A 230,686-nucleotide genomic window follows, 5' to 3' on the forward strand; every position below is an offset into this window, starting at 1 on the left:
CGGAAACTGCTGGTCGGCGAGCGTACGCGGAGAGATGTTCACCGAGACGGCGAGGGTGTCGCCGCCGCTGGTCCAGTCGCGGCTGCGCCGCAGCGCCTCGCCGAGCACCAGCTTGGTCAGCTCGGGAAGCTGGCCGGTGTGCTCCGCCACCGCCACGAAGTCCTCCGGGGCCACCGTCCCGTGGGCCGGGTGCACCCACCGGGCCAGGCACTCCACCCCGACCAGCCGCCGGTCGGTCAGGGCGACCTTCGGCTGGTAGTAGACCTCCACCTCGGCGTGGTCGAGCGCGCGGCGCAGGTCGCCGGCCAGGCCGAGCCGGCGCGACGAGCGGGATTCCAGCCCGGGGCTGAACAGCTGGATGCCGTCCGGCGCCGACTTGGCCCTGGTCACCGCGAGGTCGGCGCGCTGGAGCAGGGTCGCCGGGTCGTCGCCGTGGTCCGGATGCACCGCCACCCCGACCACGGTGTCGATGTCGAGGACCAGCACGTCGAAGACCATCCGGTCGCGGATCTGCTCGCGCAGCTCGGCGGCGAGGTCGAGTGCCGCGTCGATGCTCTCCATCCGCAGCGTCACCACGAACTCGTCGCTACCGACCCGACCCACCAGTGCGGCGGAGGGAGCCGAGGCGCGCAGCCGGGTCGCCACCTCGACGAGTACCCGGTCACCGGCCGCGTGCCCGACGGACTCGTTGACCTGGCGAAGCCCGGCCACGTCGAAGAGGAGCAGCGCGACGACCTCGTTCGGCGCGCGTACCCGGACCGCCTCTTCCAGCGCCCCGGTCACCCGCCGCCGGTTGGGCAGGTTGGTCAGTCCGTCGTGGTACGCGTCGTGCCGCAGCCGGTCGACCAGGCGGGAGTTCTCCAGGGCGACCGCGACGTGCGCGGCGATGGTCTCGAAGATCGGCACGTCGGCGGGGGTGAAGTGGCCGATGTCGGCGAGCCGGTTCACCACCTCGATCGAGCCGATCACCGCCTGGCCGGAGCGCAGCGGAGTGACGATCACGTCCTTGAGGCCCGCTTCCCGCAACGCCTCCCGTACGTCCGGATGACCATCCATCCGGCTGCCGGCGGCGACGGTCCGGCTCTCCTGGGTGGCGCGCTCCCGGGCGACCAGCGGGGTCCGGGAGAGGTCGAGCAGCCCCGAGTCGTCGACCCGGGCGGTGAGCAGAACCTCCGGGTGCCGGCCCTGGGCGGGGAGCCAGAGGGTGGCGTACTCGGCCTGCATCAGCGCCCGTACCCGACCCAGCAGCGAGTCGGCCAGGGTGCCGTCCTGGCCGCGCTCGCTCATCGCCTTGGTCAGTTCGTAGACGTCCGCCAGGGTCCGGTGCTGCCGGAAGAACTGTGCGTACGAGCGGTAGAGCAGGACCAGCGCGGCGGCGAGCGCGAGCAGGAGCAGGGCGGACCACGGGGTGACCCGGAGGCAGATCACGATGACCAGGCCCAGGGCCACGTTGAGCATCACCGTGAGCAGGCCGGGACCGGAGGTGCGGAACACCTCCCAACCCGCCTGCGCTCCGTGCATGATCGCGAAGACTCCGGCGACCGCGCCCAGCGTCACCAGCGCGTGGGTCGCCACGGCGGCGGCGAGCACCCCCCAGGTGCTCGGCCCGAAGCCGTGCATCTCCGGCAGCGCCAGCACGACCAGACTCGCCAGCGACACGGCCGCGGCGGACTTGGCGACGTTGAACCACAGCTTCGCCGGCGGGAACCGGCGGTAGATCTGGGTGATCAGCGAACCGAGCGTGAAGACGAGTACGACGGTGAGCGGTGGCAGCAGGTAGAGCCCGAAGAGCAGGGGAATCTCGCTGAACGTGGTGGCCGTGGTCTGTCGCCGGACGACGTAGAACAGCAACGGCGTGTCACCCAGCAGCGCAAGGCCGAGCACCAGGGCCGCCAACGCCCACTCGTCGGGCGGACCGTCGAGGACACCGAGCACCACCGCCAGGACGACCGCGAAGATGGCCAGCGGGCCGGTGATCAGCCAGGCGTGCTCAGAGGATCGACGTGGTGACGGTGGGCGCCCAGCCATACCACTCCCGATGGAAGAGAGTCCGTCCCTCGACGCGGGTGGTCGCTAGACCCAGTCCCAGCCGAGGGCCTGGAGCCCGGCCTCCGGCTCGGTCGCGTCACCCTCGGTTGCGTCACCCTCGGTTGGAGGGTCGGTCGAGTCAGCGATCCAGGTGTGGCCGCTTCGGTCCCGCACAGCCAGATCGGTCACCGCGGTCGCCGCGGCGAAGCCACTGACGGCGAGCGCCGCGAGCAGAAGTAGGGAGCCTATGAGGCGGCCCAACCTCCATGCAGGCATCGGTTGCTCCCGTCGAGGTAGCGTCGTGGAAGGTAGATGTTCCATGATGGTGCCACAGTCCGAGGAACCCGCAAAGCCATCGGAAGAGCGACCATCCGGGGATCGGCAAAGTCTAACCGTTCGGTAGGGACAAGTCCGCCGGCCGGCCGCAACCCCACCTGCCGGCAAATGCCCGACATGATTCACTCCCCGCTTAATAAGACTCACCACCCGTACGCGATCAGCCGTACCAAATACCGTTGTCGACGGATTTCGGCTAAACCACTGCAACCGCGTAACTCCACCCATCACGGACGCAGTGGCGCCGCAGAATGGGTCGACATCGGGACACTAGGGATACCTCGGACCGGTGTCCACAGCAGACTCATCGAGCGCCGGCCGGAGGGCGTGCGGCCGGCACCCCGACGTCGGCAGGATCACAGTCCGTGACAGCACCCTCCGTGAAGGATCCGGTCCGGGCGGCCGCCACGGCATCCCGGGCCGCCCGAACCGCGAACTCCCGGTCGGGCGAGGACCGCAGCAGCACCAGCTCGTGGTAGAGCGGCGCGGTCGCCGCGACAAGCAGCCGGCGCGGATCGCAGCCCGCCGGGATCTCGCCGCGCCGTACGGCCCGGTGCACGATGACGGCGCAGCGGTCGTACCGGTCGGCCCAGAAGGAGCGGAGGGCATCCGCGGCCTGCGCCGACCGGAACGACGCGGCGATCAGCGCCATCGTGAGCGGGGGTTCGGCGGTCAGCGCCGCGTACACCTCGGAGTTGACGGCGTGCAGGTCGCCCGCCAGCGAGCCGGTGTCGGGTGCCCGCCAGTCGTCGTCGGTCGCCTCGGCGAGTACGTCCGCGAGCAGCCCACCGACGTCGCGCCAGCGCCGGTAGACCGTGGTGCGGTGCACCCCCGACCGGTCCGCCACGGCGTCGACGCACAGCGCGTCGTAGCCGTACTCGACGAGGTGGGCCCGGACCGCGTCGAGGACCCGGCGGCGGACCGCGGCGCTGCGGCCCCCCGGCCGGCGGACCGGCCCGGCGGCGGAATCGGTTGGCGGTCGGGGCGGCGACATGGCACGATCTTAGTGCTACATCCGTAGACTTAAGGTAGGTACCCGTCCGATGGTCAGGTGAGCGTCACCCCGCGTCCCGAGCCGCCGCACGACCGGTGGCTGATCCGCCGACGACCGGAGTCGCTCCGATGCCTACCCAACTCAGCCTGCACAACGTCACGAAGCGTTACGCCGACCGGACCGTGCTCGACGGGGTCAGCTGCGCCATCGCCGCCGACGAACGCACCGCGATCATCGGCGAGAACGGCTCCGGCAAATCCACCCTGCTCCGGCTGCTCGCCGGGCGGGAGCAGCCCGACGAGGGGCGGGTGACGGTCGTCACCACCGGCGGCCTCGGCTACCTGGGCCAGGACGCGCCGCTGCCGGGGTACCTGACGGTGCGGCAGGCGATCGACGACGCGCTGGCCGAGCTGCGCCGGATCGAGGCGCGGCTGCGGGAGTTGGAGCCGCTGCTCGGCGACGGCGACCAGCGGCTGCTGGCCGAGTACGGCGAACTGGCCACCATCTTCGAGCTGCGCGGCGGGTACGACGCCGACGCCCGGGTGGAACGGACGCTGCACGCGCTCGGCCTGGCCGGGGTCGACCGGAGCCGGCGGCTCGGCGCGCTCTCCGGCGGCGAGCAGGCCCGGCTGCACCTGGCCGCGGTGCTGTCGACCGGCTCCGAGGTGCTGCTGCTCGACGAGCCGACCAACCATCTCGACGACCACTCGCTGAGCTGGCTGGAGGAACACCTGCGCAGCCGGCGGGGCAGCACGGTGGTGGTCTCACACGACCGGGTCTTCCTCGACCGGGTCGCCGGCACACTGATCGAAGTGGACGGTGACCGGCACACCCTGGAGCGGTATGGCGACGGATATGCCGGATTTCTCGCTACGAAGGCGGCGGCCCGGCGGCGCTGGGCCCAGGCTCACCTCGACTGGCAGACCGAGGTAGGCCGGCTGCGGGAGGCGGTGGCAACCACGGCCCGGCAGGTCGCACCGGGCCGGGAGATGAAGGACCGCAACAAGATGGCGTACGACCGGAACGCCGGCCGGGTGCAGCAGTCCGTCGCCAGCCGGGTACGCAACGCCGAACAACGGCTCCGTCGGCTGACCGGGCGGCCCGTGCCGCCGCCACCGCAGCCACTCCGGTTCACCCCGACGCTGGCCGGTGGCGGTGGCCGCCTCGGCGTGCTGCTCGACGCCGATGGTGTGGCGGTCGACGGGCGGCTGGCGGCGACCCGGTTGACGCTGGGTAGCGGAGAGCGGCTGCTGATCAGCGGGGCGAACGGGGCCGGGAAGAGCACCCTGCTGCGGGTACTCGCCGGTGAGCTGGTTCCGGACGCCGGCCGGGTGGTCCGGCGCGGACGGATCGGCTACCTGCCGCAGGAGGTCGGGCGGGAACGGCCGCAGGAGCCGCTGCTCAGCGCCTTCGGGCGGGGCCGGCCCGGAGCGCCGACCGAGCACCTCGACGAATTGCTCTCACTGGGGCTGTTCGACCGGGAGCGGCTCGGCGTACCCGTCGGGGAGCTCTCCACCGGCCAGCGGCGGCGGCTCGCGCTGGCCCGCCTGGTCAGCGACCCGGCTGACCTACTGCTGCTCGACGAACCGACCAATCACCTCTCGCCGGGCCTGGTCGAGGAGTTGGAGGCCGCCCTCGCGGAATATCCGGGCGCGGTGGTGGTGGTCAGCCACGACCGGCGGCTACGCGAGCGGTGGCGCGGCGAGCACCGGGTGATGACCGCCGGGGTACTCGACCCCGAACCGGTCTCCGTCACGAACTGATTACGAAGCGCCAGGCGCCGGTTTGCGATTCGGACAGGTCGCCAACCGCTCGAAATACTAAAGAAAGGAAACTGAATGACAACCCCGCGTCCTCCGTCGGTCCGGGAGTTCCGGATAGCCGATTCCACCGCCGGCCCGTACGGCGTCACTATCGGACCGGACGGCGCAATATGGGTCACCCTGGTGCATGCCGGGGAAATCATCCGAATGACCGCCGACGGCGAGGTTCAGCGTTACCAACTCGACGAATCGGCGAGCGGACCCTCCGTCATCGCGGCGGGACCGGACGGCGCACTCTGGTTCACCCGGTTCCGGGACCACCGGATCGGCCGGCTGTCGCTCTCCGGCCAGGTCAGCTCCTTTCCGGTCCCGTCGCCGACCGGCGGCCCATACGGGATCACCGCCGGGCCGGACGGCGCGCTCTGGTTCACCGAGATGAACAGTGACCGGATCGGCCGGATCGACCCGGATGGCGAGGTCGAGGAGTTCGCGCTGCCGCAGGCTGGGGGCTTCCCCTCGATGATCACCGCCGGTGTCGATGGGGCGCTCTGGTTCACGCTCAACCAGGCGAACGCGGTCGGCCGGATCGATCTCGACGGCGAGATCACGCTGCACCCGCTGCCGACGGCCGGCGCCGGACCGGTCGGCATCGCGTCCGGCGCGGACGGCGCGGTCTGGTTCGTCGAGATCGCCGCCGGCCAGCTCGGCCGGATCACCCCGGACGGGCGGATCACCGAGATCCCGCTGCCGGACCGGACCGCCCGGCCACACGCGATCGCCGCCGGGCCGGACGGAAGCTACTGGTTCACCGAGTGGGACGCCAACCGGGTCGGGCGGCTCGGCCCGGACGGCACGATCCGGGAGTACGAGCTGCCGACCCCGGGGTCGGAGCCGCACGGGATTACTGTCGGTCCAGACGGGGTGGTGTGGGTCGCTCTGGAGATCGGTGCGGTGGCCCGGATGGCGTGCTGAACAGAGCTGTGTGGGTCTTGCCTACTCCTCCGGCTGCTCGGACGGCCCCCACCGGCCGGGAACCGGGCCGGCTGCCCGTCGGGCGATTACGAGGTCGCTGTACTCGTCGCCCGCGAACCCGCAGTTGACCCAGCGCCGCTGGCTCACCTGGCGGCGGCGGTCGGCGTCCTCGATCGCGTGGCGTACCGCCAGGCGGACGACCCAGTAGAGCAGTGCGCGCATGACAGCCGACAGGGCGACGTACACCGTCAGGACGAACACCAGCTCGGGGTACCGGTTTCCTTCCCGGGTCCCGGCTCGTCCGCGTCGGCGGCGGCCGACCGGCGTACCGGCGAGGATGCTCGGACAGCGAGGCGGGTGCTCAACCGGCGAGCCGACCGAGTACGCCGGACTCGGCCACGATCACCACGCCGATCGACATGAAGACGACGGGCACGATCCAGTGCCCGAAGCGCTGAACGACCTCGACGACCTTCTGGTGCGAGCCGAGCCATGACCCGGCCAGACACCAGACCGCGACCCCGACGGCGAAGACCGCCACCGTGACCAGGCTGTCCGTGACCCCGATGGTGCGGAACAACGGCGTGTAGACGGAGATGTTGTCCGCCCCGTTCGCCACCGTCACCCCGGCCACCGAGAACAGCCCGGTGGCGACGGCGGGCGCCGGTGGCTCGGCGTCGCCACGGGCGCGGATCGCCGCCACGAGTCCTCTCACCCCGAGGCCGAACGGGACCAGGCCCAGCAGCCCGACCCACTGGTCGGGGACGATCGTCAGGCCGAGCGCGGTCGCGGCGGAGATGGCGACGAGGGCCGCGATGCCGGCGTACTGACCGGCCCAGATCTGCCACGGCCGGGGCGTGCCGGCCGCCCGGGCGGAGAGGAAGAGCACGGTCAGCACGATGATGTCGTCGACGTTCGTACCGGCGAACACCCCGACCGCGGCGACCAGCGTTCCGACAAGATCTCCCACCTGAGGAATGTACGTGCCGCCGGGGACGGGGCAGGGCAAGGCCGGTCGCCGCCGGAGGCTCGACGCTCGGCGGTCCGGGTGCACAATGCGCGGCGTGGGCGACTTCATCGTGTACCTCATCCCGACCGACCTGACCTGGCAGCCGAGCCGGGACGCGGCCGAGCGCACCGCCGCCGAGGCACGGCGGCGCGCCGGCATTCCGGAGCACGTGTACCCCAGCATCGAGGTGGAGTTCTTCGCGCGGATCACCGTGGCCCACCCGTTCGAGAACCTGGAGCGGATCGGGTGCCCGCGGTGCGGTGGCGTGATCGATGTGGGCTGGTTCGACCGGTTGACGGATCTCAACTCGCCCAACCCCGACGGGTTCGACGACCTGACCACGACGGTGCCGTGCTGCGGTGGGCTGGTCTCCCTCGCCGACCTCGACTACGACTGGCCGGCCGGGTTCTCCCGGTTCCGGATCACGTTGTGGAATCCGGCGCGCGAGCTGACCGGCGACGATCTGGTGACCCTGTCGGCGGGGTTGGGCCACGAACTCCGCCTCATCCACGCGCATCCCTGAGCTGGCGTCGGAGCAGGTCTCCGGTTGGGTGCGCGGCGCGAGGTGCTGGCTAGGCCGGGTCGACGGCGCGGGAGGCGAGCAGGGCGCCGACCGCGAGCAGCGCCGGCCCGGCGAGCGTCACTGCGGCCAGCAGCGCCGCTGGCACGTCCACCACGTTGGCCAGCGACACGGCGACGCCGGCCGAGAGGAAGACGCCGTCATCCGGGTTCGAGAACGTCCACCAGGCCGACCACCTGCGGGTGAGATCGTGGAAGGCAACGGCCGTCGAGAGGGCGACCAGCAGCGCCCCGAGCGGCACGAGGGCGGCCCGCTCGGCACGCGACGCCGACAGCGCCAGCACACCCGCCGCCGCGAGCGTAGCCAGCAGCGCCGGCCAGGCGGTACCGAGCAGGCCGAGCAGCGGGTCGCCGTCGACCCGGGACCAGGCGTCCGCACCGACGATCACGAGCAGGAGTACGGCGACGACTCTCGCCAGTACGGTGGCCTTCGGTCGATGCCGAGCCGGCAGGGCGAGTACTGCCACGGCAAGGCAGAGCACTCCGAGCAACAGTGCTACGCCGGCAAGCCGATCCGCGTCGAGCGCCTGCCGCCACTGGTCGAGAATCGGCTGTGGGAGCGCCGTCCGTCCCGTCGATGCGGCACTACCGTCCAGCGGGGTGTAGTCCGGGATGAGCCACTGGCGGGTGGCCGGTCGTGCGGAGCCCCGCCACAGTTCCACCGCCGTGGGGAGCGCCAGCAGGGCGATTCCGGTGGCGAGGGCCGGTCGTACGCGCGGGGCTGCCGGGCCGGCGACCAGGACGTACCCGATCAGGGCGGCCGATGCGACGAGACCGCACTGTGCGGCGGCGCGGTCGATGGAGATCAGTGCCGACAGGACCGACATGGTGCCGGCGGCAGCGAAGAGCGTCAGCAGGACACGGGTGGGGCGCACGGCCAGCGATCATTCCATAGACGGGTCACGACGGGTGAGGTTCTGCGGTCCGGGCCGGTCACCGGTCGGCGCGTTTGCGACGCTTCCCGCAGATCGCCGCAGACCGGGGGGTCGGATTATGATCTTGACCGGCCTCGCGTGCAGCGCCGTGGCCGGTCAGCCGATGCGTACGGCCCTGAACAGGATGATCACCACCCCCGACGGCGATGCCTACCTCGCTGAGCACGCCGACCTGCTCCTCGCGGTGTTCAAGCGGCTCACTCCACCGGGCAAGCAGTTCTTCCTCGAGCGCGCCGCGCGAAACCTGGACACGCACGGCCAGCTCGTGGCGGCACTCACGAACAGTCCGGACCACGCCGTGCGGATGGCCGCCCGCGCGCTGGTCGCCCAATCCGAGGACACGCTGCCTGAAGACCTGCGCGACAAGCTCGACCGCTTTCGCGCGGCGGCGGCCGCGCGCGGTCTACCGGCTGAGGACGTGGCGCGGTGGCTGCGCACCGCCCGCCGCACCGCGATGTTGTCCCCGGACGCGGACGGCCCGGTCGCCGGCCGGTTCGGCGGCCCCCTGCTGCTCCCGCTCGACATGCCCGTACCCGAGTCCTCGTTCGAGTCGATGGGGCGGCAGTATCGCTTCGACCATCAGCTCATCGCGACTATCGACCTGGCCGCCAACCCGGAAGGCACGACCGACCTGCCCCTCCCGTCGGACGGTCACCCGCTGCTGTTCGCCGTCGCCGAACTGGACGCCGTGCTCCTCGGCAGCGCGGTCTACCTCCCGGTCGGCACCCCGTCGAGGAACGCCAGCAGAACCTCGACTACCAGCCGTACGAGTACGACACGCCCGAGGATCTGGACGCCACCCTGCGGAGTCGCGGTGAGCTGCGGCTGGCGCTTCGCGGGTATGGCTGACGCGTTCGCGTCAGCTGGGTACGGGATCGGGGATACCGGACAGGAGAGCCAGTCGTAGTTTGGTCTCGTCCTCGGTATCGCTGGCGGCGCTAAGGATCACGATTTTGAGTTCTGCGTCGCCGTCGGTCAGGACATCGCAATCGACCGCGATCGGCCCGACCGTGGGGTGCTCGACGATCTTGTGGTCTTCGCGGTGTGCACCGACGGCGCCAGAGGCCCACAGCTCGGCGAAGCGTTGGTTGCCCGTGGTGAGTACCCGGATCAGGTTGGTCAGGCGGCTGTTGTTCGGGAAGCGTCCGGTGGCGCGGCGCAAATCAGCCACGATGGCGGCTTCAACCGTTTCGCTCGCAAGCGAGGTGACCGGCCACTGTGACAGTCGTGGGCCATCCCCGTCGATCGGGAAGCTGTCACGAGCGAAGTTGCGAAGCCCGGCCGGCGTTGCTGACGGGTCGCCAAGAAGCGCCGCCCAGCCGCGATTCCACCAGATAAGCTGCCAATCCCCGGCAAAGACCGCGACGGCGACGTCGCCGAGTCGCTTGAGTACACGGTGGATGCCGGGCGGGATGTGGTCTGAGATCTCCGCTTCGGTGGGAGTGACAAGCCGGGCCAGCCGAAACAGATGATCGCGTTCCGCGTCGCGGAGTTGCAGGGCACGAGCGAGTGCGGCGACCACCTGTGCTGAGGGGGTGGTGAACCGTCCCTGCTCCAGGCGTACGACGTAGTCGACCGAGATCCCGGCGAGCTCGGCAAGCTCCTCCCGGCGCAGCCCCTTCACTCGGCGCGCGCGCCCACTGAGCAGCCCTACGGCTGCTGGGGAGACGCGGTCGCGCCAAGCGCGCAGAGTCGCACCAAGCTCTGTGGCGTGAGCAGCCATACGACGATTGTCTCGCGCGGCCGGTTGCCGAGGGTGGTAGCACTGTTCCCACTGTCGCGCCTTCCCTGGCAGACTCCGCGGCGCGGCCGAACGATGGGCGCATGACGATCACGTTTATCACCGGGGCCAACAAGGGCCTTGGCTACGAGACCGCCCGTCGCCTCATCGAACAGGGCCACACCGTGCTATTGGGCGCCCGCAATGCGCAAGCCGGCGCTGCGGCAGCCGACGAACTTGGCGCCCGCTTCGTCCGGATCGACGTCACCGACGACGAGTCGGTCGCGGCGGCGGCCGCTGACGTCGAGCAACACGAAGGGTTGATCGACGTGTTGGTCAACAACGCTGGCGTTCACGGCCCGCACGGCGACCCAAGCGGCTTGACCGGCGCCGACGTCCTGAACGTTCTGGACATCAATCTCGTCGGCGTGGTGCGAACCACTACCGCGTTCCTCCCGCTCCTACGACGCTCGGCCGACCCGGTCATCATCAACGTCAGCAGCTCTATGGGATCTCTCGCCGCCACGCACGATCCGTCGCGACCCGAGTCCCGGGTGATCGCCCCCGCCTACACGTCCTCCAAAGCGGCGCTCACCATGCTGACGACCCAGTACGCCAAGGCGCTGACGGACCTCCGGATCAACGCGGTGGACCCCGGTTACACAGCGACCGATCTCAACGGGCACACCGGCCCGCAGACTGTCACCGAAGGCACCAACGCCATCGTCGCCCTCGCCACCGAAGGGCCGGGACACGGATCCGGGCGTTTCGTCGACCGCAACGGTGACATCACATGGTCCTGAAGTGGTCCCCAGCGGGCAGGACCGGGCACCGCTACCCCCTCCCCGCCGACCAGGCACAACGGACAGACCCGGGCAGCCGGAAACGACCTTCAAACTGACGGCACGAGTCAGCTCAGCCGATCCCCTTCAGTGAACCCTTTTCAACCTGAACCGCGCGGCGCTCACACACCGCGTCGGACCTCGCCCTCCGACGGACCGCAAGGGGAGGTTGAAAAAGGTTCAGCGCCTGGTCGATCAATAGCCTCGACCACTCACTCATTCGCGCGGCATCCTCGGCGTTCGGAGTCTCGCGCACCGTGACGGCCACCACGACGCGCCCGTCTTCGCGCTTGGCAGGGTCCGTCTGCATCGTGGCGATCTTCAGCCAAGCTAACGTCCTGCCTTGCGACCCGCAGACCGGACCACCGCGATCCGCTCGGTATCCCTCGGCTCCGCATGCGCGATGTACCGCCAGTCGATCTCCAGGTGACACATGATCTTCAACGTCAGCTCGTCCGACGCGCTTGCGCGGGCAGCTCCCAGACGCCTCGGAAACCTGCTCTCGACTCCCCCATGACCCGCCGCCGACCCCCGTTGATCTTCCCCCGACATGCCCCCGAACGCCGAGTGCCAGCGAAATCCGGCGAGACACCGAGGGACAGGACGAAGGAGGCCCTGACAGCGTTTGTGCTGCTCAGGGACCTTATAGCACCTGGTGGCGGGTAGAGGATTCGAACCTCCGTAGCTTTCGCGACGGATTTAGGGAGAGCCAACGATCTTGTGCCGATCACACCGGCTGATCTGCTGTTTCATCTATCCTGCTGCTCACCTGACATCGTGCCGCCCACGATCCGCCGACAGATGTTAGCGGCCAGTTGGGACCCCCACTGACGGCCACGTGGTGGGGGAGTTGCCTGGCCACCAACGGTCACGCTGCGTTGATGGGTAGGTAGAAGGCCGTGCGGTTCGGAAGGTTAGCCGACTGCGGAGTGCCCTGATCGGGACCTGTCAGGCGAGTTCAGGAGACGATCTCGGCATCCCGGAGTTCGCAGGGTCCCTGTAGCCTGCCGCGGACGGTCCGGTCGATGGGCCGTGCTGGCGACCGGGAGGTTCTGTGGACGAGCTGTCATTCTTGGTGGTCCTCGGGGTCTGCCTCATCTTGGCCGGGATCGTTCTGCTGGTCAGATCCTGGCTGTTCCGTGCCCGCGCGGTGCGCGTCTCCGGGCGGATCACCAAGCTCAACGTCATCTTTGCAGAGAACGGGAACCACATCCGGGACGCGACCGTCGAGTTCATCACCCAAAGCGGGCGCGAGATCACGACCAAGGGCGGCGACATCGGGCGGCGGCGCCTGCGTGAGGGAAGCCCGGTCACAGTTCTGTACGACCCCAAAAAGCCCACTCTTGCCTATATCGAAGGAACGTCGATGCGCGGCGGCTGGGTCGGCGGAATGTTGATCTGTTTCGGGCTATGCAACATCCTCGTCCTCGTCCTGATCCTCCTCTTCGGCCCTGAAGGAACGACGTGACGCGGCAGGCCCCTGTCTGCCAGTCGCGGACGGCCCTGGGCGGCGAGCGGCTTCTTTGTCGTTGACGGTGTTCACTCCCCCGTCGACGCAGTTCGCGAGACGCGTAGCAGGACGGCGACGCCGTGCCCGGCGCCCACCTGCCCCGATGATCTTCCCCCCGATGCGCCCCCAAAGGCCGAGATCCAGCGAGACACCGTGGGACAGGACGAAGAAGGCCCCTGACAGCGTTTGTGCTGATCAGGGGCCTTATAGCACCTGGTGGCGGGTAGAGGATTCGAACCTCTGTAGCTTTCGCGACGGATTTACAGTCCGCTCCCATTGGCCGCTCGGGCAACCCGCCAGGGCGTGCCGCCACGCGTAACGCGGCAGCGGAAGCAAGGATAGCGGTTGCATCGGGCAACCGTGCAAGCGGGTACCGTCGGCATGTCGTACCGCCGCCCGGCGGGCCCGTACATCTTCATGTCGTCCACAGCAGGAGCGGAATCATGGCAGCCAACCCGTCGTTCGACATCGTCAGCAAGGTCGACCGGCAGGAGATCGACAACGCCCTCCGGCAGACCGAGAAGGAGCTCTCCACCCGCTTCGACTTCCGGGGTACCGGCGCCGACATCTCGTGGTCTGGCGAGGAGGGGGTCAGCCTCCAGGCCGAGACAGAGGAGCGGGTCAAGGCGGCCCTGGAGGTCTTCAAGGAGAAGCTGGTCAAGCGGAACATCTCGCTGAAGTCCCTGGACGCCGGTGAGGCGCGCCCGTCGGGCAAGGTCCACAAGATCGACTGCAAGATCATTCAGGGCATCGACTCGGACAAGGCCAAGGCGATCAGCAAGAAGATCCGCGACGAGGGGCCGAAGGGCGTACAGGCGCAGATCCAGGGTGACCAACTCCGGGTGACCGGCAAGAAGAAGGACGACCTCCAGACGGTGATCTCCCTGCTCAAGAGCGAGGACTTCGGCGTCGCCCTCCAGTTCACCAACTACCGGTGACACCTGCCCGATCTGTGCCAGTGACCAGGGCGAAGCACCTCGCCAAGATCGCGGGCACGGGTCGGGACCAACTCGTGTCGGCAAGCCACCCACCGTCTCCGCCCGCATCGGCCGCCCGGCGCCGTCCTTGGCAGGCCAGCCCGTGATCATGGCCGGGAGCGCTGGCCCGGCTCCATTCCGGTGATCCGGCGTAGGGCGGCATCTTTCGGGACGGCGGAGGGCCGGAGGAATCCGGACCGAAGCCGGTACCGCATCGTCGCCGACGACCTCCTGCCGGACGTCCGGGGCGGCAGCCGCTGACTGGAGACCGCCCAAGGCCCGGTCGGCGACACGCGCGGCGAACCCGGCTACCTCGCAGCGCGGGGCCTCCTCAGCCTTCGGTGGCGAGCGCCTGCTCCAGGCGTACCTCGGCTTGGGCTTCGGCGCGGGCGATCGAGCCGGTGGGTAGCGCCGCGACCACCGCGGCGGCCGCCACCGCCGCACCGGCGAAGATGAAGGCCCACGGTACGCCGACCTGGTCGGCCAGTACCCCGGCCACCGCGCCGCCGGCCGCGCTGGCGCCCACCGCCACGGTCACCACCCAGGTGTACGACTCGTTCAGCATGCTCGCCGGGGAGATCCGGCCGACCATGGTGTTCTCCAGGGTCAGCGCGGGGGCGATGGTGGCCCCGCCGACCACCAGTGCCACGCCGAGCGCGATCGGGCCGGGCATCACCGCGAAGACCACGAAGGTCGCCGCGAGCAGGCCGAGGAGCTGTCCGAACTGGCGGGCGGCGTTCCGGGCCGGCTTGCGGGTGCCGAACCAGAGGCCGCCGAGCGCGCTTCCCGTCCCCCACGTCGCCAGCAGTACCCCGGCGACGCTCTCCGCGTTGACCGGGTCGTGCGCGGAGGCGTACGCCGGCACGGCCACCCCGGCGGCACCGAACGCGATCCCGAGGCCGGCCACGCAGAACAGCAGCGCCGGGAAGCCACCGACCCGGAGCGGGCCGAGACCCTTGGCGTGACTGCCCCGGGGGTGGGGCTGCCAGCCGCGCATCACCCGGCCGAGCGCCACGATGCTGGTGCCGACCAGGGTCACCACGGCGGCTCCGAGCAGCGCGGCGGCCGCGTCGGCCAGCAGCACGAAGGCCGCGACCAGCAGCGGGCCGACGACGAATACCACCTCGAAGAGCGTGGTCTCGGCGGCGAGCGCGGTGTTGCGCAGGGCGTACCGGCCGGAGGCGGGGTCGGTGAGGTCGTTCCAGGCGCCCCGGATGGCGGCGGTCAACGGTGGGTACGTCGCGCCGGCCACCGCCGAGGCGGTGAAGATCAGGGCCAGCGCGTCCGAGCCGGCGCGGCTGGCGAGCAGCAGCCCGACCAGGGCCACCGGGTGCGCCACAGCGGTGACCAGCAGCACCGGGCTCGGCCCGACCCGGTCGGCGATCCGGCCGGCGACCGGGCTGAGCGCGGCACCGGCGAGCGCGTACACCCCGCCGGCCACGGCGGCCAGGGCGTACCGGTCGGTGACCTGCTCGACGACCATCAGCAGCGCCAGCGGGGTCATGCCGATGCCGAGCCGGCCGACGATGCCGGCGATCAACAGCATCGGCGCACCCGGAATTCGCCACACTCCGAGGTACTGACGCAGCGCGGTCACAGGCGTGAACCCCCCTCGGGTCGCGGGTGTAACGAGTGGATGACCTTCCGACCCTAACGTGAATGCCCCGCCGCGCTGAACCTGATTAGGACCACGTCACCCCCATCGCCGCCGCGCTGGGCTCCGGCCCGGCCGCCAGCGTGGTCTGGACCGGGTTCCGGTGCGATAAGGTCAGCATCGGCTGCATCGACCCGCCGCCGGTCCCCTGCCCCCGTCCGGTTCCTGATCCCCCCACGGAGCGATGACGCACACCCTGCTCGTCTCGGCCACCCAGTCTGACGCGTACCCCACCATCGCGGACGCACTCGACGGGGCGCCGGACGGCGCCACGATCCTGGTGACCCCCGGGGAATATCTGGAGCACCTGCGCATCGAGCGGGCGAACGTGGTCATCGGCGTCACCGGTGAGCCCGGGTCGGTGACCATCCGCGCCCGCCGGGCCGACGAACCCGTCGTGGAGTGCCGGGACGCCACCGTCGAACTGCGCGAACTCGTCCTCGCCTCGGCAGACGCCCCCGCCCTGGCAGTCTTCGGCGGTATGGTCCGGGTGGTCGACACCGAGGTCTCCGCCGGTCGGGCGGTCGCGATCCAGGTGGGTCCGCGCAGCGAGTTCGAGTTCACCCGGGTACGCGTCACCGGCGCGCAACGGGGCATCCTCTGGGACACCTGCGCCGGCACGGCGGTCGGCTGCGAGATCACCAACGTGGTGGAGGACGGCCTGCTCATCCGCTCCGCCGACCCGACCATCCGCAACTGTACGGTCGCCGAGTGCGGCTACCGCGGCATCTACGTCTACGACTACTCCCGCCCGCTGCTGGAGAACTGCGAGGTGGCCAGTTCCGGGCTGGGCATCGCGGTCGCCCAGGAGAGTTCACCGACGCTGCGGCGCTGCCGGGTACACGATGTGCGGGGCCTGGGCATCACGGTCGGTCCCGGCTGCGGTGGACTGATCGAAGACTGCCACACCGAACGGACCGCCGCCCCCGGCATCCAGCTCAGTCCGGGCGCGACCGCCCAGGTGACCACCAGCGAACGCGGCCTGCCCCGCTCGGTCGGCGCGGGCGAGGCCCCGACGACCCGAAGCGATCCCCGGCGGATCGAGGAACTCACCGGCGAACTGGACCGGCTGGTGGGACTGCCCGGGGTCAAGGCCGAGGTGCGGGCGATCATCGACGAGATCCAGGTCAACGAGTGGCGGCGCAGTGGCGGGCTCTCCGTCACGCCGAGCAGCAACCACCTGATCTTCGCCGGTGCGCCCGGCACCGGCAAGACCACCGTCGCCCGCATCTACGGCCAGCTCCTCGCCGCGCTCGGCGTACTGCCGAAGGGCGGGTTCCGCGAGGTCAGCCGCCGGGACCTGGTCGGCCAGTACCTGGGCCACACCGCCGAGAAGACCTCGGCCGCGTTCGAGGCGGCGCTGGGCGGCGTACTCTTCATCGACGAGGCGTACACGCTCTCCCGCTCCTTCGGTTCCGGCGGTGACTTCGGGCAAGAAGCGATCGACACGCTGGTCAAACTGATGGAGGACCACCGCCACGAGATCGTGGTGATCGTCGCCGGCTACACCGACGAGATGCTCGGCTTCCTGGCCGCCAATCCCGGGCTCGCCTCGCGGTTCAGCCGGACGATCGAGTTCGAGAACTACACCGCCGTCGAGCTCGCCGAAATCCTCACCAGGATGGCCGAGAACCACGAGTACGCGCTGGCCCCGGAGGTCGTGGTCGCGGCCCGGTCGCACTTCCAGACGGTCCGCAAGGACAAGGACTTCGGCAACGCCCGGGACGCGCGCAAGCTCTTCGAGGGCATGCGCAAGGCGCAGGCCCAGCGGCTGCGCCAGTTGCGGCGGGTACCGAACGCCGAGGAACTGCAACTCATCACCCTGGAAGACCTCGCCCTGGTCATCCAGGCGGCCTGACCCGGCCGCTGCCGACTCCGCGCGGGTTCAGCCAGACCGGGGCGTGCGGCCGTCGCGCAGCAGCCGGCCGATCCGGTCCAGGATCTCGTCGTCCACCTCGGCTGGCCACTCGTAGCGCCGTTCCTCGATGTGCGCGAGGAGTTCGGGCTCGGGCGGCACGCCGTACCGCTCGGCGAAGTAGGCCAGCGACTCCGGCCACACCCAGCGGCCGTCGGTGTGCAGGTGCGCCGGCACCACCTCGGTGTGCTCCGGATCGAGCGGGTCCGGATCGTAGCCCCAGTTCGCGACCACGACGGGCGACTCCCGGAGGTACGCGACCACCGCCGCCCGTTCGGCGTACTCCAGTCGCCGCGCCGGCGGCACCGGCCGGCCCGCCCGGTCCCGGTCGAACCGGACGGCGGCGAATCGCGGCTCGTCGTCGGCGGGCGCGCTGTGCGCGAGCGGCGGCATGTCAACGACCATAACGGGCCAGGAAGCCGGCCAGCCGCCGCCGGTGCCGGTCGCGTTCGGCGATCAGCCGGTCCCGGACGAACTGATCCGGCCGGCGCTGGTGATGATCCCGCCCGCCCGCCGTCCAGATCGCGCTGGTCGGGACGGCGGCGGCGCCGGGCGGAAGAAACCTCAACGCCTCGTCGATCGCGCTCGCGGCGCCGACGAGCAACCGTACGATCTCCTCCTGGTCCACCGGCCACGATGGATCGGCCTCGTCGCCGGCACCGGAGGCAGGACCGGACCAGTCCGCGCCCGGCTCGTCCCGCCCGCCTCGCTCGTCCTGCTCGCCTCGCTCGTCCCGCCCGTCTCGCTCGCTTGGCTCGTCCGAGCCGGGTGGGATGCCGAGGCTGTCCAGCAGCAGCTGGTAGCCCTCGGCGACGCCCAGCCACTGTCCGGCGTCGATCGCCTCGGACGGCCCGTCTTCCGGGTAGCTGAACTGGTACGGCGACTCCGGCGGCACACCCGGTCGCTGGGGCAACCGCAGAGCGAACTCGCGGTGCCGGCCACATCCGTCACACGGTCCCGCGTAGCGGACCAGCAGTTCCTCGTCGTCGCTCCGGACGACGTCGAGCTGGCCCCGGGGGAAGAGCGCAGACCCGCACACGCACGGGTGCAGGTCGAGATAGAGGTGTGCCTCGGCGAAGGTACGCACCGGAATCACGGCCTCCGCTGCCGGTGCTCCGGCCGGCACCGGACCGGTCGCCTCCACTGTAGGCACCGACCCGGCCGGCAGGCCATCCGCCGGTCCGGGCGGGTCCTGGCGGGTGACCGGTCCGGGCGGGTCCTGGCGGGTGACCGGTCCGGGTGGCTCCGTTAGCGGGTCGGGCAGGTCGTAGCGGGTGACGAAGTCGGCCAGCCGGCGCTGGTAGTCAGCCCGGGCCGCGTCGAGCCGGGCCCGGCGGAACAGCTCCGGCCGGTCGGCCCGGAGCCGCTGCCCCAACGTGGTCCAGCACGCCGTCGCCGGCACCACGTCGTCCTCCGGCGCTCCGTCGACGGACGAGGGTGGTGATCCGTCTGGCGGTGGCGGCAGAAACTTCGCCACCTCGTCCGCCGCCGCCCGCGCTGCGTCCCAGGCGCCGTGGATCGCCCGGTACGTCTCGTCGTCCGGCGGCGCGCCGTCGAGCTGGGCCAGCCCGGCGCGGGCCAACTCGGCGCTGGACAGCTCCAGCAGGCACCACTGGCCGGCGTCGATCAGGGTCGACCGCCCCTCGCCGTACGACAACCGCGACTCGTCCCACGCGCTGGCGTCGGACATCGGTACGACCACGTCGATGGTGTGCTGCCTGCCCTGGTAGGGACCGTCGAAGCGGAGCAGGTAGGTATCACCGGAACGGTGCAGGCTGGTGTACCGGGCGAAATCCACCCATTCTTCGCCGGGCGGCAGGCTCAGTTCGACGAAGGCGTACGCCTCGGCCAGGGTGCGTGCCTCGGGCCGGCCGGCTGTCTCCGCCATCGGGTGTGCCTCGGTCATCTCAGTCACCAAACAGTACCGGCCGGTCCGGCAACGTCACCGGACCGTCCTGGAACGGCGCCGGCCGTTCCGGCTCGGGCAGCGTCTCACTGATTCGCTCCAGCTGCTGCAGTCGGTGGAAGATCGACACCGTCCGCCTCCTCAGGTGGTCGGTGTCGAAGGTGAAGACCGCCAACTGCTCCTCCGGGGCGGTGCCGAAGAAGCGCTTGCGCAGTTCCGTCCGGGTCTGGGACAGCACGGCCTCGTTGCTGTCGAAGGAGATGTTGCTGGCCTCCTTCGCCCCGCTGAAGCTCAACACCTGGCCGATCGTGACCGCCGGGTTGGAGGTCGTCGCGCCGACCACGATGCTCGTGGCGGTGCCGATGCTCTGACCGGCGGCGTCCGCGCCGAACTTCGTCCACCGGCTGCGCGCGCCCGGCAGCCCCACCGGCATCGCACTGAGCCGGTCGACCTCCTGGCGGAGCCAGGCGTGCACACCGGCCACGATCTCGTCCGGTGTGCCGGTCGGGTCGACCCGCAGCATGTGGGCGACGTCCGAGTTCACCCGGTACGCCATCAGCGTCCCGCCGTCGGTCTGGCCGGTGCCCAGTTCGAACGTCAGGCTCTCCGGCCGCCCCTTGGCGCCCCGGAAGAGGAATCGGAAGGTGTGCTCGGCCCCCGCGACCGGCTCGATGCGCCCGCCGCGCGGCAGTTGACGTGCCGCCGCCACCTCCCGGGCGACCTCGGCGAGCAGGTCGGGCTCCGGCACCGCTCCCAACTGGGCGCGCATCGTCACCACCTGGGCAGCCGTACGCGGATCCTGGGCGAGTCGCTCCTCCAGCTTTCGTACCCGCTGTTCCAGCCCCTGCACCGCCGCGCGCTGCTCGTCGAGCGACCGGCGCAGGTCCGCCGGGCACACGTCGTCCTCCTCGGTGTCGAACGCCTTCCGCAGCGCGATGTCGTTCACCCGCATCTGGTGGAAGCGGGCGCTCCACCGCTGCCCGAGGTGCGCGACCGCGCCGACGCCGGTCATCAGCCCCCACAGCGGTCCGCTCAACGCGGCGATCGCCGCCGCGCCGGCCAGCCCGACCCCGGTGGGCAGGTAGTCCTCCAGCAGCCGACGCTTGCGTGGCAGTGGATGCTCCCGGTCGAAGAGAATGTTGTCGCAGACATGCTCGATCGTCCGCTGGATCTCGTCCGGAGCGGCGTCGACATTGACGGTGAACTCGAAACGGCCGCGCTTCAGCCGACGGGCCGTCGGGACGACCGGCCGGTTGCCTTCGACGGTACCGAAGGTCAGGGTGAGCGACACGTCGCGCTTGATCCCGATCCGGTCCGACCGGAACACCCGGGTGCCGGGGTCGCGCTCCGCGTCGTGGTCGCGCTCGAAGCGGTGCCGGTGTCGCCGGTTGACCCGCTGGATGGCCCGCGCGGCGGCATCGATGGCCTGCTCCGTGGCGGCCGGCGTGGGCCCCGCCCCGCCAGTCGTGGACGCGGTCCCGGTGGTCGCGGGGGCAGTCCCGGTGGTCGCGGGGGCGGTCCCGGTGGTCGCGAGGGCGGTCCCGGTGCTCGCGGGGGCGGTCCCGGCGAGTTCGGACTCGATCGCCTGGGCGATCGATTCGCCGCCGCGGGCCAGCGCCACAATCTGGTTGGCCATCGGCCGCCGCTGTCCACCCGGCAGCCGCGTACTGTAGGCGGCGTCGTGCCGTTCCCGCAGGTCACGCAGCACCTCGTCGCGTCGGCCGGCGGCCCGGTCGGCGAAGACCTGGACAATCGACCGGGCGACGGCCGATTCGCCGAGTACCTCCCCGAAGTGGCTCAGCGCCAGGTTCCCGACCGGCACACTGGGCAGTACGCCGGTTCCGGTAGCGGTGGCGCCCTTCTCCAGGTGGCCGACAACCTCGGGCGCGGCCAGGCTCACCTTCTCCTGGCGTCCGGCCACCTCCTTCAGCGCCGCCCGAACGGCCTGCTCGACGTCGTCCGGGCTGGACCGGGCGAGGTCCGGAGGAACCCGGAACGTGATGGCGGGATCGTCGAACTTCACCTCGATCTTGGACCGGTCGGCGGTGTCGGCCACCTCGACCCGTACCCGCGCGTCGTTCCCCTCACCCTTGATCCTCAGCCGGTACCGGTCCTCGCCGAGGTGTCGGACCCGGAGCAGGTGCTCGACCGGCTTCTTCTTGCGGTCCTGGTCGATCTGCTCGATCGCCAGGCGCACCCGCCGACGGAGTGCCCTGGCGTTGTCATCGTCGATCGCGGGCGACGATGACGGCGCGGGCGAGGGCGCCGGGGTGGGCGGGCCGGGGACGACCAGGTCCGGCCTGCCCGCCGTACCTCTCGCCAGCTCGGTGGCCTCGGCGAAACCGCGATCGACCAGGCGTTGTAGCCCGCCGTCCTCGATTCCGGTCCGGTCGGTCCGCAGGGCCAGCCGCCGATCCTGCTCCCGCTCGGCCTTGTCGAGCTTGCTCCACCGGTTGACGCCGCCCTGCGTGATCATCTCCACACCGGCCACCACGGCACCCTTCACCGCGAGCGCGGGCACCCCGAGGGCGGCGGCGACTCCGGCCATGGTGGCCGCGCCGGTGGCGGCGGGTGCGCTGGCGATGACCCGGTCCCGCCAGCGCCGCGACACCTCGGGCGGCCGGGCGGCCTGCTCCGCGATCTTCTTCTGGATGACCGCACGCAGTTGGTTGCGGAATTGTGCCCAGGTCGGCACCAAGGCCGGCGCCGCGCCGGTGGAATGGTCGAGCAGGGCCGGATCGACCACCAGGTCGAAGTGCCGGTCCTCGGCGGTGTTGCGGATCTCGATCCCCCGCCCGTTCGGGACGGCGTCGGAGCGCAGCTCGACCGTGAACGCCACCCGCCCTGGCTTGGCCCAGCCGGCCGGAAGCACCCGGAACACCTTCCCCCGTCCGGCCGGCACCGGCGTGATCAGTGCGATCGTGGGGTCGAACAGCGTCCCTGAGAGGGCCTTCCGGGCGACCGCCACGGCCGGATCCGGGTCGAGCGTCCAGTCCCGTTCCTCGGTGAGCAGACGGTACGCCGACGCGGAGAGGCGCTCCCGCGCCAACTCGACGCGCTCGTCGCCACCGGGGAAGCCGTCCCGCAGCCCGTACCGCTGGATGAAGTCGCGGATCTCGGCCCGGAGCCTGGTCCGTTCGGCTCCGGTCGTCGTCGGCAGCAGTAGGGCCATCGCCTCGAATGTGCCGAGGTTCGCGGCGTCCTGATCGGTCAGCCGCAGCCGGCGGACCGCGATCGGCTGGTCGACCAGGGCGTGCGTCTCGCCTGCCGACGCGGCCCCGATGACCCTGGTGTGGGCGTACAGGAGCGTCCCGGCCAACACCCGGTTCACGCTCGCCTGGTCCAGACCGTCGAGGTGGTCGTGGAAGAACTCGATGTCGTGCTCCCGGTCCGGACCGACGTGCAGCGCGAACGCCTCCGTACCCGGGCCGTGTGGTGCCGTACGCAGGTTCAGCCGGTACGGCGCGCCGTTCCGTGGCCGGATCTCGACCACCTGCGGGTCGGGCACCGCCACGTGCTGGATCCCGGGGGCACCGGTCAGCCGGCCGGCGACCTGCTGGGCCGCCGTCTGCAACCGGTCACCGAGTCCGGGGTCCACCGCTGACGACCTGGCCGGCAACCGGTCGGCCACGCCCGTCAGGTCGAGCCCGGACAGGTCGAGCGGGGTGCTCCGGACCGAAACCTGCTGATGGCCTGGTACGTCCACCTCGACCCGGTACGCCTGCACGGTCAGCTCGCCACGGACCAGTGCCCGGTGTAGCGCGTCGAGCAGCTCCGGATGCTGGCGCAGGTGCTCGTGCAGCTCCCGGCTGGTCTCCAAGACGTCCCGGACGTAGGCCGGGGTACCCCGTTCGGCGAGGCTGCCGTCCTGTAGCAGGTGGCGGCTGCCGCTGGTCCGCCCGGTCTCCAGCACCACCAGACGCTGATTGTCCGGATCGAACCCGGCCACCGCGAACGCCCCCGGCGGGCGTGGGCCGGTACGGCCACCGGTCAGCTCGGCACTCCCATCGATGCCGAAGTCCTCGGCGAGAATCCGCCGGGCCACCGTCTGGGGTGCCTCGGCGCGGGCTTGTCGCACCGCCGACTCCAGCCGGTGGTGTTGCCGGACCACCGCCGCCAGCTCCGTCATCTGGGCTGGGGACGGCGGGCCGGCGGGCCGGGCGAGCAGCTCGGCGAAGGTCGCCGTGACGTTCGGCTCGGCAAGCTGACTCAGGTCCGCGATGCCCAGATCGGTCATCAGCGGGTTGAGCCTGCCCCGCCGGAGGTGTTCGAGCCGCATCCCCTGCAACGCCAGCATCGGTACCACCTCGCGGGCCGGACGGCTACGAGCCGGGCCCGGCGGACCGGCGACGGCCCGGTGCGGGACCGGCCGGCTCCGCGCAAGGAGCGGATCGCGAACCACCTCGTCGCTGCGCGCCGACCTCAGTTCGAAGCTGTCCTCGTCCCGGTACGTGCCGGCGGAGTCCCGCTCGTGGTGCAGCCGGCCGGTCTCGTCGTCGCGGTAGGTGTACGGCCGGTCGCCGTACCGGTGCAGTCGCCGGTCGTCAGTCCGGTAGGTCCCCGACAGATCGCCGCTGAGATGGCGGTGGTCGCGCAGGTCCGGCGGCAGCAGCGGCCGGGCGGGCGGGCCGGCGGCGGCCGCGCTCGGTCCGGTGGCGGCCGGACCAGTCGCGGCCGTCGGACCGCTGGGCGCCGGACCGCTGGGCGCCGGACCGCTGGCCGTCGGACCGGTGGGCGCCGGACCGGTGGGCGCCGCTGTCGGGCGGCTGGCGGAGCGGGAGGAGCCGATCCGCAAGCCGGACGGTGCGAAGGTCCGCCAGGCTCCGTCCGGTGGATGCTTCGGCTGGCTGGAATCGCGGGGATCTGGCTCGGCCACCACCGCGGTACCGTCCAGGAAGGACCACACCTTCGCGTCGGCGCCGGTCACCTCGTGTCGCCGGCCCAGGTCGAGCAGGCGCCTGGCAAGCATGGAGGCGAGCGAGCGCCGACCCCGGGGAGCCAACCCGGTGTAGCTTCCCACCAGCACGACCCGGTCGGTGCCGAGGTCCAGATCGCCGGACTGGACCAGCTCCGTCACCGCGTGGACGAAGTCGCCTCCGAGCATCCGGACATCGCCGACGCCCACCTCCCCGCCACGCTGGCCACGCAGGACAATCTTGACCACGCCCGGCTCGGGGCGCAGCGCGTCGGCGCACCGGCGGTGCCGGCGCTCGCCCGTCAGATCGAAGCCCGCCGGGATCGCACGCAGGTTGGCCCGCACCGCCCGGACCGCCTCGGCACCCCCGACCAGTCGTGGCGGACCACCCGGGCCGGGCTGCCGGCCCGGCACCTCCGGCGGGCGCCGCGGGGCCGGCTCAGCCGGCCCGGCACCGTCGGACCGCTCCCCGTCGGGCCGGACGGCCGGCTGCTCCCCGTCGGGCCGGACGGCCGGCTGCGCGGTGTCCGGCCGGACGGGTGGTCCCTCGCCGTTCGTCCCGATGTCGGGCTGGGGGACAAGCAGCAGGTTCGGGTTCGGGAGCCGGCCGGGCAGGGGTGAGCGGAGAGAGTCGGCGTACCGCCGTACCGCTGCGGTGAACTCGGCGTACCTGGCGGACAGCAGCTCGTCGGGAACCAGATCGACGCCGTACCGGCCGTCCGGGAGCTTCATCCGGGCGCTGATCGCGAAGTGCCGCCAGGAGCCCGGGGCGGTGCTGCTGTCGAGGACGTCGCCGACCCGCAGGACGTACTTCCACGTCTCGTACCTACGCAGCGACTCGATGCCGCCGGGCGACTCGTGGAAGACGTGCGCGATCATCATCAGCTGGTCCAGCACCGCCTGGCGCCGCTCGGTGATCCGTTCGAGTTGCGCGCCGAAGGCGAACCGGCGCTTCCCACCGACGGAGACGTACGCCTCGTCGTCGGCGTAGTCCGCGACGAGCTGTTCCCGGGCGGCCCCCACCAGGTGCCGAGCCCGGGTCAACGGATCGCTCGCGGCGACCGCCGCCTGGTGGTGACGGTCGCCCTCGTACAGGGCCCGGGTGCGCAGCCGCGTGAGCTCGGTTTCCGAGGAGTCGGCGAGCTGCCGTACCTGCTCCTGAAGGTCGGTCGACAGGCCGGTCAACAGAGCCGCGCGTTCCGCCGGGCCGGACGCGAAGCGCAGCCGCCGGGCGAGGACCAGCGTCTCGGCCGTCCGGAACAGCTCCTGTCGCAGCGCCGCCGCGCGTTCCGGCGGAACCCGGTCCAGCGCGTCGACGCTGCCCGCGACCCGCTCGCTGTGCACCAGTACGCCCATCCGGTAGTGGCTACGCCACTGTGGATCCACCCTCGCCAGGTGCTGCTCCGCGGCGAGCAGCCGCCGGCCGGCGTCCGGGCCGCGTACCTCCAGGTCGACGTCGCTCTCCGGGTTGCTGCTGCCCGCCCCGAAGGGCCGTACGCCCAGTTCGGCCGGGAGCGACTCGTACAGCCGACGCCGGTGGTCGACCAGGGCCTCGACCAGCCGCTGCCGTTGGTCGTCGGGAATGGCCGCCGCGAACTCCGTCCCGGCGGTGATCTGCGTGATCCCCTCCGCCCAGCGCCCCATCAGCCGGACCAGTACCCGGGCTGCGGCGTCGTCGCGGTCGATGGTCCGGGCCGCCAGCGCGGTGATGTCGACCGCCGGCTGTTCCGGGCGGGCCGGCGCCGCCAGTTCCCCGTCCGGGTACGGCGACACCGGCTCGCCGTTGGCGTCCAGCGGCAACGCCCACACCTGGTCGGTCTGTCCCTGATAGAGCGGCGCCTCGTCGGAGATCCGGCCGGTTTGCGGCTCGACCCAGACGACGGTGCCGGTGTGGTTGACCGCCACCCACATGTGTGAGCCGCCGTCGGTCCACTGACTGATGATCACCGCCGCCGCGCCGTGGCCCTGGATCAGCAGCTGCGACCCGACGGCGTCGAGTCCGGCGGATCCCGCGCCCTGCTGGACGAAGTCGGCGCCGAGCCATCGTTGGATCCGGGCGGTGCCATCCGCCACGCCGCGCGACAGGTCCCGGTTGAGCGCGCCGGCCACGCTCGGTCGGCCGTACCAGGTGGAGAGGAACGCGCGGACCGTGTCGGTGCAGTTGGTGGCCCGGCCGGGCCGGGTCGGGCCACCGTCGTTCAGGTAGCCGACCCAGCGTGACGGGTGTCGGGGATCCGGGTGGAGCACCGGGCTCCGCTGCTCGTCGACCGGGATCCGGCCGCTCAGCTCCCGTTCGTCCCAGGCGGAGGCCGGATCGAGGTCATCGTCACCGGTACCCGGACTCTGTGTGGCCCCGGGGCGCGGCCGGGTCGGGCCGTCGGTGCTCGGCACGCCCGCACGCCGACGCCCGGACTGGTCGGCTGGACGCAGTGCGGCGGCCACCCCGGCCAGCCCGAACCCGGTCCCCGCAGAACTCTGGTCGGACGCGCCGATCAGCCGGCCGTCAGCGCCGGCCGGCGCCATCGAAGTCCCGCTGTGTCCGCCCACCGGTCCGCCGCCGCCCGGACTACCACTGCTCGACGGGCCGCTGCCGCCCGGACTACCGCTGCTCGACAGGCCGCCGCCCGGACTACCACTGCTCGACGGGCCGCTGCCGCCCGGACTACCGCTGGACGGGCTGCCGCTCGCGGGGCCCGTGGGTGGGGAAACCGCTGCCTGCCCCGTCGTGGCCGGGCCGGGAGCGGATCCGGTGGTACCGGCGCCCGGAGTCCCCACGCCGGAGGACGGGCCCGCCCCGGCCGGGCCGCCCGAGCCCGGCAGGCTGGGGCTTCCGGCGGTGGGTACGTGCCCACCGGGGTTGCCGGAGTGTGCCGCGATCCCGGTGGGGTTCACCGCAGCCGGCGCGACACCGGCCGGGGGGAGGTACCCGGACGTGCCGACCGGCGGCGTGGAGCCGGCCGGGCCGGTGAGCCCGCCGTGCCCCGTACCGGTGGAGCCCGGCGTGGGTGTGCTGGAGCCGGCTCCCGGCCCGGCCGGCGCGGGATCCGCCGACGCCGTGCCGCTGGACGGCGGCGATCCGGCCGACGAAGCCGGCTGGTGCGGACGGCCCTGATCGACTCCCTCGGCGGAACGATGCGGCGGGACCGGATCGGGTGGCGGTGGCGGTGGCGGCCCCGACGGCTCCGGGGCAGCGGGCCGCCCGGCTCCGCCGACGCCGGAGGCATCCGGCTGCCCCGGCCCGGAACCGCCCGGCTGCCCCGGTCCGGCATCGACCGGCTGCCCCGGGACGGGTTGGCCCGAGTCCGGCCCGGACGGTTGACCCGGCCGCTCCGAGCCGGGCAGGCCGGACTGATCCGGCCCGGACGGTCGAGACGGATCCGGCCCGGACGGTCGAGACGGATCGGTGCCCGAGGGGCCCGGCTGTGCTGGGGACGGGGACCTCGGCTGCCCCGTGCCGGGTGGGCTGCCCGACTGGCCCGTACCCGAAGTGCCCGGCGGGCCCGTGCCTCCGACCGGACCGGCTCCCGCTCCGCTGGAATCGCGCTCCGGTGCCGGGCCGGTCGTCGGCGTCGCGGCCGGCGGCAGGCCGGTTGGCGCCGCCGGCACGGTTACCGGAGTGGGCGTGGGCAGCACCGGAATCTGCTGCCCGAGCCGCTCCAGCGCGTTGTCCCGGCCCTCGCTGATCCGCCCCCGGACTCCCTCGGCGAGCGCGGAGTTGGCGAAGTCGTCCGTGTCGATGCTCCAGTCACCGGTACGCAGCCCGTTCACGGTCGCGTTCGTCACGGTCTCCACGCCGGCCTCGTGGATGCCGTCGATCCCGGTACGGATCGCCGAGCCGAGCGGATTGTCCGGAGTACGGCGGCCCAGGATCTTGGCGAGCGGGTTGGTCCCGGCAGCTAGCGCACCCGCCCCGGCACCGGTTCCTGCCGCCCACAGCGTCCTTTCGGCGTCCAAGTCGGGCCGGTTCCCCATGCCGGCCTGGATCCCCTGCGCGGTCAGATCGGTCGCCACCTCCTGGAGCCCTTCGAGCACCGCCTCGCGCAGCGCCAGCCGCCCCAACGAACCGGCGGCCCGGCTCAACAGCATGCGCAACGCCCCGGCGATGGCCATCCGGGCGATGCCGATCGGTCCGGCCGCGGCAGCGAGCGCCGCGCCGAAGGTGAAGAACGACAACACGATGATCGCGAAGATCTCTAGGCAGCAGGTGATGACGGCGATCAGGACCGTCAGCTTCTCGTACTCGATGTCCAACGCGGCCTGGTCGGCCTCCTGCGCGACCTGCTGGGCCAGTTGGGCGAACTTCGGCAACGCCTGGTCGACGACCTTGCTGAACTCGGCCTGGAAGGCCAGGCCGGACGGGCCACCCCAGGACACTGCCAGGGCGTTCCGCTCGGCGCTCGCCTCGACGAGAGCCTGGTTGAGGCTCGCACCGGCGTCCCGCCAGGCCTGGGCCAGCTGTCGGATCCGGTCCTCGTCCGCCTCCGGCCAGGCCGAGCCGCCCGTGGAGACCCAGACCAGCAGATCCCAGACCTGCTGCCAGGGCTCACCCCAGTCAGGCGGACCGAGCGTCATTCCCGCCGAGAAGTCTCTTCGTCCGCAGGTCCGTCTCGATAAGAGTGTCCACGCTGGTCAGCGCGACAGTGCCGAACCCGACCACCGACTCGCCGACCCGGACCAGCGCCGCCTTCAACTCGTCGGCGGCGGCGAAACTCGTCCGGTACGTCTGCCCGACCTCGTCGTTGCCCCACGGGTCACCCACCCCGTTCACCGCGGCGACCGCGCTGGCCATCGTGGCCCTCAGGCGCTCACCCGCCCCGGCGAGCCGCCCAGCGGCGCTGACCGCACCGTCCGGATCTGGTACGTGTGCCACGTATCCCGCGTCGCCGGGCTGCGTCATCGAATCGACCCCTCCTCGGGCAACCGCTCGACCATCCGCTTGATCGCCTCGTCGAAGTCGTGGTTGCGATAGGCCGCCATGGACTCCTCCGACACGTAGGGACGGCAGGCGTCGAAGACCCGACGCTGCGCCTCCTCCGCCGCCACCGCGATCGTCGCCTCGATCTCCTCGGCCAACCGGCGCGGGTCGCCGTAGTCGAGGACCTCCGGGCCGAGATCGAGCCGCTGCAACCGGCCTTCCGGACCGACCGTGGCGGTGATCGAACCGTCCGCGGACGTGGCCGTCACCGACACCGCCCGGACCCGGGCGGAGACCTCGTCGAGCGCCGAACTGACCTGACGGAACTGGGCGGTAAGTCGCTCGGCGCGAGCCCGCAGCTCGGCGACCTGCTCACCGTCCACAGTCATGTCGCAACGGTACTGGACCTCGATCACCAGCCGCTACCCTCAGAGGCATGGTCAGCCATTCCGCGATCGCCGCCGTGGCCGGCGTACTGGCCGTGCTTCCGGCGGTGCCGGCGGCCGCGGCGCCGGGCACCTCGCTCGGCTGTCCCACCGCGGCCAACGCCACCTCGACGGTCGCCCGCGAACCGACCTGGTCGCACCACTGGCTGGCCGCGGACCGGCTCGCGCCGCACACCGGCGCGGGAATCACCGTCGCGGTGGTCGACACCGGGGTGAACGTGACGCACCCGCAGCTCGCCGGCAGGGTGCTGGCCGGATACGACGTGATCCGGGACCGGGCCGGCGCCACCGTCGACCACACCGGGCACGGCACGGCGGTGGCCAGCATCATCGCCGCCAGGCCGATGCCGAACACCGCGCTGCTGGGCCTCGCCCCGGGCGTACGGATCCTGCCGGTCCGGGTCAGTGACTGTGCCCGTACGGTCCTCGACCGCGACGTGGACCCGGCGCACCTGGCGGAGGGCATCAGGTGGGCGGCGGATCACGGGGCCCGGGTCGTCAACGTCTCGCTCGCCGTGCCGAAGAGCCACTCCGGGCTCCGCGCCGCGGTCGCGCACGCGCTGCGGCGGGGCGTCGTGGTGGTCGCGGCGACGGGCGACGCGCGGACCAGCCCGACGTCATATCCGGCGGCGTACCCCGGGGTCATCGCCGTCGGCGCCCTGGACGAGGCGGGCAACGTCGCCGGGATCAGCACCACGATGGACCTGGTGGCGCCCGGCGACGAGGTACTCGCGGCGGCGCCCCGCGCCGGGCACATCGTCTGGTCCGGGACCGACGCCGCCGCACCCGTGGTGAGCGCCACGGCCGCCCTGGTCCGAGCGGCGCTCCCGAAAGCCACTGTGCACGAGATCCGGGCCCGGTTGACGAACACGGCGACCCCGATCGCGAACGGGCCGGGGGCGGTGGACCCGTACCGCGCCCTGCGCGACATGCTCGCCTCACCGACACCGGTACCGCAGGTGGTGATGGACCTGCGCCAGCCCGATCGCCCCGGGTCGCCCTGGCCGGCCCGGGCCGGTCCCTGGGCGGCACTGCTCGGCGCCGGGGCGGTGCTGGTGCTGACCGTGCTGTGGCTGCGATCCCGCTGGCGTACGGCGGGTGGCGGATGATCGACCGGGCCGAGGCGTCGCGGTTGGCCCGGGAATGGGCCCGCCGCGAGCTGGGTAGCGAGGATCCCGGCTTCCGCGAGTTCGAGGCCGGCTACGTGGTGTGGGACCGGCCGCCCAGCACACCGGGACCGCCGCCGACCGACTCCGCTGCCGCGCCCCCGGGTACCGGTACGCCGTCGGGCGAGGCCGGCCAGCCGCCACCACGGGTCGGCGCCGCCCGAGGTGTGCTGGACCGGGACACCGGACACTGGTCCCGCTGGCCGTCCCTGCCGATCGACGAGGTTATCCGGCTCTACCTGGCCTACCGGGCGGGCTCGACGCGGTTTCCCGAGGACGTCCGTACGATGCTGCGACTGGCTGGCTGGGTACCGGGACGCGACGGCGCGGCGCTGCTGCGGACCTGGTGCCGCCGGCATCAGATCGACGATGCCGTCCTCTTCCCGGTGGCCCGTGCGGTGGCCGCGGACTTCGGCGGCCTGACCATCGCCGGGTACCGGTTCACCCCGACCCCGGACGACCACGTCCCGCCGGCACATCCCGACCTCGCGGACCGGCTCGGCATGCGGGTGTGGCAGATCGCGGTCGGCGACAGCCGGATGCTTGTCGTCGACGAGTCGGGCGCGGTGCACCGGCGCGACCACTCGGGCGACGCGCCGTACGCCCCCACGGTCGACGACGCCCTCGTCCGGCTGGTCCGCCGGGAGGACGAGTGAACAGGCGCTGAACACCTGCCTGGTCCGGGGAGAGGACGGCACAGCGCCGCCCCTCCCCGGACCCGACCGGTCATCGGACCTCTTTCCACCTGAGCGTGCGACGCTCACGCACCGCACCCGACCTTGCGATCCGCCAGACCACAGGGGAGGTTAAGAGGCTCGCTACATGTGGTGCGCCCGCATCATCGAGACGAGTTCGCTCTCGGCGTCCGACATGAGCGCGTGCGACCCGCTGATCTTTCCCTGGATCTGGCCGCCCATCTCGACCAGGGCGCGTGCGGCGTCGCGCCACTCGGCGCGGAGCAGTTCGTACTCCTGCACCGAGCTGCCCCGCCAGGTCCCCATCAGCGACTCGATGTGCTTCTCGATCGAGGTGAGCCGCTGGTTCATGTTCTCCATGGCTTGGCCGTACGCGGCCGCGCCGGTGGTCATCGTCGCGCCGACCATACGAATCTGCATGACAGTCCTCCGAATCAGGCCCGCAGGGCGGCGTAGACACCGCTGGACGTGTCGGCACCGGTCCCGCCGGTGCCGGGGATGCCCTCGCCGAGGTCGACCATCGAGGCCCGGATCTGCGAGTCGGTGAACTCGTGCTTTTCGGCGACCCGGTTCAGCAGCTCGGCGAGCCCGTCCAGGGCCACCTTGATCCGGTTGAGCTGCTGCTGGTAGCCGGCGTTCACCTCGCCGAACATGGCACCGCCGGCGCCCATCCAGTCGTCGGGCATCTGGCTGGTGCCGGACTGGATGGCGCCCTTGACCTCGCTTTCGATCAGGGTGGCCTGGGTCCGCACCTGACCAGCGGTCTCCCGCATTTCCTCGATGTAGTTCTGTACCAGTTCCTCAGTGCCACCTGCCACGGCCGCTCCCTCCACTGGAAACTCGTCGGGCCGACGAGTTGAGGTCAGGGTACTGTGGATGATCGCGACGTTCTATCCCGGCGGAATCGCCCGGACCGCCGCCGTCGGCTCCAACACCGGGCCGTGCGGCACCCGGGCCATCAACCCGGTGGGCAGCGGGATGGCCCGTTCCGGCTGGTAGCCGAGCTGGCCCAGCACCTCCGGGCTCGGCACGGGATAGGCGATTCCGTGATCGGTCACGAGAAACCAGGTACCTCCGGTCGCCTGCGGCGCCGGCTTGGCCAGTACCACCACGCCCCGGCCCGGTTCCACCGCGACGTGGTCGGCCAGCGGGACCCCGGCGGCGGTGGCGGGAGGCCGGGCGGCGGCGTCGAGGTCCCCGGTGACCGGTACGCCGACCGTGACGACGCGTCCGTCCCCGGCGTCACTGATCCGCACGCACACCCCGGTGCCCGACACGACCGGTACGACCGTCGGGGTGGGCTCGGCGGGCAGGATGCCACCGGTCGGCAGGTTCCCGTCGACCGTCAGCGGGGTACCGCCGACCGGGGTCGGGGCCGCCGTACCCGGATAGCCGGGGTCGGCCAGCAGGATCCGGGCCTGTAGCTCGGTGACCCGGTCGACGCTGTTCGGCTTGACCACGTAGTGCTGCTGGGTCGCCGGGTCGACCAGCACCTCGCCGACCTTGGTGCCCTTGCGCCAACTGCTCTCCCGGCCCCGGTTGGCGACCTTTATGGCGCCCAGCGGTGCGCCGGCGGGCAGCACATCGAGCCAGGCGAGCGTCACCGGATGCGCCTGGGCCGGGGCGACCCGCAGCGCGTCGGTGACGATGGCGTCGTCCCGGATGGCGTGCCGCCGGCCGTGCCAGATCAGGTGCCGGGCGCCGTTCGGGTCCACCACCAACACCGCGGCCGAACCGAGCCCGTCCCCGCCGCCCGGCCGCCATCCCGCGTACACGTACGTGAGTGGCACCGGATAGCCGACGGCGTCCCGGGCGGTCACCCCGCAGATCGACCACGGATCGGTGCGCAGCTTCTTCGGATCCGGCAGGTTGTCCGGGGCTCCGACGATGCCCACGCGGGGCCCCTTCGGCCAGGTCAGCGAGGCCCGGGCGACCAGGTACGGATCCTTCGGCCGGTCCAGCAGCAGGCGGGCCGAGGCGTAGTTCGCCACCGGGTACAGGGTGCGCAGGTCGGGGCGGCAGTAGTACTTCGTGCCGGTCTCCCGCTCGATGACCACCGCGTCGCAGGCCTGCCAGCGCTTGTTGCCGCTGGGAAAGAACTTGCCGTAGACGCCGACCGCCGCGAGCGCGATCACCGTGACCATCACCGCCGCCAGCGAGGCGCCGGCCAACCGCCGACCGGGCCAGTCCAGCGGATCGGGCTTCTGTGCGAGCAGGGCGGCGGTGAGCCGTCCGCGTAGGAACTGTCGGGAGTGGATCAGGTCGCGGCGGGTCAGCATGAGACCGCCCCCGCTGCCGCGCCCAACCATGCCGGCATCGCTGCCTTGGCCGACGTTGCCGGCGTCGCTCTCCTCCGGTCGATGCGGTTCAACCGAACAGCCCCCGGGCGAGGCCGAACAGACCCAGCACCGCACAGGCGAGCAGGGGGGCGACGACTACGCAGACGATCTCGACGATGTCGCCGATCCGGCCCAGGTTGGGCGGGAGCGGACGGCGGGCCGCGGCGGCGGCCACCCCGTACGCCCCGGCTGCGACCGCGAGCATCCCGGCCAGTACCGGAACGATCAGGTCGACCCGGGTCGTGGTGTCCATCGCCAGCCAGCCGGCACCGCCCAGCAGCAGCGCGCCGAGCAGCGCGGTGAAGCCGGGCGGCACCCGGTGGCGTACCGCCGCGAAGGTGCGCATCCGGAGGGCGCAGATCACTACCACCAGGACGGCCAGCAGCGACGCGCTGACGTCGGCGGCCCGGGCAAGCACCCCCACGCAGAGCAGCAGAATCACGCAACTCCCGGCCAGCACCCCGGTCAGCAACTCGTCCGCCCGCCGGACCAGCGCGGTCAGCCGGGCCAGCGACGGGAGGGACGCGACCTTCGAGACGTCCTCCCCCGGCCGAGGCACCTCCGGGCTGGGCAGGCCACCGTGTGCCGTGGCGAGTCGAGGCAGCAGCGGGGCCAGCAGAACCAGCGCGCCGGCCAGCCCGGCGGCCGCGGCGACCGGGCCCACCTCGGTGGCGACCAGCGCCCAGATCGCGCCGAGCAGCCCGATCGTGAGACCCGTGTGGAAGACCGGCCGGTGCACGTCGAGCCCGGCCAGGGCGAGGGAGGCGGCCAGCATCAGCCCGGCGGATCCGACGAGCAGCGGCCAGGCGTGCAGCACGGCACCGAGGTCGGCAGGGCCGGGCAGCAGGGCACCTCCCACACCCGCGTAGACCATCGCGTACACCCCGAGCAGGGTGGCCAGGCCGGGTTCCCGGCGCCACCGGGCGACCGCCGCGCCCGCACCGACCAGCACCGCGGCGACCGCCAGCGCCACCTGGCCCGCGCGGACCAGGGGCGGCCCGGCCAGCAGGAGCAGCAGGACCGCGCCGCCGAGGATCGCGGCGACGGTGACCAGACCGGCGTGGTACGTCGAGGTGCCGCCCCACACCCGGCCCTGCCGCGCCGCCGTCTCCGCCACACCGCCGGCGAGGTCGTCGTAACCGGGCTCCGGCCAGTGCTGGTCACGCGGGGCGAGCAGCAGTACGTCGCCGTCCCGGATGCCCAGCCCGGACAGCGACTGCACCGGCTCCAGCACACTCCCGTCGAGCCGCCGGACCACCCAGCCGCCACGCGGTACGCCGTCCTCGGCGAGCCCGTCGCCACCGTGCCGGAGCAACGCCGGTTGCAGGTACGTCAGGGGTAGGTGGTCCGGTAGCGCCATGTCCACGCGTCGCTTCGGCGTCATCAGGACGATGCGGGTGAGACCGATCGTGGTCGGCGTCGCCATAAGCAGCCTCTCAACGGCCTGTCGGGCAATCTGGACTGGACACCCTCGCCGTGACCCCGTATCCCCTACGATGCCCGGGTGGGAGCGTCTGCATGGGCACAGTAGTACGCAAGCGACCCGCGCGTCGGTTGGCTCCGCCCTACCCGCAGGGCGAGGTGGCCTTGGAGCCGGTGCCGGAGATACCCACTCCGGGCGGGCGCTCGTGGAGCCGGCTGCTCATCATGCTGCCCATGCTCGCGGGTGCCGCGGCCATCGCGCTGATGTTCGCCGGGGGCAGCGGCAACAACCCGTTCCGGTGGTTGACCGGCGCGCTGTTCGGGGTCTCGATGCTCGGCATCGTCGCGGTGCAGTTCGCCTCCTTCTCCGGCGGGGCGAGCAAGCAGGAGATGCAGGAGCAGCGGCGCGAGTACCTCTTCGAGCTGAACCAGCAACGGCGCGCCGTACGGCAGACGATCCAGCGGCAGCGGGCCGCCGAATACTACGCCCACCCCGACCCGGACGCCCTGTGGTCGCTTGTGGACAGCGCCCGGCTGTGGGAACGGCGATACTCCGACGCCGACTTCGGGCAGGTCCGGATCGGGCTCGGGCCACGCGACCTCGCCGCCACGCTCGTCGTACCGCCACCGGTGCCGGCGGAGAAGGCCGAGCCGGTGAGCGCGCTGGCGGTACACCGCTTCGTCGAGGCGTACCGGCAGGTGCCGGAGCTGCCGACGGTGCTGGCCCTGGGCGGGTTCGCCCGGGTCTATCTGCGCGGTGACCGGCGCCGGGTACGGGCGCTGGTCCGGGCACTCATCGCCCAGGCCGCCGTCTGGCACGCCCCGGAGGACCTCGTCGTCGCGGCCTGCGTCGGTCGTTCGGCGCGGGCCCAGTGGGAGTGGGCGAAATGGCTGCCGCACACCCTGCACCCCACCTCGACCGACGCGCTCGGTCCGGTACGCCTGATCGCACCCTCCGTCGTCGCCCTGGAGGCGATGCTGGAGGACCTGGTCGCGGATCGGCCGAGATTCGACCCGACGGCCGCCGAGGCGCAGTTCGACGGGGCACACCTGCTCGTCGTGATCGACGATGGCGACCCGGCCGGCTCGGACCACCTGCTGATCGACGGCGGCGTCGAAGGTGCCACCGTGCTCGACCTCAGCGGCGAGCCGCCCCGCAATCTCGACCGGGCCACCGTCGTCTTCGACGTCGGCGCCGACGGGGACCTCCGGGCGACCACCTACGCGGGCGGGCAGCGGCTGGGCCGGGCGGACGCGTTCAGCCTGGTCGCCGCGGAATCGCTGGCGCGGCAACTCGCGCCGCTACGGCTGTCCGGCGGCGGCGGGCAGGACCGGGCGATGAACGCCGAGCATGGCCTGGCCGAGCTGCTCGGGCTCGGCGACCCGTACGAGTACGACGCCGCGCTCGGCTGGGCGCCCCGGCCACACCGCGAGCGGCTGCGGGTGCCGATCGGGATCGGGCCGGACGGCGCCAAGGTGGAACTGGACCTGAAGGAGTCCGCCCAGGACGGGATGGGCCCGCACGGCCTGCTGATCGGCGCGACCGGCTCCGGCAAGTCGGAACTGCTCCGCACCCTGGTGCTGGCGCTGGCGGTGCAGAACTCCCCGGAGACGCTCAACTTCGTGCTGATCGACTTCAAGGGCGGCGCCACCTTCGCCACCCTGGACCGGCTGCCGCACACCAGCGCCGTGATCACGAACCTCGCCGACGAGCTGCCGCTGGTCGACCGGATGACCGACGCCATCAACGGCGAGCTGATCCGCCGTCAGGAGCTGCTGCGCCGCTCCGGCAACTACGTGTCGCAGCGCGACTACGAGCGGGCCCGGGCGGCCGGCGTACCGCTGGCGCCGCTGCCGACCCTCGTCGTGGTCTGCGACGAGTTCAGTGAACTGCTCTCCGCCAAGCCGGACTTCATCGACATGTTCGTCCAGATAGGACGACTTGGCCGGTCACTCGGCGTCCACCTGCTACTGGCCAGCCAGCGGCTGGAGGAGGGCCGGCTGCGCGGCCTCGACACGCACCTGTCGTACCGGGTCGGGTTGCGGACCTTCTCGCCGGTGGAGAGCCGCACGGTGCTCGGCGTCAACGACGCCTACGAGCTGCCCCGCGCCCCGGGGCACGGCTTCCTGAAGTTCGGCACCGAGGCGCTGGTCCGGTTCCGCGCCGCGTACGTCTCGGGCGCGTACCGCCGGGCGGGCGCGGCCGAGCCGGCCGGTGGCGACGACCGGGTCCAGGTCTACACCTCCGGATACGTCGCGCCGGACGACCTCGCCGGCACCACCGGCGAGGATTCCGGCGCTGCCGGCGCGGTCTCCGCGGCCGGTGGGGGGACCGGCGCCGGCCGGGCCGGTACGGATCCCACCGTGGCTTCGGCAACCGCCCAGGCCGCGAAGCTGACCGGGCCGAACGAGCCGGTCGAGGTCGAGCCGGACGGGGTCGAGGTCGAGCCGGGCGACGAGACGCTGCTGGAGATCCTCACCGGGCGGCTGACCGGGCGGGGTGTACCGGCACACCAGGTGTGGCTACCACCGCTGTCGACTCCGCCGAGCCTCGGCGAGTTGCTGGACGGCGAGGAGCCGGAACCGTTGCGGGTGCTGGTCGGCGTGGTGGACCGCCCGTTCGAGCAGCGGCGCGACCCACTCCGGCTGGACCTGTCCGGCGCCGGCGGCCACGTCATCGTGGTGGGCGCGCCGCAGTCGGGCAAGAGCAGCCTGCTGCGTACGCTGATCGTCAGCCTCGCTCTCACCCACACCCCGCGCGAGGTGCAGATCTACTGCCTGGACTTCGGCGGCGGCGTGCTCGCCTCCATCCGGGACCTGCCACACGTCGGCGGGGTCGCGGCCCGCCGGGACGCCAACCAGATCCGGCGGACGATCGCGGAGGTGGAGACCATCGTCGCCACCCGCGAGCAACTCTTCACCGAACGCGGCATCGACTCGATCGCCACCTTCCGGCGGATGCGGGCCGCCGGTGAGCTGCCCGAAGAGCGGTTCGGCGACGTCTTCCTCGTGGTGGACGGCTGGGTCACGGTCCGGGACGAATTCGAGGACCTGGCCGAACGGATCATCGCGCTGGCCGGCCGCGGCCTGTCGTACGGCGTGCACATCGCCGCGACGGCCGGACGCTGGCTCGACCTCCGGTCGGCGCTGCGGGACGCCTTCGGCACCCGACTGGAACTGCGGCTGGGCGATCCGTCCGACTCCAGCATCGACCGGCGGGCGGCGGCCAACGTTCCGGTGCACGCGCCCGGCCGGGGCATCACGCCCGGCCGGCACCAGTTCCTGGCCGCACTGCCTCGGCTGGACGGCGGCTCCGACGTGGCAGATCTGCCGCCGGCACTGACCGAGCTGGTCGTCAAGATCCGCGACGGCTGGACCGGTGACCCGGCACCCCGGGTACGGCTGCTGCCGCCGATGGTCCCGTACGAGCTGCTGCCCACCGCGACCGACGGGCCAGGGCCGGCGGTCGGCCTCGCCGAGCTCGACCTCGGCCCGGTCCATCTGGACCTGAACGCCGACCCACACTGCTTCCTGATCGGCGACGTCGAGTGCGGCAAGTCGTCGTTCCTGCGGATGCTGGCCCGGGCGGTCGCCGACCGGCAGACACCCGGGCAGGCCCGGATCATCGCGATCGACTACCGGCGCGGCCTGCTCGGCGCGCTTCCCGAGGAACACCTCCTCGGCTACGGCAGCTCGGTCAACCAGGCCACCGAACTGCTCCGCGACGCGGCCGGCGCGCTCCGGGAACGGCTCCCGGGGCCGGAGATCACTCCGGAGCGGTTGCGCGCGCGGGACTGGTGGAGCGGCCCCGAACTGTACGTCCTGGTGGACGACTACGACCTGGTGGCCGGAGACCGGAACCCGCTCGGCGTGCTCCACGAGTTGCTGCCGCAGTCGAGGGAGGTCGGGCTGCACGTGGTGGTGGCGCGGCGCAGCGGCGGCGCGAGCCGGGCCTTCTACGACCCGCTGCTCGCCCGGATCCGGGACCTGGGCTCACCGGGCATCCTGATGTCCTGCGACCCGGTGGAGGGGCCGCTGCTCAGCGGCGTACGCCGGCCCGGTCCGCTGCCCCCCGGCCGCGGCTGGTTGTCCACCCGGCGGGACGGTGCCCGGCTGGTCCAATTCGGATGGCTCGACGTGGACTGACGATTCTCACCAGGCGATCGGCCAGATGGGTCTGCCGCGGCTAGCGATATCCGATTAGGATCGCTGATCATTGCCACGCTGTGCCCGCGACGAGGAGGACAGAGATGGCTGCCACTGACAACCAGGAGGCTGCCGGCGCTTCCGCCGGCCTCGACCTCGACGTCGAGACGGAGCACCTCAAAACCTTTGGTGAGAAGATGTGGAACGCGGCCAACGCGTTCAGCGCCGAGGTGATCAAGGCCGGAAACTCCAGCTTCGAGGTACCGGCTCCGGAGTTCGTCGAGATGGTGGAATTCGCCAAGAAGATCACCGACGACACGGTGGAAGCAAACCGGTTCACTGCCGACGCGGCGAACGGCCTGATGTCGTACGGCAGCGCCGCGATCGTCAGTTTCAACAAGTACGGTTGGGGCGACGACCAGGCCCGGCTCTCGTTGCAGGACGTCCGCGACGCGATGAAGGCCACCGAGCAGCCGGGGTCCGCTTCGCGAAACGCCACGGCTGCCTGACGGTCGGCGATCATGGCCGCTACGAACTGGGAACAGTACGATCTCGACAAGATCCTGAGCATCTTCATGTCGGTCAACGTCGGGAGCCTCACCGAACACGCCGAGCGCTGGCGTGCGATCGGCGCGGCGATCAGTAACGGCGGAAAGACGCTGGCCGACGAGACCCGGAGCCTTGCCGGGAGTTGGAAGAGCAGGGCGGCCAGCGCGTTCACCGACAGCGCCGACCAGGCGGTCGACCGGATGACCCAGTGGGGGTCCCAGGCCCCCGTCCGCGGCGACCACATCGAACTGGTCGGCATGGCGGTCAGCTGGGCACAGGGCGAGCTTGAGCGCCTCAAGGCGCAGCGCCAGCAGGAGTTGGACCAACTCCAGGCGGACAAGGAACGGATTCCCTTCCACGACATGTCCGGTGCGTTGGAGGGCCAGATCGTCAACAAGTACAACGAGCTGGCCCGGACGGTGGCCACCCAGGCAGCCGCCGAGATCAGCGCGTTGACCCCCTGGAAATCTCCCGGGCCCTACGTCGGGCTACGCGACGTCCAACGCACGGTTCCCACCCCGAACCTGGGTCCGAACGGCACTCCCGTCCCGCCCGGCACCGGCCTTCCGAACGGCACTCCGAACGGCACTCCGAACGACACCACCGGTCAGAGAGAGCAGCAGCCGGTCAATCCTCCGCCGGGACCGCTGCACCAGCTGACTCGCACGGACGAGCCGATTGCCGATCCCCGCCAGACCGGCAACCCGCAGACCGGTCCGCAGGAGAACAACGTCAGCCAGCCGCCTAACCAGCAGCAGGTCTCAGCGCCGCAGACCGACGTACCGCAGGTCGGCGAGCCGCCCGCGCCGGGCCAATCGCCGGGCTCCGGCGTAACGCCGCCACCGACGCTGCCGGGCGGGGTACCCGGGGGCGTACCGGGTGGTGTGCCCATCGTCCCGTTCGTGCCTGGTAGCGTCGGCGGCGGTTCCGGTGGTCGCGGTTCAAGCGGCCTCGGTCCCAGCGGCCTCGGTTCGGACGGCGGCGGAGGCGGCCTGGGTGGCGTCGGCGCGGGGCGGGGCGGGGCGGCTGTACCCACCGCCTCGAATGACCTGCTCGGGCGGCTCGCTGGCGCCGAGGGCGGCGGCGGAGGCGGCCTTCTCGGCGCGGCCCGCCCCCCGGTCGGCACCCCTGCCGGTGGCGGCGCCCCGATGATCCCGCCGATGATCCCGCCGGTCGCCCCCGGAGGCGGGAATGGTGGCGCACTGTCCGGCCGCCAGACCCGGCGTACCGCGCGAAGCGGTGGTGCGCCTCGCGTCGTCGGCCAGGAACCCGTCGCCGCGCCCCAGTCGATCAGCGGTCGTCAGGTGGACAAGAAGAAGACGCCGCCGCCACGACAGCAGGAGACCGAGCGGCAGTCGGCGGTGACCTACGGCGCGTGATTCTGATCCGCTCTGCCGAGAACGCGATGACCTGTCGGGCGCACGGCCCTACTGACCGAACCCGAACGTCTGAAACGGTGAGCATCTGGTGCCTGTGATCATCTGCCCTGCCTGTGGGGAACCGGACGAGGACGACTCGGTCTACTGCCTGAACCCGGGCTGCGGGGCCCTCTTGGTGGTGCTCCGGCCCGAGCAGCCACCGGAGCAGGCGGCGGGCGCCGACCCGGCCGAACCGGCCGTTCCCGCCGAACCCAATGCGGTCGGCAGCTCCGCCGGGCCGACCGGAGCACCGACATCGGTGGCGTCGCCCGAGGTGACCAAACCGGTGAAGGCGGTCAGAGTCACGAAGTCGGCCAGACCGGCGAGGTCGGCCAGACCGACAAAGGCAGCTAGAGCCGCCAGGTCGGCCAGACCCGGGAAATCCGGCGTACCCGCAAACTCGGCCGGACGGGCTGGCTCAACCGAGACGGCCACACCAGCCACCCCGGCCAAGGCGACCGCACCGGTCGAGCAGGCTCCACCGGTTAAGAAGCCCACACCGGTCGAGAAGGCCACAGCGGTCGAGAAGGCCGCGGTCGAGAAGCGCACACCGGTTAAGAAGGCTGCGGTCGTCGAGAAGGCCACACCGGTCGAGAAGCCCGCGGTCGAGAAGGCCACACCGGCGACACCGGGCGACAAGATTCCGGCAGCCACAACCGCCAAGAAGGCGAAGGCCGCAACCGCCGAGGAGGCCCCGCCGGCTGCGGCAACAATTGATGGGCCGGCCGCCCCGACCGGAGCACCGGAGGCGACAGGAGCGCCCGCCCCGGGCGGCGAGGGCCCGACTGAGCCCGTTCCGGCTGGGACCTCCCAACCCGAGACGGTGATACCGACGACCGAGCCCGGTGGTGCCGGCAAGCCTGCCGGCACCGGCTTCCGAGGCACGTTGGGCAGACTGGCCAGGATCGGCAGACGGGGCGCCAAGCCGCTGGCGGCAACGCCTGCCGCCGCACCAGGCGGACCGGCCGATCCGGGCGAGGTCGGGGTTCCTTCCCCAACCGGCGAGGTTCACGGGGTCGATCCGCCCGGATCGGTGAAGGCTCGGCCTGCCGGCGAAGGGGCGCCACCAACGTCGGCACCCGCGTCGCCACCGGCGGAGCCTGCGCCGGCCAAGGCCCGGCCGACTCAGCCGGTCGAGGCCCAACCCACTCAGCCCGGCAAGGCCCAACCCGGCACACCGGTCAAGCCGCAACCCACCCAGCCGGCCAAATCCCAACCCACCCAGCCCATCAAGGCCCAACCCGGCACACCGGTCAAATCCCAACCCACCCAGCCCGTCAAGGCCCAACCCGGCACACCGGTCAAGCCGCAACCCACCCAGCCGGCCAAGACCCAACCCGCCCAGCCCGTCAAGGCCCAACCCGCCCAGCCCATCAAGGCCCAACCCGGCACAGCAGCCAAGCCGGAGCCCGCCGGTCGGGCAGGAGCCGACCGGGGCAGTGCGGCGAAGCAGCCGACCGCCGTACCGGCGAGCACCGTCGCCGTACCTGATCGGTCCGCGGATCCCGACGCGCCACAGGCCGGCAGACGGCTGCTGTTGCCGCTGGCGGCGGCCACCGTCGTGCTGGTCGGGATCGGCGTGGCCCTGGCGGTCAACAACGGCGACTCCTCCGGCGGGCCCCGGCCTGCGGCGGTGCCGACCGGGCCCGCGCTGGCGCTCGGCTCGCCGTTGCCGGTCAATCCGACATCGGCGCCGGTCGTCCCGCCGAGCCCGCTTCCGCAGGCCAGCCCGACACCGAAGGCCAGCAGCAAGCCTCCACCCCGGCCCGCCCGGCCGGCGTCGGCGCGGAAACCGGCCCGGACACCGAGCCGGAAACCACCGGCCAAGACCACCGCTCCGCCACCGAAGCCTCCGGCGCCACAGGCCCGGATATCGGCCAGCGGCCGGATCGAGTGCACTCCCGTCGATCGGGGCTGGGGCATCGCGATCAGTGGCAGCGTGAGCAACACCTCGGCGACCATCCGCAGTGCCCGAGTTTCCTACAGTTCCAACGAAACCGGGCCGGCGAGCAACTCCGACACGCTCACGCTCAACTTCAGCGGCCGGTCGTTCAACGGCAGGATTCCGGACACCAGCGGCTGGGAGTTCATCGGCGGGTCGTCCGTCTCCTGGACGGTCACCGCGACGTTGAGCGACGGCAAGACGCTTTCCGACTCGGGGTCGAACACGTACTCCTGCGGATAGCGTCCGGCCAACAGGGGCAGGCAGACCTGCGCCCGCTCTACGCTGAGCGGGCGCAGGTCGATCGTGGGTGGGTCAGCGCTGGTACTGGACCGGGCCGACGTTGGCGTTGGCCATCTGCTCCAGACGGCGTACCCGCTCCTCCATCTTGGGGTGGGTGGAGAAGAGGTTCGCCACGCCGCCACCCTTGAACGGGTTGTCGATCATCAGGTGGGCGGTACTGGTCAGCCGGTTGTCGGCCGGCAGCGGCAGCGCCTTCGTACCCGCGTGGATCTTGCGAAGCGCGCTGGCCAGTGCCAGCGGGTCGCGGGTCAGCGCGGCACCCGAGGCGTCCGCCTGGAACTCCCGGTTACGGCTGATGGCGAGCTGGATCAGGGTGGCCGCGATCGGGCCGAGGATCAGCGTCAGCAGCAGTACGGCCGGGTTCGGCGAGTCCTCGTCGTCCCCGCCGCCCAGCGGGATGAACCAGGCGATGTTGGCCAGCATGGTGATGATGCCGGCCAGGCCGGCGGCCACGCTGGAGATCAGGATGTCCCGGTTGTAGACGTGGGACAGCTCGTGACCGATCACGCCCCGCAACTCCCGGTAGTCCAGAATCTGCGTAATGCCCTGGGTCACGGCGACCGCCGCATTCTGCGGGTTGCGTCCGGTGGCGAACGCGTTCGGCTGCATGGTCGGGCTGACATAGAGCCGGGGCATCGGCTGCTTCGCCTCGGTCGCCAGCTCCCGGACCATCTGATAGAGCGCCGGGAATTCGGCCTCGGTGACCGGTTGGGCCCGCATCGCGCGCAACGCGAGCTTGTCCGACCAGAAGTAGCTGGCGGCGTTCATGGCCAGCGAGACCAGTACGGCGATAACCAGCCCGCCGCTGCCGCCGAACCAGTAACCGACGCCGAGGATCAGAGCGGTGAGCAGGCCAAGAAGCGCGGCTGTCTTGAGCCGGTTGTGATGGCTATGCACGATAACTCCTTCGGTGCGCGGGCCGGTGGACCCGCTGACCGGTACAACACCGGGATACCCCGTCAACAATCCGGATATGACTGTGAGTTGCCTGGGAAAGGGCCTCACCAGGGCCTGGGGGCGGCCAATGAACCTTTTTCAACCTCCCCGTGCCGTCCGTCGCGGCCAGGCAGAAGTCGGGACGCAAGGCACCGCGCTGTTCAGGTTGAAAAGGGTTCAGTCACAGTGCGGCGATGTCCAGGATGAGTTGCGGGGCGAAGCCGACGACGATCGCGACTCCGGTGGCAACGGCCAGCGCGGCGACAACCGCCCAGGCCGGCCGGACCGGTTCGGCAGCCGGCACCGGGGCACCGGTCGGGACGGCGGGTGCACCCGGATCGGCGGGCACGACCGGCGCGGCGGCGGCCTCGCCGGCCCGGTCGGCAAGCGGCTCCGGGGCGTAGAGGGTGGCGGCGACCCGTACGTAGTAGGCGAGCCCGATCACCGCGTTCAGCGCCACCACCACGGCGAGCCAGCCGGCGTCCCCGGCCAGCAGCGACCGTACGACGGTGACCTTGGCAAACAGCCCGGCCAGGCCCGGCGGCAACCCGGCCAGCCCGACCAACGCCAGCACGAACGCCGCACCGACCCACGGCCGGCGCCGGGCCGCACCCCGGTAGTCCGCGATCTCGCCACCATCCGCGACCGCCGGGCGCAGCGCCACCACCGCCCCGAACGCGGTCAGCTCCAGCACCACGAAGAAGACCGTGTACGCCACCGCGGCGGCGACCGCCGTGTCGAGCGCCTCCGCACTCCGCCCGGACGAGAGTGCCAGCGCGCCGAGCGGGGCGACGATGTAGCCCGCCTGGGCCACCGACGACCAGGCCAGCAGCCGGACCATCCGGCGCTGCCGGAGCGCCACCAGGTTGCCGACCGTCATTGTCAGCACCGCCACCGCCGCCAGCAGCGGGCCGGTCATCCGGGCCGGCAGCGCGGTCGCGGTGACCGCGAGCAGCGCGACCACCCCGCCGAGCTTGGAGGCGGTCGACAGGTACGCCGCCACCGGCACCGGTGCGCCGTCGTAGGTGGCCGGCGCCCAGGCGTGGAACGGGACCGCCGCCACCTTGAAGGCCAGCCCGAGCACGATCAGGGCCACCGCGACCACGGTCAGCGGCAGACTCAGCAGCGGTGGGCCGGTCGGGAAGTCGCCGCCGAGCGGGACCGGCCGGTTCGCCTCCGCGGTGAAGATCGCGCCGAGCCGGCTCAGGTGCACCGCCCCGGTGACCGCGTAGAGCAGCGCGGCGCCGAGCAGGGTGACCGCGGTGGCCACCACGCTGACCACGAAGAAGGTCAGCGCCGCCTCGGCACCGGCGACGCTGCGGTGCCGGAGCCCGACCAGCACATAGAGCGGCAGGGTCAGGGTTTCCAGCGCCACGACCAGGGTGATCAGGTCGCCGGCCGCGCCGAGTACGACGCCGCCGGTCATCGAGCAGGCGAGCAGGAAGCAGTACTCCCCCGGCGGCACCTGACCGGAGCGCAGCAGCGGGGCGGAGAGCGCCAGCACCCCGAGGGTGAGCAGCGCGAAAAGGCAGCCGACCAGCGCCGCCCGGCCGTTCGCCAGGTAGGAGCAGTCGGGGCCGGCGCAGAACGTCCGGCGCGTTCCGGCGGCACCGACCAGTACCGCGCCGAGTGCGGTGGCGGCGGCCCCGGCCGCGAAGACGGCCACCGTCGCGCCGCGCCGGGCGACCAGCAGGTCGGCCAGCAGCACGAGTACGGCGGTGCCGGCCGCCAGGTACGCCGGCAGCAGCGCCACGTTGTCCACGCTCTGGATCACGACGCTTCCCGCCCAACCCCGTGAGGGTTCATCGGATCGCCTCCAGCAGTGCCCCGACCGGCACCTCGGCGTAGCCGAGCACCAGGGTCGGGGCGAGCCCGATCGCGAGGGCGAGCAGCACCAGCGGCCCCCAGGCGGCCAGCTCGGCCCCGTGCAGTCCCGGCGTCAGGGTCAGTACGGCCGGGCTGGCCGGCCCGTGCGTGACCCGGCGCAGCAGCCGCAGCAGGTACGCCGCGGTCAGCGCCCCGCCCAGCGCGGCCAGCACCGCCAGCGTGGTCCAGAGTGGACCGCCCACCCGCCAGGCGGCCACCACCGCGAAGGCCTCGCCCCAGAACCCGGCCAGGCCTGGCAGTCCGAGCGAGGCGATCGCGGCGAAGCCGAGCAGCCCGGCGAGCCGGGGCGTACTCTCGCGCAGCCCGCCCAGCTCGGCCAGCGCCCCGGTGTGCGCCCGGTCCTTGACCGCCCCGGCGAGGAAGAAGAGCAGGCCGGTGATGACGCCGTGCGCGATGTTGCCGATCAGCGCGGCCTGGATGCCGGTGCCGGTCAGCGTGGCGATGCCGAGCAGCACGAACCCCATGTGCCCGACGCTCGAATAGGCGATCAGCCGCTTCAGCTCGCTCTGTGCCAGGCAGACGAGCGAGCCGACGATGATCGCCGTCACCGCCAGCACCCCGAGCACTCCGGCGGCCTCCCTCGCCCCCTCCGGCGCCACCCCGACCGCGACCCGGATCAGCCCGTACGTGCCCATCTTGAGCAGGACGCCGGCCAGGATCACGCTGCCGACCGTCGGCGCCTGGGTGTGCGCGTCCGGCAGCCAGGAGTGCAGCGGCCAGAGCGGGCTCTTCACCGCGAACGCGATCGCCAGCAGGATGAACGCGGCGATCTGGGTGCCCCGGGACAGGCGCGTGCCACCGGTCAGCTCGATCAGGTCGGCGGTGCCGGCCGCGGTGACCACGGTGAAGACGCCGACCAGCAGCAGCACCGAGCCGAAGAGCGTGTAGAGGGCGAACTTCCGGGCCGCGTGCTGCCGGTCCTCGCCGCCCCAGACCGCGATGATCGCGTACATCGGGAGGAGCACGACCTCGAAGAAGAGGAAGAAGAGCACCAGGTCGAGGGCGAGGAAGGTGCCGAGGATGCCGACCTCGACCACCAGCAGCAGCGCGACGAGGGTACGGCCCCGGCCCGGCGCCGGCACCCGCCACCAGGTGTACGCGCAGCAGAGCAGGGTCAGCAGTGCGGTCAGCACCACCAGCGGATAGGAGACCCCGTCGATCCCGAGTTGGAACCGCAGGTCGAGCCCGGGTACCCAGGTCAGGTCGAGTGCGTGCCAGAGGCGGATGCCGGGTGCCTCGGCCGCGTCCAGCTGGTAGCCGATCCAGGTGTCGGAGGCGCCGACCGCCAGCAGCGCGGCGAGCACCAGGGTCACCGCCGCGAAGGCCGTACCGGTGATCCGGGCGGCCCGGTCGAACCGGCCCGGCAGTACGGCGAGCACCGCCGCGCCGACCGCCGGCACCGCCAGCGTGGCGACCAGGCCGATCCCGCCGAGCGTCACGTCGTACCCCCCAGGGCCAGCGCGGCGGCGAGGCCGAGCAGCAGGGCACCGCCGAGTACCGCCACCACCGCCCGGGGCACCCCGGCGCGGTGCAGCAACTCCATCCCGCCGCCGAGTCCGGCGGTCCCCCGGCCGGTCCCCTCGACCGCCCCGTCCACCAGCCCCTCGTCGCCGCGCCGGGCCAGCCGGCCGAGCGCCCGCACCGGGCGTACGACCAGGGCGTGCTGGACCTCGTCGAGCCAGAACGCCCGGGCGAAGGCCGGGCGCAGCGGACCCAGTCCGGTCGCCGGGTCGGCGGCCGGGTCGGCCCGCCAACGCCACCAGGCGAGCCCGGCGCCGGCCACCAGCAGCGCCACCGGGATGATCACGAAGCTGTCCAGGTGCGTCTCGTCCAGCGCCAGCGCGTCCCGGAACGGGGTGACGAAGACCGCCAGCCCGAGCGCCACGCTCGGCACCGCGAGCAGGATCACCGGCCAGCGGAGCAGCCCGGGCGGGTCGTGCGGCGGGCCGGGCGGGGTGTGTGCCGGCGACCCGGCCGGCGCGTCGATCGCCGACGCCGGGCTGGCGTGCGCGGCCGGGGTGTCGACCGGATGGGTCTGGGCCCGGGAGGCGCCGAGGAAGGTACGCAGCAGCAGCCGGGTGGCGTACCAGGCGGTCAGGGCGACCCCGACCAGCCCGGCGAGCCAGACCAGCCAGCCCACCCAGGCGGCGGTCGGTCCGGCGTGGTGCCGGGCCGCCTGCTCGGCGACGACCAGGATGCCGTCCTTGCTCCAGAAGCCGGCCAGCGGCGGCACCCCGGCCAGCGCGGCGAGCCCGATCGCGGTGCACCAGAAGGTGACCGGCATCGGCCGGCGCAGCCCGCCCATCGCGGACATCAGGTTGCTGCCGACGGCGTGGATCACCGCACCGGCGGCAAGGAAGAGCAGGGCCTTGAAGGCGGCGTGGCTGAGCAGGTGGAAGAGCGCCGCCGGAGGAGAGCCGACCGCCAGCGCCCCGGCCATGTAGCCGAGTTGCGAGACCGTCGACCAGGCGAGTACCCGCTTGATGTCGTCCTGGGCGGTGGCGGCGAGCGCGCCGAGCAGCAGGGTGACCGCGGCCATCACCCCGAGCACGGCGAGCGCGGCCGGGGCCCGCTCGAAGAGCGGGAAGAGCCGGGTCACCGCGTAGATCCCGGCCGCCACCATGGTCGCGGCGTGGATCAGCGCGGAGATCGGGGTCGGGCCGGCCATCGCGTCCGGGAGCCAGGTGTGCAGCGGGAACTGGGCGCTCTTGCCGGCGACACCGGCGAGCAGCAGCAGGCAGGCGGCGGTCAGCGTACCGGGGCTGAAGTCGTGGGCCAGCACGTCGGAGATCCGGAAACTGCCGGCCTGCACGCCGAGGACCACGATGCCGAGCAGGAAACCGACGTCGCCGACCCGGGTCACCAGGAACGCCTTCACGGCGGCGCCGGGCGCCTCCGGCAGCCGCCGGTCGTGACCGATGAGCAGATAGGAGCAGATGCCCATCACCTCCCAGCCGACCAGCAGCATGATCAGGTCACCGGCCACCACCACCAGCAGCATCGCGGCGGTGAAGAGGCTGACCTGGGCGGCGTAGGGGGCGTACCGGTCGTCGTCGTGCAGGTAGCCGACCGAGTAGACCTGCACCGCCAGGGCGACCGTCGCGACCGCGACCGCGACCAGGGCGGCGGCCGGGTCCAGCCGGAGGGAGAGGGTGACCGACAGCCCGCCGAAGTCGATCCACTCGGCGCTCGCCTCGGTGCCCCGGCCGTCGAGGGCGATGACCAGCCCGATCGCCGCCGCCAGCGCCACCGCCGCGCCACCGATGCCCAGCACCGCCGCACCGGCCCGGGACCGCTGCGGCAGCAGCAGCCCGACCAGGGCCAGTCCGAAGGGTACGGCCGGCAGCAGCGCGGCGAGCGTGTGGGTCATCGGCCCGCTCCCGGTGCGTGTCCCGTCGTCGGTGCGGTGTTCGCTGCCGGTGTCGTCGTCCCGGACCCGGTGAGCGCCGGAGCCGCCACGATGGCCTGTGGCCCGGTGTCCGGGGTGTGCTCGTCGAGGCGTACGTCGTCGATGGTGACCGTGCCGCGCAGCCGGTAGAGCTGGAGCACGATCGCCAGCCCCACCCCCACCTCGGCGGCGGCGATCACGATGACGAAGAGCGTGAACGCCTGCCCGGTGAGCGGCAGCGGGGCGGCACCCTCGGCGGCCGGGGGCGGGTGGCCCAGGGCCGCGTGCAGCGGGGCGGCGTCGGCGGTGACCAGCAGCAGGTTGACCGCGTTGAGCATCAGCTCGACGGCCATCAGCACCAGTACGGCGTTGCGGCGGCGGAGTACGCCGTACACGCCCAGGCCGAAGAGCAGGGCGGCGACGACGTACGGGATGGCGGGCCTCACTGGCGCCGCCCCGGAATCCGTACGCTGATCGCGATCGCTCCGACCAGTGCGGAGAGGAGCAGCACCGAGAGCACCTCGAACGGGAGTACCCAGGAGCGGAAGATCTCGGTGCCGAGCCGTTCGGCCGTCCCGGGGTCCGGCAGGTCCACCGTGGACCACCGGTACGCGTCGACCAGCAGGGCGGCCAGACCCAGCCCGGTCCCGCCGCCGATCAGCGCGGCCGGCCAGCCGGGCCGGTCCAGGTCGTCGGCGGCGCCGATCGGTGCCCGGGTCAGCATCACCGCGAAGAGCAGCAGCACCACCACCGCGCCGACGTAGATCAGCAACTGCACCCAGGCCACCAGCTCGGCGGTGAGTACCAGATAGAGCCCGGCGACCGCGCCCAGGCAGACCACCAGGTAGAGCCCGGCCCGGACCAGGTGCCGGGTGGAGACCACGAGTACGCCGGACCCGACCGCCACCGCACCGAGGGCCAGCATCAGCACGTCGGCGGCGCTCACGGCGGCTCCTCGTCGGCCGGAGAGCCGGAGGTGGGCTGGTCGGCCGCGGGCGGGGCGGAGGCGGACTGCTCGGCTGCAGGCGGGGCGGAGGCGGGGCGCGCGGTCGCGGGGCGGGCCGGGCGGCGGGTGCGTACCGCCGGACCGGCCGGACTCTCCCCGGCGCCGCCCGGGGCGGCGGCCTTGCGCGCGGCGGCCTCCTCCTTGGCCGGCTCGCCGTTCGGGTCGTGCGCGGGCGGGGGTGGCACGGTCGCCATCCACTCCCCGAGGTGCTCCTTGTCGTGCAGCAGGTCCCGGATGTCGTACTCGGCGTACTCGAACTCCGGCGACCAGTAGAGCGCGTCGAACGGGCAGACCTCGATGCAGATGCCGCAGTACATGCAGAGCGAGAAGTCGATGTCGAAGCGGTCCAGGACGTTGCGCTGGCGCGGCCGGGCCGCGCCGGGAACCGCCACCTCCTCCTTGTGCGAGTCGATGTAGATGCACCAGTCCGGGCACTCCCGGGCGCAGAGCATGCAGACCGTGCAGTTCTCCTCCAGCAGCGCGATGACGCCCCGGGAGCGCGGCGGCAGCTCGGGGGCGACGTCCGGGTACTGCTGGGTGTGCGAGCGGCGGGTCATCGTCTTGAAGGTGACGGCCAGCCCCTTCGCCAGTCCCTCGCCCGGGATGCTCATGCCGGCACTCCGCTGCGCTCGCTCATGCCGGCACTCCGCTGCGCTGCGTGCCGGCACGAGACTCACCGGCGCTGAGCCTGATGATTCGCTCGCTGCGCTCGCTCATGGGCCCATCCTGCCGTGTCGACGGTTCCGGCGCGACCACCCCTGGCCAGTTGAAGCGGTACGGTGGCATCGGGTGACGTAAGTCCGCCATCCGCGAGGGGAAGTCACGACCGCGCCACACCCGCCCTCTACGCCAAGGCCGGTATCCCGTACTACTGGCGGATCGAGACCAAGGGCGGGCTGGTCGTGCACCCCCACCGGCTGGACCGGTCGAGGAGATCTACGTCGAGACGGGCCGGTGGACGACGTGCGTCGACACTGGTGAGCCCTGGCCGGTCAACCTGCCGATCAGTCGGCTGGCCCCCGCCACCTCTAGCTTCCCCAAGTCTTGCCCGCCCCGCCCTTTCCCGGCGGGCTGCTCCGGCCCGGGCCGGTGTTTCCGAACCCGGTCGGCGACCACGCCGGCCCGGCTCCGCTCCGCCATCAGTCGCCATCCATTCCGGCGAGGCCGAGCCCCGATGACGGACATCGAGGGTGGGGTGGGCGCTGCGGACCGCCGCACACTGCTCGGTAGTAGTGCACTGCGGAAGGAATCCGGGTGACGTCTGGCGACGCGGTCGAGGCCGCCGATCCGCCGCGCGTACCCGATCCGGAGTGCGGCGCGGTCGACCCGGCGAACGGGCGGAGCTGTGTGCTTCCGCCCAATCACCGGTGGGCGCATCGCGACGAGCAGATGAGGGGATGGCGGTGGAACTCGACGCGCGAGAGGCACTGATCCTCAGCGGCCACCTGGACGTCGCGGCGAGCGGTCCGCCGCTACCCCACGAGGTCGTCTGGACACGCCTGGTCGAAACAATCCGGCTGCATCGGATGATCGGCGGATTGTGTCAGGCGTGTGGCGAGCGGGCCGGTACGGAGGGCCGGTGCTTCAAAGCCGCGATAGCGGTGGAATGGTGCCGGCAAAACCCGATGGCGCTTCTCGATCAGTCCGCTTCCGGGGGTCCCTGATCGGCGCGTCGGGTGGTCGGCTCCCGGGGTCGTGGAGTCGGACCGTCGCGGCAACGACGGCCCGACTCCACGGCCCCGAAGGCGCCGAACCGGTCCAGCGGCCGACTGTCAGGCGATCGCCAGCTTCACTCCGGCGGTCAGCACGAGCTGGCCCAGCGCCACCGGAACCAGTACCAGCCAGCAGAGCCGCTGCAACTGGTCCTCGCGCAGCCGCGGGTACGTCACCCGGAACCAGATGATCACGAATGAGACGGCGAACACCTTGATCAGGGTCCAAAGCCAGCCGAGGTAGTCGTCGCCGAACGGCCCCTGCCAGCCACCGAGGAAGAGCACCGTGGTCAGCGCGGCGATCACCACGATGCCGACGTACTCGGCGAGCAGGAAGAAGGCGAACCGGAGACCGGTGTACTCCGTCATGTACCCGAAGACCAGCTCCGAGTCGGCGATCGGCATGTCGAACGGCGGGCGCCGGATCTCGGCGAGCCCGGCAACGAAGAAGACCACCATCGCCGGGGCCTGCCAGAGCAGCCACCACGGCTGCCACGCCTCGACGATGCCCGGCAGGCTCAGCGTGCCGGCCGCCATCGCCACGCTCGCCGCCGCGAGCACCAGCGGCAGTTCGTAGCCGAGCAACTGTGCGGCGCCCCGGATCCCGCCGAGCAGGCTGTACTTGTTGGCCGAGGCCCAGGCCGACATGAGTACCGCGACCACTCCGACGCCGACCACCGCGAGCACGAAGAACAGCCCGATGTCCAGCGGCTGCCCGACCAGGTCGTTCGGGCCGAGCGGGATGACCAGCAGGGCCAGCAGGTACGGCACCAGCGCCACCACCGGGGCGAGCCGGAACACCGCCCGGTCCGCCTCGCGCGGGGTGACGTCCTCCTTCTGCACGAACTTCACGCCGTCGGCGATGAGTTGCGCCCAGCCGTGGAAGCCGCCCGCGTACATCGGGCCGAGCCGGCCCTGCATGTGTGCCATCACCTTGTGCTCGGCCTGCCCGACGACCAGCGGCAGGATCAGGAACGCCGCGACCACCCCGACGACCCGGACCAGCAGTTCCAGCCAGAGCGGCATCACGCACCCCCGTCACTGCTGTCGTCCGCCGCCCCGGGCCCGTCGTCCGCCCGGCGCCCCTCGGCCGGCGGCCCTGAAGCGGGCGCAGCCGGCGGACCCGAGGCGGGCGCGGCCGGCGGACCCGAGGTAGGTCGGGTGCGGCCCGGCGGGCCGGAGGCGGGGGCGGCGGAGACGGGTACGGCGGCGGCCACGCCCCACTCGCCCGGCGCCGGTACGCCCGGTGGGCGCACCGCCTGCCGGCGGGCCGTACCGGCCTCGGACTCGCCCGGCTCCTTCGCCCCCGGCCACGCCTTGGCCACCCGGGAGGCGAGCACGAACTCCTTGCGCAGCGGATGCCCCTCGAACTCCGGCGGCAGCAGCAGAGGCGCCAGGTCGGGGTGGCCGGCGAAGTCGACGCCGAACATCTCGTGTGTCTCCCGCTCGTGCCAGGCCGCCCCCGGGAACAGGTCCACCACGGACCCGACGATCGCGGCGTCCCGGGGCAGCCGGGTCCGGAGCAGTACGCCGTGCCGGTGCCGGGTCGACCAGAGGTGCGCCACCACGTCGAACCCCTCGGCCAGCTCGTCAACGGCGGAGAGCCAGTCGAAGAAGTCGCAGGCCAGCTCGGTGTCGTCCCGGGCCGCCCGGACGGCGTCCCGCCATCGGCCGGACGGCACGTCCACGGTCGCCCGGGCGTACCCCTGGCCGCCGGACTGCCCGACGGTCACCTCCGCGTCCGCGAGCAGCGTGCCCATCCGGTCACCGACCTGTTCCGGGGTCATGTCCGCGATCCTAGGGCCATCCCGGACCGCACCGCCGGGTCGCGCACCGCTTATTCGGCGACTCCCGGACTATCGGACGGTTCGGCGGGGAAGAATGACCAGGTGCGTGCGATTACCGTAACCCCGGGTCGGGCCAACTCGATCCGGCTGGCCGAGGACTTCCCGGAGCCGAGCCCCGACGAGGGCGCGGTGCTGGTGGAGGCGGTGGCGGTCGGCATCTGCGGCACCGATCGCGAGATCATCGACGGCGAGTACGGCGAGCCGCCGCCCGGCGCGACTGAACTGGTGCTCGGGCACGAGTCCCTGGGGCGGGTGCTGGAGGACCCGAGCGGCTCACTCGCCCCGGGTGACCTGGTCGCCGGCATCGTCCGCCATCCCGACCCCGTCCCGTGCACCAACTGTGCCGTCGGCGAGTGGGACATGTGCCGCAACGGTCTCTACACCGAGCACGGCATCAAGTGCCTACAGGGCTTCGCCCGGGACCGCTGGCGGATCTCGCCGACGTTCGCCGTGCGCCTCGACCCGGAGCTGGCCGAGCTGGGCATGCTGCTCGAGCCGGCCAGTGTGGTGGCGAAGGCCTGGGAGCACATCGAGCGGATCGGCGCCCGGTCCGCCTGGGAGCCGAAGCGGGTACTCGTCGCCGGGGCGGGACCGATCGGCCTGCTGGCCGCCCTGCTCGCCGCGCAGCGCGGCTACGAGCTGCACGTGTTGAACCGGTCGGCGAACGGCGAGAAGCCCGGACTGGTGGAGGCGCTCGGCGGGGAGTTCCACACCGGTACCGTCCCCGAGCTGGGCGTCGAGTTCGACATCGTGCTGGAGTGCACCGGCGCCCCGGCGGTGGTGCTGGACGTGATGTGCCAGGCGGCGCCGAACGGGATCGTCTGCCTGACCGGGGTCTCCTCCGGCGGCCGGACGATCGACTTCGACGCGGGCGCGCTCAACCGGGCACTGGTGCTGGAGAACAACGTGGTCTTCGGCACGGTCAACGCGAACCGGCGGCACTGGGAACTCGCCGCCGAGGCACTCGCCGCCGCCGACAAGGACTGGCTGGCCAGGATGATCACCCGGCGGGTGCCGGTCGACCGGTACGCCGAGGCGTACGACGCGCAGCCCGACGACATCAAGGTGGTCCTGGAGTTCCCGCACTGACCGTCCGGGTCCGGGCCGGGCCCGGAACGCCGACGCCGAAGTTCAGCTTCCCACCGGGGCGAGCGCGGTGTCGGCGGCGGCCATCAGCCGGAGCAGTTCCTCGTCCTCGCCGACCTGTGCGCTGCTCCAGCCGCTGTCCCGGGCGGTGTGCCGGCGCGGCCGTTCCTGCTCGGCCCGGAGCAGCGGCAACGCGGCGGCGGCTGGCGCACCGATCTCGGCCCAGAGCGTCGCCACCGCCCGGCGGGTGTGCACGTTGCGTTCCCAGACCCGGGACAGCACCGGCAGCACGGCCTCGGCGTCGCCGGCCACCCGCCACACCGCTCCGGCCGCCCGCAGGTGCAGCCAGCCGTGCGGGTCCGGCCGCCCGAGCAGGGCCCGGAGCCGGGGCAGCCATTCGGCGCCGGCTGGTCCGATCTCGGCGATCTCCTGGGCCGCGTCGCTGGCGTCGAAGTGGTCGCCGTCGAGGAACCGGCCGAGCACCGGAAGCAGTGGGGCCGGGTCACCGGTGATCCGGTGCAGCGCGGCCGCGGCGGCGAGCGCCGGACCGCGCTGCGGGGCGTCGAGCAGCGGCCGCAGCACCGGTACGGCGTCCCGGGCGGCCGGGCCGAGCCGGCCGAGTTGGCGGATCACCCACCCGTCGGTGGCCAGCGGCAGCAGCTCGGGCAGGGCCGGCACGCCAGCCGGGCCGAGGCTGCCCACCGCCCGGGCCAGCCCACCCCGCCGCTCCGGGAAGTCCCGGTCCGTCGGGGAGAGCCGCCGCAACTGCCGCCGGACCAGCGGCAGCAGCTCGACGGCGGCCGGGCCGAGCCCGCTCAGCGCGGCGCCGACGTCCTTCGGCGGCTCGTCGCGCTCCAGCGCCCAGCGCAGCGGCGGGAGCGCCCGGGCGTCGCCGAGCCGGGCCAGCGCCGCCAGCGTGCCGCCGACGGTCGGCCCGTGGCTCGGCCAGACCATCACCCAGGCCGGCGGGCCGGCGGCACTGCTGTGCGGCTCCTCCCGGGCCGCGCCGGTTACCGCCTCGGCGAGCGCGTCGGCCGCCGGCCGGTTCAGCTCACCGAGGTGTACGAGGATCCGGGCGGCCGCCCGGGGGAGCAACGGGTGCGGGTCCGCCAACTGCCGGCCGATCAGCCCGACCAGTTCCCGGTAGTCGCCCCGCCAGCCGTCCACGAGCTGACCGGCGGCGGGCAGCGCGTCCAGCCGGCGTTCCCGGTCGGAGCCGTCCAGCAGCGTGCCGACCAGCCGGATCCGGTCGTCGACCCGGTCACCGAGCGCCCGGCTCAGGCTGCCGACGGCGGGCCCGAGCCGTGGACCCCGCCGGCCGGCGTCGGCCTGCTCGCGCAGGGCGCGTACGGCGCCGATCAGGGTGTCGGTGGTGAAGCCGGCCGGCTCGGGTGCGCTCGCGGGCTCCTGGTACGCCCCGTCCAGCAGTGCCAGGGCCCGGGGTACCAGGTCGGGCGGCAGCATGCTCGGCGCTCCCGCGCTGACCGAGGTGAGCGCGGTCAGCCGCAGGGCCGAGGCGACGGAGGTGTCGTCGACCACCTCCAGCAGCCAGGTCGTCGCGGCCCGCAGGCTCGACTGGGGCACGCTGGGCAGGTGGCCGGCGGCGGCCCGGCGGACCAGACTGCCGACCGCCGCCACCAGCGCGGTCCGGGCCTCGGCGTCCGGCTCGGCGGGCAGCCGGCGCCGCAGCGTGTCGAGCACCCGGGGCGCCTCGGCCCGGCACACCAGCAGCGCCTCCGGCACCGCCCGGCGTACCGCCGGATCGGGGTCGGTGAGCAGGTCGAGGAAGACCGGCAGCCCGGCGGCGACCACCGCCTCGGCCCGGCGGTAGTTCTCCGCCCAGCTCTCGACGTCGTCGTCATCCTCATCGTCGTGGCCCGCCTCGGCCGACCGGATCAGCTCGTCGGGGTCGTCGACCTCGGCACCGCCGATGCTGGCCAGCAGGCTCACCACCGGGCCCCGGCCCGCCCCGCCGGCCCGGGTCACCACCTCGAAGAGGTACGGCACGCAGGCGATCGTGCAGGCGTAGACGTCGCCCTGGTGGTGCACGGCGCCGTACATGCCGTCGAGGGCGATCTCCCGGGTGGCGGGGTCGGCGGAGACCAGTCCGCGGAGCAGGTCGGGCACCTCGGTCGCCGGCCCGTACGCGTGGGACATGCCGGCCCAGTCGATCTCGTCCAGTCCCGCGAACACGCCGCCTCCCGGTTGCCGGTCACCGCCCCGCCGGCCGCCGCCGGGGCGCGGGCCGGAGCCTATCGGCCCCGCCCGACGGAACCGGCCCCGCTACAGTCCCGGCAGCTCGCCGTTGCGGAACAGGTCCACGAAGATCTGGTGGTCCTGCCGCGCCCTGGCCCCGTACGCGTGGGCGAAGTCGACCAGGTGCCCGACGAACCCGGCCTCGTCGGCGGCGACCGCGGCAACGATCGCCTCCTCGGTGGAGAAGTCGACCAGGTCGTGGCTGGACTCGTCGTCGGCGACCGAGTGCATCCGGGCCACCGCCCGGCCGAGGTCGCCGAGGACCCCGGCCAGTTCCTCCGGCTCGTTCACGTCCGACCAGTCCAGGTCGGCGGCGTACGGGGAGACCTCGGCGACGAGCTGGCCGTGCCCGTCCAGCTCGGTGAAGCCCAGCCACGGATCGGCGTGCGCCTGCAACGCCCGCTGCGACTCGGCCGTCCGGTGTCCCTGGTGCCGGAAGTAGCTCCGGACCCCGTCGTCGGTGACGTACCGGGCCACCGCCGGCACCTGGGCGCGCTTCATGTAGATCACGACGTCGTTCTCCAGCGCCTGGGTGTGCCCCTCCAGCAGCAGGTTGTACGACGGCAGCCCGGCCGACCCGATCCCCACACCCTTGCGGAGCACTACGTCCTTGATCTGCGCGGTCAGCGGACGATGCTCGGCGGTGGCCGGCGGCAGCGTACCCAGGTAGCGCTCGAACGCCGCCACCACGTCGGCCCGGACGTCCCGGTCGACCTGGTAGACCCCGTCGCCGAGGGAGAACCGCCGCTCGTACTGGTCGATGGTGGTCTGCTGGGCCAGCAGCTCGACCCTGGTCCGCAGCCGTGCCTGCTGGAGCACCCGCCGGAGCACCCCGTCGGCGTTGTCCAGCCGGATCGAGCCGATCGCGTCGTCCCCGCCCCGGGCGATCGCCCGCAGCTCGGTCAGGTACGCGGTGGCGAACCGGGTGACCAGCCCACCGATCGCGGAGTCGGAGAGCGCCTTGCCGTAGCCGAGCAGCGCCACGCTGGCCGCGAAGCGCTTCAGGTCCCAGGAGAACGGCCCGACGTACGCCTCGTCGAAGTCGTTGACGTTGAAGACGAGCTGCCCGGAGCCGTTCATGTAGGTGCCGAAGTTCTCCGCGTGCAGGTCGCCGTGGATCCAGACCCGGCTGGTCCAGCCGTCGAGGAACCGCTCGTCGGCGAAGTCGCCGACCAGGTCGGCGTAGAAGACCGAGGCGCTGCCCCGGTAGAACGCGAACGGCGAGGCGGCCATCTTCCGGAATTTGCGCCGGAACGCGGCGGGGTCGACGGCCATCGACTCGCCGAACTCGGCGATCAGGACGTCGACCAGCCACTCTGCCCGCCGACCGAGGGTGCTATCCATGATCGCAGGCTAGTTCCGCTACGCCACCCGCGGCTGTGGTCCGGCCAACCCGGGCGCGGTGCCGGGGCTCACCTCCGGGCCTCGGCGCCCACCGGTCAGTGCTTCGCGGCCCGGTCAGTGCTTCGCGGCCCGGTCAGTGCTTCGCGGCCCGGTCAGTGCTTCGCGGCCGGCGGTGGCACCGGCGGCGCGGTGAGCGATTCGGCGCTCCGCCCGGCCGGCGGGCCGACCCGGTCGGCCGGCGAGGCCAGTTCGTCGGGGCGGGCCACCCCGCCGAGGCCGGAGCGCTCGGCAGCGATCTTGTCCTGCAACCGCAGGATCCCGTGCAGCAGCGCCTCCGGGCGCGGCGGGCAGCCCGGCACGTAGACGTCGACCGGGATGATCTGGTCCACACCCTTGGTCACCGAGTACGAGTCCCAGTACGGCCCGCCGCAGTTGGAGCAGGCGCCGAACGAGATCACGTACTTCGGCTCGGGCATCTGGTCGTAGAGCCGCTTGATCGCCGGGGCCATCTTGTCGGTGACCGTCCCGGAGACCACCATCAGGTCGGCCTGGCGGGGGCCGTGCGCGAACGGGATCACGCCGAGCCGGATGAAGTCGTGCCGGCCCATGCTGGTCGCGATGAACTCGATCGCGCAACAGGCCAGCCCGAAGTTGAAGACCCAGAGCGAGTAGCGCCGGCCCCAGTTGAGCACGAACCGGATCGGTTCACCGAGCACCGCGGGTAACTGCACGGCCGGCCTCCTTCCCCGTCGCCCACCCGACAGTGAACCACAGGATCGGCGCCGGCCGGCCGGCGCGCGGTGGGCCGATCCCCGTCCGGCGTGGCCGGTCGGGCTGCCCGGCCCCGCTATCCGGCCTTCGACAGCATCTTGAGCATCTGGTCGATCTGGGCCGTCCGGGACAGGTCGATCCGCCGGGCCAGCTCGCGTACCTCCGGGTGGAGGCCGGACTTCGTCTCCATCCGGGCCAGCTCGACGGCGTTGTGCTGGTGCCCGATCAGCAGGTTGAGGAAATCCGTCTCGAACGTCGCCCCGCTGGTCCGGGAGAGTGCCGAGAGCTGTGCCGGCCCGAGCACCGGCAGCCCGCCGTGGTCGGCGTGCGCGTTCGCGTCCGGGTCCGCCGAGGTGCTCCGGCCCCAGCCGCGCAGCCAGTCCCGCATGGTCCGCTGTTCGGCCTCCTGGGTGACGTCGATCGCGGCGGCCAGGATCTTCAGCTCCTCCCGCTGTGCCCGCTCGGGCGCCAGCCGGACCAGCGCCAGTCCCTGGCCGTGCGAGGTCACCATCATCTGCAGGAACATCACGTCGGTGTCGTTGAAGGCACCGCTGGGCGCGGCCGACGCCGGGGCGGAGCCGGTCGGGGCGGGCGCCGGGGCCGCGACCGGGACGCCGGTCCCGGCCGGTGCGGAGGCGCAGCCGCCGAGCAGCAACAGCGTCGCGACGATCAGGGTACGGCGGAAGCGGTTCATGCCCTTGTCTCCAGGTACGGCGCCGGGAGCGGACCTGCGGCGGATACGGACCCGCAGGGGGTACGGGTCCGTATCCGCGCGGGGTGCGTCCCGCCGGGACGGCGTCAGGCGCGCTGCCAGAGTGCCGGTACGTTCGGCGGTTCCCAGCCGGCGATCGCGGTGTGCGCCTGCAGGCAGCGGTACGTCGCGCCGCCGTAGGTCACCTGGCTGCCGACCTGGTACGCGGTGCCGGCCCGCCAGGTTCCACCGGCCGGCGGCGGTGCGGTGGTCGGCGGCGGGGTGGGCGGGTTGGTGGTACGCGTGGGGGTGGGGTTCGGGTTGGGGTTGCCGCCACCGCCGCCGATCTGGAGGTCCACGCAGGCGTAGAAGGCGTTCGCGGTGTCGGCGATGTTCCAGATCGCCAGCAGCTTCTGCCGGCCGCTCCGGCCGCCCATGTTGACGGTGTGCGAGACGGTGGCGCCGGGCTGCCGCCCGCCGTCGTCGAAGACGGCGATCCGGGAGCCGCCGATGTAGTACTCCCAGGTGCTGGTGGCGTGCCGGGCGGTCAGTACCCAGTTGAAGTTCACCGTCTGCCCGACCGAGGTGGCCGGCCAGGGCCGGCTGTCGTCGTTCAGCACCGCGAAGTGCCCGATGTTGGCGTGGCAGTTGCGCAGCCCCTTCGGGCCCTCCACGCTCTGCGGCTCCCACTGGATCTGGCCGCAGTCGAACGACACCGCCCGCTGCGCGCAGAGCGCCTGCCGGCTCGGTGGCGAGGAGATGTAGCCGTGTGCCTGGGCGACCTGCGGGGCCACGAGGAGGGCGGAGACGACGGTCGCCACCGTCGTGACCGCCAGGACCACGGTTCTTCGCATCGTGGGCTCCTTACTTCATCGGGAAGGTCTCCTCAACATAAAGGAAAGATTGTTAACAGTAAATACCCGGCGGCGACATTCGTCGATGGGTTGCCGGCGGCACGGCACCGGTGGCGGGTGTCGGCCAGCCGACACGAAACGGGGTGCAACCGGGATCCGGAGTCCGACGTGTCTTGGCCGCAACAGGGAACGGGCGGACGGACCGCCCTCCGATGTGGACCTGGAGGAACTGGGATGACCACCATCAAGACCCGCCACCTGACCGTCGGCGTCCTCGCTACCGCGATGGCCGTACTCGCCGTGGCGCCGGCCGCGCAGGCCGCTCCGCAGGTCGGCCAGGGCGACCTCGGCCAACCCAAGGACACCTCGGTCACGGTGGGTCGGCTGGTGCTGGAGCCGACCGAGCGCGGCTACCGGGGCAGCGTGCCACTGACGATCTCCTACCGGGGGACGGAGACGGCGGACCTACAGGTGACCATCGCCGAGCCGGTGGCGGGCGCCTTCGAGAACTTCGACTCCGACTTCCCCTGCTTCTACGGGCAGCGGGAGGGAGAGCTGCGCCGGGACATCCACTGCGGGGCCAGCCCGATCCGGGGCGGTGAGCGCCGGGACTACACCATCGACTTCGAGGTGCTGACCGCGACCCAGGCGTACGCCATGTCGGCCGTCGGTGGCGCGGTGACCGTGCAGACCACCGACTCCCAGCCGGTCACGGTCACCAAGAGCATCGACACGCTGTTCCGGTCCACCACCGGCTCACTGCGCAACCCGAGGCCGTACGTGCAGGACACCCAGACCGACGCGTCGGTCACCGCGGGCGCGGCGACGCTGGTACGCCAGGAGGACGGCAGCTACCTCGGCCGGGTCCCGCTCACCGTCCGGTACAACGGTGACGCCCCGCAGGACGTGAACGTGCTCGATTCGGTGCTGCCGGCCGGCGTGCAACTGCGGGGCATCAGCCCGGGGGCCGTCTGTGCGTTCCCGTGGTGCGAGGTGCCGGGCGGCGCGTTCATGCCGGGCGAGGAGCGGTCGATGGAGCTGCTGATCGGCGCGCCGGCCGGGACCGCGCTCGGCGACCTGGGCACCGGCTCGGTGCTGTTGAGCACGGGTTTCTACCTCCACGATCTGTCCGACGTGGACCCGTCCGACAACACGGCGACCTTCACCGTCACCGCCGTTGACGGCGCTGCCTAACATGACGGTCGTTGACGCCCGGCCCCTGGTGTTCCAGGGGCCGGGCGGCTCTCTCGTAGCCCCCCGGTCACCCGGCCGGGGGGCTATAACGGGCGCGCCGAACAGCCACGGGGAGACGGATGTGCAGACTGAGGAGCGGGCACCGCAGTTCGACGACGTGTACCGTGCCCACTTCCAGTCCCTGGTCGTCCAGCTGTACGCGTACGTGGGTGACATGACCGAAGCACAGGACCTGGTGCAGGAGGCATTCAGCCGCGCCTGGCCCCGCTGGGACAAGATCGCCCGGTACGACGACCCCGTCGCCTGGGTCCGCCGGGTCGCCTGGAACACCGCTACCAGCAGGTGGCGCCGGCTGCGTACCGCTCGTAGATATCTGGAACGGCAGCGGCCGGAGAACGTGCCCGGACCCGGCCCGGACCGGGTGGCCCTGGCCGCGGCGCTGGCGACCCTGCCGGCGAACCAGCGCCGGGCCGTGGTGCTGCACCACATGGCGGACCTGTCCATCAACGAGATCGCCCTGGAGTGCGAGGTCGCGCCCGGCACGGTCAAGTCCTGGTTGCACCGGGCGCGGATCGCCCTGGCCGCCCGGCTGGGCGAGACTGGTGCGGGTGGCCCGGGGGTCGGCGGCACCACCAGTCGGAGGCCACCGGAGACGACCAGCCGGATGGAGGTGATCTGACGTGGACGAGCTGGACCCGATGACGGCCCGCCGGCTCGACGCGGCGTTCGCCGACCTCCGCGCCGACGCGCTCGACCGGGTCGTACCCCCCAATCCGGACGCCCCCCGGCGGATCGCCTACCGGCGCACCCGCAACCGCATCGCCACCGTCGGGACGCTCGCCGTCGCCGTCGTGGCCGGCAGCGTGGTCGGCGTACTCGGCAACAACGGCGCCAAGCTGCCCGACCCGCCGGTCGCCAACACCCCCAGCCAGACCGCCGCGCCGGAGACCTTCCCGCCGTCCGCCACCCCGTCCGCCCCGCCCTCCGGCTCGCCGTCCCCGACCACCACCGCGACGCCGAGCGGCACGCCCACCCCACCGCCGACGTCAGCCGGCCCGGCAAACCCGACGGCGACCCGCCCGGCCGACCAGGGCCAGGCTCCGGATCCCGGACCCGCCGAGCCGGATCGGCCGACGGACCTGGTGTTGACCGGCCCCACCGAGGTGACCCTCACCCCGTCCGACGGCAGGTACGCCGGCACCATCCAGATCGTGGTCCGCAACCAGGGCGAGCAGCCGTACGACGCGAACGCGCTGATCATGGTGGAGCCGCTGGAGGTGCGGACCCGAATCGAGGGCAGCGATTTCGGCCCCTGCTTCTTCACCGACCAGAACACCCGGACCCGCACCTCGGAGTGCAGCGGGTTCACCACGGTCCCGTCCGGCGGGGCCCAGACCAGCACCCTCGCGATCGTCGTCGACCTGGCGCCGGCACCCGGCACCCGGACGATCGACGGCTACCGGCTGACCATACGCAGCAACCTGGACGGCAACCTCCTGACCGACGAGACGCCCGGCGACAACACCATCGCGGTGCGGCTGCGCCTCAACGGCGGCTGAGCCCGGGCGGTAGCGGCGATCACCAGTCGGGGCGCTGGAGCAGGCCGAGGAATTCGGCCAGCAGCCGTTCCCGGACCGTGATCGGTGCCGCGTCCAGCAGGGTGTTGACCGGTGCCATCCGCTCCGGCGGCCGGCCGGCGGCGGCCGGGTCCAGGCCCAGCCCGGCCGCCACCCCGGCGACCAGTTCCGGGGTGAGCTGAGCCGGGGTCAGCGCGCCGAGCGTCTCCAGCAGCGCGGCGGGAAGCCGCACCGGGCCGGCCGACCGGGCGTCTGCCGCCGCGGCCCGCAGGTCCGCGCCAAACTCGGCCACCCGGGGCGCCACCGAGGCGGTCACCGAGAGGTGGATGTTGGCCGGCAGACCGGCGTACGAGAGCTGGGGCTGGGTGTGCCAGCCGCGCCGGGTCAGCTCGTCGGCCAGGACGAAGAGGTCCAGCCCGGGATCGGTGCTGACGAAGCAGACCACCGTCGACTCCGGTTCGGCGAGCAGTCGCAAACCGTCCACTCCGGACACCGCGCCGGCCAGTCCGCGTACCGCCGCCAGGGTCCGCTCGGCCAGGGCCAGGTATCCGGCGTCGCCGACGTGCCGCAGGGTGGCGTACGCGGCGGCGATCGGCCCGCCGGAGCGGGTGGACGAGAGCACCGGGTTGACCAGGGTGTAGCCGGGCCAGCCGGCGAACGCGAAGTACTGCGGCCGGCGCAGTTCGGCATCCCGGTGGAGCAGCACCGAGACCCCCTTCGGGGCGTAGGCGTACTTGTGCAGGTCCACCGAGATCGAGGTGACACCCGGCAGGCTGAAGTCGAACGCCGGCACCGGTACGCCGAGCCGACGCAGGTACGGCAGGGTCCAACCGCCGAAACAGGCGTCCACGTGGCAGCGAACTCCCGCCGTCGCGGCGACCTCGGCGATCTCGGCGACCGGATCCACCACCCCGTACGGATACGACGGCGCCGAGCAGGCGACCAGCACGGTGTCCGGGCCGATCGCGGCGGCGACGTCCCCGGGCGCGGGGCGGAGCGTCCGCGCCGAGACCGGCACCTGGTCGAGGGTGACCCCGAGGTAGTGCGCCGCCTTGGCGAACGCGGCGTGCCCGCTGGTCGGTACCACCAGCCGGGGCCGGGCCACCTCGGGCCGGGCGTCCCGGGCCGCCTTGACGGCCAGGATCAGCGACTCGGTGCCGCCGCCGGTGACACTGCCGACAACCTCGGGTGCCGCCGTACCCGGCCCGCCGCCGAGCAGTTGCGCGGCCGCGCCGACGAGTGCGTTCTCCAGCGCCAGCAGGGACGGAAAGGCGGTCGGGTCCAGCCCGTTGACGTGCGCGGCCAGCGCGTACGCCGAGTTCGCCAGCTCGTCCAGCCCCGGTACGGCGGGGTCGTAGACGTAGGCGAAGAGCCGGCCGCCGTGCGTCGGCAGGTCTGCGGCGCGCAGGTCGCGGAGTTCGGCCAGTACCTTGTCCGCGGGTACGCCCACCGGCGGCAACGCCTCGATCATGGCGGCCACCGTAACAGCCGGCACCGCGCCGATTGCCCCTGTTGGGACGCGGTGCGCGGCTCGATTCCGTGCCATCGTCGCCGGCCTGTGGCGGCAGATCACCCGCCAGCCCACCGTGGACCAGCCGACCCTGCGGGGTGACCAGCGTCAGTTTGATCCCCGAGAACCTCTTGATGGACAGCGACGATGCCGCACCGATCGGCAATACAGACCTCCGCCAGCGAGGTCGACGAAACCGACAGCGCGGCGCCGGAGCAGGTCCGGCGCCGCGCAGTGCTGGTTCAGGTGCTCTGGTTCGGTCAGCGGGCGTGGTACGCCGCCAGGTCCGCCTGGTTGGTCGGATCCGGCCGGTCGATCGTGGCGGTGACGGTTCCGTCCAGGTCGACCAGGTAGAGACGGTCCGAGGCCTGCACGACCAGGCTGTTGTCCGGCCGGAAGAAGATCTCCGTGACTCCCCGTACGGAGTTCGGCACGTTGATCCGCTTGCCGGTGACCGTGTCCAGGACGAACCGCGCCCCGGTGACCCGCTTCGGGTCGCTGTTGCCCATCGCGGTGGCCACGTACCGGCCGTCGTCCGAGATGGCCTGCACCGCGAACGGGCACTGCCCGCGCCCGCACTCCGGCTGGCCGGCGAGGCTGGTCCGCCGTACCACCCTGCCGTCCGGTCGGGCGATCACCAGGGTGTCGCCCGTGGCGTGCACCCGGTAGGCACCGTTGGCCGCCCAGCTCAGGTACGTCGGGAAGCGGTCGAGTCCGAGATCGTCGTATCCGCCGGTGACGGTGTCGAGGTAGCCGTAGGACTGCCCGGTGGCGGTGTCGCCGTCCATAGTGGTGACGCCGATCAGCAGCCGGCGCGAGTCCGGCATCCAGACCGGCCCGTTGCCGCCGCCCCAGGAGACGTGCTGTCGCGCCACCTTCCGCTTGCCCCCGGGCTGGACGATGACCAGGTCGCCGGGGTATTCGCTGATGCTCTTGGCCGGATGGACCAGGGCCACCTTGCTGCCGTCCGGCGCGACGGCCGCGACCTGGTCGCCGAACTTACGGGGGCCGAAGTTCGTGGTACGGGCCACGCCGTCGGTCACCGTGACGACCTCGATCTCGGCACCGACCCGCAGATAGACCAGTCGGCCCGGGACATGGCTGGGCTCGCTGCGCGGCGGGACGTTGGTGGTGGCGGTGGTCGATGGGGTCGCCTGGGCCGAGGGGGTGGGGGTGGCCGACGCCGACGGCGCCGGCGGGCTGACCACACTGGACGAACCGGCGGGCGTTGGGGTGAGCCCGGCCTGCGGCGCCAACTGGAGCCCGCCGATCGTGGCCACCCCGGCCAGGGCCAGGGCGGCGACGGAGGTGCCGGCGGCCCGGCGGTGACCGAGACGGCGGGCGGTGCTGTTCACCCGGGCTCGCAGCGCGGTGTAGTCGGTGTCGGTCATCTCGTCCGCCAAGCCGGTGAGCCGGCTGTTCAGGTCGTTCATCGGGTCACCCCAAGGTCGATCTCGGGCAGCAGTTCACGGAGTCGTCGCAGGGCGCGGGCGGTGTGGCTCTTCACCGTGCCGATCCGACAGTTGAGGACGTCGGCGGTCTCCGCCTCGCTGTAGTCCTCGAAGTACCGCAGCACGATGACGGCGCGCTGCCGTACCGGCAGGGCCTGCAACGCCCGGCGCAGCGCTAACCGCTCCACCGTGTTGTGTGCGTAGTCGGCGTGGTCGTGACGTTCCGGCAGATCGCCCGGCATGGTCTCGGCTACCCGGCGCCGACGCCACACGCTCACCTGGAGGTGGTACATGACGCGGCGGGCGTACGCCTCCGGGTTGCCGCCGTCAGCCAGGCGACGCCAGGCCCGGAACGTCCGGGCCAGCGCGTCCTGGACCAGATCCTCGGCCAGGTGCCGGTCACCGGTCAGCAGGTACGCCGTGCGCAGCAACGCTGGCGCCCGGCCCCGAAAGAAGGAATCGAAGTCGTTGGTCATCTGCTCCGCCACAGGCGATCGGGCGGTGGCGCCCACAGGGGCGACCCCGGTCATGGCTCGGGTCATGGACAACTCCGGTCGAAGAAACTGGGGCGATTGCCTGCGCGCGGCGGTGGACACGTGTATAAACGTCCCCCCGCTCGCTCCGGGGTTACCGCCGACGAAGGTCATTCCCAGTCATGAACCTGACTCTGGATCGGGACAACCTGCGACGGGTCGAAACCGTTCAGCTCGCGCCAACCGCTGCGGCGTCAGGTCGTAGCCGCGCATCGTGAGCAGGGCCAGCCCGACCAGCAGGGCCGGCAGCACGGTGAAGCCGACCAGCACTCCCGCCCGGGCGGTGCCGGACTGGGCCGCCGCCTGGCCGGTCGACGAGGAGACGTAGCCGGTCAGTTGCAGTACCAGACCGTAGATGCCCGGCCCGAGGGCCAGCCCGAACGTCTCGCCGGCCGTCCACAGCCCGGTGAAGACGCCGGCCTGGCGGCGGCCGGTGCGCGCGGTGTCGTACGCGATGCAGTCCGGCAGCATCGCCATCCCGAACACCTGCTGACCGGCGTACCCGCAGCCGATCGCCGCGACCACCAGATAGACCGCCGGGGCCGGCAGCACCGGGGCGGCGACCAGGGCCAGCGCGCCGGCCGCGAAGAGCAGCGACGCCACGGTGAACGCCCGGGGCTTGCCCAGCCGGGCACCGGCCCGGCTCCACAGCGGCATCACCAGCAGCGCCGGGCCGACGAAACATCCGAAGAGCAGCGTCGGGCCGGTCTCCGGATCGCGCAGCACGTGCGCGGCGAAGTAGTTGACCCCGGCCAGCACGGTCGCAATGCCGGCCGCCTGGACCACGAAGCAGACCAGCAGCAGCCGGAACGGCCGGTTGGCGGCGGCGACCGCGAGCTGGGCCCGCAGGCTCGGTTCGCTCGCCACCACCGCCCCGGTCGGGGCGGCCCGGGTGCCGAGGAACGCGCCGACCGCGCCGGCCGCGATCAGCACCGCCACGAAGAGCCCCAGCCAGCGGTGCCCGGGTACGCCGTCGCCACCGGCGGTCACCACCACCGGGGCGAGTGCGCCAGAGATCAGGATGGCCAGCGCCAGTACCGCCACCCGCCAGGTCATCAGCCGGGTCCGCTCGGTGTAGTCGTCGGTCAGCTCGGCCGGCATGGCGACGTACGGGACCTGGAAGAAGGCGAACGCGGTCGCGGTGAGCAGGAACGCCAGCGCGACGTACCCGGCGGCGGCCGGGCCGGGCGGGAACGGCGCCGCGAAGATGGCGGCGAAGAGGGCGGCCAGGCCGAGCCCACCACCGAGCAGGTACGGCCGGCGGGCGCCCCAGCGGGACCGGGTCCGGTCGGAGATCCGCCCGGCGACCGGGTTCACCAGCACGTCCCAGGCCTTCGGCAGCAGCACCAGCAGGGCGGCCAGCCCGGCGGCCACGCCCAGGGTGTCGGTCAGGTACGGCAGCAGCACCAGGCCGGGCACCGTGCCGAAGGCGCCGGTGGCCAGTGAACCGAGGGCGTACCCGGCGTGCACCCGGCGCGGCAGGGCGGCCCGGGGCGGGATTCCGGTGGAACCGGCGCGAGTGCCGGGCACGACGTCCATGGCCCGGGAACGTACGCGAAGGTGGCCGGTCGACGTATCCGCCGACCGGCCACCGGCCACCCGGGTCAGGTCAGCGCTGACCGCCCAGGTACATCGCGTTGAACAGCAGCCGGTACGTGCCGTGCGACTGGGCCCGGTGCTGCGGCTTGAAGCCGAGCAGTACCACCTGGCCCTCGCCCACCTTCGCCGTCACCACGGCGGCCTTGCCGCCGATGACGTCCTCGCCGAGCAGGAAACCGCTCTTGAGCAGGTTGCTGGTCGGCCAGGTGGCCGCCACCGAGACGCCCTTGGCGCCCTCGGTGACCTCGAACGCCGGGCCGTCCGCCACGAATGCCGAGGCGGTCGGGGCGAAGCCGGCCCCGACCGGGTCGCTGGCGTCGACGTTCAGGTTCAGCACCGAGCCGGGGATGTTCAGCTCGGTCTCCTCGACCCCGGCGGTGACGTCCTGCACCGGCACCCCGAACGCCTGGATCGGCAACTGGGCGGCCCGGTTCAGCGTGACGAGCGTGCCGCCGGCCTCGACGAACGCCTTGAGGTTGGCGATGCCCGCGTCGGTCATCCCGCCGGTGTACGCCTCCGGCAGCGAGCCGGCCGCCCGGCCGTTGCGGATCGAGTTGTAGGTGGCGTCGGGCAGCACGATGGTGTCGTACTTCGCCCGCAGGTCACCGGCGCGCACCGCCGCGTTGGTCAGCTTCGAGTAGCCGAACCGGAACTGTTCCAGGATCAGCCGGGTCCAGCCCTCGTCGTAGTTGTTGAAGCCGTCGTACAGGCCGATCCGGGGCGCGGACAGCGCCTTCGTACCGGCCGGCTTGGCGTCCACCGCCGCGATGGTCAGGCCCAGCTCGGTGGCGAGCGCGGTGACCCGCTCGGCGGTCTGCGGACCGGTCCGCACCAGGAAGGTGCCGGCCGGCAGCTTGCCGGTGCGGGTGGTCACCTCACCGGTGCTGCGGGAGACCTTCTCCCCCGCCGCCAGCAGCGCGTTCACCGCGGTCGCGCTGTCGTTGACCCGCGGGTCGAGCGCGTACGCGTGCTTCGGTGCCCCGGCCACCACCCCGGTCGGTACCTTCGGCCAGCCGACCTCGGTGGTGCTGACCCGGACGTTCCGGTCGAGCTTGTCGACGCTGACGCCCATCTGGAACGACAGGGTGTAGCCGGTGATGTCGTACGGCGGCTCCAGCGGGCCGCCCGGATAGAGCCGGCGGTCCGGGTAGACCTGCGGGTTCAGCAGGTCCAGCACGGCCGCCCGGTAGGGCTGCGCCTCCCGGACCAGGTAGCTGCCGGCCGGGTAGGTCCGCTTGCCCACCTTGAACGAACTGAGTGCCTGCTCGACCCGGATGTTGTTCCAGCGCAGCTTGTCGACCAGCTTGGTCGCGGTCGGGAAGTCCGCCTGGTCGGCCGGGATCACGTAGGTGACGCCGGCACCGTCCCGGGCGCCGTCCCGGGCCATCTGGTACGCGCCGTAGAGCCAGCCCTCACGGTCGTCGCTGGCCAGCCGGAGCATCGCCCAGGAGGCGGTCTTGATGTAGTCGCAGCTCTGCGACAGGTGCCACTCGCCGCCCTGCCACGGGCTCGGGTAGAACACCGACGGCTTGCTGGTCGAGGTGCCGTCGGCGAACGTCGCCGGGAAATCTTTCGGGTCGTACACCCTCGGGGTCGCCGAGGCGTGCGCGGTCTCGGTCAGGATGCCGACCTGGTTGTGGTAGTACGGCGAGGTCCGGGCGCCGCCGTTCCACCAGATGTCGTACTGCTGCCGGGCCAGCGCGCCGACCTTGTCCTCGCGCTCCAGCCGCTGCCCCATCGCGTCGCCGACGATGTTGACGCCCCGAACCACCTGCGGGTGGATGTTCGGGTTCAGCGGGTCCTCGAACGGCGGGATGCTGATCCGGGCCGGGAAGACCGCCGTCTGGTGCACGTTGTGCATCATCTGCGGCAGCCACTCGTGGAAGAGCTGCCGGCCGACGTTCTGGGTCTCCTGGAGGTTGAACATGTACCAGTCACGGTTGTTGTCGTGCCCGGCGTACTTCTGGTACAGCTCCGGGTAGCCGGCGTCCTGGTAGGGACCGCCCAGGTTCTGCCGGTACCACTCGGCGACCTTGGTGCCGCCGTCCGGGTTGACGTTCGGCACCAGCAGCGTGATGACGTTGTCCCGGATCTCCCGGGCCTCCGGCGTCTCGCTGGTCACCAGGTCGTACGCGAACTGCGGCGCGCTCTGGTGCCCGGCGACCTCGGTGGAGTGGATGCCGAAGTCGACCCAGGCGACCGCCTTGCCGCTCTGCGCCAGCCCCCGGGCCACCGACTCGGAGAGCCCGTCACCCTGGGAGAGCCGCACCGAGGTCTGCCGGTACCGCTCCAGGTTCTCGGCCTTGAGGTTCTCCTCGGCGGAGACGATGGCCATGAGCTGCGGCCGGCCCTCGCTGGTCTTGCCGATCTCGACCAGCTTCATCCGGTCGCTGGCCTGGTCAAGCTTGTGGTAGTAGTCGGCGATCTGCTCGTAGGTGGCCAACTTGTAGTCGGCGCACGGCACCCAGCCGAGCACCGACTGCGGCTTGGGTACCCGGCCGGCGGCGGTGGCCCCGCCCGCGTTCGCCGTGGTTAGCAACGGGGTGCCCAGCAACGCGACCGCGACCGCGGTCGGCATGGCAATTCCGGAGAGCCTTCGGTTCACCAGCAAACCCCCTCATACGACGATGTACGACGGAAAGAGGTCCGGCAGGGGCGGCCGCGCCAACTCGGATGATGTTGATCTAACGCTTCTCCCCGCAGCTCAGGGAACATCGAGGCAGGGAAATTGAGCCAATCTTGAGTGTCCCGGCATTCCGCCGCGCTGTGTTCAGCCGCGTCGATGCGGGATGATCGCAGCGGCTGGTACAACAGATGAGGAGCGGCCGGCATGCGCATCCTGTTGGTCGAGGACGACGCCCGGGTGGCCGGCGCGATGGCCGCCGCCCTGTCCCGGCGCGGGTACGACGTGGAGCGGGCCGGCACCGCCGCCGCCGCGCTCGCCGCCGCCCCCTGCGACCTGGTACTGCTCGACCTCACCCTGCCGGACGGCGACGGCGTGGAGGTGTGCCGGGCGCTGCGGCAGCGCAGCGCGCAGCTCGGCATCATCGCGGTGACCGCACGCGGCGAGGAGCGTGACCGGGTGATCGGGCTGCGGATGGGCGCCGACGACTACGTGGTGAAGCCGTTCTCGATGGCCGAGCTGGAGGCCCGGATCGTCGCGGTGCTCCGGCGGGCCCGGGCCGGCGCGCCCCGACCGGAGGTCGTCGAGGTCGGCCCGATCTGGATCGACGTCGCCGCCCGGCTGGTCACGGTACGCAGCGCCGGGGTCGCGCTGACCCGCAAGGAGTTCGACATCCTGGTCTCGCTGGCCCGGCAGCCGGGCGTGGTGGTCCCGCACGAGCGGATCGTCCTCGACGTCTGGCCGACCACCGGAGCCGCCCGGCACACCGTGGAGGTGCACGTCGGCTCGCTGCGCGGCAAGCTCGGCGACCCCGACCTGGTGCAGACCGTACGCGGTGTCGGCTATCGGCTCCGGGCCGAGTGACCGGAGCCCTCCGTGCGCCGCCGCCTGGTCTTCAGCTACTCGCTGCTCATGATCCTGGTCCTGCTCGCCCTGGAGACCCCGCTGGCGATCACCCTCGCCAACCGGGAGACCGAACGGATCCGGGCGGACCGGCTCGCCGACGCCAACCGGTTCGCCTCGCTCTCCGGCCCCGCGCTGCGTACCGGTGCGGTCAGCGCGATCAACGACGAGTTGCAGCGCTACCAGGAGCTGTACGGGATCAGCGCCGCGGTGATCGACCGGGAACGGCGTCAGGTGGCCGCCCCCGCCGGGCCGCGGCTGGACTCCGAGCTGACCGACACGGCGATCTTCGGCGCCCTCGCCGGCCGGCAGATGACCGTGCCGGAGGTGCTCTGGCCCTGGCAGGTCGGCCCGCTGGTGGTGGCGGTACCGGTGAACGACGGCGGTGAGGTGATCGGCGCCGTCATCACCGTCTCCGCCACCGAACGGGTACGCCGGACCGTCACCGTCTGGTGGGCGGCGCTGGCCGCGGTCGGGCTGCTCGCGGTCTCCGCCGGGGTGATGACGGCGTTCCGGCTGGCCGGCTGGGTGCTGCGCCCGGTGACCGTACTCGACGTGGTGACCCACGACATCGCGGCCGGCGACGGCTTGGCCCGGGTGCCGACCCAGCAGGGTCCGCCCGAACTGCGCCGGCTCGCCACCAGCTTCAACGAGATGGCCGACGCGGTCGCCGACGCCCTGGAACGGCAGCGGGCCTTCGTCGCGCACGCCAGCCACCAGCTCCGCAACCCGCTGACCGCGCTGCGGCTGCGGGTCGAGGAACTCGGGCCGAGCCTGACCGACGAGTACGGCCGCGACGAGCACAAGCTGGCGCTGGAGGAGACCGACCGGCTGGCCCAGGTACTCGACGGGCTGCTCACCCTGGCCCGCGCCGAACGGGCCCAGCACACCATGGTGGTGGTGGACGCCGCGGCGGTGGCCAAGTCCCGGGTCGCCGCCTGGCAACCGCTGGCCAACCACCGGGGCATCGCCCTCACCCTCGCCCCGGTGACCGACCCGGTGCACGCCCGGGCCGTGCGTACCGCCGTCGACCAGGTGCTGGACGCGCTGATCGACAACGCGGTCAAGTTCGGCCGTCCCGGCGGCCGGGTCGAGGTCTCGGTGCACCGCGCCGACGACGGCGTGGTCGTCCGGGTCACCGACGACGGGCCGGGAATGACCGGTGCCCAGCTCGAATCCTCCACGGAACGCTTCTGGCGGGCCCCGGACACCCAGAACATCGACGGGGCGGGGCTCGGCCTGACCATCGTGGCGGTACTTGTCGACGCCTCCGGCGGTCGCCTCACCATGCGTCCCGCCGAACCGACCGGGCTCACCGCCGACGTCTGGTTCCGGCCTGGCGAGGCGTGAGCGGTGCAGGTACCTGTCAGGGCTTGTGCGTCTGGTAGTAGCGGGCGGCACCCGGGTGCAGCGCCAGCGGGGTGGTGGTGATCGCCGACTGCACGTTCAGCCGGGCGGCGGCCGGATGGGCGCTGCTCAGCTCGTCCCGGCGCTGCATCAGCAGCCGGGTCACGTCGTAGACGAGCTGCTCCGGCATGCTGGTGGCCACCACCAGATAGTTGGGCACCGCCACCGTGGTCACCGGCGCCGACCCGTACGCCGAGGCGGGGATGTCCCGCTGGACGTACACCTCACGGTAGGACTGGCGCAGCGGCTCGACCCACTGGCCGAGGTCGACGAAACGGGCCCGGGTCTGGGCGGCGAAGTCCGCCACCGCCTTCACCGGCAGGCCGCCGGAGAAGAAGAACGCGTCGATCCTGCCGGCCCGCAGCGCGGCGACCGAGTCGTCGATGCCGAGCCGGAGCGTCTCGGCCAGCTTGTCGCCGACCCTGGCCACGTCGAGCAGGCGTTCGGCGGTGACCGCGGTGCCGGAGCCCGGCGCGCCGATCGCCACCCGCTTGCCGCTGAGGTCCGTCAACTGCCGAATCGGCTCCTGGCTCAGGGTGACCAGGTGCAGCAGGTCGTCGTAGACCCGGGCGACGGCGCTCAGTCCGGTGCCCTCGCCCGGCTCGGTGGCCAGGATGTCGGCCTGGGTGAAGCCCAGTTCGGCCCGGCCGGTGGAGACCAGCGAGACGTTCTCCGCCGATGCGGCGGTCACCACCACGCTCGCCGTGACGTCCGGCAACTCCCGGTTGAGGATGCCGGCCAGGGACTGACCGACGGCGTAGTAGACCGCGGTGGCACTGCCGGTCGCGATGCGTAGCCTGGTCGGCTCGGCCGGCCGCGAGGTGCAACCGGCGGTGGCCGGCAACGCGACAGTGACCACGGCCAGCGTCACGGCGAGCGTGCCGAGCCGCCGGCCGGGCAATCCCCGGCCGACGCGTCGGTGCCACCGTGCCCCGCCCACCCCACCACCACCCCGGCGATGATCGACACTCAGCGCAAATTTTGCTCAAGCCTTCAACGGATGTCTACCGCCTCGGCGCGGTAACGGCCACCGTTGAAAGTAGTTGGTCGTCGCGACTACGGGGGGCGACAGAGATGGTCTGGAGCACCGGGGCGTACGCCTCAACGCGGCCGCCCCTACGGCCGTCTGGCAGAACCAGCCTGCTGGATCGCGCTTCGTTGGCGGATGCCTTCGAGGCGGCATGCCTGATCAGGTGCATCCGGGTGGAGGGGGTGCGGCAGCCGACCACGATGGTGGCCGAGTTCAGCTCGGAGGCTGCCGCCACTCGTCTCGGCGAACTGCTGGCCCGGCTCGGCACACCGGCCCGGTCGGAGCGGATCACCGCCGGCGTCCGCCGCCGCTACGAACTGCACCGGCTGCACCTCACCGATCCCGGGCAGCCCGCCGTACTGTCGATGGGCTGGCGGCAGGGGCGGACGGCCCTGCTCGACCCGGCCGCCGTCGGCGCGTCCGCGCCCCGGAACGCCCGCCGCCAGGCGCTGGCCGCCGCCGCCTGGCGCGCCGCGCTGCTGGCCGCCGGCCGGCACGTCCGGACCGCCATCCTCGGGGTACGCATCTGCGACACCGAACTCGCCGCGGTGCTGGTACGCAGCGCCCAACTGCTCGGCTCGCCGGCCTCGGTCGCGCCCCGCTCGGGTTGCCTGCTGGTGACGGTGCCGGGCGGCCCGGACAAGGAACGCATCCTGCGCCGCAGCGCCCAGCCGGTCCCCCTGGCAAGCTGACCGCCGGGCCGCCGCCCTCAGTCGGTCGGCTGCCAGTCGGCCGCCGACATGTCGACTCCGGCGCCGCGCAGCGGGGTGCCCTCGGCGCGCAGCCGGGCTCGGGCCTCACGCTCGTGCCCGGGCGGCAGCCGGCCGGCCGAGTTGACCACCCGGTGCCAGGGGACCCCGCCACCGTGCCGCGCCATGATCGAGCCGACCAGTCGGGCCGACGCCCGGCCGGACCGCTCGGCCAGGTGGTCGGCGATCGCGCCGTACGACATCACCCGGCCCGGCGGGATCCGCTCGACCAGGGTGAGCACCTCTTCGACGTACTCCTCGGGCGTCATGAGCTGCCACGATATGGGAGTACGGGACGGGCCGGCGGGGCGGGCCGACCCGGGCACCGCAGAATGGGCGGGTGCGGGAAGCAGTTACCACAGCGCGCCGGATCGTGGTCAAGGTCGGCTCGTCCTCGCTGACCACCGCCGCCGGTGGCCTGGATGCGGCGCGGGTCGACGCGCTGGCCGACGTACTCGCCGGCTGGCTGGCCGACGGTTCGGCCGGCGCCCCGGTCGCGGAGCCCGGTGCCCGGCCGGCGGGGGCGGGCCGCAAGCGGGTCGGCCCGGCGGACCGGCGGGAGCTGGTGCTGGTCTCGTCCGGGGCGATCGCCGCCGGCCTGGCCCCGCTCGGGCTGGCCGCCCGTCCCCGGGACCTGGCCACCCAGCAGGCCGCGGCCAGCGTCGGGCAGGGCCTGCTGATCGGCCGCTACTCGGCCGGTTTCGCCCGGCACTCCCGTACGGTCGGCCAGGTGCTGCTCACCGTCGACGACGTGACCCGGCGGGCGCACTACCGCAACGCCTACCGCACGCTGCGCAAGCTGCTCGACCTCGGCGCGGTGCCGATCGTCAACGAGAACGACACCGTGGCGACCGACGAGATCCGGTTCGGCGACAACGACCGGTTGGCCGCCCTGGTGGCCGCACTGGTCCACGCCGACCTGCTGGTGCTGCTCTCCGACGTGGACGCGCTCTACACCGGCGACCCGGCCCGCCCCGGCACGGTACGCATCGAGGAGGTCCGCGACGAGCAGGATCTCGCCGAGGTGGCGATCGGCCGGGCCGGCCGGGCCGGGGTCGGCACCGGCGGCATGGTGACCAAAGTGGAGGCGGCCCGGATCGCGACCGGCTTCGGCATCCCGGTGGTGCTGACCGCCGCGCCGCTGGCGCCCGCGGCGCTGGCCGGCGAGCCGGTCGGCACCTTCTTCCACCGGGTACGCCAACGCCCGGCGGCCCGGCTCTTCTGGCTGGCCCACGCGACCTCCCCCCGGGGACGGCTGCACCTGGACCCCGGTGCGGTACAGGCGGTGGTGGCCCGGCGCAAGTCCCTGCTGCCGGCCGGGATCACGGCGGTGGACGGCACTTTCACCGCCGGTGATCCGGTCGACCTGGTGGACGACGCGGGGTCGGCGGTCGCCCGTGGACTGGTCAACTACGACGCGGTGGAGTTGCCCGGCCTGCTCGGCCGTTCCACCTCGGAACTCGCCGCCGCCCTCGGCCCCGGCTACGAGCGCGAGGTCGTGCACCGCGACGACCTCGTGCTGCTGGTCTGATCCGCTGACCGGCCGGTGCCCGCGGCACCGCTGTTCCCGACCGGGCCGGCCGGCTCCGGGGTGCCCGCTCACGACGCTGTCGAGCTGGGTGCAGGGACGGGGCACCGGACCGGCCGGCTCCGGGGTGCCCGCTCACGACGCTGTCGAGCTGGGTGCAGGGACGGGGCACCGGACCGGCCGGCTCCGGGGTGCCCGCTCACCACGCTGTCGAGCTGGGTGCAGGGACGGGGCAACCGGCGAGTGGGAGCACAAGCGGGGCAGCTCGACAGTGCACGCACCGCAGTGGTGCCGGCCGGCGATGCCGTCCTGGCAGCCCGGCGGCTCAGGCCGTGGCCCGTTCGGCGGCGCCGATCCGGGGGAAGGGCTCGGTGGAGAAGACCACCTCCACCGAGACCTCGAAGTACTGCGCGATCCGCAGCGCCAGGTGCAGGCTCGGGTTGTATTCACCGCGCTCCAGGTAACCGATCGTCTGGTAGTGCACCCCGAGCGCCTCGGCGAGGTCCCGCCGGGAGATCCCGCGCTCGGCCCGGAGCACCGCGATGCGGTTGTAGATCGCCTCGCTCATCAGTTGATCCTCTGCATCGCCTTCTCCTTCCGAGCGGCGACGCTCGAACCGGATTCCCGCCGGGCCATCCGGCGCAACACGATCGGCGCCACCACCAGGCCCAGCACGGCCCAGCCGGCGAGCATGCCGAACGTCTCCAGGTGTCGCCAGGACCCGCCGATCTCCACCGCCGCCAGCTCGTGCGGCAGCAGTGCCGAACGGGTGCCCAGGCCCAGCCAGTAGACCGGGAACGCCTGGCCGATCCACTGCAACCAGACCGGGAAGGTGGTGATCGGATAGAAGATCCCGGAGGTCGCGACGAGGCCCATGATAGGCAGCATGATGACCCCGACGTTGCGGGGGTTGGCGAAGAGTGAGCCGAGGATCGCACCGAGTGGCAGGCAGGCGACCAGGCCGAGTACGAGTACCCAGAGCAGGGTCAGCCAGGCGCCGGGGCCGCGCAGTTCCACGCCGTCCACCAGCAACACTCCCGGGACCACCAGGATGACCGAGCTGATCAGCGTCATCCCGGAGACCTGCACCACCTTGCCGACCAGATAGCCGAGCATGCCGTTCGGGATCGCCTTGGCCCGCAGCAGGGTGCCGTCCTCGCGTTCGACGGTGAGGGCCATCATCATGGTCACCAGCGCCCCGAACGCCAGCCCGCCGCCGAGCACGCTGGGCAGCGTACGGGCGCCGAGCGAGAAGTTCGTGCCGGGCACCGTGGCGTCCCGCATGAAGAACATGACGACCAGGAACGCCAGGTTGGGGAAGAAGTAGTTCCACAGGTCCTGCACGCTCACCAGGCTCTGCCGCACCTCGATCCCGCCACGCCGTACCCCGGCCCGGAGGGCGATCACCGTGGGGTTCACCGGCCCGCCTCCTCGAACTCGCGCAGCGCGGCGAGGCTCCGGCCGGACTCGAATCCCCGGACCAGCGCCATGTAGGTGTCCTCCAGACTCGCTCGCCGGACCTCCAGGTCGGCGACGCCGTCGCCGTACTGCTGGAACAACTCCCGGACGAACGTGGTGGCATCGGTGGTGGCGTGCACGAACCGCTGCCCGTCCCGGCTCCACTTGACCTCGGCCTCCGAGGACATCCGCCGGGAGAGTTGGTCCGCCGAGCCGTCGGCGATGATCGAGCCGCCGGCCAGGATCAGGATCCGGTCGGCCAGCTTCTCGGCCTCGTCCAGATCGTGCGTGGTGAGCAGGATCGTGGTCTGCTCCAGGTCGGTGAGCCGGTGCACCAGGTCGTGGAACTCGCGCCGGGCCTCCGGGTCGAACCCGGCCGTGGGCTCGTCGAGGAAGAGCAACTCGGGGCGGCCGACGATGCCGATCGCGACGTCCAGCCGCCGCCGCTGCCCGCCGGAGAGCTGGCCGACCCGCTTGGTGGCGTGCGGGTTGAGCCCGACGGCGTCGATCAGGTCGTCGACGTCCCACGGCCGGCGGATCTGGTCGGTCGAGTAGGGCAGGTAGTACGAGCCGAGGTGGCCGAGCAGCTCGCGTACCCGCCACTTGGCGTGGTCGCGCCAGGACTGGAGCACCACGCCCAGCCGGGCCCGCCACCGCTCGTCCCCGTGTGCCGGGTCCACGCCGAGCACGGCGACCTCGCCGGCCGACCGCATCCGGAACCCCTCCAGGATCTCGATGGTGGTCGTCTTGCCGGCACCGTTGGGACCGAGCAACGCCAGCACCTCGCCGGGCCGGGCCGTGAACGTGACGCCGGTCAGCACATCGGTGCTGCCGTAGCGCATCCGCAGATCACGGACGTCCAGCACGGGCTGCTCGACCGGCGACCCGGCGGGCTCGGAGGTCCGGCCCGGAGTCTCGGCGATGGTCATAGATCTACACCCCCTCGCCCAACCTCTACGCGAAGGGATAGTACATCTACTACACAACAGAGCAAGAGTATTGCCAAAAGCGCGATGCGGGGCAGCTCCGGGAGGGAGCTGCCCCGCATCGGGGTACCGGGCCGGGCCCGGTGCGGAGTCGGTTCAGTAGGCGGGCAACGAGGGGTCGATCTGCTTGATCCAGGAGAGCACCCCGCCCTGGACGTGCACCGCGTCGCGGAAACCGGCGGCCTTCACCGCGGCCAGCGCCTCGGCGGAGCGCACCCCGGACTTGCAGTGCAGCACGATCTGCTTGTCCTGCGGCAGCGAGGCCAGCGCCGTACCGGAGAGGATGTCACCCTTCGGGATCAGCGTCGCCCCGGGGATGCGGACGATCTCGTATTCGGCCGGCTCCCGGACGTCGACCAGGAAGATGTCCTTGCCGGCGTCCTGCCACTCCTTCAGCTCCCGGGCCGTGATGGTCGAGTCGGCCACCGCCTCCTCGGCCTCCGGCGAGACCGCGCCGCAGAAGTCCTCGTAGTCGGCCAGCAGCTCGGTGACGGTCGGGTTCTCCCCGCAGAGCGCGCAGTTCGGGTCCTTACGGACCTTGATCTTCCGGTACGACATCTCCAGCGCGTCGTAGACCGTCAGCCGGCCGACCAGCGGCTCGCCGATCCCGGTCAGCAGCTTGATCGCCTCGGTGACCTGGATCGAGCCGATCGACGCGCAGAGCACCCCGAGCACCCCGCCCTCGGCGCAGGACGGCACCATGCCGGGCGGCGGCGGCTCCGGGTAGAGGCAGCGGTAGCAGGGGCCGTGCTCGGCCCAGAACACCGACGCCTGCCCGTCGAACCGGTAGATCGACCCCCAGACGTACGGCTTGCCGAGCAGTACGGCCGCGTCGTTGACCATGTAGCGGGTGGCGAAGTTGTCCGTACCGTCGACGATCAGGTCGTACTGGGCGAAGATCTCCAGCACGTTGTCCCGGTCCAGTGCGGTGTTGTGGATCTCGACCCGCACCAGCGGGTTGATCTCGCGGATGCTCGCCGCCGCGGATTCGGCCTTCGGCCGGCCGACGTCCGACTGGCCGTGGATGATCTGCCGCTGGAGGTTCGACTCGTCGACGGTGTCGAAGTCGATGATGCCGAGCGTCCCGACCCCGGCCGCGGCCAGGTACATCAGGGCGGGCGAGCCGAGGCCGCCGGCACCCACGCAGAGCACCCGGGCGTTCTTCAGCCGCTTCTGCCCCTCGACCCCGACGTCCGGGATGATCAGGTGGCGCGAGTAACGGCGGATCTCGTCAACGGTCAGCTCGGCGGCGGGCTCGACGAGCGGGGGCAGTGACACGGTGGACTCCCCGGTTCGGATCCTCGCTCAGCCGGCGGCTGAGCGCATCGACAGTGGCATGTCCGGCCATTGTTCCTCGCCGGAGCGCGAATAGACCATGAGCTGAAACACCTGCCCGAAATCCGGGAGCGGGGAATAGGACCGCCGGTCAGGGTATCGGCGGACCGGCGTCGACGCCGTCGACCGGCCTGGGCGGCGGCGATCCGCTGCCGGTCGAGCCGACCGCCGGAGCGCGCGTCATGGCGGGCCTCAGCCTTCCATGGCGACGGATCAGCGTCCAGGGTCGCTTCCCCCGCCGCCTACAGCGAGGGACCGGCGTACCGCTCGCCCTCCAGGTACGGCCACGGGTTCGGCACGCAGCCGTTGAGGAAGAGCGTCTGCTGCATCATCACCGGCGCGGCCCGACCCCGGCGGGGACAGCGCTCGTGCCCGTGCCCCAACTCGTGCCCGACCTCGTGGTTGACCACGTACGTCCGGTACCGGTCCAGCGGCACCTTGGCCGACACGTAGTGCGGGACGGAGCGCATCCAGCGGTCCAGGTTGATGATGACCCGTCCGGTGCCCCGGCAGGAGGTGTACGGCTTGCCGCCGACCCGGATGTCCACTCCGGACGCGGCGCACATCTGCCGGGCCGTACCGGCGGTGACCAGGTACACGGTGAAGTCGTGCCCGGCCTTGTCCGGTACCCGCTGCAACCGCAGCCGCCCGCTGCCGATCCAACTGCGCGGGTCGGCCAGCGAGGCGTCCACCTTCGCGGCGAACTCCGCGACGTGCTCGTCGACGTTGCGCTCCACCGCCACCCGGTAGCGCCGCACCGCCCCGGCCCGCCCGAGCACCTCGCCCCGGCCGGTGGCGTAGGTGAAGCTGCCCGGCCCGGTCGACGACACCGGGTCGGTGAGCTGCAGCACCGGTGCGGGCGGCCGGCTCGGTGTGGGCGTCGGGGTGGCGGTCGCGACGGCGGCGGGCGTCGTCGCCGGTACGGCCGGCTGGGCGGCGGCCTCCGGCTCGTCCCCGGTCAACCGGTCGGCCGGTGGCACCAGAACCCCGACCACCCCGACCGCGCCGGCCACACTCAGCATGAGCACCGCCAGCTGCCGGCCGCGCCGGAGGCGCGGGGTCGCGCGCCGCTCTCTCTTCCACACGCTTACTTAGTACGCCTGACCCACCCGGTTGTTTGCACGCACAACTCCAGATCACCCACCGGGGTCGGCCCGCAGCGGCACGGGGGCGGCGGTCAGCGGGGGGCGGTCGGCAGCGGGCTCGTCTCGTCCAGCAGCGCCAGCGCCGCCCGGGCAACCGTCCGGGGCACCTCCAACTGCGGGACGTGCCCGACGCCGGCCAGCAGCAGCAGTCGACTGTCCGGGATCACCCGGGCCACCTGCGCCGGTACCCGGACGTCGACCAGCCGGTCCTGCGTACCGCCGATCACCAGCGTCGGAGGGCTGATCGTGCTGGCGATCCGCCAGAGCGAGCCGGACCCGGGCAGGTACGCCCGGACGAAACTGCCGACCAGCCCGCGCAGCGTACGCAGATAGGCCGCCGCGTAGTGCTCCGTCGTGTACCGGATCCGGATCTCCTCGATCGCCTCCAGCCGGCGCTGGTCGCAGATTCGGGTGGTGTCGGCGACACACGCCTCCATCACCTGCCGGGCCATCACCTCCGGCGGCACCTGGGTCAGCCAGCGCGAGGCGAACCGTTCCGCCATGGGCACCGCCAGCAGTGGCAGTACCCGGCCCTGGAGGGACCGGCGCGGGTCCAGGAACGGCATCGCCGGTGAGACCAGGGTGAGCGTACGGACCAGGTCGGGGCGGAGGCCGGCGACGCGCACCGAGACCGCCCCGCCGAGCGAGTTGCCGAACAGGTGCACCGGTCCCCGACCGGAGTGCTCGATGTACCGGATCACCCGGTCGGCGAAGGCCGGGATGGTGTATTTCCGGGCCGGGTCGCTCCGCCCGAAGCCGGGCAGGTCGATGGCGTGCCCGTCGAGCCGGTCGGCGAGCAGACCGGCGAGGGAGGTCCAGTTCTGGGCCGAGCCGCCCAGCCCGTGCACGTAGAGCGCCGGCTCAGCGTCCGACCGGGTGGCCGGGGTCTCCCGGACGTAGGTGATCGAGCCGTCGATCCGTACGCCCCGGCCGGGCCAGGGCGGCGGCACCTCGTCCCGGGCGATCGACTCGTCCGCCACCAGCAGCGCACGCTTCATCAGTCAAGTGTGCCGGCCGTACGGAGATCACGCGGCGGGCCGGACCAGGCCGGGCCGGGAACGGGTCCGGGGCGGAGGCCCGTCTGGATCCCCCCGCCCCGGTTCGTTCCGTTTGCCCCGCCGGTCGGGTCAGGTGAGCAACGCCTCAAGCCGGCGGTTCACCGCCGCCAGGGTGGCCCGGACCACCGCCTGCCGCGGGTCGCCGGAGACCAGCGCCGAGCCGGCGAGCTGCTCGACCCAGCCGTCGCAGACCAGCAGCACCACGACGGTGGCGACCTCGCAACTGCCGAACGGCACCACCGCTGCGTGCTCGACGAAGCAGCGACCCCGCTCGGTGACCCGGGCGGAGGCGCTGAGCAGCTCGTCGATGGCCGCGGCCGCCGCCACGGCGCAGAGCCGCAGCACGTACCCGTCGACGGCGGGACCGGTGGCCAGCCCGGCCGCCGGCTGCTTCCCGGCGGCCAGCCGTACCTCGACGGTGGCGTCCAGACCGAAGGTGCTCACCTGCACGTGGTCGATGATCACCCGGGGTCCGGGCGGCGAACCCGGGTTCAGCGGCCGGGACGGCGCGGTCTCCGTGGTGGTCACCGGGCTTCCGGAGTAGGAGCTGCCGACGGTGCTGGGGTTGGCGCTGAGCGGGGACCCGCTCCGGCCGGCCTCTGCGGGCGGCGCCGTCGGCGGCTCGCCGACGGTGGCCCGGCCCCGGTGACCCGGTGCCTGGTGCCGGCGACGCGGTTCCTCGGTCACCGGCTCGGCCCGGGGCTCCGGCTCGGCCGGCGGTGCGTGCCGGGGCTGCGCCGCAGCGGGCCGGGTCGGCGCGGCGGTCCCGGTGAAGCCGGGCGGGGCCGGTGGTGGCGCGCCGGGCAGGTTCTGCGGGGCGGCGGCCAGGCCCATCCGCTCCTGGAGCAGCCGTGCCACGTGCCGGCTCACCTCGGCGGGATCGGCACCGTCGGCGAGGTCCAGGCGCAGGCTGTGCGCCCCGGCCGGGGTGGTACGCAGCGAGGCGTCGCGTACCCCGGCGACTCCCCGGACCGCGTCCAGGATCGCGTTGACGTCGAAGCCGTCCGGTCGCTCGCGCAGCTGTGCCGCTCCGTCCTCCCGACGCAGATGGGTGGCGATCCGGGCCAGCTCGGGCGTCTCGGCGGGCGGCTCCACGGCGGGTGGCTCCGGCACGGTGGGCACGTCTGGCTCGGCCGGGACGCGTTGCGGCAACACGTCGCCGGGGTCCGCCGGCCGGGCGGCGGGCGCGGGCTCCGCCGGGGCCGACTCCGGATAGCGGTACGGCGCACCGGGGTAGCTCGGCCCGGTCGGCAACGCCAGGGCCTCCCGCCGGTACGGATATCCGGGCGCCTGCCCGACCGGCGGATAGCCGGTTGGTTCGGCACCCGGCGGCGGGCCGGTCGGCCCGGACGGATAGCCGGAAGACTCGACAGCGGGGGCGGGCCCGGGCGACGGATGGCCCGCCGACTCCGCACCGGGGGCGGGCCCCGAGGGCGCGCCGGGTAGGCTCGACGGCTCCGCGCCCGGCGCCGAGGGGGCCGGCCCGGCCGGGCCGGGCAGGTAGCGGGGCGACTCCGGGCCGGGCGGACCGGACAGCCCGCCGGGACCCGGCAGGTAGCCCGGCGCTTCCGGCCCGAGCGCGGCCGGCCCGGGATAGCCGCCGGGCTCGTTCGGCGCGGCCGGCCCGGGATAGCCGCCGGGCTCGTTCGGCGCGGACCGCCGGCCCGCGGTCTCCGGCGCCGCCGGGACGTGCCGGGCGGCCCCGGGGTTCGCGAAGCCCGTGTTGGCCGACGGCGAGCCGGCGTGTCCCTCTCGGGGGATCGACCCGGTCGGCGATTCGGGTACCCGCTGCGCCGGCTGGTCGGCCCAGCTCGGCGACCAGTGCTGCTCCCGCCCGCCGGGGGTCTCCGGCTCGTGGGCCGGCTCGGGCTGCGCGACGGCCTCGGCGGCGTGCTGACTCTCCGGCTGCCGGGCGCCCTCCTGCTCCGGGGGCACGCCGGCCGGGGCCCATGGCGGGGCCCAGCCGGACGACCAGTTCGCCGGCTCCTGGCCCCGGGCGTCGGCCGGATGGACCGGTGCCGGTCCGCGCTCGTCGATTTCCGCCGGACCCCAGCCCGGTCCCGCCGGGCCGGCCCGCTCCGGAGCGGGCGGCGGGGCCGAGGAACGGTCGGGCTGGCGGGGTACGGCGGGCATCAGCGCGGTCATCTCGGTCACCGGCGGATGGTCGTGCTCGGACGGCGGCCGGAAGCCGCGACCGCGCTCGAAGTCCGCCGCGACCAGGTGCTCGGGCGGCGCCGCGCCGCCCACCTGCCCGGGCGGCGCAAACGGCGGCCCGGAGGTCACGGCCGGCGGTCCGGAGATGGCGGCCGGCGGGCCCGACGTCACCACCGGCGCTGCCGGCGCGGCACTGGGCGGTCCCGAGACCGCGGCCGGTGGCGCGGAGGTCGGCCCGGGGTAGGCCGGTGATGCCGGCTCCCCCCAGCGCGGCGGTTGGCCGGCCGGTCCGATGCCGGCGCGCTCCGGCTCTGCGTAACCGGGCTCGCCGAAGGCGTGCCGGGCGGCACCGGACTGATCCGGCTCGCCTGGCGGGAGTTGCCCCGGCTGCCCCGGATAGTCCGTGACGGCGGCGCCCGGCAACTCCGGCCCGACTCCCTGCCGGCCGGCCGGATCGGCCCCCTCCACCTCGTACGGATAGCCCGGCCCGCCGCTCCAGCCCCGCTCCGGCTCGGGCGCATCGCCCAGGTGCACGCCGTTGACCGGTTGCCGAAGCTCCCGGGTCGGGATGCTGGGCGAGACCGGCAGCGGGCGGGGGCTGTAGGCCGCGTGGTCAGCCCAGCCGCGGCTCACCGCCGGCTCGACCGCCTGGTGCCACTGCCGTCCGTTCGGATCGACGCCGGCCTCGGCGCCGGACCAGCCCGCCTCGGCCGCCCAGCCGTTGCCGGGACGGGCCGGGTCACCCTGCGGACCTGCCCCGTTACCGTGTTCTCCCGGTGTGGGGGCTCCGGGTTGCCCTGTTTCGTCCACCGTGCGCTCCTTGGTCGCCCCCGCTGAGGCTACCGTGTGGTGGCAGTGCCGATAAGTTACAGCGGCGGGCTAATTCGGCAGTCGAGTGATGGATCCCTGCTCCGGTCGGAATGAGTCGACAGCGTGCGAGGTGAAGCGGAGGTGACCATGACCCAGGTGGGAAACGGCGCGCAGACGGCCGGCCGCCCAACGCGGCTGCCGCGCTCGGCACGGCGTAAGCAACTGCTGGCGGCGGCCCAGGATGTGTTCGTCGCCCAGGGATACCACTCGGCCGCGATGGACGACATCGCCGAGCGGGCCGGGGTCTCCAAGCCCGTTCTCTACCAGCACTTTCCCGGAAAGCTGGAGCTCTATCTGGCGCTGCTGGACACGCACTGTGACGCGATCGTGGCCAAGGTCCGGGAGGCGATGGCGGCGACCACCGACAACAAGGAACGGGTCAGCGGGGCCGTCCGGGCGTACTTCGACTTCGTCGACCACGAGAGCGGCGCGTTCCGGCTGGTGTTCGAGTCGGACCTGCGCAACGAGCCGGCCGTGCGCGAGCGGGTCGAACGGGTGGAGCAGGGCTGCATCGCCGCCATCACCGACACCATCATCTCGGACACCGGGGTGAGCCGGTCCCGCGCCGAACTGCTCGCCTCCGGGCTGGTCGGCGCGGCCGAGACCGCGGCCCAGTTCTGGCTCGCCGGCGGGCGGCAGGTGCCGAAGGCCGAGGCCGAGGCGCTGCTCACCGGGCTGTCCTGGCGCGGAATCGCGAGCTTTCCGTTGCAGGGCGAGTCAGCCTGAACGGTTGCAGAGCGAGTCAGCCTGAACGTAACCGGCGCGGATCGGATAGCCTTTCCGACGGCGGATCTTTCGCCCCGAACGAGGAGGCCACGTGGAGGTCAAGATCGGCGTGCAGTACGCGCCGCGCGAGCTGGTCCTGGAGAGCGCGCAGACGCCGGCCGAGATCGAGCAGATCGTGACCGACGCCCTCAGCACCAACGACGGCACGCTGTCGCTGACGGACGAGAAGGGCCGTCGGGTCATCGTGCCGGTCGGCAAGGTGGCCTACGTCGAGATCGCCGAGGCATCGCCCCGGGCGGTCGGCTTCGTCGCCCGCTGACCCGGACCCGCGCCCGCCCCGGCACCGCCCGGGGCGGGACACCGCCTGGTCGCCGCCACCACCGGCAGCACCGGAGCCGGCGACCGGGGCGGAAGTCGTTCGCCCCGACCGGGCTCAGTTGTCCGACCGGGCTCAGTTGTTCAGCCCGACCGCCGACATCCTTGCGGTGTGCGCGGCGGTCAGTCGTTTGAACAGCGTCTGCACCCCCGACTGGTCGTCGAAGCCGGTCGCGATCAGGGCGGTCAGCGCCACCCGCTCGCTGGCGGTCCGTCCCGCCTGGGAGAGCCCCTCGCCGACCAGTCGCCGGGCCCACATCGAGAGCCGGTTCGCGACCTTCGGGTCGGCCTGGATGGCGAGCCGGATCTCCTGACCGGCGAACTCGTCGTACCGGGAGCCGTGCAGCACGTCGAGCACGAGCTGCCGGTCGGGCTCGGCCAGGAACCCCGCCATCTCCCGGAAGAAGTCGTCGGCGATGGCGTCCCCGACATACGCCTTGGTCAGCGCCTCCAGCCAGTCCTTCGGCTCGGTCGAGTCGTGGTACGACTGGAGCGCCGGCACGAACGGGGCCATCGCCTCGCCGGGCGGTACGCCGAGTTCGGTCAGCCGGTCGGCGAGCCGCCGGTAGTTGGTGATCTCGACGGCGGCCATTTCGCTCAACACGGCACGTCGCCCCAGATCAGGAGCCAACCGGGCATCGGCCGCCATCCGGTCGAAAGCCACCAGTTCGCCGTACGCGACCAAGCCCAGCAGGTCAACGACGGCGCCCCGGACGGTCGGGCCGGTCGGCTCGGCGGGGGTGCGGGACGGGATCGGGGCGGGCTCTGCGGGGGCGGACACGCCCGCAGGGTACCGCCCGGCCGCCCGGACCGGGCCCGCCGGAACCGGACGACACGCACCGACGATCACCGCCGGCCCGTCGCCGGGTCGTGGGTCACCCGCTGGAGCGAATCTGTAACGTATGTCACATCGTCGGACCCCGGTCGGCGGTCGCGTCCCCGGACCGGAGACGTCGTTTGCCGGGCTCAGGTAGCATGGATCAGTTGCCGAAGGAGGCAGAGCCCGGAAGACCTGAATCGTTTCCGGAAATTCTGTCCTGCGGCGCGCGCGTGCGGCCCGGTCTTCTACTCGGCGTTCAGCCGTCGACCGTGTGGCCCGCGCCATACCGACATCGCGCCCTACGGACGAACGGGGCGCACCACGAGAGGGCACCCCCACAACCACATGAGCGATCACATCGAAAACATCATGGCCGGTCAGGCACTGGCCGCCGACGCACCGGTCCGACCCGAGGCACCCACCTTCGCCGAACTCGGCGCCCGGGCGGAGACCGTGGCCGCACTCGAAGCGGTGGGCATCACCAGGGCGTTCGCCATCCAGGAGTACGCCGTGCCGATCGCGCTGCGCGGCACCGACCTGATCGGCCAGGCGCCGACCGGCACCGGCAAGACCCTCGGCTTCGGCGTACCGCTGCTGGAACGGCTCTTCGCCCCCGGCGAGGGCAGCGACGGGCTGCCGCAGGCGCTGGTCGTCGTACCCACCCGGGAGCTGGGGCTCCAGGTCGCGAAGGACCTCGCCGCGGCGGGCAAGACCCGGGGCGTACGGGTGCTGCCGATCTACGGCGGTGTGGCGTACGAGCCGCAGGTCGAGGCGCTGCGCAAGGGCGTCGAGATCCTGGTCGGTACGCCCGGCCGGCTACTGGACCTGGCCAAGCAGAAGCAGATCCGGCTGGACCGGGTGCACGCGCTGGTGCTGGACGAGGCGGACCGGATGCTCGACCTGGGCTTCCTGGACGACGTCGAGAAGATCCTGGCGATGCTGCCGGAGGACCGGCAGACGATGCTCTTCTCGGCCACCATGCCGGAGCCGATCGTCGCGCTGTCCCGGCGGTTCCTCCGGCACCCGGTGAACATCCACGCCGGGCACACCGCCGAGACCGGGCCGTCGCCGCAGACCGAGCAACTGGTCTACCGCACCCACTCGATGAACAAGATCGAGATCGTCGCCCGGATCATGCAGGCGCGCGGGCGCGGACTGACGATGATCTTCACCCGTACCAAGCGGGCCGCCGACCGGGTCGCCGAAGATCTCGACTTCCGTGGGTTCGCGGTCGCGGCCGTACACGGTGACCTGGGTCAGGGTGCCCGGGAGCGGGCGCTGCGGGCGTTCCGGGCCGGCAAGATCGACATTCTGGTCGCCACCGACGTGGCCGCCCGGGGGCTGGACGTCACCGGCGTCACCCACGTGGTCAACTACGACTGCCCGGAGGACCAGGACACCTACACGCACCGGATCGGCCGTACCGGTCGGGCCGGCGCCACCGGGGTCGCGGTGACCTTCGTCGACTGGGACGACATGCCCCGCTGGCGGATCATCGACAAGACCCTCGGGCTGGAGATGCCGGAGCCGCCGGAGACGTACCACACCTCCGCGCACCTCTACACGGACCTGGACATCCCGACCGACGTCGCCGGCACCCTGCCGTCCGCCGAGCGGACCCGGGCCGGGCTGTCGGCCGAGGTCGAGGAGGACCTCGGCGGCCGGTCCCGGAGCACCGCTGGCCGGCGCGGGCCGGGTCGCGGCGACGGCGCGGGCCGGTCCCGCAACCGACGCGGCGGCGGTAGCCGCAGCGCCGGCACGGCCGACCCGGCGGTCCCCGAGGCCGAGGTGACCGGCGAGGACGAGCCGCGCCGCCGGCAGCGCCGCCGGCGCCGGGCGGGCGAGGTCGTGGCCGGCACGCAGGGCTCGCCCGAGCCGGTCGAGGCCGGGGCGCCCCGGGCCGAGGCGACCGAGGCCGCCAGCGGTGGTGGCGCGCCGACCGCGGTCGAGGCCGACGGGTCCGCCAAGCCGCGCCGCCGGCGCCGCCGGAGTCGCCGGGGTACCGGTGGCGACGCCGCCACCGGCGAGTAGATGCCACAACAGCTCGACGCGGCGCTCGCGCAGGTGCGGGCACTGCTGCTCGATCCCGGGCTGACCCGCGCCGTCGCCGCCGGGCGGCGGCGTGGGCAGCTCCCCACCGTGGTACGCGCCGAACTGCGCCCGGTCGCCCTCAAGTCGGGTGCCCGGCTCCAGATCGTCACCGACGACGGCGCCCGGCCGTTCACCCGGAACGTCGCTCCCGGCCCCGAGGCGGACGCGGCGGTCGACGCGCTGCTGGCCGAGCCGTTCGGCAACTGGCACGTCGAGACCGCGACCGCCACCCTGCAACTGCGGGTCACCAAGCGGGGCGAGGCGCAGTTGCACCGGGTCGCCGCGCAGCGGCCCGCGACGCCGGCCACCTCGCACGACCGGACCCGGGAGCACCTGCTCGACCCCGGTGACCCGCTGTTCGCCGCGATCGGTGGCAGCGCGGCCAAGCGCCGGCAGGTCGACGCGTTCCTGCGCGCCCTCGCGGCCACCCTGCCGGAGGAGCTGACCGGCCCGCTGCGGGTGGTCGACCTCGGCTGCGGCAACGCGTACCTGAGCTTCGCGGCGTACCGCTATCTGGCCGGGCGGGGCATCGAGGTGGAACTGGTCGGCGTGGACGTACGTGAGGACCAGCGGCGCCGCAACACCGCGCTCGCCGAGCAGCTCGGCTACGCCGACCAGGTACGTTTCGTCGCCGGCACCATCCTGGAGGCGACGGTCGAACCCGCCCCCGACCTGGTGCTGGCGCTGCACGCCTGCGACACCGCGACCGACGAGGCGCTGGCCCGGGCGGTGCGCTGGGGTGCCCGCTGGATCCTCGCCGCCCCGTGCTGCCACCACGACCTCGCCGCACAGTTGCGGGCGCATCCGGCCCCGGGCCCGTACGACCTGCTGGTCCGGCAGGGCATCCTGCGGGAGCGCTTCGCCGACGTACTCACCGACGCGCTGCGGGCGGCACTGCTCCGGCTGCACGGCTACCGGGTCGAGGTGGTGGAGTTCGTCGACTCCCAGCACACCCCGCGCAACCTGCTGCTCCGGGCCCGGCACACCGGCGCGGAGCCGACCGGGCAGCAGCGCGACGACTACCGGGCGCTGGCCGGCGACTGGCAGCTCACCCCACGGTTGCAGACCCTGCTCGGTTCGCCCTGACCCGCACCGCCCGCTCCGGCAGCGGTCCGGCACCCACCTCCGGCAGCGGTCCGGGACCGGCGAGTACCGGTGGCGACAACCGCCCGGGCCGGGCCGGCCACCCGGGCTTGCCCCGCACCGCCGGGCCACTCGGGCTGACCGCACGGCCGCCTCCCGGGCCGAGTCGCAGCGCCGGGGCCGGGCCGCCGACCGGCGGTTCATCGGCCGTACCGGCGGAACTCTCCGGACGATCGGGTGGCCGGGGCCGATGCCGGCCGACCGTTGGTACGGGCGGGGTGGGTGCGATCAGTCGGGTTTGCCGGCCACGCTTCCGGATTACTCTCGAAAGACCACCCGAAGTCCGGGCGAAAGGGTTTTCCGCTGAGCATCGGTGCCGCACAGGACTCGCCGCAGGCGGCCTTCGCCCGCTTCGTCCGGCGGGCCATCGACGACGCCAAGAGCGAGCGCGGCTGGACCGTCAGTGACGTGGCCGCGCACACCGGTGTGGGCCGCTCCACCCTGTTCCGCTGGCTCGCCGGGGACTGGCAGGACTATCCGGAGCTGGCCAAGGTACGCGGTTTCTGCACCGCCCTGGACGTACCGGTCGGGGTGGCCTTCCGGGCGCTCGGCCTGCCCGACGGCGAGCAGCCCGGCGCGCCCCGGCGGGACCGGATCGAGTCGCCGGTGGACGCCGACCTCCGGGTGATCATGAGCCGGCTCGCCGACCCCGGCGTACCGCCGGAGGAGAAGAAGCTGATCCGGGACATGCTGCGCTATCTGGCCCACCGTCCGGTCCGCCGCGCCGGCTGACCGGACCGGCGCGGCGTCGTCGCGCCCCGGGCAGGCTCCCGGGCCGGCAGGGTCAACCGGGGCCTCCGGGCTCAGGGCACCGTCAGGGTGAACTCGGCCGTGTGCACCGCGCCGGCCAGCTGGAAGTCGAAGTACATCCGGTACCGTCCGGAACTCGGCGCGGCGAGCCAGAACTTCACCGCCCCGCCCACCAACTCCGGCTCCGGGTGGACGTGCACGTAGCCCAGGTCGCCCTCCCGCAACACCACCAGGTGCCCGTACGCGCCGAGGTAGGGCTCCAGCGCGGTGACCGGGTTGCCGCCGGAGAAGACCCGGAACAGCACCGGCTGGCTGGCCCCGACCTGCGGAGTCCCCTCGTAGGTGACGGTGAACCCGTCGACCGTCGCCTCCCGGGCCGCCACCGGCAGTGGTCGGGGGGCGTAGTCACCCGCGACCACCAGGTCCACCCCGAGGGTCAGCGGCAGCTGCCCGCCGCCGCCGTCGAGCGCGGTGAAGTCGGCGTACGCCCGCCAGACGCCCGGGGCGGGCAGGGTCAGCGGCACGCTCCAGGTGCCGTCCATCGCCATCGTCGGATGCAGGTGCTGGTAGCCGCTGAGATCCCGACGGGCCACGATCATGTGCAGCGGCTTCTCGTGCACCACCGCGTACCCGGTCACCGGCTGGCGGTCCGGGCCGCGTACCTGGAACCGGAAGTCATGGGCCCGGCCGGCGGTCAGGGTCGTGCCGGCCGGCACCAGGGTGTAGCCGCTCGCGCTCACGCTCAGGCCGCCCGGCTCGGCACCGCCGGCCGGACCGCCGGGCGCCCCGCTGGGATGCTCGTGCGGCCCCGTCCCCGGCGGATGGCTGTGGTCGGTGGCGCTGGCCGCCGGCTGCGCGCCACCGCCGGCCGCCGGAGTGCCGCCGCCGTTCATCCGGCCGAGTCCGAACCCGGCGAGCAGGGCGAGCACCAGGCCACCCACGGTGAGCGCGAGGCGTACGGTGCCCCGGTCCGGCACGGCCGACTCGGCGGATCCGGCGGGATCGCCGGCCGGTCGACGGTCCCGGGAAGGCCCGTCCGCCGCCCGCCGGGCAGCGCCCGACGCCGGCCCGGTCCGGCCGGTCTCCGGCGCCGCCGGCTGCTCACGCGTCACGACCGGCAGGTTACCGTCCCGGTCCGGCGGCTCACCGTCCCGGCCCGGCGGTGCGGCGTGGCCGGCCCGGCGGTGCGGCGTGGCCGGTCACCGATGATCTTCGGGAAGCGACAGCCATCGCGGCACGAAACCGAATGGCTTCGATGCGTGGCCTCCCGTCGGCATCGATCGTTAAATAGATCGTGCCGACCACCGCATTGCCACGTCGCGCCGCAGCACTCGCCGTCGGGATGACCGTGGCGTTGTCACTCGTCCCCGCGCCGGGCCGGGCCGCACCGGTCACCGACCCCGCCGAGCGGATCGCGGACGCGGCGGAGCAGTTGGAGATCGTCGTCGAGCAGTACAACGACCTGCGGGAGACGCTGCGGGAGACCCGGGTGCGCAGCGCGGCCCTGCACGCCGAGATGGGGCCGTTGGAGCGCGCGATCGAGGCGCACCGTACCGAGGTCAGCCTGATCGCCGCCCGGGCGTACCGCACCGGCGACACCCACGCGCTGGGAGTGGTGGGCAGCCTGCTCGGCGCCGCCACGCCGGAGAACCTGATGGACCCGCTGCTCCTGCTCGACCGGTTGAGCCGGGAGCAGCACCGGGTGATCGCGGCGCTGACCGAGGCGCACGACCGGCTGGCCAGGGCGCGGCGCACCGTCGAGGCGCTCGCCGCCCGGCAGCGGAGCCAGGAGCGGCAGCTCGCCGCGCGGAAGCTGGCGATCGAGACCGAGCTGGCCCGGATCACCCGACTGCCCGGCCCCGACGAGCCGCCCGCCGGGGCCGCACCCCGGCTGCCCGAGCCGCCGACCGGGGCCGCCGGCAAGGCCGTCCGGTTCGCGTACGCCCAGCTCGGCAAGCCGTACCGGTGGGCCGGGGACGGCCCGGACGGGTACGACTGCTCGGGGCTCACCTCGGCCGCCTGGGCGGCTGCCGGCGTCCGGCTGCCGCACAACGCGGCTCGGCAGTACCGGGCGGTGACCCGGATCAGCCGCGCTGCCCGGCAAGCCGGTGACCTGGTCTTCTACTACCGCGACCTGCACCACGTCGCCATCTACGTCGGCGACGGGAAGATCATCCACGCGCCGCGTACCGGCACCCGGATCCGGATCGACCGGGTCGACTACCAGCCGATCGTCGGATACGGCCGACCTCGCTGAGCCCCGCCCGCACTCGGATCGGTCAGCCGGCGACAGCGAGCGCGAACGGAAGCACGCCCGGGGCACCGGCCTGGCGCAGCAGGCGGGCGACGACCGTCATGGTCCAGCCCGAGTCGACGAGATCGTCGACCAGCAGGACCGGACCGGTCAGCCCGGCCAACGCCCCGACCAGCGGTTCGGATAGCGGGAAGGCGCCGTGCAGCGCGCGTACCCGCTGGGCGCTGTTGCCGCGCGGGCCGGCACCGGCGGGCCCGGCGTCCCGGGCCGGCACCTCGCCGAGTAGCGGCAGCCGGCCGACCCGGGCGATCCGGTCGGCCAGCCCGTGCACCAGCCGGGGTCGCCGCCGCGAGCCGACGGCGAGTACGGCGACCGGCCGGGCCGGCCACGGATCGTCGCCGTGCGCCCACGCCTTCAGCACCTCGACCACGGCGGTCGCCACGTCCTCCGGCAACTCCGCGTCCGGCGCCTCCGGCCCGGTCAACGCGCGCAGCCGGCCGCCCCAGCCGAGATCGGAGAGCCGCCCGACGGCCCGCCCCGGGTACGCCTGCTCGGCCGGCCCGATCTTGCCGCGCAGCGGTACCCCGACCGCCTCCAACCCGGTCGGCCAGAGCTTCTTCGCCGGGATCTCCACCCCGGGGCGGCCGAGGAACGCCTGCGCGGCGGCGAGCGCCGGTGCCGACACCTCGGCGTCGAACCGGGCCCCGGTGCAGCGGTCGCAGCGCCCGCAGGCGGTCGCCGCCGGATCGTCCAGGCAGCGGCGGAGGAACTCCATCCGGCAGCCGGCGGTCGAGGCGTAGTCCCGCATGGCCTGCTGCTCGGCGGTGCGGGCCTGGGCCACCCGGCGCAGCCGGGCCGCGTCGTAGTGCCACGGCTCACCGGTGGCCAGCCAGCCGCCCCGGACCCGGCGTACCGCGCCGTCGACGTCGAGGACCTTGAGCATCAGCTCCAGCCGGGTCCGGCGCAGGTCGACGATCGGCTCCAGGGCCGGTGTGGAGAGCGGACGGTCCGGGTGCAGGGCGGCGAGGACGGCCCGGACCTGCTCCTCCGGCGGAAAGGCCAGCGAGGCGAAGTACCGCCAGATGGCCTGGTCCTCGGCACCGGGCAGCAGCAGCACGTCGGCCGCTCCGACGGCCCGGCCGGCCCGCCCGACCTGCTGGTAGTAGGCGATCGGCGACGGCGGCGCGCCCAGGTGCACCACGAAACCCAGGTCCGGCTTGTCGAATCCCATGCCCAGCGCCGAGGTGGCGACCAGGGCCTTGATCTTGTTGTCGAGCAGGTCCTGCTCGGCGGCGCGGCGGTCGGCGTCGTCCGCCTGGCCGGTGTACGACGCGACGGCGTAGCCCCGGCCGCGCAGGAACTCGGCGGTCTCGCCGGCCGCCGCCACGGTCAGGGTGTAGATGATCCCCGAGCCGGGCAGCTTGTCGAGCTGGTCGGCCAGCCAGCCGAGCCGGTGTGCCGGGCTCGGCAGGTCGAGTACGGCCAGCCGCAGCGACTCGCGGTCCAGCGGCCCGCGCAGCACCAGTGCGTCGCCGAGTTGCTCGGCCACGTCGTCGGTGACCCGGCTGTTGGCGGTGGCGGTGGTGGCCAGTACCGGCGTGCCGGCCGGCAACCCGGCCAGGAAGGTACGCAGCCGCCGGTAGTCGGGGCGGAAGTCGTGCCCCCAGTCGGAGACGCAGTGCGCCTCGTCCACCACCAGCAGCCCGGTGGTGGCGGCGAGCCGGGGCAGTACGCCGTCCCGGAAGTCCGGGTTGTTCAGCCGTTCCGGGCTGATCAGCAGTACGTCGACCGTGCCGGCCTCGATCTCGGCGACGATCTCGTCCCACTCGTCCAGGTTGGCCGAGTTGATGGTGCGGGCCCGGATCCCGGCCCGGGCGGCCGCCTCCACCTGGTTGCGCATCAGCGCCAGCAGCGGCGAGACGATCACGGTCGGCCCGGTACGTCCCGCCCCCGCCCCGGCGGCCTGCCGGAGCAGTGCGGTCGCGACGAAGTAGACGGCGGACTTGCCCCAGCCGGTCCGCTGCACGCAGAGCACCCGGCGCCGCTGCACCACCAGCGCCTCGATGGCCCGCCACTGGTCGTCCCGGAGCCGGGCGTGCTCGCCGGCCAACCGGCGCAGTACGCCCTCGGCCCGCTCGCGTACCGCCCCGGGCTCCGCGCCGGCCGGCCCCCGATCGTCGGGCGGCCCGCCGCTCGGCTCGTGGTCGTCAGGCGTCCGGTCTGCGTCCATCCGGCCTTTCTACCAGGACGCCACGACGGACCCGGCGCACCGTTACCCGGGTGAGGCCCGTACGGCCTTGCCCCAGCTACGACACTGTGGTGATCTGTGGACCACGGATAGCGACGGCCGGAGGTGAGCATGCGAGGAGCGGCGGCGACCCAGGGCCAGCCGACCTCGGGACGGGAACGCCTGCCGTCCGGCGGTTCGGAGTTCCTCGCCCTGTTGGCCCGGCTGCTGCGCCGGCCGCGGCGGGGAGACCGGCGGCTGCCGCTGATCTGGCTGGTCCGCTCGCCGGCCTCACCGGACCTGATCGCCCTGCTGCGCCGGGTACTCGGCCGGGGCCAGCGACGACGGATCCCGCACGCGGTCCTCGACCTGACCGAGCTGACCGCCACCGACATCGCCGGTGAGTTGCGGGAGGCGCACCGGCAACTCTCCCTGGAGGCGTTCGGTGGCGAGCGGCTCCGTTTCCGGCACTATCCGCTGGCCGACTGGCTGCTGCACCAGCCCGTACCGGAGGCGGCGGAGGCGGGCGAGGACCGCCGACCCGCCCTGGCCCGGCAGCTCCGGGACCGGCGCGGCGCCCGGCCGGGCAGTGACCCGGCCGGTGGCGGCGACGGCGACGGGGACCTCTTCTCCACCGTGTACCAGCTCGTGTTCTGGCTGGTCCGGCGGGCGATTCCGAGCGCCGTGTTCCGGGTCGCGGTCTCCGGTCGGGTGCCGCTGCTGGGGCCGCACTACCGGTGGTTCATGCGGCAGCAGTATCTGGCGCCCCGGCAGTCGGTGACCTTCCTCGGGTTCGCCGAACGGCTCACCGCCGGCTGGCGGGACGGGGAACAGCCGGACCAGGTGAACAAGCTGCTCGTGCACGCGTTCCTGGAGGACCTCCGGCAGGCGTACCGGCGGCGGCTCTGGCGGCCGTCGAGCTGGCGGCGCACGGCGTACCCGGTGCTGCTGCTGAACAACGTGACCGCCGGTGATCCGGGGCACACCCTGGTCCGGCTGGTCAACGACGTCCGCAACGAGACCGGCCGCAACGACCCGCTGCTGGTGGTCGCGGCCGGCGCCGAGCCGCCGCCGGAGCTACCCGAGCCGTACGCCCTGGTCGACGCCGAGGAGGCGTACGACGAATGGGTGGACGTGCTGCCGGAGACCCGGCGGCTGCGCCGGCCGGCCGCCTGGCTGATCGCCCTGCTGCTCGGCGACCCGAGCGCGGGCTCGGAGCCGAGGGGCGGGCTGCTCAACTTCACTCCGCCGGGCCCGCCGTGGTGGAGTCGCCGGTTCCTCCCCACCGCGCTCGCCCTGCTGCTGGTCGCCGTCGCGGCAGTCTGGGGGAACTCCCGCTGGAGCCTGGACTGCCATCCCCGGCCGTTCGACGGCGCGGTCTCGGTGGAACGGGTCGGCGGCGAGTGCATCGGTTACAGCGACACGGCCGGGCACGTCTTCAACCGCGACCCGGGGCAGGGCCGGCTCCGCGCCGTGCAGCACCGCATCTTCGCGCAGAACGCCGCCGCCGAGCAGGTCTGGCAGCGCAGCGCGCAGCGCCGTCCGCTGGTCACCCTGGTCTACCTGGGCACGCTGACCGGCAACCGGACCCGGGCCGACGAGGAGTCGTACGTCTCCGAGCGGGAGGAACTGGAGGGCATGGCGACCGCCCAGTACGCGCTGCTGCGCGAGTCGGCCGGTGCCGACGGCGCCGCGCTGCTCCGGGTGGTGGTCGCGAACGCCGGACAGCAGATGCGGCACGCCGGCCGGGCGGTGGCGATGCTCGAAGGGCTGGTCCGGGACGACCCGACCGTGCTCGGCGTGGTCGGGCTGGTGGAGAGCCGGACCAGCACCGCGACGGCGCTGCGGGAACTCAACCGGATCGGCCTGCCGGCCCTGGCCCCGACGCTCTCCGCCGACGGCATGCACGAGAACTCCAAGCTCTACCTCCAGATCTCCGCCCCCAACCGGGACCAGGCCGCGCTGATGGACGAGTACGCCCGGCAGGTGCTCCGGGTCAGCGGAGCACGCGTCTACTACACCACCGGGGAGAACAGCTCGCTGACCGAGGACCTGTACGTCGGCACGCTGGTCAGCGATCTGCGCCAGCGGTTCGGCGGCCGGCTGAGCCGGGTCGAGGAGTGGCGTACCGGCCAGCGGATGACCCAGGAGTGCGGCTACACCGGCGCGCTGATCTTCGCCGGCCGGTGGTCCGAGTTCGACGGCTTCCTCCGGGCGCTCAAGGAGTGCGGCCCGAACCCGCCCCGGCACCTGGTCGGCGACGACTCGGTCAACCGGTACATGGCCAATCCGGGGTTACGGGCCAGCGCGCCCGGCAACCTCCCGGTCACGTACGTCTCGAAGGCGGCCCTGGCCACCTGCGCCGCGCTGCGTACCGCCCGGGACCAGCGCGACGACGTGCGCGGCAGTTTCCTCTCCTGGATCCAGGCCGACGACCTGCTCGACCAGCCGCGCTGCCGGGACGACGGCCCGAGCGCCCAGGTCGGGGAGCGGGTCAGTCTCGCCTACGACGCCGCCACCATGGTGGTACGCGCGGTGGAGAGCCTCGCCGCCCGGCTGCGGCACGGCAGTCCGCGCGAGGCGTGGGATCCCCGGGCCGTCAACCCGGCCGGGGTGCACACCGAGGTACTGCGGCAGAACGCCGAGAACGGCTACCCGGGGGTCAGCGGCCTGATCCGGTTCGCGGCCGACTCGGGCGAGCCGGTGGCGAAGCGGCTCTCCCTGGTCCGGGTCGAGCGGGTGACCGACGTCGACACCGAACCGGTCGAGGTCTTCCACTGCGGCTCGGCCGACGACCCCGCCGAGCAGCGCTGCGGACCAGCGCGATCCGCCCCGGCCGGATCGGCCTGATCCCGCCGGCCGACATGCTCAGCCGTCCCGCTCGGCGCTGGCCTGCTCAACGGCTGAGCGCGGTAGGGGGCCTGCGGGCCGGGTGGTGGCCACGGGGGACCCGTCACCCGGCCCGTTCGGCTCTCTCCGGGCCCTCCCGCCCGTGCGGGCCCGCCCCGGACCGGCGCGTCAGCGGCCGAAGACCGATCCGCCGTTCACCCCGAGCACCTGGCCGGTCACGTACCCGGCGGCCGGGCTGGCCAGATATCGGACCGCCGCGGCGATCTCGGCCGGCTCGCCGGCCCGCCCCACCAGGGTCGCGTCGACCCGCCGCCGGTGCCCCTCCGGCGTCATCCGGTCACCGAAGAACTCGGTGTCGACGACGTAACCCGGGCTCACCACGTTGACCGTGATTTGCTCAGGTCCGAGTTCCTGGGCGAGGTGGTACGCCCAGCCGTGCAGCGCCGCCTTCGCCGCCGAGTACGGCCCGCCGCCGCCCCGCTGCGCGGCGATCGAGCTGAGCAGCACCACCCGGCCACCGGGCCGGCGCAGTGCCGGCCGGAGCGCCTCGGTCAGCAGCACGGCGGTAAGCACGTTGCTGTCGAGGTTGGCCCGCCACTGCGCGGCCACACCGTCCAGGGTGGACGGATCACCGCCCAGGTAACCGCCCGCGTTGTTGACCACCACGTCGACGGTGCGCCCGCCGATCGCCTCGGTGACCCGACCCAGTTGCGTCGGGTCGGCCAGGTCCGCCGGCACCGCCTCGACCGAGCCCGGTCGACCGGTCCGCGCCCCGATCCGGGCGGCGGCCTGCTCCAGCAACTCGGCCCGGCGGCCGACCACGATGACGTCGTACCCGTCCTCGGCCAGGCCCTCGGCGATGGCCGCGCCGATCCCGGTCGCGCCGCCGCTGACCACCGCCAGTCGTTCCGGCATCCGCTCTCCCCGTTTCCCTCGTGCCACGGCACCGGCCGAGTCCGAGGTCCTTCACCGACCCGGCGCGGAACGCCACGGCCCGCAGCCGTCCGCCCGGGCCGGCGAGCCACGCTACCCGCCGGGCTCAGGCGCCGTACAGGTCTCGTGGATCGATCCGGCGATCTCCGCCATCCACGGGTCGGGCGGCACCGCGCCGGGCCCGACCACCTGCATCGCGGCCAGCACGGTGAGCAGCATCCCGATGCCCAGGAAGTCCCGGGTCTCCTCGGCGCTCGCTCCGGTCAGTTCCCGGATCAGCCGGTAGATCCGGCCGAAGCAGTCGCGTACGGCGCTACCGATCACCGGGTCGGAGCTGGCCGCGAAGCCGTGCAGGAGTACGGCGAGCAGGTCCCGTTCGGCCAGCAGCTCGTCGTACGCCTCGCCGAGGCTGTCCAGGTCGGCCGAGCGCTCGGCGGCGTCCCGGAACACCTGCTCGATCCGGGCGGCGGCGTGCTCGACCGCAGCGACGAAGAGTCGTTGCTTGGAGCCGAACAGCCGGATGACGTACGGCTGGGAGACCCCGGCCAGCCGGGCCACGTCGTCGGTGGAGGTGCCGGCGTACCCGGAAACGGCGAACGCCTGCACGGCGGCGCCGGCGAGTTGCTCGCCGCGCTCCGCGGCGGTCAGTCGGGTCCTGGGCATCGTCGCCCTCCTTCCGCCCTCCGTACGTCGGACGCTCCTGGGGTGGGGCGTTGACATGTTATCAGCCGATAACTACTTTGAGGAAAGCCTAGTTATCAGTGGATAACAACTAAGGAGTGATCGTGACGAGCGCACCCGTCCTTGACGGCACCGCGCCACCCGCGCCGGGACGGCCGGCCGGACCCGCCGCCCGACCGCTGGCCGCCGTACTCGCGGCGGTCGGCGTACCGATGTTCATGGTCACCCTGGACAACCTGGTGGTGACGACGGCGCTGCCGGTGATCCGGACCGAACTCGGCGCCTCCCTGACCGACCTGCAATGGTTCGTCAACGCCTACACGCTGCCCTTCGCCGCGCTGCTGCTCACCGCCGCCGCGCTCGGCGACCGGATCGGCCGGCGACGACTCTTCCTCGCCGGCATCGCGCTGTTCACCGTCGCCTCGGCGGCCTGTGCCCTCGCCACCGAACCCTGGATGCTCACCGCCGCCCGGGCGGTACAGGGCATGGCCGGCGCGGCCGTGATGCCGCTGTCGCTCACCCTGCTCGCCGCCGCCGTCCCCGACCGGCTCCGCGACGCCGCCATCGGGATCTGGGGCGGGATCAGCGGCCTCGGCGTCGCGGTCGGCCCGGTGGTCGGCGGTGCGGTGGTCGAGGGACTCGACTGGACCTGGATCTTCTGGCTGAACGTGCCGGTCGGGTTGCTCGCCCTGCTGCTGGCCGCGGTCGTGCTGCGGGAGTCGCACGGCCCGGCGTCCCGGCTGGACCCGGTCGGGCTGGTCCTCTCCACCACCGGCGTACTCGCGCTGGTCTGGGGAGTGGTGCACGGCCAGGACCACGGCTGGACCTCCGCCCGGGTACTGGCCGCCCTGATCGGCGGCGGCGTACTGGTCGGCGCGTTCCTCGGCTGGGAGACCCGGACCCCGGTGCCGATGCTCCCGCTGCGGCTCTTCCGGTCCCGCGGCTTCAGCGTGGTAAACGTGGTGGCCTTCACCTTCTCGGTCGGCGTCTTCGGCTCGGTCTTCCTGCTCGCCCAGTTCTTCCAGGTGGTGCAGGGACACAACCCGCTCGACGCCGGGATCCGGACGATGCCGTGGACCATGGCGCCGATGGTGGTCGCCCCGCTGGCCGGGCTGCTGGTGGGCCGGCTCGGCGTGCGTACCCTGATCGTCGCCGGGCAGGCGATGCTGGCCGTCGCGCTGGGCTGGCTCGCCCTGATCAGCACCGCCGACGTCGACTACGCGGTGCTGGCCGTCCCGCTGGCGCTGGCCGGGGTCGGCATGGGGCTGACCTTCGCGCCGATGAGCACCGCCACGATGTCGAGCGTGCCCGAGGAGTCCAGGGGGGTCGCCTCCGGCACCAACAACAGCATCCGGGAACTCGGGGTGGCCGTCGGGGTGGCCGCGCTGGCCTCGGTCTTCGCCGCGAACGGCGACTACGCCAGCCGTATGTCCTTTGTGGATGGTCTCGGCCCGGCCGTACTCGTCGGCGCGGCCGTGGTCGCCGTCGGCGCCCTCCTCGCCCTCCGCCTCCCCCGCCGCTGAGCCCTCCGCCTCCCCCGCCGCTGACCTCCTGATCAGGTAGCGTCCGGCCGGTCAGGGCGAGCCGGACGCTACCTGATCACCAAACCACCTGTGGACGGACGGTGAGTTGTCCACAGGTGGGGTGGGTGGGGTGGCGGGGAGTGCGGGCCGGGCGGCAGGTTGGTGGGCGTGTTCGAGGAGTTGGTGCGGCGGCAGCACGGGGTGGTGAGCCGGCAGCAGGCGTACGAATGCGGGCTGACGAAGGCGCAGGTCGAGCACCGGGTGCGTACCGGTCGCTGGCGCCCGATGGCCGGGCGGGTCTTCGCCACCTTCTCCGGGGCACCTCCTCGGGAGGCGGTGCTGTGGGCCGCCCTCCTGAGCGCGGGGCGGGGCGCGATGCTGAGCCACCACACCGCGGCCGAGTTGCAGGGTCTGACCGACCGGCGCCATCCCGCCGTCCACCTGGTCGTTCCCGGTGACCGGCGGATACGGCGACTCTCCGGCGTCGTCGTACACCTGAGGACCGCGCCGGAGGCGGCCCGTCATCCCACCCGGTTGCCGCCGCAGACCCGCGTGGAGGAGACGGTGCTGGACCTGACCCAGCAGGCCGGCACCCTGGACGAGGCGCTGGGCTGGGTGGCCGGAGCCGTCGGCCGCCGGCTGAGCCGGCCGCACCTGATCGCCGAGGCGATGCGGCGACGGGCGAAGCTGCGCTGGCGGGCCGAGTTGCGGGCGGCACTCGTCGACATCGCGGACGGCTGCCACTCACTGCTGGAGTTGCGTTATCTCCGGTACGTCGAACGGGCCCACGGGCTGCCGATCGGCATCCGCCAGGCCGTCCGGTCCCGAAGTGGCGGACGGTGGTACGACGACGTCCACTATCCCCGCTACCGGCTCCGGGTGGAGTTGGACGGCCGGGCCGCGCATCCGGCCGACCGACGGTGGCGGGATGCGCGCAGGGACAACGCGGCGGCGGTCGCCGGTGAGACCACCCTCCGGTACGGCTGGACGGACACCACCGACAACCCATGCGCCGTAGCCCGCCAGATCGCCGACGTCCTGCACCGCAACGGCTGGCCCGCCCTCCCCCGCCCCTGCTCCCCCACCTGCCCCCTCGCCGACCCGTGATCACGTAGCGTCCGGCCGGCCAGAGCGAGCCGGACGCTACGTGATCACGGAGAGGGTTTGCGGAGGGTGCGGAAGGGGGCTAGCCGGGTGGAGAGGCTGGCCAGGCCGCCGGGGAAGAAGTAGACCGCCAGGATGAAGACCGTGCCGAGCACGAAGAGCGGCTGGGACAGCGGCGCGCTCAGCACGCCGGGCAGCGAGTCCACCGCCGACGAGGTGCCGAACGCGGTCAGCCGGTGGTCCAGGTACATGTAGAGCATGCCGCCGAGCACCGGACCCCAGCGGGTACCCGGCCCGCCCAGCACCACCATGACCAGCAGCGAGAGGGTCAGCTCGGAGGAGGTCACGTGCGGCGAGGCGCCGCCGACCAACAGGCAGTAGATCGCCCCACCGGCGGTGGCGAGCCCGCCGGCCAGGGTGAACGCGAGCAGCTTGAACCGGTACGGGTCGAGCCCGAGCACCCCGACCCGCCGCTCGTCGTCGCGCAGCCCGGCGAGTACCCGACCGGTGGGCGAGCCGGCCACCCGGTGCACCACGAAGACGACCAGGGCCAGGTAGGCCAGCGCCAGCCAGTACAGGTTGACGGTGTTGCCCACCCCGACCAGCATCGCCGGCAGTCCCGACACGTCCAGCGACAGTCCCTCCTCGCCGCCGGTGAGCCCGCCGAAGTCCCGGGCCACCAGGATCGCGCCGACCTGGGCGAACGCCAGCGTCACCATGGCGAACGCGATCCCGGCGGTACGCAGCGCGACCGCACCGAGCAGCCCGGCCAGGGTGGTGCCACCGACCAGGGTCAGCAGCGCCGCCTGCCAGAGCGGCAGCCCGGCCTTGGTGACCAGGATGTCGGTGCCGTAGACGCCGGCCGCGAAATAGAGCGCGTGCCCGAAGGAGAGCATGCCGGTGCGGCCGAAGAGCAGGTCGTAGCCGGCGGCCAGCCCACCGAAGACCAGACAGATGGCGAGCAGTTGCAGCGTCCCCGGCCCGTTCAGCGGCCCGTCGAAGACCCCCGGTACGGAGACCGTCGAGTACGGCAGCACCGCGAGGACCAGCAGTACCAGCAGCGGCGACCAGGCTCGCAGGGCCGACCGCCAGTCCCGGCGGGGTGCCGGCGCGGGACCGGCGGTCGGCGGTGCGGCGGGCGGGTTGGCCGCCACCGCTGTCTGCACACCGGTCGTCATGCCAGCCCCCTCGCTCCGCTCGGTCACGTGGTCGCCGCCCTTCCAGCGATGCCCTGCGGGCGGAACAGCAGCACGATCGCCAGCAGCGCGACCACGCAGATGTCCCCGGCCCCGGAGACGCCGTAGTAGTTGACGAACTGCTGGAGCAGGCCCACCGCGACGGCGGCGTACGCGGACCCGACGACCGAGCCCATCCCGCCGATCACCACCACGATGAAGGCGAAGATCAGTAGTGAGCCGCCCTGGCTCGGCGAGACCGAGCCGAAGTAGACCCCGCCGAGCGCCCCGGCCAGCGCGGCAGCCGCCCCGCCGATCGCGAAGACCAGGGTGAACGCCTTCCGTACGTCGATGCCGAGCGCGGTGACCATCTCCCGGTTCTCCACCCCGGCCCGGATCACCAGCCCGTACCGGGTGTAGCGGAGGAAACCGAGCAGCGCGGCCAGTACCAGCGCGGCGGCGAGGATCAGCAGGATGCCGGAGTTCGGCACCTTGGCACCGAGGATCGAGGTGACCCGCTGGGTCCAGTCCGGGCGCGGGAACGGTCGCGGGTCCGCGCCCCAGGTGGCCTGGAGCAGCGCCACCCCGGCCAGCGAGAGCCCGACCGTGACCAGTACCTGTTCGATGGTGCGGGAGTAGAGCGGACGGATCATCACCAGTTCGACGGCCATCCCGACCACGGCACCGGCGACGACACCGAACGCGACCGCGAGCACGAAACCGAACCCGGACGGGCCGGCACCGGGCAGGTTCCCGGCCGCCCACCAGGTGGCGTACGCCCCGACGGAGAGGAACAGCCCGTGCGCGAAGTTCAGCACGTCGGCCAGCCCGAACACCAGGGAGAGCCCGGAGGCGACCAGGAAGTAGAGCGCGGCCAGGCCCAGCCCGGTCAGCGTCAGCAACACGATCGTGCTCATCCGGCCGGCACCTCCCGGGTGGTCTCGGCCGCCGCGCCGCGCCCCGGATCGGCGCCAGGGCGAGCAGCGTGCTCGCCGGCCACGCCGACGCCGAGCAGGGATCTGGTCAACTCTGCCTCCCGCAGCAGTTCGTCGGCGGCACCGGACCAGGCGACCCGGCCGGCGGCGAGCACCACCGCATCGCTGGCCAGCCGGCGTACCACCGCGAGGTTCTGTTCGACCAGCAGCACCGGCACGGCGACCGCGACCCGCTCCAGCACCTCGGCCACTTCGGTGACCACCTTCGGCGCCAGCCCCTTGGTCGGCTCGTCGACCAGCAGCAGCCGGTTGTCGTTGAGCAGCACCCGGCCGATCGCCAGCATCTGCTGCTGGCCGCCGGAGAGCGAGCCGGCCCGTTGCCGGCCACGCCGCTTCAGCTCCGGAAACAGCTCGAAGACCCGGTCGTACGCCGGAGCACCGCCGCGCCTCTCGGCGAGCCGCAGGTTCTCGGCGACGGTGAGGCCGGCGAAGACACAGCGGTCCTCGGGTACGTAGCCGAGGCCGTCCCGGACCAGCCGGTGGGTCGGCTCACCGGCCAGCGAGCGGTCGCCCGTCCGCACGGTGCCGCGTACCTCGCCGCCGCGTGGGGTCAGCCCGAGGATCGCCCGCAGCGTGGTGGTCTTGCCGACCCCATTGCGCCCGAGCAGCACGGTCACCCCGCTCGGGGCCACGGTGAAGGAGACGCCCTGCAGGATGTGCAGCCCGGCGATCCGTACCGACAGGTCGGAGACGTCGAGGATCGGCTTCTCGCTCATGCCGGCACTCCGCTGCGCTCCGTGCCGTCACGAGGCACATCGACACTGAGCTGGCTGATTCGCTCGCTACGCTCACTCATAGCGACTCACCTAGGTACGCCTCCTGTACCACCGGGTTGGCCATCACGGTCGCCGGGACGTCGCAGGCGAGCAGCGCGCCGTGGTGCATCACCGCGATCCGGTCGGCAAGCCCGAGGATCACGTCCATGTGGTGTTCCACCATGAGTACGGCCCGGCCGCTGTCGCCGGTCAACGACCGGATCACCCCGACCAGCTCGGGTACGTCCTCGGCGCTCACCCCGGCCATCGGCTCGTCGAGCAGCATCACCCTCGGCTCGCCGGCCAGCAGCAGCGCGATCTCCAGTTTCCGCTTCTCCCCGTGCGCGAGCGTGCCGGCCAGCGCGTCGGCCCGGTGTGCCAGGCCGACCCGGTCCAGTGCCGCGTCGGCGGCGGCGACCACCTCCCGGTCGGCCGCCGCCCGCCGCCACAGCTTCATCGAGCCACCCCGCTGCGCCTGCACGGCCAGCCGGACGTTCTCCCGCACGCTCAGCGAGCCGAAGACCGAGGACGCCTGGAACGTCCGGCCCAGCCCGAGCCGGGCCCGCCGGTGCGGCGGCAGCGCGCTGATGTCGGTACCGTCCAGCAGCACCTGGCCAGCGGTGGGCCGGCGCAGGCCGGAGACCAGGTTGAACAGCGAGGTCTTGCCGGCGCCGTTGGGGCCGATCACCCCGAGGAACTCCCCGGGCGCCAACTCCAGGTCGACGCCGTCGACGATGGCGACCTCGCCGATCCGCCAGGTCAGGTCGCGGGTGGCGAGCACACCTCAGCCCTTCATCGCCACGGCCGGCGGCGCCGTCTCGTCCGGGGTGAGCACCTTCTGCGACTCCGCCTTCATCGCGTCGCCGGTGCCGCTCAGTTTGGCCTGGAACATCGGCTGGAGCAGCGCGTGGTCCTCGGCACGGACCGTCATCTTGCCCTTGATCCCGTCGAAGCTCCAGCCCTCCAGCGCGGTGACCATCTTGTCGACGTCGTCGCCACCCTCCTGGACCGACCGCACGATCATCTGGGCCGCGGTGAACCCGTCCGGGTGGAACAGGTCCAGCACCCCGCCGGGTACGGCCGCCTTGGCCGCCTGCGCGGCGGGGTTGTCGGCGGCGCCGTCGAAGAAGTGCGACAGGAAGGAGATCTTGGTGCCGGCCGCCCCGAAGGTCGGCCAGGAGGCCCGGATGTCCAGCCCGGTGACCACCGTGGTGGAGCCGAGTACGCCCTGCTGGTCCAGGGTCTGCCACATCGCCGGGGCGGTGGTGCCGGCCCAGGCCACGAAGAGCAGGTCCGGCTTGGCTGCCGTCAACTGGCTGGCGAACGGGGTGAAGTCGGTGGCGCTGGCCGGGGCGAGCACGCTGCTCACCGTGGCACCGGCACCGCCGATGACCGCCTTGACCGCCGCCTCGTTGCTCTTGCCGAACGCGCTGTCCTGGGCGAAGACCACGACCTTCTTGCCGGCCGCGTCGCCGATGAACGACTTCGCGGTCTGCACGTCCTGGTACGACTGCCGCCCGGAGCGGAAGGTGTACTTGTTGACCCCGGTCGCGCCGTCGGTGGCGGCGGGCCCGGAGATGAAGAGCACCTTGTTCTGCGCGGCGATCGGCGCGACCTGGAGGGCGACGCCGGAGGCCGTCGAGCCGGCGAGGATCTTGTAACCCTTGCCGATCAGGTCCTTCGCCGCCGAGACCGCCTTGGCCGGGTCGCCCGCGTCGTCGACCTCGGTCACCTCGACCGTACGATCACCGATCTTGTTGGTGCCGTCGGTGGCGTACGCCAGCCCGGCCCGGAACCCTTCGATGTACTGCTTGCCGTAGCTGGCCAACGCCCCCGACTGGGAGTAGACCAGACCGACCTTGACCGGTGCGGCGCTGTCGCCGCCGCCGTTCGCGGTGTCCTGCGGGCTGCCGCAGGCGCTCGTGGCGATCGCCCCTACCAGCAGCGTGGCGGCGGTGACCAGTACCCGCCGCGTCGTCCGGACCGTCATCATCGCTCCACATGGGGGTGAAGTTGGAGAAGCATCGTCGGCCCACGGTAGGGGTGACGTCACGCACGTGCTATGTGGCTGAAACCCACAAGTAACCGCCAAGGGATGGCCGACGCAGCCAGGCGCCCGGCGATGTTCGGAAGGTCCACCCGGCGTCGTGCGACACACACCGACCCCCAGGGTCGGCGTGCCGGTCACCGGACCGGGGCGGTCACCCGGGGCCCGAGGGGGCGGTCAACCGGAACCGGGAACGGCTGGCGGTTCAGTCGTCGTCGCCGTCCGGGCCGTCGGAGTCCGAACCGTCGGAGTCGGAGTCGCGGTCCTGCTTCGGTCCCTTGCCCTTCGACGACCTGCCCGAGCCGTTGCCGTTCGACCCGGTGCCTTCCCGCTCGGCGCCCGTCGACCCGGTGCCCTCCGAGTCGGCGGCGGGGCCGGGCTGGCCCGCAGACCGGTCCGGCGGCGACGGCGGCACCGCCCCGACCGCGCCGCCGGCCGCGGCACCACCGGTCTGGCCCGGCACGCTGGAGACCCGGGCCGCACAGGCGGTCTCGCCGAGCCGGAACTCCACGGGCAGCGGATTGCTGCCGGCGTGGCTACCAGCCAGCCCGAACCGGACGGCCCCGCCGGCCGGCAGGGTCGCCTCGGGGCCGGTGGCGGGCCGGAGCAGCACCTCCCGGCCGTGTTGGCGGGACTCCGGTGACGGGTTCCGGGTGAGCACCTGCTCGCCGGGAAACGCGAAGCGCAGCGTCCAGTCCCGCACCGCCGAGGCGCCGAGGTTGGTGACCGTGACCTCGGCCTGAAACGACCGGCCGGTGTCCGCGCGCAGCACGTAGTCGACCCGGCACGGAGCGGTGCCGCCCATCGCCAGGTTCGTCGCCGTGCCGGCCCCGCCGCCCGGCGCCGAACTGCCGACGCCGCCCGCCCAGACCACGCCGCCCACCGCGAGCAGGCCGACCCCGACCGCCGCGACCCGGGCCCGGTTGCCGAGCCGCGCCGCCGACCAGCGGGGGCGGGCCGGCCGCGGCAGCGGGTCGGTCGCCGACCGGGGCAGCATCGCGGTGTCCGAGTGCGCCGACGCCGCCGGCCGGTGTTCCCGCGGCGCCGGGTCGACCGGGTCGGCCCGGCAGGACGGCACGGCGGGCGCCGGACCGGCCGCCACCGGCAGCACCACCCCGGCAGCCCGGGCCAGGGTACGGGCCAGCTCGGCGCTCTCCGGCCGCTCCCCCGGCGTCTTGGCCAGGCAGCGGGTGATGACCGCCTCCGCCTCGGCCGGCAGCCCGGGTACCGGTGGCATCGGCGCCGGCTCGGCGTACAGGTGTGCGCGCAGCGCCTGGGTACGGGTCGACGCCCGCCACGGCATCCGGCCGGTCAGCGCCCGGTAGAGCAGCAGGCCGAGGGCGTACACGTCGGTGGCCGGACAGACCTCGTTCTGGTTGAGCCGCTCCGGGGCCACGTACGCGGGCGTGCCGTACAGCCCGCCCTCGCCGTCACCGTCCCGCTCGCCGACCAGCGCCGAGATCCCGAAGTCGACGACCTTGGCACCCATCACGGTGAGCATGACGTTGCCGGGAGTTATGTCGCGGTGCACCACTCCCCGGGCGTGCGCGGCGGCCAGCGCGGCGGCGACCTGGGCGCCGAGCACCACCGCATCCCACCAGGGCAGCGGGCCCTCGCGGTCGAGCCAGCCCGCCAGCGGCTCGCCGTCGACCAGCTCCATCACCACGTACGGCACGGTCCGGCCGTACCGGACCGACTCGCCGTAGTCGTAGACGCCGGTGATGTGCGGATGGCAGAGCCGGGCGGCGGCCCGGGCCTCGGTCCGGAGCCGGTGCCGGAACGCCCGGTCGGTGGCCAGCTTCGGGGCGAGCATCTTCACCGCCACCGGCCGGCCCAGCACCTCGTCGTGGCCGCGCCAGACCACCGACATGCCGCCTTCGCCAAGTTCCTCGATCAGCCGGTATCGGTCACCGACCAGCTCCGTGCCGTACCGCTGCGCTCCACCCCACCAGCCCCACCCGGTCATGCAGATCTCTCTTGCCCGGACCGGGGCCGGCTACACCTACCCGGCGCGGATTCGGTCCAGCGGTGGTCGGCGGGCGGGGTTCCCGGCGCCCGACCGACCGGCTGAGCGGCGGCTCAGGCGGTGGCGAGGAGCTGGTCGACCGGGGCGTACTCGTCGGTCAGCACCATGGCGTCGTCGACGAACTCGTCGAGCGCGGCGCCGGAGAGCACGGTAACCGGCTGGTCCGCCGAGGTGATCAGGCGTTCCCGTACCTCCTCGACCGGCAACGGCCGGTCGGAGGCGAGGATCACGAAGTTCGCGCCGTTCGCGCCGGCCAGCGCGGCTGGCGGCGCGACCAGGGCGATGTGGGGAAACTCGGCCGCCACGGTGGCCACCTCGGCCCGGATGAAGCGCAGCGGCGGATGGTCGATCACGTTCTGCGCGTAGATGCCGCCGGGGCGGACCACCCGGCGGACCTCGGCGGCCATCTCCCGGGTGGCCAGGTGCCAGGGCACCACCAGGTGCCCGAACGCGTCCCCGACCACCAGGTCGGCGCTGTGCGCGGCACGCTCACCGATCAGCATCCGGGCGTCGCCGACCCGGGCGCGCAGCTCCGGACCGGTCCGCACGTCCAGCTCGCGCCGGCCCAGCTCGACCAGCTCACCGTCGATCTCGTAGACCTCGTTACGGGTGCCGGGCCGGGTCGCGGTCAGGTAGCGCGGCATGGTGAAGCCGCCACCCCCGAGGTGTACGGCCGCAAGCGGTGCCCGGGCCGGTGCCATCACGTCGGCGACCGCCCCGATCCACTTCGTGTACTCGAACTCCAGGTGCCCCGGGTCGGCTAGGTCCACATAGGAGTGCCAGGCCGAGTTGAGCACCAGCAGCCGCCCGGTGGAGTTGTCCGGGTCCGGCTCGACCGAGGCGCAGTGGTACGCCGTCTCCACGTCGCACGGGTTCGGCGCGACGGCGCTGAGCGAGGCGCCGACCAGCCCGAGTACGGCCGCGGCGGCGGTGATCCGGGACGGCTTCGGCAGCGTGCCCCCGGATTGCCGACGCAGATAGACCGCGAGCACCAGCCCGGTCACCCCGAGCAGGACCGCCAGGCTGATGATGATGGCGGTACTCGGCAGGGCGGCGACCAGCACGAATCCGGTACCCAGCGTCGCGGTGATCGCGCCGAGCGTGCCGATGCTGGAGAGCCGCCCGACCACCTGCCCGGTCTGCCGCAGGTCCCCGAGTTGCAGCTTCACCACCAGCGGGGTGATCGCGGCGAGCAGGGCCGCCGGCAGGAAGATCGCCAGCGCGGTGAGCAGCAAAATGCCGACGGCGGCACCGCCGCGCAGCACCTCGCCGGCGTACCGGACGATCGGCAGGGTCAGTGCGGTGCAGATGCCGGCGAGCACCAGCGCCGGGGCGAGCAGCCGGCGCGGGTCCCGGCGGTCGGCGAGCCACCCGCCGATCCAGGCGCCGTACGCGATCGCGGCCAGCGCCACCCCGATCACCGAGCTGGTGACCTGGAGGGTGACCCCGACGTACGGGCCGACGAGCCGCAGCGACGCCGTCTCCAGCACGAGTACGGCACCACTGGCGACGAAGACCAGGGTGGCGGCCAGGCCGGTCGGCAGGGCCCGGGCCGGTGACCCGGGGGGCTCGTCCGCGACGGTGGTCGTGCCCGCCACGTCAGGTGGTGAAGAGTCCATCGCAGCGATGGTACGCATCCCACCACCGGCTCCGGGCTACAACATCGACAGATGAACGTGGTTCGTGTGGTCGGAGGCGGGATCGCCGTTGCCGTTGTACGCCCGCCACCCGTTGCCGGGCATCCAGATCTGCCGGTACCAGATCACGTAGAGCACTCCGAGCCGGCTCGCGTTCTTGACGTAGAACGCGGCCACGTTGTTGCCGTACGTGCGGTCGCCGCCGCTCGCGTCGACGTTCTCGAACCCGCCAGCCGCGGCCGAGAAGTCGCAGGCGCGTCCCTTGGGATGCTCACCCCCGCCGCCGCTGCGGTGGCAGGAGGTGTGCCGCTTGAACCCGTTGGCCTTGGCCTGGTTGAGCGCGTGCAGGGTGCGGGGCGTGATGCACCCGCCGGTGGTCGGGTCGTCGATGGAGCAGGACTCCTTGGGCCAGGAGCCGTCGGAGTTGCGCGGAGCGGCCTTGGCCAGCGGCGAGTTGGCGCTGATCAGTCCGCCGGACGGGTTGCCGCCGACGGCGGCCAGGGCGCGTTCGGCGTCCTTCTTCTTCCGGGCGATCACCTCGACCTGCCGCTGCTGCTCGCGGACCTCGGCGTCGATCGCCTTCTTCGCCTTGGCCGCCTGGTCCAGCGACTCGGCCAGTTCGCGGAGCTTCCGGTCGTCGCGCTGGGCGATCACTTCGAGCCCGGCGGCCCGCTCCACGAACGACTGCGGCGAGGCGCTGTTCAGCAGGGCCGAGATCGGGGTGAGCCGGCCTCGGCGGTACGTCTCGGCGGCGATCACCCCCACCTCCTGGGTGAGCGCGGCGATCCGGGTCTCCACCTGCTTGAGCTGGGCGCCGAGCTGGCTCTGCCGCTTCTTGGAGTTGGTCAGCTTGGCGGTCGCCTCGATGTGCCCCTTGGAGGCGGACTCCAGGGCGTCCCGGAGCTTCTTGGTGCCGCCCTCGTCGCCGGGCGAACTGGGCGCGGCGGTCGCCGGAGCGGCGGCCGTACCGACCAGGGCCGCGGGCATCCCGGCGAGGAGCGCGGCGACGACGAGTAGCACCGTGAACCGGCGTGGGCGGTGCAGCCGGGCAATGGCCGTTGTGCGCACGAAAGCCGTTCCTTCCGTAGGCCGCCGACCCCGGAGGGTCCACACTGACCGTTGAACCTTTTCCACCCCCGCACGGTCCGGCGGACCGCGAGGTCGGACGCGGTGCGTGAGCGCCGCGCGGAACAGGTGAAAAAGGTTCGTTCGGCGGCGGTCCCCACCGGCACCCTCGACGGCGCCACCTGGCGGAGACCGCCGGTCAGCCTACCGGAAGCCGGCCGCGCTGTCGGCCCACCTCCGAGCTGCCGCAATACCATAAGATAGGCTACATAGCGGGCAAACAGGGCTTTTCGGCTTGCCGTCCGGCGTCCGGCCGATCCGGTCAGGGCGTGGCCAGCAGGGTGCCGTGCACCGCGTCCCAGATCGACTCGTTGGCGGCGGCCAGCAGGCCGGCCCGCCCGTCGGCCGGGTCGTACGGGCTGCCGTCGAGCCGCCGGACCACCCCGCCGGCCGCCTCGACCAGCAGCGCTCCCGGCGCGTGGTCCCAGGGCAGCGTCCGCCAGAAGATCGCGAAGTGCTGCCGGCCGTCCACAATATCCGCATATTCCTGACCAGCGCAGTGTTGTCCGGGCAGTACCGCGCCGATCCGCCCGGCCCCGGCCAACACCCGCGCCCGGAGTTCCGCCGGCAGGAACCGGGTCGCCACCACGCCGCGCAGCGCCCCGGCCGCGAGCGGCTCGGTGGTCGTGCGCACCGCGTCCCCGTCCCGGTACGCCCCGTCCCCGGCCCGGGCCAGCAGCAGGCGGTCCGCCATCGGGTCGAGGATCCAGGCCGCCTCGGTACGCCCCGCCCGCCGCAGCGCCGCCATCACCGCGAACGGCTGCCGCCCGGCCGCGAAGTTCGCCGTACCGTCCAGCGGGTCGACCAGCCACACCTCGGCCGGCCCGGCGAGCAGGTCCAGCGCCGCCGGATCGGCGGCCACCCCCTCCTCGCCGACCACCTCGGATTCCGGCCGGAGCCGGCGCAGCCCGGTGGCGATGATCTCCTCGGCCCGGCGGTCGGCCACCGTCACCACCTCGCCCGGGGCCTTCTCCGAGACGTCGGACGCGGCCAGATGCCGGAACATCGGCAGGATTGCCTCGGCGGCGGCCCGGCGGAGCAGCGCCCCGACCTCCTCGACGAGCCGCGCCTCGGGATCAGCCACGCGGCGGAAGCTTCACGACGCTGACGAAGAACTCGTCGATCTGCCGTACCACCGAAATGAACCGGTCGAAGTCGACCGGCTTCGTCACGTACGCGTTCGCGTGCAACTGGTAGCTGCGCAGGATGTCCTCGTCGGCCTGCGAGGTGGTCAGCACCACCACCGGGATCCGGCAGAGCTCTTCGTCCCGCTTGATCTCGGCCAGCACCTCCCGGCCGTCCCGGCGGGGCAGGTTGAGGTCGAGCAGGATCAGGTCCGGAGATACGGCGTCGGCGTACTCGCCCTCCTGGCGCAGGTAGGCCAGGGCCGCCGCGCCGTCGGAGACCACGGTGAGCCGGTTGCGCAGCTTGTGCTCCTCGAACGCCTCCTGCGTCATCAGCACGTCACCCGGGTCGTCCTCGACCAGCAGCACCTCGATCGGGCTCTTGCCGTCCGCCGGTGCCGTCATCGGCCCCTCCTCGTCGATCCGGTCATCCGTCACACAGTCTGCTTCATGTCGCCGGCCGGCCGGGCCGACTCACCCGGCGGTGTGGCGTCGGCCTCGCTCGCGGTCGGCGACCCGCCGGCCGGTGCGGGCACGGTCGAGCCTCCCCCCTCTCCGTCCGCGCCGGGGGCCTCGGCCGGCTCGACCGGCTCCCGCAGCTCCGGCGGTACCGGCAGGGTGAACCGGATCATCGTGCCCTCGGCCACCGCGTCGGGGTCCACCCAGACCCGGCCACCGTGGTACTCGACGATCTTCTTCACGATGGCCAGCCCGATGCCGGTACCCGGATAGGCGTCCTTGGCGTGCAGCCGCTGGAAGATCACGAAGATCTTGTCGGCGAACTCGGGTTCGATGCCGATCCCGTTGTCCTGGCAGCTGATCTCCCACTCGTCGCCCAGCCGCCGCGCCGAGACGTGCACCTTCGGCGGCACGTCCGGCCGGCGGAACTTGAGCGAGTTGCCCACCAGGTTGGCCAGCAGGTTGGTCAGCAGGGTCTCCTCACCCCGGATGACCGGCAGGTCCGACCAGGTGAGCTCGCCGCCGACGTACCGCCGGGTGGACTCGGTCTGGCCGGCGACATCGGCCATCACCGCATCCAGATCCACATCGGTGAAGCCGGTGGTGAGCCGGCCGATCCGGGAGAACGCCAGCAGGTCGTTGATCAGCCGCTGCATCCGCTGCGCCCCGTCGACCGCGAACGCGATGTACTGGTCGGCGCGCTCGTCGAGCTTGCCCGCGTACCGGCGTTGCAGGAGCTGGCAGAAGCTGGCCACCTTGCGCAGCGGCTCCTGGAGGTCGTGCGAGGCGACGTAGGCGAACTGCTCCAGGTCACGGTTGGACCGGACCAGTTCCTCGGCCTGCCTCTCCAACTGGCCGTTGACCCACTCGATCCGTTCCCGGGCCTGCCGCACCTCGTCCAGGTCGGCGGCGATCCGGCGGCGCATCCCGTCGATGTCGCTGGCCAGCGCGGCCAGCTCCGGCGGCCCGACCTGCTCGATCTCCCGCTGGTACGCCCCGCCGGCCACCTCCCGCACCTGACCGGCCAGCGTGGTGACCGGACCGATCACCAGCCGGTTCAGCGAGGTGAGCAGGGCAAGACCGGCCAGCACCACCACGATCGCGGCCAGGATCAGCAGCAGCACCAGGGTGTTGCCGGTCCCCCGGGCGTTCTGCGCGACGGAGTTACGCAGATCCAGGATCGACTGCTGCAACGCCTCCACCTCGCCGCGCAGCTCGGTGAAGCGGTCGCCGGTCTGGGCGGTCAGAAACGCCTGCGCGGCCTCCGGCCCGCTCCGCACGGTCAGCTCGATCGCCGGCTCGGCCACCACCTCCCGCCACTGCTCGGCGTGGTCCCGCACCGTGTGCAGCTCGCGACGGATCTCCGGCTGGTCGTGCAGGCGCGCGTCCATCGAGGCGATCAGCGCCGTCTCCCGTTGCAGGCCCTCCCGGTACGGCGCGAGGTCGGCGTCGTTGGCGGTGACGGCGTAGCCGCGTATCCCGGTCTGCTGGTCGACCAGGGCGCTGAGCAACGCCTGACCATCGGTGCGCAGCGGACCGGTCCTGGTGAGCAGGGTGTCCAGGTGTTGCCGGTTGCTGGTGGCGACGACCGTGGCGCTGACCGCCAGCATGCCGAGCACCACGCCGACGATCACGCACAGCGCGGTGACCCGACGGCGCAGTGTCCAGCGCAGTGGTGACCTCACCGCCCCTCCCCCCGGCTGACCAGCAGCATCGCCACGTCGTCGGAGAACGGCCCGCCGTTGCGCTCCTCGGCCTGCTCGACCAGCCAGCCGGGCAGCTCCGCCAGGCCCACCCCACGGGCCCGCGGATCGGCCACCAGCCCGCTCAGCCCCGGTACGTCCAGCCGCTCGTCGCCGTCGCCGACCCGGCCCTCGATCAGCCCGTCCGTGTACATCAGCAGTGACCAGTCCTCGGTCTCGAAGCGCAGCTCGTGGGCGACCGGCGGCCGTGGCCGTACCCCGAGCAAGAGCCCGTGCGGCGCCGGCACCGGCACCACCCGGCCCCCGGCGAGCAGCAGCGGCGGCGGATGCCCGGCGAGCCGGACGGTGGCCCGGTTGCCGGCCAGGTCCAGCCGGACCGCGGCGACCGTGGCGAAGATCTCCCGTTTCGACCGCTCGCTCATCAGCACCTGCTCCAGCGCCGGCAGCACCTGCTCGTCGGGCACTCCGGCGAGCACCAGGGCCCGCCAGGCGACCCGGAGTTCGACGCCGAGCGCGGCCTCGTCCACCCCGTGCCCGCAGACGTCGCCGACGATCAGGTCGATCCGGTCCGGACTGGTCTGCACCACGTCGTAGAAGTCGCCGCCGATCAGCGCCTCGTGCCGGCCGGGGCGGTAGAAGGGGTGCACCTGCACCAGGTCGGTGTCGATCAACGGCTGGGGCAGCAGGCCGCGCTCCAACCGGGCGGACTCGGCCTGGCGCAGCTCCACCTCGCGCAGCCGCCGGGCATTCTCGTCGGCCCGCTTCCGCTCCACCGCGTAGCGCAGGGCCCGAGCCAGCAGCACCCCGTCGACCTGGCCCTTGACCAGGTAGTCCTGGGCGCCCTCGGCGACCGCGCCGATGCCGAGGTGCTCGTCCGAGCGGCCGGTCAGCACGCAGACGGCGGCGCCGCTGGACATCGCGAGCACCTGGCGGAGCCCGTCCAGGCCCTGCGCGTCCGGCAGGCCGAGGTCGAGCAGCACGCAGTCGACACCGCGGATCTGCGCCCGGGCGGTGTTCAGGCTGTTCGCGACGAGCAGGTCGATGCCGTCGCCGGTCTCGGCGAGCAACTCGCCGACCAGGAAGGCGTCGGCGTCGTCGTCCTCGATCAGCAACACCCGCAGCCGCTCCCGGGGCGGAAGCTTGGCGTGCCGCCCGAGCCCGCCGTGCGGGTACGCCGGCGCGGGTACGACGGACGACCCGGTCACCGGTCCGCCCCCCTCCATCCGGTCACGACGCCTCCTCGCTCCGTCCCTCGCCGCCACGACCGTCACGACCGAGCCGTCCCGTCACCGTGCTCTCCGTGCCCGTCCGGTCGTGTCCGGCCCGCGCCCACGACGACGATCCGCGCCGATCCTGTACCACCCAACGCTGCCACACAACACAGGTCGCGCCGACACGGCGCCACGGCGTCACCGCGGAGTTTCCGCCGAGCCGGCCCCGTCCCGCAGCCGCACCTGTTCCGCCTGGCGCGCGATCACCTCACCGAGCACCCCGTGCAGCCGCCCGCAGTCGAGGCAGTGCAGGTTCTCGTCCAGCTGCCGGCCACCGCACCCCGCGCAGCGGCCCCGGTCGGCCGGGTCCCGGTAGCCGGCCAGCGCCTCGGCCAGGGCCCGGGCCAGGTGCGGGGTGAGCGGGACCGTCCCGGCCTCTCCGGCGGACCGGACATCGACGACGCCGACCGGAGCGGCATCCGGCTCGGGGTCGTACGGCGCCACCCGCGCGACGAAATCGCGCAACACGGCGACGGGATCGGTCACTCGGTACGTGGACATGCGTATCACGCTATGCGACCGGCTGCCAGCAGGGTGACCCGGCCGGGCGGGGACCGGCGCAACCGCGATGATGGCATTCGCTGCCGACCCCTGGAGGCACCCGTGCCCGCCCCTGACCACCACTCCCCCGTCGATCCGCCGCCGCCCGACACACCCTCCGTGACCACCCTCCTGCCCGCCTCCGAGCGGGCGCTGGCCCGACCCCGACGCCGGCTGCCGGCCGCGCTGGCGGCCCTGGCCGCGCTGGCGGCGGTCGGGGTGGTCACCGTGCTCGGCGTGGGTACGCCACGCCCGGCCGGTCTCGACTCGCCGGCCGACGAGTTCAGCGCGGAGCGGGCGTACCAGCACCTCCGGACGGTCGCGGCGGAGCCGCACGCCGCCGGCAGCCCGGCCGCGGAGCGGGTACGCAGTCACCTGGAGAGCACCCTGCGCGGTCTCGGTCTCACCCCGGAGCTGCAGGACACCGTCGCCGAGGAGGCGGGGCAGCTCAGCGGCGGCGCGGGCGGCGCGACGCTGGCCCGGGTACGCAACGTGGTCGCCCGGATCCCCGGCACCGACCCCACCGGCCGGGTCTTCCTGGTCGCCCACTACGACTCGGTGCAGGTCGGCCCGGGCGGCAACGACGACGGGGCCGGCACCTCGGCACTGCTGGAGGTGGCCCGCGCGCTGACCTCGGGGGAACGCCCGCGCAACGACATCGTGCTGGTCTTCACCGACGCCGAGGAGGCCTGCCTCTGCGGCGCCTCGGCGTTCGCCGCCGACCATCCACTGGCCGAGGGCGGCGGCGTGGTGCTCAACCTGGAGGCGCGGGGCAGCACCGGTCCAGTGATCATGTTCGAGACCTCGCTGCGCAACGCCGGCCTGGTGGAGGTCTTCGGCCGGGCCGCGCCGTACCCGGTGGGGACCTCGTTCGCGGTCGAGGTCTACCGGCTGCTGCCCAACGACACCGACTTCACCGCCTTCCTCGACCACGGCTTCACCGGGCTGAACGCCGCCTACATAGACGGCGCCGCGATCTACCACACCCCGCTGGACACCCCGGCCAGCGTCGACCGGGGCAGCCTGCAACAGCACGGGGCGAACGCGCTCGGGCTGGCCCGGGAGTTCGGCGCGGTCGACCTGACCCGGCTGGATGCCGACGGGGACGCCACGTACTTCCCGGTGCCCGGCGGGCTGGCCCGGTATCCCGGCTGGCTCACCCTGCCGCTCGCGCTGCTGGCGCTGGTCGGGGTCGTCGCACTCGGCTGGGCCGTCCGGCGGCGGGGGCGCGGGTCGTGGCCCCGGCTCGCCGCCGGGTTCGGGCTGGCGCTGCTGCCGATCGTGGTCGCCCCGGTCGGGGCGCAACTGCTCTGGGCCGCGATCACCGCGATCCGGCCGGGCTACGCGACGCTGCTCGACCCGTACCGTCCACTGTGGTATCGGCTGGCCGTGGTGGCGCTCGCCGCCGCGGTGCTGTTCGGCTGGTACGCGCTGACCCGTCGGCGTACCGGTCCGGCGGCACTCGCCGTCGGCGGGCTGGGCTGGCTGGCCGTACTCGGGGTGCTGCTCGCCGCCGTGGCCCCCGGCGGGGCGTACCTGACCACCCTGCCGGCCCTGGCCGGCGTGCTGGCCGGACTGGTGGCCCTGGCCGTACGCCGGGACGGCCCGTGGGCGGTGGTCGCGGTGACCGCCGGCGCGGCGGTCGGGGTACTCGTGCTGCTCCCCACCGTCGTACTGCTCTTTCCGGCGCTCGGCATGGCGATGGGCGGAGTCGGCGCGCTCTGCACGGTGCTGCTCGGACTGGCCGCGCTGCCCGTGGTGGACCTGCTGCACCCGGTGGCCGGCGGCCAGCGCGGGATGGCAGCGCTCCGGGCCCGGCGGCGCGGCGCGCTGCCGGCCCTGGCCGCGCTGCTCGGCGCCGTGCTGTGCGCCGGGACCGGCCTGGTGGTCGACCGGTTCGACGCCGCGCATCCGGTGCCGACCCACCTGATGTACGCGCTGGACGCCGACACCGGTACCGCCCGCTGGCTCAGCGAGGAGACGGACCCGCAGCCCTGGACCGACCAGTACGTCGACGGCCCGACCCGGATCGGCGACACCTTCCCGGTGTTCGGGGACGAGGAGTTGCGCACCGGCCCGGCCGAACCGGCCGCCCTGCCCCCGCCGCGGCTCGACCCGCTCTCCGACGTCACCGGGTCCGGCGTCCGTACGCTGCGTGTCCGGCTGGTCCCGCAGCGCCCGGTACGGTTCGCCGCGCTGCACGTCGACCCGGCAACCGCCGCCGTCGTCTCGGCCCGGGTCGCCGGCCGGGAAATCCGCATCGACGATCGAGAGGTCCGGGTCGACGGCCCGGAGCCGTTCGGTGTGGTCTTCCACGCCCCGCCGGCCGAGGGGATCGAGATCGAGTTGCGGCTCCGTCCGACCGGGAGCGGCCCGGTACGGCTGCGGGCGATGGACGCCAGCGACGGCCTCGCCGGACTGCCCGGCTTCCGCCCGCGCCCGCCCGGCGTCGGCATCGTCGGATCGCACAGCTCCGAACTGGTCGCGGTGGCCCGGACCTACCCGCGCTGAGCCGATCTCCGGTTCGGGGGATGTGACGCCGGCGGCGGATTCGGCGCTGTAGTGCACGAGATGAGAAATCAGAATCCCCGCCGGCTCGACCCGCCCGTCGCCGAACGTCTGCCCCGCGACGGGCGGGTCCGGCCGCCATCGAACCCGGACCCGCTGGGCCGTCGGCTCCCCACGACGGCCGGTGGGAACGCCACCTGGGATCCCGGCCAGGCTATCCCCCTCCAGCCGACCGGCCCGGGTCAGTCGAACGCCCCGAGCCACTTGGCCTCCCGGGTCCGGCCGGTCTTCGTGGACCGGACCGGTCGACGGCGCCGGGTCGCCGTGCTCGCCGGTCTCGCCCTCGGCGCCGGTCTGCTGGTCAGCCTCGGGCTGCTCGCGGTCGGGCTGCTGACCGGCGGGTCGGTCGCGGTGCCGGGTTGGCCGGACGCGGGCGGCGGACACCTCCGGGACGAGGCCGGGACTGGCCGGTCCGAGACCAGCGCACCGGCCACCCCGACCGGCGGGCCGGCGCGGACAGCCCCGGCACCGGCCGGCACGGCCCGTCCGGCGAACCCGACCGCCCGCCCGGCCGCACCAGCCGGGGCGCCGACGGCCACCGATCGCCCTGGACAGGGTGACCTGCACCGCAACCCGTCACCGGGGAATCCGGCCGGCACCGACAAGCCGGGCAAATCCCGCCGGTCGCCGGCAGCGGAGGGCTGACCGATGGCCCTGCACGTGGCGCGACGGGACCCCCGGGCACACTGGCTCCTGCTGGTACTCGGCCTCGTGGTGCTGCTCGCCGCGCTGTCGTTCAACGGTTACGTCGCGATCGCCGGAGGCGGCTCCGGGCGGGCCACGCCGGACCTGGCGCCGGCCCCCGACGAGCTGACCCGGGCCGGCCCGGTCCTCCGGCTCGACGGTCCCACCCCGGTCAGCCGCTCGATGCCGGCCGGCACGATCGCGCTGACCTTCGACGACGGCCCGGACCCGCGGTGGACCCCCGAGATCCTGGACGTGCTGCGCCGGCATCGGGCACACGCCACGTTCTTCGTGGTGGGCGCCCGGGTCAACGAGCACCCGGAACTGGTCCGGCGGATCCTCGCCGAGGGCCACGAGCTGGGCTCGCACACCTTCACCCACCCGGACGTGGCGGCCCTGCCGGACTGGCGGCGGGAGCTGGAACTCCAGCTCACCCGCAGCGCCGTCGCCGGGGCCACCGGCCGGTCCCCGATCCTCTTCCGGCCGCCGTACTCGTCCGGTCCGGGCAGCCTGACCGCGCGCGACGCCAGGGCCCTGCGGGCGGCGGCCCGGGCCGGCCATGTCGCCGTACTCGCCGACCGGGACACCGTCGACTGGCGCCGGCCGGGTGTCGACCGCATCGTCGCCGCCGCCGAGGGCCGGCCGGCCGGCCAGACCGGTCCGCAGCGGCGGCCGGCGGACGGCCGGGGCGCGGTCGTACTGCTGCACGACGGGGGTGGGGACCGGTCCCAGACCGTCGCCGCGCTCGACCGGCTGATACCGGAGCTGACCGCCCGGGGCTACCGGTTCAGCACCGTGTCGGAAGGACTCGGCACGCCCCGCTCGGACGTCGCCGCCTCGACCGGGGACCGGCTGCGCGGCACCGCCCTGCGGTACGCCCAGACCGGCGCCGGCTGGCTGGCCACCGCGATGAGCTGGCTGCTCGCCGTGGCGCTGGTGCTCGGCCTGGCCCGGCTGGTGGTCCAGGTGGTCTGCGCCGAGGTGCACCGGCGGCGGATCCGCGCCCGGTACCGGGCCCGACCCGCCGGCCGGTTCTACGCCCCGGTGACGGTGATCGTGCCGGCGTACAACGAGGCCGCCAACATCGGCGCGACGGTGTGGTCCCTGGTGAACAGCGACTACCCGGCGATCGAGGTGATCGTGGTGGACGACGGCTCCACCGACGACACGGCCGGGGTCGTGGAACGGATGCGGCTGCCCGGGGTACGGGTGGTCCGGCAGGCCAACGCCGGCAAGCCGGCGGCGCTGAACACCGGCATCCGGCACGCCCGGGCCGACCTGCTGGTGCTGGTGGACGGGGACACGGTGTTCCAGCCCGACACGGTGTACCGGCTCGTCCAGGGCTTCGCCGATCCCTCCGTCGGGGCGATCTCCGGCAACACCCGGGTGGCCAACCGGCGCCGGCTGCTCGGCCGCTGGCAGCACCTGGAGTACGTCATCGGGTTCAACCTCGACCGCCGGATGTACGACGTGCTGCGCTGCATGCCCACCATCCCGGGCGCGATCGGCGCCTTCCGCCGGCAGGCCCTGCTGGACGCGGGCGGCGTTCCGGCGGACACCCTGGCCGAGGACACCGACCTGACCATGGCGGTGCTGCGCGCCGGCTGGCGGGTCCCGTACGAGGGGCGGGCCATCGCCTGGACCGAGGCGCCCGGGTCGCTGCGCCAACTGTGGCGGCAGCGCTACCGCTGGTGCTACGGGACCATGCAGGCGATGTGGAAGCACCGGCACGCCCTGGTGGAGCGCGGCCCGGGTGGGCGGCTGGGTCGGCGTGCCCTGCCGTACCTCGCCGTCTTCCAGGTGCTGCTGCCGCTGGCCGGTCCGGCGGTCGACGCGTTCGCGCTCTACGGGCTCTTCTTCCTGCCGTGGAGCCATCTCGTGCTGGCCTGGCTCGGCCTGCTGCTGGTCCAGGCGGGGACGGCGGCGTACGCGCTGCGGCTGGACGGTGAGCGGCTGGGTCCGCTGTGGAGCCTGCCGTTGCAGCAGCTCCTCTACCGGCAGTTGATGTATCTGGTGGTCGTCCAGTCGGCGGTCACCGCACTGCTCGGCAGCCGGCTGCGCTGGCACCGGATGGTCCGGACCGGCGAGGCGGCGGCGCTGGTCGACCCCGGCCCCGTCGCCCGGTCACCGGGCTGGCCGGGAAACCCGAACAGCTACCGGTCGAACCGGCGGGTGCGCGCCGGCCGACCGGGTTGAGGACCCACCGACCCACAACGGGCCAGGTGCGGTGGGGCGGCCCCCGGCCGGCGGTGATCCGCCGACCGGGGGCTTCGCCCGGTCCGGAGCGGACCGGCATACCCGCCTCGGGTACGCCGGTCCTCGTCGGGTGCTCAGTGCCGGTGGTTGCGGGCGTCGCCGTTGTCCTGGTCGGCGATGAAGGCGGCGATCCAGGAGAGCGGCGCGTTCCAGTTGATGGTCAGCTCGTTCGTCGCCCAGGACTCGATGTCGTCGATGTAGCAGAACTGCGGCGCGCAGCCGCGCAGTTTCTGCTGGGCGACCGGGTCCTGGATGGCCGAGTTCGGGCCGCCGGAGAGGGTGCCCCGGGGCGGGTTGGGCAGCTCGGGGTTGAGCTGGCGGGCGTACCAGCGGCTGTGCTGGTTGCGCGAGGCCACCTCGCCGTAGCCGGTCACGTACGACTGGTTCAGGGCGTTGCGGCCGAGGATGTAGTCCATCGTCTGCAACACCCCGTCCCGGTAGCGGTCCTTGCCGGTCAGGTCGAAGGCGGTGGCCAGCACGATGGCGTTGTTGATGATCAGGTTGTTGGAGCCCCAGTCGAAGAGGTTGTCCGACGGGTTGTACGGGATGCCGTACGGGTGCGCCCGGAGCGTGGCCAGGTAGCGGTCCGCGCCCTGGGCGACCGAGGCGCGTACCCGGGCCCGGTCCGGCAGGTTGTTCGGCACCGTCGCCAGTTGCAGCCGGCCGAGCGCGGCGGTGTTGCCCCAGTCCATCCCCCGCTCCCGCCAGACGTCGCCGGTGTGGTGCGGCGAGGCGAGCACGAAGTCGCGGTACTCCTTCGCCCCGGTGCTCAGGTAGAGCTCGGCGGCGGCCCAGTAGAACTCGTCGGTGACGTCGGCGTCGTTGTACGCGCCGCCGCCGTTGGCGTCGGCCGGGTCGGCGTACCGCTCGGGGTTGGCCTTGGCGGCGGCCCAGGCCGTCTTCGCGGCGGTCAGATTCCGCTCGGCGAACCGCCGGTCGTACGGCCGGAAGACCCGCGCCGCCTGTGCGGCGGTGGCGGCCAGGTTGAGCGTGGCGGCGGTGGACGGCGGGTGCAGTTCGCGCCGCTTGTCGTCGAGGTGCGGCAGCAGCGGCAGCCCGGTCCACGAGTCGTCGTGGATCTTGTGGTGAGCCATCCCGGCCAGCGGCTTTCCGGCCGGCACCTGCATGCTGAGCAGGAACTCCTGCTCCCAACGCGCCTCGTCCAGGATGTCCGGCACCCGGTTGCCGCTCTCCGGCAGGTTCAGCGTGCGGTCGCCGAGCCGCCACGGCTGCCCGGTGCCGGCCCGCAGCGAACGCTCGTACTCGCTCATCAGCTGGTGCACCGAGATGCCACCGTTGACCACGTACTTGCCGTGGTCGCCGGCGTCGTACCAGCCGCCGGAGACGTCCAGGGTGTAGTCGCAGACGCCGGGCTGGCAGGGCACCGCCGTGTCGCCCTGGTTGGGCGCCACCCCGACGTGTCCGGCCGGGCGGCCGTAGCCGGGGCGCAGCGCGTCGGAGATCTCGATGCCGCTGCGCTGGGTGTAGTAGAACTTCAGCGCGTCGGTACGAAGCTGCTCGTAGAAGTCGGCGCCGATGTCGAACGGCCGGCTGGTCTCGCCGTCGGCGGTCAGCGTGTAGCCGGTGCCGGGGCGGGTGAAGTGCCCGAAGTCGATGGTGTGCACGTGCTGCCCGGAGGAGCGGTCCAGGCCGCGCGGCGTCGTCCGGCCCTGCTTGACGAGCCGGCCGGCACCGTCGCGGAGCTGGAACGGCAGCGGGTCGGTCGCCTCGGTGACCACGGTGGCGTTCTTCGGCCCCTTCGGCAGGTAGCCGACCTGGTTGACCCGGACCCGCGGGCCGGTGTCCGGGACGTAGACGTCCGGCTCGGCGCCGCCGGTCAGCGAGATGTCGTCCAGGCAGACCGTCCAGGGTTCGGCGCTGCCGCCGAGCTGGAAGGCGACCTGGGCGTTCGGCAGGTCGACCGGGGAGGTGAAGGTGTAGCGGTACTCGTTGCCGGAGACGCTCAGCTCGGGGCTGGCCGACAGGTACTGCGTGTACGGGTCGACCGGCAACTGCACCAGTGCCCGGCCGACCTTGTTCGGGGTGGCCCGGCCGAAGAACCGGAACTCGTACGACTCACCGGCGACCAGCGCGACGTTGTCCTGACCGATGATCACGTCCCACGGGTTGACCGTGCCGCCGGGCACCTCGGTGCAGAGCTGCCCGGTGCTGGAGTCGAGGGTGAGGTTGGCGGTGCCCCACCAGGGGGCGTGGCCGTTGTCGAAGGTGCCGTTGACGATCTGTTCCGGTGCCTCGTCGGCGGCGGACGCGGCGCCGGGTGCGGTCAGCACGGTGGCGGCCAGCGCCGCGACGGTGGCGGCGGCGAGTGGAACGGTATGCGGCGAGCGGGGTCTGAGCACGTCATTCCTTCCGGTGGGCGCGGTGACCGGTGGCCGGCACCGCCGGGCAGGGGTGGTACGGCGTGAACCACAATCTATGGAAGCGCTCCCAGTCCGGGAATACCGGGAGATTGACATCGAGTTTCTTGCCTGTCAACCGGCCACTTGGGAGCACGGCGACGGATGGCGACGATAAATCCCACCGAAGCGGGACAGCCCGGCTCCGTCCACCCCGGACGACGGACCGATCGGCCGACCGAGCGGCCCACCGACCGACACCCCTTCGGCCGGCACGTACCGGCGCGGCGGCACGCCGGCCCGGAACGGGCGGCTTCGACAACCGCCCGAAGCCTTGTGGTCACGGATGGTAGTCGCCGGAGATCGTGAGCGAATGAACTCCCTGGTCTTCGCCAATTCGACTGGGCAGGTGACGGGGAGTTCCACCACCGACGGTCATTCACCGCTGCAATTTCCAGCCGGCGCCGGCGTCCGCGAATCCATATTGAGGTGTCGAGGCGCCGACCCGCGCCGCCGCAACCAGGCATCCGGCAGCAGGCGAGCACTGGACGGGTAAGACCTCCGTTAATATGGCCTAATGGCGATATCCCGACGACCCGACGTTCTGGTTATCGGTGCGGGCGTCATCGGACTGTCCACCGCGGTCCGGCTCGCCGAGGCGGGACTCTCGGTCCGGATCCGGGCCGCCCGGCCGCCGCAGGAGACCACCTCCGCGTCCGCCGGGGCGAGCTGGGGGCCGTACGAGTTGACCGACGAACGCGTCCTGCACTGGAGCGAGCAGACCCGGCTGACTCTGGAGAAGATCGCCGAGGACCCGTCGTCCGGCGTCCGGCTCGTCCGTGGTCTGGAGGTGGCGCCCTTTCCACTGGAGCCGCCGGCCTGCGTCCGCGACCTGAACGACTTCGAACTCTGCCCCGCCGACCAGCTACCGCCCGGCTACGTCAGCGGCTGGCGTTACACCAGTCCACTGGTGAACATGCCGGCATATCTGGAATACCTCACCGGGCGCCTGATCGACCGGGGCGGCACTATAGAAATCGGCACTGTCGCCTCATTCAAGGAACTCGTCGGCGCCGCCGGCGTACTGGTGAATTGCACCGGACTCGGCGCCCGCTATCTGGTCCCGGACGACCAGGTCTTCCCCACCCGGGGCCAACTGGTGGTGGTCGACAATCCGGGAATAGAAACGTTCTTCCAGGACTGGGCCGAACACGAGGACATGACGTACATCCTGCCGCACGGCAGTCACGTCGTACTCGGCGGCAGTGCGACCCCCGGCTCGGAAGATCTCACGCCGGATCCCGTCCGGGCAGCGGCGATCGTCGAACGCTGTGCCGCCGTCGAGCCGCTGCTCCGCTCCGCCCAGATCCGGCGCGTCCTGGTCGGGCTGCGACCGAGCCGGCCGAGCGTACGGATCGAACGCGATCATGTCGACGGCAATCTCCTCATCCACAACTACGGTCACGGCGGCTCGGGGCTCGCCCTTTCCTGGGGATGCGCCGACGAGGTGCTGGCGCTGAGCGGGCTGGTCTGACCGGAGACGGTCAGCGGCCGCTCCGAGCCGGACGGCCCTCGGGACCACCCGAGCTATTCTGAAAGTTCGTCGCACCCGTCACCGCCGACGGCTTCGCGTTTCCCGCACCCCGGTCCCCCGCCATCTGCCGGCAGCCCGCCAGGGAGATTCGAGACCATTCGACGGGAGGTCGTGTGACCAGCAGAAGACGCTCTCTCGGCAGTACTCCACTCTGGCTCCTCACCGCGCTCGGCCTCGCCACCACCGCATTCGGGGTCTATCTCCAGACCAGCGGCAAGGAGCAGATCTTTCAGATCATCGCCGGCGCGCTCGCGGCGTTCGGTGGCGCCATCGTCGGCGCCGCGACCAGCCTCTACGTCGCCTCGGGCGACGGCCGCGACACGTTGCTCGCGGTCCGCGAGATGCTCGCCCACTCGCTCGACGTGCGACTGCGCTCGACGGAGGCGGCCCTGTCCCCGATCCGGCGGCACTGGCACTACTACCACCTGACGAAGCGGGGCGGCCGGTTCCGCTGGCGGCACACCGACTATCACTTCGAGCAGACCGGTACACCCGGCTCCATCGTGCTGAACATCGCCGACACCGACCCGAACGGCGACCAGCGGTACCGGAGCGAGGCGGCCATCCGGGGCGACCGGCTGATCCTGGTCGAGTCGCCGGAAGAGGGCAGCACCGAAGGACCGATCGTCGCGATCACCCCGTTCTTCACCGAGGTGTTCCGGCGGGTCCGGCCCGGATTCGCGCTGCTGCGCTCCTGGGACGGCGAAGACATGGTGACCCGGTGCATCTGGAGCACCAGCGCCCTGGTGCCCTCGACCGGTCAGGACGTGAGCGACGAGGACGGCCGCGTCCTGGACGATCTCTGGGAGCGGTCGTTCCTGGCCGGTCACCACATCTTCCCGTCGGTCGGCCACAACCCCCCGGGACCGGCCCGGACAGCGGGACCCGGGCTAGGCGTACCCCCGCAGCGGTCGATCGACCTGGCGGCGCCGCTCTCCCCGGCGGTACCAGCCGGAGATCCGACCGCAAAACCGCAGATGTCCGACTGACAGGTGCGGATCCGCTGTTACAGCATCTGGACAGGACAGATCATTGTGTCCGTGTCCGGTCCATCGGTCGCGGGGAAGGCGCAGGAAGATGAACATGATCCGCAAGTACGGCAAGGCCCTCGCCGCCGTCGCCGGGGCGGCGCTCACGGTCGCGTACGGCGCGCTCTCCGGAGACCAGCGCATCGAGCCGGACGAGGCGGTGCAGATCGCGATCGCCGCCGCGACCGCGATCGGTGTCTACCTGGTGCCGCTGACTCCGCAGTACCGGTGGGGCAAGACCGCCGTCGCCGTGGTGCTGAGTGTGCTCCAGGTACTGGCCACGGTGATCCTCGGTGGACTGGACTCGAACGAGTGGATCGCGCTGCTGCTGGCCGCGCTGACCGTGCTCGGCGTCGGTGCGGCTCCGGCGGTCTCCAGCAACGGGACCAGCAACGCGACGCCCCGCCAGCCCACCCCCACCACCAGCCAGCCGGCCTGACCGACCAGGGTCGGCGCCGGGGCGCGGCCCGTCCCGGACCGGACGGGCCCGCCGCCCGGCATCAGCGCCCGGGATTACGGCGCGCGTCGATGGCCGGTTACGTGACCGTGGCGGTCCGGTCACGATGATCAGTTACGTTGATCCCTCCCGTACCCCCAGAGCCTCGGGAGGCATCCGTGCCGCACATCCGACGTCGCCGTATCCGGCTGACCCTCACCGCCACCGCCGCCACCGCGGCGATCGCCGCGTCCCTGCTGGTCGCGTCCCCGGCCGGCGCCACCCCGCCCGGCATCCCGTCCAAGGCCACCGCCCAGTCGAACCTGAACGCGCTGACCGTCGCCGCCCAGGACTCGATGACCGGCTACAGCCGCGACCTGTTCCCGCACTGGATCACCATCAGCGGCGCCTGCAACACCCGGGAGACGGTGCTGCGGCGGGACGGCAGCGGAGTGGGCGTGGACAGCTCCTGCTACCCGACCTCGGGAAGCTGGTACAGCCCGTACGACGGGGCGACCTGGACCAACCCGGCCGACGTCGATATCGACCACATCGTGCCGCTCGCCGAGGCGTGGCGCTCCGGGGCCAGCTCGTGGACGACCAGCCGCCGGCAGTCGTTCGCCAATGACCTCAGCGGGCCGCAGTTGATCGCGGTGACCGACAACGTGAACCAGGCCAAGGGCGACCAGGACCCGTCCACCTGGAAGCCGAGCCGCACCGCCTACCACTGCACGTACGCCAAGATGTGGATCCGGACCAAGTACAACTGGGGTCTCCGGTTGCAGTCGGCGGAGAAGAGCGCGTTGCAGACGATGCTGAACACCTGCTCCTCCTGATCCGACGTCCCAGCCGAGCCGGCCGGTCCCGAGCACTCCGCTCGGGACCGGCCGGTTTCGGGCCCCGTCAGGCTCGCCTCCGGCTGTCATCCGTAGCCTGGGTCGGTGCGATTCGGGGTGTTGGGGCCGCTGGCCGTCTGGACCGACCACGGTGAGCCGGTCACGATCCCGGGCCGGAAGGTCCGGGCCCTCCTGGCCGACCTGCTGATCTCTCCGGGCCGCCCGGTCTCGGTGGACCGGCTGGTCGAGGACCTGTGGGGGACGGCGGCGCCGGCCGACCCCACCGCCGCGCTGCACGTACGGGTCTCGCAACTGCGCCGGGCACTGGCCGGGGCCGAGCCGAACGCCCGGGACCTGGTGGTCTCGCAGGCGCCCGGGTACGAGCTGCGGGCCGACCCCGACGCGGTGGACGCGGCGACCTTCGCGGCGCTGGTCGGGCAGGCACAGGAGGCCGACGACCCGCGTACCCGGGCCGGGCTGCTCGCCGACGCGCTGGCGCTATGGCGGGGGGACGCCCTGGCCGACTTCGCCGACGAGGAGTTCGCCCGTACTGCCGTGGCCCGCTGGGAGGAGCAGCGGCTGACCGCCGTGGAGGCGTACGCGGAGGCGCGGCTGGAGCTGGGCGAGCATGGTGAACTCGTCGGCGAGCTGGCCGAGCAGGTGGCCCGGCATCCGTACCGGGAGCGGCTGCGGGCGGCCCACCTGCGGGCCCTGCACCGGTCCGGCCGGACGGGCGAGGCGCTGGACAGCTTCCAGGAGCTGCGGCGCAGCCTCGCCGACGAACTGGGCCTCGATCCGGGGCCGGAGTTGGCGTCGCTGCACCGGGCGATCCTGGCCGGTGACCCGGCCGAGGACCCGCGCGCACCGGCCCGGCGGCGGCTGCCGGCCGGGGTGGCCCTGCCGGCACCGGTGACCGAGCTGATCGGGCGGGACCATGCCGTACGGCGGGTCCGGGAGCTGCTGGCCGCCGGCCGGCTGGTCACGCTGACCGGGCCGGGCGGGGTGGGCAAGACGACCGTGGCGCTCGCGGTCGCGCGGGCGGTGGTCGAGGCGTACCCGGACGGGGTCTGGCTGGTCGACCTGACCACCTGGGACGGGCTGGGCGACCCGGCCGAGCTGGTCCTCTCCGCACTGTCCATTCCGGACGCCCCCGGTGCCGCCGAGCCGGCGGGCGAGCGGCTCGCGGCCGTGCTGCGGGAGCGGCGGACCCTGCTGGTGCTGGACAACTGCGAGCACGTCGTCGAGCCGGTCGCCGGGCTGGTCGGCGACCTGCTGCCGGCCGCACCCGGGCTGGCGGTGCTGGCCACCAGCCGGGAACCGCTGCGGCTGCGTGGCGAGGCCCGCTGGGAGCTGCCGCCGCTGGACCTCCCCGACACGGACGACCCGGACCGGCTGGCCCGGTCGTCCGCCGTACGGCTGTTCCTGGCCCGAGCCGGCTTGCCGGCGACACCGGAGACCGTCGCCGGGGTGGCGGAGGTGTGCCGGCGGTTGGACGGCATCCCGCTGGCGCTGGAGTTGGCCGCGACCCGGGTGCCGGTGCTTGGCGTGGCCGAGCTGGCGGCCCGGTTGCGGGTGCCGCAGGACCGGTTCGGGCTGCTGGCCACCGGGCCGCGTGACGCGCCGGCCCGGCAGCGCACCCTGGCCGCCGTGATCGACTGGAGCTGGCGGCTGCTGACCGAGCCGGAGCGGGCGGTACTGCGCCGGCTGGCGGTGCACTCCGGCGGCTGCACGCTGGCCGCCGCCGAGGCGGTCTGCGCCGGGGACGGGGTGGCGACCGGTGAGGTGCTGGACCTGCTGGCCGGGCTGGTCGACCGTTCCCTGGTGGTACGCGCCACCGCGTCGACCGGCGGTGCCGGGCCCCGGTTCCGGCTGCTGGAGTCGGTCTCCGCGTACTGCCTGGACCGGCTGCGGGAGGCTGGCGAGGAGGGGGCGCTGCGGCGCCGGCACGCCGACCACTACCTGGCGCTCGCCGAGCGGGCCGACCGGGAACTGCGCGGGCCCGGCCAGCGGGAGCGGCTGCGCCGGCTGGACGACGAGGGCGCGAACCTGCGGGCAGCGCTGGAGACGTACCGGCGCGAGGGCGCGGCCGAGCCGGCGTTGCGGTTGGCCACTGCCCTGGTCTGGTACCGGTTCCTGCGCGGGCGGCTCACCGAGGCCCGCCGGGCCCTGGCCGGCGCGCTGGCCGTACCCGGTGCGGCGCCGGACGTGGTCCGGGCCGCAGCCGTTGCCTGGCACGCCGGCCTGGCGATCCGGCAGGGCCAGGCCGGTCCGGAGCTGGCGGCGGAGGCGCTGCGCGGCTACGACAAGGTGGCGGACCCGCTCGGCCGGGCCCGGGCCGAGTGGTTCCTGGCCAGCTCGATGATCGACTTCGGTGACGCGGCCGCCACCGGCGAGCTGCTGGCGCGGGCGCTGGACACGTTCCGGTCCGCCGGCGACCGGTGGGGCGAGGCGGCGGTGCTGAGCCTCCGGGCGATGCTCGCGCACATGCGGTCCGACTCGGCCGCGCTGGAAGCCGACGCCCGGCGCAGCGCCGAACTCTTCGGGGAGCTGGGCGACGACTGGGGAGCGCTCCAGGCGACCGACTGGCTGATCGGCCTGGCGGACCTGACCGGCGACCGGGCCGAGGCCGCCCGGCTGAGCCAGGAGGGCCTGCGGATCGCCGAGGAGCTGGGACTCCGGTCCGAGGTGCCCGGACGGCTGGCCTGGCTGGGCTGGATCTCGGTGCAGCTCGGCGACTACCCGGGCGCGCTGGAGCACGCGGAGCAGGCGCGACGGCTCGCCGCCGAGCAGGGGCAGCGGTCCGGCGAGGTCTTCGCCACGATCACACTGGCCTTCGCCGCGCGCCGGGACGGCCGGCTCGACCGGGCCGACGAGCACCTGCGCTGGCTGCTCGCCTCGGGCCGGCAGCAGCAGACCGGGGACGCGCACCCGCCGTACCTGGCGATGGTGCTGACCGAGCTGGGCCGGCTGGCCGGGCAGCGCGGCGAGCCGGCGGCGGCGCTGGCCTGGCACCGGGAGGCGTTCGACGTGGCCCGGGACCAGGAGTCGGTGCCGGAGATGGCGTCGGCGCTGGAGGGCATGGCCGACGGGCTGCTCCGGGACGGGCGGGCCGACCTGGCCGGGCAACTGCTCGGCGCGGCCGACGCCGCCCGGCGGGAGTCCGACTACCAGATCTCCGACTTCGACCGGGCCGAGCTGGACCAGCTCACGGCGGCGGTCCAGGCCGCCGCGGGGCCGGACTTCGCCGCCCTGTTCGCCCGCGGCGGTGCCCTCGGCACGGCTCAGGCCCGGTCCCTGGCGGACGGGGACCGGGCCTGACCGGGTGATCGCGGGGCCTACTTGGGTACGTAGATGTGCACGGCGATGCCGGAGTCGAACCGGTCCACGTCGGCCAGCGACAGGTGCGTGGTGTCGAAGCCGGCGCCCTCGAAGAGGTGCTTGCCGGCACCGACGATCACCGGGAAGTACCAGAAGTGGAACTCGTCGACCAGGCCGTGCTGCACCAGCGTCCGGTCCAGCTCGCCGGTGCCCCACTTCAGGATGTTCCGGCCCGGCTGCTCCTTCAGCTTCGCGACCTCCTCGGCCACGTCACCCTTGATCAGGGAGGCGTTCCAGGTGGTCTCGGTCAGGGTGCGCGAGGCGACGTACTTCGGCATCGCGTTCATCACGTCGGCGTCCGGGTCGCCGGCCCGGGCCGACCACGCCTCGGCGAATCCCTCGTACGTCACCCGGCCCAGCAGCAGGGCGTCCGCCGAGTCCATCAGCTTCTGGGCGTAGCCGGCGTGGTCGGCGTCCCAGTACGGGTGGCCCCAGTGCTGCGGCTCCGCCCGGGATGCCGTGGACGGGCGGGTGTCGTCGATGACGCCGTCCAGCGAAACGAAGGTCGACTCGATGAGCTTGCGCATGGTCTCTGCTCCCTGTGGTCTCTGCCGGCGTTCCTCGTTGCCGCCCGCCTGATGACCACACTCTGCCGCCCACGCCTTACGATTTCCTTCCGCCGGCCCCTACGGTGGCCCGCCGGCCCGGAGACAGGGTCGGCGCCCGGCTATTTCCAGCGGAAGTGAACGAAGAGCCGGCCGAAGTTCTTGGAGTCCTTCTCGACCCGGTGGTAGAGCTGCTTGATCTCCTTCTGGTCGAGGAAGCGCAGCACCCGCTTCTTGAGCTGCCCCGACCCCTTGCCCGGGATGATCTCGACCATGGTGGCCTTCTTCGCCACCGCCTCGTCCATGATCCCGCGCAGCGCACGGTCGATGTCGTGGCCACGGTTGAAGATGTCGTGCAGGTCGAGCTTGAGCTTCATCGGCGGGTCACCGGCCGGGCAGCGTCCATGGCACCCGATCGTAGGCGGAGCGGCCGGGCGGCGATCACCGCCGACCGCCGACCCGGGTCTCGACGCGCTCCAGGGCGATCCGGTAGTCGTCGTTCTCCGCGTACATCGCGGCGGCGATCCGGAGGTGCCGGAGGGCTTCCTCCGGGCGGCCGACCCGTTCCAGGGTGCGGCCCAGCACGTGGTGCGCGTAGTGGTCGCTCGGGTCGCGGTGCACCAGCGTGCGCAGTTGCTCCTCGGCCCGGGCGAGCTGCGCCGACTGGAAGTACGCGCGGGCGAGCAACTGCCGTACGGAGGCGTTGTCGGGCTCGGCCTCGACAATGGGCTCCAGCAACCGGGCAGCTCCGGACGGGTCCCCGGTCTCGAAGTACATGGTCGCCCGCCGGTATTCGGCCAGAAGATCCACTAGACCCACCTCCTCGTGTCGCGTCTACTTCCCCCCGACGCTGGCACAACACCGCCAGTACCGCGACTGTTCCGATCGACGGGATCGTGACGGCGACGGCCGCCGAGGAGGGCGGGCAGTTCGGCTCACCGGTGATACCGCCCTGTCGTCGTGATGACAGGGCGGTATCACGCTCTTCGGGCATATACCGGCCAGCGGGCCCGGTGCCGGCTCGGGGGAGGCCGACTTCCTCCGCTGCAGTGCCGGGGTGAGCGGGGGCCGGTCAGGCCCGGTGGGAGCGCAGCTCCCAGGCGCGTACCCCGCCGATGATGCCCGCGCTGTTCGGCACCACCACCACGTCGTCGCCCATCCGGGCGAGCTGCTCCGGGCGGACCAGCCGGGAGTTGCCACCGCCCAGATAGAGCCGGTCCCAGAGGAAGACCGGGCGCAGCCCGTCCACCACGCCCCGGACCCGGCGCGACCAGAACGCGTCGCCGAGCCGGCGCCGCTCGTGCTCGCCGATGTAGGTGTCGTAGCTCATCCCCCACCGGACCGGCGCCTGCGACAGCTCCAGGTGCGGGGCGAGCAGCCCCCCGTCGAAGAGCGCGCAGCCCAGCCCGGTGCCGAGGGTCAGCACCAGCTCCAGCCCGGTCCCGGCGACCACCCCGGCGCCGTGCACCTCGGCGTCGTTGAGCACCAGCGTCGGGAGCCCGAACGCGTCGGTGAGCGCGCTGCGCACGTCGAAGCCCGACCACTCGGCGACCAGGTCCGGGTCCGGCTTGGTGCGCGGCCCGGCCCGGGTGACGTAGTGCGGGGTGGCCACCACGACGCCGTGCCGGAGCATCCCGGGCATCCCCACGGTGACCCGGTCGGCCGCCGGCAGCCGGCCGGCGAGCGCGAGCAGCGTCTTGACGAAGAGCGCGGTCGGCAACGGGTACGGGGTCGGTACCCGGAGCGGCCGGGTGCGCATCGTGCCGGCGTCGTCGAGTACGGACGCCTTGATCCCACCGCCGCCGCAGTCGATCGCCAACGTGGTCATCACAGGGATCAGTCTGCTACTCCACCGCCGGGGCGCACCCGGACGGGCGGATAGCATCTGAAGTCTCTTAACGCTTCCCCACGGTTGGAAGCCGGGGGATTTCTGGCTCGGGCTGCACCCGACCGACCTTCCGGAAGGAGGTGATCGCATGTCTCACGTCGTCGGCACCAGCACGGTCACGTTCTGCCGTGGCGAGGATGGTCCTCGCGGCGTTCCGGTCGCGGCAGGCGGTGTGTCCGCAGGTGTCGCACCGGAAGACTCTGACACCCAGCCCGAGGCGGTGCTTGGCTCTCGTACCGCACTGCGAGCAGGTCATCGTGGTATAGGCGGGCGGCACCAGCACCACCTTCCGGCCCGCCCGCGTGCCACGGTCGACCAGCTCCCGCTTCGCCGCCCCGATCGCCGCATCAGCGGCCTTACGGGCCATCCGGGACTTGGTCAGGAATGTCGGCTTGAAGTCCTCGACGGCGATCAGGGCGTGGTTGTCGACGATCTTCTTCGCCCAGATCCGGGCGTCGTGGGTGTTCTGCCGGGCCGCCTTCTTCGCCAGCTTCGCCGCCTGCCGCTTGGCCCGCAGGTAGCCGTTCGACGGCGTGACACCCTTCGATCGCCGACGGCGGGCCATCCGCCGCTGGAGTTTGGCCAGTTCGGCGGCGCACCGTTTCCGGTGGCCGAGGTACGGCAGGTCGTAGGCAGCATCGGTCGTGGTCGCGGTCGTCGTGACACCCCAGTCGACACCGATCGCACCCTCAGCAACGGGGGCGGCGACAGCCTCACGGCGCACGACGAAGGAGGCGTACCAGTGCCCGATCGAGTCCTGGTAGACGCGGACGCTGGTCGGGTCGGACGGCAGTTCGCGGGACCAGACGACCGGAATGGTGACGCCGCCGGGCAGCCGCAGCCGACGGTCACGGATCGAGAACCCACGCGTGGTGTATTCCAGGCTGGGCCGGGCGTCCTTACGTCGCTTCGGCCTCGGCCGGCCCCGTCCCTTCACCTTGAAGGAGTGCTGGAGGGCGCGAGCGTAGGTACGCAGCGTCTGCTGCTGCGCGACCTGAGACCCGTCCCGCAACCACGACGAGCGGGCCCGCGCCTCGGTCAGCAGCTTCGACAACTTGCCGAAGGTCGGCCTACGGCCCGACTTCTGCTGGTGGACGGCCTCGTTCCACAACCAGCGACACCGCCCCCACTCCGCCAACAGCACGGCCTCCGCGGTCGCGCCAGGGCGCAACCGGTAGGTGTACCGCAGCGTCACGCCCGCAAGCATCTCAGCCGCATCCGACAGTTCGCCCGCAGAGGAGTCGACGCCATACTCGCAATCACCACCACGCCTGACCGCCCACTCCTCCCCAGGGCCAAAGCCAGGGGTTTCCCGGGCGGCTCATCATGAGCGCCACGCTGATCGCCAAGGACCTCGCCGCCGGACACGGCGACCGGGTGCTCTTCGCCGACCTCGAACTCGTCGTCGCCCCCGGTGACGTGGTCGGAGTCGTCGGGGCCAACGGCGCGGGCAAGTCGACGCTGCTGCGTACCCTGGCCGGGCTGCAACCGCTCGAACACGGCACCCTGGCCCTCAACCCGCCGTCGGCGACCATCGGCCACCTGCCGCAGGAGCCCGACCGGCGGCCCGGCGAAACGGTCCGGGCGTTCCTCGGCCGGCGCACCGGGGTGGCCGCCGCGCAGGCCGAACTCGACGCGGCGACCGAGGCGCTGACCGACGGGGTCGCCGGAGCCGACGACCGGTACGCGACCGCGCTGGAGCGCTGGCTCGCCCTCGGCGGCGCCGACCTGGCCGAACGGGCCGACCAGATCGCCGCCGAGCTGGGCCTGGCGGTCGACCTGGAACAGCCGATGACGGCGCTCTCCGGCGGCCAGGCGGCCCGGGCCGGGCTGGCGTCGCTGCTGCTCAGCCGCTATGACATCTTCCTGCTGGACGAGCCGACCAACGATCTCGACCTGGCCGGGCTGGCCCGGCTGGAGGAGTTCGTCACCGGGCTGCGCGCCGGCACGGTGCTGGTCAGCCACGACCGCGAGTTCCTGACCCGGACGGTGACCCGGGTCCTCGAACTCGACCTGCACCAGCAGCAGGTGCGGCACTACGGCGGCGGCTACGCGGCCTACCTGGAGGAGCGCGAGGTGGCCCGCCGGCACGCCCGCGCCGACTACGAGGAGTACGCCGACACCCGCGCCGCGCTGGAGGCCCGGGCCCGGTCCCAGCGGGCCTGGATGGAGAAGGGTGTCAAGAACGCCCGGCGGAAGGCGTCCGACAACGACAAGATCGGCCGGAAGTTCCGCACCGAGGCGACCGAGAAGCAGGCGGCCAAGGCCCGGCAGACCGAACGGCTGATCGAGCGGCTGGACGTGGTCGAGGAGCCGCGCAAGGAGTGGCAGCTCAAGATGGAGATCGCCGCCGCGCCCCGGGCCGGTGCGGTGGTGGCCGCGCTGCGCGGCGCGGTCGTCCGGCGTGGCGACTTCACCCTCGGCCCGGTCGACCTCCAGGTGGACTGGGCCGACCGGATGGTGATCACCGGCGCCAACGGCTCGGGGAAGTCGACTCTGCTGGCGGCCCTGCTGGGTCGGCTGCCGCTGGACACCGGGCACGCGTCGCTCGGCCCCGGCGTGGTGGTCGGCGAGGTCGACCAGGCCCGGGGACTCTTCGTCGGCGGGCAGCCCCTGCTGGACGCCTTCGGCGCCGCCGTACCGGACCTGGTGCCGGCCGACGTGCGGACCCTGCTGGCCAAGTTCGGGCTGCGCGCGGCGCACGTACTGCGGCCCGCCGACACCCTCTCGCCGGGTGAGCGGACCCGGGCGGCCCTGGCCCTGCTCCAGGCCCGGGGCGTGAACCTGCTGGTCCTGGACGAGCCCACCAACCATCTCGACCTGCCGGCGATCGAGCAGCTCGAATCGGCGCTGGAGTCGTACCCGGGAACGCTGCTGCTGGTCACCCACGACCGCCGGATGCTGGAGACGCTCCGGGCCACCCGGCACGTCCGGGTCGACGCCGGCCGGGTCACCGAGTCCTGACCGCCGCGCCGGCATCGACGGCTGTTTCTTCCGCCGCCCGGCTGGGCAAGAACTACCCCATGCTCAGATGGGAGTACGCCCTGTTGGTGCGCCGGCGCCAGCCCCGGTTGGACGACACCGGCTGGGAACTCGCCTACACCTGGTACGGCCCGGACGGTGCCGTGCTCGACGTCTCCCCGTACGGGGACACCGCACTCGCCCACCTCAACCGGGCCGGGGCCCAGGGTTGGGAGCTGGTCTCGGTGACCGAGGACGGCAGCCAGCAGGGCAGCGCCGAACTGCACCGCTACCACCTGAAACGGGTACTCCGGGCGGTCGCGTCCCGGCCGCGGCTGCGCAACCTGGGGCGGGCCGGCCGGCGCGCCGCCACCGGCTGACCCCTCGGCCCCACCGATCACCGGAGGCAGAGCCGGGCCAGGCGTAGACCGGACGATTCCGGGTAGCCCCGGCCGGGAGGTGGTGATGGTCGCGCAACTGCAGAGGGCGCCCTCCGGCGAACGGTTGCGGGCGATCGACGGGTTCCTCGGCATGGCGTACGCCGACCTCGTCAAGCACGACGACCGGCTGGGTGGCACGGCGGTGGAGGTACGGTTCGACCGGGGCGTGGCGCACCTGACCGGCGAGGTGGCCGACCGGGACGAGTTGGCTCTGGTCCGGCGACTCGTCGGCCGGCTCGACGGCGTACTGGCGGTCTGGTCCCGGGTGCGGGTGGGTGGGCGCGACCCGGTGGTGATGGATCTCGGTTGCGGCGCCGCCAAGCAGTACCCCGGCAACCTCGGCCTCGACCTGCGGGTGGCGCCGGGGGTGGACGCCCAGGCCGACCTCTCCGGCCCGCTGCCGCTGGCCGGCGACTCGGTCGACGTGATCTTCACGGTGCACATCCTGGAGCACTTGATCGACTTCCTGAGCCTGGTCGACGAGTGCCACCGGGTACTCCGGCCCGGCGGCGTACTGCACGTGATGAGCCCCTGGTGGGGGCATGTCAACGCGGTCGCCGACCCGACCCACGTACGCCTGCTCGACGTGCAGACGATCAAGCACATCTGCCAGCGCCATCCCGGTGCGCCCCGGTGGTACCCGCTGCACGCCGGCTGCGACGGCGCGTCGATCTTCGCCGACCTCACCCCGCTGGGCCCGGACGACCCCGGCCCGGACCCCAGCCACCTGGCCCGGTTCTTCGACTGAGCCCGGCCGGACCGGACCGGAAATAGGGGTATCCGCCGAGCTGGAAGGCATGTAGCGAAGCCCGGCGGGAATGCACCGATGTCGGATCGGGCGAGCGTTCGGGGAGGCCGGTAGATGCGTGCCGTCATGTCTGAGTCGTTTGGGGCGATGCCAGAGGTCCGGGAGATGCCGGAGCCGACGCCCGGTGCCGGCGAGGTGAAGATCGAGGTACAGGCCTCCTCCCTGAACGGCTTCGACGCCAAACTGGCCGGAGGCTTTCTGGCCGGCGAGGTCGAGCACCAGTTCCCGGTGGTGCTCGGCCGGGACTTCGCCGGCATCGTGACCGAGGTCGGGCCGGGCGTCAGCGGCTTCATGCCCGGCGAGAAGGTCTTCGGCGTGGTGGCCAAGCCCGGGCTCGGCGACGGCTCGTTCGGCGAGTACGTGGTCGTGCCGGAGGAGATCGGCCTCGCACCGCTGCCGGCCGGGCTCGACTACCGGGCCGCCGGCGTACTCGGCCTGGCCGGGGTCGCCGCGCTGGCCAGCGTGGACGCGGTCGCCCCGGTGCACGGCGAGACACTGCTGATCTCCGGGGCCACCGGCGGGGTCGGCCACTACGCCGTCCAGCTCGCCGCCGCGCGGGGCGCGACGGTGATCGCCACCGCCGAGGCCGGGCCCGCCGCCGACCTGCTGCACGAACTCGGCGCCGCGCACACCGTGGACCACCGGACCGACCTGGCCGCACAGGTCCGGCAGCTCGCCCCGGACGGGGTGGACAGCGCGGTGCACCTGGCCGGCGACCCGGAGCTGATCGCCGACCTGATCACCCCCGGCGGCCGGTTCTCCTCCACTCTCGGGGTGGACTCCGAGCAGCTCGGCGACCGGGCGCTGAACGTCACGGCAGTCGACGCGATCCCGGACCGGCTCGTGCTCGACCACATCGCCACCGAGGCCGCCGCGGACCGGCTGCGCCCGTCCATCGCCCGCACCTACCTGTTGGACGAGGTCCCGCAGGCGTTCGCCGACTTCAACAACAGCGGTACCGTCGGCAAGCTCGCCGTGGCGATCGGCTCGGCCGGATAGCGGTGCCGGTCGTAGTAGGTAGGGTCTGTACATGATCGTTGTGGAACTGCGCTTCACCGGCGACCCCGCGGCCCGGCTGGCCGCCCGGCCGGCCCACCGCGAACTTCTGGCCCGACTGCACGCCGACGGTGCTCTGCTGGCGGCCGGGCCCTGGGCGGACGACTCGGGCGCGCTGCTGCTCTTCGACGCGGACGAAGCGGCGGTACGGCGGGCCCTCGACGTCGACCCCTACTACCGGACGCCCGGGGTCAGCGTGGTCGCGGTGCGGCCCTGGACACCGGTGGTCGGCGGCCCGGCGACGGCTGGCGGCGCGGCCTGAACCGCGCCGTCCGGAACCGGTGCGGAGGGACGGCGCGGCCGGCACAGGCCGCCGGCTAGCGGCGGGGTTGCGGCTGCCCGGGCTTCGCCGCCTGTACGGCCCAGTTGAGCGCGTAGTCCGCGACCTCCTCCCAACCGGGCTGCCCCACCGTGTAGTGCGGCCGGCCGGGAAACTCCTTGTACCCGGTGACCGCGCTCGACTTCCGGTAGCGCCCGGCGGTCGCCTTCGTCACCGACGGCGGCACCACGTGGTCGGCGCCGCCGGCGATCAGCAGCAGCGGTGCCCGGCGCTCGTTGCCGAAGTCCACCCGCAGCGCGGCCCGGGGGTTCAGGTTCGCCAGCGCCGCCTCGAACAGCACGTGCCCGGCGGCCGGTACGTGGTAGCGCCGGTAGACCCGCTCCGCCTCGGCCCGGGACATGGTGTTGGTGAAGGCGTAGTGGAACTCGTCCAGGCTCAGCGGTACGGCCCGGTGCCGGTTCGCCGGGTTGCGCAGCACCGGCAGGCTGGCCCTGAGGGTGGAGAGCGGGAGCCGGACCACTCCCTTGACCGCTGCCGGGTCGATCGCCACTCCGGCCGCGCCCAGCCCACGGTCCAGCAGCATCTGGGCGAACGCCCCGCCGATCGAGTGCCCCATGATGATCGGCGGGGTGGGCAGGTCGCGGATGATCCGCTCGTAGTGGTCGACGATCTGGCCCGAGGTCAGCTCCGCGATCGCCCCGGAGTCGCGGCGCAACGCCTCGACGTCGGAGTCCATGCCGGGCCAGGCCGGCGTCAGCACCTCGAACCCGGCACTCCGGTACCGGTCGGCCCAGTGCTCCCAACTCCGGGAGGTCAGCCACAGGCCGTGGATCAGCACGATGGTGTCGGGTCGGGTCGGTTCAACGGGTAGGAGGGGCATGATGTCCTCTTCCGACGTGATGTCCTCTTCCGGCGGATGTTCGCTTCCGGCGTGATGTTCTCTTCCGGCGCGCTGGGCAGCCACTTCCGGGCTTGCCGTCGGATACCCCTGACCGGCTGCCGCAACCCCGGCCATACGCCCCCACCAGGCGGGGCGTACGGCCGTCGGGGCGCTGGCTACCGGTCGAGTCGCCGGTACAGGCGTACCGAGAGCGGGAGGAAGATCGCGGTCAGCAGGATCGGCCAACCCAGCGCCAGCGGCACCGCGTAGCGGCCGAGCCAGGAGCTTTCCCCCCAGCCGGGATTCTCGAAGAGTTCCCTGGTGGCGGAGACCGTCGCGGAGAGCGGGTTCAGTTCGGCCACGACGCCCAGCCAGCCCGGCATGGTCTCGGGCGCGACGAGGGCGTTGGAGAGGAACAGCACCGGCCAGACCAGCACCTGCAACGCGACCAGCGCCTCCGGGTTACGCAGCAGCAGGGCGAGGTAGATACCGACCCAGAGCACGGCGAACCGGAGTAGCAGGAGCAGCCCGAACCCGGCCAGCGCGGCGGCGAGGCCGCCGTGCCACCGCCAGCCGACCGCCAGTCCACACCCGACCATCACCGCCAGCCCGAGCGCGGCGTGCAGCAGGTCGGCGACGCTGCGGCCGACCACCACCGCCGAGCCGGCCATCGGCAGCGCCCGGAACCGGTCGGTGATCCCCCGGGCGGCGTCGGTGGCAACCGCGGCGTAGGTGGCCTCGATGCCGAAGAGCATGGTCATCGCGTACATGCCCGGCATCAGGAACTCCCGGTAGCCGCCACCGCCGGGCACCGCCATGCCGCCGCCGAAGAGGTAGCCGAACATCAGTACCACCATGATCGGAAACAGCAGGCCGAGGACGATCTGCACCGGTTGACGGGTCCAGTGGAGCAGGTCGCGGCGGGTGACCGTCCAACTGTCCGCGACCACCCAGCGCAGCCGGTGCGCGGCATTTCGCGGCGGGGACGGGATCGTCGTCGTGGTCATCGCGCCACCTCCCGGTTCTCGTCGCCGGCCCGTTCGCCGTCCCCGGGACGGGCGCGGCCGGCCGGTACGGCGGCAGTGCCGGCACCGGATGTGCGCTCGGCCCGGGCGTCGGTGCGTGCCTCGGTCCCGGTACCGGTGAGGTGCAGGAACACCTCGTCCAGGGTCGGCCGGCGCAGCGCGATGTCCTCGGCCGCGACGCCCCGCTCGTCGAGCCCGCGCACCAGCGCGGTGAGGGTGCCGATCCGGTCCCGCACCGGCGCGCTGATCCGCCGGTCGTCGTCGTCCCGGGCGACGGGACCGTCGGTGATCCGCCCGAGCAGCGCGGCCGCCTCCGGCAGGTCGTCGACCCGGTGCAGCACGACGTCGATCCGGTCGCCGCCGAGCCGGCTCTTCAGGGCGTCCGGCGTACCGTCGGCGACGATCCGGCCGGCGTCGACCACCGAGATCCGGTTGGCGAGTTGGTCCGCCTCGTCGAGGTACTGAGTGGTGAGCAGTACGGTCGTGCCGGCGCCGACCAGGGCGCGTACCGCCGCCCACACCTCGTTGCGACCGCGCGGGTCGAGCCCGGTCGTCGGCTCGTCGAGGAAGAGCACCGCCGGGGCCAGGATCAGCCCGGCGGCCAGGTCGAGCCGGCGCCGCATCCCGCCCGAGTACCGCCCGACCGGCTTGTCCGCGCTGTCGGTCAGCCCGAACCGGTCCAGCAGTTCGTCCGCCCGGCGGTCGGCCACCGCACCGGGCAGGTGGTAGAGCCGCCCGAACATCGCCAGGTTCTGCCGGCCGGACAGGATCTCGTCCACAGCCGCGTACTGCCCCACCAGCCCGATCCGGTAGCGGACCTGGTCGGGCTGGTGGGCCACGTCGTAGCCGGCCACCTCGGCGCGACCGGCGTCGAACCGGAGCAGGGTGGTGAGGATGCGTACCGCTGTGGTCTTGCCGGCGCCGTTCGGCCCGAGCAGGCCGTGCACGGTACCGGTCGGGACACGCAGGTCGAGCCCGTCCAGGGCGAGCCGGTCGCCGTACCGCTTGCACAGCCCCTCGGCTCGGATCGCCAGAGCGTTGTCGTGCATGACCATTCCAATCATGTACGCCGTACAGGGTTACGGCCACAGACTATCGCGTACGCTGTAAGGAATTCAAGCCGGGGAGAATGACGAGGTGACGACGGAGTACAGCGGCAGTGGTGACCCGAAGCGGAGCATGGAGTTGCTCTGGGGCGTACCCGATCGCCCCCGGCGGGGCCCGAAACCCAAGCTCACGGTGGACCGGATAGTCCGGGCGGCGATCGAGATCGCCGATCGCGAGGGGCTGGCGGGCCTGTCCATGCGACGGGTCGCGGACGAACTCGGCGTCACCGCGATGTCCCTCTACACGTACGTGCCGGGCAAGGCCGAACTGATCGACGTGATGGTCGACACCGTGCACGCCCGGACCGTCCGACCGGACGACGACCAGGGCGACTGGCGGAGCCGGCTGGAACGGCTGGCCCGGGAGAACTGGGACCGCTACCGCCGGCACCCCTGGCTGCTCCAGGTCGCGACCAGCCTTCCGGTGCTCGGCCCCAACTCGGTGGCCAAGTACGACCGCGAGCTCACCGCCGTCGCCGGGCTCGGCCTGACCGACATCGAGATGGATTTCCTGGTCGGCCTGGTCGCCGACTACGTGCACGGCGCGGTACGCGGCGCCGTGGAGGCCGCCCAGGTGCAGCAGCGCACCGGGATGACCGTCCAGGAGTGGTGGGAGCGCTTCGCACCCCTGCTGGAGCAGGTGTTCGATCCCGAGCGGTATCCCGTGGCGGCCCGGGTCGGCGCGGCGGCCGGTGCCGAGCACAACGCCCCGGCCGACCCGGCCCGCTCGTTCGAGTTCGGGCTGCAACGGGTGCTGGACGGCATCGAGGCGTTCGTGCGAGCCCGGGCCGCCCAGCAGGGGCTTGCCGAGTGACCGTGACGGGGGTCGGCTGAGATCCTTCCGGTTCCGTTGGGGGTGTCCGTGCCGCCGCCGTCCCTCGCCGACCCCGCCGCGCTGCGCCGTGGCCGGGTCGCGGTGTCGCTGCTGTTCCCGCTCCTCGGGATGGCCATCGGTACCTGGACGGCCCGGATCCCCGCGGTCACGCGGACAGCCGGGCGAACGGCTCGACGGAGAGCCTCCGACACCCCGTTGCCCGCCCCGACGGCGCTTGGATATATTTACCTCCGTCGTCATGTGGGAGCGTTCCCATAGCGGCGCGCCAGCGAGCACGGACGGGGTGAGGTCGGCGGCATGAGCACGATCCGGCTGCTCGTGGTGAACGGCTGCAGCTTCGCCCGGGGTGCCGAACTGGCCGAACCGGAACGGGACGCCTGGCCGGCCGTACTCGGCCGGGAACTCGGCATCGGCGTGGTCAACCTGGCCTGCGACGGCGGCTCCAACCGGCGGGCCGTCCGGACCACGGTGCAGCACCTGGAGTCGATCCGGGCGGCGCACGGGATCGGGTACGACCAGCTCCTCTTCGTCAACATGTGGACCGCGCTGAGCCGCAACGAATACCACGACAGCGGGATCGAGGACGGGCCGGTCCGCCCCGACCTCGGGGTACGCCCGGCGCTCCCCGGCGAGCTGCACTGGCAGCGGGTGGCCGACTGGAAGGCCGCCGAGGGGGACAAGCCGTCGAAGGCGTACCTCCGGCACCTGTTCAGCACCACCGGCGAGACGGTCAACTTCTTCGTGGACTGGCTGCTGCTGGAGCACCACCTCACGGGTCGCGGGGTACCGAGCCGGTTCGCGTTCGCCTGGGAGATCCTGCCCGACCCGATCCCGGCCGAGGCGGTACCGGTGATGCGCGCGCTCCGCGCCGACCTGGTCTTCGGAGCGCTGCCGCCCCGACCGGAGGAGACCTTCCGGGAGATGGTCTTCGGCCGGGTGCCGTTCGGCGACTGGGACCATCCGCTCCGGGAGGGGCACCAGCACTTCGCCGCCGCGATGTTGCGCTGGCTCGACGCTGACGAGCGGCTGCGGTTTCCACTGAGCGGACGGAGCCGCCGATGACCGTACAACCGATGACCGTACGACCGGTGACCGCCGCCGCGCCCGGCGCGGCGGCGGATCCGGCCGGATGGGCCGGTCCCGGGCTGGTGTCGGTGATCATGCCGGCCCGCAACGGCGCCGCGACGATCGGCGCGCAACTGGCGGCGCTGGCCCGGCAGACCTACTCCGGGCGCTGGGAACTCGTCGTGGTCGACAACGGCTCCACCGACGGTACGCCCGAACTGGTCGCCGCGTTCGCCAGCCGGCTGCCCGGGCTCCGGCTGCACCGGGCGGGCGCCCGGGCCGGCACCAGCTACGCCCGCAACGAAGGCTGCCGGGTGAGCCGGGGCGAGCTGCTGCTCTTCTGCGACCAGGACGACGTGGTCGCGCCCGGGTGGGTGGCCGAGATGGTACGCGGACTCGCCGAGTTCCCGGCCGTCGGCGGCCACGTCGAACGCCGGCTGCTCAACGACGACGTCTCGCTGGCCACCCGCCCCGAGAAACCGGCCGGCTCGCTCCAGGAGGGATTCGACTTCCTCCCGTACGCGCTCGGCGCCAACTGCGGGGTACGCCGGGCCGTCTTCGAGGAGCTGGGCGGCTTCGACCCCGCCTACCGGTACGGCTCGGACGAGGTGAGCTTCTTCTGGCGGGCCCAGCTCGCCGGGTACCCGATCGGGGCGCTGCCGGACGCCGTGGTGCACTACCGGCTGCGCCGCCGGCTCCGGGAGATGGCCCGGCAGTACTACTCGTACGGCCTCAGCCACCCCCGGCTGTACCGCGACTTCGCCGCCGCCGGGTTACCCCGCTCGATCCGGCCGGCCGCCCGGGAGTGGCGCTGGCTCCTGCGCCACCTGCCCGATCTGGTCCGGTCGCGCACGTCCCGGGCCGTCTGGGTGACCCGGTGCGCGATGCGCTGCGGCCGGATCGTCGGCAGCCTGCGCAACCGGGTCGTCTTCCCGTAACCTCGCCGGCTGGCCGGCCGGCGACGGACGGCCGTCCGTCGCCGGCCGGTCGTCGTCGGCCGGGTAGCGCACCCCGGTCCGGGCCCGGACTTCGTCCAGGATCCGCAGCACCGCCACGGTGTCGGCCAGGGTGGCGAGCGGGCTCTCGGTCAGCCCGGCCCGCAGGCAGCGCATCACCTCGACCGCCTCGTGCACGAACCCTTCCCCCTGGTAGGGCACCTCGACGATCCGCGGCTCGCCGTCGCCGGAGTGCAGGGTCAGCCGGGCGGGCCGGAAGAACCCCCGGTCCAGCTCGATCCGGCCGGCGCTGCCGCAGACCGTGGCCGTCCACGGCGTGTCGGCGACGATCGAGCAGGAGAGGCTGGCCAACGCCCCGTCCGGATAGCCCAGCACCAGCGCGGTGGTCTCGTCGACGCCGTACGGGCTCAGCGTGGCGAGCCCGGTGACCGAGTCGGGCGCCCCGAGCAGCAGGTGGGCCAGGGTCACCGGATAGACCCCGAGATCCAGCAGGGCACCGCCGCCGAGCGCCGGATCCCGCAGCCGGTGGCCGGGATCGACCGGCCCCACCAGGCCGAAGTCCGCCTGCACCAGCCGGGGCACCCCGACCGCGCCGTCCCGGACCAGGGTGACCAGCCGGCGGATCGCCGGTACGCAGCGCATCCACATCGCCTCCATCAGGAAGAGGCCGGCGGAGCGGGCCCGGGCCACCAGGTCGACGGCCTGGCCGGCGTTGAGGGTGAACGGCTTCTCGCAGAGCACCGACCGCCCGGCGTCCAGGCAGAGCGCGGTGGCGGCGTGGTGGCTGGCGTGCGGGGTGGCCACGTAGACGACGTCGACCCGGTCGTCGGCGGCGAGCCCGGCCCAACTGCCGTGGGCATGCGGGATCGCGTACCGGGTGGCGAACCGCTCGGCCGCCTCCCCGGTACGGGAACCGACCGCCACCACCTCGGCGTCCGGCAGCCGCAGCAGGTCCTCGACGAACCGGCCGGCCATCCAGCCGGTGCCGAGCACGCCCCAGCGCACCGGCCGGACGGGTGCCCCCGGCGCGCTCACCGACCGGACCCCGCCGCTGCGGCCAGCGCCGCCGGCCCGGTCGCCAGTTCCCCGGCCGCCGCCGTCTCGGCCGCCGCGTGCCGGCGCGCGAGGTCGGCGCGGAGCGCCAGGCAGTCGCGTACGTAGTCGCCGGCCCGGGCGATCGGCGGATGCGGGTCACCGTCCCCGCAGTACTCGACGCAGATCGCCGGTACGCCGAGCGAGTCCGCCTTGGTGATCCAGGCGTAGTTGTCCAGCACCCCGTCGGCGGTGTCCACGTTGAAGTCGGCCCGCCCGCCGTCCGGGCGCAGGTTCTTCAGGTGGAAGTAGCCGAGCCGGCCGGCGAGCTGGTCGAGCACGGCCGGATCCCGGTCGGCCGGGCTGACCACGTAGGCGTTGCCGGGGTCGGCCGTGGCGACCACGGCCGGATGGTCCACCATCGCCAGCAGCTTCGCGGTGCCGGCCACCGTGTCGTGCACCGAGCCGGGATACACCTCCACCCCCACCCGTACGCCGTGCCGGGCCGCGTACTCGCCGAGCCGGCGGTAACCCTCGGCGGCCCGTTCGTAGTGCACCTGTTCGGCCAGGGCGCTGCCGTTGACCCGCCAGTCGTCCGGATCCCGTTCCAACGTCCCGGACCAGCCGTTGACCAGCTCGATCCCCTGCTCGGCCGCGGCGGAGATGGTCCGCTCGACCAGGGCCAGCGAGGCGGTCTGGGCCGCCGGGTCGTCGCCGACGAAGTCACCGGTGTAGCCGACGCAGTGCACACCCACCCCGTACCGCCGGCCGAGCGCCGCCGCGGCCGCGACCTCGGTCTCGACCCGGGCCGGGTCGAAGTGGAAGTGCACCAGCTCGACGCCGTCCCAGCCGTGCCGGGCGGCGACCGCGAAGACGTGCCGCAGGGGGTACCGGCGGAAGGTGTAGCTGTGCAGGACGAGCTTCATCAGTTCTGCCCTCCGGTCAACGCCAACCGCACTCCGCCGTTGGCGACGCTTCGTTCGAGTGCGTGCAGCACCCGCAGGTCCCGCAGTCCACGGGCGACACCCACCTCGGCCGGTACCGGCTGCCCCGCCGCGCTGGCGGCGAACGCCCGGTACTGGGCGAGGTACGGATCCACCGGCTCGGGGCGCAGCCAGCGCCGCCCGCCGTCGGCACAGACCAGCACCGATCCGCCGGAGTCCATCGCCCACGAGTTCCGGACCACCAGCAGGCCCCGCTCGCAGACGACGGTGTAGCGCGAGACGCCGGTCTGCGGTGGTTCGGTGAAGGACGACTCGACCTGGAGCCGCCGCTCCTCGCCGAACCACACGGTCGCCTCGACGAAGATCTCGGTCTGCTCCCGGTCGCCGGCCGGATAGCCGGTGGCCCGGCAGGCGGTCGGGGCCGCGTCGAAGACGTCGACCGCGGTCAGCAACGGATAGATGGCCAGGTCGCCGAGGCAACCGAGGCCGCTTTCGGCCCGCCGGTTGCGCCAGTCCCCCTGCCGGTACCCGAGGTGGCAGGCGGAGATCGATCGGGGCGCGCCGAGCCGCCCGGAGCGGACCAGCTCGACCACCGCCCGGTTGTAGGCGTTGTACCGGGACATGTAGCCGACCATCGCCGGTGCGCCGGAGGCCGTCGCGGCGCGCAGGATCCACTGTCCACCCGCGACGGTGTCGGCGAGCGGCTTCTCCACCAGGGTCGGGATGCCCCGGGCCAGCGCCCGGCAGGCGTACTCGGCGTGCCGCCGGTTGGGCGTGGCCACGTGCACCCCGTCCAGCGGCGTACGCAGGAAGTCCCGGACGTCCGTCCCGGCCCAGATCCCCGGCGCCTCGGCGGCCACCGCCCGCAGCGCCGCCTCGTCGCAGTCCAGTACGGCGACCAGGCGCAGGTCGTCGGCGGCCGCGATCGCCGGCAGCAGCGCCCGCCGGGTCAGGAACCCGGCGCCCACGATGCCGATCCGGAACGTCATCGGACCCGCTCCGGCCTGTCGTGCCAGTGCAGCAGCAGGCTGCGCGGGGCGAGCGACCGGTGGGTGGCACCGGCGATCGCGTCCAGGGTGTGCCGTTGGGCCGCCAGGGCACCGTCCAGGGCCGGGTCACCGGTGCCGACCGGCCGGGCCGGAGCGAGCAACACCGCCACCCCGACCGAGCGGGTGTGCCAGACCAGTTGGTAGGAGTGGTGGTTCCAGCCGCTGCCCTCGTGCACCTCGACGGGGCGGCCGAGCCGCCGCGCCAGCCACTCCGCCCCGACCGCACCGGCCGGGCCGGCGCCGTAGCCGACGACGTGCACGGCGGTGAGGTCGGGCCGCTGCGCCAGCCAGCCGCCGAGTACTCCGGCCAGTTCGTCACCGCTGGCCACCGCGCCGGCCCCGGCGGGCCGGTCGGCGGCGGTCGGGTTCACCGGCAGCAGCCGCTTGTAGTGCTGCACCGCGTCGTGGGTGGCGAACCGCAGCCCGTGCCGTACCGCGACGCAGGCCACCAGGGCGGCGACCGCGTAGCAGGCGGCCATCGCGGCGGCGACCGCGCCGGCCGGCCCACCGGGCCGGGACAGCCCGGAGATGCCCGCCGCGACGTCGACCACCAGCGCACCGGAGGTCGGCTCGGCCGCCACGTCCGGCCACGGCCGGAACCGCTCGGACTTGCCGCCCCAACCCTGCCGGGCCGCCTGGAGGGTCCAGAGTCGCAGTCCCGGGCCGGCGCCGGGCGGCAGCCGGAACAGCACCCGGGGCCGGCCGGTCGCCGGCAACCGGGCGGACTCCTCGCCGGCCCACTCGCCGATCGTCCGGGCCGCACCGGCGAACGCCCGGTAGGTGTCGTCGAAGTGCGGCCAGCTCAGCATCCGGGCCGCGAGCAGCGCCGGCACCGAGAGCGGGGCGTGGTAGAGGGCCACCTGGTCGGGCCCGCCGCCCACCGAGAGGGTGCCGCCGCGCTCGCAGAGCCAGGCCGGGGCCGCCCCGCCGGTCCGGTGCCGGGCCAGCGCGAGGGTGGCGGCCAGCAGCCGGGTTTCCCGGGTACGCCCGGAGGCGCTGACCGCGAACCCGGCGACGGCTCCCCGCCCGCCCGACTCGCCGAGTGTCCGGTGCACCGTCGCCGGGTCGAGGGAGTCCAGTACCCGGATGACGGACTGCCCCGGCACCGCCTCGCAGATCGCCCGCAGCCCGAAGGCCCAGCCCCCGGTGCCGGCGAAGACCGCCCGGCGGCAGCCGCGCAGCAGCGTACCGCCGCCCCGCTCGGCGGTGAGCCGGGAGACCCGGGGCCAGGCGGGCGGGTGTACCCAGCCGAGCCGGGGCACTCCGGCGAGGCTGGCCAGCGCGGCGACCGTACCGGCCGGCCCGTGCCGGTCACCGCTGGCGGCGGCCCGCACGTACGCCCACAGCTCGGCGCCGCTCGGCTCGGCTCCCCAGTGCCGCGCGGTCACGGCGTACCCCGTCGTCGGGCCGGTACCGGGGGAGCCGGGGCCACCACCGTGCCGTCGAGCCGGAAGTCGACCACGACCCGCAGCGCCGAGCCGCCGGCGACCGTACCGTGGTCGAGCAGTTCGGTCGCCACACCCGGCAGCGCGGGCAGCGAGACGAGGTGGCTGACCAGCGGCGCCAGGTCGAGCGCGGGGGTGGCCGGAGAGGTGCCGCCGGTGAGCAGTTCGCGGGCGGCGGTGAAGTCGCCGGGCCGACCGCCCCGGGAGCCGACCACGGTGCACCGGCCACCGGCCGGATTCCGCACCACCCGGCGTCCGCCGCCGGCCCGCACCGGCCCCGGGTCCAGCATCGTGCCGCCGCCGACCTGGAGCAGCCGGCCGGGCCGGAAGCCACCGAACAGGTGCAGGCCGGCCCCGTCGGCCAGCGCCGGCCAGCTCAGTTCGGCCGCCGCCGGCCCGCCGTCACCGGCCACCGCCAGCACGGCCAGCTCGGCGCCCCGGCCGCAGGTGGCCGAGCGGACTCCGGCGGCGAGTCCGGGGGCGAGCGGCAACACCGCGTCCGGGGCCGGCAGGCCACGCTGGACGGCGGCCCGGAGCCGCCGGTCGGTCCGGGCGGCCACGGTCACCGTACGGGCGCCGCGGGCGCGGGCGACGGCGACGTGCAGCAGGCCGAGTACGCCGGCACCGACGACGAGGACGTCCCGGCCGGCCCAGTCCCCGGCGAGGGTCCGGTGCGCCCGCAGCACCGCCGCCAGCGGCTCCAGCAGCACCCACTCCGGGCCGCAGCCCGGCGGCACCCCGACGAGCTGCCCCTGGGCCAGCGCACCGAGGTCGCTGACGAGGAGGTCCCGGAACACCCCGGGCAGGTTGTGACCGAGCTTGAGGTAGTCGTCCGTCGGGTGGTTGGGGTTGAGCGTCACCAGGTCACCGGGGCGCAGGCCGGAGACGGACGCGCCCACCTCGACCACCTCGGCCACGCACTCGTGCCCGAGCACTCCCGGCTCCACGCCCCGTTCGCCGCGCAGGATCTCCAGGTCGGTGCCGCAGAGGCCGGCGTACCTGGGCTTGAGCAGCAGTTGCTCACGGCCGCAGCGCGGCCGGGTGCCGGTGGTCAGGACGAGCCGCGCCTCGCCGACCGGCTTGACCACCTCGCGGGTCTCGGCCTGTCGCGCGGCGAGGTAGCCGGCCATCCCGGCCAGGGTGGCGTGCTCGGCGTCGCCGGGTACGTGCAGCAGCCCGGCCCGCTCGGCGGCCGTCCAGCCGGAGAACCAGCCGGCGTCGACCCAGAGCCTCGCCAGCCACTCGCGCAGCGCGGCGAACCAGGGCGCGCCGACACCGTGCGCGAAGCCGCCGACCACCACCACCGAGCGGAGCCCGAGCTGCGCGCAGACCTGCAACAGCGCCACCGCGAGGTGCCGGGTCGCCGCGTGCAGCAGGTCGGTGACGAACGCGTCGCCGGCGCGGGCGGCGTCGGCGAGCGCCCGCCCGTCGATTCGGTCCGGATCGCCGCCGACCAGCCGGTGCAGTACCGAACCGGCGAAGTCGGCCGGATCCCGCCGGGCCCGCCGGACCGCCGCCCGCACCACCGCCGGCCCCGAGCTGTACGCGCAGAGGTCGGCCACCGCGCCGCAGTCGCACCACGGCAGGTCCAGCCCGGCCAGTTGCTCGCGGGCGGCCCGGTCCCCGGCGGCGGCGGCCCGGCCGAGCCGGGCGGCACCGGCCGGCCCACCGGGCACCGCGTCGAGCCGGCTCGGCTCCACCGGCACGTGCCCGATCTCCCCGCCCAACCCGGCCGGGTCGGCGAGCACCTTGGCGGTGCCGGGAAGCCGGTCGTCGAAGACCTTGACCGCCACGCCGGTGCTGACGGTGAGCAGGGCGAACCGGCCGAGCCGCCGGTAGTGCCAGGCCGCCGCGGCCACGTCGTTGAGTACGGTCACCCGGGCCCACGGCAGCCGTGCCCGCAGCGCCGCCCGTACGTCGTAGCCGGCCGACTGCGCCTGCCAGAGCACGCTGGCGTCCCGGACCACCCCCTCGGCGGTGACCACTGCACCGAAGGCGACCCCGACCTCCCGCCGGCCGGCGGGTTCGGCGGTTCGGTGCAGCCGGTCGGCCTCCTCGGCGATCCGGTCCAGCAGCTCGTCGCGGACGGCGGCGAGCGGAACGCCCGGCCGGCCGCGCCGGTTCGGGGTGGCGAACCGGAGCACCTCGCCGACCAGCCGTCCCGCCTCGGCCAACGCCAACCGGGTCCAGGTGCCGCCGACGTCGACCACCACGCCCCGCTCCGCCGTCGCGGCAGCTTCCGGCCACCCGTCCTGCTCCGCCCCCGCCGTGCCACCCGGCCGCCGCTGCCGCTCCGGCCCCGCCGTCCCGCCCGGCCGCCCGTCCTGCTCCGGCACGTGCACCTGGCCGTCCTGCTCCGTGCGTCCGGTCACGAGTCGCTCCACGCCCGAGCCGCCGCCGGTTCGCCGGCTCCGGTGGTCGGGGTCGGCGTACCGGCCCGGCGGCACAACACCGACCAGGCCCGGTGCAGGTCCGCCGCGCCGATCTCGTCGATCGAGTCGACGAACCCGCCGACCCCGATCCCGACCGGTACGGCCAGGTGCAGCTCGCCGCCCTTGTGCGGCAGTACGTGGGTGCGCAGCGCCCGCCACAGCTCGGCGGCGTCGCAGCAGTCGTCGTACGTCGGCAGCCCGATCCGGCGCAGCAGCGTCTCGGCCCGGTCGGCGACGGTGTACGGCAGCCGCCCGGCGGCCACGCCCAGCCGGCAGGAGAGCGCCATTCCGACCGCCACCGCCTCGCCGTGCCGGAGCCGGTAGCCGGACCGCTCCTCCAGCACGTGCCCGAACTCGTGGCCGAAGTCGGCCAGCCGGCGCAGCCGCCGCTCCCAGGGGTTCTCCTCCAGCTCGACCAGCATCGCGGCGACCGCGCGCCGGAGCACCTCGTCGAGCACCGGGGCGGCGCCGGGGTCGCGCAGCACGGCGTGGTGCTCCTCGACCAGGGTGTAGAGGCGGGCGTCCCGGACCAGTGCGATCTTGACGATCTCGGCCAGCCCGCACCGGAACTCGGCCTCCGGCAGGGTCGCCAGGAACCCGGCGTCGCAGAGGCAGGCCAGCGGCGGGTGGTACGCCCCGAGCAGGTTCTTCCGGCCGTCCAGGTCGACGCCGACCTTCAGCCCGACCCCCGCGTCGACCAGCCCGACCAGGGTGGTCGGGACGCGCAGGTACGGCGTACCGCCGGGATGGCAGGCCGCGACGTAGCCGACCAGGTCGAGTACGGTCCCGCCGCCGACCGCCAGGATCCGGTCGGCGGGGCCCAGGCCGAGCCGGCGGACCCGCCGCAGCAGCCGGCCGGCGGCCTCGTAGGTCTTGCCCCCGGGCGAGCTGCGCACCGGCAGCACGGTGCAGCCGGCGAGCCGACCCTGCCGGTACCGCCGGGCGAGCGCGTCCCGGACAGCGGCGGTGACGGTCGGCGAGTAGTCGTCCACCACCGCCAGCACCCGGGCACCCGCCGGCAGGTAGCCGGAGAGCACCGGGTTGTCCGGGGCGAGGACCCCGGCGGTGAAGGCGACCCGGTAGCCCAGCTTCCGGATCCGGTGCGCCCGGACCGGTGCCGGCACCGGCGGCCACCACCCCGGTCCCGGCCCCGGCCCCGATACCGATACCGATACCGGCCCCGGTACCGCCGACGCCCGCGCGTCCGACACCGACGGCGTCACCGGCGCGCCCGACACCGACGGCGCCACCGGCACGGCGGATGCCGAGGGCACCACCGGCACGGCGGATGCCGAGGGCACCACCGGCACGGCGGATGCCGGGGGAACCACCCCGGCCGCGGATGCCGAGGGTGCCCGGGGTGCGCCGGGTGCCGATGGGGGTGGTGGCCAGATCCGGCTGGCGGCGGCGCCGTGCCGGTGCAGCAGCCGGGCCACCGCGGCCAGCGCCGCCTGCCGGATCAGGGCCGGCTCCGCGGCCAAGTCGAGCCGGCCGGCGAGTACGTCGTCGTAGCCAGCGAGGTGGCGGATCGCCGACTCCTCGTCCGGGCGTACCGGGGTGGGATCGGCGAGCAGGGTGTCCACGTCGACCAGCAGTACGGGATCCCGCGTCTCGGCGGCGAGCGCCGGTTCGCCGGCCACCACCCGGGTGCTCCAGTGCAGCGAGGCCAGCAGCGACAGCAACTCGTCGTGCATCCGGACCACGTGGGCGTACCGGCGGTACATCGCGGCGGCCAGCGCGGTGGTGGCGGTTGCCGCCGGCCCGGCGAGGGAGACGAAGGCGTCCCGCCGGCCGAGCCCGGTCGCGACGGCGGCTCGCACCACCGCGCGTACCGGATCGGGGTTGCCCGGCGCGGCGAGGTCGCCGGCGTCGACCGTCCGGTGCTGGTCGAGCACACCGCGTTCCCGCCAGTAGCCGAGGTAGGCGTCGAGCCGGCGGCCCTGCTCCGGCCGGTCGCAGACGGCGAGGATCCGGCGCGCGCCGCCGAGTGCCCGCAGCAGCGTGACGTCGCCGGGGCGCCACAGGTCCCGCCGCATCCGCAGCTCGAAGGTGTCGATCAGCTCGGCCCGGAGCGTGTCCTTGCGCCCGGGCGGGGGTGCCGCCGGCCTGGGCAGGTCGCGGGGCCGGGCCAGGGCCGGAGCCCCGGTGGTCGACGACATCGCCTCACACCGGCGCCTGCCGGGCGCAGGCCCGGCGCAGCAACTCGACCAACGGCTGTCGCGGCCGGCACCGGTCGAACCGGAACGAGGCCATCATCTCGTCGATCGCCGACTCGTCCATGCCCTGGAACAGCTCGCCGAACTCCGGCAGCAGCGCCTCGGCGAAGAGGATCTGCGGCACCAGCCGGCCGATCAGGAACTCGCTGCCGAACGGAAACGGCAGGTAGTCCGGGAACTCCCGGGCGAAGAGTTCCTTGAGCGGGCGCATCACCTGCTGGATGTGGTCGTGCCGGCCGCCCCACAGGTCGACGCCGAGCCGGGCCTTCTTCTCCAGTACCGGCCGGATCCGGCGCATCCACGGGCTGTCCGGGTCCACGGTCAGCGGCGCCGCCACCCCGATGTCCTTGTACGGCCAGAACGCCCAGTTGGCCCGGTGCCGGGTGTAGATCTCGAACTGGTCGGCGAGCAGGTCGAGCCGCATCCGGTCCCGTTCGGGCTCGCCGGTGAAGACCGCGTTGAACTCGCCGACGTAGACCGGGGTGCCGGTGCGGAGCATGTACTCGCTGCGCTTGAGGTACGTCCGCTCCAGCACGCTCGCGTCGAAGTACTGGTCGCGGGACTGGTCCGGCAGCAGGATGCCGTGCTCGTACCCGACGCCGTCCGGGGACTCCCAGACGTGGGTCAGGTGCGCCACGCCGGGGTAGCGACCGTCCGGGACGTAGCCGGGCGGCGCGTAGTCGTGGTGCGAGTAGATGACGTTGGGCAGTGGTTCGCCGTACACGTCGAAGTCGTTGGAGTAGCGGTTGCCCTCCAGGATCACGATGTGCTCCGGGTCGACCTCGCGGATCGCCTCGACCAGCCGGCGGGAGTACGGCCCGATCACCTCCCCGCTCGGGTCGGCCGGCTCGTTGACCGGGTTGTACCCGGCCACCCACGGCTCGTCCCGGTAGCGGCCGGCGATCTCCCGCCAGAGGTGTACGACCCGGTCCTGGAAGTGCGGGTGCTGCCAGAACTGGGCCACGTGGGTGGGGTTGTCGCTGTGCCAGTCCTGGTTCTGCCAGCCGGGCAGCGCGTGCAGGTCGATGATGGTGCGTACGCCGCACGCGGCGAGCAGTTCTATCGCCCGGTCCAGGTGGCGGAAGCCGGACTCCACGATCTCGAACGGTCGCCGGTCGTCCTCCAGGTGCCGGTAGTTGACCGGGATCCGGACCACGTTGCAGCCGAGCTCGGCGATGAACCGGGCGTCGTCGGCGGTGAAGAAGTGCTCCAGGAAGCGGTCGAAGAAGAACGCCGCCCGCTCCGGGCCGAGCACGTCCCGCACGGCGGCCCGCATGCCCTGCTCGTACGCCGGGAAACCGGTCATCCAGTTCTCGAAGTTGAGCCAACCGGCGAGGCCAATCCCCCGCCAGATAACCTGCTGTCCGTCGCCGTCAACTATTTGATCGCCATTGGTCCGGAGAAATCCTCCGGGGCATGCCAAAGCAAACCGGGACACGGACATGCCACCCCCTGCCTTTCCCGTCGTCGGGTGCATTGCCCGTTCGGATCGATATTGACTCAATACGATGGGACGACAATCGTCAAGGGGTCGAGCATGATCAAATGGACGCGCTCCCACGGCATACCTGTCGAGCCCGGAGCGTTGCGACGTGAGCCGGAGGAGTCAGCGGGGCCAACCGCTCCAGGGTGTTGCCGGACACGATCCGGGACGATATTTTGCGCGGGGATGTTAGCGATCCCACCTACCGGTCCCCGCCGCACACCCCTCGGGGGGAAAATGGTTTGGCCACGAACGTTGAGGTCAGTCATATCCGTCGTACGGCGCCTGATGAGGCGCCGTCGTCGCCGCAACCACCGTGACCCGTTTCTCTACAAGTGAGGTACGACGCGAATCGGGAATCAGCCGCCCCGGCGCGGGTGGAGACAGGCGGCCGGCATCGCTCGGGCCCGGGGACATAGCATCGGCCGATGGCGAGCCCTTCCGACCCGCCGGGGCGTGATCCACGGCTGCGCCGGCCCCGGATCGCCACCCTGGTCGCGCTGGTCAGCACGCTGCTGACCGCCCTGATGATGCCGGGGATCGGACTGGCCCGCGAGCCGGATCCGGTGTGGACCGTGCTCGGTTCGGTCGGCATCGTCGCCGTAGCCACCGCCCAGATCGTGGCGCTGTACGTCCTGCTCACGCCCTGGCTGACCATGTCGGCCCGGCGCCGGGCACTGGCCGGGTACGCCGGAACCGCCGTCGCCTCCGTACCGCTGGTCGGCCCGGTCGCGGGTGGGCACTGGCCGACCTGGGCCTGGCTGGGCGCCTCGGTCGTCGGCACCGCGCCGCTGCTGCTCGGCCGCCGGACCGCGACCCTGGTGGTGGCGGCGACCGTCGCCGTGGCGGTCGGGGTGGCCCGGTGGACCGGGGGCGAGGTGTCGGACCACCTGCTGATCACCGGTGGCATCGGGCTCTCCGTCGCGGCGATCGGCTGGTTCCAGGTGTGGTTCTGGGACCTGCTGGTGCAGGCGCAGCAGGGCCGGAGCGCCCAGGCCCGGCTGGCCGCCACCCAGGAGCGGCTCCGGTTCGCCCGGGACGTGCACGACCTGCTCGGCCACCACCTCTCGGTGATCGCGCTGAAGGCCGAACTCGCGGCCCGGCTCGCCTCGGTCGACCCGGAACGGGCCGGGCGGGAGGCGGCCGAGGTGCAGCGGCTGGCCGTCTCGGCCCTGGCCGAGGTACGCGAGGCGGTGCACGGCTACCGCGTGGTCGACCTGCGCGAACAACTGGCGGCAACCGCCGAGGTACTCCGCTCGTCCGGCGTACGCTGCACGGTCGCACAGCCGCCCGATGAGGTACCGGCGGAGGTCGCCGCCCAACTGGCTCCGGTGTTGCGCGAGGCGAGCACCAACCTGCTGCGGCACAGCCGGGCCACCTGGTGCACGATCGAGGTCGGGCGGGACGCCGACCGGTTCCGGCTGACCGTCGCCAACGACGGGGCGGGACCGGCCGCCCCAGACCGGCACAGCTCGGGGCTGCGCGGCCTCGCCGACCGGCTGGCCGACGCCGCCGGAACACTCCGGATCGAGCACCGCGACGGCGTCTTCACGGTCGAGGCCGTCGTGCCGGCCCCGGACACACTGGACGGGACGAAGCCGGACGGGGCGGAGCCGGATGCGCTGGGCGGGACGAAGCCGGACGGGCTGGCCCCCGATGCGCTGGACGGGGCGGCCCCCGGCGGGATGGAGCCGCAGGTTCCGAGACCACGGACGGAGGGCAACGGCGATGGACGGGGCAACGGCGGTGGACGGGGTAACGGCGGACACGACGGCGGCGGTGGGCGGGACGGGTGAGTGGTGCGCACCGGCACCGGTACCGGCGGGGCGGGGGCGGGCATGATCCGGGTACTGCTCGCCGATGACGAGGAGCTGATCCGGGTGGCGGTCGCCGCCCTGCTCGAGCTGGAACCCGACATCGAGGTGGTGGCACAGGCCGGCGACGGCCGGGCGGCGGTGCAGGCCGCGCTGGCACACCGGCCGGACGTCGCGGTGGTCGACCTGGAGATGCCGGCACTGGACGGGCTGGGCGTCGCCGCCGAACTGGCCAGGGCGCTGCCGTCCTGCGCGGTGGTCATCCTGACCGGTCGTGGCCGGCCCGCGCACCTGCGCCGGGCACTCACCACCGGCGCCCGGGGCTTCCTGGCCAAGGGCGCCCCGGGCGGCGCGCTGGCCGACGTCGTCCGGCGGGTGCATGGCGGGGCACGCTACGTCGACCCGACGCTGGCGGCCGAGGCGCTGATCGCGCCCGAGTGCCCGCTGACTCCGCGCGAGTTGGAGGTACTCCGGCTGGCCGGTACCGACGCGACCGTCTCGGCCGTCGCCCGGCGTACCTCCCTGTCGCAGGGCACGGTACGCAACCACCTGGCTGCCGCCGTCGGCAAGCTCGGAGTCGCCAGCCGGGCGGAGGCGTACCGGATCGCCACCGACAACGGCTGGCTCTGACCGGCCGCCGCCGGTGGAACCGTCGTCGGGAGGAAACCGAGCCGGGCCGGGAATTGAGTCGGGTCGACTCAAGTTATACCGGGTGCCGGTCGGGACGACCGGCCACATAGCACCCGAGGAGAGCACCCATGAGCACCTTGTCGCTGTGGACCCGGCGGGACCCGTTCGCGGAGTTCGACGCCCTGGTGCGCAACGCCTTCGGCACCACCACCGGCTGGCCGACCGCCCGGTCGACCGGCTTCACCCCGCCAGCCGAGATCGTCCGGGACGGCGCCGACGCAGTCGTCCGAGTGGAGCTGCCCGGGGTCGACGTCGAGCAGGACGTGACCGTGGAGGTCGACTCCGGCCGGCTGGTCGTCCGGGGTGAGCGGCGTGACGAGCGGGCCGAGGAGCGGGACGGACGCAGCCTGCGCGAGGTCCGGTACGGCTCGTTCCGGCGCGCGTTCCGGCTTCCCGCGCACCTGACGGCGGACGCGGTCACCGCCTCGTACGAGGCGGGCGTACTCCAGGTCCGGGTCGCCGGCGCGTACGCCGACGGCACCGGCGGGGCCCGCCGGATCGCCGTCACCTCCGGCAGCCCGGCCACCTCGGCCCTCGGTGCAGGCGAGGCGCAGCCGACCGCCTGACCCACTCCCACCGATACCGCACCCCGCGGGCCCGGCCGGATCCCGGTCGGGCCCGCGCTGTCGTCTCCGGCGAGGAAGCGACCGAACGGGCGACCATGGCGGGGCGCCGCTCCCGTACCGTGTTCGCTGTGCGTGGCGCGGGCGCGAGACTGGGCATCGACTTCGGCACCTACAACACGGTCGCGGTGCTGGCTCTGCCGGGCCGGGAACCCCGGCCGCTGCTCTTCGACGGGTCGCCGCTGCTGCGTTCGGCGGTCTGCGCCGACACCGGCGAGCGGCTGCTGGTCGGCCAGGACGCGCTGCACACCGCCCTCTCGCTGCCACAGTCCTACGAGCCCTATCCGAAGCGCTGCGTCGACGAGGGCACCGTGCTGCTCGGCGGCCGGGAGATGTCGGTCGAGGAGCTGTTCGCCGCGCCGCTGCGCCGGGTGGCCAGCGAGGTACGCCTGATCACCACCGAGCCGGTCACCGAGGCGGTGCTGACCTATCCGGCCGCCTGGGGCACGCACCGTCGCGGCACCCTACTGGCCGCGGCCAACAAGGTGTTGCCGACCGTACGCCTGGTCGCCGAGCCGGTCGCCGCCGCCAACTTCTTCGTCGAGGTGGCCGGCCGGGACCTGCCGGTCGGGCGCTGCGCGGTGGTCTACGACTTCGGCGCCGGCACCTTCGACGTGACCGTGGTACGCCGCAACCCCGACGGGTTCGAGGTGCTGGCGACCGAGGGGCTCGCCGACTGCGGCGGGCTCGACATCGACGCCGCCATCGTGACGCGGATCGGTACCGCGATCGGCAGCCGGGACGAGCGCCTGTGGGCCCGGCTGACCAGCCCGGACACCACCTCCGACCGGCGGGCCAGCCAGCAGCTCTGGGCGAACGCGCGGTCCGGCAAGGAGATGCTGACCCGGAGCACCACGACGCTGGTCCACGTACCACTCTTCGACGTGGACCTGCCGCTCGGCCGGGAGGAGCTGGAGGAGCTGGCCGCCCCGGTCGTCGCCCGTACCGTGACGACCACCCGCACCCTGCTCGGCCGGCTGGACGACGGGGAGTCGGCGGTGGCGGCGGTCTTCCTCTCCGGCGGATCCAGCCGGATGCCGGCGGTCGCCACCGCGCTGCACCGGGCCCTGGATATCGCCCCGAGCGTGGTGGAGCAGCCGGAACTGGTGGTTGCCGAGGGGAGCCTGCGGATCCCGGTCGGCTCCGGCGGGCCCGCCACCGTCGGTGCGACGGCGGTGCCGCCGACCGCCGAGCCCGCGACCGCCAGCGCGGGCGCCGGCGCGCCGGGCGGGCGGTTCGGCCGGTGGGCAGCGCTGTCCCGGTCCCGGCGGGCGCAGGTCGCGGGCGCGGCCGTGGCGGTCGCCGCCGTGCTGGCCACGGCCACCGTCGCCGCCGCCCTCGCCGGGGGCGGCGACCCGAATCGTGGTACGGGGTCGGCCGGTGGCGCCTCGGCCAGCGCCTCGGCGACACCCGGCGCCGGCGGGTCGCCCCGCCCGTCCGTCACGCCGACGGTGACCGCCGCCGGGGTGGACGCCTGCATGGTCGGCACCTGGCGCAGTCTCGGCGGACAGTCGGACAAGAAGATCGACAATCAGAGCATCCAGTTCAGCGGCGGGGCCGGGACGGTACAGACCTACACGGCGGACGGCAAGGTGACGCTGAACTTCAACAAGACCACGGACAAGACCGCGACCTACCGTGGAGTCAAATGGCGGGAGCGGACCCGGGGCACCGCCTCGGCCAACGTCTACCACCGCAACGGCGTCGAGTACGTCAGCGGCGTACGGGCGAAGGGGACCATCGTGCTCTACCGTGGCGGCAGTCGTAACGCCAGCGTGCCGCTGTCGCTGCTGCTGGAGCCGACCGAATACATCTGCACCGGTGACACGATGCGGTTCTTCGGCGACGGCCCCAGCGAGTGGATCCGGGTCCGCTGACCACCCCCCTCGGCGGGCAGGCCGCGTCGCGCGGATCAGAAGAGGGTCAGCGGCTCGGCCGGGATCGGCTCCGGCAGCGCGTCGAGTTCGGGTACCCGGGCCCGCACCTCGTCGTGGAAGCGGCGGGCGAGCATCGGCGCGTCGGCGTTGTCCGGGGTGTGCACGAAGACCGTCGGCGAGCGGCCCTCGCGCAGCCAGCCGACGGTGACGTCGACCCAGTGCCGCCAGCCCTCGACGGTCCAGGCGGGATCGTCGCGACCGAGGTACCGGACGATCGGCCGGTCGGTCAGCGCGACCGTCCGGAGCGGCATCCGGGGTTTCTTGGTCCAGGCGTCCCGCTCCGCGTCACTGCTCGGCGGAGCCTGGAAGAACGCGGTGGTGTCGAACGGGATCCACTCGGCGGCCGCGTCGGCGAGTACCCCTTCCAGCAGCCGCGTCGCGCGGGGGTCGGCGAAGAACGCGGGGTCGCGGACCTCGACGGCGTACCGGTGGGAGCCGGGCAGCCGGCGCAGGAAGCGGGCGAGCACGGCGACGTCGCCGGGGGCGAACGACCCCGGCAACTGGATCCAGAGGGCGTGCGCCCGGGGGCCGAGTGGCTCGATCGCGTCCAGGAAGATCCGGAGCGGCTCGTCGACGTCGGTGAGCCGGTGTTCGTGCGTGATGAGCTTGGGTATCTTGATCACGAAGCGGAAGCCCGGGTCGGTCTGCTGCGCCCAGGACGCCACGGTCTCCCGGGTCGGAGTCGCGTAGAAGGTGGTGTTCCCCTCCACCGCGTCGCACCAGCTCGCATAGGAGCGCAGCCGCTCGGAGGCCGGCAGCGGATGCGCCAGGAACCGCCCCTGCCAGGACTTGTGCGTCCACATCGCGCACCCCACGGACAGCCGCATCCCGGCCCCCTCCCGCCGAACCATCCCCGGATCCTCCCGCCGAGCGGACCCCTCACCCCGAACCGGACCCCTCCCGCCGGACGGACCCCTCCCGCCGGCGGAGCAGGCCCGGACCGGTCTGCCCCGAGGTCCCCGCCCCGGGCCACCCGTCAGGTCGTCCACCGCTGCACGGCAACGGTATACGGGCGCCGTCGACCAAACGGCCCGGCGGTCCGGGCCACGGCTTGACCTCGCCCCAGGGGCGCGGCACAGACTTCAGGGCGTGCAGCGGAAGTACCTGCGGGCCGGCGAGTTCGGCGCGGCCGGGCGGTTGTCGCCGAAGGCCCTGCGCCTCTACGCCGAACAGGGCCTGCTCCGGCCGGCGAGCGTCGACCCGGCCACCGGCTACCGCTACTACAGCCCCGACCAGTTGCCTCGGGCCCGGCTGATCGCCCGGCTGCGCCGGCTCGGACTGCCACTGGCCCGGATCGGCCAGCTCGCCGACCTCACCCCGGAGGCTCGGGCGATCGAACTGCGCGGATGGCTGCGCACCCAACGCACGCTGCTCGACGAACGGGCGGCGGCGGTGGAGGCGATGCAGTGGTACGGCGAGGACGACGCACTCGTCGACGCCGTCGCGCTGCGGGACGTACCAGCGACGAAGGTCCTCTGCCGGAGCCGCCACGTCGACACCACCGCGCTGGACGATCTGATCCGGACGGCCGAGCACGACATCCGCGCGCACCTGCGGGCATCGGGATCGGGCGACGGCGGCGCGACCCTGGTCTCCTTCCAGGACCTCGTCACCCCGGACAGCGAAGGGCTCGTCGAGGTGGCAGTCCAGTACGACGGAAGCATCGAACCGGTCGACGACCTGTACATCCGCCTGGTGCCCGCGCACACCGAGGCGTACCTGCCGGTGCCAGCGGGATTCGAGGACTTTCCACTGGTCCTGCGGGTGTACGACGCGGTGGAGGCGTACACCGATGCGCGGGCGGGCGTCACCTGTGTCGGCCACCCGTACGAGATCTATCCGGGCACGGACGCGCTCTTCGACGTCGCATACCCGGTTTCCCCCAGCTGAAAGGCTCGATCCGTGCGCCATATCCCCTATGTCGGCAGCGGCCCGTACTGCTACGCCAACTCGTTCGCGATGCTGCTCGGCGAGCGGGCCCCGTCGACCGCCGTCATCGAGGTCGCCACCGGTGGCCCGTTCGGCATGCAACTCATCGGCGGTACGACGGTGTTCTTCGACGCGTACGGCTGGAATCCCGAACTGGGCTTCGACCAGGCGCTGGAGGCGATCGGCTGGACCTCGACGGTCAGCAGGGGCGGCGGCGCGGCGGCGGCGCTCGCCCGCCTCGCCGACGCGGCCGCGAAAGGCCCGGTCTGGGTCGGCCCGCTGGAGATGGGTCACCTGCACCACCATCCCGAGATGACCGGACCGATCGGTGCCGACCACTTCGTCGTCGTCCTTGACGTGGCTGACGAGCGGGTACTCGTGCACGACCCGCACGGTTACCCCTACGCCCAGGTACCGGTCGACGACTTCCTCGCCGCCTGGCGGGCGGAGACGGTGGACTACGGCGACCCGTACACCATGCGTACCGATTTCCAGAAGGTCGCGGACGTCACCGACGCGGACGCGATCCGGTCGATCGTGCCGACCGCGGTGAAGCGGCTCGCCATGCAGACCGACGTGGAGATGCCACCCGGCAGCCTCGGCAACGGCGAGGCGGCGGAACGGGTCGCCCAGATGATCGAGGCGGGTGCCGGCGACGGGCTGCGGGAGCACCTGGTCTATTTCGCGGTCCGCGTCGGCGCGCGACGGCTCAGTGACACCGCCGACTGCCTGCTGCTGGCCGGACATCCCGAGGCGGCGGAGATCGCCGCGACCCAGGCCCGGCTGGTGGGCTCGATGCAGCATCCGATGGTGATCCGCGACTTCCCGGCGGCAGCAGCCGCACTCCGCGAGCTGGCCCCAACCTACGACCGGCTGCACGCCGCCCTCGTCCAGCGGCGCGTCGGCACCGGGTAGCAGCCGGTCTCACCACTGAAACCGACATCAGCGCCGACCAGATCCGATCGCGGGTGATCCTCCGTGTTGCGGCTGGCCGCACCAGCCGCCGCTGGTCGGCGAATCCGGCAGGCCGGACCCGTTACGGTCAACCGCATGCGGTACCGGGAGCGCGTGACCGAAGCCATCTGTAGCGAGGTCGACGACGTCCTGACACTCTGCTTGCGCAACGGGCCGGACCAGGTGGTCGAGTTCCTGTTCTGGTACGACTTCGACGCCCACGAGGTGGTCAACCGGGACGGGATGGTCGGGTACGAGGCGGTGAATTCGTCGCGGCTCACCCGCCGCGATCTGTATCTGGAGTACGACGCACGGTCTGCGGCGAGGCTGGGTTTCCCTCGATTGCACCAGCTTCGGCTTGAGCTGCCGGATCAACAGTTCGCGGCGGTACGTGCCGGGCTGGTCGAGATCATCGGCACCGCCTGTCACGTGATCGAACGAGGAACCTGACCTGCCGCGACCCCGTGCAGGTCGACCTGCTCCGTGTGCCCGGTCGGCCGCGCGTCCCGGTAGCAGGGCTTTGACCAGCGCTTACGCGCTGTCCGGACGGCCGGAACTGACTGTGCCGGGTGCGATGTCGACCGATACTTGCTGTCGTCCCTATCGGGGGAAGATCACTTCGTCACAGCGATGGTCGGCCCGGCGGCGATGATCTGGTTGTTGACGGCTGCTCGCTCGTCGTCGGTTACCTGATAACTGGTAAGGGCCTCGTGCTGGTGCCCCCGGCAGGATTCGAACCTGCGCTCCGCCAAACTAGGTTAAAGCGGACGGGGTCGAGGCGGGTGCTAATGGTTATTGTGGTGTGCTATGGATCCGTGCTGTAGTGCTCCGTTATTGCAGGTCAGCGATTGCCGGAGTCATGCAGATCTGCAACTCGATGTTGTGTCCGACAAGCCTTACTGCGGTGGCTCCTGTAGGAGGGGGCCACCACGCTCAGAATGCGCCCGGCGATGGGCTCGCATCCGCTAACCGACCACGCCCGCCTGTTGCTGGTCACCGTGGGCCGAGACCGACGGCTTCGTCACATCTAGGCCGACAACGTTTTCCGTTGTGAGACGTGGTAACGAGCTCCCGAACCAGATTCTCTACGGGAATGACATAACGACTGCCGATCGCGCGCACCGCTGCTGTTTGTGTCCGCAAGTCAGACAGAATTAGTCAAAACTAACGAGTTGACTCGCTGATGGTTACGGGTCGAATTAAACAAGTCACTGATCGGACACAAAGTCCAATCTTGAATGGTAAAGAACTACATTCGCCTGCATGACTCGGACCCCGCAGGGTGGCTCCATTCCACCTAGGCTGTCGCGTCGGCAGGCAGGAAAGTATGTAATCGATGCCTTCCTGGTTGCTTTGCAGATGCGGCCGGCGCAGTTGTCTAAACTCACCGGACATGCTCCGGTGACGATCTCCCGATATCGGGCCGGCAAGCGAGTTCCGACGATGGGGTTCATTCTCGACCTCGTGGATGAGGCACCAAATGCTGGATTCACCGTCGATCAAATCGCGCCGAGACTGGGATACCGGTGGAAAGCGACCAGGGACCCCAGTCGGCACCGGAGCTTCGCTGACTATTTCGCGGCGGTTCGAGTCCTTGAGCGGTTGGGTCGGAAGCAGTTCGCAATCAGGCTCGATCTTACCGTCGAGGCCGTGCGAGATCTGGAGCGAGGAGTTCTACCCGATGAGTCTCTGATTAAGAGATTCGTTCGGGTGTTCTTGAGGCCTGAATACTCTCTTAAAGATGTTATCGCCGCTTTTCCTCAGTTGCGACCCGACGAGTTTGCGCAGGCGCTCCGGGTCAAGTTTCTCGAATTCCATCATCTTCCGAAGGGTGATGCGACAAGGATCGCGATGGAGAATCGTATTATCGAGGAATGTGTGCCGATGGCAGAGCGCATTGCTCATGCAGTTGCGCGGCGATATCGGAGGCCGGAATTGGCTGAGGAAATCTGGGGCCTAGGGTTGGTGCTTGCCGTACGCGACCATGATCCACGACGCGGCTATCTGCCTGGCTACCTGAAAGCTCGGATCAGGGGGGTGGCTCGCGGCATTATCTGGTCGAAACTGCAGACCGGTGTGAGTGCCGCGCTGCGCGACTATGGATTCATGGTCCGTGAGGCAGAGGAGTTCCTCCTTCAAGAGTTCGGCCGGAGCCCGAGTGAATTTGAGATCGCTCAGCACCTGGATGTCCCCGTAGAGGTCGTACGCGAGATTACTCAAGCACTCATGGCGAGTGACGCCATATTCACTGAGCACCTTGACCTTTTGATGCAGGATGTCATCGATTTGAGCTTCGCCGTCCGAGAATGGGCGGACAGCGACGATCCTCTTGTCAGGCGCTTCCGCAGGCTCTCCCCGGAAGAGCAAGAAGTCCTCTATCTTTTCTACTTCGATAAGTTCCCGATGGCAGAGATCGCTCGGTTTACCGGAGATTCAGAGGCTGAGGTCTCGGTCAGGCTCAAGTGGGCGTTAGCGAGGCTGTGCTCAGAGGACGTCTGAGGCGTTGGCCACGGATGACCGCCGAGTCTTTGCCCTGCCATATGGCGTCTCGTGTAATGGGGCAAGAATCAATTTCGGCAGCAATGATGAGGGTTGCGGAAGGCGGGGCGCCGAGAATTTTCGGCGCCCAGCAGGATCCGGGCGTCGCCTGCTCGTTGTCAGGTGAGGCGCACGGCATCGATGGTCTGGCTCAGTGGCAGCCGTAACTCTGGATGACGGACGAGGTACAGCTGCTCCCAACGATAAGGGTTACTATCTTCATCACTATACCCGTTAACGCCCATGACCCTGACCCTCTGCTGACACCAGAATGGTGCACAAGCCATACCGATCGGTTTTGAGAAACCCAGCCAAGGCAACCTGGACCAATTCGGCGAGGTCTCCACGAGTGGCCGAATCGGGCTCCGGGGTATCTCTGGCGCGGGGTCTGGGGCTCGGGCCCCGGTTAGCTGGATGTGCTTCCCCGAGCGCTTGGCGCGATAGTCCTCGGACCGTGGTTGCAGAGGTGCTTGGCCCGAGTACTAGGTCTCGCGAACGTGACCGCGGTCATCCGTGTCGATCTCCTGGGTCATCGACTCGGACGGAGTTCGATCGGAGAGGTGCGGGTGATCGGGTCGCGGTCGCTCCGGTGCGATCGGACTGGATGATCTACTGGAGTATCAGCCGGGGAACCTGCGTACGTCCACGCCAATGTGCGGTCCGATCGTGAGCGATGCGTCCGGAGGTTCTGGCCGTCGCTGGCCGCTTGTACGTCTGGCGACAAGTGGGGCTACTCGCCGGTCAGGTGGCGGGTGAGGCGCTTGACCTTGAAGGTCCGCACACCGTCGTCGACGGCCGAGTCGGTGAGTACGAACTGGCGGGTACATGCCGAGGTTCGAGGAGATCGGTGATTGGTAGACCGGTCTCGCCTTCGACCAGTTGAAGTGCCAGTTCAGCCCTGGCGGCGAGGTCCAGCGGTGCCAGTTCTTCGGTGAACATCGCGTGCGCCAAGCGGTCGAGGCCGGCGCCGATCAGCGGGGTGGCAGTGCGGAGCGCAGCATGTAGGGCCACGCCCTGCATCGAGCCACCGTGGAGCACGATGTTGCGGGCTCGATACAGCCGGCGGAGCGCGATCCGGAAAGCGGCGGCGACGTCGCCGAGTACGCGTCGTGGGTCGGCGAGTAGTTTGGTCATTCGTTCGAGTGCGGCCTGGTCACTGTGCCTGGTTCGCGAATGGGAGCCGGAGACGTCCGGAATGCCAGTGCCGCTGGCGAGCATGGCCGCGACGACTCGTGATCGTTCTCGGTTGGTCGTACAGGTGGCGAGCTGATGGGACAGCGCGTCAGGTGCTGACGGGGCATGGCGGTGGGCGAGTGCAGTGAGCTCGGCTCGTGGCCAGGAGCAGGCGATGATGGCGGCCAGCCGGTCTGCCGCGACGGCCTTGCCCGATCGTTCCTCCTCTTGCGGATCATCAGGCTCCGAAAGGAGCGATTCCACGGCAGCCCAGGCACCGGCCAAGGCCGGCCCCAAGGCACCCCGGTTGACCGAGGCCGCTAACTCCAGCGCGTCGTCGATCTGGGTGCGGGCACCGTCGACGCGATATAGATGGCCCTCGTGGACCAGGGTGAGGACGTCGGCTCCTCGCGCAGGCGAGGCGATCGGGATGAGTTCCGAATGACCGTCGACCCAGATGGACTCGGCTGGCCGGATGCCGTCCCGGCTGCGGCGAAGGAAGGAAGCGCGGGCGGTCATCCGGTCGACGAGTCGGCGAGCCTCATCCGCCGCCGCGTAGGGGTCTCGTGCTTGGACGTGGTAGCGAATTCCCCCGCCGACGCGTAGCCCGCTGATGTCGTGCCCGCGTTGTTTCAGCCAGGCGACCACGTCGCCCTTCGCCAACCAGTTGTCCACCTGTTCCGCGAGTTGGCGATGCGGGACGTCCAGCAGCGCGACCAGAACCTCGAACACGCGTGCTGGGCTCCGTGCGAGTTCCGCAGCGCTTTCGATCACCTCTGGGGCCGTGGCCCGGTCGCGACTGAGACGGCTGATCCAGCCGTTGAGATGTTCTGGGGTGTAGCCGAGGTCCAGCAGGTGCGCAGCCACGGTCCGCGCGAGCCGTTCGGGCTTTGGCCGGTCCGCCGCGGGTCTGGCTGCGGCCCTGGCCCAGCGTTCGACGTAGCCGTCACGCCCATGGTGGATCAGTTCCGCCAACCGCCGACGTGCCGGGCTTGGATCGGGCAATGGGCTGTTGAGCAGTGTGGTGATCTCCCGGCGGAGGTCCCGTTCGCCGAGGCCCACGTCGGGTCCGATGACCCGGCGGAGCTCGTTGCGCTGCCAGTCGCAGGCCGCTGGTGACAGGACTCGTCTGGCTTGCCAGAATCCGGCCTCCCAGAGTTCTTCCAGTGCGAGGATCGATCCGACGTCCCACAGCCGCCTCGGCCATGGCATGCCGTCGACGGTGAAGAAGTCGATCATTCGAGCGGTAACGTACCGGCTGTAGTCGCTTGTCGGGTCCGTTGGGGGCATCCCGGTCACAGGAGCACTGTAGTGGACGATCATCGGGTAACTCGAGTATGCTCGTACCGGACTTGAAGGGGCACTCGCCTACGGGCTACTGCCCCTTTTTTTTGTCCCATCCAACCCGGCCTGCCCTGTTGAGTCCGGCTCGGGACGCGTAGCTCCGCGCAGCGGTGGCGTCGGGGACGTGAACCCAGCGGATGTCACGTTAGAAACTCCGCGAAGCACGCGTCGCCCCCGGCGAGCACGCTGGAGGCAACGAAGACACTCGTGTCAATGCGAAGCTGGCTACCACGATCAGACGTCGATCGACCACGTTGCTGACGAGGCATGCCGCAGATCTGCAATTCTGCAGTTGTGCCGACAATCCTACCTTGGTGGCTTCTCTACATGATGGCCATCGCGTTCGTCGTACTGGACGTCGGAGCGGTGTTCGTTCCACCAGAGTAGAATGTCGAGGATCGCTTGCGCCTGAAGCGCGGCGAGCCTCCTGCCGTGCTCGCCGTCCGCCTCGGTGATCTCGAACTCGACCCGTAGGCGCTTCTTGTCCATGAGCGCAGGCTGCCACCTGGTGTCGGCGGCTCGCGTCACCCCAAAGAGTAACGACCGCCTGTGCTGTACTCGCAGACCGTGCACAGCCACCAGGGCGGCGAGGCGATCACCTACGACGCCGGCAGACGCACTCGGGGACGTAAGCGGCATGTCCTGGTCGACACCTGCGGCCAGCACCAGCTTGGCGGTGGTACATGCCGCGTCGATCCAGGCACGTGCCGCCGCCAATCTGGTGCTGGCCGGGATCACCGAGGCTTTCCGGTGTTGGCCCGGTCTGGGCCAACACCGGCTAGGTCAACCGGCTCGACGTGGGCCTGCTGGCCTCACGCGCATGCACGCCGGGATCGACCCCGACGCCTCAACGACGAATTCAACCAGAAGTAACCCTTCAGTTACCCAACACTCTCAGGCAGGTCGGCCGCTTATTGCTGTGCCATCTTTTGAAAGGGTATTGACAACACGGCACAAGAGACCCAGTCTGGTCATGTCACATGACTTTGAAAGGACTGGACATGACGCAGATTGCGCTCGCGCTGGCGAAGTTTGCCCGCGCACAAGGCGATCTCTACCTCAACCTGGCCGCCGATTTGGAGGCCGCAGCGCAGGTCCCTGACCTCACTGTGGACGCTGAGGTCGAGATCCCGACCGGACGCGGCCAGCGCCAGCAGCAGATCCTCGCCGTGCCTGGTCTCAGCACCGAGAACGGCATGAAGACTGCCGACATAGCCGCCGCCATCCGCTACGACGGACCGAACACCCACACCTCGCTGCAAGCCCTGCACAAGGCCGGCCTCGTCGAACCGGTCCCCGCTGCGACCCCGCAACGATGGCGGCTGGCCCCCCGCTATCGCACCACCAGCGTCGTCTTCATGCGCATGGCATCCCGCGTCCGCGAAGGCGAGTGGACGACCTACGGAGACATCTCGATTGCCGTGCGCGGCGATACCAAGGCAGCCCGAGGTGTTGGACAGGCCGCCGCAGCCCTCGCCAACTTCCCCCACCCCGAACGAATCCTCATGGAGGGCGGGCGCATCAATCCGAAGTGGCGCGACAGTCAGGATCGTGGACCGGAATACTGCCGCCAACTGCTGGAGAAGCAGGGCGTTCAGTTCGACAACGATCTCGCCGATGCAACCCAGCGCGTGACCTGGGACGAACTGCGTCGCCGCGACGAGTCCGAACCCGTCACCGAATGACCGCGTCAATGACCTAGCCAGGATGAGCCCATGGCGCACGGACCGAACACCATCGAGATCAACGGCGCAGCGATGCTTCTTACGACCGTCAGCGGCGGCAACGCGGTTCACCTCACCGCTACCACAGCATCCGCTGCCGGCCGCGAAGCATTACCCGACTTCTACTTCGACAACGGCAACGACCGTGTGCCGGCCGACTATGACCTCGCCGCCCTGCGCGAACGACGATGGTCCGACAAGACACTCTGTGGACGGGTGTGGGCCGTCATGGTGGGAGGCGATGGCGGTGCAGTTGGCCGGTACGGTGACGTAGCGTACGCCCCAACCTGCCGGCGCTGCCTTACCTTGATCGACCGCCACTTCCCGGAACCCGAACCCGACGACCGGCTCGCGCTCGTTGCTCAACTTGCCAGCGACGTGGTCGTGGACCGACGAGGGTACGTCGAGATCCACCACGTACCCGGTGATCAGCAAGACGCGCTGCGCAGAGCCGTCCGCGCCGCGATTCGGAAACGCGCCGATCACCCGGTCCGGACCTACTCGGTCAACGGCGTGATTTACGTCGAATGCCAGGCGGTGTACGACCGGTACGCCCGCCAGAACGACCGCGAAGCGGCCGATGCCGTGGACGTGGTCCTGAAAGGCGAACCGCCGCCGCACCGCGAACACGATTGGGTCATCTCATGGGCCACCTGGGGCATCAGCTGACGCCGGGCCTATGAGACAAGCGAACGGCTCCTCGCGGATCTGCGCGAGGAGCCGTTCTACGATCCGAGCGAGAACTGAGCCGCAACGGTCAGATGTCGGTCGATGACAACGCGTTGTTGCAGTTCTGTGAGGTGCCCCCGGCAGGATTCGAACCTGCGACATACGGTTAGGAAGGGCCATAATCCGACCAACAATGGCTTCTACCAGCCTCTTTGGTTGCACTTGCCGTGTCGCCACGCTCTGCAGACTCACCAGTTGACGGCAGTTCACTCCACATCCGGCTCCACGGTGGAGCCAACCAGCGGGCTATGCAGCACGTAGCCCTCGGACAGCAATCCAAGGGCTACGTGCGCCGATCGCTCCGATGGGTTCCCCGGGGCCGGAGCTCGACTGTGAGCGGCTGTTGAGCGTTGGTGTTGGTCAGGGCACTAGGCTCCCCTGATGCGTCCGGAAGCCGTTCTCGAACAGATCAACTGGCGGGCACTGGCACACAGCCACGGGCCAGCCTGGCCGGAGACGCCGCGACTCCTAGCGGGGTTGTTGACCGGTGACCGTGACGACGCGCGGCGGGCTCTCTCCCACCTGTGGGAGGAGTTGTTTCACCAGGGCACCATCTACGAGGCGACACCCGCGGCGGCCCGGTTCGTCGCCGTGGCGCTGGCCGACCCGCGGGTCCGGGCCCAGCCCGGCCCCACGCGCGAATATGGTGACGGACCGCTGCGGGCCGCACTGCTGCTCTGGCTGTCCCGGCTCGGATACGCGATGGGTCTCCAGTGGCGGGAATGGTTCGGCGATGACGCCGGCGGCGAGAACATCGGCGGCCCGCTCCGCCCGATGCGGCCGCGACTCTACGCCGTGGTCACCGCCTACCTCGACGATCCCGACGAGAACGTGCGCGACGCCGCCCTCATCGCCGCCGTGAACCTGGCCTCCGCACCCGAACTCACCCCGCACCGCGCCGCCCTGTCCGCCCGCGTCGGAGCCGCTATCGCCGCCGACCCGTACTGGCGTCACACCGAAACCGCGATGCTCAACCTGCGTTATTGGGGTGAGCACGACCTTCGTTCGACGGAGCCCGCGATGCCGACCTACGAGCCGCGGCAGGGCACCTACGATGACGCCCCTTTCTAGTAGTACTTTGTCACCTTTTCGGGTGACTGGCCGTTACTGTTTGATGATTGGCTCGTCTGTGGGGTGTGGACCCCCTCGATGTGCAGCGGTTGCGTGACGACCTGGCGGACTTCGCCGAGGACGTGTTCGGGTCGTTAACCCGGGCCGGGTGGCGGGACCGGGCGGTGTCGTATCTGCAAGGGCTGATGATCGACGGACGGCGTAAGTCGATCCAGCCGATGGCCGGCCGGCTGCCGGGTGTGCACGACCAAGCGCTCAATCACTTCGTGACGAACAGTCCATGGGACGTGACGTCGGTGCGTCGGCGTCTGGCGCAGCGGATGGACACCGCGATCGGCCCGACAGCATGGGCGGTGGACGACACCGGCTGGCTCAAATGTGGGTCGGCCTCGCCGGGAGTCGCCCGGCAGTACACCGGCACGGCGGGGAAGGTGACGAACTGCCAGACCGGAGTAAGCGTCAACCTCGTCACCGATGTTGCGTCGTGTCCGGCCGACTGGCGGTTGTTCCTGCCCGCGTGCTGGGATCCCGACACTGTCGAAGCCGGCCTGGAGGTGACAGAGCGGCGTCGGCGGGCCGGGATCCCCGACGAGGTACGGCATCGGGAGAAGTGGCGGCTGGCCCTGGACATGAGTGATGAGATGACCGGCTGGGGTTTGCGGGCGCCGCTGATCGTGGCCGACGCCGGCTACGGCGACGCGGCGGAGTTTCGCCATGGCCTGGCCGCGCGTGGCCTGTCCTACGTGGTGCAGGTGTCGATGCGCGTCGGCGTGTACCCGAGCGAGACCGTGCGGACGACCCGGCCGTACCAGGGCGTCGGACTGTATCCCCGACCCCGGTACCGGGAACCCGCCAGTTCGGTGAAGGAGCTTGTGCTGGCCGCCGGACCGGGACAGGCGCGGACCGTCGCCTGGCGGACCGGCTCCCGCGTCCGGGCCGGAGCACCAGTGAAGATGCGGTCCCGCTTCGTGTTCTTCCGGGTCCGCCCAGCCGGACGGACACTCCTGGCCGCACACCGCGATCAGGACCTTCCCGAGGCGTGGCTGATCGCCGAATGGCCGCCCGAGCAGGCCGAGCCGATCAAGTACTGGCTGTCGAATCTGCCCACCACCACACCACGACGCACCCTCGTCCGATGGGCGAAACTACGCTGGCGGATCGAACACGACTACCGCGAATTGAAGACCGGCCTCGGCCTGGACCACTACGAAGGCCGCACCTGGCAAGGCTGGCACCATCACGTCACCCTCGTCTCCGCCGCCCACGCCTTCCTCACCCTGCACCGCCTCAACCCAAAAGCGACAGCGCCGGCCTGAGCCTCTACGCCGTACTCCGGCACAACAACACCTGCAACACCTACTCGTCCGCCTGGCCGGCGCCTGCCCCACCTGCAAAACACGGTTCCCCACACGGAAACCCCGCTACCCAATCAGATCATGACAAAGCACTACTAGTGCTCTAACCAGAAACGTGCACCGGCCGGCGCGGGCAAGGAAGGTCGGCGGGGTGAGCGGCTTCCGGCGTTCTACGCGTGCCTCTACTTCGCCGCGCTGCGGCCGAGTGAGGCGTGGGCCTGCGGGAGCGGGACTGTCACCTGCCCGACTCGGGTTTGGACCTGCTGACGGTGGAGAAGTCGCGGCCGGCGGCGGGCGCCTCGCTGTGGCTAAACGCCGGGCTACCCGCCCCGGAGGTCGCGGATCGGGCCGGTCATTCCGTCGACGTGCTGCTCAAGGTGTACGCGAAGTGCCTCGACGGCGACCGGAGTCGGATGAACGAACGTATCGAGGCGGCGTTGTCCGCGTGATGATCACGTGTGGGGTGCGAGGGGCCGTGGCGAGTGCTGCGGCCTCTCCGCTTTTGTGGCCTCTGACCTGCGCGAACACGCCTCGAAAGAAACTCAAGATCATTGCACGTATTTTGCACGACTGGCGACAAACGGCGGCTCGGGGTGACCTACGGCTGCCTACGAGATCACATCGACTCGGAAGTGTTTCCGCTGATCGGAGGGCGTTTTGCTGATCTTCGAGGTGCCCCCGGCAGGATTCGAACCTGCGACACACGGTTTAGGAAACCGTTGCTCTATCCCCTGAGCTACGAGGGCGTCATGATCCAGGCTAGCTGGCGGCGGCTGCCAGCGTACCGCAGGGAGCCACCGGGGTGGCCGGCGCTGGCAGCACCGCCAGCGGATCGCACGCGACAGGGTCCGTCGGCCGACCGGCATCACCAAGCATGATCGCCCCACGCCACAGATAGACGATCGTCGACTGACTGAGCCCTCGTGATGTACCCCGGAAGCCCTCAGTCATGATCCTGACCCAGTTCGATCGATCAGGGCCGAGGGCCCGGAGTTTCGGGGAAGCCGAAGGCTCGTACGCTGTCAGCGGCGTCTGCCAGCCTGGCAGCACGCCATGACTCGACCCAACCCAGCCCTGCGTGAAAATCACCCACGCGGTCTCGACGAAGGGTTCGGCAGGCATGTCGCGGACCGACGCCATCAGCAGCGAACTGCGGGCCATGCGGGCCGGTCTCGACAGGGCCCACTCGGCCGCTGCCGCAGCCGATCAGGAGGCCGGGCAGGTGGCGGCGCGGGCGGCGGCCGCAGGATTCAGCGGAGTAGCTGTCGGTGTGTCGAGGGTGCAGGAGGCGATCAGAGAACTGCGGAACGCCCTGAGCAGGGTCGATGACACAGTCAGCAAGGCTCTCGCCTTGGTGGGGGCGGTACCGAAGGAGGCGTCCCCAGCGGAGGTGATCGACGCACTGAGCCGCGTGGAGGACACGGTGGGCGCCGCAGGTGAGAGAGTCGGTTCGTCCGTCAACAAGGTGGACGAGACCAGGTCTCTGGTCGCCAGGGTCTTGCAGGGCGGCGATCCTGGCCCGCTGCTGTCCATGCTGGGCTCCATCAAGGAGATCCTCGTGATGGTGGGGCAGCGAGGCGGTGCGGCCAGGCAGGCGCTCGAACCGGCCATCAACGATGCTCGCCGGACCGGCAGCTCGGGAAGCTAGGCGGGCTGGCGGTACCTCGCCGGGCAACCCGCCTCCCGTCCCACGCGATACCCTTGGCGCCCTCCTCGTGCGGGCGGTGGTCGCTCCGATTCGGCCCGGAAAGGCGCCGACTGGCCGCGCCGGCGGGCCTACGGAGGGCCCGCGAGCAGGAGGACCGACCCTGGTTCGCGTCGATGTCCAGAAGATAGCCGCCTGATCGTCGCACCAGGCAGACCGGCTCCTGGCACGCTGGAGACCGCGACCTACCACACCGAACGCGTCCCGCCCCTCCCGTCGCGGCCCGCTGTGGTCCGGGCGGAGCGTCGATGGGGAACTTCCCGGGGCAGGACGGGAAAGCTCCCCATCGGGGTGGAGGACTACTCGGCGGTGGAAGCCGGGGACGGTTCGACGGCCGGGCAACTGGCGCCGCGGGCCGGTACGACCAACGAGGTCAGGTAGCGGTCTATGGTGTCCCGCGTACACGGGCTGGCGTTGTAGACGCCGTGTCCGGCTCCATCGTAGCTGAGCAGCACACCGTGCCGGCCGAGCTGCCGGGCGACGTTGGTGGCCCAGTTGTAGCCCGGGCGGGATCACGCACGGAGTTGAGCAGCAGTAGCGGCCGGTCGGTGCGGACCCTCAACCGGTGCTGCGGGTTGTCGACCCGGGGCGTGCCGAGGCAGGACTCCACCACCGCCGGCGTCTGCGGGTACGGCAGGTCGGTCCCGATCCGGGCCATCTCACGGAGCCGGGCGGCGTACTCCCGGTAGTCCCGGATCGGCAGGCGCCAGTCCTGACAGAGTCAGTGTCGCCGACGGCTTCCCCGGGGCGGGTACCTCCCCGCGCCCGGCCCGGTCGAGCAGATCGGCCCAGACGGCGCGGACGTCCCGCCCGCGCGGCGCACAGCTCTCGGTACGGCCACACCACGCCACGAACCCGTCGAACGAGTCCTGCGCGCCGGCGGTCTGCGTGTTCAGGAAGTCCCGGGTGTCGAGGCTGTGGTCCACGACGCTCTCCAGCACCATCGCCCGGCTCCGGTGCGGGAACAGTTCGGCGTACTGCTCGCCGAGCAGGGTCCCGTACGAACTGCCGTGATAGGTCACTTCGCCTCGCCGAGACCTGCCCGGACGGCGTCCAGGTCTCGCACCGTGCTGAGCGTGTCGGCGTGCGCGAAGACCGGCCCGGTCCGCGCCCGGCAGTCCGCCCACAGCCGCCGGTTGTACGCCACCGTGGCGTCGAAGTCGGCATGGTCGGTCAACACCGGTGCGGGCCGCGGGTCGAGCAGGTCGGTCGAACAGCGCACCGGGGGCACCCGGCCGGCGGCCGGTCGGGGTCCGGGTCAGGCGGGCTCGGCGAACGCGTCGATCCCGGTCAGCTCGGCCGACAGCGCCCACAGCCGCGCCGCCCCGTCCGGGTCCGTCGGGTGGTCGACGACGACGCAGTCCTCGCAGTACCGGCCGCCCAGGCCGGCGAGCCGGGGCGAGGCGGCCGCCCAGACCTGGGTCGCCGCTCCCTGCTGCGGGGTCTTGAACTCGGCGTTCACCAGGTTGCCGTCCGCGTCCACCCACCCGGCGGCGACCATCTCGTCCCGGCTGAGGTGCCGCTGGAGCGGGGTGAGGATGTAACCGGGGTGCACCGAGAACGCCCGCACCCCCACCTCCCGGCCGAGTACGTCGAGCCGCTCGGCGAACAGCACGTTCGCCCGCTTCGCCTGGGCGTACGCCTGCCACTTGTCGTACCCGCGCGAGAAGTGCGGATCGGACCAGCGGATCGCCGACCCGTGCTGGGCGCGGGAGGTGAGCACCACGACCCGGGCTCCCCCGCCCCGCCTGATCGCCGGCCACAAGAGGTTGACCAGCGCGTAGTGCCCGAGGTGGTTGACGCCGAACTGCGCCTCCCAGCCCGGGCCGACCCGGGTCTGCGGGCAGGCCATGATGCCAGCGTTGTTCATCATGATGTCGATGCCCCTGCCCGAGGCCAGGAACCGGTCCGCGAAGGCCCGTACGCTGGCCAGATCGGCCAGGTCGAGTTCGTCCACCTCGACCCCGTCGATCCCGGTCAACCCCGTGCGGGCCACCGCCGGTCGCCGTGCGGGTACGACCACCCGGGCGCCGGCCCGGGCGAGCGCCGCCGTCGCCTCCCGGCCGAGTCCGGAGTATCCGCCGGTGACGATCGCGAGCCGGCCGGAGAGGTCGATCCCCCGCAACACCTCGTCGGCGGTACTCCACGCGCCGGCCATGCCCGGCTCCCCGGTCTCGAAGCCGGTTGTCCCGCGCGCGTCGGACCCGGTACCCGAATTGTCTGCTGTCACTGCCATGCGGGCGAAGCTAGATGCTAGACCGCGCTCTAGGTCAACGCACGTATGCTCCGGTCATGCTCGACACCCCAGCGGAATTCAGCATCGGGCAGGTGGCTGAACGCACCGGCCTGAGCGTGCACACCCTCCGGCTGTACGAACGGGAAGGACTGCTGACCGGCCGGCTGCGCCGCAGCAGCGGGGGCCGTCGCGTCTACGGCGAGTGGGACGTGCAGTGGCTCGACAACTGCACGAAGTTCCGGGCCTCCGGAATGCCGCTGGCCACGATCCGCCGACTCGCCGAACTGGTCGGCGAGGGTCCGGGCAACGAGGCCGAACGCCTCGAACTACTCCGGGCGCACCAGCAGCGGGTGCTGGACCGGATCGCCGAACTCCACGACTGCCTCGACCTGATCAGCAGCAAGGTCACCGCCTACGAGGAAGCCGTCCGGCAGGGCACCGCGGACCGGCTCTGGAGCACCCCGTCGACCGGGCCCGACACCGATCCGAGCCCCGACGCCGACGAACGCCGGTGACCAACCACCCGGGCGGCACTCGCCCGACCCCGGTGACGGGACTCAGCAGGCGGACCCGCCGGGGGTGACCAACCCCGTCTCGTACGCCAGCATCACCAGCTGGGCGCGGTCCCGGACACCCAGTTTGGTGATGATCCGGCTGACGTGGGTCTTCGCGGTCAGCGGGCTCATCCGCAGTGCCCGGCCGATCTCGGCGTTGCTCAGCCCGCCCGCCACCAGCGCCAGCACCTCGCGTTCCCGGGTGGTCAACCCGGCGAGCCGCTCCACCGAGCCCTGCGCCGGCCCGGGTCGCCGGCCGAACTCCTCGATCACCCGCCGGGTCACGCTCGGGCTGAGCAGCGCGTCGCCGGCCGCGACGACCCGGACCGCGTGACACAGCTCCTCACGGCTGACGGTCTTGGCCAGGAAGCCGCTCGCCCCGGCCAGCAACGCCGCGAAGATGTACTCGTCGATCTCGTACGTGGTGAGCACGATGATCCGTACCCCGGCGGTGGCCGGATGGGTGGTGATCCGCTCGGTGGCCGTCAGACCGTCCAGCCCCGGCATGCGGATATCCAGCAGTGCGACGTCGGGCCGGGTCTGCCGGACCAGCCGCAACGCCTCCGCGCCGTCGGCCGCCTCCGCGACCACCTCGATGTCGCCGTCCAGCCCGAGCAGGCCGCGCAGCCCGGCCCGGACGAGCGGCTGGTCGTCGGCGAGCAGCACCCGGATGGTCATCGGACTCCCCCATCCGGCTCGGTGGCCGCCCCCGCGACCCGGTCGGCGTCGACCGTCCGCCTCCGGTCGACCCCATCAGCCGGCACGGTCCCGCCGGCGACGTCGACCGAATCCGCCACATCGGCCGGCACGGTCCCGCCGGCGACGTCGACCGTCTCCGCCCCATCGGCCGGCACGGTCCCGCCGGCGACGTCGACCGTCCGGGGCAGCCAGGCGCTGACGGTGTACCCGCCGCCGGGCAGCGGGCCGGCGTGCAGCGTTCCACCCAGTCCGGTCGCCCGTTCCCGCATCCCGGTCAAGCCGTGTCCAGCGGCCGCCGGCCCGGAACCGCCCCCTGTGCCGTCGTCGCGGACGTCGAGGCCGACGCCGTCCGGGGCGTACCGGAGGGTCAGCGTGATCGACCGGGCGTCCGCGTGCCGCAGCACGTTGGTGACGGACTCCTGGGCGATCCGGTACAGGGTCAGCCCGACGGTGGGCGGCAGCGGCCGGGGCTCGCCCTGGCGGTCGAACCTCGTCGTCAGGCCGCCCTCGGCCGCCCGGTCGAGCAGCGTGCCGAGCTGCGTCTCGTCCGGCGGGGAGCGCAGCTCCGGCCCGGTCGCGGCGCCGGGCTCGCGGAGCAGGCGTACCGCCCGGCGCAGCTCGTCGATCGCGTCCACGTTGACCTGCCGGGCGCCGTCCAGCAGCTCCCGTGCCGCGTCCGGGTCCCGCCCGACGAGTTCCCGGGCCAGGTTGAGCTGGATCCCGACCACCGCGACGGTGTGCGCGGTGACGTCGTGCAGTTCACGGGCGATCCGGATCCGTTCGGCGAGGACCAGCCGGGCGGACTCCCGGGCCCGCTCCGCCTGCTCGGCGGCGAGCCGGGCCTCGGCCTCCCGGGCGTACAGCTCGGCGGTGCGGAACGCGGTGCCGGCCACCAGGGCCAGGGCCAGCATCGCGGCCTCGCGGAGCGCCCCGTCGAGCATCCGGAGCGGTTCGACACCGGCGTTCAGCACCCAGCCGGTGGAGACCAGCAGGGTCGAGGCACCGACCGCCGCCCCGATCAGCGGCTGCCCCGCCCGGGCGACCGTGTAGAGCGGAACCAGTAGCGGCCAGATCGGCGAGACGCTGGGAAAGTCGGTCAGGTTGTAGCCCATGATGGCGACCAGCGACAGCACGAGTACCAGCACCGGGTGCCGGCGCCGGAACAGCAGCAGGGTGCCGGTCACGACACCGAGGGCGGCCGCGGCGAGCGTGGAGTCCCGGCTCGACGGCTCGACGGCCACCTCGGTCGCCACCGTGATGGCGACCGCGCTGACCAGTGCGAGCAGCACGTCTGACCGGCGCATCGGACCTCACTTCCCGTGCCCCGGATGCGTGCCGGCGAGGTCGGCCGGCACCCGGGGCTCGTCCCGGGCCGAGACGGCAATGAATTGTCCCATCATGCCGGCGTCCTCGTGGGCGAGCAGGTGGCAGTGGAACATGTACGGCGCCCGCACGTCCGAGTGCGCCAGGAACCGTACGGCGAGCCGGACCCGGCCGCCCGGCGGCACGTACACGGTGTCCTTCTCGCCGGCCAGGTGCGGTGCCGGCGGCCGACCGTCCACGTCGAGCAGGTGGAACGCCGCGCCGTGCAGGTGAAAGTTGTGCGGGTTTCCGCCGGTGTTGCCGATCTCCCAGGTCTCCACCGAGCCGGCCCGGACCACCCGGTCGATCCGGGTCGGGTCCATCACCCGCTCGTCGAACCGGAAGTCCCCCATCGCCATCCGGTACGGTTCGGTCCTGGTCGGCTCGGGCACCTGTGGCGCGGCGACCAGCCGGGACGGCAGCGCGGGCGACGGCCGCAGCACCGGCGCCGCGACGATCTTCACCAGGTCGAAGGTGTCGGCGCCGCCGGCCAGTCGCCGGATCAGCAGGTTGCCGCCCATCGGTGCCGGGAAACCACGCAGCAGTACCTGCTCGCCGGGCCGGAACCGCACGACGATCTCGGCGCGTTCGCCCGGCGAGAGCATCAGCCGGCGCAGCGGCAGCGGCGCGTCCCGCAGTCCCAGGTCGGTGGCGACCAGCGAGAACTCCCGGTCGTCGGCGAACCCGATGGAGAAGACCCGGGCGTTCGCGCCGTTGAGCAGCCGGAACCGGACCAGCTCGTCGCCGACCTCCAGGTACGGGTCGTAGCCGCCGTTGACCAGGATCCGGTCGCCGAGCAGGCCGGTGACGGAGAACCCGCCGAACTCCAGGCCGGACTCGTCGAGCGCGCCGTCGTCGTGCAGCTTGCGGTCCTGGAGGATCAGCGGGATGTCGTCCACGCCGTACCGGCGGGGCAGCGGCAGCGCGTCGGCCTCGTCGTCGTCGACCAGGAACAGACCGGCGACCCCGCGATAGACGTGCGCCGCGGTGCGCCGGTGCAGATGCGGGTGGTACCAGAGGGTGGCCGCCCGCTGCTCGACCGTCCAGTACGGCTGCCAGGTCCGGCCCGGCGCGATCGGCTGGTGCGGGCCGCCGTCCATCACCGCCGGCAGGTGCATGCCGTGCCAGTGCACCGAGGTGGTCTCGGGCAGCTTGTTGGTCACGTCGACCGCCACCCGGTCACCGCGCCGGGCCCGCAGCGTCGGCCCGAGGATCGGCCCGTTCGCACCCCAGGTGGTGGTGCTGGTCCCGGGGAGCAGTTCGGTGCGGCCCTGCGCGAGGGTGAGGCGGAACCGCTTGCGCCGGTCGGCATCGACGGTGGGCGGCAGCAGCGGCGGGATCGGCAGCCGGTTGCGGAACGACAGCGTGCCGACGTTGCTCCGCCCGGACTCCGCCCAGAGGTAGCCGGCGAATCCGGCGGCCGGGGCGACGATCAGACCGGTGCCGGCGCCGAGCCAGCCGAGCACTTTGCGCCGGGTGGTCACCGCCGGCTCCGGGGCCGCAGGCTCCAGAGCATGAGTACGACCCCGATGCCGATCACCCACCAGCCGAGCAGCGCCTCGGGCATCGGTACCAGACCGGGGTCGTCGAACCAGACGTGCGGCGGGACGAAGAACCAGCCGAGATTGAAGGTGAGCCCGACCAGCGCCACTACCAGCCCGACCCAGAGAAGACGTCGTTCAGCCATACCCCGACGCTAGGTATCCGGGGTGCCGGCGGGCGTCTGCCGATCGGAGTCGAAATCCGTACTCCACCCGGTGTACGACCCCGACCCGGCGTCGGGGACCGCGGGTGGCGGCAGGGGCCCCGGTGCGGGGACCCCTGCCGGTCCGGTCAGCCGATGGGAAGCTGGGCGACCCAGTCCTGCCAGGCCCGCTCGGCCCGGGCCTGGTCCACGTCGGCGCCGAAGAGGTGGTGGCCGAGGACCAGCACGCTGCCCCGGTCGGTGCCGGAGTGCAGGAACCGGTAGAGCGCGTCGTCGGTGCGTACCCCGAAGTAGGTGGGCAGCCCGGTGAGGTCGACGACGCCCTCGACCGGCGGCAGGCCGTCGAGGGTGAGCCGGGCCGGCGCGCCCTCGGTGATCTGGCCGGAGATGCCGAACGCCCCCGCCACGGCCGCCCAGACCTGGTCCGGCTCGCCGGCACCGGGCCGGAACGCGGCAACCGTGCTGCCGTGCCGGCCCGGGAAGTGCCGCACGTACGCGGCCAGGGTGCCCAGGTACATGTCCCAGCCGGCCTGCATCGCCTCGTACTCGCTCTCCCAGTTGTCGCCGAGCACGCCGCTCTGCACCAGGTGCAGTACGGTGCTGCCCTGGTCACGCCCCTCGATCAGGTATTCGATCGCCATGAAGGTGCCGTCCGGGCCGGGCTCGGTGCCGGACGCGAACCGCTTACCGGGCTCCCATGCGGTCACCGTCGACTCCTCGGTATGCCCGGCCATGGTGAAGGTGTTCCGCCCGCCCTCGCGGGGGTCCACCTCGGTGTGGCCCATGAACCAGGAGTCGATGCCGGGGCCGGTGGCGATCGCCGCCCAAACCTGCTCCGGTGTCGCGGCCAGTTCGATGTCCTTGCGCAGCTCGAATTCGTGTCCCACGGTAGAACGCTCCAATTCGCTGACGTGCGGAACCGGCCGGTCCTGCCGGCCGTGCGGAATGGTCGTGCGGAATGGTCGTGCGGCTTGCTGGAACGGGCTCGCCGGCCGGCCCTTGCGGAGGGCCCGTGCGGCGGCCTCGGCTAGCCGGTCGTGCCGGTGCTCTCCTGGTCCGGCGGGACGTGCGGGTGCAGCGCGACCACCACGCGGTGGTCACGGCCGCCGGGCGCGGACTCGTCGTGGTACCTGCCGACCAGCCTGCTGACCGCATCGGCCAGTTCCTCGGCGAACGCGGCCCGGTCGGCCGCCGACGCGAACCGCACCTGGGCATCGATCGCGAACGTCGCGACCCGCTTGTCGGCCCGGTCCGCGCCGGTGATCAGCGCACCCACGTCCTGAACGAGCCGGGCGGCGACCGCCAGCAGCCACCGCGCCGACAGCCGGTCCGGGGACTGGCCCGGGTTCGGCCGCACGGCGGAGAGCGCCATCGGGGAGATCACGTAAGACGCCGCGGTGGCCCGCATCACCCGCTCGGTGACGTTGCCCTTGCGGCGCTCCTCGACCAGCTCGATCAGCCCGTGCTGCTCGAGTGCCCGGAGGTGGTAGTTGACCTTCTGCCGGGCCAGGCCGACCCGGGCCGCGAGCATCGTGGCGGAGGCCGGCTCGGCCAGCTCGGCCAGCAGCCGCGCCCGGATCGGGTCGAGCGACGCCTCGGCCGCCGCCGGATCCTCGATCACTGCGATGTCGAACATGAGGCAAGCCTGCCACCGACAACTCTTCTTGTCAAGAAAAGCCGAGCTGTCGGAAGAGGGCTCGCCGGGTGGCCCGGAGGTCCAGGCGAGGCGCTACTCGTCGTGGCGCCAGCCGAGCAGCCGCTCCGCCTTCGTACAGTCGAAGAACCCCTGGTTGCCCCGCAGCTCGCCGCGGACCGGCACCTCCGGGTAGTGCTCGCGGCGCAGCTCCTCGCTGGGGGTGCCGGAGGTGGTTTCCGGGGCGACCACGTAGCAGACCTGGTGGCCGGCGAAGTCGGCGCTGAGCGCCAGCAGGCAGGCCCGGGCCGCCGGCCGGGCCAGGGTGTACCCCCACAGGTCCCGGACGGCGAGGGCCGAGTGCCGCCACTCTGGCCGGACGGCCGGCCGGGCCGGCTGCACCGCGTGCAGCCGCAGGCTGGCGATGCTCAACTCCTCGTACCGGCGGGCGAAGCTGTCCGCCTGGGCCTCGCCGAGCCACTTCGACAGGCTGTACGGGTCCTCGTTGTAGCTGGGGTGCCGCTCGTCCAGCGGGAAGTAGTCGAAGCGCGGCTTCCGGCTGTAACCGCCGCCGATGGCGTTGACGCTGGAGGCGAGGCAGACCCGGGCGATCCCGAGTTCGGCGGCGGCCCGCAGCGCGTTGTAGCTGGCGGTGACGTTGAGGTGGTGCACCACGTGGTCGGGCTCGTCCCACGGCTTCGGATACGCCGCCAGGTGCACCAGCGCCTCGCAGCCGTCCAGCGCCCGGAGCAGTGCCGGATAGTCGGTCACGTCTGCCGGTCGGCGTACCAGCCCGGCCGGCGCGTCGGTGCCGGCGTGCGGGGTCGACGGCCGGTCGATCTCCACCACCGTGTGCCCCTCGGCCAGCGCGTGGCCGACCACCGACCGCCCGACCATACCGGCACCGCCGGTCACCGCAATACGCATCCCACCATTCTCCGCCCGGGTACGCCCCGAAGCAGGTCGGAGAAAAGCCGGCGCGGCTGTCGTTCCCGGCCTGGCCCGTTCGTCGTCATGCTGTGCAGCAGTGCGCTGCGCGACGATCCGGAGGAAGCCGGCGGCATTCGCAGCCGGGCGCCGGCGGAACGAAGACGGAGGAGATCGGCGTGAAGTACCTGTTCCTGATCTACGGCGACCCGACCCGGGACCCGACCGACCCGGAGGCCGTCCAGGCCGAGATCGACGCGTACTGGGCGTACGACAAGCTGCTCGCCGACGCGGGCGCCCTGCTCGACAGCCAGGCGTTGCAGGGCACCGAGACCGCCACGACGGTGCAGGTCGGCGGGGACGGCGGGCACACCGTCACGGACGGGCCGTTCGCGGAGACCCGGGAGATTCTCGGCGGCTACTACCTGGTCGACCTGCCGGACCTGGACGCCGCCATCGGCTGGGCCGCCCGCTGCCCTGGCGCGTTGCGCGGCAAGATCGAGGTCCGACCGATCATGGAGTTCGCGCAACCGTGAACGGGGGCGGCGACCGGCCGGGACCCTGGCGAGGCAGGACCGGGGGCGGGTAGCCGTGTCCGGTGGTGAGCAGCCGACCGTCGACACCGTGGAGCGGGTGTTCCGGGAGGAGCGCGGCCGGCTGCTCGCCAGCCTGGTCCGGCACTTCGGCGACCTGGACCTGGCCGAGGAGGTCGCCTCGGACGCGATCGAGGCGGCCCTGCTGCACTGGCCGGTACAGGGTGTGCCGACCCGTCCGGCGGCCTGGCTGCTCACCACCGCCCGGCGCAAGGCCGTCGACCGGCTCCGCCGGGACCGCGCCTACGCGGCCCGGCTGGCCGTACTCCAGGCCGAGGCCGTCCGGGTCGAGCCTGCCGCGCCGGCCCCGGACGGCGACGGCGACCTTCCGGACGATCGGCTGCGGCTCTTCTTCACCTGCTGCCATCCCGCGCTACCCGCCGAGGCGCAGATCGCGTTGACCCTGCGCTGCCTGGCCGGGCTCAGCACCGCCGAGGTGGCCCGGGCGTTCCTGGTGCCGGTAACGACGATGGCCCAGCGGATCGGGCGGGCGAAGAAGAAGATCCGGGGCGCCCGGATCCCGTTCCGGGTACCGGACGTCGCCGAGCTGCCGGGCCGGCTCCCCGGGGTACTCCGGGTGATCTACCTGATCTTCACCGAGGGGTACGCGGCGAGCAGCGGTCCCCAGCTCGTCCGGGCCGACCTGGCGGACGAGGCGATCCGGCTGGCCCGGATCCTGCACCGGCTGCTGCCCCGGGAACCGGAGGTCACCGGGCTGCTCGCCCTGCTGCTCCTGGTCGACGCGCGCCGGGCCGCCCGGTGCACTGCCGAGGGCGACCTGGTCCTCCTCGACGAGCAGGACCGCACGCTCTGGGACCACGACCGGATCGCGGAGGGCCGTCGACTCGTGCCCGGGGCGCTGACCAGCCGCCCTGGCCCGTACGCGGTGCAGGCCGCGATCGCCGCACTGCACGGCGAGGCCGCCGACGTGGCCAGTACGGACTGGCCGCAGGTGGTCGCGCTCTACGACGTACTGGCCCGGGTGGCGCCGTCACCGCTGGTGGCACTGAACCGGGCGGTGGCGGTCGCGCTGCGGGACGGGCCGGCCGCCGGGTTGCCGCTGCTCGACGCGCTCGACGCGGACGGTCGGCTGGCCGGCTACCACCTGCTGCCCGCCGCCCGGGCGGACCTGCTGCGTCGACTGGGTCGCACCGGGGAGGCCACGACGGCGTACCGTCGGGCGCTGGAACTGGTCGGCACCGAGCCGGAACGGGCGTTCCTGCGGCGGCGGCTCGCGGAGGTCTCCGGCGAGGGCCTCGGGGACTCCCCGCCGGAGAACTCCGCCGCGCCGGACCGGCGGTGACGTAGGGTCGGACTTCCGCCGTCGCGCCGTCCGGAGTACCCATGCCGCTCGAACCGCTGCCGCTGCGCACGGACCGCCTCGTACTGCGGTTGTTCACCCCGGACGACGTCGACGGGATGTACGCCTACCAGGGGCTGCCGGGCGTGGCGCGCTACCTCTACCGGCCGCCGCGGGACCGGAAGCAATGCGCCCGGATCATCGCCCAGGTCGCCGACGCCACCCGGTGGGAACGGAAGGGTGACCGGATCGTCCTGGCGGTGTGCCAGCGCGGGGCACCGGGCGTCGTCGGCGAGGTGGTCCTCACCCTCGACAACCCGGGTGCGGCGCAGGCCGAGATCGGCTGGATCCTGCATCCGGCACACGAGGGGCGGGGCTACGCCACCGAGGCGGCCCGGTGCCTGGCGGCGGTGGCGTTCGAGCGGCTGGGCGTACACCGGCTCTTCGCCCGGCTCGACACCGAGAACACCGGGTCGGTCCGGGTCTGCGAGCGCCTCGGGATGCGCCGCGAGGCGCACCTGGTCGAGAACGACTTCTACGCGGGACGCTGGGGCAGCGAGTACGTCTACGCGGCGCTCGCCCACGAACTCCGGCGCTGACCCGCCCCCGGCGGGCGGTGAGCCACTGTCGCCACGGCCAGCCGGTCCGCAAGAACCGCCGCACTCCACCCGGGTGAGAACAACACGATCCGGCACCATCCATCGCTATCGGCGAATACCACTCACTGCGGACGATGCCGGCGATGCACCCGTCTCGAAAAGTTTCGGTCGTCCGGTTCTCGGCCGACTCCACAAGACGTCGTTCGGCCAGATGCCATTGACCAGGTATTAGACCCGCATCGAGCGACCCCGGGGAGACGAGTAGAAGCTATCCATATCCTTACCTGCGTCAATACAATTAGAGTGGGGCCGATTGAAGTTTCGGAATCCTTCCGTTAACCTCCTGAAATCGAGTCTCGTCGATACAACGTAAGGCTGCCCCCTGAACGGAGTCCCATGCCCGTGAGACGGGCTAGTGCCCCGCTGGTGCCGAGTGCCGTGGTCATCGCTCGCCGACCACGGCACGAGTCACCACGCCGATCTCTGCGCCGGGCTCGCCGAGGTCGTCCAGGCACGGGTCGCCCGGGGTCGCTCATCCCCACGACACCGTCCACCGAGCCGGCACCGCAGCGGACGGGTGCATCGACGACACCCCCACACCATCCCTTTCCGGACCCGAGAGGCAACAAGCCATGAGCAACAAGACCGTCCCTGACCCCAGACGCCTGATGGCGAGACCCGGCCCGCGCGCCGCACTGGTCTCACTCGCCGTCGGCGTCCTCGCCGCCGGTGCGGCCCTCACCTTCGCCGGCTCCGCCAACGCCGCGACGACGCTCGGCGCGTCGGCGGCGGAGCGGGGCGGCCGCTACTTCGGCGCGGCCGTGGCAGCGAACAAACTCAGCGACAGCACCTACAGCACGGTGCTGAACCGCGAGTTCAACCAGGCCACGCCCGAGAACGAAATGAAGATCGACGCGACCGAGCCGCAGCAGAACCAGTTCACCTTCACCAACGCGGACCGGATCGTCAACCACGCGATCAGCCGGGGCTGGAAGGTCCGGGGCCACACCCTGGCCTGGCACCAGCAGCAGCCCGGCTGGATGCAGAACATGTCCGGCACCGCGCTGCGGCAGGCGATGCTCAACCACGTCACCCGGGTGGCCAGCTACTACGCCGGCAAGATCGACTCCTGGGACGTGGTGAACGAGGCGTTCGCCGACGGCAACGGCGGCGCCCGCCGCGACTCCAACCTCCAGCGCACCGGCAACGACTGGATCGAGGCCGCCTTCCGGGCCGCCGACGCGGCGGACCCGAACGCCAAGCTCTGCTACAACGACTACAACACCGACAACTGGACCTGGGACAAGACCCAGGCGGTGTACCGGATGGTGCAGGACTTCAAGCAGCGCGGCGTACCGATCGACTGTGTCGGCTTCCAGTCGCACTTCAACAGCGGCTCGCCGTACCCGAGCAACTACCGCACCACGCTCTCCAGCTTCGCGGCGCTCGGCGTCGACGTCCAGATCACCGAGCTGGACATCGAGGGCTCCGGCACCACCCAGGCGAACACCTACCGCAACGTGGTGAACGACTGCCTCGCCGTTTCCCGCTGCACCGGCATCACCGTCTGGGGCGTGCGGGACTGCGACTCGTGGCGTAGCAGTGGCACCCCGCTGCTGTTCGACTGCAACGGCAACAAGAAGCCGGCGTACGACGCGACGCTCAGCGCGCTGAACAACGGCGTCACCCCGACCAACCCGCCGACGACCCCGCCGACCGGCAATCCGACCAACCCGCCGACGACCCCGCCGACGCAGGGACCGGGCGGCTGTTCCGCGACGGTGTCGCTGAACTCCTGGACCGGTGGCTTCGTGGCAACGGTACGGGTCACCGCCGGCTCGTCCGGCACCAACGGCTGGTCGGTCGGGGTGACCCTGCCGTCCGGCGCGAGTGTCACCAACGCCTGGAACGCGAACCGCAGTGGCAGCAGCGGCGCGGTCACGTTCACCAACGTGAGCTACAACGGCCGGATAGCCGCCGGACAGTCGACCGAGTTCGGCTTCCAGGGCAGCGGCAGCGGCACAGGAATGTCACCCACCTGTAGCGCCAGCTGACCGACCCGGTACGACACACCCGGTGCGGAGGACCGCAAAGGTCCTCCGCACCGTTGCGTCCGCCCAGCTCCGGACCCGTACTCCGGCTCGTCCATGCCGGCGCCGGTCAGGGCCGACGCTCCGGGACCGCCGTTCCGGCGGCCTGCCGGTGGTCGGCGACGAACTCGGCCACGATCCGCCGGGCGTACGCCGCCCGCCCCGGATCGGCGGCCGAGAAGTCCTCCGGCGCGGGCACCCGCACGGCCATTCCCCAGCCCCGGCCCCGCGCCCAGGTGGCGTCGTCGACCGAGAGCGCGGCCCGGAACACGGCACGGCTGCGGGCCGGCAGCAGCGTCCAGGCGGCCATCAGGTCACAGGCCGGATCACCCACCGCCAGGCAGCCGAAGTCGATGACGGCGCTGAGCCGGCCATCGACGGTCAGCAGGTTTCCGGCCGCGAGGTCGCCGTGGATCCAGACGCCCCGGCCGTCCCAGGCCGGTACCGCCGCCAGGGCCGCCTCCCAGACCGCCGTCAGCGCGCCGGTGTCGACCAGGCCGGCCAGGGCGGCGATCCGCGCCCGGACCGAGTCGTCCGCCGCCAGCGACGGCCGGCTGTCACCGACGGGTACGCCCCGATAGGCGTTGCTGGCCTCCGGGGCCGGACCGCCGGTGGGATCGATCCGGCGCAGCGCGCGGATGAACTCCGCCACGTCCCGGGCCAACTGGTCCGGGTCGGCGCCACCCTCGCGGCCCGGGTTCTCGCCGTCCAGCCACGGATAGACCGACCACCGGAACGGATAGCCCTCGGCCGGCTGCCCGAGCGCGAGCGGAACGGGGACGGTCCACGGCAACTGCGGGGCCAGACGGGGCAGCCAGTGCTGCTCGCGGTCGACCTGCGGGGCCCATCTGGCGAAGCGGGGCAGCCGGACCACCAAGTCGTCGCCGAGCCGGTACATCGCGTTGTCGGTGCCCCAGATCCGGGTCCGCACCACGGGCAGCTCCGCCCAGCGCGGAAACTGGGTCGCGAGCAGCCGCCGGACGAGAGCCTCGTCGACCTGCACCTGGGCGGACGACGGGTCGGCGGTGGCCAAACAGATCTCCCTCGGCACCGGACACGGTTGGCGGTCGCGCGGCGGTAGCTGCTGGCAGCGTAGGCGCCACCGGACGGGCGGCCCAGCCATTTTCATCCCGGGGAGGCAGGGTTCCGGGGTGGACCGGGTGGCGTGGCGTAGGTGGCGATAACTCGGCGACGCCGGCGCCCACGGATGACACGATCACCGGATGCCGATCGACCAACACCTGCTGCTGGCGTTCACCCTGACCACGATCGTCGCCATGGTCACGCCCGGACCGGACATGCTGTTCGTGCTCGGCTGCGGGATGCGCGGCGGCTCCCGTGCCGGGCTGCTCGCCACCGCCGGGGTGGCGACCAGCGAGGCCGTCCACGTGGCCGTGGCGGCGGCCGGACTCGCCGCCCTCTTCGCGGCGGCGCCGACCGCGTTCGCGGTGGTCCGGATCGTCGGCGCCGGCTACCTGATCTATCTCGGGGTGCAGTTGATCCGGCGCCGCCGGGACACCCACGCCGAGCTGCCGACCGGGGGCGGGCTGTCGGGCCGGAAGGCGTACCTGAGTGGGTTGCTGACCAACCTGCTCAACCCGAAGATGGTCACCTTCACGATCGCGTTCCTCCCCCAGTTCGTCGACCCGGAGTTGGGGCGGGTATGGCTGCAGTTCGCGATCCTCGGCGCCATCCTGATCGGGCTGGAGTTCCTGGTCGACGGCGCCGTCGGGGTGTTCGCCGGGCGGATCGGCGGCTGGCTGCGCCGGCGGACCGCCGTACGCCGCCGGATCGACGCGGCGACCGGTGGCATCTTCATCGGCCTCGGGGTGCGGCTCGCCGTCGAACGGTGAGCCCGGCCGTGCCTCGGCAGGCATGGCCGGCAGGGCACGCCGGTTGCCCGCTGGCGCGCTGGGCCTGGCGGCAGGTGCGGTGTTGCCATGGCCGGCTGCTGCCGTCGGGGCGCCGCCGGTACCGGCACGCGGGCATCGTGATCTTGAATTGCTGAGTCAGGCGTAACATCCCACGAATCCCTGGTTGACCAGTGTCGGGTTGAGTGGGGCCGCGTTCCTCCGCGTTTCCGGCGGAGAGCGCGTTTTCTGTCCGTGGGAGCGCTCCCTGGATCGGGAGTACTGAAAGGAGTCTCGTGGCTGACAGCACGAGCACGAGTGGCAGCCGACGTCGAAGACTGGCGGTACCCCTGCTGGTCCTCGCTCTGGCCAGCGGCGGCACAGCCGCGCCGGGCGTCGCGTCGGCGGCCCCACCGGGCGGTACCGCTCGCAGCGGCGCCGACCTCGGGTTGGCCAAGGACCGGGACCGGCCGGAGCTGACCGGCGGTAGCGGGCGGCGCCAGTTCGACGCCGGGCGTACCCGGCCGAGGCAGCCCGATGCGGAGAAGCGGTCCGCCGCGCCGACCGCACCCGGGCGGTACGTCGTCGAACTGACCGAGGAGCCGGTGACGGCGTACTCCGGTGGGGTGTCCGGGCTGACCCGGACCCGGCCGGCACCGGGCCAGCGGCTGGCACCGGACTCGACGGCGGCGCGGGCGTACCGGAAGCACCTCGACGCCCGACGGGACGCGGTTCTGGCGGCGACCGGTGTCACGGCCGACCAGACGTTCAGCACAGCGTTCAACGGATTCTCGGCCACGCTGACCCCGGCCCAGGTGACTGCGCTCCGGCAGGACGCCCGGGTCCACGCCGTCACCGAGTCCCGGCTGGTCCGTACCGCCCGGGCCACCCCCGGAGGCACGACGACGCCCGGCGGGCCGGCCACCGACCCGACCGGAAGCCCTGCCCCGACGGCACCCGGCGGCGCGCCGACGACCGTCACCGCGACCACGGCCGCGACCGGCGCAACCGGCGCGGCCTCGGCGGGCGGCGCCAGGCCGGACCGGCCCAGACCAGGCACCGGTGCCGGGATGGTGATCGGGGTCCTCGACACCGGGATCTGGCCGGAGAGCCCGTCCTTTGCCAAGCGGATGCCGGCGCCGAGCGGCTGGCGGGGCACCTGCCAGACCGGTACGGCCTTCGTGGCTGAGCACTGCAACGGCAAGATCGTGGGGGCCCGCTACTTCGCCGACACCTACCTGGCGGCCCGGGGTGCCCTGCCGCAGGGCGAGGTGCTCTCCGCCCGGGACATGGGCGGGCACGGTACGCACACCGCCTCGACCGCCGCCGGCCTGCCGATCCGCGACGTCCGCATCGACGGCCGCAGCTTCGGGCCGGTCTCCGGGGTGGCACCCGACGCGCAGATCGCCGTCTACAAGGTGCTCTGGGGTGGCGAGGGCTACGACGCCGACATCATCGCCGGGATCGACGCGGCGGTGGCCGACGGCGTACAGGTGATCAACTATTCGATCGGTCCGATGCTGGGGGACTCGCAGCCGAACACCCCGGTCGGCAGCGCCTTCCTCAATGCCGTACTCGGCGGGGTCTTCGTCTCGGCGGCGGCCGGCAACGACGGCATGAGCGGGATGATCGGCAACGCGGCACCATGGGTGACCACCGTCGGCGCGGCGGTGACCGAGGCCAACGAGGGGACGCTCCGGCTCGGCGACGGCACCCGGCTCGTCGGCGCCTCGCTGGACGTACTGCCCGGCGGTCGGCCCCGCCCGCTGGTCTTCGGCGAGCAGGCCGGTTCGCTGGATGCCTTCGCGCAGTACTGCGAGCCCGGCAGCCTCGACCCGGCGAAAATCCGCGACAAGGTGGTGGCCTGCGCCCTGGGTAACCCGTACACGCAGGTGCAGGAGGTGAAGGCGAAGGGCGGCGCGGCGATGGTCCTCTTCGTCCCCGAGGGCAACTTCCGGGTCAACTCCGTCTACGACTTCCCGGTGCTCTACCTGCCGACCGAGGAGCAGGCCGGCACACTCTTCAGCTACCTGATGCGGCACCCGACCGACGGCAGCGCGCTGCTGACCTCCGGTGGCAACGGCTCCAGCCTGCCGGGCACGCCGAGCGTCGCCGACTTCTCCTCGAAGGGACCGAACCAGGTGGCCTACGGGGTGTTGAAGCCGGACGTCGTCGCGCCGGGCGCGGACATCGTCGCGGCGGTCTCCCCACCGGGCAACTTCGGGCGGGAGTACGACGTCTATTCCGGCACCTCGATGGCGGCACCGTACCTGGCCGGCGCGGCGGCGATCCTGCGGGCGAAGCACCCGAAGTGGTCGCCCGGGGCGGTCGCCTCGGCGCTGCGTACCACCGCCACCGGCACCGAGGGCACGACGTCGCCCCTGGAACAGGGCAGCGGGCTGGTCGACCTGGACCGGGCCGGCGACCCCGGCCTGGTGGTCGAGCCGACCCCGGCCGAACTGACCGCGTTCGCCGAGTCGGCCACCCCGGACGGCCGGGAGGTCAACCTGCCGGCGATCTCGCTGCGGGAGTACGACGCGACGAAGCCGGTGACGCTGACCCGCCGGCTGACCAACGTCGGGACCGCGCGGGAGACGTACCGGGCATCGGTGACCGGGCTGCCGGGCATGCGGGTGACCGTCTCGCCGGAGGCGGTGACGGTGGACCCGGGGCGGACCGCCACGGTGACCGTCACGCTGCGCCGGGGCAGCGCGCCGTGGGACCGCTTCACGACCGGGGCGATCACCTGGCGCAGCAAGGCCCATTCGGTACGGCTGCCGGTGGCCGCCCGGCCGTGGGGGCTGACTCCCCGGCCATACGGAGACGACGGGCTGGAGTTCGGCCGGCTCCAGAACGGTGCCTTCGGGCTGTTGGAGGTCGGCTTCACCGGCCCGGTCGCCGGTCGCTCGACCGGCTACACCCCGATCCGGTGGACGCAGCAGCGCATGCCGGCCGGAGTGCAGGGCGGCGTCTTCGACCCGCACGCCGCCGGAGTACGCGCACACGCCTTCACGGTGCCGACCGGCACCGCCGGGCTGGTGGTGCAGACCGCCTCCGACGACCCCGGCGACGACCTCGACCTCTGGCTGTTCAAGGGCGACGAGTTGGTCTACAAGAGCGCCAACTGGCACAGCCAGGAGCAGGCGTACGTCTTCCTGCCCGAGCCCGGCCGGTACACGGCGTACGTCTTCGCGTACACCGCAGGGGACGCGACGGTCGACTACCGGCTCGGGCACGCCCTGATCGCCCGCCACGGCCGGTACGCCCCTGCGACGCTGACCCTGCCGGCGACGGTGGAGCGGGGCAGCACGCCGTCGTTCAGGCTCCGGCCGGACGGGCCGCTGCCCGAGGGCGAGCACTGGGCGTACACCGAGTTGACCACCGGCGGGGAGGTGATCCCCGGGCACCTGGTCTACACCAGCCAGTCCTCCTGGCCGCAACCGGCAGCCCGGTGAGGTAGCCGCTGAGCCCTCTCCACCTGGACCGCGCGGCGCTCACGCACCGCGTCCGACCCCTGCGATCCACCGCACCGCAAGGGGAGGTGGGAAACGGTTCACCGGTCGGGGCGGAATCGTCGCCCGCCCCGACCGGTGCCGGCCGAGTCACCCAGGGGAGTTTCCGGCCATGGTTCCGGGTTTCCCGCAGCCGCGCCCGGGTAGCAGCGAGGCGAGGTACGGCCGGCCCGGCTCGGAGAGGAGCCCAGGTGACGGATCCGCACCGGTTGCGCGCGGCCTCGGCGGCGGCGATCCGGGGCGCCACCCGGGGAGCGTTCGCCGCGATGGCGATGTCCGGCTTCCGGCAGGTGACCACCGGCCTCGGACTGGTCCGGCGTACCCCACCCGAGGAGGTACTGCGGCAGACCGCGCCCAGCCTGTTCCGGCGGATCCCGGTGGACCGCCGGCAGGCCCTGATCGAGTTGGTCCACTGGGCCTACGGTGCCGGCGGCGGGATGCTCTTCGGACTGCTGCCCCGATCGGTACGGCGGCAGGGCTGGGCCGGCCCGGCGTACGGCTTCGCCTTCTGGGCCGTCTTCGAGGCGGGCCTCGCTCCACTGCTCGGCATCGACGAGCGCCGGCACGGCGGCCGGGAGCGGTTGGCGCTGCTCGCCGACCACCTGCTGTACGGCGTCGTGGTGGCGGCGTCACCCTGGCCGCACGCCGACTGACCCGCCCCCGAGGAGGTACCGGTCGGTGGAATCAATGGCCGCTAACCGGGTAGCCGACAACGGCAACCGAGGGAGGGAGACCGCAATGGGTAAGGTGCACGGTCACGCCGACAACATCGTCTACGACCTCGTGTCGATCCAGTACCACGCCCTCAAGGGCGGTCAGGTCTACGAGCAGTACAAGAGCGACGCCGAGGGACACGACGACATCCGGCAGTTTCTCGACCGCATCCAGCAAGAGGACATGGACCGGGCCCGCCGGGCCCAGGAGTTGCTGGCCAGCATCATCGACGTACCCGTCGGAGCCCGCTGACCGGCGGCGACGCCCGCCCGGTCACGGCCGGGTTCCGCGCCGCGCGCGGCGCCGTCGCCGGATCAGCCACCACGCCGCCAGGCAGAGCACCACCAGCGCGGCGAGGCCGGCACCGGCCTCGCCGAGGTGGTTCTCGATCCGCCGCCAGGAGGCGCCGGCCAGATAGCCGACCATCACCACGGCGGTCGCCCAGGCCGCGCCGCCGAGGGCGTTGAAGAGCAGGAACCGGCGGTACGGCATCCGGTTCATCCCGGCCAGCGCCGGCACCAGGGTGCGGAGCACGCCGACCCACCGTCCCAGCAGTACGGCCAGCGGTCCGTGCCGGTCCACGAACCGCTCGGCGCGGCTCCAGCGCTCCTCGCCGACCCAGCGCCCGGCACGACTGCGCCGCAGCGGCGGGCCGGCCCAGCGACCGATCTCGTATCCGACGCTGTCCCCGGCGATGGCGGCGACGGTGGAGACCACGACCATCGCCGGCAGGCTCACCCGGCCGGTCGCGGCGAGCGCTCCACCCAGCAGCAGCGCGGTCTCGCCGGGCAGGAACAGCCCGACGAACGCGGCGGACTCGCCGAAGGCGAGCCCACCGACCACCAGCAGCGCCGCCCAGCCGGAGAGTGCGCTGAGGGTGTCGATGACGCTGTCCACCCCGGGCCGCCCGTCAGCCGGTACCGGCAGCCGACCGGCCGGCGTCACGGCTCTGCTTGCCGCCGGGCGGCTGGTGGAGTACCCCGCACCCCATCGCACCGATGGGCCGGCGGTGGGCGGGCGTTTCGGCCGGGGCGAACTCCACCCGGCCATCGTGCCCGAGGAGATGCCCCGAAACGCCGTAAATACCCCGACTAGCGCCGCCAGCTCCCCGGCTGCCGGCGGCGGGGGACCCCTCAGGCAGCCGGCATCGCCGGACAGCACTGAGCTGCAACAAAAGGGACTTTCCGGGGCTTGTCCGGCGATAGGCTCGGCGGCGTGCGCCCCACCATCCAGGAGAATCCCCGGCTGCGTCCGGTGGCCGCCAGCGACCGGGTCTGGACCGGCGTGACCACCACCGGCGACGGCCGGGTCTTCGTGAGCTTCCCGTCCGCCGACGGCCCCGGGATCCAGGTCGGTGAGGTGGTCTCGGACGGCCGGGTCGTCCCCTATCCGGACGCGGCCTGGAACGAGGTACGCGACGACCTCGATCCCGAGGGCGCCTTCGTGCACGTGAACGGGCTGCGGATCGGGCCGGACGGCAACCTCTGGATCGTCGACTCGGGAAGTCCCGGCATCGGGCTGCCGGTCGTACCCGGAGGTCCACGGCTGATCGTCGTGGAGCTGGACTCCGCGACGGTGGTCCGGAGCTATGACCTCGGCCCGGCGCTGCGGCCGAACAGCTACGTCGACGACGTCCGGTTCAACGGCCGGATGGGCTACCTGACCGACGCGGGTGCCCCCGGGCTGATCGTGCTGGACCTGGCGACCGGGGCGTGCCGCCGGGTACTCGACGGGCACGCCAGCACCGTCGCGCGCCGCCCGCTGCGGGCCGACGGGGAGATGCTCCGCGACGCGCACGGCCGGGAACTGCGGATCCACGCCGACCAGTTGGAGGTGTCGCCGGACGGGCGTTACCTCTACTACCAGCCCGCCTCGGGGCCGCTGCACCGGATCGAGACGCGCTGCCTCGACGACCCGGAGATCCCACCGGAGATCGTCGCCCGGCAGGCCGAGCCGTGGGTGGACACCCCGACCACCGGCGGCACCGCGATCGACGCGGCCGGAGTGATCTATCTGAGCGACGTGGACCGGCGACGCATCCTGGCGATCGATCTCGATCGCCGGATCGAGACCCTGGTCGCCGACCCCCGGCTGGTCTGGGGCGACGCGCTCTGGCTCGACGGCACCGGTCAGCTCTGGATCCCGGCGGCCCAGCTCAACCGCACTCCGGGACTTGCCGGTGGCGTCTCCAGCGTCGACTACCCGGTGTGGATCTACCGGATGCCGGTCGACGCGGTGCCACCCGCCAACGACCACGCCTGATCCCCCGACCCGTACGGCGGGCCCGGCCCCCGGTACGGGTCGCGCTGACCCCCGTACGGCTGTCACACTGACCCCCGTCCGGCCGTCACCGTGACCCCCGTTCGGTGGTCGGGTCGTGCCGGGCGGTCCGGCGGCCCCCGGGTGGAAGGCAGCCGGCAGACCAACTGCGATCTGGGACAAACCAACCGTTATGCCTCTGCTATTGTTCGCCTTCGATACGTAGGGGCGCGGTCCGGTTCGGACGTGCTGCCACGGCGGCGGAGCAACGGGAGGTCGGGCACACATGTCTGTCTCCCCCGCCACCGCCGGCTCCTCCCCGGTCGGGCCCGCCGGGCCGGTCGACCCGGCGCCGGCCGGCGCCGAGATGCCCGCGGCCAGCGCGCTGGGCTGGGTCTACACGGTCTTTCCGGCCCTACTCCGGCTCACCTGCGGGATCGCCTGTGCGGTGCCGGCACTCGCGGTGCGTACCCCGCCGGTCTCCACCCCGCTGCTCGTCGTCGTGGTGAGCCTGCTGACCGTCTGGTCGGTGCTCTTCGCGGCCCTGGTGATCCGGTGGCGCCGGCCGGGGCCCGCGATGGCCGTCGACATCCTGCTCACCGTCGGCACCTGCCTGCTGATCCGGGACCTGGTCGCCGCCGAGGTACTGCCCGGCGAGGTGAGCTGGGTGGCGATCCAGGCCAGCACCTCGGTGATCGTCGCCCAGTTCATCCTGCCGGCCACCCACTCGGTCCCGGCCGGGCTGCTGCTGGCCGCCGCGTACGGGTTCGGCGCGCAACTGGCCGGCGACGACACCGAGGCGGTCGGGCACGCCATCACCCTCGCCGTGCAGACCGGCTCCGCGGCCGCCCTGGCCGGGGTGGCCCGACGCAGCAGCCGGCTCGCCGACCTCGCCTTCGCGGCCTACCAGGAGACCGCCCGGGCCGCCCTGACCGCCCGGGCCGCCCGGGCCGCGGAGCGGCAACAGAACCGCGACCTGCACGACACCGTGCTCTCCACCCTCACCGTGGTCGGCCTCGGTGCGGTCGCCGGGCGGTCGCCGCTGCTGCGCGAGCGGGCCGCCGCCGACCTGCGTACCCTGGCCGGCCTGGCCGGCGACCCTCCGGCGGCCGGGTCGGCCCCGGCCGGTGAGGTCCGGCTGATCGCCCTCGACGAGCGGCTGCGCACGCTGCTCGGCCGGCTGCCGGAGTTGCGGGCCAGCGCGGCGCTGGAGCCATGCGCGGTGCCGGCCCCGGTCGCCGAGGCGGTCACCCACAGCACCGGCGAAGCACTGTCCAATGTGCTCCGGCACGCGCCCGGGGCCACCGCCTCGGTGCGGCTGCGCCGCAGCGGCGACACCGTCGCGGTCGAGGTGGTCGACGACGGCCCGGGCTTCGACCCGGACACGGTCCCCCGGCACCGGTACGGCCTGCGGGAGTCCGTGCACGGCCGGATGGCGACGGTCGGTGGTCGGGCCGAGGTCTCGTCCGCGCCCGGTCGGGGTACCCGGATCCGGCTGGAGTGGTCGGATGTCCACTGACCTGGCCGGCGGTGCGGCCGGCACCGTCACCGCCACCGTCGAGCGGGGTCCCCGGATCGCGGCGGTGGTGATCGCGTTCGGCTGGCACCTCGCCATCAACCTGCCGGCGGTGCTCGGCAGTTGGCAGCAATACCGGCTGCCCTGGGTCGTCGGCGCCGGCTGGCTGGTCTTCAGCGCGGTGGGTGTGGTCGCCGCGGTCAACCTGCTGCGCGGCACGCCCTCGCCGACCTGGCCGCTGGTCGGGGTACTGCTCCTGGTCGACGTGGCGGTCTTCGCCTCCGTACCGGGGTCGCTGGTCTTCGACTCCGCCAACTTCGGCTGGGCGACGCTGGGCTGGTTCGTCGTACTCCTGCTCTGGGGTCGGCGGATCCCGGCCCTGGTCGCGGTGCTGGCGGTCGGCGCGGCGATCGCCCTGGTCGGGGTACTCGCGCTGCGCGGCGGCGGCGCGGCGGACCTGAGCCGGTACGCGATGGCCGTCTACGGCAACGCGACGCTGCCGATCGCGATGATGATCGCGGTCAACCTGCTCGGCACCCTCGCCGGCTCTACCGCCCGGACGGCCGCGGCCCGGACGGCGATCGAGACCGAACGGGCCGCCGCCGGCCGGACGCACCAGACCCGTCGGGACCGGCTCGCCGCGCTGGACCGGACCGCCGGGGCCATCCTGACCGACCTCGCGCAGGGGCGGGCCGATCCGGCGGATCCGGCCGTGCAGCGCCGCTGCGCCCTGGAGGCGTCCCGGTTGCGCCGGCTGATCGCCGAGTCGGACGACGTGCCGGATCCGCTGCTGCACGAGCTGCGCGCCTGTGTCGACGTGGTGGAACGCAACGGCCTGCCGGTCGACTTCGTGGCCGTCGGCACGCTGCCGCCGCTACCGGTGGAGATCCGCCGGCAGCTCGCCGAACCGCTGACCACGACCCTGGCCGCCTCGACCCGGTGGGCCCGGCTGACCGTGGTCGGCCAACCCGACGAGGTCGTGGTGAGCCTGACCACACCCGGCACGTCGATGATCACATCTGAGCCAGCCGGTCCCGGTGACACCATCGGGAGGACCGGCGACGACCTCCCCGGCGGCGAGGTCGAGTACGTCTACGAGGAGACTGAGGAACTGGTATGGGTGCAGACCCGGTGGCGGGCGGCGTGACCCCGAAAGGATCGCGGATCACGGTCGCGATCGTCGACGACCACCCGGTGGTCATCGAGGGGATCCGCTCGTGGCTGTCCACCGAGCCACGGTTGGCGGTGGTGGCGACCGGTGAGGACCCGGACCAGGTACTCGCCGCCGGCCAGCCGCCGGCCGACGTGATCCTGCTCGACCTGCGGCTGCGCGGCCGGATGGCGATCGACAAGGTGGCCGAGCTGAGCGGTGCCGGCCGGCGGGTGGTGGTCTACTCCGAACACAGCGACTCCGACACCATCCTGGCCGTACTGGACGCCGGCGCGGTCGCCTTCCTGGCCAAGCAGGAGGGCCGGGAGCACTGTGTGGACACCGTGCTCGCGGCGGCGAGCGACCGGCCGTACGTGCCGCCGGCGCTGGCCGGTGCGATCGTCGGTGACCGGCGTACCGGCCGGCCTGTGCTGTCCGACAAGGAGCGCGAGGCGCTGCTGCTCTGGTTCCAGTCGATGTCGAAGGCGTCGGTGGCCCGCCGGATGAACATCAGCGAGCACACCGTCAAGCAGTACGTCGACCGGGCCCGGATCAAGTACGCCCGGGCCGGCCGGCCCGCCGCGACCAAGGCCGCACTGCTCGCCCGGGCCATCGAGGACGGCCTCGTCCGGGCCGACGAGATCGGCAACTGACCGGCCGCACCGCTCGGCGTGCCCTGGCGCCCCGGCTGCTCGCCGCGCCGGAGCGGCAGTTTCCCGCTCCCTGCCCTGACTCTCCGGCCGCCGCAGGGCCGTAGATCCAGCGTCCGCCGCCCAACGGCTGTGCACGGGTCAGCCGAGCGTCCGACCCCCCAACAACCGTCGTGACAGCGGGTCGGAAGTCCGCCAGCCTAGGAGGTACGACGTCCCGTACCCGGGAGGCCCTCCCCCATGACCGAGAACGCGTCCCCGTTCTTCATCCGGCCGCACCGCTTCGACGACCCGGACCAGGACGACACCTACTTCCCCCGGCTCGACTGGCACCGCCGGCTGGTGCTGGACACCGACGAGCGGGTGCTGTGGCGCGACCGGGTCGAGGTCGCCGGATACCTGCTCAACCCCGGCGTCGGGCCGGACGAGTTGGCCTGGTCGCTGCCCCGGCCCGCCGAGGTGACCGTCACCGACCGGCGGCTGACGTACGTCTGTGTGGACTGCCACATTGGACCGGCACCCGGGCTGCAGGCCGATCCGCGGCACCGCCGCCGGACCGGACCGGTCAGCAGTCGGGTGGTGACCGGGCAGATCCGCTGGCAGTGGCCTGCCGGGCTGCGTATCCTCTCCGCCGGCACCGGCCTGGACGCCGATCCGGACGCCACCGGCGAGCGCCTGCTCGTGGTCTGCGACGCGGTACGGGCCACCGGCCGGCCGGCGCTCGCCCTCTCCGGCGGCCCGCTCGACTCGCCGCAGCGCGTACGGCGGTTGGCCACCGTGATCCGGCGGGCGGTGGCCAGGTTCCGGCTCGCCAACCCGGCCATGGTGGAACTGGCTCCGCCGGAGTGGGACGCGCTGCTCACCCGCGCCGGGCTGGCGCTGCACGCCGATGCCCTCGCCGATCCCCGGCGCGGAGTCGACCTGCCCGGATCGCTGCCGGTCGAGTTCGCGCACCGGGACGACTACTACCGTCGCTCGCTGCGCCGCCGGAACGCGCCGACGCCGAGCCGGAGTTCCGCCCCGCCGACCGGCAATTCGTCGACACCGGGCGCGGGTTCGCCGGCACCCGGCCGGAACCTGCCGCCGTCGGGCCGGAACTCGGCGGCACCGGGCCGGTTGCCCGGGGTCCCACCGGCCCGCTGGCCGGAACGGCAGCCGGGCTCCGCCTCCTGACCGGACCGGTCGGGCGCCCAACGCCCCCGGAACCGAACAGATCGACCCACAGCGGCAGGTGTCGCCCGGGCATCGGGCGGGTACCCGTGACGCCGAGGTCGACAGGAGGCGGACATGGGCAACGCGGCCGACCGGTCGAACGGGTACGGTGGGCGCCCCAGCCAGCTATTGGACCGTCTCCCCTGGTTGGTGCGCTGGGCGGTGCTGGCCAGCGCCTGCCTGCTCGTCATCGCCGCCGGGGCGTACGTCCTGGCGCAGATCGCCACCCGGCTCGCACCGCTGAGCATCGCGCTAGCGGCCACCCTGTTCCTGGCCGCGCTGCTCGATCCGGTGGCCAGCCGGCTGCGGCGGCACCGCTTCCCGCCCGCGCTGGCCGCGCTGACCGCCGTACTGCTGCTGCTGGGGCTGCTCGGCGGCGCCGTACTGCTGATCTGGCGGCTGACCGCCGACCAGTTCTCCGACCTGGCCAAGCAGCTCGACCAGGGGCTGGAGCGTACCCGGGACTTCCTCATCAGTGGGTTGCCGATCAGCGAGCAGCAGCTCGACAAGTGGACCCGGCAGGCCGTGACCGGGATCCAGAAGTCGGCGCCCGACCCGGTCAGCGGCGCGGCCACCGTGGCGGAGGCGGTCGGCGGCCTGCTGCTGGTCCTGGTACTGCTGTTCTTCCTGTTGAAGGATGGCCGCCCGATGTGGCGGTGGGTGCTGGACCGGGTCGCCGAGCGGTCCCGGGCCCGGACGGCCGTGGCCGGTCGGGCCGGCTGGCACACGTTGGGCGCGTACACCCGGGGCACGATGATGATCGCCGCGATCGACGCGATCGGCATCGGGGCCGCCCTGGTGATCCTCCGCGTTCCGCTGGCGCTGCCGCTGGCGGTGATCACGTTCCTCGGCGGCTTCGTACCGATCATCGGCGCCACCGTCGCCGGGAGCGTCGCGGTACTCGTCGCGCTGGCCGCGAAGGGGCCGACCACCGCGCTACTGGTGCTGGCGGCGGTGATCGCCGTGCAGCAGACGGAGGGGAACCTGCTCGAACCGCTGATCATGAAACGGCAGGTACGGCTGCATCCGGTGGTGGTGCTGCTGGTGGTCACCGCCGGCACACTGCTCGGCGGCATCGTCGGCGCCTTCGTCGCGGTGCCGATCGCCGCGGTGCTCTACAACGTGGTCAACACGGTGGCGGCGGATCGGCGGGCCCGGACCGGCAACGACGACGATCGGGGCGAGCCGGCCGGCGAGGCGGACGAGCCGGGCCCGGCATCCGGTGACGCCGGCCGGAACCCGTCGGAGAGCTGACCCGCGGCTTACCCCGAGGGTGGCCCGGCCGCCTCGGGTGCGGCCCGGCGAGCGGGTGTGCCGCAGCTACGGCGCGCCGAGCTGGCTGTGCAGTTCGGCGCCGTCCAGGTCGGCGAGATAGACCGGGGTACCGGGCTGGTGCCGCCGCCCCTCGGCCAGCCGGCCGGCGTCCACCGGCTCGTACCCGACCTGCTCGATCAGGTCGGAGACCCGCCGTTTCGCGCCGACGTCGTCGCCGGAGACCGGAATGCCGTAACGGCGCTGCGCCGAGGACTGCCGCCCGTACTCGCGCAGGTGGTCCCAGCGCATCGTGTTGAACGCCTTCACCACGTGCGCGTCCGGCAGGTGCCGCTGGAGCAGCTCGCTGGAGGTGGTCCGGTCCTGGTCGAGTTCGGGCAGGTGGCCGTCCCGCTCCGGGTAGTAGTTTCCGGTGTCGATCACCGTCTTGCCGCTCATCGGCTCGGCGGGCAGTTCCGCGTACCGGCCGACGGGTACCGAGACCACCACCACGTCGCCGAACCGGGCCGCCTCCGCCACGGTCGCCGGATGCACCCGCCCGCCCAGCTCGCCGGCGAGCCCACGGAGCGTGTCGGGCCCCCGTGAGTTGGCCACCGCCACCTCGTGGCCCGCCTTGGTGAACAACCGGGCCAGCGTGCCACCGACGTGCCCGGTGCCGACGATGCCGATCCGCACGGTCCTCCCCCTTCCACCGCCTGGGCGGGGCTACCCGACCGGCCACCCGGCAAACGCCCGTTCCCGCGCCCGGACCGGCGGACATAGGCTGGCCAGACCGCCCCAGGGAGGTGGCAGGGTGACGACCAAGCCGCTGCTCGGCGGCCTGCACACCGCTCCCGCGCTGATCGAGCACCCCGGCCGGCACTCCGGGATCCAACTGGCGCTCCACCCGCTCGGGCCACGCTGTATGCCCGGGCGGTCGCCGCCGGTGCCGAGGTTGTCCAGGAGCCACGGGACACCGACTACGGATCACGCGACTTCCTGGTCCGTGACCCGGAGGGCAACCGCTGGTCGTTCGGCACCTACCGGGGTGCGGCCGCGCCCGCCTGACCAGCACGCCAGGCGGGCCGGACCCGCACCGCGTCGACGGCGGGGCGCCGGCCCGACCGGTGGGGAGGACCGGTGGCGAGGCGGGGGGTTCATCCCCGCCCCGCCACCGGGCCGTTTACTACGCGGTGCTGTAGGTCAGGCAGCGGTCCAACTGGACGCTGTCGTCGTGGCTCCAGTACTCGACGATCCGGTCGCCGTCGACCCGGAGGATGTCGACACCGGAGCAGGCCACGATGATCCGGTGTGGACAGAGGCTGCCCGGGTCGTCGCCGGCCCGGGTGAGCTTCCAGCGACCGGCGATCAGGTCGGGCCCGATGATCGGGCCGACCTCGACGGTGAGCCGCGCGTCCGGGCAGCCGGCGTGCCGGCCGGAGACCCAGGTCAGCAGCGCCTGGCGGCCCCGGACCTGCTCCGGCGACCCGCCGGGCACCGGCAGGTGGGCGAGAACCGTGGGCGCGAGGATCTCCTCGACGAGCGACCGGTCGCCGTTGCGCAGCGCCATCCAGTTCTGCCAGAGCATCGGCCGGGAGTCGACGGGGACCACGGCCGAGCTGTGGTTGGTGTTGATGGTCATCGCGAGAGTCCTCCCGTGGGCGGTGATCCGGCCCGGTCCGCCGATCGCGTCGGCGGCACCACGCCGGCCTCGTCACCCACCATTCTCGGCGCTGGTCAGGACAGCATCCTGTCCGCTTTTCTCGACGAATCCGCTCGTCCGGGCAGTTGCAGCCGGGTCGCCGGCACGTCGAGCCCACCCCGCCAGGCAGGCTCGATCGACCGGGGCGGCGCGGTCTCGTTGGTCGGCGCCGCCCGGCGCATCCGGTCCAGCCGGAACCCGCGCACCTCCTGCCGCAGCCGGCACCAACCGACCAGATACCACTGCCGGCCGGCGCCGAGCAGCTCCACCGGCTCGATCAGCCGGTGCGAGGTGGCGCCGTTGCGGTCCACGTATTCGATCGCCAGCACGGTGCGGCTGAGCAGCGCGTCACCCGCGGTCCGGAGCACCTGCCGGGCGGGCGCCCCCGACGGTTCCGGCTCCAGCGCCGTGAGCCTGATCCGGCCGGCGAGCTCGGCGACGGCCTCCACACCGGACGGTGGCATCACCGCGAGGATCTTGTGCAGCACCGAACGCGCCGCGTCGAGGAACGGGGTGTCGGCCATCGTCTCCAGCGCGACGGCGGCGGCGATCGCCTCGCGCGGGGTGATGTTCACCGGCGGCAGCGTGTAGGCCCGGTCCAGCACGTAGCCGCCGCCCCGGCCCAGCTCGGGATAGATGGGCACGCCGGACTCCTGTAGGGCGCCGATGTCCCGCCTGATCGTGCGCGCGTCGACCTCGAATCGGTCGGCGAGCCAGCGTGCGCTGCGCGGTCGGGGTGCGACCGCGCGCAACTCCTCCACCAGGGCATAAAGCCGATCGGTACGGTTCACCTGCCAAAACTACCGGTCCGGTACGACGTTTCCGGCGGCTCGCGCACCGGCCCGGCCGGTCGGGAGCCGCTCTTCGCCGACCTGGGGGGCGGGTCAGGAGCCGCTGCTCACCAGCCCGGGCGCGTCGGCCAGCCGCAGCACGATGCCGGCCAGTGCCGGAGTGCGGGTGTCCCGGGGATCGCTGAGGATGCCGGCCCAGAACCGCGCGTCCCGGGCCGCCTGCCGGTCGCCGGTCTCGTCGTACGCCCGGGCCAGCATGTTCAGCGTGGCCGCCTGGGCCGACGGCATGCTCATCTCCTCGAACGTCCGGACGCAGCGGCGCAGTACCCCGACCGCCGCGGCGGCCCGCCCCTCGCCGATCCAGCTCACCGCCAGGTCCCGGGCCAGGCCGGTGGCCCAGGGCCGGTCACCCAACTGCACCGCCAGGTCGTGGCTCTGCTGGAGCCGGTGCACCGCCTCGTCCCGGCGGCCGAGGCAGACCGCCGCCGAGGCGAGGTGCCGCAGGGCGGCCAGCAGCACGTACCGGTCGTTGACGGTACGCAGCAGCGCCACGGCCCGCTCCGCGGCGGCGTACGCCAGCGCCGGCTCGTCGCGGAGCAACCGGGTCACCGCGAGCGCGTTCAGGCACCGGGCGGTGACGATCTCGGCGGCACCCAGCCCGTCGGCCTCGGCCACCGCCGCCTCGTCCACCGCCAGCGCCTCGTCCAGCCGCCCCAGCCCCCGGTACGCGGCGGAGAGCACCGGCGCGGCCAGCAGGGCGCCCAGCGGGTCCCCCTCGGCCCGGAACAGCGCCACCGCCCGCTCGGCGGTCGACGCGGCGTCCTCGGCGCGGTTCTGGTAGTCGTAGAGCACCGCCTCGTCGCTGAGCAGGCAGGCCAGGCCGTGCCGGTCGGCGAGCCGCTCGTACCGGTCCCGACCGTCGCGCAGCCGCTCGGCCGCGCCCGCCAGGTCACCCCGGGCCAGTTGGAGCAGGCCGATGACGAAGTCGGTGCGAGCGATCGTCCGCTCGTCGCCGATCCGCTCGGCGGCCTGCCCGGCCAGCCGCTGCACCGCCTGGAGCTCCGTCCAGTGCCCGTGCACCCAGCAGAACGGGGCGAGCCGCTCGGCGAGGTCGATCGCGGCCCGTTCTGCGCCGCACTCCATGGCGAGTCCGAGCAGGCTGGTGAGGAAGTCGAGTTCGGCGGTGAACCAGCCCAGCGGGTCGGCGGCGATCCGCTCGGCGGCGCGCGGTGGGCGTACCCGATCGGCCGGTTCCGCCAGGCGGGCCCAGGTCAGAGTCCGGGGCAGCCGGCGAGCGGCGCTGCCGGCGAGCGCGGCGGCGGCCGCCACCAGCCGGCGCTGCGCCCCCGCCCGCCGCCCCGGCTGGCCGGCCGGGACGGCGGGGAGACTCGTCGGGGCGGCCACCCCCAGGGCGCTCCCCTCCGTCGACAGTGGGCGGTCGTCGGCCACCGCGAGTTCCTCGGCGTAGACCCGGAGCAGGTCGTGCAGGCGGTAGCGCGGTTCGCCGCCGTCGGCCGGCCCGGTCACCTCCAGCAGGCTCGCCTCGACCAGCTCGTCGAGTACCCGGTCGGCGTCGGCGCGCTCCAGCACCTCGGCCACCGCCCACGCCGCGAAGCTGACCGGGCCGAGCGAGCCGAGCAGGCCGAACGCCTCCCGGGTCGGCGGGGAGAGCGCCTGCACGCTCAGCGCCAGGCTGGCCCGGACCTGGAGGTCTCCGGCGGCCAGTTCGTCGAGGCGCTGCCGCTCGTCGTCGAGCCGGTCGGCGAGGATCGCCAGCGGCCACGAGCGGGTGGCGAGCCGGGTACCCGCGATCCTGACCGCCAGCGGCAGGTTGCCGCAGGCGGCGGCGATCCGGGCCGCCTGGCCGGGCTCCTCCGCCACCCGTTCCGGGCCCACCACGTCGGCCAGCAGCGCCCGGGCCTCGTCGTCGGTGAGCGGACCGACCGGCAGGTGCCGGGCGTCGATCAGCCCGCTGAGCCGGCGCCGGCTGGTGGTCAGCACGGCGCTGCCGGGAGTACCCGGAAGCAGCGGCCGGACCTGGGCGGCGGTGGCGGCGTCGTCGAGCACGACCAGCACCCGCCGGTCCGCGAGCCGGGCCCGGTAGGCGGCGGCCAGCGCGGAGAGGTTCTGCGGCAACGCCGAGCCGGGCACGCCCAGCACCCGGAGCAGGTCGGCCAGGACCGCGGCCGGATCCCGGGGCGCGGCCGAGGCACCGGCCAGATGTACGAAGAGCTGCCCGTCCGGGAACCTGTCCCGGATCCGGTGTGCCACCGTCACCGCCAGCGTGCTCTTGCCCACGCCCGGCTGGCCGGAGACCGCCACCACCGGCACCCCGCCGGCCGGTTCCAGCATCCGCTCGATCCGGTCGATGCTGCCGGCCCGGCCGACGAATCCCGGCAGGCTCGGCGGTAGCTGGCAGACCGGAAACGGCGACCGGGGAGCGGCCTCCGGCCGGTTGCCGAACCGGCCCACCGACGGCTCCTCGCCGCGCAGGATCGCCTGGTGCAGCCGGCGCAGGTCGGGACCGGGCTCGACGCCCAGCTCGGTGACGAAGATCTCCCTGGCCCGCTGGTACGCGGCCAGCGCGTCGGCCCGGCGCCCGGCGCGGTAGAGCGCCACCATCAACTGGCCGTACGGCCGCTCCCGCATCGGGTGCTCGGTCACCAGTTGGTGCAGTTCGGCGAGGACGGTGGCGAGGTCGCCGTCGGCGCGCAGGTCGGCGTCGACGCAGTCCTCCTGCGCGCCGACCCGTTCGAGTTCCCACTGTGCGAGTTCGGGCTCCAGCGTCGGCACCGTCAGGTCGGCCAGCGGTCGCCCCCGCCACTGCCGCAGCCCGCGCCGGAACCGGTCGGCCGCCAGCACCGGATCGCCCGCGGCCAGTGCCGCCCGGCCGGTGGCGACCTCCCGCCGGAACACCAGTACGTCGACGTCGTCGGTCTCGACCCGCAGCAGGTAGCCGTCGCTGCGGTGCTCGATACTCAGGCCGGGCAGCCGCTCCCGCAGCCGCGAGACGTAGGTCTGCAGGTTGGAGGCGTACGAGGCCGGTGGGCGGTCACCCCAGAGCGTCTCCACCAGCCGGTCGACGGTGACGAGCTGGCCGGCGCCGACCAGCAGCGCGCCGAGCACGGTGCGCTGGTGCCGGCTGCGCAGCACCACCTCGGCGCCGGAGTCCGTGCAGACCCGCAGCGGCCCGAGCACCCCGAACTTCACTCGCCGTCTCCTGAGAACCGCCGGCAAATCACGGACATGAAACCGTACTACGGTGTCTGCCCTGGATGTGGCGGTGTACCAGGGCTGTGCCCGCGTGGCGTGTGGCAATCGTGTGGCAGTTGTGTGGCGGGCATCCCCAAGCTGCTAGAGGCCCGTGGGGGGCGGGCCGGTCACGGGGGTCGGCGTTCGGGGGGACTCGGGTGCCGGGGAAGTGTCCCTGACACCGGATCGAGCGCCGGGCACCCGACCATCCGATGTGTACCGCGGCCACCCGGCGCCGGTCCGGCCCGTGACGGTCGGGCCGTCCCCGCCGCTGGTCCTAGGGGCACCTCCGGTGCCCCGGCCAACCGGTCTCGGCCGGCCGCGACCACGCAGTCTTCTTCGAGAGGCAACCATGTCCACATATCCACCCCCGGGCTACGGCCCGGGTGAGCCGTCCCACGACCCGCGATACTCCGGCCAGTCCGGCGGATACGGCGGTCCGGCGGGCGGCGGCTCCGGCTACCCGCAGTCCTCCTCGGGCGGCTACCCGCAGTCCTCGTCGGGCTCGTACCCGCCCTCCTCCGGCTCGTACCCGCAGTCCTCCGCGGGCTCCTACCCGCCGCCCTCGTCCTCCGGTGCGTACTCACAGTCGTCGGAGCCGTACCCGCAGGCGTCCGGTTACCCGTCGTCGGGCGCGGACCCGTCGGCACCCTCCTCGCCGGCCGGGCCGGCACCGCAGTTCGGTACGCCGGTCCCGCCGAAGAAGAGCAAGGCGCCGCTGGTCGTCGGCATCGTCCTCGGCGTCGTGCTGCTCTGCTGCGGCGGCAGCACCGCGGCGTACCTCTGGGCCGGCGACGACGGCACCGACCCGTCAAACGTCGCCGCTGGCGAGCAGACCCCGAGCCCGAAGCCGAGCACGAAGACGACGCCGAGGGGCAAGGCCTCGCCGACCCCGGAGGAGGAGTCGATCGAGGGCAACCTCGACCAGTTCAAGAAGGGCGACTGCCTCACCATCGACGAGGCGACCGACGAGGTCGAGGAGGCGAGTTGCGGCAGCAAGGGCGCGCTCAAGGTGCTGCTGCGCAAGGACGGCACCACCAGCGAGTCCGCCTGCGAGTCCACCGACTACACGCAGTACCTCTACCAGGACGGCACGATCGGCACGCTCCAGGACTTCATCCTGTGCGTCGGTCCGGCCCGCTGACGGCGGCGCCGCGGGTGAGCCGCCCCCTCGCGGCCCGTGAGGGGGCGGGCCGGCAGGGGTGAGCGGGTGCGATCGGCCGCCCGGGGCGGTGGATCGACGGAAGCCGACCAACGGGGGGTGCGGTGGTCCGGGGCGGGGAGCGTCCGGGCCACCGCACGGTCGCTTCCTTAGCCCCCAACCAAGCGATTCTTAAGACTGAACTAAGCGGGCCGTCCGGACTGGTTTCCGACACTGCCAACCGGTACATATTCTTCGTGACTCGTCGTCGGGATGTCGAAACGGCCGAGCCGCTCACCGAATGGGTGACCGGCCTGCTGCCCCGGGTGCCGTCCGAGGACCCCTACGACCGGCCACCCCGGGGGCGGGAGCGCGAACCGTACGACGAGTTCGAGCGCTACGCCCCGGCCGAGCCGGCGCGTGCGGAGGGTGGCTGGTCGAATCCGTCACGTGGCCGCGAGCCCTGGTCGTACGCCGAGGAGGCGCCCGCGCACCGGCCCAACCCGATCAGCGGGGCGGCGGAGGCGGCCCGGCACCGGGAGACCGCCGAGGTCGAGCCGTACGACCGCAGTGGCCGGCTCTTCTTCCACATCGTCTTCTGGTCGGCGCTGGCCACCAGCGTCGAGCTGTGGTGGCTGAACACTCCGGCCGGGTCGATCCGGACCACCGCCGACATCCTGATCGCGGGTGGCCGGCTCACCGGCATGGTCGGCGGTTTCCTGCTGCTCGCCCAGGTGCTGCTGATGAGCCGGGTGCGCTGGCTGGAACGCTGGATCGGCGCGCACTCGCTGCTGATCTGGCACCGGGAGCTGGGCGCCTTCCTGCTGCTCGCCATCCTGGCGCACGCCGGACTGATCGCCGTCGGCTACAGCAAGCTCACCAACACCCCGATCGTCGAGGGCACCTGGACGCTGCTGAGCACGTACGAGGACATGATCAGCGCGACGGTGGCCACCGGCATCCTGGTCGGCATCGCGCTGCTCGCCATCCGGGCGATCCGCCGGATGATGAACTACGAACTCTGGTACTACCTGCACCTGAGCACCTACCTGGTGCTGCTGTTCAGCTACGGCCACCAGTTCGCCACCGGCCAGGAGCTGTCCAAGCCCGGCTTCGGGCAGTACTTCTGGGCCGGGCTCTACGTCTTCGTCATCGCCTGTGTCCTCTGGGGACGGATCATCTCCCCGATCGCGTTCAACCTGCGGCACCGGCTGCGGGTCGAGGACGTGGTGCCGGAGGCGTTCGAGATGGTCTCGATCTACATCTCCGGCAACCGCCTCGACGAGCTGGACGCCCGGGCCGGGCAGTACTTCCGGTGGCGGTTCCTGACCAAGGGCTGCTGGTGGCAGGCGCACCCGTTCTCGCTCTCGGCCGCGCCGAACGAGCAGTGGCTGCGGCTGACCGTCAAGGTGGTCGGTGACCACACCGAGTCCCTGCAATACCTGGAGCCGGGTACCCGGATCTTCGCCGAGGGGCCGTCCGGGGTCTTCACCGCCGACCGCGCGATCCGGCCCCGGGCCCTGCTCATCGCCGGCGGCAGCGGCATCGCGCCGATCCGGGCGCTGCTGGAGGACCTGCCCGAGCAGACGGTGGTGATCTACCGCTCCCGCAGCGAGGAGGAGCTGCTCTTCCGCGACGAGCTGGACTTCCTGGCCCGGTCCCGCAACGCCCAGGTCTGGTACGTCATCGGTTCCCGCGAGGACCCGGCGCCCCGGCACCTGTTCACCGCCAAGGGCATGCGCGAGCTGGTGCCGGACGTACGCCGCCGGGACGTCTACCTCTGCGGGCCGCCCGGGCTGGTCGACGTCTCGATGCGGACGATGCGCAAGCTCCGGGTGCCGCGCCGGCAGATCCACCTCGACCCGTTCGAATTCTGATCCCCGCACACCACCCCCTACGGAGGTACATCCCGTGCGTCGCGCCGCCTTCGCCGTCCTCGGTACCGCCATCGGCGCCAGCCTGCTGATCGGTGCCAAGCTCGGCACCTCGACCGACGACCCCGGCACCCAGGTGGCGCTGGAGGAGGAGACCGGCGACGCGGCCGCGAGCCCGACGCCCTCCGGCAAGGCTCCGGCCGGGAAGAAGACCACCGCGCCGCCGGCCAAGAAGCCCCCGGCCAAGGCCCCGGCGGGCGGGCTGAAGGACGGCACCTTCGTCGGTGCGACCGCCAACTACGACTACGGCGCCATCAAGGTGACCATCACGGTCGCCGGCGGCAAGGTCACCGACGCCGACGCGACCTATCCGGACGAGGACCCGACCAGCGCCGGGATCAACGAGAACGCGATCCCGAAGCTGCGCCAGCAGGCGCTCGCCGCCACCAGCGCCAGCAAGGTGAACACGGTCTCCGGGGCGAGCCTGACCAGTGCGGCGTACAAGGCGTCGCTCCAGTCCGCGCTCGACAAGGCGAAGGCCTGAGTCCGATGGGTACCGCCGGGCTGCGCCGGGTCGAGCAGATCATGGGTACGCCGATCAGTGTGCAGCTCACCGACCCGCTGCCGGCCCGGCGCCTGGAGGCGCTGGCCGAGCAGACGTTCGACTGGTTCCGCGAGGTGGACGAGCGGTTCAGCACCTACAAGGAGCAGAGCGAGGTCAACCGGTTCGACCGGGGCGAACTGTCTATCCAGGACTGTTCCGCCGACCTGCGGCTGGTGGTCGAGGCCTGCGCCGACCTGTGGCGGGAGACCGACGGCTACTTCGACGCGTACGCGACCGGCCGGTTCGACCCGTCCGGCTACGTCAAGGGCTGGTCGGTGCAGGTGGCCTCGGACCGGCTGCTGGCGGACGGCTGCCACTCGCACTGGATCAACGCGGGTGGGGACATCCGGGCCCGGGGCGGGCCGCGACCCGGCGAGCCGTGGCGGATCGGCATCCGGCACCCGTGGCAGCAGGACAAGATCTGCTGGGTGCTCGGCGGCAACGACTTCGCGATCGCCACCTCCGGCACGTACGAGCGCGGTTTCCACGTGATCGACCCGTACCGGGGTGCCCCGGCCACCGAACTGACCTCGGTCACCGTGGTCGGCACCGACCTCGGCCGCACCGACGCGTACGCGACGGCCGGGGTTGCGATGGGTCAGGCCGGGCTGCGCTGGCTGGCCGACCTGCCGGACCACGAGGTCGGCATCGTCACCTCCGACGAGCTGTGCTACCGCACCGACGGCTTCCCGGTGCTGCCCACCGAGCCGGCCCAACGGCCCACCATGACCCGCTCCGACCTGCCCGGCCAGCCCGCACCCCGGCTGGGCTGACCGGCCGGGGCTCAGACGTGCCCGGTGGCCCCGCCCGCCGGCATCGAGGAGCTGTCCAGCGGGGAGTCGCCGAGGTAGCGGGACCAGGTGCCGCCGTCGAGCAGTCCGCCGTCCCGAACGAACCGGCGCACCGCCGGCAGCAGCCCTGCGGTGCCGTACAGCGCCATCGCCAGCCCCGGTTCGAGTCCGGCCGAAACGCCGGCCGGGCCGACCGGAAGGGGATGCCGGCGCCGGGCGTCGCGCAGCGTACGTCCGCCGGAGAGGGTGCGGCGGGGCAGGAACCAGCCGGCCATCCCGACGAACGCCAGCACCACCAGCAGGCCGACGCCGACGCCGAGCAGGTCGACCGCGACCAGCCGGGCGACCACCATCGGCAGCACGAGCACCAGCATGGCCGGCAACAGGAACCGGCGCCAGGCCGGACGGAGCAGTCCCAGCCCGATCAGGCCCTCCCGCTGCTCGGCCAGGGCCTGCCGGACCCGCCGCTGGTTGGCCACCTCACGGGGTGACATCGAGCCGTACAGCGCACCGAACAGGGCCCGTTCCAGCGGTTCCGCGTACGCCGGCATGCTGCCGGTCCGGCTGAGCCCGCCGGGTCGGGCGGCCGTCACACTTCCCCGGCCGTGCAGCATCACCAGTGCGGTCCGGACGGCACCCCAGGCGCCACCGGTGAGGTAGCCGAGGTCCGTCGTGCTCAGGTCGCGGGACAACGCCGTCATCCTTCGAGTGTGACTCCTCTGACGCCTGAGGGCGTCAGCTTCTCTGGCCGCTCACGCGGTCAGCAGGACCAGCCCGGCCCTGTGTACGTTCGTCGCGCCGACCACGTCGGCGTGGTCGGCGAAACCGCACGCTACGCAGACGAATTCGGCCTGGGTGACGCGGTTGTCCCGCGTGCGGTGCCGGCATGCGGGGCAGGTGCGGGAGGTGTCGCGAGGATCGACCCCTACGGTGACACGTCCGGCGCTTTCAGCCTTGGCGTGCAGTACGTTGAGGAACACCCCCCAACCCGCGTCCAGGATCGAACGGTTCAATCCCGCCTTCTGGGCGACGTTGCGGCCCGGCTTGTCGATCGTGCCCTTCGCCGACCGAGTCATGTTCCTGATCGGCAACGCCTCGTGGGCGATCACATCGTAATGACGGACGAGCCACAACGCGATCTTGTGCGCGTGGTCGAGCCGCCGCCGACGCACCTTGCGATGCAGGGCGGCGATCCGGGCACGGGCCTTCCGGCGCCGGTGCGACCCGCGCTCGCACCGGGCCAGGGCGCGCTGGGCGTCGACGAGCCGGCCGGCGGAGGCGGCCGAATGTCGTGGGTTGTCGATGTGAAGGCCGTCGGATGTGGTCAGGAACGAAGTCACACCCATGTCGATTCCGACCGTGCGGCCGGTCGCGGGCAACGGTTCGGCGGGAACCTCGGCGCAGGTGAGGATCACATACCAGCGTCGTCCTTCCCGCTTCACGGAAACCGTCTTGACCCGGCCGTCGACCTTGCGGTGGGCGTGGACCCGCACATGCCCGACCCCTTGCAGATAGACACGGGTGCGCCCACTGTCGGGGGTCGAGTTCCAGCGGCAGCCGTCGCCGTCTTTCGGCCACTCGACCGTGTCGAACCAGCCAGCGCCCTTGAACCTCGGGTAGCCGGGCGTCTGACCCGCCCTCAGCCGACGGAAGAACGCCTGGAACGCCTTGTCGAGCCGGCGCAGCGTCGCCTGTTGGGAGGAGAACGACCATCGGGCGTGGTCCGGGTCGTCGCGGCGAATGTGTTTCAACTGTGCCGACTGGTGCCCGTAGCGGACAGTGACCCGTGCCCGCCGGTACGCCTCCTGGCGTTCCTCAAGGGCGGCGTTGTACATCTGCCGGTGGTCGTCGAGGCACGCGGTCAGGGATGCCGCCTGTCGGGATGTGGGACGCAGCAGGAACTCGTACGCCCGAATCATCGACGTTGTTTTCGCAGCTCACAACCCACATGCACATCGATATCCTATCACTGTCCACACAGCAATTCTTGAGGGGAGGTAGCGCGGATTCCCCCGTCGCCTGAAGGCGGCGGTCCCCTCCGCGTGCGAACCTGATGGAAAACCCGCGCACGCCTGTCACGGCCGCCTGGCGCAGCCGGGTCGACGGCTGGCTGGGCGGGACGGTCAGTCGGGCAGGTGGCTGACGAACCACTCCGCCGCCTCCCGGGCCACCTGGTCCAGGGCGCCGGGCTCCTCGAACAGGTGGGTGGCGCCGGGCACCACCCGCAGCTCCGCCCCGGCGTGGAGGTCGGCGAGTGCCTGGTTGTTGAGCCGCAGCACCTCGTCGTCCAGCCCGCCGACCAGCAACAGCGTCTCGGCGCGTACCCGAGGCAGGTCGGCGCCGGCCAGGTCTGGGCGGCCGCCCCGGGAGACGACCGCGTACACCCGGTCGGGGCGCTGCGCGGCGGCCGAGAGCGCGGCGGCGGCGCCGGTGCTGGCCCCGAAGAGTCCGATCGGGAGCCGCCCGGCCGGTTCGCCGGTCGCCAGCCAGTCGACGATGCCGACGAGCCGGCCGGTGAGCAGGCCGATGTCGAAGCGCAACTCCCCGGTCCGGTCGTCGAGCGCCTCCTCGTCCCGGGTCAGCAGGTCGACCAGCACGGTGGCCAGGGCGCGGCGGTTCAGCGCCTCGGCCACCATCCGGTTGCGCGGGCTGTGCCGGGAACTGCCACTGCCGTGTGCGAACAGGACGATCCCGCGTGCGTCGGCGGGGACGACCAGGTCGCCGGTCAGTCGTACATCTCCGGCCGGAATCGTGGTCTCGGTGCTCCGGGTGTCCATTCGACTGCCTCCCATGCCTTTTCCCGGCGGAGAGTCGCGGGTGTGGCGCTGACCGCCGTCCTGTCGGCCTTACCCGGCGGCGCCGGGCTCAACCACGCGCCGCCGGCCGCCCGGCACCCGGGTTTGCCGGTGCGCAGTCGGGGAAGGCCGGAAAGTCCGACCAGGCACCGGGACGGCCGACGCGCCGACCGGCAGACGAACGTGAGGGACGTTATGGCCCGCCAGAAACCCGGCAAGGCGAAGTCCGGCTCGGCCCGCACCGACGAGGCGGGACAGCAGAATCCCGACCGGAGCGAATGGGCGGACGAGGCGGCCAAGGCGAGGTCGCTCGACGATCCGCGCCGGACGCCGCCGCGTGACGCGGTGGGCATGCCGTCCAGCGGTGAGCGGTACTCGGAGGATCCCCGCGACCGCTAGGACCGCAACGGCCGCCCACCCGGCGACTCGACGGGCCCGCACGCCGGTCGCGCCTGGTGGTGCCTGAGCCAACTGGCTTGGTGTCAAGTAAACTCGCCCGGTGGAGGCTGCTGATGCGGTGGACCGGATGGTTGCGCAATGGGCCGAACGTGACCCGCAGCTGGATGTCAGCCCGCTCGAAGTGGTCGGTCGTCTGCTGCTCTGTGCCGACCAGGTCCATCGTGCGATCGTCGCGGCGCTTCGTCCGCTCGGCTTGACCTACGGCGACTTCGATGTGATCAACACGCTACGTCGGCTCGGCGATCCCGAGGGCACCAACCCACGGCAGCTGACCCGGGCCGCGCTCATCACGTCCGGTGCGATGACGACCCGGCTGGACCGCTTGGAACGGGGCAGGTTGATCGTGCGGACCGCTGACCCGGCCGACCGGCGCGGCGTACTCGTCCGCCTGACCCGCCGGGGCGAACGGCTGGCCGAGCAGGCGGTTCGAGCCGTACTCGACGTGGACGAGACGTTTCTGCAGCCGCTCAGCGGGCGGCAACGAGACGCCGTCGCCGCCACGCTGAAGCAGCTCCTGCTTCGGTACGAGGAGGGCTGACCGATAGCCGGTCGAGCGTTCAGCCGCGCTCGGCCATCCGCGCGTCGAACGCGGCCTTGAATGCGGCCGCCCCCTCGATGGATTCAAACGGCCAGCTGACCAGCCTCACCGGAACCCGGTCCCCCACCGCTTCCCGGACCCGGGCCGCCGTGGTCAGCGGAGTGCCGCCGCAGATCTCGACGAGTTCGGCCCCGCCGTCGACCAGTTCCGCCGCGACCTGGGGAAGGTCTGCGTCCGGTGCGCCGATCACCGCCGTCCAGCCGCCGGTGGCGTGCTCCCGCACGACACGGTGGGTGGCCGCGTTCGCCAGCGGATGTTCGTAGATGGTCACCGAGCGCTTGAGCGATCCGCGGGGCGCCGTCCCGGCACCGAAGGCACCGGCCACGCCGACCGGAGCCCGGCCGTCGACGGCTTCGATCACCTGCGCGGCCGACGCCAGGTCGAAGCCGCGGTACAGCTCGATGAGGCGGACGCCCGCCGCCGCCAACTCGGCCGCGACCCGCGCCGCCGCAGAGCCGTCCGGTGCCCAGACCAGCAGGGTGTGACTGCCCGCGTTGTCGACGACCACCCGGTCGACGGCCGGGTCCGTGCCGGGCTCCAGAAAGATGAACGTCTCGGCAAATACCAGGTCGGTGGTCATGTCGGCTCCTCCATGATCGCTTGACGTCTTATAGCTTGATACCAAGCTTTATCACTGCAAGCGTCGGGCCGACATGGACATTCCTGATTGTGCCGCGTGTGGCGGCGATCACCCCGGTCGATGTGTCACGCGCGTGGCGCCCCCGGACCCATACGGGTTGCGGTACCAGATGGACGGCTGCGGCGGCGCCGGCCCCCGATCGGTGGCCGGGTGAATTTTCCACGCCGGATCACCCCGGAATCCACCAAGTCGGCCCGGTTGATCCGGTAGGCTGACCCCGGTTTCGCCCGGTGGCGCACCCCTCCGCGCCGGCGTGACCGCCGCCGAATCACCAACGGGTGAGCCGGGGACCCAGGTAGGTGGGGTGAGTCCGCAACCGCGGTAGGGACTTGTTCCGTCCCGAACCCGTCAGCTAACTCGGTAGGCGGGCGACGGAGGGACATGCATGACGGGATCCACACGTCGGCGGTTACCGCTGGCCCTGGCCCTGCTCGCCACGTTCGGCGCACTCGCCGGAGCAGCACTCCGGCCCGGCGTGGCGGAGGCGAACAGCCCCGCCGTTCTCGGCGACGAAGGCGACACGCCGCTCCTGCGCGACGTGCTCGAATCGACCGGCCGAGGTTACCTACAGGCCAAGAACGCGCTGGCCAACGCCCAGGCTCGGCAGGCGAAGATCGCCGCCGAGCTACGCCGGGTGGAGGGACGGATCGCCGAGCTGCGCCCTCGGGTGGAGCAGGTGGCCCGGACGGCGTACCAGACCGGCCGGATCGGCCCGGTTCTGGTGCTGCTGCACAGCGGCTCGGCGGAGGAACTCCTGGAGCGCGCCCGCGGGCTGGAGGTGGTGGCCCTGCGGGACAACGACGCGCTGCGCGCGCTGGGTCAGGCCCGGGAGCGGGCCACCCTGGCGAAAAAGGCACTGGACGCCGAGGTGATCGAGGAGCGCCGGCAGCTCGCCATCATGCTGCGGCAGAAGCAGGCCGCCGAGCGGACGCTGGCTCAGGTCGGCGGCGCTTCCACCGGAGGCTTCGTCAACGCCCGCTCACCGGTGGCCCGGCCCGCGCCACGCGCTGCCGACGGCTCCTGGCCGCCGCAGTCGTGCAGCCGGCCCGACCCGACCACCACCGGCTGCGTCACCCCGCGCACCCTGCACGCCTTCAACGAGGCGCGCCGGGCCGGCTTCACCCGGTTCACCGGGTGCTACCGCTCCGGCGGCCCCTACGAGCACCCGAAGGGGCGGGCCTGCGACTTCTCCGCCGAGGCGGGCGGCTTCCGGGGTGCCGCGACGGGCGCCAACCGGACCTACGGCAACAACCTCGCCGCGTTCTTCGTCCGCAACGCCGACCGGATCGGTGTGCTGTACGTGATCTGGTACCGGCAGATCTGGTTGCCGACGACCGGTTGGAAGTCGTACAGCGGTGCGCACGGCGACCCGTCCAGCGACCACACCAACCACGTACACCTGTCGCTGGTCTAGGTCCCGTCGGGGTGCCGATCAGATCTTGACGACGTCTTGCGGTTGAGACCGCCGGGGCGGCGAGAAGTCGTCAAGATCTCGGGGTTCCCCGGCCGGCGGTCAGGTCGGCTCGCCTTCGGGAGCACGGCGGGCGGGCGCCCGACCGGCTGGTTGGGCGGGTTGCGGGCCCACCGGGCGGGCCGGCGGGATCGGCCGGGTCACCGACTCCAGGCAGGTGATCCGGACCTTCTCGCCGTGGTGCAGCAACTCCAGGGCGTCGTCCGGCTCGCCGTCGCGCAGCGCGTACGTCGCCTCGCGCGGCCGGACGTCGACCCGCAGGTGCACGCCCCGGTAGCGGAGCGAGAACTCCAACCGGTCGATCCGGCTCGGCAGCCGGGGTGTGAAGGAAAGCGTCGAGGTGTGGTCACGCATCCCACCGAACCCGGCCACCAGGGCGATCCAGGCCCCGGCCAGCGAGGCGACGTGCACGCCGTCCCGGGTGTTCTGGTTGAGGTCGTGCAGGTCCATCAGGGCCGCCTCGCCCAGATAGTCGTGCGCGAGTTCGAGGTGCCCGGTCTCGGCGGCCAGCACCGCCTGGGTGCACGCCGACAGCGACGAGTCGCGGACCGTACGCCGCTCGTAGTAGGCGAAGTTGGCAGCCTTCTCCTCGTCGCTGAACGCGTCGCCGCGCCAGTGCATCGCCAGCACCAGGTCGGCCTGCTTGATCACCTGCTTGCGGTACAGGTCGAAGTAGGGATAGTTGAGCAGCAGCGGGTACTGCTCCGGCGGCGTGTTCGCGAAGTCCCACTCCTGATGGCGGGTGAAGCCCTCCACCTGCGGGTGCACGCCCAGCTCCGGGTCGTACGGGATGTGCATGTCGTGCGCGGCGTCCCGCCAGGCGGCCGTCTCCTCGTCGTCGACGCCCAGCTTCCAGGCCTCCTCGCCGTGCCGGGTGGCGGCGTCGGCGGCGGCCAGCAGGTTCCGCTGGGCCATCAGGTTGGTGTAGACGTTGTCGTTCTTCACCGCCGTGTACTCGTCCGGCCCGGTCACCCCGTCCAGGTGGAACCGGCCGTCTCGGTCGTGGTGCCCGAGCGAGCGCCACAGCCGGGCGGTCTCCACCAGCAGTTCCAGCCCGACCTCACGCTCGAACTGCTCGTCGTCGGTGGCCTGCACGTACCGGCGTACCGCGTCGGCGATGTCGGCCGCGATGTGGAACCCGGCGGTGCCGGCCGGCCAGTACGCCGAGGTCTCCTGGCCCCGGATGGTCCGCCACGGGAACGCGGCGCCGCGCAGTCCCAGCGTCCGGGCCCGCTCCTGGGCCAGGTGCAGGGTGGAGTGCCGCCAGCGCAGCGCGGAGGCGACCGCCGACGGCAGGGTGTAGGTCAGCACCGGCAGCACGAAGGTCTCGGTGTCCCAGAACGCGTGCCCGTCGTATCCCGGCCCGGTCAGCCCCTTGGCGGCGATCGGCCGCAGCTCGGCCCGGGCGCCGGCCTGGAGCACGTGGAAGAGTCCGAACCGGACCGCCTGCTGCACCTCCGGGTCGCCCTCGACCCGCACGTCGGAGTCGTCCCAGAAGGTGTCGAGATAGCCGCGCTGCTCGGTGCAGAGCCCGTCCCAGCCGGAGAACTTGGCGCCGGCCAGCGCCGCCGCCACCTGGTCGCGCAGTGCCGGCCGGGACCGGCGGCTCGACCAGCCGTACGCGACGAACTTGACCAGCCGGAGCTGCTCACCTGGCTTGATCCTGGAGGTGACGGTGGTCCGGGCCCAGTCCTCGTACGCCTCGGTGCCGACCAGCTTGCGCTCCGGCCCGTGCACCTCGTGGCTCATCGAGACGGCCACCCGCAGCCCGCTCGCCTTGGTGCGGTGGATCAGCAGCGCCCCGTCGCTGTGCACCAGCTGCTCCTCGGACTGCAACGGCGACTCCAGCACCGCCGCCACCCGGGGATCCCGGCTCTGCGCCGGCAACTGCTCGTTGGCGACCAGTTCCGACTGGATGATCAGCCGCATCGGGCCGTCGACCGGCTCCACCCGGTATTCGATCGCCGCCACCGAGCGCTGGGTGAACGAGACCAGCCGGGTCGAGCAGATCCGCACCGTACGCCCGGCCGGGGAGCGCCACTCGACCGACCGTTGCAGGGTGCCGCCGCGCAGGTCGAGCACCCGCTCGTGGCTGAGCAGTTCGCCGTACCGGACGTCGAAGGGTTCGTCGTCGACGAGCAGCCGGATCGGCTTGCCGTTGGTGACGTTGACGATCGTCTGGCCGGACTCGGGGAAGCCATAGCCCGCCTCGGCGTACGGCAGCGGCCGCAGCTCGTAGAAGGAGTTCAGGTACGTCCCCGGCAGGCCGTGCGGCTCACCCTCGTCCAGGTTGCCGCGCAGCCCGATGTGCCCGTTCGAGAGCGCGAACACCGACTCGGACTGGGCGAGTACGTCCAGGTCGAGCCGGGTCTCCCGGACGTGCCACGGCTCGACGGGATAGGCCCGTTCCCGGATCATCGGCGCCTCCTCGCAGTCACCGGACCACCTCCGGCCCGGCGTCGGCCGTTCCGGCATCGCCGAGGCCGGCGTCCGTCGGATCGGCACGTCCCGGCCGGGTCTGCCCGCCGGGAAGTAGTTCGGAGAGGTCGCGCACCACGATGTCGGCGCCGTGTTCGCGTAACGCGTCGGCCTGGCCAACCCGGTCGACCCCGATCACGAAGCCGAAGTTGCCGGCCCGGCCCGCCGCCACTCCGGCCAGCGCGTCCTCGAAGACCGCGGCCTGGTCGGGGCGGACCCCGAGTAGTTCGGCGCCGGCCAGGAAGGTGTCCGGATGGGGCTTGCCACGCAGCCCGCGCCGCCGGGCGACGACACCGTCCACCCGGGCCTCGACCAGCGGTTCGAGGCCAGCCGCCGCGACCACGTCCCCGGCGTTGGCGCTGGCCGAGACGACGGCCCGGCGCAGCCCGGCGGCCCGCGCGGCATGCAGGTAGTCCACCGATCCCTGGTACGGCAGCACACCGTCGTCGTGGATCCGCTGGAGCAGGACGACGTTCTTGCGGTTGCCCACCCCGTTGACGGTGTCGACGGTCGGCGGGTCGTCCGGCTCGCCCTCCGGCAGGGTGATCTGCCGGGAGGCGAGAAACGTCCGCACCCCGTCGGCCCGGGGACGGCCGTCGACGTACCGGTTGTAGTCGTCGCCGGGGTCGTACGGCCGGAACGGCTCGCCGGTCGCCTCGGACCACCGCCGGAGGAACTCGTCGAAGGTCTCCGCCCAGGCCGCGTTGTGCACCCGGGCGGTCTGGGTCAGCACGCCGTCGAGGTCGAAGAGGCAGGCGGTCACGTGCGCGGGTAGGCCCAACACGCCTAACAACCTAACCGGGAAGGCATCGCGCGGCACGGTTTCCGGTTCGGCCACGCCGATGCGCCGACGGGCTCCGCCCGGCGAGGATGCCGGGCCGAGGGGCTCCGCCCGGCGACCCGCGCCATCCGGGGGGAGCCCGATCGCTCAGCGGTGCTGGGCGTGCCCGTGCCCACCCGGTGGTCGCCCCGGTCGCTGACCCGGCTCGACCACCACGAACTGCCCCATCATGCCCTGGTCCTCGTGCTGGAGCAGGTGGCAGTGGAACATGTACGGCATGTTCGGGTCGGCGTAGTCGGCGAACCGGGTGATGATCCGTAGCGAGTCGACGGTGCTGACCAGCACGGTGTCCTTCCAGCCGGCCAGTTCCGGCGGTGGTTCCCGACCGTCCACCGAGAGCACCTGGAACTGCACGTCGTGCACGTGGAAGCTGTGCGGCGTGGCGTCCTGCTTCTCGATGTCCCAGATCTCGGTGCTGCCCCGGGTGACCGCGAAGTCGATCCGGTCCAGGTCCATGTCCCGACCGTTGATCTCGCGTCCGTTCAGCCGGAACCGGCGGGTCTGCGCGGCCGACGCCGGGTCGAGCCGCTCGACCGGTACCAGCCGGTCCGGCACCTCAGGCGCCGCCGCGAGGCTGCCGGCGGCCCGTAGTTCGAGTACGTCGAAGGTGTCCTCACCGCCGGTGAAGCGGCCGCCGAAGAACTCGACGCCGTGGTTCGGCGGATAGCTGCGCAGCACCACCCGTTCCGCCGGCCGCATCGACACCACCACCTCGGCCCGCTCGCCGGGCGAGAGCCGGATCCGGCCGGTCCGGTGCGGGCGTTCCAGCAGGCCGCCGTCGGTGCCGATCAGGTCGAAGGCGCGGTTGTCGGCGAACCCGAAGTCGTACGTCCGGGCGTTGGAGCCGTTGAGCAGCCGCAGCCGGACCCGTTCGGTGCTGACGTCCAGGTACGGCCCGACGGTCCCGTTGACCAGCAGGGTGTCGCCGAGGATGCCGGTCCCGCCGAGGCTGGAGTTCCCCTCGTCGAGCCGACCGTCGGAAGTGAACTTGCGGTCCTGCACGATCACCGGGATGTCGTCGACGCCGTACCGGCGGGGCAGCGCCAGCCCGGCCGACGGCTCGTCGTCCAGGATGAACATCCCGGACAGTCCCCGGTAGACCTGCTCGGCGGTCTCGCCGTGCGGGTGCGGGTGGTACCAGAGCGTGGCGGCGGGCTGGTCGATCTTCCACTGCGGCGACCAGGTGGCGCCGGGCCGGACCATCTGGTGCGGGCCGCCGTCCATCACTGCCGGCAGGTGCATGCCGTGCCAGTGCACGCTGGTCGGCCGGCCGATCCCGTTGACCACGTTGACCACCACCTGCTCGCCGCGCCTGGCCCGCAGGGTCGGGCCGAGGTAGTCGCCGTTGAAGCCCCAGGTGGCGGTCGAGCCGCCCTGGCCGAAGTCGCGCTGGCCGGGCTGGGCGCGCAGGTCGAAGACCCGGCGCCCCTGGCCGTCGATCCGCGACTGCGCCAGCGGCGGTACGGCGAGCCGGTTGACGAAGTCCACCTCTCCACGGGTGTCGATGACACCCCGGGTCCAGACCCAGGTGCCGACCGCCGTGCCGATCCCACAGAGCAGCAGTACGACCGAGAAGACTCCGAGCAGCACCCGGAGCCACCGCCGCGATCCCCCGCCGGCCATTGCGACACCTCCCTATATCTCAGATGACTACATGTAGCCTTCCTTCATATCGGGGGATCGTCCATGCCAGGCGCCGGAAGTCAGGGACGGTTCAGGGAGACCCGGACGGATCCCTCGGGGGAGCCGGATCCCGGCCAGACGGAGCGACAGATCGGCTGTCGAGGCTGGTCAACCTGCCCGTACCGGAGCCGCGCGGTCAGCGCGGCTTGAGCGTCCAGTGCACGGTCATCTCGGTGGTCGGCACGCCGTCCTCGGTGCCGACCACGACCGACACCGGAAACTCGGGCCGGTTGCCGGCCTCGAACTCGGCCACCACCTCGGCGACCGGGCGGCCCAGCCGCGCGGTCGCCCGGACCGCGCCCATCGCCAGCCGCCGGTAGCGGATCTCCGCCTGGGTGGCCAGTGGTACCGCCCGCTCGAAGAGCTGACCGAAGGCGGCGAGCACCACCGCACCGGAGGCGGTCTCGCCGAGCGTGAACAGCGCACCGGCGTGCGGGCCGCCGACGTGGTTGTGCGTCGGCGGCGAGTCGGGCAGCCGGACGACGGCGCGGATCCCGCCGGCCCCCTCCGGAGTCACCTCGACCAGTTCGAAGCCGAGAGTCCGGGCGAACGGTACGGCCTCGAGCAGGCCGGCGGCGATCTGCCGTACGTCGGGAGCCATGGCCGTACGCTACTCGCTGGTAACTTGTCCCGGCAAGGCCCCGGACGGCCTCAGAAGAGGCTGCCCAGGCTACGCAGGATCTCCGCGTAGAAGTTGCCGTCGATGCTGCGGAAGAACGCGAACGGCTGCTCCGGGTCGCCGAAGAACGGCCGCAGCGTCCACGCCAACTGGGTGCCGACGAACCCGAACAGCAGGATCCAGATGTAGAGCAGGGTCATGCTCGCCGGGCGGGGGCCGCCGGACGGGGACGGCGGCACCCCCGGCCGGCCGATCGGGTACGGCTCCGCCGCGCGGTAGCCGTACTGCCCCGGCACCGGCTGGGCCGGAGCGGGCACCACCTGCGTCGGAGCCGTCTGGACGGGAGCCGCCGGCACGGTAGCCGCCGGCACGGTAGCCGGAGCCGCCGTGGCGACCGCCGGCTGGGCGGGCGTGGCCGGTGCCGGCTGGGCGGGCGTGGCCGGTGCCGGCTCGGTGGGCGTGGCCGGCCCGTCCCCGTTGGCGGTGGTCGCCGGGGCCGGCGTCTCGCCGTTCACCGCGCCGACCGCGACCGGCACCTGCTGCGGCGCCGTCACCGACTGGGGCGCCGCCCAGGGACTGCCCTGAGCGGAGGCGGCCACCGCCGGCTGGCCGGCGCTCACGGCGGCCGGCTGGCCGGTGGGGGTGGGGGCGAGCAGGCCGTGTGCGTTGAGCACCTGCATGCCACCGGTCAGGAAGCGCAGCCCGACCAGGGCCGACAGGGTCAGGATCGCCACGTTGAGCAGCTTGAAGAAGGCGTAGTCCGGTGCGGTGATCAGGAAGAAGAGGCTGATCGGCGCGAACGCCACCGCCAGCATCGAGGTGACCGTGATCGCCACCATCACCATCGAGATGGCCTGCCGCACCGACAGCCGGGCCCCGAAGACCAGGTTGAACAGGTACAGCGTCGGCAGGCAGATGGCCAGCGTGACCAGGAACAGCAGCGGCAGCTTCACCGCCGAGGTCAGGGCCATCAGCACGCTGTGGAAGGCACCGAGCACGGCGCCATAGCAGGCCAACGCGATCGCCGAGCTGGCCAGCATCTGGCCGGTGAGCCCGTTGAGGTCGCGCTCTTCGACGATCTGCTGCCAGACGCTGTGCCGGTCGCGGAGGATCCGCTCGATCACGAACAGGCCGGGTCGTTCCTGTGACACGAACGGCTCTCCTAACGGGACCACCAGGGATGGAGGAATCGACAGACGCTAAGGGACGGGAAGCGGTCAGCGCCACCCCACGTCGATCCGGTCGCCGCGCTCGTCGAAGAAGTGCACCGCGTCCATGCGTACCGAGACGGCCATCGGGTGGCCGGAGGTGACCGCCGGATACGGCGCCAGCCGCACCGCCAGCTCGGCGGGGCGGCGGTGGTGCCGACCCGGGTCCAGCACGCTGTCCCGGGCACCTCGGGCCGCCGGGGCCGGCTGAGCCGACCCGACGGCGCGCCCGGTCAGCCGCTGCATCACCTGGCCGAGCCGCCGGAGCCCCCGGCCCCCTCCGGCCGGACGCTCGTCGGTCACCGGGCCGCCCAGGTCGTCGACGACGATCGCGGTCGCCCCGATGTCGAGGAACGCCAGCGACTCGTGCCCGTGGTGCTCCAGGTATCGGATGCGTCCCTGCAACACGTCGCCGGGAGAGTCCGGAGCCACCGGGGTCAGCGCCTCGGCCCGCATCCCGACCACGATCCGCTCGCCGTGGTAGTGCGCCACCGCCCGGGCCCGGATGTCGTCCCAGGGCAGATAGAGCGCCTGCTCGCCGAGGTTGAGCGTGACGTACCGGTCGAGGTGCACGTAGACGGTCGCCTCCAGCAGGTTCATCCGGGGGCTGCCCAGGAACGCGGCGACGTAGAGGGTGGCCGGCCGGCCGTACACCTGGGTCGGGGTCCCGACGTCCTGGAGGACCCCCTTGCGCATGATCGCCACCCGGTCCGCCATGGTCAGCGCCTCGGCCTGGTCGTGGGTGACGTAGATGGTGCTCACCCCGAGCTCGCGGACCAGTCCGGAGATCTCGGCCCGCAGCTCGGCCCGCAGGCCGCTGTCCAGGTTGGAGAGCGGCTCGTCCATCAGGAACAGCCCGGGTCGCCGGACGATGGCCCGGCCCATCGCCACCCGCTGCCGCTGCCCGCCGGAGAGTTGGCTGGGCTTGCGGCCGAGTACGTCGGCGATGCCGAGCGCACTCGCCACGTCGGCCACCCGCTCACCGCGCGGCCCTTCCTCCACGCCGGAGAGCCGGAGCGGGAAGGCAATGTTCGCTCCCACCGACATATGCGGATACAGCGCAAAATCCTGGAAGACCATGGCAATTCCGCGATCCCGCGGCGGCAGGTCGTTCGCCAGTTCGCCGTCGAGCAGCACGGCGCCGGTGGTCGGGTCCTCCAGACCGGCGACCATCCTGAGCACGGTGGACTTTCCGCAGCCCGAAGGGCCGAGCAGCACCATGAACTCGCCGTCGTTGACGTCGAGACTGACGTTGTCGACCGCCACTGTCCCATCCGGGAATACCTTCGTGACGTCTTTGAGCGCGACGGTAGTCACCGTCACCTCCCCGCAGCGTTATGGCCGGCCCCGGGAATGACTGTGACGAGGATCATCACAGAAGCCCATCGGGTAAACGTGCCATGTTCACGTTGTGACATGACGGTTACCAGACTCGATTCGACCTCTGCTGATGCAACTTCCACCGACTGCTCGGCGGCACCGGCTCGGTGCCGGAGGTGCCGAATTCACCGTGCCGGGGCAGCCCGGTCCACTGCACGCCGCTGTCCCGCAGGAAGTACTCCAATCCGGGGTCCCAGGTGTGTCCCGCCGGCCGGCGCTGATAGACGTAGCCGAGCGGATGGGTCCGGTAGACCAGCCCACCCGCCCGGCGGACCCGGTCGATCAGGCCCCGGTCGACCGCACTCGGCACCGGGCGCCAACCACCGACCTCGGCCAGGTCGCCCCGACCGATCAGGATCGTGCCGCCGGCGACGACCGGGGCGAAGCTCTCCGGCGCCCCCGCGTCCCGCCGTACGGTGGTGTCCAGCGCACCGAGATAGACGAACTCGGCCGCCTTGCCGACCATCGTCGCGCCGGAGTGGTGCCGGGCGAGGACGAGATCCCAGACGTGCTCCGGCCCGTACGTGTCGTCGTCGTCGAACTTCGTCACCAGGGTGCCCCGGGCCCGGGCGGTGGCCGCGACCAGCGCCTCGCCGAAACTCTGCCCGGCCGGCACCTCGACGACCTCGACCGGCCGCCCGCAGTCGGCCAGCCGCTGGCGCAGCTCGACCGGCAGCCCCACGCCGTGCAGGCAGAGCACGATCTCCAGCTCCGGATAGCTCTGCGCCGCCACCGCCGCGACCGCGTCGAGGACGTGCTC

192 protein-coding genes, 2 tRNA genes, 4 pseudogenes and 1 riboswitch (2 of these 199 only partly in view) are annotated in these 230,686 nt (G+C 72.6%); of the genes and pseudogenes, 85 read left to right on the plus strand and 113 right to left on the minus strand.

Annotation, left to right across the window (positions count from 1 at the left end):
* Positions 1-2,028, minus strand: the 5' portion of a protein-coding gene (locus ACSMXO_RS38800; RefSeq protein ID WP_455415757.1) for a putative bifunctional diguanylate cyclase/phosphodiesterase. Its footprint begins 501 nt before the window's first position; the window shows 2,028 of its 2,529 coding nt (coding positions 1-2,028); its start codon is at positions 2,026-2,028; the stop codon falls past the left edge of the window.
* 640 nt (positions 2,029-2,668) lie between these two features.
* Complete coding sequence (locus tag ACSMXO_RS38805) at positions 2,669-3,358, minus strand: TetR/AcrR family transcriptional regulator (RefSeq protein WP_455415758.1); 690 nt, start codon at positions 3,356-3,358, stop codon at positions 2,669-2,671.
* Between the two features lie 128 nt (positions 3,359-3,486).
* Here ACSMXO_RS38805 and abc-f point away from each other — a divergent pair, with 128 nt between their 5' ends.
* Together abc-f and ACSMXO_RS38815 are read left to right on the plus strand one after the other, a co-directional pair.
* Positions 3,487-5,121: a ribosomal protection-like ABC-F family protein gene (gene abc-f / locus ACSMXO_RS38810; RefSeq protein WP_455415759.1), complete on the plus strand. Its 1,635-nt coding sequence runs from the start codon at positions 3,487-3,489 to the stop codon at positions 5,119-5,121.
* A 75-nt stretch (positions 5,122-5,196) separates the two neighbouring features.
* Positions 5,197-6,093, plus strand: a complete 897-nt coding sequence (locus ACSMXO_RS38815; protein ID WP_455415760.1) for a Vgb family protein — start codon at positions 5,197-5,199, stop codon at positions 6,091-6,093.
* 21 nt (positions 6,094-6,114) lie between these two features.
* On the opposite strand, the gene ACSMXO_RS38820 is transcribed toward ACSMXO_RS38815, so the two are convergent.
* On the minus strand, positions 6,115-6,354 hold the full coding sequence (locus ACSMXO_RS38820) for a hypothetical protein (RefSeq protein ID WP_455415761.1): 240 nt from the start codon (positions 6,352-6,354) through the stop codon (positions 6,115-6,117).
* 100 nt (positions 6,355-6,454) lie between these two features.
* Entirely contained in the window at positions 6,455-7,063 is a 609-nt protein-coding gene (locus ACSMXO_RS38825; RefSeq protein WP_455415762.1) for a cadmium resistance transporter, read from the minus strand.
* Between the two features lie 94 nt (positions 7,064-7,157).
* On the opposite strand from ACSMXO_RS38825, the gene ACSMXO_RS38830 reads away from it, so the two are divergent.
* The gene (locus tag ACSMXO_RS38830; protein WP_455415763.1) at positions 7,158-7,625 is read left to right on the plus strand and encodes a hypothetical protein; all 468 of its coding nucleotides are present in this window, start codon (positions 7,158-7,160) and stop codon (positions 7,623-7,625) included.
* Between the two features lie 49 nt (positions 7,626-7,674).
* Here the strand turns inward: ACSMXO_RS38830 and ACSMXO_RS38835 are convergent, their stop codons facing one another.
* Complete coding sequence (locus tag ACSMXO_RS38835; protein WP_455415764.1) at positions 7,675-8,556, minus strand: hypothetical protein; 882 nt, start codon at positions 8,554-8,556, stop codon at positions 7,675-7,677.
* Between the two features lie 124 nt (positions 8,557-8,680).
* On the opposite strand from ACSMXO_RS38835, the gene ACSMXO_RS38840 reads away from it, so the two are divergent.
* The gene (locus ACSMXO_RS38840) at positions 8,681-9,523 is read left to right on the plus strand and encodes a hypothetical protein (protein WP_455415765.1); all 843 of its coding nucleotides are present in this window, start codon (positions 8,681-8,683) and stop codon (positions 9,521-9,523) included.
* Here ACSMXO_RS38840 and ACSMXO_RS38845 read toward each other — a convergent pair.
* Positions 9,476-10,339 (minus strand): helix-turn-helix transcriptional regulator, encoded by an 864-nt coding sequence (locus ACSMXO_RS38845; protein WP_455415766.1) that lies wholly within the window; start codon positions 10,337-10,339, stop codon positions 9,476-9,478. The two genes, ACSMXO_RS38840 and ACSMXO_RS38845, sit on opposite strands and share 48 nt — an antisense overlap.
* A 101-nt stretch (positions 10,340-10,440) precedes the next feature.
* On the opposite strand from ACSMXO_RS38845, the gene ACSMXO_RS38850 reads away from it, so the two are divergent.
* On the plus strand, positions 10,441-11,139 hold the full coding sequence (locus tag ACSMXO_RS38850) for an SDR family NAD(P)-dependent oxidoreductase (RefSeq protein WP_346258334.1): 699 nt from the start codon (positions 10,441-10,443) through the stop codon (positions 11,137-11,139).
* 112 nt (positions 11,140-11,251) lie between these two features.
* Here ACSMXO_RS38850 and ACSMXO_RS38855 read toward each other — a convergent pair whose 3' ends face one another.
* Entirely contained in the window at positions 11,252-11,488 is a 237-nt protein-coding gene (locus ACSMXO_RS38855; protein WP_455415767.1) for a hypothetical protein, read from the minus strand.
* Between the two features lie 744 nt (positions 11,489-12,232).
* Here ACSMXO_RS38855 and ACSMXO_RS38860 point away from each other — a divergent pair.
* Positions 12,233-12,646, plus strand: a complete 414-nt coding sequence (locus tag ACSMXO_RS38860) for a DUF3592 domain-containing protein (protein ID WP_455415768.1) — start codon at positions 12,233-12,235, stop codon at positions 12,644-12,646.
* Between the two features lie 256 nt (positions 12,647-12,902).
* Here ACSMXO_RS38860 and ACSMXO_RS38865 read toward each other — a convergent pair.
* Positions 12,903-12,986: transfer RNA gene (locus ACSMXO_RS38865), tRNA-Tyr, on the minus strand.
* A gap of 145 nt (positions 12,987-13,131) precedes the next feature.
* Here ACSMXO_RS38865 and ACSMXO_RS38870 point away from each other — a divergent pair.
* Complete coding sequence (locus tag ACSMXO_RS38870) at positions 13,132-13,626, plus strand: YajQ family cyclic di-GMP-binding protein (protein ID WP_107269378.1); 495 nt, start codon at positions 13,132-13,134, stop codon at positions 13,624-13,626.
* A gap of 370 nt (positions 13,627-13,996) precedes the next feature.
* Here ACSMXO_RS38870 and ACSMXO_RS38875 read toward each other — a convergent pair whose 3' ends face one another.
* Positions 13,997-15,262 carry an MFS transporter gene (locus ACSMXO_RS38875; RefSeq protein ID WP_455415769.1) on the minus strand — a complete coding sequence of 422 codons (1,266 nt, stop codon included), beginning with the start codon at positions 15,260-15,262 and terminating at the stop codon, positions 13,997-13,999.
* Between the two features lie 241 nt (positions 15,263-15,503).
* Between ACSMXO_RS38875 and ACSMXO_RS38880 the strand changes: the two genes are divergently transcribed.
* Positions 15,504-17,177, plus strand: a complete 1,674-nt coding sequence (locus ACSMXO_RS38880) for a right-handed parallel beta-helix repeat-containing protein (RefSeq protein ID WP_346258338.1) — start codon at positions 15,504-15,506, stop codon at positions 17,175-17,177.
* 27 nt (positions 17,178-17,204) lie between these two features.
* Here the strand turns inward: ACSMXO_RS38880 and ACSMXO_RS38885 are convergent, their stop codons facing one another.
* The 5 genes from ACSMXO_RS38885 to ACSMXO_RS38905 are packed head-to-tail and all read right to left on the minus strand — an operon-like array spanning position 17,205 to position 29,359.
* Entirely contained in the window at positions 17,205-17,627 is a 423-nt protein-coding gene (locus tag ACSMXO_RS38885; RefSeq protein ID WP_455415770.1) for a hypothetical protein, read from the minus strand.
* A 1-nt stretch (position 17,628) separates the two neighbouring features.
* Complete coding sequence (locus tag ACSMXO_RS38890; RefSeq protein WP_455415771.1) at positions 17,629-19,140, minus strand: hypothetical protein; 1,512 nt, start codon at positions 19,138-19,140, stop codon at positions 17,629-17,631.
* Position 19,141: 1 nt separating this feature from the next.
* Positions 19,142-28,627, minus strand: a complete 9,486-nt coding sequence (locus ACSMXO_RS38895; protein ID WP_455415772.1) for a toxin glutamine deamidase domain-containing protein — start codon at positions 28,625-28,627, stop codon at positions 19,142-19,144.
* On the minus strand, positions 28,608-28,952 hold the full coding sequence (locus ACSMXO_RS38900; RefSeq protein ID WP_346258342.1) for a hypothetical protein: 345 nt from the start codon (positions 28,950-28,952) through the stop codon (positions 28,608-28,610). Before ACSMXO_RS38900 ends, ACSMXO_RS38895 begins: the two co-directional genes overlap by 20 nt.
* The gene (locus tag ACSMXO_RS38905) at positions 28,949-29,359 is read right to left on the minus strand and encodes a YbaB/EbfC family nucleoid-associated protein (RefSeq protein WP_346258343.1); all 411 of its coding nucleotides are present in this window, start codon (positions 29,357-29,359) and stop codon (positions 28,949-28,951) included. The genes ACSMXO_RS38900 and ACSMXO_RS38905 overlap by 4 nt, the downstream gene beginning before the upstream one ends.
* A 47-nt stretch (positions 29,360-29,406) precedes the next feature.
* Here ACSMXO_RS38905 and ACSMXO_RS38910 point away from each other — a divergent pair, with 47 nt between their 5' ends.
* Positions 29,407-30,525: a S8 family serine peptidase gene (locus tag ACSMXO_RS38910; RefSeq protein WP_455415773.1), complete on the plus strand. Its 1,119-nt coding sequence runs from the start codon at positions 29,407-29,409 to the stop codon at positions 30,523-30,525.
* Positions 30,486-31,238: an SUKH-3 domain-containing protein gene (locus ACSMXO_RS38915; protein WP_455415774.1), complete on the plus strand. Its 753-nt coding sequence runs from the start codon at positions 30,486-30,488 to the stop codon at positions 31,236-31,238. Before ACSMXO_RS38910 ends, ACSMXO_RS38915 begins: the two co-directional genes overlap by 40 nt.
* Positions 31,239-31,400: 162 nt before the next feature.
* On the opposite strand, the gene ACSMXO_RS38920 is transcribed toward ACSMXO_RS38915, so the two are convergent.
* The 4 genes from ACSMXO_RS38920 to eccD form a co-directional block, all read right to left on the minus strand.
* Positions 31,401-31,697 (minus strand): WXG100 family type VII secretion target, encoded by a 297-nt coding sequence (locus ACSMXO_RS38920; protein ID WP_346258346.1) that lies wholly within the window; start codon positions 31,695-31,697, stop codon positions 31,401-31,403.
* A gap of 14 nt (positions 31,698-31,711) precedes the next feature.
* A complete protein-coding gene (locus tag ACSMXO_RS38925) occupies positions 31,712-32,095 on the minus strand; it encodes a WXG100 family type VII secretion target (protein WP_346258347.1) in 384 nt (127 codons plus the stop codon).
* A 72-nt stretch (positions 32,096-32,167) separates the two neighbouring features.
* Positions 32,168-33,556, minus strand: a complete 1,389-nt coding sequence (gene eccB, locus ACSMXO_RS38930; protein WP_455415775.1) for a type VII secretion protein EccB — start codon at positions 33,554-33,556, stop codon at positions 32,168-32,170.
* A gap of 88 nt (positions 33,557-33,644) precedes the next feature.
* Positions 33,645-35,042 (minus strand): type VII secretion integral membrane protein EccD, encoded by a 1,398-nt coding sequence (gene eccD, locus ACSMXO_RS38935; RefSeq protein WP_455415776.1) that lies wholly within the window; start codon positions 35,040-35,042, stop codon positions 33,645-33,647.
* A gap of 92 nt (positions 35,043-35,134) precedes the next feature.
* Here eccD and eccCa point away from each other — a divergent pair, with 92 nt between their 5' ends.
* The 3 genes from eccCa (at position 35,135) to ACSMXO_RS38950 (ending at position 41,112) form a co-directional block, all read left to right on the plus strand.
* The gene (gene eccCa / locus ACSMXO_RS38940; RefSeq protein WP_455415777.1) at positions 35,135-39,184 is read left to right on the plus strand and encodes a type VII secretion protein EccCa; all 4,050 of its coding nucleotides are present in this window, start codon (positions 35,135-35,137) and stop codon (positions 39,182-39,184) included.
* Between the two features lie 104 nt (positions 39,185-39,288).
* A complete protein-coding gene (locus tag ACSMXO_RS38945; RefSeq protein WP_346258351.1) occupies positions 39,289-39,693 on the plus strand; it encodes a hypothetical protein in 405 nt (134 codons plus the stop codon).
* Between the two features lie 12 nt (positions 39,694-39,705).
* On the plus strand, positions 39,706-41,112 hold the full coding sequence (locus ACSMXO_RS38950; RefSeq protein ID WP_455415778.1) for a hypothetical protein: 1,407 nt from the start codon (positions 39,706-39,708) through the stop codon (positions 41,110-41,112).
* Between the two features lie 141 nt (positions 41,113-41,253).
* Here ACSMXO_RS38950 and ACSMXO_RS38955 read toward each other — a convergent pair whose 3' ends face one another.
* Positions 41,254-41,769, minus strand: a complete 516-nt coding sequence (locus ACSMXO_RS38955) for a hypothetical protein (protein WP_455415779.1) — start codon at positions 41,767-41,769, stop codon at positions 41,254-41,256.
* Positions 41,770-42,184: 415 nt separating this feature from the next.
* On the opposite strand from ACSMXO_RS38955, the gene ACSMXO_RS38960 reads away from it, so the two are divergent.
* Positions 42,185-43,336 carry a hypothetical protein gene (locus ACSMXO_RS38960; RefSeq protein WP_455415780.1) on the plus strand — a complete coding sequence of 384 codons (1,152 nt, stop codon included), beginning with the start codon at positions 42,185-42,187 and terminating at the stop codon, positions 43,334-43,336.
* 72 nt (positions 43,337-43,408) lie between these two features.
* Here the strand turns inward: ACSMXO_RS38960 and htpX are convergent, their stop codons facing one another.
* From htpX to ACSMXO_RS38995, 7 genes are all read right to left on the minus strand, one after another.
* Positions 43,409-44,293, minus strand: a complete 885-nt coding sequence (gene htpX / locus ACSMXO_RS38965; RefSeq protein WP_346257323.1) for a zinc metalloprotease HtpX — start codon at positions 44,291-44,293, stop codon at positions 43,409-43,411.
* A gap of 220 nt (positions 44,294-44,513) precedes the next feature.
* A complete protein-coding gene (locus ACSMXO_RS38970; RefSeq protein WP_455415781.1) occupies positions 44,514-46,106 on the minus strand; it encodes an NADH-quinone oxidoreductase subunit N in 1,593 nt (530 codons plus the stop codon).
* A 28-nt stretch (positions 46,107-46,134) separates the two neighbouring features.
* Positions 46,135-47,658 (minus strand): complex I subunit 4 family protein, encoded by a 1,524-nt coding sequence (locus ACSMXO_RS38975; RefSeq protein WP_455415782.1) that lies wholly within the window; start codon positions 47,656-47,658, stop codon positions 46,135-46,137.
* Entirely contained in the window at positions 47,655-49,589 is a 1,935-nt protein-coding gene (locus ACSMXO_RS38980) for an NADH-quinone oxidoreductase subunit 5 family protein (RefSeq protein WP_455415783.1), read from the minus strand. The genes ACSMXO_RS38975 and ACSMXO_RS38980 overlap by 4 nt, the downstream gene beginning before the upstream one ends.
* Positions 49,586-50,053: an NADH-quinone oxidoreductase subunit NuoK gene (nuoK, locus tag ACSMXO_RS38985; RefSeq protein ID WP_455415784.1), complete on the minus strand. Its 468-nt coding sequence runs from the start codon at positions 50,051-50,053 to the stop codon at positions 49,586-49,588. Before nuoK ends, ACSMXO_RS38980 begins: the two co-directional genes overlap by 4 nt.
* Positions 50,050-50,553 carry an NADH-quinone oxidoreductase subunit J family protein gene (locus ACSMXO_RS38990; protein ID WP_346257317.1) on the minus strand — a complete coding sequence of 168 codons (504 nt, stop codon included), beginning with the start codon at positions 50,551-50,553 and terminating at the stop codon, positions 50,050-50,052. Before ACSMXO_RS38990 ends, nuoK begins: the two co-directional genes overlap by 4 nt.
* Complete coding sequence (locus ACSMXO_RS38995; protein ID WP_455415785.1) at positions 50,550-51,224, minus strand: NuoI/complex I 23 kDa subunit family protein; 675 nt, start codon at positions 51,222-51,224, stop codon at positions 50,550-50,552. The genes ACSMXO_RS38990 and ACSMXO_RS38995 overlap by 4 nt, the downstream gene beginning before the upstream one ends.
* Positions 51,225-52,010: 786 nt before the next feature.
* On the opposite strand from ACSMXO_RS38995, the gene ACSMXO_RS39000 reads away from it, so the two are divergent.
* Positions 52,011-52,277 (plus strand): hypothetical protein, encoded by a 267-nt coding sequence (locus tag ACSMXO_RS39000; protein ID WP_455415786.1) that lies wholly within the window; start codon positions 52,011-52,013, stop codon positions 52,275-52,277.
* 108 nt (positions 52,278-52,385) lie between these two features.
* On the opposite strand, the gene nuoH is transcribed toward ACSMXO_RS39000, so the two are convergent.
* Positions 52,386-53,351: an NADH-quinone oxidoreductase subunit NuoH gene (gene nuoH / locus ACSMXO_RS39005; RefSeq protein WP_107269389.1), complete on the minus strand. Its 966-nt coding sequence runs from the start codon at positions 53,349-53,351 to the stop codon at positions 52,386-52,388.
* Complete coding sequence (locus tag ACSMXO_RS39010) at positions 53,351-54,112, minus strand: NADH-quinone oxidoreductase subunit C (RefSeq protein ID WP_455415787.1); 762 nt, start codon at positions 54,110-54,112, stop codon at positions 53,351-53,353. Before ACSMXO_RS39010 ends, nuoH begins: the two co-directional genes overlap by 1 nt.
* Before the next feature lie 102 nt (positions 54,113-54,214).
* Here ACSMXO_RS39010 and ACSMXO_RS39015 point away from each other — a divergent pair, with 102 nt between their 5' ends.
* Positions 54,215-55,261 carry a glucose 1-dehydrogenase gene (locus tag ACSMXO_RS39015; RefSeq protein WP_346257312.1) on the plus strand — a complete coding sequence of 349 codons (1,047 nt, stop codon included), beginning with the start codon at positions 54,215-54,217 and terminating at the stop codon, positions 55,259-55,261.
* A gap of 42 nt (positions 55,262-55,303) precedes the next feature.
* Here ACSMXO_RS39015 and ACSMXO_RS39020 read toward each other — a convergent pair whose 3' ends face one another.
* From ACSMXO_RS39020 to ACSMXO_RS39040, 5 genes are all read right to left on the minus strand, one after another.
* Positions 55,304-57,451, minus strand: a complete 2,148-nt coding sequence (locus tag ACSMXO_RS39020; protein ID WP_455415788.1) for a hypothetical protein — start codon at positions 57,449-57,451, stop codon at positions 55,304-55,306.
* A gap of 90 nt (positions 57,452-57,541) precedes the next feature.
* Positions 57,542-58,858: a DUF2252 domain-containing protein gene (locus ACSMXO_RS39025; protein ID WP_455415789.1), complete on the minus strand. Its 1,317-nt coding sequence runs from the start codon at positions 58,856-58,858 to the stop codon at positions 57,542-57,544.
* A 152-nt stretch (positions 58,859-59,010) separates the two neighbouring features.
* The gene (locus ACSMXO_RS39030) at positions 59,011-59,589 is read right to left on the minus strand and encodes an NADH-quinone oxidoreductase subunit B (RefSeq protein ID WP_346257309.1); all 579 of its coding nucleotides are present in this window, start codon (positions 59,587-59,589) and stop codon (positions 59,011-59,013) included.
* A 116-nt stretch (positions 59,590-59,705) separates the two neighbouring features.
* Positions 59,706-60,323 carry a DUF305 domain-containing protein gene (locus ACSMXO_RS39035; protein WP_346257308.1) on the minus strand — a complete coding sequence of 206 codons (618 nt, stop codon included), beginning with the start codon at positions 60,321-60,323 and terminating at the stop codon, positions 59,706-59,708.
* A 104-nt stretch (positions 60,324-60,427) separates the two neighbouring features.
* A complete protein-coding gene (locus tag ACSMXO_RS39040) occupies positions 60,428-61,174 on the minus strand; it encodes a lytic polysaccharide monooxygenase (RefSeq protein ID WP_346257307.1) in 747 nt (248 codons plus the stop codon).
* A 234-nt stretch (positions 61,175-61,408) separates the two neighbouring features.
* On the opposite strand from ACSMXO_RS39040, the gene ACSMXO_RS39045 reads away from it, so the two are divergent.
* The 3 genes from ACSMXO_RS39045 to ACSMXO_RS39055 all read left to right on the plus strand — a co-directional run bounded on the left by ACSMXO_RS39045 (position 61,409) and on the right by ACSMXO_RS39055 (position 63,927).
* Positions 61,409-62,368 (plus strand): hypothetical protein, encoded by a 960-nt coding sequence (locus ACSMXO_RS39045; protein WP_455415790.1) that lies wholly within the window; start codon positions 61,409-61,411, stop codon positions 62,366-62,368.
* Between the two features lie 121 nt (positions 62,369-62,489).
* A complete protein-coding gene (locus ACSMXO_RS39050) occupies positions 62,490-63,047 on the plus strand; it encodes a SigE family RNA polymerase sigma factor (RefSeq protein WP_455415791.1) in 558 nt (185 codons plus the stop codon).
* Between the two features lies 1 nt (position 63,048).
* The gene (locus tag ACSMXO_RS39055; protein WP_455415792.1) at positions 63,049-63,927 is read left to right on the plus strand and encodes a hypothetical protein; all 879 of its coding nucleotides are present in this window, start codon (positions 63,049-63,051) and stop codon (positions 63,925-63,927) included.
* A gap of 19 nt (positions 63,928-63,946) precedes the next feature.
* Here ACSMXO_RS39055 and ACSMXO_RS39060 read toward each other — a convergent pair whose 3' ends face one another.
* The 5 genes from ACSMXO_RS39060 to ACSMXO_RS39080 form a co-directional block, all read right to left on the minus strand.
* Positions 63,947-65,416: a pyridoxal phosphate-dependent decarboxylase family protein gene (locus ACSMXO_RS39060; protein WP_455415793.1), complete on the minus strand. Its 1,470-nt coding sequence runs from the start codon at positions 65,414-65,416 to the stop codon at positions 63,947-63,949.
* 299 nt (positions 65,417-65,715) lie between these two features.
* A complete protein-coding gene (locus tag ACSMXO_RS39065) occupies positions 65,716-66,888 on the minus strand; it encodes a hypothetical protein (RefSeq protein ID WP_455415794.1) in 1,173 nt (390 codons plus the stop codon).
* Positions 66,885-67,382: a SigE family RNA polymerase sigma factor gene (locus tag ACSMXO_RS39070; protein WP_346257347.1), complete on the minus strand. Its 498-nt coding sequence runs from the start codon at positions 67,380-67,382 to the stop codon at positions 66,885-66,887. The genes ACSMXO_RS39065 and ACSMXO_RS39070 overlap by 4 nt, the downstream gene beginning before the upstream one ends.
* A 177-nt stretch (positions 67,383-67,559) precedes the next feature.
* On the minus strand, positions 67,560-68,978 hold the full coding sequence (locus ACSMXO_RS39075; RefSeq protein ID WP_455415795.1) for an MFS transporter: 1,419 nt from the start codon (positions 68,976-68,978) through the stop codon (positions 67,560-67,562).
* A 70-nt stretch (positions 68,979-69,048) separates the two neighbouring features.
* Positions 69,049-71,616, minus strand: coding sequence for a M14 family zinc carboxypeptidase (locus ACSMXO_RS39080; protein ID WP_455415796.1), 2,568 nt, complete (start codon positions 71,614-71,616; stop codon positions 69,049-69,051).
* A 252-nt stretch (positions 71,617-71,868) separates the two neighbouring features.
* On the opposite strand from ACSMXO_RS39080, the gene ACSMXO_RS39085 reads away from it, so the two are divergent.
* Both ACSMXO_RS39085 and ACSMXO_RS39090 read left to right on the plus strand, forming a co-directional pair.
* A complete protein-coding gene (locus ACSMXO_RS39085; protein WP_432876803.1) occupies positions 71,869-72,525 on the plus strand; it encodes a response regulator in 657 nt (218 codons plus the stop codon).
* Positions 72,526-72,537: 12 nt separating this feature from the next.
* Complete coding sequence (locus ACSMXO_RS39090; protein ID WP_455415797.1) at positions 72,538-73,914, plus strand: sensor histidine kinase; 1,377 nt, start codon at positions 72,538-72,540, stop codon at positions 73,912-73,914.
* Positions 73,915-73,930: 16 nt separating this feature from the next.
* Here ACSMXO_RS39090 and ACSMXO_RS39095 read toward each other — a convergent pair whose 3' ends face one another.
* Positions 73,931-74,911, minus strand: coding sequence for a TAXI family TRAP transporter solute-binding subunit (locus ACSMXO_RS39095; protein WP_346257297.1), 981 nt, complete (start codon positions 74,909-74,911; stop codon positions 73,931-73,933).
* 134 nt (positions 74,912-75,045) lie between these two features.
* Here ACSMXO_RS39095 and ACSMXO_RS39100 point away from each other — a divergent pair, with 134 nt between their 5' ends.
* A complete protein-coding gene (locus ACSMXO_RS39100) occupies positions 75,046-75,693 on the plus strand; it encodes a hypothetical protein (protein WP_455415798.1) in 648 nt (215 codons plus the stop codon).
* 17 nt (positions 75,694-75,710) lie between these two features.
* Here the strand turns inward: ACSMXO_RS39100 and ACSMXO_RS39105 are convergent, their stop codons facing one another.
* On the minus strand, positions 75,711-76,019 hold the full coding sequence (locus ACSMXO_RS39105; protein ID WP_318396004.1) for an MGMT family protein: 309 nt from the start codon (positions 76,017-76,019) through the stop codon (positions 75,711-75,713).
* Between the two features lie 71 nt (positions 76,020-76,090).
* On the opposite strand from ACSMXO_RS39105, the gene proB reads away from it, so the two are divergent.
* Positions 76,091-77,281: a glutamate 5-kinase gene (gene proB, locus ACSMXO_RS39110; RefSeq protein ID WP_455415799.1), complete on the plus strand. Its 1,191-nt coding sequence runs from the start codon at positions 76,091-76,093 to the stop codon at positions 77,279-77,281.
* A 322-nt stretch (positions 77,282-77,603) separates the two neighbouring features.
* On the opposite strand, the gene ACSMXO_RS39115 is transcribed toward proB, so the two are convergent.
* From ACSMXO_RS39115 to ACSMXO_RS39145, 7 genes and pseudogenes are all read right to left on the minus strand, one after another.
* A complete protein-coding gene (locus ACSMXO_RS39115) occupies positions 77,604-77,846 on the minus strand; it encodes a helix-turn-helix transcriptional regulator (RefSeq protein ID WP_346257294.1) in 243 nt (80 codons plus the stop codon).
* Positions 77,846-78,697: an ABC transporter permease gene (locus ACSMXO_RS39120; protein ID WP_346257293.1), complete on the minus strand. Its 852-nt coding sequence runs from the start codon at positions 78,695-78,697 to the stop codon at positions 77,846-77,848. Before ACSMXO_RS39120 ends, ACSMXO_RS39115 begins: the two co-directional genes overlap by 1 nt.
* Entirely contained in the window at positions 78,694-79,665 is a 972-nt protein-coding gene (locus ACSMXO_RS39125) for an ABC transporter ATP-binding protein (RefSeq protein WP_455415800.1), read from the minus strand. The genes ACSMXO_RS39120 and ACSMXO_RS39125 overlap by 4 nt, the downstream gene beginning before the upstream one ends.
* 153 nt (positions 79,666-79,818) lie before the next feature.
* On the minus strand, positions 79,819-81,021 hold the full coding sequence (moeZ, locus tag ACSMXO_RS39130; protein WP_455419410.1) for an adenylyltransferase/sulfurtransferase MoeZ: 1,203 nt from the start codon (positions 81,019-81,021) through the stop codon (positions 79,819-79,821).
* Positions 81,022-81,299: 278 nt separating this feature from the next.
* Positions 81,300-82,142 (minus strand): DUF3152 domain-containing protein, encoded by an 843-nt coding sequence (locus ACSMXO_RS39135; RefSeq protein WP_455415801.1) that lies wholly within the window; start codon positions 82,140-82,142, stop codon positions 81,300-81,302.
* Positions 82,143-82,234: 92 nt separating this feature from the next.
* Positions 82,235-83,200, minus strand: a complete 966-nt coding sequence (locus ACSMXO_RS39140) for an alpha/beta fold hydrolase (RefSeq protein ID WP_455415802.1) — start codon at positions 83,198-83,200, stop codon at positions 82,235-82,237.
* A 129-nt stretch (positions 83,201-83,329) separates the two neighbouring features.
* Positions 83,330-84,911, minus strand: a pseudogene (locus tag ACSMXO_RS39145) (hypothetical protein); the annotation flags it as partial.
* 1,460 nt (positions 84,912-86,371) lie between these two features.
* Between ACSMXO_RS39145 and ACSMXO_RS39150 the strand changes: the two are divergent.
* Positions 86,372-87,010, plus strand: a complete 639-nt coding sequence (locus ACSMXO_RS39150; RefSeq protein ID WP_346257289.1) for a TetR/AcrR family transcriptional regulator — start codon at positions 86,372-86,374, stop codon at positions 87,008-87,010.
* Positions 87,011-87,101: 91 nt separating this feature from the next.
* Positions 87,102-87,329 (plus strand): DUF3107 domain-containing protein, encoded by a 228-nt coding sequence (locus ACSMXO_RS39155; protein WP_101368237.1) that lies wholly within the window; start codon positions 87,102-87,104, stop codon positions 87,327-87,329.
* A gap of 132 nt (positions 87,330-87,461) precedes the next feature.
* On the opposite strand, the gene ACSMXO_RS39160 is transcribed toward ACSMXO_RS39155, so the two are convergent.
* Positions 87,462-88,166, minus strand: a complete 705-nt coding sequence (locus ACSMXO_RS39160; RefSeq protein WP_346257287.1) for a ferritin-like fold-containing protein — start codon at positions 88,164-88,166, stop codon at positions 87,462-87,464.
* Positions 88,167-88,550: 384 nt separating this feature from the next.
* On the opposite strand from ACSMXO_RS39160, the gene ACSMXO_RS39165 reads away from it, so the two are divergent.
* The 3 genes from ACSMXO_RS39165 (at position 88,551) to ACSMXO_RS39175 (ending at position 92,171) form a co-directional block, all read left to right on the plus strand.
* On the plus strand, positions 88,551-90,236 hold the full coding sequence (locus tag ACSMXO_RS39165; RefSeq protein WP_455415803.1) for a DEAD/DEAH box helicase: 1,686 nt from the start codon (positions 88,551-88,553) through the stop codon (positions 90,234-90,236).
* Positions 90,237-91,382: a class I SAM-dependent methyltransferase gene (locus ACSMXO_RS39170; protein WP_455415804.1), complete on the plus strand. Its 1,146-nt coding sequence runs from the start codon at positions 90,237-90,239 to the stop codon at positions 91,380-91,382.
* Positions 91,383-91,748: 366 nt separating this feature from the next.
* Entirely contained in the window at positions 91,749-92,171 is a 423-nt protein-coding gene (locus tag ACSMXO_RS39175) for a helix-turn-helix domain-containing protein (protein WP_346257344.1), read from the plus strand.
* A gap of 71 nt (positions 92,172-92,242) precedes the next feature.
* On the opposite strand, the gene ACSMXO_RS39180 is transcribed toward ACSMXO_RS39175, so the two are convergent.
* A complete protein-coding gene (locus tag ACSMXO_RS39180; protein ID WP_455415805.1) occupies positions 92,243-93,301 on the minus strand; it encodes a hypothetical protein in 1,059 nt (352 codons plus the stop codon).
* Between the two features lie 182 nt (positions 93,302-93,483).
* Between ACSMXO_RS39180 and ACSMXO_RS39185 the strand changes: the two genes are divergently transcribed.
* The gene (locus tag ACSMXO_RS39185; RefSeq protein ID WP_455415806.1) at positions 93,484-94,446 is read left to right on the plus strand and encodes a C40 family peptidase; all 963 of its coding nucleotides are present in this window, start codon (positions 93,484-93,486) and stop codon (positions 94,444-94,446) included.
* 22 nt (positions 94,447-94,468) lie between these two features.
* On the opposite strand, the gene ACSMXO_RS39190 is transcribed toward ACSMXO_RS39185, so the two are convergent.
* Positions 94,469-96,673, minus strand: coding sequence for a DEAD/DEAH box helicase (locus ACSMXO_RS39190; RefSeq protein ID WP_455415807.1), 2,205 nt, complete (start codon positions 96,671-96,673; stop codon positions 94,469-94,471).
* A gap of 129 nt (positions 96,674-96,802) precedes the next feature.
* Between ACSMXO_RS39190 and ACSMXO_RS39195 the strand changes: the two genes are divergently transcribed.
* The gene (locus tag ACSMXO_RS39195) at positions 96,803-99,520 is read left to right on the plus strand and encodes a hypothetical protein (protein WP_455415808.1); all 2,718 of its coding nucleotides are present in this window, start codon (positions 96,803-96,805) and stop codon (positions 99,518-99,520) included.
* 168 nt (positions 99,521-99,688) lie between these two features.
* Here ACSMXO_RS39195 and ACSMXO_RS39200 read toward each other — a convergent pair whose 3' ends face one another.
* A complete protein-coding gene (locus tag ACSMXO_RS39200; protein ID WP_455415809.1) occupies positions 99,689-100,435 on the minus strand; it encodes an SDR family NAD(P)-dependent oxidoreductase in 747 nt (248 codons plus the stop codon).
* A gap of 111 nt (positions 100,436-100,546) precedes the next feature.
* Positions 100,547-101,116 (minus strand): TetR/AcrR family transcriptional regulator, encoded by a 570-nt coding sequence (locus ACSMXO_RS39205; RefSeq protein WP_346257280.1) that lies wholly within the window; start codon positions 101,114-101,116, stop codon positions 100,547-100,549.
* 122 nt (positions 101,117-101,238) lie between these two features.
* Between ACSMXO_RS39205 and ACSMXO_RS39210 the strand changes: the two genes are divergently transcribed.
* On the plus strand, positions 101,239-102,657 hold the full coding sequence (locus ACSMXO_RS39210; RefSeq protein ID WP_455415810.1) for a DHA2 family efflux MFS transporter permease subunit: 1,419 nt from the start codon (positions 101,239-101,241) through the stop codon (positions 102,655-102,657).
* Between the two features lie 168 nt (positions 102,658-102,825).
* Positions 102,826-103,764 carry a hypothetical protein gene (locus ACSMXO_RS39215; protein ID WP_455415811.1) on the plus strand — a complete coding sequence of 313 codons (939 nt, stop codon included), beginning with the start codon at positions 102,826-102,828 and terminating at the stop codon, positions 103,762-103,764.
* Between the two features lie 44 nt (positions 103,765-103,808).
* On the opposite strand, the gene ACSMXO_RS39220 is transcribed toward ACSMXO_RS39215, so the two are convergent.
* The 13 genes from ACSMXO_RS39220 to ACSMXO_RS39280 all read right to left on the minus strand — a co-directional run bounded on the left by ACSMXO_RS39220 (position 103,809) and on the right by ACSMXO_RS39280 (position 118,579).
* Positions 103,809-104,939 carry a branched-chain amino acid ABC transporter permease gene (locus ACSMXO_RS39220; protein ID WP_455415812.1) on the minus strand — a complete coding sequence of 377 codons (1,131 nt, stop codon included), beginning with the start codon at positions 104,937-104,939 and terminating at the stop codon, positions 103,809-103,811.
* Positions 104,940-104,962: 23 nt separating this feature from the next.
* On the minus strand, positions 104,963-105,853 hold the full coding sequence (locus ACSMXO_RS39225; RefSeq protein WP_455415813.1) for a branched-chain amino acid ABC transporter permease: 891 nt from the start codon (positions 105,851-105,853) through the stop codon (positions 104,963-104,965).
* Positions 105,850-106,647, minus strand: a complete 798-nt coding sequence (locus ACSMXO_RS39230) for an ABC transporter ATP-binding protein (RefSeq protein ID WP_455415814.1) — start codon at positions 106,645-106,647, stop codon at positions 105,850-105,852. Before ACSMXO_RS39230 ends, ACSMXO_RS39225 begins: the two co-directional genes overlap by 4 nt.
* Positions 106,648-106,723: 76 nt before the next feature.
* Entirely contained in the window at positions 106,724-107,467 is a 744-nt protein-coding gene (locus ACSMXO_RS39235; protein ID WP_455415815.1) for an ABC transporter ATP-binding protein, read from the minus strand.
* Positions 107,468-107,470: 3 nt separating this feature from the next.
* Entirely contained in the window at positions 107,471-108,676 is a 1,206-nt protein-coding gene (locus ACSMXO_RS39240) for a substrate-binding domain-containing protein (protein ID WP_455419411.1), read from the minus strand.
* Between the two features lie 262 nt (positions 108,677-108,938).
* Positions 108,939-110,699, minus strand: coding sequence for a protein kinase domain-containing protein (locus tag ACSMXO_RS39245; protein ID WP_455415816.1), 1,761 nt, complete (start codon positions 110,697-110,699; stop codon positions 108,939-108,941).
* A gap of 113 nt (positions 110,700-110,812) precedes the next feature.
* Entirely contained in the window at positions 110,813-112,378 is a 1,566-nt protein-coding gene (locus tag ACSMXO_RS39250; RefSeq protein ID WP_346257272.1) for a fused MFS/spermidine synthase, read from the minus strand.
* 36 nt (positions 112,379-112,414) lie between these two features.
* On the minus strand, positions 112,415-113,383 hold the full coding sequence (locus tag ACSMXO_RS39255; protein WP_346257341.1) for a coiled-coil domain-containing protein: 969 nt from the start codon (positions 113,381-113,383) through the stop codon (positions 112,415-112,417).
* Positions 113,384-113,783: 400 nt separating this feature from the next.
* The gene (locus tag ACSMXO_RS39260; RefSeq protein ID WP_455415817.1) at positions 113,784-114,605 is read right to left on the minus strand and encodes an inositol monophosphatase family protein; all 822 of its coding nucleotides are present in this window, start codon (positions 114,603-114,605) and stop codon (positions 113,784-113,786) included.
* Entirely contained in the window at positions 114,598-115,050 is a 453-nt protein-coding gene (locus tag ACSMXO_RS39265) for a response regulator (protein ID WP_346257340.1), read from the minus strand. Before ACSMXO_RS39265 ends, ACSMXO_RS39260 begins: the two co-directional genes overlap by 8 nt.
* Before the next feature lie 29 nt (positions 115,051-115,079).
* Complete coding sequence (locus ACSMXO_RS39270; RefSeq protein ID WP_455415818.1) at positions 115,080-116,789, minus strand: sensor histidine kinase; 1,710 nt, start codon at positions 116,787-116,789, stop codon at positions 115,080-115,082.
* Positions 116,786-118,012 (minus strand): PP2C family protein-serine/threonine phosphatase, encoded by a 1,227-nt coding sequence (locus ACSMXO_RS39275; protein WP_346257269.1) that lies wholly within the window; start codon positions 118,010-118,012, stop codon positions 116,786-116,788. Before ACSMXO_RS39275 ends, ACSMXO_RS39270 begins: the two co-directional genes overlap by 4 nt.
* 204 nt (positions 118,013-118,216) lie before the next feature.
* A complete protein-coding gene (locus ACSMXO_RS39280; RefSeq protein WP_455415819.1) occupies positions 118,217-118,579 on the minus strand; it encodes a hypothetical protein in 363 nt (120 codons plus the stop codon).
* Positions 118,580-118,738: 159 nt separating this feature from the next.
* On the opposite strand from ACSMXO_RS39280, the gene ACSMXO_RS39285 reads away from it, so the two are divergent.
* The 3 genes from ACSMXO_RS39285 to ACSMXO_RS39295 are packed head-to-tail and all read left to right on the plus strand — an operon-like array spanning position 118,739 to position 124,066.
* On the plus strand, positions 118,739-121,129 hold the full coding sequence (locus tag ACSMXO_RS39285; protein ID WP_455415820.1) for a M28 family peptidase: 2,391 nt from the start codon (positions 118,739-118,741) through the stop codon (positions 121,127-121,129).
* A 60-nt stretch (positions 121,130-121,189) separates the two neighbouring features.
* The gene (locus tag ACSMXO_RS39290) at positions 121,190-121,831 is read left to right on the plus strand and encodes a hypothetical protein (RefSeq protein WP_455415821.1); all 642 of its coding nucleotides are present in this window, start codon (positions 121,190-121,192) and stop codon (positions 121,829-121,831) included.
* A gap of 3 nt (positions 121,832-121,834) precedes the next feature.
* Entirely contained in the window at positions 121,835-124,066 is a 2,232-nt protein-coding gene (locus ACSMXO_RS39295) for a bifunctional polysaccharide deacetylase/glycosyltransferase family 2 protein (RefSeq protein WP_455415822.1), read from the plus strand.
* 134 nt (positions 124,067-124,200) lie between these two features.
* Here the strand turns inward: ACSMXO_RS39295 and ACSMXO_RS39300 are convergent, their stop codons facing one another.
* Positions 124,201-126,486 carry a glycoside hydrolase family 9 protein gene (locus tag ACSMXO_RS39300; RefSeq protein ID WP_455415823.1) on the minus strand — a complete coding sequence of 762 codons (2,286 nt, stop codon included), beginning with the start codon at positions 126,484-126,486 and terminating at the stop codon, positions 124,201-124,203.
* A 574-nt stretch (positions 126,487-127,060) separates the two neighbouring features.
* Between ACSMXO_RS39300 and ACSMXO_RS39305 the strand changes: the two genes are divergently transcribed.
* The 5 genes from ACSMXO_RS39305 (at position 127,061) to ACSMXO_RS39325 (ending at position 133,695) form a co-directional block, all read left to right on the plus strand.
* A complete protein-coding gene (locus ACSMXO_RS39305) occupies positions 127,061-128,017 on the plus strand; it encodes an FAD-dependent oxidoreductase (protein ID WP_346257264.1) in 957 nt (318 codons plus the stop codon).
* 173 nt (positions 128,018-128,190) lie between these two features.
* A complete protein-coding gene (locus ACSMXO_RS39310) occupies positions 128,191-129,066 on the plus strand; it encodes a hypothetical protein (RefSeq protein ID WP_455415824.1) in 876 nt (291 codons plus the stop codon).
* Between the two features lie 88 nt (positions 129,067-129,154).
* The gene (locus tag ACSMXO_RS39315) at positions 129,155-129,544 is read left to right on the plus strand and encodes a hypothetical protein (RefSeq protein ID WP_346257262.1); all 390 of its coding nucleotides are present in this window, start codon (positions 129,155-129,157) and stop codon (positions 129,542-129,544) included.
* A gap of 176 nt (positions 129,545-129,720) precedes the next feature.
* Positions 129,721-130,377 (plus strand): HNH endonuclease family protein, encoded by a 657-nt coding sequence (locus tag ACSMXO_RS39320; protein WP_455415825.1) that lies wholly within the window; start codon positions 129,721-129,723, stop codon positions 130,375-130,377.
* Positions 130,378-130,482: 105 nt separating this feature from the next.
* Complete coding sequence (locus ACSMXO_RS39325) at positions 130,483-133,695, plus strand: BTAD domain-containing putative transcriptional regulator (RefSeq protein ID WP_455415826.1); 3,213 nt, start codon at positions 130,483-130,485, stop codon at positions 133,693-133,695.
* Positions 133,696-133,712: 17 nt separating this feature from the next.
* Here ACSMXO_RS39325 and ACSMXO_RS39330 read toward each other — a convergent pair whose 3' ends face one another.
* The 5 genes from ACSMXO_RS39330 to ACSMXO_RS39350 all read right to left on the minus strand — a co-directional run bounded on the left by ACSMXO_RS39330 (position 133,713) and on the right by ACSMXO_RS39350 (position 137,383).
* Positions 133,713-134,282: a dihydrofolate reductase family protein gene (locus ACSMXO_RS39330; protein WP_455415827.1), complete on the minus strand. Its 570-nt coding sequence runs from the start codon at positions 134,280-134,282 to the stop codon at positions 133,713-133,715.
* Positions 134,283-134,422: 140 nt separating this feature from the next.
* A complete protein-coding gene (locus ACSMXO_RS39335) occupies positions 134,423-134,677 on the minus strand; it encodes a Smr/MutS family protein (protein WP_130461848.1) in 255 nt (84 codons plus the stop codon).
* 64 nt (positions 134,678-134,741) lie between these two features.
* Positions 134,742-135,110 (minus strand): tetratricopeptide repeat protein, encoded by a 369-nt coding sequence (locus ACSMXO_RS39340; RefSeq protein ID WP_346257259.1) that lies wholly within the window; start codon positions 135,108-135,110, stop codon positions 134,742-134,744.
* Between the two features lie 262 nt (positions 135,111-135,372).
* Entirely contained in the window at positions 135,373-136,131 is a 759-nt protein-coding gene (locus ACSMXO_RS39345; RefSeq protein ID WP_346257258.1) for an ROK family protein, read from the minus strand.
* 64 nt (positions 136,132-136,195) lie between these two features.
* A complete protein-coding gene (locus tag ACSMXO_RS39350) occupies positions 136,196-137,383 on the minus strand; it encodes an RNA-guided endonuclease InsQ/TnpB family protein (RefSeq protein WP_455415828.1) in 1,188 nt (395 codons plus the stop codon).
* 131 nt (positions 137,384-137,514) lie between these two features.
* On the opposite strand from ACSMXO_RS39350, the gene ACSMXO_RS39355 reads away from it, so the two are divergent.
* The 5 genes and pseudogenes from ACSMXO_RS39355 (at position 137,515) to ACSMXO_RS39375 (ending at position 141,715) form a co-directional block, all read left to right on the plus strand.
* Positions 137,515-139,152 (plus strand): ABC-F family ATP-binding cassette domain-containing protein, encoded by a 1,638-nt coding sequence (locus ACSMXO_RS39355; RefSeq protein WP_455415829.1) that lies wholly within the window; start codon positions 137,515-137,517, stop codon positions 139,150-139,152.
* A gap of 59 nt (positions 139,153-139,211) precedes the next feature.
* A pseudogene (locus tag ACSMXO_RS39360) lies at positions 139,212-139,460 on the plus strand (hypothetical protein); the annotation flags it as partial.
* A 154-nt stretch (positions 139,461-139,614) separates the two neighbouring features.
* Positions 139,615-140,337, plus strand: a complete 723-nt coding sequence (locus ACSMXO_RS39365; RefSeq protein WP_455415830.1) for a methyltransferase domain-containing protein — start codon at positions 139,615-139,617, stop codon at positions 140,335-140,337.
* 126 nt (positions 140,338-140,463) lie between these two features.
* Positions 140,464-141,396, plus strand: coding sequence for an NADP-dependent oxidoreductase (locus ACSMXO_RS39370; RefSeq protein WP_455415831.1), 933 nt, complete (start codon positions 140,464-140,466; stop codon positions 141,394-141,396).
* A 31-nt stretch (positions 141,397-141,427) separates the two neighbouring features.
* Positions 141,428-141,715, plus strand: a complete 288-nt coding sequence (locus ACSMXO_RS39375; protein WP_346257253.1) for a YciI family protein — start codon at positions 141,428-141,430, stop codon at positions 141,713-141,715.
* A gap of 55 nt (positions 141,716-141,770) precedes the next feature.
* Here the strand turns inward: ACSMXO_RS39375 and ACSMXO_RS39380 are convergent, their stop codons facing one another.
* From ACSMXO_RS39380 to ACSMXO_RS39390, 3 genes are all read right to left on the minus strand, one after another.
* The gene (locus ACSMXO_RS39380; protein ID WP_455415832.1) at positions 141,771-142,613 is read right to left on the minus strand and encodes an alpha/beta hydrolase; all 843 of its coding nucleotides are present in this window, start codon (positions 142,611-142,613) and stop codon (positions 141,771-141,773) included.
* A gap of 176 nt (positions 142,614-142,789) precedes the next feature.
* The gene (locus ACSMXO_RS39385) at positions 142,790-143,620 is read right to left on the minus strand and encodes an ABC transporter permease (protein WP_455415833.1); all 831 of its coding nucleotides are present in this window, start codon (positions 143,618-143,620) and stop codon (positions 142,790-142,792) included.
* Complete coding sequence (locus ACSMXO_RS39390) at positions 143,617-144,687, minus strand: ATP-binding cassette domain-containing protein (RefSeq protein ID WP_455415834.1); 1,071 nt, start codon at positions 144,685-144,687, stop codon at positions 143,617-143,619. Before ACSMXO_RS39390 ends, ACSMXO_RS39385 begins: the two co-directional genes overlap by 4 nt.
* An 88-nt stretch (positions 144,688-144,775) precedes the next feature.
* On the opposite strand from ACSMXO_RS39390, the gene ACSMXO_RS39395 reads away from it, so the two are divergent.
* The 3 genes from ACSMXO_RS39395 (at position 144,776) to ACSMXO_RS39405 (ending at position 147,582) form a co-directional block, all read left to right on the plus strand.
* Complete coding sequence (locus ACSMXO_RS39395; protein ID WP_346257249.1) at positions 144,776-145,558, plus strand: TetR/AcrR family transcriptional regulator; 783 nt, start codon at positions 144,776-144,778, stop codon at positions 145,556-145,558.
* A 318-nt stretch (positions 145,559-145,876) separates the two neighbouring features.
* The gene (locus ACSMXO_RS39400; RefSeq protein ID WP_455415835.1) at positions 145,877-146,641 is read left to right on the plus strand and encodes a DUF6071 family protein; all 765 of its coding nucleotides are present in this window, start codon (positions 145,877-145,879) and stop codon (positions 146,639-146,641) included.
* Complete coding sequence (locus tag ACSMXO_RS39405; RefSeq protein WP_455415836.1) at positions 146,638-147,582, plus strand: glycosyltransferase family 2 protein; 945 nt, start codon at positions 146,638-146,640, stop codon at positions 147,580-147,582. Before ACSMXO_RS39400 ends, ACSMXO_RS39405 begins: the two co-directional genes overlap by 4 nt.
* 63 nt (positions 147,583-147,645) lie before the next feature.
* Here ACSMXO_RS39405 and ACSMXO_RS39410 read toward each other — a convergent pair.
* The 7 genes and pseudogenes from ACSMXO_RS39410 to ACSMXO_RS39440 all read right to left on the minus strand — a co-directional run.
* Positions 147,646-148,605 (minus strand): annotated as a pseudogene (locus tag ACSMXO_RS39410) (Gfo/Idh/MocA family protein); the annotation flags it as partial.
* 26 nt (positions 148,606-148,631) lie between these two features.
* Positions 148,632-149,558 (minus strand): sugar phosphate isomerase/epimerase family protein, encoded by a 927-nt coding sequence (locus tag ACSMXO_RS39415; protein ID WP_455415837.1) that lies wholly within the window; start codon positions 149,556-149,558, stop codon positions 148,632-148,634.
* Entirely contained in the window at positions 149,558-150,565 is a 1,008-nt protein-coding gene (locus tag ACSMXO_RS39420; protein ID WP_455415838.1) for a Gfo/Idh/MocA family protein, read from the minus strand. Before ACSMXO_RS39420 ends, ACSMXO_RS39415 begins: the two co-directional genes overlap by 1 nt.
* A complete protein-coding gene (locus ACSMXO_RS39425) occupies positions 150,562-152,013 on the minus strand; it encodes a hypothetical protein (protein ID WP_455415839.1) in 1,452 nt (483 codons plus the stop codon). The genes ACSMXO_RS39420 and ACSMXO_RS39425 overlap by 4 nt, the downstream gene beginning before the upstream one ends.
* Positions 152,010-154,442, minus strand: coding sequence for an ROK family protein (locus ACSMXO_RS39430; protein WP_455415840.1), 2,433 nt, complete (start codon positions 154,440-154,442; stop codon positions 152,010-152,012). The genes ACSMXO_RS39425 and ACSMXO_RS39430 overlap by 4 nt, the downstream gene beginning before the upstream one ends.
* Positions 154,439-156,661 carry a 3-dehydroquinate synthase family protein gene (locus tag ACSMXO_RS39435; RefSeq protein ID WP_455415841.1) on the minus strand — a complete coding sequence of 741 codons (2,223 nt, stop codon included), beginning with the start codon at positions 156,659-156,661 and terminating at the stop codon, positions 154,439-154,441. Before ACSMXO_RS39435 ends, ACSMXO_RS39430 begins: the two co-directional genes overlap by 4 nt.
* A gap of 4 nt (positions 156,662-156,665) precedes the next feature.
* A complete protein-coding gene (locus ACSMXO_RS39440) occupies positions 156,666-158,024 on the minus strand; it encodes a glycoside hydrolase family 5 protein (RefSeq protein ID WP_455415842.1) in 1,359 nt (452 codons plus the stop codon).
* A gap of 605 nt (positions 158,025-158,629) precedes the next feature.
* Here ACSMXO_RS39440 and ACSMXO_RS39445 point away from each other — a divergent pair.
* The 4 genes from ACSMXO_RS39445 to ACSMXO_RS39460 all read left to right on the plus strand — a co-directional run bounded on the left by ACSMXO_RS39445 (position 158,630) and on the right by ACSMXO_RS39460 (position 163,205).
* Complete coding sequence (locus tag ACSMXO_RS39445) at positions 158,630-159,997, plus strand: sensor histidine kinase (RefSeq protein ID WP_455415843.1); 1,368 nt, start codon at positions 158,630-158,632, stop codon at positions 159,995-159,997.
* A gap of 42 nt (positions 159,998-160,039) precedes the next feature.
* The gene (locus ACSMXO_RS39450; protein WP_455419412.1) at positions 160,040-160,645 is read left to right on the plus strand and encodes a response regulator transcription factor; all 606 of its coding nucleotides are present in this window, start codon (positions 160,040-160,042) and stop codon (positions 160,643-160,645) included.
* A gap of 128 nt (positions 160,646-160,773) precedes the next feature.
* Positions 160,774-161,271 carry an Hsp20/alpha crystallin family protein gene (locus ACSMXO_RS39455; RefSeq protein WP_455415844.1) on the plus strand — a complete coding sequence of 166 codons (498 nt, stop codon included), beginning with the start codon at positions 160,774-160,776 and terminating at the stop codon, positions 161,269-161,271.
* A 128-nt stretch (positions 161,272-161,399) separates the two neighbouring features.
* Positions 161,400-163,205, plus strand: coding sequence for an Hsp70 family protein (locus tag ACSMXO_RS39460; protein ID WP_455415845.1), 1,806 nt, complete (start codon positions 161,400-161,402; stop codon positions 163,203-163,205).
* 35 nt (positions 163,206-163,240) lie between these two features.
* Here the strand turns inward: ACSMXO_RS39460 and ACSMXO_RS39465 are convergent, their stop codons facing one another.
* Positions 163,241-164,068 (minus strand): DUF72 domain-containing protein, encoded by an 828-nt coding sequence (locus ACSMXO_RS39465; protein WP_455419413.1) that lies wholly within the window; start codon positions 164,066-164,068, stop codon positions 163,241-163,243.
* Between the two features lie 286 nt (positions 164,069-164,354).
* Here ACSMXO_RS39465 and ACSMXO_RS39470 point away from each other — a divergent pair, with 286 nt between their 5' ends.
* The 4 genes from ACSMXO_RS39470 (at position 164,355) to ACSMXO_RS39485 (ending at position 168,647) form a co-directional block, all read left to right on the plus strand.
* Entirely contained in the window at positions 164,355-165,155 is an 801-nt protein-coding gene (locus ACSMXO_RS39470; RefSeq protein WP_455415846.1) for a MerR family transcriptional regulator, read from the plus strand.
* A 12-nt stretch (positions 165,156-165,167) separates the two neighbouring features.
* Positions 165,168-166,109: a hypothetical protein gene (locus ACSMXO_RS39475; RefSeq protein ID WP_455415847.1), complete on the plus strand. Its 942-nt coding sequence runs from the start codon at positions 165,168-165,170 to the stop codon at positions 166,107-166,109.
* 135 nt (positions 166,110-166,244) lie between these two features.
* A complete protein-coding gene (locus ACSMXO_RS39480) occupies positions 166,245-166,598 on the plus strand; it encodes a hypothetical protein (RefSeq protein WP_455415848.1) in 354 nt (117 codons plus the stop codon).
* An 813-nt stretch (positions 166,599-167,411) separates the two neighbouring features.
* On the plus strand, positions 167,412-168,647 hold the full coding sequence (locus ACSMXO_RS39485; protein ID WP_455415849.1) for a sigma-70 family RNA polymerase sigma factor: 1,236 nt from the start codon (positions 167,412-167,414) through the stop codon (positions 168,645-168,647).
* A 780-nt stretch (positions 168,648-169,427) separates the two neighbouring features.
* On the opposite strand, the gene ACSMXO_RS39490 is transcribed toward ACSMXO_RS39485, so the two are convergent.
* Both ACSMXO_RS39490 and ACSMXO_RS39495 read right to left on the minus strand, forming a co-directional pair.
* The gene (locus ACSMXO_RS39490; protein ID WP_455415850.1) at positions 169,428-171,098 is read right to left on the minus strand and encodes a hypothetical protein; all 1,671 of its coding nucleotides are present in this window, start codon (positions 171,096-171,098) and stop codon (positions 169,428-169,430) included.
* Positions 171,099-171,509: 411 nt separating this feature from the next.
* Positions 171,510-171,692 (minus strand): hypothetical protein, encoded by a 183-nt coding sequence (locus ACSMXO_RS39495; protein WP_455415851.1) that lies wholly within the window; start codon positions 171,690-171,692, stop codon positions 171,510-171,512.
* A gap of 512 nt (positions 171,693-172,204) precedes the next feature.
* Between ACSMXO_RS39495 and ACSMXO_RS39500 the strand changes: the two genes are divergently transcribed.
* The 5 genes from ACSMXO_RS39500 (at position 172,205) to ACSMXO_RS39520 (ending at position 176,531) form a co-directional block, all read left to right on the plus strand.
* Positions 172,205-172,888 (plus strand): hypothetical protein, encoded by a 684-nt coding sequence (locus ACSMXO_RS39500; protein WP_455415852.1) that lies wholly within the window; start codon positions 172,205-172,207, stop codon positions 172,886-172,888.
* A gap of 30 nt (positions 172,889-172,918) precedes the next feature.
* Complete coding sequence (locus ACSMXO_RS39505) at positions 172,919-173,596, plus strand: hypothetical protein (RefSeq protein ID WP_455415853.1); 678 nt, start codon at positions 172,919-172,921, stop codon at positions 173,594-173,596.
* A 441-nt stretch (positions 173,597-174,037) separates the two neighbouring features.
* Entirely contained in the window at positions 174,038-174,727 is a 690-nt protein-coding gene (locus tag ACSMXO_RS39510; RefSeq protein ID WP_455415854.1) for a hypothetical protein, read from the plus strand.
* A gap of 65 nt (positions 174,728-174,792) precedes the next feature.
* Positions 174,793-176,043, plus strand: a complete 1,251-nt coding sequence (locus ACSMXO_RS39515) for an IS701 family transposase (protein WP_455415855.1) — start codon at positions 174,793-174,795, stop codon at positions 176,041-176,043.
* A gap of 251 nt (positions 176,044-176,294) precedes the next feature.
* Positions 176,295-176,531 carry a hypothetical protein gene (locus ACSMXO_RS39520; RefSeq protein WP_455415856.1) on the plus strand — a complete coding sequence of 79 codons (237 nt, stop codon included), beginning with the start codon at positions 176,295-176,297 and terminating at the stop codon, positions 176,529-176,531.
* 224 nt (positions 176,532-176,755) lie between these two features.
* Here ACSMXO_RS39520 and ACSMXO_RS39525 read toward each other — a convergent pair.
* Positions 176,756-176,828 (minus strand) — tRNA-Arg (locus ACSMXO_RS39525).
* 332 nt (positions 176,829-177,160) lie between these two features.
* Between ACSMXO_RS39525 and ACSMXO_RS39530 the strand changes: the two genes are divergently transcribed.
* On the plus strand, positions 177,161-177,730 hold the full coding sequence (locus tag ACSMXO_RS39530; RefSeq protein ID WP_455415857.1) for a DUF6244 family protein: 570 nt from the start codon (positions 177,161-177,163) through the stop codon (positions 177,728-177,730).
* A 356-nt stretch (positions 177,731-178,086) separates the two neighbouring features.
* On the opposite strand, the gene ACSMXO_RS39535 is transcribed toward ACSMXO_RS39530, so the two are convergent.
* From ACSMXO_RS39535 to ACSMXO_RS39550, 4 genes are all read right to left on the minus strand, one after another.
* The gene (locus tag ACSMXO_RS39535) at positions 178,087-178,242 is read right to left on the minus strand and encodes an alpha/beta hydrolase (protein WP_455415858.1); all 156 of its coding nucleotides are present in this window, start codon (positions 178,240-178,242) and stop codon (positions 178,087-178,089) included.
* A gap of 204 nt (positions 178,243-178,446) precedes the next feature.
* Complete coding sequence (locus ACSMXO_RS39540) at positions 178,447-178,809, minus strand: alpha/beta fold hydrolase (protein WP_455415859.1); 363 nt, start codon at positions 178,807-178,809, stop codon at positions 178,447-178,449.
* A complete protein-coding gene (locus ACSMXO_RS39545; RefSeq protein WP_455415860.1) occupies positions 178,806-179,009 on the minus strand; it encodes a hypothetical protein in 204 nt (67 codons plus the stop codon). The genes ACSMXO_RS39540 and ACSMXO_RS39545 overlap by 4 nt, the downstream gene beginning before the upstream one ends.
* 36 nt (positions 179,010-179,045) lie before the next feature.
* Complete coding sequence (locus ACSMXO_RS39550; protein ID WP_455415861.1) at positions 179,046-180,023, minus strand: oxidoreductase; 978 nt, start codon at positions 180,021-180,023, stop codon at positions 179,046-179,048.
* Positions 180,024-180,079: 56 nt separating this feature from the next.
* Between ACSMXO_RS39550 and ACSMXO_RS39555 the strand changes: the two genes are divergently transcribed.
* Positions 180,080-180,538 carry a MerR family transcriptional regulator gene (locus ACSMXO_RS39555; protein ID WP_455415862.1) on the plus strand — a complete coding sequence of 153 codons (459 nt, stop codon included), beginning with the start codon at positions 180,080-180,082 and terminating at the stop codon, positions 180,536-180,538.
* A gap of 42 nt (positions 180,539-180,580) precedes the next feature.
* Here ACSMXO_RS39555 and ACSMXO_RS39560 read toward each other — a convergent pair whose 3' ends face one another.
* The 7 genes from ACSMXO_RS39560 to ACSMXO_RS39590 all read right to left on the minus strand — a co-directional run bounded on the left by ACSMXO_RS39560 (position 180,581) and on the right by ACSMXO_RS39590 (position 186,903).
* On the minus strand, positions 180,581-181,255 hold the full coding sequence (locus tag ACSMXO_RS39560; protein WP_455415863.1) for a response regulator: 675 nt from the start codon (positions 181,253-181,255) through the stop codon (positions 180,581-180,583).
* Positions 181,252-182,580, minus strand: a complete 1,329-nt coding sequence (locus ACSMXO_RS39565) for a sensor histidine kinase (RefSeq protein WP_455415864.1) — start codon at positions 182,578-182,580, stop codon at positions 181,252-181,254. Before ACSMXO_RS39565 ends, ACSMXO_RS39560 begins: the two co-directional genes overlap by 4 nt.
* Positions 182,581-182,586: 6 nt before the next feature.
* The gene (locus tag ACSMXO_RS39570) at positions 182,587-184,122 is read right to left on the minus strand and encodes a multicopper oxidase family protein (protein WP_455415865.1); all 1,536 of its coding nucleotides are present in this window, start codon (positions 184,120-184,122) and stop codon (positions 182,587-182,589) included.
* Positions 184,119-184,325 (minus strand): hypothetical protein, encoded by a 207-nt coding sequence (locus ACSMXO_RS39575; protein WP_346257225.1) that lies wholly within the window; start codon positions 184,323-184,325, stop codon positions 184,119-184,121. The genes ACSMXO_RS39570 and ACSMXO_RS39575 overlap by 4 nt, the downstream gene beginning before the upstream one ends.
* A gap of 146 nt (positions 184,326-184,471) precedes the next feature.
* Positions 184,472-185,230 (minus strand): SRPBCC family protein, encoded by a 759-nt coding sequence (locus ACSMXO_RS39580; RefSeq protein WP_455415866.1) that lies wholly within the window; start codon positions 185,228-185,230, stop codon positions 184,472-184,474.
* Between the two features lie 140 nt (positions 185,231-185,370).
* On the minus strand, positions 185,371-185,979 hold the full coding sequence (locus ACSMXO_RS39585) for an ArsR/SmtB family transcription factor (RefSeq protein ID WP_455415867.1): 609 nt from the start codon (positions 185,977-185,979) through the stop codon (positions 185,371-185,373).
* 93 nt (positions 185,980-186,072) lie between these two features.
* Positions 186,073-186,903, minus strand: a complete 831-nt coding sequence (locus ACSMXO_RS39590) for an NAD-dependent epimerase/dehydratase family protein (RefSeq protein WP_455415868.1) — start codon at positions 186,901-186,903, stop codon at positions 186,073-186,075.
* Positions 186,904-187,082: 179 nt separating this feature from the next.
* On the opposite strand from ACSMXO_RS39590, the gene ACSMXO_RS39595 reads away from it, so the two are divergent.
* From ACSMXO_RS39595 to ACSMXO_RS39610, 4 genes are all read left to right on the plus strand, one after another.
* Positions 187,083-187,439, plus strand: coding sequence for a YciI family protein (locus ACSMXO_RS39595; protein WP_346257221.1), 357 nt, complete (start codon positions 187,083-187,085; stop codon positions 187,437-187,439).
* A 55-nt stretch (positions 187,440-187,494) separates the two neighbouring features.
* Positions 187,495-188,799, plus strand: a complete 1,305-nt coding sequence (locus ACSMXO_RS39600; RefSeq protein ID WP_455415869.1) for an RNA polymerase sigma factor — start codon at positions 187,495-187,497, stop codon at positions 188,797-188,799.
* 41 nt (positions 188,800-188,840) lie between these two features.
* Positions 188,841-189,395 (plus strand): GNAT family N-acetyltransferase, encoded by a 555-nt coding sequence (locus tag ACSMXO_RS39605; RefSeq protein ID WP_455415870.1) that lies wholly within the window; start codon positions 188,841-188,843, stop codon positions 189,393-189,395.
* Between the two features lie 632 nt (positions 189,396-190,027).
* Positions 190,028-191,449, plus strand: a complete 1,422-nt coding sequence (locus ACSMXO_RS39610) for an endo-1,4-beta-xylanase (protein ID WP_455415871.1) — start codon at positions 190,028-190,030, stop codon at positions 191,447-191,449.
* 106 nt (positions 191,450-191,555) lie between these two features.
* On the opposite strand, the gene ACSMXO_RS39615 is transcribed toward ACSMXO_RS39610, so the two are convergent.
* A complete protein-coding gene (locus ACSMXO_RS39615) occupies positions 191,556-192,518 on the minus strand; it encodes an aminoglycoside phosphotransferase family protein (RefSeq protein ID WP_455415872.1) in 963 nt (320 codons plus the stop codon).
* Between the two features lie 190 nt (positions 192,519-192,708).
* Here ACSMXO_RS39615 and ACSMXO_RS39620 point away from each other — a divergent pair, with 190 nt between their 5' ends.
* From ACSMXO_RS39620 to ACSMXO_RS39635, 4 genes are all read left to right on the plus strand, one after another.
* On the plus strand, positions 192,709-193,338 hold the full coding sequence (locus tag ACSMXO_RS39620; RefSeq protein WP_455415873.1) for a LysE family translocator: 630 nt from the start codon (positions 192,709-192,711) through the stop codon (positions 193,336-193,338).
* A gap of 293 nt (positions 193,339-193,631) precedes the next feature.
* On the plus strand, positions 193,632-196,790 hold the full coding sequence (locus ACSMXO_RS39625) for a S8 family serine peptidase (RefSeq protein ID WP_455415874.1): 3,159 nt from the start codon (positions 193,632-193,634) through the stop codon (positions 196,788-196,790).
* 248 nt (positions 196,791-197,038) lie between these two features.
* Complete coding sequence (locus tag ACSMXO_RS39630) at positions 197,039-197,500, plus strand: hypothetical protein (protein WP_455415875.1); 462 nt, start codon at positions 197,039-197,041, stop codon at positions 197,498-197,500.
* Positions 197,501-197,585: 85 nt separating this feature from the next.
* Positions 197,586-197,813: a hypothetical protein gene (locus ACSMXO_RS39635; protein WP_455415876.1), complete on the plus strand. Its 228-nt coding sequence runs from the start codon at positions 197,586-197,588 to the stop codon at positions 197,811-197,813.
* 21 nt (positions 197,814-197,834) lie between these two features.
* Here the strand turns inward: ACSMXO_RS39635 and ACSMXO_RS39640 are convergent, their stop codons facing one another.
* Positions 197,835-198,506, minus strand: a complete 672-nt coding sequence (locus ACSMXO_RS39640) for a DedA family protein (RefSeq protein ID WP_455415877.1) — start codon at positions 198,504-198,506, stop codon at positions 197,835-197,837.
* Positions 198,507-198,776: 270 nt separating this feature from the next.
* On the opposite strand from ACSMXO_RS39640, the gene ACSMXO_RS39645 reads away from it, so the two are divergent.
* The 6 genes from ACSMXO_RS39645 (at position 198,777) to ACSMXO_RS39670 (ending at position 205,602) form a co-directional block, all read left to right on the plus strand.
* Positions 198,777-199,823: an SMP-30/gluconolactonase/LRE family protein gene (locus ACSMXO_RS39645; RefSeq protein ID WP_455415878.1), complete on the plus strand. Its 1,047-nt coding sequence runs from the start codon at positions 198,777-198,779 to the stop codon at positions 199,821-199,823.
* Between the two features lie 283 nt (positions 199,824-200,106).
* The gene (locus ACSMXO_RS39650; protein WP_455415879.1) at positions 200,107-201,339 is read left to right on the plus strand and encodes a sensor histidine kinase; all 1,233 of its coding nucleotides are present in this window, start codon (positions 200,107-200,109) and stop codon (positions 201,337-201,339) included.
* Positions 201,329-202,483, plus strand: a complete 1,155-nt coding sequence (locus ACSMXO_RS39655) for a hypothetical protein (protein WP_455415880.1) — start codon at positions 201,329-201,331, stop codon at positions 202,481-202,483. The genes ACSMXO_RS39650 and ACSMXO_RS39655 overlap by 11 nt, the downstream gene beginning before the upstream one ends.
* Positions 202,453-203,139 carry a response regulator transcription factor gene (locus ACSMXO_RS39660; protein WP_455415881.1) on the plus strand — a complete coding sequence of 229 codons (687 nt, stop codon included), beginning with the start codon at positions 202,453-202,455 and terminating at the stop codon, positions 203,137-203,139. Before ACSMXO_RS39655 ends, ACSMXO_RS39660 begins: the two co-directional genes overlap by 31 nt.
* Positions 203,140-203,376: 237 nt before the next feature.
* Positions 203,377-204,309, plus strand: a complete 933-nt coding sequence (locus ACSMXO_RS39665) for a hypothetical protein (protein ID WP_455415882.1) — start codon at positions 203,377-203,379, stop codon at positions 204,307-204,309.
* 114 nt (positions 204,310-204,423) lie between these two features.
* On the plus strand, positions 204,424-205,602 hold the full coding sequence (locus ACSMXO_RS39670) for an AI-2E family transporter (RefSeq protein WP_455415883.1): 1,179 nt from the start codon (positions 204,424-204,426) through the stop codon (positions 205,600-205,602).
* 66 nt (positions 205,603-205,668) lie between these two features.
* Here the strand turns inward: ACSMXO_RS39670 and ACSMXO_RS39675 are convergent, their stop codons facing one another.
* Positions 205,669-206,295, minus strand: coding sequence for an NADPH-dependent F420 reductase (locus ACSMXO_RS39675; protein WP_346257199.1), 627 nt, complete (start codon positions 206,293-206,295; stop codon positions 205,669-205,671).
* Positions 206,296-206,520: 225 nt separating this feature from the next.
* Between ACSMXO_RS39675 and ACSMXO_RS39680 the strand changes: the two genes are divergently transcribed.
* Positions 206,521-206,667 carry a VOC family protein gene (locus ACSMXO_RS39680; protein ID WP_455419414.1) on the plus strand — a complete coding sequence of 49 codons (147 nt, stop codon included), beginning with the start codon at positions 206,521-206,523 and terminating at the stop codon, positions 206,665-206,667.
* Positions 206,668-206,785: 118 nt separating this feature from the next.
* On the opposite strand, the gene ACSMXO_RS39685 is transcribed toward ACSMXO_RS39680, so the two are convergent.
* The 3 genes from ACSMXO_RS39685 to ACSMXO_RS39695 all read right to left on the minus strand — a co-directional run bounded on the left by ACSMXO_RS39685 (position 206,786) and on the right by ACSMXO_RS39695 (position 211,302).
* Entirely contained in the window at positions 206,786-207,241 is a 456-nt protein-coding gene (locus ACSMXO_RS39685; protein ID WP_455415884.1) for a nuclear transport factor 2 family protein, read from the minus strand.
* A 95-nt stretch (positions 207,242-207,336) separates the two neighbouring features.
* Entirely contained in the window at positions 207,337-208,092 is a 756-nt protein-coding gene (locus ACSMXO_RS39690) for a helix-turn-helix transcriptional regulator (RefSeq protein WP_346257197.1), read from the minus strand.
* Positions 208,093-208,185: 93 nt separating this feature from the next.
* On the minus strand, positions 208,186-211,302 hold the full coding sequence (locus tag ACSMXO_RS39695) for a BTAD domain-containing putative transcriptional regulator (RefSeq protein WP_455415885.1): 3,117 nt from the start codon (positions 211,300-211,302) through the stop codon (positions 208,186-208,188).
* A gap of 394 nt (positions 211,303-211,696) precedes the next feature.
* Between ACSMXO_RS39695 and ACSMXO_RS39700 the strand changes: the two genes are divergently transcribed.
* The 4 genes from ACSMXO_RS39700 to ACSMXO_RS39715 all read left to right on the plus strand — a co-directional run bounded on the left by ACSMXO_RS39700 (position 211,697) and on the right by ACSMXO_RS39715 (position 215,736).
* Complete coding sequence (locus tag ACSMXO_RS39700) at positions 211,697-212,488, plus strand: LppU/SCO3897 family protein (RefSeq protein ID WP_455415886.1); 792 nt, start codon at positions 211,697-211,699, stop codon at positions 212,486-212,488.
* A 254-nt stretch (positions 212,489-212,742) separates the two neighbouring features.
* The gene (locus ACSMXO_RS39705; RefSeq protein WP_346257194.1) at positions 212,743-214,362 is read left to right on the plus strand and encodes a ferredoxin reductase family protein; all 1,620 of its coding nucleotides are present in this window, start codon (positions 212,743-212,745) and stop codon (positions 214,360-214,362) included.
* Positions 214,363-214,396: 34 nt separating this feature from the next.
* A complete protein-coding gene (locus tag ACSMXO_RS39710) occupies positions 214,397-214,903 on the plus strand; it encodes an FMN-binding protein (RefSeq protein WP_346257193.1) in 507 nt (168 codons plus the stop codon).
* 5 nt (positions 214,904-214,908) lie between these two features.
* Complete coding sequence (locus ACSMXO_RS39715) at positions 214,909-215,736, plus strand: FAD:protein FMN transferase (RefSeq protein WP_455415887.1); 828 nt, start codon at positions 214,909-214,911, stop codon at positions 215,734-215,736.
* A gap of 11 nt (positions 215,737-215,747) precedes the next feature.
* On the opposite strand, the pseudogene ACSMXO_RS39720 reads toward ACSMXO_RS39715, so the two are convergent.
* The 3 genes and pseudogenes from ACSMXO_RS39720 to ACSMXO_RS39730 form a co-directional block, all read right to left on the minus strand.
* Positions 215,748-216,470, minus strand: a pseudogene (locus ACSMXO_RS39720) (TIGR04222 domain-containing membrane protein); the annotation flags it as partial.
* A 36-nt stretch (positions 216,471-216,506) separates the two neighbouring features.
* Entirely contained in the window at positions 216,507-217,673 is a 1,167-nt protein-coding gene (locus ACSMXO_RS39725) for an RNA-guided endonuclease InsQ/TnpB family protein (RefSeq protein WP_455415888.1), read from the minus strand.
* 204 nt (positions 217,674-217,877) lie between these two features.
* Positions 217,878-218,531, minus strand: coding sequence for a dienelactone hydrolase family protein (locus tag ACSMXO_RS39730; protein WP_346257190.1), 654 nt, complete (start codon positions 218,529-218,531; stop codon positions 217,878-217,880).
* A gap of 213 nt (positions 218,532-218,744) precedes the next feature.
* Between ACSMXO_RS39730 and ACSMXO_RS39735 the strand changes: the two genes are divergently transcribed.
* Both ACSMXO_RS39735 and ACSMXO_RS39740 read left to right on the plus strand, forming a co-directional pair.
* Positions 218,745-218,948, plus strand: a complete 204-nt coding sequence (locus ACSMXO_RS39735; protein ID WP_455415889.1) for a hypothetical protein — start codon at positions 218,745-218,747, stop codon at positions 218,946-218,948.
* A 100-nt stretch (positions 218,949-219,048) separates the two neighbouring features.
* The gene (locus ACSMXO_RS39740; protein WP_346257188.1) at positions 219,049-219,546 is read left to right on the plus strand and encodes a MarR family winged helix-turn-helix transcriptional regulator; all 498 of its coding nucleotides are present in this window, start codon (positions 219,049-219,051) and stop codon (positions 219,544-219,546) included.
* Between the two features lie 19 nt (positions 219,547-219,565).
* Here the strand turns inward: ACSMXO_RS39740 and ACSMXO_RS39745 are convergent, their stop codons facing one another.
* The gene (locus ACSMXO_RS39745) at positions 219,566-220,186 is read right to left on the minus strand and encodes a DUF6506 family protein (RefSeq protein WP_455415890.1); all 621 of its coding nucleotides are present in this window, start codon (positions 220,184-220,186) and stop codon (positions 219,566-219,568) included.
* Positions 220,187-220,497: 311 nt separating this feature from the next.
* A riboswitch (cyclic di-AMP (ydaO/yuaA leader) is annotated at positions 220,498-220,628 on the plus strand.
* A gap of 3 nt (positions 220,629-220,631) precedes the next feature.
* Between ACSMXO_RS39745 and ACSMXO_RS39750 the strand changes: the two genes are divergently transcribed.
* A complete protein-coding gene (locus ACSMXO_RS39750) occupies positions 220,632-221,660 on the plus strand; it encodes a coiled-coil domain-containing protein (RefSeq protein WP_455415891.1) in 1,029 nt (342 codons plus the stop codon).
* A gap of 99 nt (positions 221,661-221,759) precedes the next feature.
* On the opposite strand, the gene ACSMXO_RS39755 is transcribed toward ACSMXO_RS39750, so the two are convergent.
* The 7 genes from ACSMXO_RS39755 to ACSMXO_RS39785 form a co-directional block, all read right to left on the minus strand.
* Positions 221,760-224,135, minus strand: a complete 2,376-nt coding sequence (locus ACSMXO_RS39755) for a glycoside hydrolase family 65 protein (protein WP_346257185.1) — start codon at positions 224,133-224,135, stop codon at positions 221,760-221,762.
* A gap of 16 nt (positions 224,136-224,151) precedes the next feature.
* Positions 224,152-224,979, minus strand: coding sequence for an HAD family hydrolase (locus ACSMXO_RS39760; RefSeq protein ID WP_346257184.1), 828 nt, complete (start codon positions 224,977-224,979; stop codon positions 224,152-224,154).
* A gap of 144 nt (positions 224,980-225,123) precedes the next feature.
* Positions 225,124-226,659: a multicopper oxidase family protein gene (locus ACSMXO_RS39765; RefSeq protein ID WP_455415892.1), complete on the minus strand. Its 1,536-nt coding sequence runs from the start codon at positions 226,657-226,659 to the stop codon at positions 225,124-225,126.
* Positions 226,660-226,855: 196 nt separating this feature from the next.
* Positions 226,856-227,320, minus strand: a complete 465-nt coding sequence (locus ACSMXO_RS39770) for a DUF4442 domain-containing protein (RefSeq protein ID WP_455415893.1) — start codon at positions 227,318-227,320, stop codon at positions 226,856-226,858.
* A 50-nt stretch (positions 227,321-227,370) separates the two neighbouring features.
* Entirely contained in the window at positions 227,371-228,489 is a 1,119-nt protein-coding gene (locus ACSMXO_RS39775; RefSeq protein ID WP_455415894.1) for a hypothetical protein, read from the minus strand.
* 66 nt (positions 228,490-228,555) lie between these two features.
* Positions 228,556-229,863 (minus strand): ABC transporter ATP-binding protein, encoded by a 1,308-nt coding sequence (locus ACSMXO_RS39780; RefSeq protein ID WP_346257180.1) that lies wholly within the window; start codon positions 229,861-229,863, stop codon positions 228,556-228,558.
* Positions 229,864-229,969: 106 nt separating this feature from the next.
* A protein-coding gene (locus ACSMXO_RS39785) for a glycosyltransferase (protein ID WP_455415895.1) crosses the window boundary here: on the minus strand, positions 229,970-230,686 show its 3' end. It continues 1,302 nt past the right edge of the window; the window shows 717 of its 2,019 coding nt (coding positions 1,303-2,019); its start codon lies off the right edge, out of view — the gene reads right to left on this strand; it ends in the stop codon at positions 229,970-229,972.

This window comes from Plantactinospora sp. DSM 117369 (assembly GCF_053764795.1).

Coding starts and splice junctions, on each gene's coding strand:
- ACSMXO_RS38805 (WP_455415758.1), bottom strand. CDS start 3,358: ATGTCGCCGCCCCGACCGCCAACCGATTCCGCCGCCGGGCCGGTCCGC.
- abc-f (WP_455415759.1), top strand. CDS start 3,487: ATGCCTACCCAACTCAGCCTGCACAACGTCACGAAGCGTTACGCCGAC.
- ACSMXO_RS38815 (WP_455415760.1), top strand. CDS start 5,197: ATGACAACCCCGCGTCCTCCGTCGGTCCGGGAGTTCCGGATAGCCGAT.
- ACSMXO_RS38845 (WP_455415766.1), bottom strand. CDS start 10,339: ATGGCTGCTCACGCCACAGAGCTTGGTGCGACTCTGCGCGCTTGGCGC.
- ACSMXO_RS38850 (WP_346258334.1), top strand. CDS start 10,441: ATGACGATCACGTTTATCACCGGGGCCAACAAGGGCCTTGGCTACGAG.
- ACSMXO_RS38855 (WP_455415767.1), bottom strand. CDS start 11,488: ATGCAGACGGACCCTGCCAAGCGCGAAGACGGGCGCGTCGTGGTGGCC.
- ACSMXO_RS38870 (WP_107269378.1), top strand. CDS start 13,132: ATGGCAGCCAACCCGTCGTTCGACATCGTCAGCAAGGTCGACCGGCAG.
- ACSMXO_RS38880 (WP_346258338.1), top strand. CDS start 15,504: ATGACGCACACCCTGCTCGTCTCGGCCACCCAGTCTGACGCGTACCCC.
- ACSMXO_RS38885 (WP_455415770.1), bottom strand. CDS start 17,627: ATGCCGCCGCTCGCGCACAGCGCGCCCGCCGACGACGAGCCGCGATTC.
- ACSMXO_RS38890 (WP_455415771.1), bottom strand. CDS start 19,140: ATGACCGAGGCACACCCGATGGCGGAGACAGCCGGCCGGCCCGAGGCA.
- ACSMXO_RS38895 (WP_455415772.1), bottom strand. CDS start 28,627: ATGACGCTCGGTCCGCCTGACTGGGGTGAGCCCTGGCAGCAGGTCTGG.
- ACSMXO_RS38900 (WP_346258342.1), bottom strand. CDS start 28,952: ATGACGCAGCCCGGCGACGCGGGATACGTGGCACACGTACCAGATCCG.
- ACSMXO_RS38905 (WP_346258343.1), bottom strand. CDS start 29,359: ATGACTGTGGACGGTGAGCAGGTCGCCGAGCTGCGGGCTCGCGCCGAG.
- ACSMXO_RS38910 (WP_455415773.1), top strand. CDS start 29,407: ATGGTCAGCCATTCCGCGATCGCCGCCGTGGCCGGCGTACTGGCCGTG.
- ACSMXO_RS38920 (WP_346258346.1), bottom strand. CDS start 31,697: ATGCAGATTCGTATGGTCGGCGCGACGATGACCACCGGCGCGGCCGCG.
- eccB (WP_455415775.1), bottom strand. CDS start 33,556: ATGCTGACCCGCCGCGACCTGATCCACTCCCGACAGTTCCTACGCGGA.
- eccD (WP_455415776.1), bottom strand. CDS start 35,042: ATGGCGACGCCGACCACGATCGGTCTCACCCGCATCGTCCTGATGACG.
- eccCa (WP_455415777.1), top strand. CDS start 35,135: ATGGGCACAGTAGTACGCAAGCGACCCGCGCGTCGGTTGGCTCCGCCC.
- ACSMXO_RS38945 (WP_346258351.1), top strand. CDS start 39,289: ATGGCTGCCACTGACAACCAGGAGGCTGCCGGCGCTTCCGCCGGCCTC.
- ACSMXO_RS38950 (WP_455415778.1), top strand. CDS start 39,706: ATGGCCGCTACGAACTGGGAACAGTACGATCTCGACAAGATCCTGAGC.
- ACSMXO_RS38980 (WP_455415783.1), bottom strand. CDS start 49,589: ATGACCCACACGCTCGCCGCGCTGCTGCCGGCCGTACCCTTCGGACTG.
- ACSMXO_RS38995 (WP_455415785.1), bottom strand. CDS start 51,224: ATGAGCATCCCGGGCGAGGGACTGGCGAAGGGGCTGGCCGTCACCTTC.
- ACSMXO_RS39000 (WP_455415786.1), top strand. CDS start 52,011: ATGGCGGTGGAACTCGACGCGCGAGAGGCACTGATCCTCAGCGGCCAC.
- nuoH (WP_107269389.1), bottom strand. CDS start 53,351: ATGCCGCTCTGGCTGGAACTGCTGGTCCGGGTCGTCGGGGTGGTCGCG.
- ACSMXO_RS39010 (WP_455415787.1), bottom strand. CDS start 54,112: ATGACCCCGGAACAGGTCGGTGACCGGATGGGCACGCTGCTCGCGGAC.
- ACSMXO_RS39025 (WP_455415789.1), bottom strand. CDS start 58,858: ATGGATAGCACCCTCGGTCGGCGGGCAGAGTGGCTGGTCGACGTCCTG.
- ACSMXO_RS39035 (WP_346257308.1), bottom strand. CDS start 60,323: ATGAACCGCTTCCGCCGTACCCTGATCGTCGCGACGCTGTTGCTGCTC.
- ACSMXO_RS39040 (WP_346257307.1), bottom strand. CDS start 61,174: ATGCGAAGAACCGTGGTCCTGGCGGTCACGACGGTGGCGACCGTCGTC.
- ACSMXO_RS39045 (WP_455415790.1), top strand. CDS start 61,409: ATGACCACCATCAAGACCCGCCACCTGACCGTCGGCGTCCTCGCTACC.
- ACSMXO_RS39060 (WP_455415793.1), bottom strand. CDS start 65,416: ATGATCGAGGCGTTGCCGCCGGTGGGCGTACCCGCGGACAAGGTACTG.
- ACSMXO_RS39065 (WP_455415794.1), bottom strand. CDS start 66,888: ATGAACGACCTGAACAGCCGGCTCACCGGCTTGGCGGACGAGATGACC.
- ACSMXO_RS39070 (WP_346257347.1), bottom strand. CDS start 67,382: ATGACCAACGACTTCGATTCCTTCTTTCGGGGCCGGGCGCCAGCGTTG.
- ACSMXO_RS39075 (WP_455415795.1), bottom strand. CDS start 68,978: ATGGACGTCGTGCCCGGCACTCGCGCCGGTTCCACCGGAATCCCGCCC.
- ACSMXO_RS39080 (WP_455415796.1), bottom strand. CDS start 71,616: ATGCCGACCGCGGTCGCGGTCGCGTTGCTGGGCACCCCGTTGCTAACC.
- ACSMXO_RS39085 (WP_432876803.1), top strand. CDS start 71,869: ATGCGCATCCTGTTGGTCGAGGACGACGCCCGGGTGGCCGGCGCGATG.
- ACSMXO_RS39100 (WP_455415798.1), top strand. CDS start 75,046: ATGGTCTGGAGCACCGGGGCGTACGCCTCAACGCGGCCGCCCCTACGG.
- ACSMXO_RS39105 (WP_318396004.1), bottom strand. CDS start 76,019: ATGACGCCCGAGGAGTACGTCGAAGAGGTGCTCACCCTGGTCGAGCGG.
- ACSMXO_RS39115 (WP_346257294.1), bottom strand. CDS start 77,846: ATGAGCGAGGCGATCTACAACCGCATCGCGGTGCTCCGGGCCGAGCGC.
- ACSMXO_RS39125 (WP_455415800.1), bottom strand. CDS start 79,665: ATGACCATCGCCGAGACTCCGGGCCGGACCTCCGAGCCCGCCGGGTCG.
- ACSMXO_RS39140 (WP_455415802.1), bottom strand. CDS start 83,200: ATGAAGCGTGCGCTGCTGGTGGCGGACGAGTCGATCGCCCGGGACGAG.
- ACSMXO_RS39150 (WP_346257289.1), top strand. CDS start 86,372: ATGACCCAGGTGGGAAACGGCGCGCAGACGGCCGGCCGCCCAACGCGG.
- ACSMXO_RS39165 (WP_455415803.1), top strand. CDS start 88,551: ATGAGCGATCACATCGAAAACATCATGGCCGGTCAGGCACTGGCCGCC.
- ACSMXO_RS39170 (WP_455415804.1), top strand. CDS start 90,237: ATGCCACAACAGCTCGACGCGGCGCTCGCGCAGGTGCGGGCACTGCTG.
- ACSMXO_RS39190 (WP_455415807.1), bottom strand. CDS start 96,673: ATGGACGCAGACCGGACGCCTGACGACCACGAGCCGAGCGGCGGGCCG.
- ACSMXO_RS39195 (WP_455415808.1), top strand. CDS start 96,803: ATGCGAGGAGCGGCGGCGACCCAGGGCCAGCCGACCTCGGGACGGGAA.
- ACSMXO_RS39200 (WP_455415809.1), bottom strand. CDS start 100,435: ATGCCGGAACGACTGGCGGTGGTCAGCGGCGGCGCGACCGGGATCGGC.
- ACSMXO_RS39205 (WP_346257280.1), bottom strand. CDS start 101,116: ATGCCCAGGACCCGACTGACCGCCGCGGAGCGCGGCGAGCAACTCGCC.
- ACSMXO_RS39220 (WP_455415812.1), bottom strand. CDS start 104,939: ATGACGACCGGTGTGCAGACAGCGGTGGCGGCCAACCCGCCCGCCGCA.
- ACSMXO_RS39225 (WP_455415813.1), bottom strand. CDS start 105,853: ATGAGCACGATCGTGTTGCTGACGCTGACCGGGCTGGGCCTGGCCGCG.
- ACSMXO_RS39230 (WP_455415814.1), bottom strand. CDS start 106,647: ATGAGCGAGAAGCCGATCCTCGACGTCTCCGACCTGTCGGTACGGATC.
- ACSMXO_RS39240 (WP_455419411.1), bottom strand. CDS start 108,676: ATGACGGTCCGGACGACGCGGCGGGTACTGGTCACCGCCGCCACGCTG.
- ACSMXO_RS39245 (WP_455415816.1), bottom strand. CDS start 110,699: ATGACCGGGTGGGGCTGGTGGGGTGGAGCGCAGCGGTACGGCACGGAG.
- ACSMXO_RS39250 (WP_346257272.1), bottom strand. CDS start 112,378: ATGGACTCTTCACCACCTGACGTGGCGGGCACGACCACCGTCGCGGAC.
- ACSMXO_RS39255 (WP_346257341.1), bottom strand. CDS start 113,383: ATGCCCGCGGCCCTGGTCGGTACGGCCGCCGCTCCGGCGACCGCCGCG.
- ACSMXO_RS39265 (WP_346257340.1), bottom strand. CDS start 115,050: ATGACGGCACCGGCGGACGGCAAGAGCCCGATCGAGGTGCTGCTGGTC.
- ACSMXO_RS39280 (WP_455415819.1), bottom strand. CDS start 118,579: ATGTCCACGTACCGAGTGACCGATCCCGTCGCCGTGTTGCGCGATTTC.
- ACSMXO_RS39290 (WP_455415821.1), top strand. CDS start 121,190: ATGAGAAATCAGAATCCCCGCCGGCTCGACCCGCCCGTCGCCGAACGT.
- ACSMXO_RS39295 (WP_455415822.1), top strand. CDS start 121,835: ATGGCCCTGCACGTGGCGCGACGGGACCCCCGGGCACACTGGCTCCTG.
- ACSMXO_RS39305 (WP_346257264.1), top strand. CDS start 127,061: ATGGCGATATCCCGACGACCCGACGTTCTGGTTATCGGTGCGGGCGTC.
- ACSMXO_RS39315 (WP_346257262.1), top strand. CDS start 129,155: ATGAACATGATCCGCAAGTACGGCAAGGCCCTCGCCGCCGTCGCCGGG.
- ACSMXO_RS39330 (WP_455415827.1), bottom strand. CDS start 134,282: ATGCGCAAGCTCATCGAGTCGACCTTCGTTTCGCTGGACGGCGTCATC.
- ACSMXO_RS39335 (WP_130461848.1), bottom strand. CDS start 134,677: ATGAAGCTCAAGCTCGACCTGCACGACATCTTCAACCGTGGCCACGAC.
- ACSMXO_RS39355 (WP_455415829.1), top strand. CDS start 137,515: ATGAGCGCCACGCTGATCGCCAAGGACCTCGCCGCCGGACACGGCGAC.
- ACSMXO_RS39365 (WP_455415830.1), top strand. CDS start 139,615: ATGGTCGCGCAACTGCAGAGGGCGCCCTCCGGCGAACGGTTGCGGGCG.
- ACSMXO_RS39370 (WP_455415831.1), top strand. CDS start 140,464: ATGTCTGAGTCGTTTGGGGCGATGCCAGAGGTCCGGGAGATGCCGGAG.
- ACSMXO_RS39375 (WP_346257253.1), top strand. CDS start 141,428: ATGATCGTTGTGGAACTGCGCTTCACCGGCGACCCCGCGGCCCGGCTG.
- ACSMXO_RS39380 (WP_455415832.1), bottom strand. CDS start 142,613: ATGCCCCTCCTACCCGTTGAACCGACCCGACCCGACACCATCGTGCTG.
- ACSMXO_RS39385 (WP_455415833.1), bottom strand. CDS start 143,620: ATGACCACGACGACGATCCCGTCCCCGCCGCGAAATGCCGCGCACCGG.
- ACSMXO_RS39390 (WP_455415834.1), bottom strand. CDS start 144,687: ATGCACGACAACGCTCTGGCGATCCGAGCCGAGGGGCTGTGCAAGCGG.
- ACSMXO_RS39400 (WP_455415835.1), top strand. CDS start 145,877: ATGAGCACGATCCGGCTGCTCGTGGTGAACGGCTGCAGCTTCGCCCGG.
- ACSMXO_RS39405 (WP_455415836.1), top strand. CDS start 146,638: ATGACCGTACAACCGATGACCGTACGACCGGTGACCGCCGCCGCGCCC.
- ACSMXO_RS39415 (WP_455415837.1), bottom strand. CDS start 149,558: ATGAAGCTCGTCCTGCACAGCTACACCTTCCGCCGGTACCCCCTGCGG.
- ACSMXO_RS39420 (WP_455415838.1), bottom strand. CDS start 150,565: ATGACGTTCCGGATCGGCATCGTGGGCGCCGGGTTCCTGACCCGGCGG.
- ACSMXO_RS39435 (WP_455415841.1), bottom strand. CDS start 156,661: ATGTCGTCGACCACCGGGGCTCCGGCCCTGGCCCGGCCCCGCGACCTG.
- ACSMXO_RS39440 (WP_455415842.1), bottom strand. CDS start 158,024: ATGACCGGTTTCCCGGCGTACGAGCAGGGCATGCGGGCCGCCGTGCGG.
- ACSMXO_RS39445 (WP_455415843.1), top strand. CDS start 158,630: ATGGCGAGCCCTTCCGACCCGCCGGGGCGTGATCCACGGCTGCGCCGG.
- ACSMXO_RS39450 (WP_455419412.1), top strand. CDS start 160,040: ATGATCCGGGTACTGCTCGCCGATGACGAGGAGCTGATCCGGGTGGCG.
- ACSMXO_RS39455 (WP_455415844.1), top strand. CDS start 160,774: ATGAGCACCTTGTCGCTGTGGACCCGGCGGGACCCGTTCGCGGAGTTC.
- ACSMXO_RS39465 (WP_455419413.1), bottom strand. CDS start 164,068: ATGTGGACGCACAAGTCCTGGCAGGGGCGGTTCCTGGCGCATCCGCTG.
- ACSMXO_RS39480 (WP_455415848.1), top strand. CDS start 166,245: ATGCGGTACCGGGAGCGCGTGACCGAAGCCATCTGTAGCGAGGTCGAC.
- ACSMXO_RS39485 (WP_455415849.1), top strand. CDS start 167,412: ATGACTCGGACCCCGCAGGGTGGCTCCATTCCACCTAGGCTGTCGCGT.
- ACSMXO_RS39490 (WP_455415850.1), bottom strand. CDS start 171,098: ATGATCGACTTCTTCACCGTCGACGGCATGCCATGGCCGAGGCGGCTG.
- ACSMXO_RS39495 (WP_455415851.1), bottom strand. CDS start 171,692: ATGGACAAGAAGCGCCTACGGGTCGAGTTCGAGATCACCGAGGCGGAC.
- ACSMXO_RS39500 (WP_455415852.1), top strand. CDS start 172,205: ATGACGCAGATTGCGCTCGCGCTGGCGAAGTTTGCCCGCGCACAAGGC.
- ACSMXO_RS39505 (WP_455415853.1), top strand. CDS start 172,919: ATGGCGCACGGACCGAACACCATCGAGATCAACGGCGCAGCGATGCTT.
- ACSMXO_RS39510 (WP_455415854.1), top strand. CDS start 174,038: ATGCGTCCGGAAGCCGTTCTCGAACAGATCAACTGGCGGGCACTGGCA.
- ACSMXO_RS39550 (WP_455415861.1), bottom strand. CDS start 180,023: ATGGCAGTGACAGCAGACAATTCGGGTACCGGGTCCGACGCGCGCGGG.
- ACSMXO_RS39555 (WP_455415862.1), top strand. CDS start 180,080: ATGCTCGACACCCCAGCGGAATTCAGCATCGGGCAGGTGGCTGAACGC.
- ACSMXO_RS39560 (WP_455415863.1), bottom strand. CDS start 181,255: ATGACCATCCGGGTGCTGCTCGCCGACGACCAGCCGCTCGTCCGGGCC.
- ACSMXO_RS39565 (WP_455415864.1), bottom strand. CDS start 182,580: ATGCGCCGGTCAGACGTGCTGCTCGCACTGGTCAGCGCGGTCGCCATC.
- ACSMXO_RS39575 (WP_346257225.1), bottom strand. CDS start 184,325: ATGGCTGAACGACGTCTTCTCTGGGTCGGGCTGGTAGTGGCGCTGGTC.
- ACSMXO_RS39585 (WP_455415867.1), bottom strand. CDS start 185,979: ATGTTCGACATCGCAGTGATCGAGGATCCGGCGGCGGCCGAGGCGTCG.
- ACSMXO_RS39590 (WP_455415868.1), bottom strand. CDS start 186,903: ATGCGTATTGCGGTGACCGGCGGTGCCGGTATGGTCGGGCGGTCGGTG.
- ACSMXO_RS39605 (WP_455415870.1), top strand. CDS start 188,841: ATGCCGCTCGAACCGCTGCCGCTGCGCACGGACCGCCTCGTACTGCGG.
- ACSMXO_RS39610 (WP_455415871.1), top strand. CDS start 190,028: ATGAGCAACAAGACCGTCCCTGACCCCAGACGCCTGATGGCGAGACCC.
- ACSMXO_RS39620 (WP_455415873.1), top strand. CDS start 192,709: ATGCCGATCGACCAACACCTGCTGCTGGCGTTCACCCTGACCACGATC.
- ACSMXO_RS39635 (WP_455415876.1), top strand. CDS start 197,586: ATGGGTAAGGTGCACGGTCACGCCGACAACATCGTCTACGACCTCGTG.
- ACSMXO_RS39650 (WP_455415879.1), top strand. CDS start 200,107: ATGTCTGTCTCCCCCGCCACCGCCGGCTCCTCCCCGGTCGGGCCCGCC.
- ACSMXO_RS39655 (WP_455415880.1), top strand. CDS start 201,329: ATGTCCACTGACCTGGCCGGCGGTGCGGCCGGCACCGTCACCGCCACC.
- ACSMXO_RS39660 (WP_455415881.1), top strand. CDS start 202,453: ATGGGTGCAGACCCGGTGGCGGGCGGCGTGACCCCGAAAGGATCGCGG.
- ACSMXO_RS39665 (WP_455415882.1), top strand. CDS start 203,377: ATGACCGAGAACGCGTCCCCGTTCTTCATCCGGCCGCACCGCTTCGAC.
- ACSMXO_RS39670 (WP_455415883.1), top strand. CDS start 204,424: ATGGGCAACGCGGCCGACCGGTCGAACGGGTACGGTGGGCGCCCCAGC.
- ACSMXO_RS39685 (WP_455415884.1), bottom strand. CDS start 207,241: ATGACCATCAACACCAACCACAGCTCGGCCGTGGTCCCCGTCGACTCC.
- ACSMXO_RS39700 (WP_455415886.1), top strand. CDS start 211,697: ATGTCCACATATCCACCCCCGGGCTACGGCCCGGGTGAGCCGTCCCAC.
- ACSMXO_RS39715 (WP_455415887.1), top strand. CDS start 214,909: ATGGGTACCGCCGGGCTGCGCCGGGTCGAGCAGATCATGGGTACGCCG.
- ACSMXO_RS39725 (WP_455415888.1), bottom strand. CDS start 217,673: ATGATTCGGGCGTACGAGTTCCTGCTGCGTCCCACATCCCGACAGGCG.
- ACSMXO_RS39730 (WP_346257190.1), bottom strand. CDS start 218,531: ATGGACACCCGGAGCACCGAGACCACGATTCCGGCCGGAGATGTACGA.
- ACSMXO_RS39735 (WP_455415889.1), top strand. CDS start 218,745: ATGGCCCGCCAGAAACCCGGCAAGGCGAAGTCCGGCTCGGCCCGCACC.
- ACSMXO_RS39745 (WP_455415890.1), bottom strand. CDS start 220,186: ATGACCACCGACCTGGTATTTGCCGAGACGTTCATCTTTCTGGAGCCC.
- ACSMXO_RS39750 (WP_455415891.1), top strand. CDS start 220,632: ATGACGGGATCCACACGTCGGCGGTTACCGCTGGCCCTGGCCCTGCTC.
- ACSMXO_RS39755 (WP_346257185.1), bottom strand. CDS start 224,135: ATGATCCGGGAACGGGCCTATCCCGTCGAGCCGTGGCACGTCCGGGAG.
- ACSMXO_RS39765 (WP_455415892.1), bottom strand. CDS start 226,659: ATGGCCGGCGGGGGATCGCGGCGGTGGCTCCGGGTGCTGCTCGGAGTC.
- ACSMXO_RS39770 (WP_455415893.1), bottom strand. CDS start 227,320: ATGGCTCCCGACGTACGGCAGATCGCCGCCGGCCTGCTCGAGGCCGTA.